Below are 230686 nucleotides of genomic sequence, written 5' to 3' on the forward strand. Positions count from 1 at the left end.
TTCCCCGGCTTGGAAAATTCCAAAGTATGTATCCCGTCGGAAATCAAAAAATTGGTAACGGGAAGTTTTCCCAAGTCCTTGCCGTCCACCGTTATTATCGTGTCTCCCGAAGTAGAGGAAACGGATAAATTGCCCGAAATAGATTTTTTTAATACTTCTGCAATTTCTGATTTATCGGGCTTTTTAGAAAATTCAATTTGTGGAGAAAGTATTTCTTTTAAGAATTTGTAATTGGAGCCGGCTCTATACAATTCTACTCGTTTTAGCTTTCCTTTTGTTTTCGGTTTTTTGGGTAGAATGAATTTACCGATTGCTTGAAAATTTCCAAATTCTTTCTGATTGATCGGATCAATAATTTTAAAATCTACCTGAAAAGAATTGGAATCCATGCTAAGCGTGAGATTCGGTATAATTATCGCATCTATATCTTCTTTTTGAAATTCAGTTAAAGGAGGGTTTTCTATTGTCCAAGGCTCACTGATATAGGTTCTTTTCCCTACAGTTTTCGGTACAATCAAATCAATTTCCTGCAGCAGCAAGGCTCGCAAATCAGGCTGAATAGAATCTTCCGAGACAGAAACAGGAGAAATGATATAGAAGGGAATTTGCTTTGCCTTTTTTCGGATTTTGTAATCCTCTGGTTTTTCACTATTTCTAAGGTCTTCTTTTGGTGGAGGGGCCTCTTTAAAATAGGGAGAAGAAATCTGAAAAGACTGCCCTTCGAGAACTCGAACAGTAGAGCATCCCATGAAAAGAAAAATTATCCCAATAACAAATACGATGAAATACGTCGGCTTATGTTTCATATTATACTCAAATGAATTCTTGATTGTTAAACAATATAGTAATTAATATGTTTTGTTGGAATCCAATTTTAACCTATCCTTATCTATATCTTTTTTAATGTATTTTCCTTCGTCTATTTTTTCGGCAGTTTTTCTGATTTCATCCGACGAATTGGAAGACTCTTTCTTCGATAGCTTTTGCATAGCTTCTTCGACAGAGCCTGATGACTCTAATTTTCTCAACTCTTCACTACCTTCTTTTAACTCTTCAACTAATTTGGAAAACCCCATCAAACTATTTTTATGGAATACAATCATACTCTTCAAATCGTTTAAAGATTCTTTGTTCAGAGTCTTGATCATCTGATTGGTTAGTTTTTTTTCTTTGGATACAGTAATCTCTGTATTTCTGTCTAAAATCAATTCTTCTTTTTCGTTGGATTTTTTTACACTGATTGAGCCTTCGATTACTGCAAATTTTGTATCACAGCCTTTTTTGCCGCAAGGATTTTTTTCATTTTTCAATATTTCTTTTTCAGGAGCTTCTACGATAGTGAGAAATGTAGTTCCTCTTACCCCAGCTATTGCAGTCGGTGTAGTTATGTTGAAGGACTCGTCTTTCTTTTCTTTCTTTAATACGGTTACAATCTTTCCGTAATTTACATGGACGTTGGTTTCACCCTTGCCTTCTGACAACAAAATACTGCTGATGGAAATTCTTGTATTTTTTGAAACTTTGATTGCTCCTTTGTCGGAGATCATGATTTCTATGCTGCCGCTCTTTTTAGTAAGAATCTCATCTCTTTCTGTAAGCTCCATCCCAAGCTCAGGTTTGATTTCCTTATCCAATCTTAAAATAAAAGCATCTCCCATAATCCATGCTACTCGAACTGATTGAGGGTTGGGTTTGGAATCCATAACTTCTGTTAAGCCGGTTTCTTTTTTGGAACTGCAAAAACTTACCAATAGTGCCAAAGTTAAAAAAATAAGAATCTTTTTCATTTCATTTCTCCAGTTATACTTTCTATTAAATCGTTTCTACCATCTGAGTGATTTGCTTTAAAATATTCAAGCGAGATAATCCGCCGTGAATCCGCAGGGTTACTATCACTATAAATATAAACATTTGAAAATCAAAACTTTTTTCTATATAGCCCTAAAAAAATAGAAAATTAATGAAATTTTTCAATTTTATGGATAAAAATTTTCATTGAGGTGCAACCTTTTGCTATAATTTTCTTTCTAATTGGTATAACTATGTATTTTTCAACAATTTTTTCGGCATCCATTCTTTCCTTGGTGGTGCTTTCAATTGACTTTATATTTCGATTTTCCAGAATTCAGAAATTTTCCTCCGAAAACCTAGTGTTTTATTCCATATCAGTATTTTTGTCCTTCTTATTTTGGGTAATAAGGATAGATATTTTATTCTATTTGAATCGGTTGAAAAAGCCTCTCTATTTTTTGGTGCTTGGCTCCTTTTCACTGTTTTATTCATTTTTGATTATAGGAAGCTATTCTTATTTTCAGTTTTCAAAAATTTTACCCAATTACTTTTCTATTTCCTATATTTTTCAAGAGCCGAAAAACAGTTTTACCTTAGTGCGGGATAGTACCAATTTTTTTGGGTTGGGTCTTATTGTATTATTTGCAATCTTACTCTTTCTTTTCTTAAATTTTATTATTGACCAGAAAAAAAAAGTTTCCAATTGGAAATTTTTAGTTGCAATAGTTCTTTTTTTTGTTCTATTTCCCTTTTTAGTCCATAACACAAGGTATAGAGACCAAGTATATATCGCAGATACAAACGGATATTCATTTATTGTAAAAATTTTGTACAATGAATTAACCGGAGACAAACTTGGTTCAGCAGGTCTTCAATCCAGAACTCCTTATACGTTAGGTGATACCCAAGATCTTGCGCCAAAATACAATGTACTGCTTATCGTGGCAGAAAGTCTTAGAAGAAAAAGTATGGGATTGTATGGATACGATAGAAATACTACTCCAAACCTAAATAAATTTCGTTTATCGAATCCGAATAATTTTTTTCTATTTCAGAAAGCCTATTCCAATGCGACAAGCACATTGATTTCATTTCCGTCCATTCTTACAGGGGTGTTGCCAAATGAGCCTACTACGAAGACTCACAACTCTCCGATATTTTGGGAATTTGGAAAAGCAAAAGGGTATTCTACTTTTTATATCACATCACACGATTTAAAGTGGAACAATCTAAACGGGTATTTTGCAAATGCGGGAATTGATTATCTTTGGAGTAGAGACTCTTATCCGGGATTGTTGTTCAATGATTTAGGGATTGATGATAGAGAAACTTTCAAAGAATTGAAACACCATCTTAGCAAATTAAAAAATACTAATAAAAATTTTTTTGGAGTTTTTCATCTAAATACAAATCATTTTCCCTATTACCACCCCGATGAATTTGAAGTTTGGAAAAAAGGAAAACCTTACGACTACTACGACAACTCTGTTTTATTCATGGATAGCATAATGGGAGAATTTTTAAAATATTTAAAGTCTTCCGGTTTAGATAAAAATACAATTGTAATTTTTACGTCCGATCACGGAGAATCAGTCGGTGAGCACGGATATTTTGGACATATTGAATCTAACTATATTGAAACTATTTCTATTCCGCTATTTTTTTATATTCCTTCCCAAATTCAAAAAACTTTAAAATTACCAAGAAAAGATCTAACTCAAAATTTAGAAAATAATGTTATGAATGGAGATATTATTCCTACCGTCATAGAGCTATTAAATAGAAAAACTAAAAATAGTTGGAATAAAAATAATTTGAGACTGGAAGGCATGGACTTATTTGGAAATATTCCAGATGACCGAGAATTGTTTATTGTAAACAATAACGAAATTTCTTTATACAAAGTCGGATTCAGTCAAATCAAAAAGAACTGGCACTATATCTACAATTATCTTGGGTACCCTGAGTATGAAGAGCTTTACGATTTGAGTAATGACCCGGGCGAATTAAAAAATATTTGGAACATTGGCTCCAATGAATTCAAAACAAACACAACGAATAGTTTTCAAAAATGTCAAATTTGTATGAATGTTCGAGGTGACAGAGATAAAATGAAATTATGACTCTACTTAAAAAAATCCTAAGACAGATTTCGTATTGACAAACGGCAAGCTCGCTTGAAATACAGGTTTATTTGCAGAAAGGTTTTTTTCTCTAAATATAAAATATTTTTTATGCTAATTGGACTCATTTTACAAGGAGGGTGCAAAGTGACTGACCCCTACTATAAAGAAAGAGAAAAAATGATAAAGTATCAAATGGAATGGAGGGGGATTAAGGATGCGAGAGTCTTAGAGGCGATAAGAAAAGTTCCAAGGCATGTTTTTATTCCCAGCTCACATAGTTCTCTTTCATACCAGGATAGTCCAGTTCCAATAGGTTTTGGTCAAACTATTTCTCAACCCTATATGGTGGCTTATATGACAGAGCTTCTGAATTTGCAAGGGATTGAAAAAGTTTTAGAAATTGGCACTGGTTGTGGTTATCAAACTGCAATTTTAGCTGAGCTTTCAAAAGTAGTTTTTTCTATAGAAATTGTAAAAGAGCTTTGTGAAATTTCTAAAAAAAATCTGGAGATTTTAAATTATAAAAATATTGGTTTAAGGTGCGGGGATGGATATTTTGGTTGGAAAGAAGAGTCTCCCTTTGATGTAATCCTAGTAACCGCAGCACCCAAAAAAATTCCCGAAGCATTAAAAGAGCAATTAAAAATAGGCGGGATCTTAGTCATACCTGTTGGCAAAGAAGAGCAATACCTATATGTTTACAAAAAAACAAAAGCCGGCTTTCTAGAAGAAAATAAATTTAGAGTGGTTTTTGTTCCCATGACAGGAAAGATTCAAGATTAGCTATTTCTTTTTAGCTTTCTTTTTCTTTTCCTTTAGCTCTTTTAAATAATCCAACATAGCATCAGGAGTTTCAAATAAAAATTTATGATCCTTGCCTGTTCTGGAGCAAGACTTTGCAGAATACTCTCTACATAGGTTGGGTCTTGTCTCATAAATGCTGCACATTCCATTGGGTTGAAGCTGAACACAGGGAGTGATGAACAATAAATTCCAAGCATTATCGTTATCAATATATATTTGTACATTTTTGTGGTGCAAATACCAAGTGTAGTGATCTAAAGTTTCTTTATTTTTTGGAAATTCAATCTCCACAGAAACATAATTGCAGCAACCATGACAGGCAAGGCAAATTTCTGTCTCTGTCATTTTGTCTTCATTCGGAAATTTTGGAAATACTAAGGGAGTATCGCCTTTGGAATATTTATCCATATTCACTTACCTTTGCACTATCCTATTTTTTAGGGAGGGCTTTTACATAAACTTCTGCAGTCGAAATATTATCAAAGGTATTTTCAATATTTTTCATAAATTCATCTGAAATATAGCTCGCCGACTCTGTAATGTTTTGAATCTTGCGAACAACAGGTCTTAGTTTTACCTCTTTTATATTCGTCACCGGAAAAACTTTCAATGAAATCTGGATATTGTTTGAAAGGGAAATTTGAATTTCCTTGGTTTCTTTTGTTTTGATTAATTCTTCTGCGACTAAAAATCCTTCTCCATTCAAACTATCTGGATAGCGATCTACTTTCAAGTCTCTTAATCCTGTAAATAATAAATCCCCCAAAGCAGGGTCTAATAAAATCTTTTTTTGAGACAATCGAATGTAAGAATTTCTTTCAGAATTATTTTCTATTACAGGGTTTACCACCAATTGAACTTTTTTTTCTTCTGAGATCAACTCGATTTTTTTTATTTTAGAAATGCCTAAAGGAAATACGTTTAGCTCTCTAAAGCCAATCGGATTCTCCAAAAATTTATTGAATATGTAAGAGTGTGTAGAATAGATTTTTCCACCTGTCTCAAAAAATCTTCTTGATTTATCTCGGGATTCATTTCCTAAATAAAACTCTTTCAAAACTTTATTATTTTTCGATAGAGAGATTGCGGGAGAATTTTCAAAACTAATACTAAGATTTTTTCTGTACCCGTCCTCGGCGAACGCAGCAGATAAAATTTTTAAGACCGACAGTTCCATAAAAAGATTCTTGCATTGATAGTTGCACTCATACAAGATTCGCTTCTCGGATTCTTTGTCGTCAGATTCTACAGTAAAAAAAGCAGTATCTTGAAACCAATTCGCATAACGCATAAAAATCAATTCTGAGTCCTGCATTTTTTCAAAAATCTTTTTGGATCTTGGAGGACTAAATACAATTTTGTCAGGGCTCTCTTTCCACAAAATTTCTTCTTTTAGGTTTTCCCGATCTTCATCTACAAAAAGAAATAAAACTAATAGGAAAGTAAATACTACAACCGCGATAAATATTTTTTTCATAATAACCTTGTTTTTTTTCTTAGAATTACAAATCCGAGTCCAGCGAGGATTATAAGCCCGGGAAAAGCAAACATTCCAATCACCCACACTATTTGCTTTTCTTTATCTGTTAAGTTTACAATTTCTATGTCAGTTTTTTTGAGTACGATTCCGCTTAGAATTTCTCTTTGCAAAACCCAATTCACTGAGTTTACGGAAAAGTTGGAATTCAAATTTAATGAAAAGTATTGATCGGTCAGCCATGATGTTCCTGAAAAAATTATGACCCTTGGGTTTTCGCCTTCTTTTTTATTTTTTAATTGAAGTGCATAACCCAGCTGATAGTTATTTTTTGTTTCTTTACCGTCTAACTTCCCATTTTTATTTGAATCAATAAAAGTATCAAATCCCGACTCCAAAAGAATATTCGATTCCATTTCAGTTGGTTTGTCTCCCTTTTTCTCAAAGTATCCTGAATAAGGATACACTATGCCTAAATTTTTTTTCTCCAAAACAGTTTCGATTGGATGGCTTCCAAAATTTTTTGCTATTAAAATACCAAATCGTCCGTTTCCTTGAGACAGGATTTCTTTTTTAAAAGTTAAATTTGCTCTCTCCAATATCCAATCAAAATTTTCAGAGCCGAGGGGGTCTATGGATATGAAAAGACTTCCTCTTTTTTCTGTTACGTATTTCCAAATAGTATCTCTTGCTTCCTTGGAAAATGGAATAGAAGGTCCGATGATCACAATTGCATCAGCGTCTTTCGGAATCTCGCCTGGCCATTTTTCTTCAAATCCGAGAGGCTTCACCTTAAAATTAAAAAAATTTAAGCCAGAAATAAATTTATTGACTTGCTCGTTTGGAATGCTTTGAAATCCCGTACTGAATCTTTCGCCATTGGACGTGGTCATATAAATTGTTTTTTCACTTGTTGAAATATTTAGAATTGCCTGAATAATTTTTCTTTCAATACCTTCCAAGTCGCTGGAATCTTGCACTAAAATTCTTTGCTCTGCAAAAATATTCTTTCCGATAAAAGAATCTTTTTGTGTCCTAAATAAAATTGTTCCGTTTGAAGCTTGCCCTATATTTCCGAGAAGGTCAGTCTCTACATCTGCATTAATAAATTTTACAGAAACATACGGACTAAGCGATCTTAACTCATCCAATATAATTTCAATATCAGGTCGAATCACACTAAGCGCAAAAGTATTCTCAGGTCCTGAAGACTCTAAGGGTCTTGGGTAAAAAGCAAAAATTTGAACTTCCTTCTTCAACCCTTTTAGTATATTTCGAGAAGTTGTAGAAAAAGAATATTTTCCGATAGAGGTTAAGTCTATGTTAAAATTTTTTAATGAAGCAATATAATTCACACCGATTAAAATAGTTAAAGCTAGTGAAATATTCATCACAGAACTTTGCAGAAGTCCGTATTTTCTGATTGAGAGTGCGTTAGACGACTGCATGGACTTTCTAACGTTCTCAAGGAGAATGGTGTATATAAAAAAAGAAAAAGACAAAATGACAATTGCAGCGAGTAAGAAATTTCTAAGTTTAGGGTAGATTGTAGTCTCTTCCGAAACTCCGGGTGCCAAAGGAAAATCCAAGAACATTCTAAGGTGGTATAATAAAAATGCACTTATTCCCAAAGAATACAAAAGCAATTTCTGATTTCTTACTTCCCTTGGTGTAGATTTCTTTGTTAAGTAAGAATAAAAAAAATCAGACGAAATCAAAATAAAAGAAAAAAATATCCAAATTCCTCGAATTGTAGATTTTGTGATCACGGAATCAAATACAAAAAATAGTAAAAGTGAAGCTAAAGAGACAAATGGAAGAAGGTTTTCTTTTTTAAAAAAATCCATACTAACCCCTCCACCTTCTTGATTCGAGTACCTTGATTGTCAGATATACAAAAAATGAAGCACCCGAAACAAAAAATACCATTCCCGAAAATGGAAGCACCCCTCTCGCAAAACTAATAAAGTGCGAAAAAATATGAAGATGAAAAAGAATGGTTCTGGTTGTAGATTGGAATAGATGAGAAAAAAATCCAATCACCCATAATGTCATAATAATCACGATTGAAATTAAAAGAGAGACCATCTGATTTTTGCCCAATACGCTCCCGAAAATTCCTATGGAATATGTAAAAACTCCTAACAGGAAAACGCCTAACGTACCCGAAAAAACTAAGTACATTGGCGCTTTCCAAAAAGAATATAAGAATAAAGGAAAAAGTGCATTTATAAAAAAGGAGATAATGAAACATACAAACACACCAAATAAAAATTTTCCGATTACGATTTCTGAATCTGTTACAGGGCTTGTGTACAAAAGCTCAAGAGTGCCTTTGTTTTTTTCTTCTACAATACTTCCCATAGCAAGAATAAGCATTGCTACTACAATCGTTGACATAAAAGAAATAAATGTTACCATTGTAGCATCTGCATAGTTTGACCTGCCGTTAAAATTTAAAATCAAAACAAACAACGCATTTAAAAAAGCAGTGCCACCTAAAATCATAGGAGAAAGATAAGTCCCGAAAAACAGTCTTACTTCTTTTAAAAAAATCCATTTTATATTATTCATATTATTTATTACAACTTACTCAAAAAAAATTCTTCTAAATTAAAAAAATTGTTTGGCTCTTTTTCAATTTCTTTTTCCAATTCACTAAAGGTAAATTCTCCCTTTAGCCTACCTTCGTGCAAAAATAAGAATCTATCACAAGTTTTGTAAATCTCGGAAAGTATGTGACTGGAAATAAGTACAGTGTGATCTTCCTTTAAATTTTTAATCAGACTTCGCATTTCTATAATCTGTTTTGGATCCAGACCGGAAATCGGTTCATCCATGATTATAAGAGAAGGGCTACCGAGTAGGGCTTGTGCTATTCCGACTCTTTTTCTATACCCAAGAGACAAGTGTCCGATAATCTTGTTCAATTGAGGAAAAATATCTGTCTTCTTGGAAACTCTTTCTATTTCGCTTGGAATATTTTCTGTTGAGATTCCTTTAATCTGAGATACAAATTCTAAATATTCCTGTATTGAAAAATCCTCGTATAAAGGAGGCGTTTCAGGCAAGTAACCGATCTTCTTTTTTACCTCCAAAGGAGAATCAAAAATATTCAGAGAATCAATTTCTACCTCTCCCTCGCTCGGTATCAAAAAACAAGTTAAGATTCTAATCGTGGTAGTCTTTCCTGATCCGTTTAAACCCAGAAGCCCTACGATTTCTTTGCTCTTTAATTCAAAACTCAGATTCTCAACTGCTTTTTTATTTCCAAAATTTTTGGTAATATTTTTGACTTTTACCATAACGCTTTAAGGGTTCATTTTGTATTTATCTTTTAAACTGAATACGTGGTTTTTCCAGACTCTTTCAAATCTAGAATCATCCGTAAATGGTTTTTTAATAATTTTTAGACAGTTCTCCATTTGCTTTGGAGTAGTACTCGATTTAGAATATACTTGTATAATATATTTGGAAAAATCTTTTACAAGGTACTCAAAAATTTGATCTAACAAATCTTTGTCTAATTTTTCAAATTTAGAATTTTCAATAATGAGCTGACCGTAAGGAATCAAACAAAACGCCTCACCGAGTGATAGCATAAAATCAATATCCCGAGACTGAAGTTTGTCCAAGGGAGAATCAGTCAGAAAATATTTGAAAGCCTCAATCTGCTCTTTAAAAATTTTTAAATTTGGAGAATCTACACTATCATAAACTGATTTGTAATCATGGAACTGGATTTTTTTTAGTCCCTTTGTGGTAGAGCCTTGGTTGAATATAAAACTATCATCAGAAAAATCGTTCCTTTTAGGGAGTTCAGGGTAATTCTTAGACTCAAAAAGATAAGTTTGTATAAAATTTGTAACAAGCATCATATTGATATGAGCGGTTCCTTCCAATTTAGGTAGTGCTCGAATATCTCTTGCTGCCATTTCAAAAAACATATTCTTTTCAAAACCTTTTGCAGCTACGACATCCCATATACAATTAATCACTTCCTCTCCCTGCATGGTTACCTTGACTTTTACCATTGGGTTGAATAGCAGGTATCGCCTATCGTCTACAGAAGAATTCCTCATGTAGTCAGATGAACGAATAGTAAAAAATCTCATAGACACAAGTCTGGAATAGGCTTCTACAAATAATTTTTGAATATGAGGAAAGTCTGTTACGTGTTGATTGAAAATATTTCGATTGGCAGCGTGGTCGATAGATTCATACAAAGCGTGGGTGCACATTCCGATTGAAGCCCAGCCGAGGTTGTACTTACAAAACGCTATAGTCGCAAGAGAAGCATCCCAAGCCTCTCTCCCCTTAGACAAAATATCGTCTTCGGTAAGCGGGTAGTCGTGAAGAGCATACTCACCAACATAGTTTTGGGAATTGGTTACGTTCTGAATGCACTCGTAGTTCTTGTGAGAAGACTCTACCGCAAAAAACATAAAGTCTCCTGTTCCGTCTAACTTCCCAAAGGTAGATACTAAGGCAGCTTTGTTTGCGTTCCCGATATAGTATTTGTCTCCGTTGGCGATATACTTCCCTTCACCCTTTGGAAAAACCATCATATCACTGGAAATCAGATCCGCTCCGTGCTCTTTTTCTGAAAGGCCAAATGCAAAAATCCCACCTTCTTCTAATAGTTTTGCGGTCTTATTTTTAATTTTTTCATTCTTGCTCATCCAAATAGGTCCAAGCCCGAGCATGGACACCTGCCAAATATACCAATACGCAAGTCCGTAAAAACCGGTGATCTCGCTAAACATACAATTTCTGTAAGAGTCCCATCTGGAGTCACTCGCACCATAACCCTTTGGAGTCATTAGCACAGAAAATATTTTTTCTTTCTTTATAAAATCTGCAAAGTCCTGATACCAAACCCTTTCGTGATCGTCGTGCTTTAATTTTTTCAAGCCCTTGTTCTCAAAAAAATCTATAACTTTTTTTAATAAAGCTCTGGATTTTTCGTCCAAGTCGCTGTAGTCAGGATTTTTTGGGTTTAATAATAGCATTCTCTATCTCCGTGCAATTCAGGATAAAAATCTAAGTTTTTCGTGTAAAGAAATATTCAAAAAAATATGGCTTGCCCATTTCCGTGAAATCTATTTTAAAATAGCTGAAAGTTTTTTGTAATTTTCTATAACTTCCTTTGTTTTTTCTAATCCAAACTTATTCAAATCGGGGTGGTATTTTTTTAATAACTCTTTGTATTTTTTTCTCAAGTCTGTACGATTTGAATTTTCGTCCAATTGAAAAAATTGAATGAGTGAGAGAGTTTCTTTGTTGTGTGTTTGAAGACGAATGTCTCTGCCATAAACTTCATAATAGGCTCTTTCTTTGGCTTCTCTTGAGATTTTTTGCATATCAATTTTTTTGTCAGAATAAAGAGAAAGCAGATATTTTTTTAGAAAAGAGTCAGCTCCATAAGAAATATCAATATGCTTAATTTCGACATAATAACTGACATATCTGTCGATCATAATTTCTTTATCAAATTTTTCGTCAATATAAGAATCAAAAGCATCATCAAACTTCAAAGTTGCAGAAGAAAGAAGCAAGATTAGCTCTTTGTCTAATTTATGGCTTTCCACACTTGCAGTCAAATAGCGAAAAAAATACTCTACTATTTCGTCTAACGTTTCTTTTGAAAAATACAACCCTCCCTCCATAAATACTTTTTCGGTATTTTCTATCCCTAAGAAATTCGATAAAAACTTGCAGAGCACCTCACAGTCTGTTTCATGAAACCCGCCCAATACGTCATAATTTAACAGAGGGTTATTTGCAGAATAGACCATCCTGTAGTAGATTTCTTTTCTGATTTCCAATAACTCGGAAAGACGAGTCGAAGACAAAAACCATTTTCCTTCAACTGAAATAGACTGTATTTCTGTGATTATATCGAAAAGTGTTGCCTCTGCCTTGTTGTTCTCGTTCATGATTTATTCTAAAAACTATACAAAAAAAATCAGGCAATAGATTACAAGAAAGTATTTTGAAACTAACCTATCTCGCTTTGTTTTTCTATTGATATATTTTGATAGAAGAGCAAATTTTAAATAGAGGCAGTACTTTGGTTATTATAAAAATAATTTTTGAATTGAACAAAATGGCAGTAATAAAAAGATTTTTTAAATGAAGCATTTTGCACTGATTCTATTTTTATTTTGTTATCCTGTATTTTCTCAAAGTAGCTCAAACGATCCAAACATCGTTCAACCTAAAAATGAAAATCAAAATAACAAAGAAGCCCAACCTATAATCAAAGAAAATGATTCAATTGCAATAAAACCCAAAAAGCCTCCGAATCCTCATTTTGTAGCCCTTCTCGGAATTGTTCCTGGACTTGGACAAGCGTATATCGGGAATACATGGTCTGGAGTTTTTCAGTTTGGTTTATTTTATACATTGTCAGGATTAGAGTACCATTTTTCTAAACAACCAGATTATATAGAATACAATGAAAGAGAAGTAAAATTTGAAATAGGAAGGACTTTGGCGGCAGAAGAGTTTCAAAGAAATAATCTGCTCTATAGAAGCATTCCTGCTTTCACAGAGTCTCGATACCAAAGAGACTTGCGACTCTACGAAGAAAGAAAACTCTATGAAATAAACCCACTCTTGAAATACGGAGAATACCAAAGAACTTCCAGAAGCACTTTTTATTCCGATACACTCAATAACCCGGTGTTGAGTGTTATGCTGTACTCCATATACTCCGGGTTTCGGGACGCAGGTGGATTAGGCGAGTTCAAAAAAGACGAAAAAATTGAAGCGCTTTTACTTGCACCGTTCAAGCCAGTGTACTTCACCAATATTAAAATATTTTTACCTATTGCTTTTTTGAGTGCAATGCTTTTGACAGACAACTCTTCTACAAAAATATTAGCACCACCCAGTCTTGTAAGAGACGGCTCCTTAGTGGGTGGCGCTTTTATCACAGGGATAAGCCCTGCTATAGGAGAAGAAGCATTCTTTAGGGGGTATGTAAATTACTCATTAATGCAATCCTACGGTCCAATAATTGGTGGTGGAGTTTCCGGGTTGCTTTTTTCTATGGCACACGCAGGAAACCAAGACGCAAAAGAAGGATTTCTCGGAAGAGCACTACTTGGTTTTTATTTTGCCTATCTACACTATTCTTCAGGATACGATCTGGGCCCTTCCATTGCAATGCACTTCTGGTGGAATTTTCTTATGGGTCTTGCACAAATCAAATACTACAAACCCGATCCGAATTACAACAAGTCTCAACAAGAAGTTCATTTTATGCCTGTGTTCTATCAGATGAGATTTTGAGATTTGCTTTGGAATACATTCTATATTATTAATCCTCTTGACACGAAAGTTTTCCAAGAATTTCTTTATTTACATCGTAAGGAGGGCTTAGATGAAAAAATTATTTGACCTAATATCTAAATTGACCAAAGGCACGGCAGTAATTTTCCTTTGTGTATTTTTTTTGTTTTGCAATCGATACACCACAGTTACAGAAATAGATTCAAACAAAGACGGTAAAATAGACCAATACATGATCTCACTAAAAGATAAAAATCTGGGGATTGCCATGGTCGTAGATGAAAGTAAAGAAGGAAATTTTGACGATATATCTTGGATTCACGGAGAGCCGGGAAATACAAAGGAGAGCTTTGTAGTATTTAACAAGATTTATAAAAACGGAAAGGTAAAATCAAAAACATGGTACGGTCCAAACACTATTAAATTAATAGAATTTAGTGATGAAGATGGAGACGGGTTTTTGGAAACTAAAATCTATTATAATAAACTTGCTTTGCCAAAAATAATCAACGGTCATATTGCAAGAATTGAAATTGATACAGACAAAGACGATAAAACAGACGTATGGCTATTTCCAGCAGATAGAGTAGAAATTGACTCAAACAAGGATGGTGTTCCTGACAGGTATTCTACAGACACCAAAAAAGTCCAAGAGGCTTATAAACAATTTACTACCAGCAGGAAATTTGAATTAACAACACTTCCACTTGAAAAACCAAGATCGTTTGTAATTCACCCTGAGCTGATTCAAATAGACAGATGGAAGGCAAATCTAAATATTCATTTTTAAATAAAAAAAGCCGCCCCAAAATGGACGGCTTTCCACTAATTACACAAATCTAAAATAAATTAGAATGTTGGGTAAGTAGTAGGGCAAGTTCCAGATGCTGTTCCAAAAGATGAAGAAGTGGTAGCTGTAAAGCCTGCACCATATCCACACTTCAACGAAGCAGTAACAACAGCAGAAACAGAAGCCGCATCGGTTTTAGAAATACCATAAGTTGAATAAGAACCACCACTCATGCTTGTTAGAACTGATTTTAAAGCTGAGTCAGAGGCTACAATAGCTGATGCACATGCAGGAACTGAAAAAGCAGCATTCATGAAAGCAAGATAGTTTGTAGCAGACAAGGTAGTCATTTCAGTTTGTCCATAAGGCTTTAAGAGTGCAATTGCAGCAGCAGTAAATCCTGTTACAGACATTGCAGTAGTCTGATAAGCTTTTAGATCCGCAAGGCTCACAGACATATCTGTAGAAACACTTCCAACTCCAGAGTAATTTGTAAGAGCTTTTACTGCAGTGATACTTGCATCATCCTTACAAATCATAACAGCAGACGATTTTCCGCTCACAATTCTATACCCTGCCATTGAACATCCCTGGTTTCCACTTGTTAAAGAAGATTGAGCAGTTGTTATTGTAGCAGTTGTAGTGTTGGTTTTGCTCAAGGTTATTGCTGAACTCAAGGTTGAACAACCAGTGGTTGCATCATAAACAGTTTTTAGACCATCAAACCCGGTATCAACAGCAGTTTTAGCTTCGCTTGGGCTTGTAGTGTAAAGTGATGTATTTAAAGTAGCTGCATTGCAACCGCCTTTTGGAATTGCAGAGCCTGTAGCAGAGTAGGTTGTGGTTCCAGTTGCACTCTTAGTGATAGTAGCACATTTACCGCTTGTTTGATCCAAGAGATAAAACATTAGTGCTGAATTGTTGTCATCCTCTTTCTTTTTTGCACAATTTACGAAAAGACCAAGAGCCAATGCAATTGCTGCAATACTTATTAAATTTTTATTCATTTTTAATCCCCTTTTTTAGATTTAGCTTTATTCTTAGTTTTCTCTTTTTTTTGTCAATATCTTTTACAGTATTTTTTTTAGCTTTTTATTTTTGTTTTACTTATATTATGTCTCATTAGCTTAGATTGTTTTGACCGACAATGTGGGATCTCCAATTCGGAGGACTGATGACGGAGGTCTGAGGTCGGGGGAATAGTGTAGGTGAGAATCTTTTGTAAATAGGTTTATCTTTTAGGATGAGGTTTTGAGCTTTAGTAGAGTTTTTGAAATTTCGTATTTAGTGCAGATTTTACACTTTTCGTGTGAAAATGTGGGATCTCCAATTTTTTAGAGGATTTCAAAAGATTTCGTATTTAGTGCAGATTGGGGATTTTTTCTGTAAAACTTAAGAAAAAATCAAAAAAATAAAAAATTGCAAAAAAAAATAGAAAAAAAGATTGACTAATTTTGTGCATTGCACAAATTTGATTTAGTGCGATGCACTATTTGAAAGGAGAATATAAATGGAAAAACAAATCATGGACATACTGAACGCAGGAATCGGTCTTTTTCAATCTGGAAAAGAAGGATTAGTAAAAGCAAGAGCTGATCTTGAAAAAGCTTACTCTGAACTTGCATCAAAAGGCGCTCAGGACAACTCCGAAACTGCTGTAAAACTCAGACAATCTGTTGATAAAATCATCAGTGATATCAAAGAATTTACAAGTGTTGCTGGGAAAAACTATGAAGACACAAGAGCAAAAATCATAGAAAACTACAACAAAATCACTGACGAAATCAAAAACAGGATGCCTGAAGGAAAAGTTGAAGCTGTAAAAGCAAAAATCAACGAAGTAGCAGAAAGTATCAAAAAGCCAAAAGCTTAAATTTTCAATTCTATCGGGGGCAATTTTGCCCCCTCTTTCTTTTTTTAAATTTTCTTTGTAATTAAAACTAACTTAAAAATACTGCATTTATACTTTTTGGATGGGGATTTATGAAAAAATATGATGTATTCGGCGTAGGCAATGCGTTAGTTGACACTCTGGTAAATATAGATAAAAAATTTTTGGAAGATAGCAATATTGTCAAAGGGGTAATGACGTTAGTTGATTCCGAAAAACAAGGAGAGTTGTTAGCTTCTCTACACGAGCATAAGTTGGAATTGAGGTCTGGTGGAAGTGCTGCCAATACGATGATCGCTTTAGCTAATTCAGGTGGAACAGGATGTTATACCGGAAAAGTTGCAAACGATGCAAATGGGGAGTTCTACAAGAAAGATATGGAGAATGCAGGTATAAATTTTGAAATGGAGCCTGCAAATACCGGGCACACAGGAACTTGTGTAGTTCTAATGACACCGGATGCAGATAGAACGATGCTCACTCATCTTGGAATCTCTATTACCCTTACGTCAGGCGACATAGGTATCGAGAATTTAAAGAAATCTAAAGTGTCTTATATAGAAGGGTATCTATGGGATGGGGAAGATACGAAAAATGCTTCACTTCATGCAATGGATATTTCTAAAAAAAATGGAGTCAAGGTCGCTTTCACGTATAGCGATCCTTTTTGTGTGAAAAGAGCGAAAGCTGACTTTATTCAAATTACAAAAGAGAAAGCTGATTATATTTTCTGCAACCATGATGAAGCTATGTCATTGAGCGAAAAAAACGATCCTAAAGAAGCCCTTGCTTATATAGGAAGTCTTTGTCAAACTGCATTTATGACTTGGGGAAAAGAAGGTGCTTATTTTGTAGATAAAGGAATTATCACCCACGTTCCCGGATTTCCTGTGAACCCGATTGATACGAATGGAGCCGGTGATGCGTTTGCTGCCGGAGTATTGTATGGAATCACTCAAGGCTATTCTCTTGCAAAGGCTTGCCGATGGGGAAATTATGTTGCCTCCAGAATTATAATGGAGATTGGTGCAAGACTATCTGTCAAATTAATGGGTCGTCAGGAAGAAATTTTAGTCGGCTACTAATTTAACCAAAATTCTTTCTGACACTATTTCTGAGTAAGTTTATTTTTTAAGCATAGATTGAAAATTTTCTGATAAGGTGGACAAATTTTTTAAACGAATTTGCAACTCTTCAGATTCTACTTCACCAGCTATTACTTGGTGGGCAGCACCTCTTGCGCTATGGTAGGCAGATTCCAGCTTTGCTACATATTCTTCCAGACTTGATGCAGAAACTTTTTGTTTTCTCTTATATATTTTGATTAAATACTGTAAAATAAATCCAAAAATAGAAAAACAATAAACTGGAATTAAAACATACAGGCTAGTTTTAAAAACCCAAAAAATCTTGTATTCACTTGTTATGGATTTATTCAGATAAACCCATATTAAACAAAGTAAACCAACTGAAAAAGTCAAGTTTGCCCTCGGTGTAGAAGGGGATAAATTATTAATAAGAATCAAAAGAAGTACCGAAAAAATAAATAGCAAAATGACCTCAGGAGGTATCCAGCTAAAAAAATTGTCAAAAAAAAGTATTGTCTTTTGATAAGCAGTTGTAATTGTCTTAAGGGAGTTTTCTAATGACTCATAGTTTCGTTTTATGTCTTCAAATAATCCTGTGAAATTGGGCATTGTTCTTACCTTGAAAAATAAAATTTGGAGAATATTCTCTCCTTTTGTTCAGAGATTTCATAGATTTAGCCTATTGAAAAAAATTTCAATAGTTTATCTATTCATTGTTTTTATTTTTATATTTTACCATGAGAGCCACCTCCCTTGGTTTATTATTCTACTGCTTGCATTTTCAACACTAATTTTTACTCTATTACTTTTTTTATTCGGTTATGGTTTATTTCGTTTTCTATTCGGAAACAAAGGGAATCTATTTTTTGAAATTTTATTTCTTAGCGTATTGTCTGTAGTATTATACACCTTAGGTTTTTTGGAATATAGCGGTGGAAATTTATTTCTATTAATTGTTATTGCGATTGCGTTTTTTTTTAAATTCACTAACTCTATATTGTATTATAGAATTTCTCTAATTGGTCTTTCAATTTTATCTGTCGGGTTGGTTACGTTTTACTATTTGCAAGCAAACGAAAAATTTTTGTTCTACTACTTTAATCAGTCTAAATACGGAGAAATCGAAAAAGATTTTACAAAGTGGAAATTTAACGAATCAACAAAAGAGCTTTCTAATTCAGAAATTCCAATAAAGTTCAAACTACCGGAAAGTTTCCAATTTTACAATCCCAAGGACTTAGACTTAAAGGAAAAAACAGGAGCCGGGCAAATTGCAGGAATCATTTCTATTGGGGCTGTAGATCCAAATCTATATCCTTTTGTTCGTATTTTTTTCTTACCAAAATCAATAAATATGAGTGAGGAACAAATATATTCTGAATTTTCTAAACTATTGGAAGTTGGAGTAAACAGAGGAGAATTTGAAGAATTAAAGGAGTTGGGAAAAAAACCTTTTCTTAAAAAAAACTGGAACGGATATTTTTGGGCGTACTTTGATCCACTTAGGCCCCGCTACGCAAAAACAGGTTTTTATTTTGCTCCTCTACCTTCGGGAGATGCATTACTTTTACACCTTACTGAAAATGTTACAAAAGATTTTCATGAGCCTAAGATTTTAGAAATTTTAGAAAGTATTCAGTTTTAAAAATACTTAAACACAGTTTGGTAATAGCGCATGAATTTTTTCTAATTGTGCTTTGTTTCTTTTTTCAGGAGAAGTTAGTATAGAAAATTTAGTCGAACCAACAAGACTTAAATCATCTCCATTTCCAATAAACTCAATTAGACAGGATACTAACTTTTTTGCATTCTCTCCATTCTTAGTAAGGTTTCCAATTATAAATTCAGTTGTAACAGGCTCTTCGTGCTCTTTCCAAGAATCATAGTCGGTTGACATGCAAACCATCTGATAGGCAATTTCAGCTTCACGAGCAAGTTTTGCTTCCGGTAATACACTCATGTTGATGATGTCTCCACCAAGCATTCTATACATGTTGGACTCGGCTCTAGTTGAAAACAAAGGCCCTTCCATACAAACTACAGTCTTTTTCGTGTGGATTGTTATTCCTAGATTTTTTCCACAGGCTTCAATTCGATCAGATAGGTTTTTAGAAAACGGATCTCCAAAACTTGCATGAGCTACTATCCCATTTCCAAAAAATGTAGAAGGACGATTTCCTTTGGTTCTATCAATTATTTGATCTGGTAAAACAAAATCAAGAGGTTTGATTTCTTCTCTAAGACTTCCAACTGAACTAAATGCTACAATTTCTTCTACACCGATATTTTTCAATGCACATATATTCGCTTGATTTGGAATTTCGGTCGGTGATATAAAATGCCCTTTACCGTGTCTTGGGAGAAATGCGACTAACTTCCCTTTGTATTTACCTATTGTGATTTTATCTGAGGGCTTGCCCCAAGGAGTGTCGGGATGTATCTCTTCTATAATCTCCATACCATCTAATCCATAAAGCCCTGTTCCACCAATGATTGCAGCTTTTACTTTTTCTTTCATACTTGTCTTATTTCAATGGCTACAAGTTTCAAGCAAGAGAAAAAATAATTCATTCAATTTTACTTAAAAGAAATCATAATCAACCAAGTTTTATCAGAAAAAAAACTTTTTATATAGTCTCATTTATCCCCTTTTTTCGTATTCCATTTTTCGGAGAAAGACCAAATCTGACAATCTTGCAATTAACTTGTCGAGTTCTACATTTTGCTTTTCCACTTAAAACTCCCTCTCGATTGTTTCGATTTGAACATTTGTTAAATCATAAACATTGTAAACAAAAATATCTAATTCGGTCATGTCGATAATCTCACAGCATCGATTATAAATATCTTTGAATTTAATATGCTGGTTATTTTCAATAATTGGCAATGGCAAAGATTCAATATGAGAGCGTAAAATCTTTTTTGAATGAAACATTTTCCTGTAAATAAAACTATATAACTTTGAATTAAAAAGACAAACAATAGTTTCGATTGGATAGTCAATTTTTGGAATAAACAAATTCGCACTGTTAAGCAATAATCTGCCTTGATTGTCGAAAGCACAGATAATTCTATCGTTAATAAATCTATATGTGATTTTGGGTTGACGATATTTCTCAACTGACGCTATTTGCTGATACCGTTCTGGATGAAACTCAATAAAACATTCAGCAGGAAGAAAACGGAAAGGGTCTATATCCTTCCCTCTGTATATAGGTTCCATATTCTTCTTGCTTTTTGTTTTTGATATATGTTTAGCATTATTGCCTGTTACAATGCCAAGTGCAAATTCTGCATTATTTTTTAATGTTAAATATTTTCGAGAGAAAACATGGGAAAGTATTTCTTTCTCTAAAGAATTCGCTGTAGCTTGAATTATATAATCTGGAGGTGAAATTTCTTTATGATTAAGATGATACACTTGCTCGCTATTAAATATCTCAATAGAATCCGAAATTATCTCGTTACAGAATGTGAATCGTATAGCCTCAGATACTACACCTTGAAATGCGTTTCCTAACAAGTCAATTTTGATTGCTCTATTTTTAGATAGTAAAAATTTGCGAATATTTTTATGTGTTCCAACATTTAAAATTGAATGAGGTAAAAAAAAGGTTAGTGTTCCTTTGGAAGTAAGGTTATTGATGCAGTTATATAATGCTATTGAGAATGATTCCGATGTAGATATTTCATCATACATTTTAATGAGTGTTTCTTTTTCTTTAAAGTCAAGTTTACTTCCCCACGGCGGGTTTGTGACAATATTATCATAGCATATTTGATTATCTGAAATGTCAAACAATGAAATCTCTGAAGTGCCCCCCTAAAACTGTAAAGAAAAAAATCATATTTTTTGTTTATTTTTAAATTGCAGAGGAGATAGTCCTCCTAAAGCTGAATGAGGTCTGATTGAATTGTACCGATCAATAAATTGAAAAATACTTTTGGCTGCTTCAATTTTATCAGCATAACAGGAGATATTTATCTCTTGATACTTGATAGTTTTATTAAAAGATTCTGCGTGTGCATTTTCATATGCATTACCAAGACACATTGAAATTTGTATTTTGGAATTGTTCAGAAGTTCTATATATTCATGCGAACAATATCTTCTATCAGAATCAGTATGATGAATGTAACCTTCGAGACTTCCTCTGTTCATGAGAGCCGACTCAAATGCAGACCTGACAAGTTCACTATTAAGTTTATCAGAAACAGCTCGTCCGATGACCTCTCTGTTTTCCATATCCATTAGTGATGCCAGATAATGATTTTTCCCCTGAACATCAAAAAAAGTAACATCACCAACTATTACTCGTGCATGATTAATTGACTTGTCCTTAAGAAGATTTGGATATTTTTTCAGGTTATGTTTTGAATCCGTGGTCGCATGATGATAAGCCCTCTTCGGACTGCATTTTAAAAGGTTTTCATGCATGATCCTGTAAACTCGCTTATGATTGATTTTCATATCATTTCTCAGAAAATAAGTGACAGACCTGTAACCTGATTGAGGCATTAAATCCAGATATGCTTCAATCTTTTCTATTAGTTGCTTATCCTCCTGTTTTCTTTTAATCTTTGCATCCGATTGGTAATAAAAGGAAGAGATACTGATCTCCAAAGCTTTACAGCTTTTTACAATTCCAAATTCTGGTGCGAGATACTTCCTGATAATTTCTCTTTTTGCTTCCAGTCTTGCAGATATTTTTGGGCTTTTTTTAAAATGTGATTATCTAACGCAAGGTTGGCAAGTGCACCTTCCAATTCTGCGACTCGTTTCCTTAAAGCAAATTCGGTTTGATTATTTTGTTCAAACTTTCCTGTATCTATCTCATTTCTCCAATTTCGGATTGTTTGAGGATTTACCTTTTCCCTTTGAGCTATTTGCGAAACGGAACTCTGCCCGGACAAAATTTCCATTACTATTTTTTCCTTAAATTCTTTGCCATAGTTATTTCTTCTTATCATATTATCAAGTCTCCTTTATCCCCTTTTTTTGTATTCCAGTTTTAGGGGGCAAGACCAATTTCAACTGCTTGTTCAAGCAAACGTTTTCTATTCCCATCTGTTATTCCAAGATAGCAAATATAGGAATCGCTCGCATGCAGGCGGTTTGCTCTACCTTTCAGTTTGTCTGAATTATTTAAAATATTGTTTTTTATTTTAAGATATTCTTGCTCTGTATAGTGCGTTCCATTGGATGGGGCATCAATAGTTTCAGTTCGATACCAATTATTTAATGTGGCTGTTGAAATAGTAAACTCTTTTCTCAAATCTTCACGAGTTGTCATCCTTTTATACTCCTATCAATTCGCCCGACACGGACGGCGGAGTATTTTTGTTTTCAGATTAATGATAGACAAAACAGAATCTTTAAAAATCACTCTTAATCCGTAATCGTGGGCGTTAAAAATTGCTTGACGATTGTTCCACCATAACCCAACTACATTAATAATGCCGTCCAATACTTCAATCCAATCTATCATATACATCGGTTTGTGTTGCATAGCATTGATTTCTGCAATATCCAAATAAGCTGAAACTAAACGATTCAAAACTGCCAGTTCTTCTTCTGAAAGATAATTTTTGGCAACGGCTATTTCTTGCTTGGTGGGTTTTTTGCCTTTGAAATCCGTTAATCCCATAAAGGGTAACTTTGCATTGGCACGTTGATAAATTATTTCGGCAGCTGTATGTCCGTGGGCTGCCCAATGCAATTTGTTTTGAACGGTTTGGAAAAATTGTTGGGTAAAACTTGCCCTCGGGTCATAGTCTATACTGGTTGCATAGATTTCTAATACTTTCCTGTAAAATACTTTTTCGGAAGAACGAATGTCCCGAATCCGGTTGAGCAGCTCTTCAAAATATCCTCCACCTTGTTTCAGTAAATCATCATTCATGGTGAAACCTTTGATCAGATACTCCCGCAAACGCTCTGTTGCCCACATACGAAATTGCGTACCGCGAAGCGATTTTACCCGATAACCCACCGAGATGATTACATCAAGATTGTAGTGATTTACTTCATAATTTTTACCATCGGTAGCAGTTGTTCGGAAATTCCGAATAACTGAATTTTCATTCAGCTCGCCTTCTTCAAAAATATGTTTTATATGTTCGCTGATATTGGCTTTTGATGATTGAAACAATTCCACCATACCCGCCTGCGTCAGCCAAACGGTTTCGTTTTCCAAACGCACCTGGATTTTTATTTGTCCGTCATCGGATTGGTAGATCAGTATATCGCTATTGTTTTTTTCCGGCAGCACGTTTCTTTTTATGATTGGTAAAAATTCCTTGTTACTCTTTTTCTTCTTTGCTACAAGCAAAGTCGGCATCATTTCGGCTAATTTTACCTCTTCTACAATTTCTTTCAATCGTAAATCAGGATTCTGGTATTTTTTTGTTTCGTAATTGTAACTCAAATCACCAAACATTCCTATTCCAAATTTCATATTCAATATTTTTATTGCAAAGATCGATATTGGAACTGAGAAGAAAATTGATGTAAGTCACAAAGATATAATTTATAACTCGAAACCAAAAGCATAAATCGGTGTTGTTGATTTTCGAAGATGCAACATGCAAATGCAACATATTCATAAAATACTTTATTGTGAGATTACGATTATAGTACCCTTTGATACTTTCTACTGATTGATTATAGCCTTTGTTATAGTGCGTATTTCATTCATGGTCAAACAATTCTGCTGGATTTATTTTAAATTGCAACATCTTTGCAGTATCTCTGCCTCCATCACCACCTTTTCTTTGCATTGTAATTCTTCCTAATTTAAAATTCCCTCTTTTTGTAATTTCAATTTCTCCGTTTCCGAAATAATTCATACAGAAATTCATTGGTTTGAGTATCCACCTTGATTTTTCTCAACTTTTTGAGCAACCAACATCCATTCTGATGCAAATTTTCCCTGTCCTTTCAATAAATAAATTATTCATTGTATGTTCCTTTAATCTTTTTTCTGAAATTTCAACGTATTCTTTTGAGATTTCAGAACCAATCCACTTTCGTTTTAATAAATGTGCAATTTTTGCAGTAGTACCACTTCCCATAAAAGGGTCATAAACTAGGTCGTTTTCGTTAGTCCATGTATTAATTTGGTCTGCAACAAGTCTTTCTGAGAAAATAGCAGGATGGTTATATGCAATCTTATCTTTTGTTGAAATTCCACCGCCAATTGAATAAAAAAACACATTACCTACTTTCTTTTCTTTTGTTCTTTCAACTTTTTCATAATCAAGAGTACCATTTTTTCCTCTATTTTTCATGTTCGCAAGTCCTCGATATTTAGTAGATTCTGTTATTGGATTAAATGTTTTTGGACTTCCTTTTGAAAAAGCAAACATATACTCAAAATGTTGATGATACCTATTCCCTGTTTGAGGCATTGGATTATTTTTATAATATATCATGGTATCATGTAATCTAAACCCTATTTCTTTAAAATATAATGCCTGTTTAAAAGAAGTTCCTGTTTCACTTCCATCAATTGTTGCATCAGCTACAACCCAAATAATAACTCCTCCTTGTTTAATAATACGAAATAATTCTTTTGCTATTTTTTCAAATTCAAATTGATAGCCATTATAATTTCTTATATCGTCATAAGGTGGTGATGTGATTACAAAGTCAACATAGTTGTCTGACATATTTTTCATTGTAATCAAACAATTTTCGTTATATATTTTTTCAAGTTCCATGTTGCAAATTTAATCAATTATTTTCAATAAGCTCTGCTGTTTTTGTCTTTTTATAAGTATTATAACGTTTTCGACTAAACGATGTCCAGCAACTTTTAGCTCGCTTGCGAGTGTAAAAAAGATGATGGGGTGACAGAAGTCCAAACCCATCTTCTCAGTTTCAAAAAAACTGATAGGCTGGTCACTGTGGTTCATACTTTATTGACCGAAGTCAACGCACGAAAACTCTCAAAACTGCACTAAACGCAAAATACTAAAAACTATTCTAAAGCTCAAAACCTCTACCTTCCGATTTCTCAAAACTGAGAGCCATCATGTCGCCTTGGTTAAATAGCTTCACAATTCTGTCTGCAAAAAATTTATTTGTTTTAAAAAGAAATCCCGAATTCGGTTTGTTGGTCATCCCACTACCGTAAGAAACTTTTGAAATTAATTTTAACCCTAAACTTTCTGCTAATTTTATAAGACCGCCCATTGAATAATAATACAAATGTTCAGGTACATTCATATACCTCCAATTTTTACCAAAAAGTTTTGCTAATAATCCATATCTGCAAGTTGAGATAATCACCCTAGATTTTGGTTTTAGGTGAAGAAAAATTTTTTCTAAAGTTTCTCTTGGTTTGTGTAAATGTTCTATTGAAGCCCAAAGTGTGATTAGATCAAATTTTTCTTTGTGAGTTTTGTCCCACTCTAAAAAATCACAAATCTCGATATTTAGTTCAAGTGATTTTTTTCCATATTCTGCGGGAGCCTTAGCGACTTCTATTCCCTTGGAGTTCCAACCTTTTTGTTTTAAGTAGTCCACAAAATAGCCGGCAGCACACCCTACGTCGATTGAAGATCTCGTATCGGGTAATTTTTTCTCCCATTCAAAAAATTTTAAATCTTTTAAGTTTAATTCAAACACCCTCGAAATTTCTTTTCTGATTTTTTCAGAATAATAATTGTCGTAACCTCTATCGGTTCTTTTTGTAAAATATTCATCTGAGTAGTATTTTGAAACTTCAGAAAAATCCGGTTGGGGGTTGACTTGAACAAGTTTACAATTTGTGCACTTTACAACACGAAAGGTTTCCTTTAAAGAGCTCCCTTTTTCAAATAAAAACTCAAATTCATTAGAGCCACAAGTATTGCAAGAAATAGATTTCATTTTGGATAATCCGAAATAAAGTTTTTTACTATTTGAATAAACTCTTTTTGGTGGGTATAATGCAAATAGTGACCTGCACCTTTTATAATAGAAATTTCTGCATTTGAAAAAAATTTTTTTATTATAGAAGATTCATCTTTTTTTACATATTCACTAACTTCCCCGAGTATAAAAAGAGCCTTATTGGGATATATGATATTTTCATCTAAATTGAGCTTAAAGGCATCCCTTGAGTTTTCGAGTGTCTCTACATTCAGTTTCCATTTATAGCCAGTATCTATTTTTTCTAAATTCATCTGCAAAAATTGTCGAATAAAAGAATCTGTATAAATTTTCTCCATATCTCTGTCGATCAACTCTCTTGAGGTATATCCACTAACGTCCATTTTTAAACAAGCAAATTCATTTTTATAATCTAAAGGATAATTTTTTGGAGCAATATCTACCACGATCGGAAGAAGAATTTTTTTAGGATAAAGAAGTGAAAAAATAATTGTAACAAGTCCACCCATAGAATGACCGATTAGAATAGGATTTTGGATAGAGTTTATTTCCATTAGACGTAAAATATCATCTGCCATGTCTCGTAAATTATGTGTTTTAGAATGAAAAGAATCCCCATGGTTGCGAAGGTCAGGAGTGTAAACACGATTTGTGATACTTAACTCTTTTGCAATACTCACCCAATTTTTTGACGAGCCGAAAAGACCGTGTAAAATAATAATCTCTTGACCTGAGTCTCCATACTTTCTAAAAAAAAGATTTGGTTCAGCCATTTCTTTCCAATAGCACTATTGTTATGTCATCTTTTAAACTTAAAAATTCATTGAATTCGTTTACAGAGTGCATAATTTTTTTTATAAATAAATTACCACTAAGGTGGTGATTTTCAATAATCAGTTTTTTTAACCTTTCTTCTCCAAATAATTCTTTTTTACCTGTTTCTATTACGCCATCGGTAAGAAGTATCAACCTGTCTTTATTTTCTAAACTAAACTCGTGGTCATGCCAAACAGTTTCAGGAAAAGCTCCTAGTAATTTTCCCTTCACTTCCACTTCGATTAACTTATTTTTCAAAGGAGAATAAATAAACGGGTAGGCATGTCCTCCATTGGCACAAATAATTTTTCCGTCTTTTTTTAATATTAGATAAAACATCGTAAGAAAATTTCCAAAAAACTTTTTACAAATATTTTGATTCAAATACGTTAGTATTTCTGCCGGCGAAGAAATCAGAGGAGCAATAGAATCAAACTCTTGCTTTACTATAGATGCAATAAATGCCGACGCAATTCCATGACCTGAAACATCTGCAATAAAAATTCCCAGATCTCCATTGTGAAATTCTAAAAATCCATAAAGATCCCCTCCAACCTTATCCATGGGTTGATAAAAAGAATATATTTTATAGTTTTCTAAGGTAGGGGTTTTTTGAGGTAGAAGAGATTTTTGGATTTTTCTCGCTCTATCCAGGTCTTGTTCGATGATTGCATTTCTTTTTTGAAGTTCGTTCATTGCTTTATCAACAATCATTTTTTCGATTTCTAAATCTTCCGTTCTTTCTTTGATTCTTTTTTCTAATTGAGAATTAAATTGTTGAAGCTCTTCATTCAAACGCAAGGTTTCTCTTTGGGATACGTTTAACCTTCTACTCATCCAATTAAAATTTCTTGCGAGAGTAGAAAACTCATCCTTCCCTTTGAATTTTACCCGGTACAATAAATTTCCCTCGGATATAGATTTTATTCCTCGCTTCAATTCCTGAATTGGAGTTGTTATCATCTTTGCTAAAAAATGCGCTCCAATCCCCATCACGATAAGAATTAAAATTCCTGCTTTCAAAGAAACTATATAGATTAAGTTTTGAAAAGCTCTTAACTCTTTTTGCGAAACATCAACTTCTACAAATCCTATCGGTTGCGAATTGGAATCTCTGATAATAGCTATTGCCGACATAAAAGTTCCGTAATTACTTTTCCTGAATTTTGTTTCAATGTAATCAGTTTTAGAATGAATTGCGCCTTTGTAGAGTTTCATAAATTCCTGATTGGACACAACTTTTTGTCCGGGAACAGAAAGAGGAAAATTTTTCAAATTTAAGAATACTTGATATCTTAATTCTTTCAAATTATAAATAATAAATCCTTTGCAACCGGTGTGGTCTTTTTCAAAAGTATTTCCATTGCACATCATCTGGATTGGTTTTTTTTCTGTAAAAGTAAACAGAGTTTTGTTGTTGACTTGTACAGATTTATTTAAATCGTTTATAGAAACTTTGAAAACATAATCCTCAATTGCAATTTCAAAATCTGAAGAGTAAACTATTGAATCGTATTCAATTACAATCTTGCCTGTAGAATCTAAATACGTTAGGAATGCAAATTCGTTAGATTCAAACCATACTGAATCTTCTTTTGCAGAAATTCCATCTACTGCATAATAAAAATTTTGACTTACCGGATCAAAATTTACGCTAAAAATATAAGCAATATAACTTTCTGCAAGAAAGGCTTTCATTACGCTTTGGTAGTATGTGTAGTCTTGATTCTGAATTGTTTCTGGAGTCTTGAATTCTTTATGTTTTGCGGGATCAATAATTTTTGCGACTGAGGTAGCTATCCGTAATTTGTTGCGTAAAAATTTTTCTAGAAATAAATCACTGACTGCTTGGTACGTGAAGACTCCCATAACGAGTACGGCAGAAATACCAATTATCAAAAAAGTAGAAAATAATTTTAAACGTATTGTTGTCATTTATCTCCTACTTTTTAGTTTGTTTCCTTTAGAATGGTTTGAACTCTTGACCATACATAAATTGAATTGTTGTAGTTTCATTCAAACACACCCTAATGATAGCTTTCTATAATATCTTTTAAAGATTGCTCTATATCAAATTTTTTTGCCCAGCCTAATTTTTGCAATTTTTCCGAGGTTCCGAAAAGTCTTGGTGTGTCTGCCTTTCTGAATCTTGCCGGATCAACAGCAATTTCTATATTTGCGTTTGTAATCTGAATGATTTTATCAAGAATTTCTCGAATTGAAATATCTTCTCCAGAGCAAATATTATAAATTTCACCACTTTGCCCACGTTCCGCTAAAATCGAATAGGCTCGAACAACATCCCTAACGTCCAAAAAGTCTCTTTTAGAAGAAAGATTCCCGACAATAATTTCTTTTTTCGTTTTCTTAGCCTCCAGTACTTGTGTTATAAAACTCGGGACTACAAAAATTTCTCTTTGACCTACACCAATATGATTGAAAGGTCTTGCGATTATAATTTGTAAATTTTCGTATTGCAAAGCAAATTGTCTGCAAAAAATTTCTGCTGAAAGTTTACTCGCCGAATATGGGTTTACAGGATTGGGAAGAATTGTTTCATTCAAGGGATAGGATTTCTCTTCTTGTTTTCCGTAAACATCTGCACTGGATATATATATAAGTTTCGTTGTTTTGTTTAAATTTTTCATAGAGGATAAAATATTTAGCGTACCCTTTACGTTGATTTCTAAAGTTTCTTGCGGGTTTTCTATAGAAATTGGTACTGAGGCTTGGGCTGCAAGATGAAAAATTACGTCCGGCTGAATGGATTGTATCAGAGAATTTACAGACTTCTCGTTTCTAATATCTATTGGAATTAAATCCGGATCTGCTTCAATCGTATTTTCAAGCCCTGATCGATAGATTTTTTGAAAAGTATTTTTTAGCTCTGAAACTAAATATTTTCCTACAAATCCATTGGCACCGGTTATAAGACAATTCATCAAGTTCAAATAAAAAAAACCTGTGAAAATTAGGAAGGAAAATTCGTAACGGTTGACAAATTAAAAAATTCTGAATTCAATGGATTTTTCTTATTAATAATTTGGGAAATTAGTGAAAGTATTGGAAATTCAGAAGAAATCAGAAGATTTTGTAATCGAAATAAAAGATTCCTCCATTAATGTAGAAGACATTATGAGAGAGTTGGAATCTTCTTTAAGCAAACGAAATGTATCAAAAGATGAAATAGAACGAATTTCGGGTTTTCGATTTTCACCTAAGTCGCTTGCCGGGTTTAGAGAATTTGATCCATCGTTCACTGCCAATTTATTTGAAAAAGGAATCTCGGTTCCAAAATTCACCAACCCTTCTCTTTGGTTTATCAAAGGTCCACTCAAATGGATTGTAGTTAAACTGGTAGAGGTCTATTCCTTTGTGGATAAGAAACTTTCAGAAAATAGAATACGAGCTTTTTACAATGTGCTCCATGAATTGATTTTGCTTCGTTCCAAGCACGAGGCTTTGATGCAAAGGTACGAAAAATTTTACAAAGACTTTTTAGAACTACAGGCTCTCATTAATGAAAAAGTCCAACCCGATTTTGAAATTTCTGTCGTTCGGTATCAAAATTCAAAACACATCGATGAAAGTGATGAGATGATTTTAAAAGAGCTTTCTTCTAATACAAAAAAAACATTGATTCTATTTCCTGAATGGGGAGATTTTTTATTAAAATTAAGAGCTGAAAAAATTTCTTTTGAATCGGTAAGTTTTTCTAAGCATCAATTTGAATATATCAAAAAAGAAATTACCGACAATGTACAATTTTCAGAGGATCTTGTGTCTATTGATTTCTCTGAATTCGATTCCATCGTATTTCAGTGCAATGCAAATTTAATTCCAAATTGGAAAATAGAGCTCCTATTAAAAACAATTCTTGAAAAATCTAAGAAAAATACAAAAGTATTTTTACGATTTTCCGAAAAAGAAATTTCTTGCAATTCTCCGTTTCAACCATCTCATCCTACAAAAATTGTATTTTCAGAAGTCAGACCTTATTTAAAAAATCTTGGCTACAAAGAAATTGTCGAATATGAAAAAAAAGAAGATGGGTTTTATCTATTTTCTTTTTACACTGATTAAAAAGTGAGAGTATTTCAACACGTCGATGAATTGAATCCTGCGGATGGAATAGGGAATGATGTTCGCGGTATTCACAATTTACTAACTTCTATTGGAGTGCAGTCTTTTATTGTATGTCAAAAAAACAATTCTGAATTAAAAAAAAATGTTTTGGTTACTACAGAAAATTTTGATTATCAAAAAAAGGATTTGCATATTTTGCATTACGGAGGTGAAGGATACCCTCTAAATTATTTTCTCGATATAAAAGGATGGAAATCGCTTCGGTTTCATAATATAACTCCATCGTATTTTTTTTCAAACTTAGATGTTTACGAATCTTTACAAACAAGTGAGTTAAAATCCATATTCGAACTTAGCTCAATGAAAAATAAAATTGAATTCACTCTGTGTGATTCCAAATGCAATAAAATTTTTTTAGAAACGTTGAGATTTTCCAATTTAAGAGTTGTCCCTATTTTAAAGAATTACGACCAAGCAGCTTCCACAAAAGAAAGTTTAGGTTTTACGATAGGATTTACAGGGAGGTTTGCTCCAAATAAAAAAATTGAAGACTTATTTTTATTATTGTATTTTTTAAAAAAAATCAATCCAAGCTATTCATTAAAATTAATAGGCAAGACTATCTCAGCATTTTCTGATTATAATTTCTATTTAAAGCATCTTGCTACAGAATTTCAGTTAGAGGATAGTATTTTTTATTCTGAAAATTTAAGTGATGAGAGAATGAATTCAGAGTTTTCTAAGTTTGATTTTTATATTTCCATGAGCGAGCACGAAGGTTTTGGAATTCCTTTGTTGGAAGCATTTTCTTTGGGTATTCCTGTAATTGCTTTTGATACAAAGTTAAGCGCAGTTGCCGAAACAATGAATGGAGGAGGGATTTTATTTCAAAAAAAAAGTTTTGCATTAATAGCAGAATTTATTGAATTGATTCGCACTCAAAATGACTTACGAGATAAAATTATTACTTCACAAAATCAGGCATTAAAATATTACAATAATTTTCCGTATGAAAAATATTTCAGAGAAATTGTAAAGAATTATGAGAATTAAAAATATTCACCAATTTTCTGCGGGATTCAACCCCGGCGATGCGATCAGTAACGAAATGCTTGCAATTCAAAAATATTTTTCTACGCTTGGAATCGGAGGAAATTTATATTCTGAAAATATCGGCAAAGATAAGAAATTTTGTAAAAAGTTTAAAACTTATTCTGAAAAGAAAAGTGACCTCATCATCTATCATCACTCCATTCATTCTAATGTGTTGGACTTTGTTTTGAAAGCCAATGCGCCAAAAATTTTGATCTATCACAACGTGACTCCTTATCAATTTTTTCAATCGTACGATTTGAAGCTTACTCATTATTTGAAAAAAGGAAGAGAGGAGTTATCTGAGATTCGAGAAAAATTTTTGATTCATTTCAGTGATTCAAAATACAATTGTGATGAATTGTCTTCTTTGGGATTTGAGAATGTGATAGAACTTCCGATTGTGATTGATTTTTCAAAATTTTCTGCCAAAGTAGTATCAAAAAAAACATCAGAAAAGAAAAAAATAATTTTTGTAGGAAGGCTTGCTCCAAATAAAAAGCAAGATGATCTTATTCGATTTGCAAAAATTTATAAGGACTCATTCAATCGGGATTTTCAATTATGGATTCTCGGAAATTCATCCCATGAGTTGAAAAGCTATAAAGAGGAGCTTGAACTTATGATTAGATTTTATGACCTAAAGGAAAACGTATTTTTATCTAATTTTATTTCTGATGAAAAACTTATCGAGCATTACTCTACTGCAGATTTATTTCTTTCTTTGAGCGAGCACGAAGGATTTTGTGTTCCGTTAATCGAGTCAATGTTTTTTTCTGTTCCGATTTTGGCATATTCATCCTCAGCAGTTCCTGATACGTTAGGCGATAGTGGAATTCTTTTTAACAAGAAAGATTTTCTAAAGGTTTCTGTCTTAGCAGATAGATTGTTGTTTGATAGAAAATTAAAAGAACAAGTCATCGAAAAAGAAAGAGAAAGGTTAAAGTATTTTCAGATGATTCGTCCTGAAAAAATATTGCAAGAAGAGATAAGAAAATATTTTGAACTCTAAAAAAAAAATAGCTATTGTTTCTACAAGATTTTCTGACCGTATAGCTGGAGGAGCTGAGAGACATGCCTTGAAGTTTGCTCTTCTAATGAGCGAAAAGTATGAAGTTACAGTGTTGACAACAACCGCTTTGGATTATAAAACTTGGAAAAATGAAATTGAAAGTGGCGAATCATTTATTCAAGATATAAAAATTATCCGATTTCGTGTGGATAAATCCCGAAATATTAAAAAATTCAATCGTCTATTGGATAAGATTCATCAAAAAAAAATTTCTTGGAATTCAAAAACAACTGATCTATGGTTGCAAAAGCAAGGACCTTTTTCTGAAAAATTGGTACAGTTTATCGACAAAAATCAGAATCAATTTGATTTATTTTTTTTTGTTTCTTATTTATATTATCCAACTGTTAAAGGCATTCAAAAAATAAAAAATAAATCTATTTGTTTACCTACATTGCACGATGAGATTCCGGCTTACTTCCCTATTTATAAAGAATCATTCACAAACGAAATTGTGTATTCGTTTAATACCATAGAAGAGCTTTTATTATTCAAAAGAATTTTTGGATTTCAACCGGATAGATTTTCAGTGATTGGTGTCAATGTAGATAAAGATATCCAATGCAACCCTGAAGAATTTTACCTATTGGAAAACAGTATTTTGGATTCTGATGTTAAAGACTATGCAGTGTACATAGGTAGATTTGATGCGGGTAAGGGAATTTATGAATTAGTAGAGTTTTTTAGAGAATGGAAAAATAATTCTGCTATTGATATGAAACTTATTTTTATAGGAGATGATTCTTTTCGAGACAGAGATATAATTTCCGTAGGGTATGTCTCTGAGAATGAAAAATCTTGTTTATTACAGAAAGCGAAATTTCTGATCAACCCATCTTCTTTGGAAAGTTTTTCGATTGTTCTCATGGAGGCATGGATAAATAAAACCCCCGTAGTGGTTAATGCGAAATCAGAAGTTATGGTGGGTCATTGCATTCGGAGTAATGGTGGGTTGTACTACAGCGATAAGGAAAGTTTTTGTAAAATTTTAGACTATCTAACAGAAAATGAATCTATCCGAAAAAAATTAGGAGAGAATGGGGAAAAATACGTTTTAAAGAATTATTCAACCGAGACAGTAAAAGAAAAACTTTTTTGTCTAATTGACAGTTGCATCTAACTTTTGTAAGTTATAACGGACAAGACAATAATCTTCATCAAAAGATTTTTCAATTATCGTTATTGTATATTTTTTATCGGAAATTTTTCGGAAATTTTTCATTTCTTCTTTTTCAGTGCAATCATTTCCGATAGAATCTACTTCCTGAAATTTATCTATCTTATTAATATTTTTTGGATTGGTGATAATATTTTTTTTATTTTTATATCCTTCTAAATTAAAAATAAACTCAACATCTGCGCGATTGACATGAAGAGGATTGATGTTATTTATTAAAATTGTATCTTGTTTGGGAAGACTTTTTGATTGTAGGAAATTTCGTACTTTAATCGGTAGGTTATATGCCTGCCTGTCTTTTCCGGAAAAACAAAGATTGGCAGAACTTACAAAACTATTTACTAAATTTGTAGAGTATAAAGCATAAGAAAATGCGATTATCAGAAAAATTATTTGTATATATTTTGGTAAATTTTTTGAAATTTCAGAAAAAAACAATAAAGCACACAATACAAAAGCAGGAATGATATGGTAGATGTGTCTTGCCTGATGATTCGATGTCAAAAATGTCAAGAAAAGTATAGGTGTTAAAATAAAAAATGAAAGAACGAAGCTGGATCGAAATTCAGAATGCTTTTTGTAATAATAGTATCCTACAAGAAATGATAAAATTGTACATAGAAAAATAACCCACCCAATGAAGGGAATTTGAAATACGTTAGTGGAAATCTCTCTGAAAAAAAGTGTGTAATACGAAAAATCTTTTGCAATAGTTTGCCCAATAACAACGCCTTCAGTTTGTTGATGAGCAATGGTGCTCCCTGAGCTGGAGAATCTATCGGGGTGGATCATCACCCATAAAAGTATTGGAAGCAAAATCCACTGAAAAAGAAAAACAATCTTTTCAAAGCTATCTTTTAAAAGGGTCTTTTTGTTTTTAAAAATATATAAAATACAATCTAAAGATAAGAATATAAATATAAAAAATTTCAAATAGTTTTTTGTCTTGCCCGGAAAAGACATGATCGGAAGAAGATAGAGTGCAAGGAATACCATTGCAATAATTATTCTGTACATATTTCTGAAAGACGAAAATATATAGATAAAGTATTTTTTCACAAATAGGAAGAAATTTTTCGGATTCAATAAAAATTGAAACGTGATTACGGATAAAGCCAACATATACCCATAAGGGTATTTTGTATGAAACAATAAAAGGGTAGAAAAAAGTACCAACCATTTACTTTTCTTGTGATTTTCTTTATAATACAGAGTGATCGAATATATCGCAAACATGAAAAATACAGCACCCTGTATCTCAAGCATCCCCGTAAAAGAATATATTAATATAGGGTAAGACTGAAAAATTAATACTAAAACTAAAAAAAACAAAATTATAAAAAACCAATTCTTTAGCTTCCCTGAGATTTCTTTGTAAAGATAGTACCCGGAAAAAAAGAGAAGAATTATTAAGAAGGCAAATGTAATCTGAATATCTGCAATTTGATCTATTCCATACAGAAAAAATACAGGAATTTGAATCAAGTTTCTTAGTACAGGCCAAGTTGGAGAGTCTAATATCTGAAATAGAAAGTGAAAAAATCTAAAATTCCTTAGATTATCCATCATTTGTAAGGTTTGTATAAATCGTAGAGAAGGATCCCAAGTCAAAAAATCTTTATTTGGGCATGACCGGAAAAAATTCTCTTGTAGTAATACAAGCACATTACCAAGATAGAAAAAAATAATACTTAAGAAAATGAGAATGAAAACAAAAGAAAAAATTTGGTATTTATTTGATTTTATCTCCACTGATTTTCAGTATAGTTCTATATCCAGTTATGTCAAATCCAAAAGTTCTAAAACCTGAATCCGAGCTTAGTATTTTTGCTCCTGAAATTTCAGCGAGAAGAGTTGCGATTCTTCTTAGTCTGTTTAGCAAGCAAAAAGAAGATTTTTTAATTGGAAATCCGATTAAGCATATCGTATCTGATGAAATATTCAAAAGAATTCTCGGCGATTCTAATTTTTGGATTTCTATAGATATAGAATTCCAAATCATAAATTATTTATCAACACTTAGCGATATTTCCAATATTCTTTTTCATTCAGGCAGAGAATCTTTCTTAGCCGGTGCTTACGATTTGTTACCCAACGATGATACCCAAATTTCTTTTCTTGAAATGATTGTAAAAATTCCTATCTTAGCAGGAAAATTTTCAAGAGTATTTTGGTTGAATCCAAAAATTCATTCTGAGAATTCGTGTACCTACGAATTTGATTATTTAGGAGGGAATAAAGAAAGATGGTATGATATTCTTTATATGAAAGGAATTTTAGAAGGTGCAGCAATTTTGTTTCAGGTAAGCAATTGCTCCATCGAACTCCTCGAAACAAGATTGAGCGGAATTTTAATAGATCATTCTGAGCTTGGAAAGAATATCAAGTTTGGTGCTAATAAAAATTACATGAAAATTTCTTGGAAGGAGTCCCCCACCAAGGTCGGGAAGACAAACCTCGACAAAGAGTTAAAGTTGATTCAACCAAAAACATTTTTTATTTCCACTATTGATGAAGCCGAAAAAGAAAAATTTTCATTTGTAGATTTGTCCACAGTTCTTGAAAAATCCAGACAGCTAATGATAGACAATAGAGAATTAGAAACTATTGTTGAAGTGTTAAACAATCTAAAAATCGAATTAGAAACAAAACAAAAATCATTTACGAAAGATTTAAGAATGGCGAGAAATATTCAGAGAGGAATTATTCCTCAGAGAATTCCTGATTGGAAAGGCCTTCAATTTTGGGTGAAATTTTTCCCGCTCCAAGAAGTTAGTGGAGATTACTATGACTATTTTAATTTTGGATCTAATAAAATCGGACTACTTGTTTCGGATGTATCAGGGCATGGAGTGCCTGCGGCTTTTATTACTGCTATTTCTAAATTATTATTTTCTCAACACAAATTAGACAGCCCTTCAGAAATTTTTTCAATTGTCAATCGTGAGTTGTTAGAGCTTGTCAAGCAGCAAGGTTACCTAACGTCCTTTTATGCTTTAATCAATTCCGATTACGAGGTATTGTATTCAATTGCAGGTCATCCGAGACCAATTCTGGCAAAATATAAAACCAAGGAAGTAATCCTTCTTGAAGGAGAGGGAACGTATTTAGGAATGTTTCCGGACGCAAGAGAATTTTATAAAGACTATAAAATCAAATTAGAACCTGGAGATAAACTCTATATATACACGGATGGAATTATCGAAGGCCAAAATGTAGATGGAGAAAGATTTGAAATAGAAAGACTCATCTCTTCAATTCAAGACAGTATTGAAATGGGAGTGAAAGAATCAACCGAATATATAATTTCTAAGTTCAATCATTTTTGCCGTGGCACAGATCCGAGTGATGACCAGACTCTACTCGCAATCGGAGTCAGTCCACATTTAGACGAATATAAGTTGTATGTTCAGACGGCAGAAAAATTTTATCGCAATAAGAATTATTCTGAAGCTTGCAAAAATCTGATTAAGGCTAACGAAATTTTACCAAGAGACCTTTGGACATTATTCTCTCTCGGTAAATATTTTGCCAAAAATAAAGAATACGAAAACGCAATCCGATTCTTGGACGAATACAATAATTTAAAAACGTATAACGCAGACGCATTTTTAATTCAGGGGTATTGTTATTATAAATTAGGAAACTATGAAAAAGCGGAAGAATCTTTACAGTCATCCATTTCCCTAAGAGCCGAAAATATTCCTGCAATGTATAACCTTTCAAAAACACAAGTCAAGTTGTCCAAGATAAATGAAGCAAAAAATACTCTTCAAAAAATTCTTGTAATTAAAGAAGATTTTGAGCCAGCTATTAATTTATTAAAAAAAATATAAAATCTATTAAAGAAGAATTTATGGAAAGAATATTAAAAAATATTTTAGTCACCGGTGGAGCTGGTTTTATTGGAGCTAATTTTTTGCACTATCTCGCAAAAATTGGATTTAAGGGAAGGGTTGTGAATTTAGACTCGTTGACTTATGCAGGAGATTTAGATAATATCAAGGGCATTGAAAATAAAATTAACTATAGATTTGTGAAAGGTGATATAAGAGATAGTAATTTATTGCAAACAATTTTTGAAGAAGAAAAATTTGATACAGTTGTTCACTTCGCTGCAGAAAGCCATGTGGACAATTCTATAAAAGGTCCAAAAATTTTTTTAGAAACAAACGTAATCGGAACTTATGAATTACTTGCAACGGCTAAAAATTTTTGGGAAAAGAATCAAAACATTTCATCTGGTGTTTTGTTTCATCATATTTCAACAGATGAAGTTTATGGCTCTCTCGGTGAAACCGGGTATTTTACAGAAGACACTCCTTACGATCCATCCTCACCTTATTCAGCTTCTAAAGCTTCATCAGACCATTTTGTTATGGCATACCACAGAACGTATAATTTACCAGTTACAATTTCTAATTGCTCGAACAATTATGGGCCTTTTCAAAATAAAGAAAAGCTAATTCCTCTAATGATTACAAATGCTATTTCTGGAAATAAGCTACCGGTTTATGGAGATGGAAAAAATATTCGTGATTGGTTGTATGTCGAAGATCATTGTGATGCGATTTGGGCAATTTTACAAAAAGGAGAAACGGGCAGGACTTATAATATTGGTGGGAACAACGAGTGGAAAAATATTGACATTGTGAAATATATTTGCAAGGTATTGGGAAATCTTACAGAAAATCCTGTTCAATATTATGAAAATTTAATTTCTTATGTAAATGATCGCCCCGGGCACGATAGGCGTTATGCGATAGATTCATCAAGAATTCAAAAAGAAATAAACTGGTTTCCAAAAGAAACTTTTGAAACCGGAATTGAAAAAACTGTTCGATTTTATTTAAAAAATATAAATTGACAATATTTCCTAATAGAATAATTTAATTGTGATATCTTTGACATTCAATTGCCAAGGGTATTTATTTTTATTGAAAAGAGGATAACGAATGAAAAAATTTTTTGCTATAGTATTCACTCTAACATTATTTGTAACTGTTAGTTCTCAAGTTTATGCAGATGGTTGCTATATCTGTGCATCAGGTTCCAGCTGCCAACAATGCAAATACAAAGGCTCCGATACTTTTGACCAAAGAAAAAAGTGTGAAGCAGCTGGCTGTAAAGTTACAGGTACTGCATCTTGTTCAACCGCAGCTAATGTAAAAGTTTGCTCTGCAAAACTTGATAAGTTAAAAATTGATGAGATGTTAGCTCAAGGCGAAATAAAAAAGTAAAATTTTTCTCAATTCAATTACCACATTCAAAAAGAATGTGGTAATCACACTTAAATTCATCTTTCTATACAATCGCATGTCTTTCCCTTCAACCTTTAAACTTCAATTCAGAGGACTGAGAACGGTAGTAGAGTAGTTAGAATTCTTTTTTAAATTGGTTTATCTTTTAATTTAAGGTTTTGATCTTTCGCTTTTAGTGCAGTTTTTGCACTTTTCGTGCAAAAATGTGGGATCTCCACTCTTTTCAGTAAAGTGCATGTTTTATACCAATTGTTCACCTTTTATGCAAAAATGTGGGAACTCCAATTCAGAGGACTGATAACGGAAGTCTGAGGTCGGAAATAGTGGAGGTAGAATCTTTGCATATAGGTTTATCTTTTAGGATGAGGTTTTGAGCTTTAGTAGAGTTTTTGAAATTTCGCTTTTAGTTCAGTTTTTGCACTTTTTGTGCTAAAATGTGGGATCTCCACTCTTTTCAGTAAAGTGCATGTTTTATACCAATTGTTCACCTTTCACGCAAAAATGTGGGAACTCCAATTCGGAGAACAGGAGACTGAAACCTGAGGGCTGAAATAGAGGAGCTATGATTTTTTTAATTTGGTTTATCTTGTAGATAGAGATTTTGAGCTTTAGTATAGTTTTTAGTATTTCGCTTTTAGTTCAGATTTTGCTCTTTTCGTGCAAAAATGTGGGATCTCCATCGTTTTCGGGGATTAAAAAAAATTACGCATTTAATACAGATTTGGGACTTTTTCTGTAAAAACTAAAAAAATTTTCCTAAAATTGCAAAAATTTTATTTCTATCGTGATATTTTTTACCTTATAAAGGAGAGTAGAAAATTTTACTTTAAGGAGAAATTTATGAACCCACAAAAATATGCAGAAACCCAATCGAGTTTGCTTGTTCCAGCAAAATATATGGACGAGTTCAATAGAAGAACGACAGGTTTATCAAGGAGGAAATATTTGCACGCACTGTTGAACAGATATAGAAATGTGATTCTTTGGGAACTTTTTGAGAAGATGGAGAGGGTAAAAAAGGCGTATCAAGAAGTCGGACAAAATTTGCAGAAGAAGAATTTTACCCCAAATAACGAAGACTGGATTGAGCTTGGTATTCTTGCAGACTGGCTTGGCACCACAAAGACCGCTCTTTTTACTCTTTTGTTGGTGCTTGACCTTGCCGAATGGGACATAATTCTCCCCAGCAGATTCTTCGAGAATGGAGTTCCCACCCCGGTGACCACGATTGCGGGGGGAGCTTACCTTTCCAAGAGAAAAACAACCCGATACAATAGACTAAAACGACACAAACCCGACGAAAAGAAAACACCCTAATAAAAAAGACAAAAGCGACAAAAACAAAAAGCCTAGCTTTAATTAGGCTTTAATACGAGCCTATCGTTCGGATCAGAATTTTTCATCTTGTCCAAAGAAATAGTTCTAAACCTACCGTCCACATACATTTTCATTTGGTTTTGAAAGTGTTTACTTTTTCGGTGGCCTGATTGACCGAGGTATCCTATAATCGCTATTTCATCCATCTTAGAAAAGTCAATAAGTCTTCTCATACTCGGTCCGGAACTAGGCTTAAAATCTCTTGCATGAAATTTGGACTTGATGTTATTGATTACCTCAGCCCCACCGGATACCGGCAAAGTCTTAGAATTAAAGATAAGATTCATGGGTGGTACACTTCCGATTGGGTGAGAAAGTTCTAATTTGCTTAACCTTCCCCATTTCCAATTTTTAGGATTTTTGTCTAATTTTCCTAAAAGCGAAAGTGTGGTTGCACCTAACGCACGATACACAATATCTTTTGGAGTATCTTTTTCCGGTGTATGAATATTGTCCCACCATGAACTTTTTTCATTTAGGTATGCCCATTTAAAATAGTGAAAAATTCTATTTGTACTCGCTAAAAATTTAAACCTTTCTTCGCCCATTTCGTCTGCAAACATTTCTCTTGCCAATTGATAGCGAAGTTCAGAAAATACAGCTCCCCCTGCTTCATTTTTATTTCCCTGTCTATCCCACTTTTGCAAAATTTCCAAAGTTTCTTTTTCTCTTTTAGTTAGCTTGTCTTCAGACAACTTAATTAAAGAAAAGAATGGATTTAAAATAAAGTCACTACCTTCAAAATAAGTATCGATGATGACTTCCTTCATATCTTCTAAGTCCCATTTTTTATTTTGTCTAAGAAGGGCATTAATTCTATTTCCTCTATCATCTGCTTGCCAATAACCATTCAACCTGTAACCCAAGTGAGAGGCAGGACGATTATTTGCAGTCACAATAATTCCTGCAGGTGGGTTTATAGAATGAGGGTTTTGAGAAAAAGGAATTTCTCTACCCCACTCAAATTTTCCTGAAGTACCGTCTAAGATTCGGTCAGTTGGGAAATTTTTTTCAAATAGCCCTCCTGCCGCCCAAAATGCAATATTACCTTTTTTATCTGCATACACTATATTTAAGCCGGGTGCTTTAAGGTGTGAAAGCGCAGACTCAAAATATTTCATATCTTTTGAATGATTCATTTTGTACATGGCTTCATGAATTTTATTGTTTGCATCAAACATATTCCAACGAAGTGCAATAGGATTTTTTTCATCTAACAGTGAATCTGCAATCTCATTTAAAAAAACTCCGTGTCTAGATTCTTTTACAATTAGCTTAACTGGCTCTTCTCCTTTTACTTTAATCAATTCTTCCGTAGTTTGGATATTTTCAGGTTTTCCTTGAAACATAATTTGATTTGAATTGTTCGGGTTTAGAGTTTCTTTATAAAAATCCATATCATCGTTTTCAAACATTGTCAAAGTCCAAGCAAAATCTTTGTTAAACCCGATTACTGCAAATGGAGTGAGAGCTAAAAAATGTCCGTATATATCAAAGTTCGGCGTATTTAGATAAGCTTCAAACCAAACAGAAGGATTTGCATAACCTATATGAGGATCATTTGCGATAATTGCCTGACCTGATTTGGTTTTCTTAGGTGAAATAGCCCAAGAATTACTACCTTCAAGCATCGGAATCCCGTGCTCTTCTAATGTAGATCGAATCTCAGTCATAGAGGAGCTGATAGCCAAACTTATTTTTTGAGAATCATCTACAATGATCGGAGCAAAAGTAGGATCATCTTTTGTAAGCTCTGCAATTTTAATTGCACCATATTCCTTTTCTAAAGAAGTAATCACAGGATCTACATTAAATGCTTCTGCAAATGAATACCCCATATAAGCTGCCATTCCAAAAATATCCGATTTTGCGAATTCTTCTCTTCCAATTCCAAGAATTGCAAACTCCACAGGAAGAGGCCCTTTTTTCAAAAAGTAATTTAAGCCTTTGACGTATTGATCCACTGCTCTTGTAACTTCCGGTGGGACAGAGCTTTCGTATTTATTCAGCCATTTTTCTGAATTTCTTTTAAAGCCGAGAGAGCGAAATAGTTTGTCTGTTTTAATTAACTTTGGTCCGAGTAGTTCAGACAATCTCCCACCGACTACTCTTCTCATAATCTCCATTTGAAATAGTCTTTCAGAAGCATGGACATAGCCAAAAGCAAGATACAAGTCGTCTTCATTTTTTGCGAATATATGTGGAACCCCAAATTCATCGTTGTGCACTTCTACTTCATCTTTGAGTCCTTCTAAGACCAACGTACCTTTAGACTTTGGGACTTTTGAAGACATCCAAAAATTCACACCAAGTACTATTACAATAATACAAATTATAAAAATTAATAAAGGCTTCCAGAATTGAAATTTCTTCGTAGTTTGACTTTTTGAATCTTGGTTTGCATGTATGCTCATCACTTTTCCTCTTAATTGAATTTATTTTTAACTCACTAACAAAAGTCAATTAAAGATTAGCCGACTACTACATATTCTATCGGATATTTGTATTTTGGGATTTTTGCTTTTGGGGTAAATGCTACAAACATTGTAAAAATTCCTACTCTACCGGAAAACATAACGACAGAAATTATAATCTTTCCAAAATCACTCAAAGAAGGCGTAATTCCGCGTGTTAATCCGACTGTTCCAAATGCAGAAACTACCTCGTAGGAAATATCTAAAAATTCAAATTTCTCGTTTAGTATTAATGCAAAAATAGCTACAAAAATTATAAAAAAAGAAAGTACGATAGACGCAGAAGCTCTAGAGATGGATGCAGGAGAAATCGTTCTTTTGAAAATTTCTAACCGATCTTTTCCTTTCACTAAATCCAAAATATGTAGTAGTGCTACTGCAAAAGTAGAAGTTTTAATCCCACCTCCCGTAGAATTGGGCGAGGCTCCCACCCACATTAAAAATAAAGAAAAAAATACCATAGGTACGCCCATACTCGAAAGACTCAGGGTATTAAATCCGGCAGTTCTTGTGGAAATACTATAAAACAAAGAATGAAACACTCTATCTTGTATATTTAAATTTTGTAAGGTGAATTTTTGCTCTAGACTCAAATAGGCAATGGCACCAAGGGCAATAAGAACTCCAGTGGTGATGATCACAAGTTTAGAAGAAATTGAAAGTCTTTTGTATGGATTATTCGGAGAAATAAATCTTTTAATAACCTCACTCATAACGGGAAACCCAAGCCCTCCCATAACAATTAAAAACATTATCACTGACAAAAATGGTTTATTGGAAAATAAAAAACTCTCTCCCATGTTATTGGAAAAAAGAGAAAACCCTGCGTTACAAAATGCAGATATAGCATGAAAAATCGCAGAAAATAATTTCTCTGAAAAAGTGAGGTTTGCTTCAACCGGCATATATCGAAAAAGTAGAGCTGCCCCAATTCCTTCAATCGCAAGAGTTTGAATGGCTACTTGTCGTATTATCCCTGTAACTTTTCCAAGTGCGTCTTCACTTAGCAAATCTTTCATTAATAGTCTGTCTGTCACCGAAGATTGTCCTGCTAAAAATATAGCAAAAAATGTGGTCAGGGTCATTAGTCCAAGTCCACCAATTTGAATTAAAAATAAAATTATAAATTGTCCGAACTTTGTAAAAGACTGTGAAATATCTAAAGTAGAAAGACCGGTTACACAAGTAGCACTTACCACGGTAAATAAAATATCTATACTTCTTACAGAAACTTTTTGTGCTTTGGGCAAGTGCAAAGCAGAAAATCCAACTAAAATCACAAATGCAAAACTAAGTAAAAATACCAAAGAAGGGTTGATTCGATTTAAACTATAAATTCTTGTAGATCGAAAAAATCTTGTAGCATTTGAAAATATTAAAAAAAGTTGATTGATGGATAAAAATAATAGTGCAGCTTCGTTTGTGCCGATTTCGCCTAACTTCAAATATTCGATTATATCTTTTTCAAAAACCTTCTGTAATAAAACTAAAATAGAAATAATTATTTCTATTTTATGAGTCTTTGCGTAAATTCTATACCTTTCTCTTGTGAATAAAAAAGAAATAGTTTCATAAGCTAATAAATAATTGATTGCAAAGGAATTGATAAACCTTATCTTAGGTGCCCACTCTACGGGATAATAAAATCCGAATTCAATCAGAAGTGTTGCAATTGAAATCGTTCCGGAAAGTGCAAAGACAAACTTCCCTAAACCGTATAAATTTTCATGGTAGAGAATTCTTATTCTTTTTCCAAAATCATTTATACTTTCTAAAAAATAAAGAAATTGTATTTTTACTTTTCTATACTTCATCGAGTATTTTCCAAATATCGTTTGAGCTATTCTTTATATCATTTATTCCCTTTTCAATTAAAATCTTTTCAGTTAATAATTTTAGAGAAACTACATCGGCTGCACAGTATCTGATTAATCTGTTTTTTGATATTTCATCTCCATACCGATTCCAGTTGTCCCACAAAATAACTGCTTCAAACCCATCTACTCCTTTTAAGTCGTAAGGTCTCTGAATCCCGATTTTATATTCTATCGACTTCAGTCCTCCTTTGTAACCTAAGTGATAACACACCCAACGAAGATCAACATGAGGACAGGAAATTTCTCCTATTCTAAAAAAATTCTGAATCACGGGTAAATCGAAAGAGCTGCCGTTGAAAGTTGACAACAATTGTATTTTCGGTAATAGCTCTAAAAATTCGTCTAAGTTTTCATTTCTCAAAAATCTATAAAGTTTTCCTTCGTGTAAGCAAACAATCAATGAAATCCCTGAATTTGAATCCAAGCCTTCTGTCTCTATGTCTAAAAAAGTTATCTTATCAAAATATCTTTCTAATAGCCTCCACTTATCTTGAGATAGAAGATTTTTTGCAAAAAAATAAATATCTTCTCTTTTTAAAGCCTTAGAATTTTCTTCTGCTTCAGAGATAAGTTTTTTAGAAAAATTTTTTGAAAAAGGCATCTCTTCTTGTTTAGATATCACCTTCGACCAATTGTCAAACCCGGCAGATTCTAACTTTTCTAAATTTTTTTTTCCGACTCCTTTAAAATGCAAAAATGCTTTATCTATCATTTAGTGTACTTTTTCTCTTTTACGAATCAGTGAATTGGCAGCTCTTTCCAATCGGTTTTCTGATTTTTTTCTATTTTCGTAATCTTCGTTGTATTGACTGTAGTTGTGAGATATTGAATACACTTTCTTTTTAATTTTTGGAATATAGATTTCATTTTTTAGAATGGAAAGAATGATGCTTTTTGTGCATTCTATGGCTGCATTTGTTTCAGTCAAAAAGTCTTCTGTTTCTCTATCACTAATTCCAGGGGGAAGTGGTGGAACACAAGAAGGGCACCCCGAGTCGCATTCACACTCTTCTAAGATTGTATAACACAAATTCATTGCATCGATTATTTTTTCGTAAATTTTTTCTGAGTACCCTGCGCCCCCTTCTTGCGCATCATACACAAATATAGAGGTTCTGAATTGTGCGTTAGGCGAAGCTGGTAGCCCTACATCGGTTTCAATATCTCTCGAATCTGCCATACACAAAACAGGAGAAATCCTCTTTAGTATATAGCTCAAACCAAAAAGAGCCGAGTCAATGTACCTTCTGTCTGTCACATTCATTTTTTCTACCCAGTTCATAGAAGGGGTGAGTGTAAAACCCGTAGTCTCGTAATCAAAAGAATCGAGAGTGATCGGTCCATACCCTATATTCTCGTGAGTTTTTTCTTTAATTTTTTTGTATAGTTTGGGTTGCTTTTTTACTTCTATATAGCCAAATTTTAATTCACTTTCGTTTAAAACTTTTGATTCATCTTCGTCTATCATCTGAATCATGTTTTCCCAAACTGCCTCGGTAAAATAATCAACCTCTGTCCATTCTACCTTGCAAAGTTTTTTCTCTAAATCCAAATCCAAAGACATATATTTTTTTCCAAGGTGTTGATAGATCGCATCTTTGTATAAGGCACCCCTCGCACCTATTGGATCGATCTCTCCTATTACTTCAGTCCCACAGTATATGTCTATATTGTAATCTGTCATCCCTCTTAGGTTAACCCCTCTTGCAGGGTAATCTCCCGCAGAGTAACGAAAACTCTCTCCATAAGGAGAAAGCATTTTCTTTTTTAGCAAAGTGTCTATCGCAATAGATGCTATTTCTCCGTGAAAGTATTTGTTTTTAGAAGTCAGCGGGTATTCATAAGCAGCGCAAGGAAGGTGTTGCAATAAAATGTAAGGATTTTCCGGGTTTAACCAAGCCTCTTCAGAAGGAGTACTTGTAATGAAATCGGGGTGATTTACGATGTATTGATCTATTGGTGTATCTTTTGCAATAAATACTATAAAAGAGTGGTTTCCTTTTCTTCCTACCCTTCCTGCTTGTTGCCAAAAACTTGCTACTGTTCCAGGGTGACCACTCAAAATACACAAAGACATGTCCCCAATATCAATTCCTAGTTCAAGTGCGTTAGTTGTAATGATAGTATTGATTTTTCCAGAAAATAGGTCTTTTTCTAATTGCCTTCTTTCGTTTGGAAGCAGTCCACCTCTATAGGGTTTAATCTTTTCCCGGAGATCTTCATTTCTATCGGTAACTGCTCTGTATAGTCTTTCTACTTCTTGTCTTCCTTTACAAAAACAAATAGTCCGAATTCCAAACTTTGTCGCATAACGCATGAGTGGGATAGAAATAGAGCCGGTTCCTTTTCTGTATAAAGTTTCTCCTTGACTTTTTACCAAAGACGGATTGATAAGAAATATTTCTCTATTAGGTCTTGGAGAGCCGTCTTTTTCTATTACTTCAAATTTTCTTTGAAACAGTAATTCTACGTGTTCTTTCGGATTTCCAATTGTCGCAGAAGAGCAAACAAAAATGGGCTTACTACCATAAATTTCACAAACCCTCAAAAGCCTTTTGAATACGTTGGATACATGTGATCCGAAAGAGCCTCTATAGGTATGAACCTCGTCAACAACAATATATTTTAATCTGGATAAAATATTTTTCCACTTTCTATTGTGATTAGGTAAAATCCCGGAATGAAGCATATCGGGATTTGTAATTATAAAGTCTGCACTTTTTAAAATTTTTTCTCTTTCTTCTCTGGAAGTGTCCCCGTCAAAAGTGCCAATTTTTCTTGAGTCGGTTGCAGCTTGTAATAATTTTCCGAGCGTTCCTTCTTGATCACGAGATAAGGCTTTCGTAGGGTACATCATCATTACGCTAAAGGGTGGGTCTTTTTGGATATAGTCATTTAAAATAGGCAACAAAAAAGATAAAGTTTTACCGCTTGCAGTTCTTGAAACAAGCACTGTATCTTTCTCGCGAGAAATAGAATGAAATGCTTCTTTTTGGTGAGAGTAAAGCGAGTGAAAACCTTGCTCTATTAAAACATTTTTTAACTTTTCGTTCAACTCTTTTGGAAAATCAGAAAAATCTCCATGTTCTTTATCAATCAATTTGTGAAATCGAATTTCCTTTTCAAAAAAAGTTTTGATATAGGAAGAAATTTTTCTATTATCTGACATAATCAAGATAAGAAAAGCATTTATCATTTGTTTAGTCAAGAAAAAAGTTTCGGGGTTAGATTGAATAAGATTATGAATGACAGTGAAAATGGTTTTAAAATACTGCAAAATCAATAAGAAAATGGACTTAAAGCCGGCAAAAGAATTAAAAAAATCAACATCAGAGCTTATCGAGAGTTTTAACACTCGTTGGGAAAAATTAAATTTGCAAACTAATTATGATAGGCTTATTTCCTACAACGAACAAGTAAAAGACCCTAAGCTGTGGGACAATCCAGAAAATGCCCAAAGAATCACTAAGGAAAAAAATAGCTTAGAGAAAAAATTGGAGCCTTGGCTAAATTTAAAAAAAGAATTATTTGATTTTCCGGATTTGATCGATTTGACTATGGAAGAGTTCGGTGAAGATGGTTTAGAAAGTTTAAACGAAGACTATAGGAAATTATCGAAAGAGTTAGAAGAGCTTGAACTACTTGGGGCGTTAAGCGGAGAAGACGATAGAAGAGGAGCATTTTTCAATATTCATCCGGGTGCCGGTGGAACAGAAAGCCAAGACTGGGCAGAGATGCTGCTTAGAATGTACACTCGTTACTTTGAAAAAAAGGGGTTTCACGTAGATTTAGTTGATCACCAAGAGGGAGAAGGTGCAGGTATAAAAAATGCAACTCTATTGGTGCAAGGGGAAAATGTTTTTGGTTATTTAAAAGGAGAAAATGGGATTCACAGGCTTGTTAGGATTTCACCCTTTGATTCCAATAAAAGAAGACATACATCATTTGTATCGGTGCACGTTACCCCGGAAGTGGACGACGATATAAATATTGTAATTGATGAAAAAGATCTAAGAATAGATACCTATAGGTCTTCTGGTGCAGGCGGCCAACACGTAAACAAAACTGATTCAGCAGTTCGCATGACGCATATACCGACAGGAATAGTAGTTCAGTGTCAAAACGAGAGATCACAAATTAAAAATCGCGCAACCGCCATGAAGATGTTAAAAGCAAGACTATATGAAATGGAGCAAGAAAAAAATAAAGAAGAGCTTCAAAAGAAATCAGGAGAAAAAAAAGACATTGCATGGGGTTCCCAAATCAGAAGCTACGTATTTCATCCCTATAATTTAATCAAAGACCATAGAACAGACTACGAAACTGCAAATATTTCTCCAGTCATGGACGGAGACCTAGACCAATTTATTTTTTCTTATTTAAAATATATTTCTTAATGAACACAATTTACTCAGATTACTTAAAAGAAAAAAGATTGTACCGATATCTGAATTATTTTTTTAAAATTTTTGGCTATGGGAGCATTGCTCTATTTTTCTACCTTCTCTGGGGATTAAAATACACAGAGCCTCACTATGTTATCTTGCCCTATTTTGGTTTGTACGTAAACTTATCTACCTTAGTACTTCATAAATATTTTGAAATTCCAAGAATTTTTTTTCTGCTCCAATCCGAAAATACTACAATTTCAGATGAATGCTATTCTGTAATTGATAAAAATAGAGAAGAAATATTAAAGCCAGTTATCGTAGATCTATTTGGTTGGAGTAATTTGGATACATATATCTCATCCAACAAAGAAGAAATTATTTCTTTTTTAAATAATCCAAAAAGAATAGATTGGAAAAAAATAGGGAAATGGTATTTTACAAAATTTACCATCATCTCTCTATTCTCTTACTGGTTTGCTTTTTCTTAAAAAAACCTCTTGACTTATTCAGTTGTTTAACCTGAAATAGTTTTGTCTTGAGCACCCACCATAAAATAATAAATGGAGATAGTCGAGTTATGACTGAATTGCCTGACAACTCGATGCATTTGGCTATAACTTCACCACCCTATTGGCAACTCAAGGACTACGGGACTGACAACCAAATTGGTTTTCACGACAGCTACGAAAATTACATCAACAACCTGAATTTAGTTTGGAAGGAATGCTACCGTACTCTTCAAAACGGTTGCAGGTTGTGTGTAAACATTGGCGACCAATTCGCAAGAGCAGTTTATTACGGGCGATATAAAGTCATTCCTATTCGTGAGGAGATTATCAAATTCTGTGAGAACATCGGATTTGACTATATGGGTGCAATCATCTGGCAAAAAGTTACGACTTCCAACACCACAGGTGGTGGCGTTCAAATGGGTTCGTATCCCTATCCAAGAAATGGAATTTTGAAATTGGATTATGAATTTATTCTTGTTTTCAAAAAATTAGGCGATGCTCCCAAACCGACAAAAGAGCAAAAAGAACTTTCCAAAATGACTGCCGAAGAATGGAACACCTATTTTGCAGGGCATTGGAATTTCGCAGGAGCAAGACAAAGCGGACATATTGCAATGTTCCCGGAAGAACTTCCGAGACGACTGATAAAAATGTTTTCGTTTGTTGGAGAAACCGTTCTTGACCCATTCGCAGGAAGCGGAACAACTGCATTAGCAGCAAAAAACACAAATAGGAATTCCGTTGGCTTTGAAATCAATCCTGAATTTATTCCAATCATCAAAGAAAAGTTGGAAGTCCATCAAAAGGATTTGAACGGAACGACTTATGAGTTTGTAAAGCAACAATATATAAAGACAAACTTTGAAAGTGAGATAAAAATGCTTCCATACATTTTTAAAGACCCTCATATCCTTGACAAAAGAATTGACATTAAGAAACTTCAATTCGGCTCTAGGATTGATAAAGACAGTTCTACGAAACGAGAAGAACTATTCACTGTAAAAGAAGTCATTAGCCCCGAAAAAATAAAATTGAATAATGGTTTGGTAGTAAAGCTAATTGGCATAGAATCATACCCAAAAGGCTTAAAAGTTTTGGGAGAATATGTCTATCAAGAGGCAATCAAATTTATTATTGATAAAACAAATGGAAAGAAAGTATTTATGAAATTTGATACAATTAAGTATGAGAATCACAACGAACTGTTAGCTTATTTATACTTAGAAAATAAAACTTTTATCAATGCTCACTTACTAAAAAATGGATTGGTCAAAGTTGACGAAAATCAAGAGTTTAAATATTTATCAAAATTTAAATCGCTTTATAAAGATCGTGGTGAAGTAATAAGTGATAATTTAAAAAAATACCGGTATGCTTAGTATAAAATACTCAAAAGAATTCGGTAAAAAAGAGAAAGTTCTCAATTACGCAACGCAAACCTATCAACTTTCACGACCAAACAAAGTTGGGACAGTAATGGCTCTCATTCGTGAATGTCAGCCGAAAACTATTGAAGAATGGGAAAAGTGGTATTTCCAAAATGCAAATACGGACGGCAAAACACCAACAAAAATTACAAAAGAAAGTTTGACTGAATTGGGTGAACGACTTTATGAAAAATTAAAGTAACCGTCATTCCTGAATGGACAGAAGCGTTTAATCAACTAACTTTACAAGACTGCATTGATTACATTCATAATCTAACAATCAACAGAACTTTTGACGGTTTTATTCGTGAAAAATCTGTTATTGAAGATAATTTGGCAAAAGAATTTCCGAACGTAAAATTTGAAGAAAGCGACCCCGAACTTGACCACGCAGGCGACATTGATTATTTGGGTTGGGTTGGCGACAAAGCGTTTGGAATACAAATCAAACCCGTAACAGCAAAAGCAAATTTCGGCAACTATTCAGCGACAGAACGAATGAAAGCAAGTTTTGCGGACTTCACTAAAAAATTCGGTGGACAAGTTTTCGTTGTTTTCAGCATTGACGACAAAATTAAAAACGAAGAAGTAGTAGGGCAGATTGTCCAAGAAATCAAACGATTGATCAAGTAAGGACAAGACATAAGAACATATTATTGAACTCGGCAAAAAAAAACTTTACACTAAGGAGAGGGATGGATACACCACCCTATTAAGTAATAACTTCTTATATGTTTAAAAAAACTTTTTGGCAAATGACATGGCGGTTAGAATCTTTTACCAGCCTTATTCCTATACCTACATTTGTGTATTTTGTAATGGTTACTGGTGCATTTGTTGGACAGGAAAGAATTATAGCTGTAGCCGTGGCGGGCTTACTTGTCGGTTCAGGTACTGTTGTTTGGGGAATTTTATTTAGGTGGTTTGCCTTAAAAAAATTATTCAGTGAACTCGACCGTTTAGAGTCTGTGAATACTCCTGAAACTGCAGAACGTGAATTGTTGCGTAATAAATTTTTGATGTATCCCTACCGTGAAGGCCGAACTATTATTGCACGTTGGAGTGTTGGTATTTTAGCAGGCGCATTTGTTTATATTGTACAAATAAAAGAAATTCCATTTTATTCGATATTTGTAGAATTTTATTCTCTATTGTTTGTATTACCTATATCTTATGTGATGTATATTTTCATGCCTGAAAGTGTAATCCGACCCATTTTGGCTTGTCCTGTATTTTCAGATTTGCCTCCAGCCGGAAAAAAAATAAGAGAGATTAGTTATTTTTCACGGATGTTACTTGCTATAATCTCAGTAACCATTACGCCGGTTGCTATTTTTGGATTTATTTTATACGCTACCTTAGCAGGAAAAATGTCATTTAAGAATCCCGAAATTCATATTGTGTTGTTGGCGCTTGAAGGATTTGCAGCAATAATCATAGTATCGTATAGAACAGCGAAATCTGTGAAGTTTAACATTAATGATACTAATGAGATTTTGCAACAATTAGGCAAGGGCAATTTTTCTATTACCAGCAATCGTGTGACCACTGATGAGTTTGGCAGACAATCTGAATTATTGACCGTGGTGACAAACGATCTATCCAAAATGTATAACGAAGTAAGGGAGTTAAATGAAAATCTTGAACAGAAGGTCATTGATCGCACAGAAGAATTGAATAAAACTCTTGAAGAAGTTCGCAAACTAAAATTAGCTCAAGATGGAGATTATTTCCTTACATCTCTTATCATTAAGCCTCTTAATCGCAATTATGTTAAAAGTGAAAAATTATCAATAGAATTTTTGCAAAAACAAAAAAAGAAATTTGAATTCAAAGGAAAGCAACATGATATTGGCGGAGATATTTGCAGTGCTTATACTATAAGACTGAGAAATAAAAATTATACCGCATTCATGAACGCGGACGCTATGGGTAAATCGATGCAAGGAGCCGGTGGTGCATTGGTTCTTGGTTCAGTCTATTTTTCAATTATAGAAAGAACTCAAGTTCTTGAATCTATAGGTCGTCTTGCACCGGAGAGATGGCTCAAAAATACTTTCTTAGAATTGCATAAAGTATTTGAGAGTTTCGATGGTTCCATGCTTATTTCTGTAGCTACGGGGCTTGTGGACGATGAAACCGGAATACTCTATTATATTAATGCGGAGCACCCTTGGACAATTTTATATCGAGATAAACAAGCAAAATTTATTGAGAATGAACTGTACTTTAGAAAATTAGGAATGTCAGCGGTTTCTGGAAATATTTTTATTCGAGTTTTTCAGCTTGAACCGGACGACATGCTTATTTGTGGCTCAGATGGTCGTGATGATATTCTCATACGAAATTATGACGGTAGTGTAAAAATGAATGAAGACCCTGATTTGATTTTACAAACAGTCACAGAGGCATCCGGTGAATTGAATGAGATCTATGCACTCACTTCTAAAATTGGTGAGATTACTGATGATTTCTCGCTTTTAAAAATTTTCTACAAAGGGGCACAAGAACAAAACACAGTTGCAAACATTCATAAAGCAGAATCAGGGAAATTATACAAAGAAAAAGAATATCGTCGAGCAGCAGAAAAAGGAGAATCCTATTTTAATAAACGTCCGTCTGATACTGACTTTATGCGTTACCTTTCAAGGTGTCACCGCCTTGCAGGCAATACAGATGTTGCAATAGATTTGTGTGAAAGGCTTCGATTAAGAATACCTACAGATGTGCGTAACTTAGTTGTGCTTACGAGTTTATACATAAATATTGGAAACAGTGCCAGAGCAGCAGAATTGGCGCAAGAAATTAAATCTCTTGACCCACAAAATCACTCATTAATAAAAATCGAAGAATTTCTGCAAAAGAAAAACAAGTAGAATAAAAAAATGAATCTAACATATAAAAAAGAAAGTGGATTGGTTCCGAAATCTCAAAAGAGTATGTTGCAATTGCAGAAGAAAGGCATAAAAGATTATGCAGACGAGAAATGTATGCAAATGAATTTTCTGTAACCGAGTAGGAAATTCTTTTAAACCAATTTTCAAAGCTGAATTTTTCTTAAAAAAATCTTGGCTAATGTAAAGAATGCTAAATTTTTCTTCCTTGAAAAATAGTAGAAATTTCAAAATCCTGTAAAAAGGAAAGAGAATCCTCAGGAAAAATTTATGAGAAGAAATATTGTTCATATTGGAGCTGATGAATTAAATTATGAAATCAGACAAATCGTTGCTATTGGTAAAAAATTAGAAGCTCTTGGTGTGCCAATCACTTGGGAAAATATAGGAGATCCAATTCAAAAAGGAGAGCTTGTCGCTCCTTGGATTAAACAAATTGTTACGGACTTAGTTCAAGAAAATAAATCTTGGGGCTATACCGCAACCCAAGGAGACGAAAATACTAGAATTTTTCTTGCAAACAAAGTAAACGAAAGAGGTGGAGCAAAAATTACCCCTGAGGATATTTTATTTTTTAATGGGCTTGGAGATGCAGTTGCAAAAATTTTTGGGTTTATGAGAAAAGAAGCTAGGATTTTAGGACCCAGTCCTGCTTACTCAACTCTTTCATCTGCCGAAGCTGCTCATAGCGGGTATGACCACCTAACGTATGATTTAAATCCTGATCAAAATTGGATGCCTGACTTAGAGGATATAGAAAATAAAGTAAAGTATAATGATTCTATTACCGGTATTTTACTTATCAACCCGGACAATCCTACGGGAGCTGTATATAATAAAGATTTACTAAAAAAAATTGTTCGTATTTGTGAGAAGTACGACTGCATGTTGATCTGCGATGAAACGTATTCTCACATAAATTACTCTGAAACAGGAAGTATTCACCTGTCTGAAGTAATAGGAGATAAAGTTTGTGGAATTGCGCTTCGATCTATTTCTAAAGAATTTCCTTGGCCCGGTGCAAGGTGTGGCTGGCTTGAAATTTTTAATAGGCAAAACGATCCGATTTTTCAAAGATATATTAAAAGCCTTTTGGATGCAAAGATGCTCGAAGTTTGCTCAACTACTCTCCCTCAGCTTGCAATCCCAAAAATATATTCTTCTAAAGAATTCATTCCTCACTTAAAAAGAAGAAATGAAATTTATAAACAAAGAGCAGAAAAAGCTGTAGCTATTTTAAGTGGGGTCAAGGGGGTAAAAGTTATAGAACCTAAAGGTGCATTTTATCTTACAGTGTATTTTGAACAAGGTACATTAAACTCATCTATGAGCCTTTCTATATCCAATAGAAATGCTTTTGAATATATTAATTCCATTATTCAAGGAAGTGCAAATGATAGAAGATTTGTTTTGAATTTGCTTGCTTCTACAGGAATTTGTGTAGTACCGCTTTCTTCGTTCTGTTGCAAAAAAGATGGGTTTCGCATAACGCTCTTAGAAGAAGATTCAAAAAAGTTTGATTGGATTTTCAACACGGTCCGTAAGTCGATTGAAGAGTATTTGCAATCCGCATAGATAAACTAATTTTTTCCAATGAGTGAAAAACTTTCAACCTATCAAAAAAAAATTGGTGTTTTTGATTCAGGCATGGGAGGAATTTCTGTTCTTAGAGAAATGAATCAAAATCTTAAGGGGATAGATTTTTTTTATTATGGTGATATTGCCAATAGCCCTTATGGAAATAAATCCAAAGAAGAAATTACAAAACTTACTAAAACTGCATGTGAATATTTTTTGGAAAAAAAAGTAGATGCAATTCTTCTTGCGTGCAATACGGCTACATCTGCCAGTGCGAAAATTTTACGGGAAGAATTTTCTATTCCAATATTTGGAATGGAGCCGGCATTAAAACCTGCCTTAATGGAAAACCCGGGACAAAAAATCGCAGTTCTTGCAACCCAATTCACAATTTCAGAGGATAAATTTTTAGAATTAGAAAAAAATCTTAATGCAGTTGGAAGACTTTCTGTTTTTTCTTGTGAAGGCCTTGCATCTCTTGTAGATCAAAAAAATTTTGAAAAGTCTAAAGCTTTTCTAGAGCCTATTTTAGAAAAAGTTCGACAAGAAAAGATTCAGGCAATCGTGCTTGGTTGCACTCACTATGTTCTATTAAAAAAAATTTTCCACTCTCTCTACCCTAATGTAAGGTTATACGATGGGAATAAAGGAACATATACACATGTTCAAAAATCTTTAAATCTTCAAATAGGTCATTCTACCAAGAATCATATAAACCTTTTCTTAAATGGAGGCTCCGATTATGATTATTCAACTGCAAATTATTATTTACAAGAGCCTTTTTCATGATTCCAATCTACAAAATATTTTTCTGTAGTTTTAAACATTCGATCCAAGGTGCTTTACAGTATAGTAGGCTTTGATTATGTAATTTCTATTACGTGTAGATATGCCTCACCTTTGATTTTTTTTGGTAGGTTTTGATTCAAAAGCAGATCTTTCTTTTTTAGTATATTTTTTTGCTTTTTTTGGTTTTTCGCCACTTCTTATGTCGTATCAGCCTATTGTATCGTGTGGTTTTTCTCTTGGAGAGATAGACTCCTACCGCAATCGAACTGACCTTGGGTGGAACTCCAAAGTCATAGAACTTGGCAGGGATGATTATGTCCCATCCGGCAATGTCAAGCAGCAAAAGAAGAGTAAAAAGAGCCGTTCGGGAAATACCAAGCCATTGAGCAAACTCACCAAGCTCAATCCAATCTGCGTTCTCAGGACGAAAATTCTTCTTCTGAAGATTCTGCCCTTCTTCCTGATACACCGTTTTAACACAATCCAACTTTTTCAAAGTCCAAAGTAACACATTCCTGTATCTCTCCAACAATTCGTGCAAGTAATCCTCTCTCGAAATAGTTTCAGTCCTCGAGGTAAACTCATCCATATATTTTTCTGGAATAAGCAGACTTGACTGCGTTCGTTCAAATTTTTCTGGATTCAAAGTATTCTCCTAATATAAAATTTTTCTTTCCTCTAGTTTCTGTCCCCAGCCACTATTTCTTGCCTCTTGATATAAGGTAAAATAATATCGTGATAGAAATAAAATTTTTACAATTTTAGAAAAAATTTTTTAGTTTTTACAGAAAAAATCCCAAATCTACACTAAATGCGTAATCTCTTGAAATCCCCCAAAAAAGTGGAGTTCCCTCATTTTTGCCTAAAAGGTGAACAATTGGTATAAAACATGCACTTTACTGAAAAGAGTGGAGATCCCACATTTTTGCACGAAAAGTACAAAATCTGTACTAAAAGTAAAATCTTCAAAACTCTACTAAAGTGAAAAACCTCGATCTAAAAAGAAAAATCTAATGGAATAAGATTTTAGCTCTACTATTTCCGTCCTTAGACCTCAGTCTTTTCGTCCTCCGAATAGTTCTTTAGAAAGAAGTTGCTATGATAGAATATTTCACTTAAGATAATTTATCATGAAGTCTTTTTTTCAAATGCGGAAAATAAAAAATGCAAAAATGCAAGAATACTTAGTGCAAGCACAATACCCAGTATAGACTTTTGCCAATTAATAAAAATTGTTCCATTAGAAATAATTCTATCTTGTCTATTTTCTTCAGGAACAAAAGGAGTTCCCCCGGATACTTGAAATTTTACTTCTTCATTAATTTTCGAGTACGTAACTTTATACGCCTTCATCTTTTTTGGAACGCCATTCTCAAGAAGTGAGAATTCTTTTGCTCCAATTATTCTTAGTTGTATATCTTCGGGCTTTAAAAAAACTATCTGTCCATTTTTACTTTGATCAAACAACAATTTATCTTCAAATTCAATATCAGATAAATCTGGAGCAGAAATAGAATACGTTAGTTGCAATTCGTTTACACCCGGTAGGATAGCCCTATCTAAAATACGTCCATTTTTTCCCTGAGCTAGCGTTAAAGGAATTCCCATTTTAGATTCATTTTGTGAAATTTGGCCAAATACCTCTGTTGCTGACTTTGGAACATAAATTTCTAATTGCTTGTCAGGATCTAAAAAACTAACAGGTGGGTTGGAAGTGTTTGAAAATATATAAATTTTGTTAATAATAATCTCATTTTTTGTTCGAACGATTTGTAATAGTCCCCTAATTTCAGTTGAGTGAAAATTTTTTTCTGAGTCAAAAACAGTAATCTCCTGCGGTTTATTGAAACTATTAGGGTCCAATGAAACTACCTTATTATAATTGACTCCCATATATTTTGCTTGAAGTAATAGTGAGGACGATTCAGAAATAGAGATTTTAGAAAACGTAAATTTCCCCTGAACATTAGTGATTTCAGAGAGTATTTTCATTTGACTATTTAAGTCAATGAGTCTAAGGGTTTCGGCAAATCCAGTTACCTTTCTTGTCCCGTTGTGAATAGAAACAGAAATATCTACTTCTATTCCAAATACTTGGGTAGAAAAAAATAGAGATAGTAGTAAAAATAGTTTAAGCCGAAACAGATGAACTGACTTTATAGTAAATATTTCCAATTATCGAACAACAGTCACACTGCATGGAGCATGATGAACGACTCTATCCGAAACAGAACCTACTAAAAATCTTGCAAATGCAGAGTTTCCTCTGCTACCGATTACAATTTGATCAATTTTTTCTTTCGAGGCAACTTCACAAATCTTTTCGGCAGGGTATCCTTCCTCAACAAGGCGTTTCCATTTAATATCTGATGAATCTAAAATAGTATGAACTTTTTCGAGTCTTTGATCGGATATCCACTTTACACGTTCTTTTCCGGCAGGAGGATTTTCATAATAGCCCGGAAGAGGTCCAAATTCTTCGACCACCTCTAAAACAAAAACTTCTGCTTTTGCAGCTTTTGCAATCGAGATTCCTAATTCAAGGGCTTTCTTAGAGCTGGCAGATCCATCAATCGGAATCAAAATTCTTTTAATATGTTTATCCATAAAAATATTTTTGAAGAGTAAGGTTTTCTGTAAACAAACTTTTCTTATTCAAAAAACTTGCAAAAGACAAGCTAAGATTTAATCAAGTCTTAGGAGTAAAAAAATGCGACCTTTTAAAGTGTTAGGAATTCAACAAATTGCAATTGGTGGAGACAGCAAAGATCGTCTTTCACATTTCTGGATAGATATTATGGGGTTGACAAAGGTAGGTCAATTCAGAAGCGAAAAAGAAAATGTGGACGAAGACATTGTGAGAATTGGTGAAGGCCCTTTTTCCGTGGAAGTAGATTTGATGATGCCGATTGATTCGAATAAAAGTCCCAAGGTTCATGATCCTAAATTAAATCATTTCGGGTTGTGGATTGATGACTTGCAAAAGTGCGTAGAGTATCTTACTGAAAAAAAAGTTCGGTTTACTCCCGGAGGAATTCGCAAAGGTGCTGCCGGTTATGATGTGTGTTTTATTCATCCTAAGGGAAATGATGAGTTCCCATTTTGTGGCGAAGGCGTTTTGATTGAATTGATACAAGCACCCAAGGAAGTGATCGAGGCGTTTCGTAAGTATTTCCATAAATAATTTTTGCAATTAGTACAATTTAAGAAAAGGCAGTAAAACAAGTTCTTTAACAAGTATTGTTGTGGTTTACGTGAGAATGTCTTCTTGTCCAAATCCAGCTTACATAAATGATTAGTGCAAAAAAACCGTAAAAAATAAATTGAGCTAAATGTAAAATTGTCGCATAAACAAGACCGTTTGCTGAAGTTTTTCCCAATAATACAAAACCAGAGATTATAGAAGCATGAAAAACACCTATCCCGGAAGGAGCTGATGGAATAGCGACACCCATAGCCCCACAAAATATTAAAAAAATAATTTCTATATATGAAATTTGCATTCCGAGTAAGCCAAAAATTCCAAGATAAATTGTTGAATATGCACACAACCACATAAAAAGAGATATTAACGCTGGTTTTAAAAAAGCTCTTAAAGTAAGAAACTCTCCTAAATCCACAATATGCTCTTTAACTTTAGAATGAAAAAATTCTTCCTTTCTTATTAACATAAATGGAAGAGAAAGTATTCTTATGAAAGATTGATTTTTGTATCGAAGGTAAAGCAAAACTGCAATAAGTCCAAGTACCAAAATTCCCGAAAAAGTAAAAATTGCCAAATTAGAGGACTTCTGTTGATTGATTCCTAAGAGAAAAAAAGAAACTAAACCAATGAGGATTACAGTGATAAAATCCACTACTTTCTCAATAAAAATTTTTGAAAGAAGGGTTGGATAAAGAATATGAGATTCTTTTTTACAATAAAAAATTCTAAGTATATCTCCACCTCTGGCCGGTAGAATCATATTCGCTCCACCACCTAAAATAACCGAGGCCAAAGCGAGTTTGTATTTCATTTTTTTTTCAAGAAGAATGTACCATCTTGCACCAAATAGAATAAGACCAAAGATACTACCAAGAATAAATGGTATTAAATAAAAATAATTTATTCTCTCTTTGATCTTATAAAATTCATAGAACTCGATTTTACTGATTAAGAAACTAACTGCAAGAAGACTCGTGACAACTCCTACAAGAAGTTTTTTCAATTATCCACCTACAATTAGTTTGTTTTGAAGATGATATTAATCTTCATCATCTTCGCTTTTTACTTCTTCTTTTTTCTCTTTTTTATTCACCGCAGAGTTATCAAATTCATCTTCATCGTCATCGGTTTCTCTTTCTCTAAGGTCAGAACCGGTAGTTTTGGAAATATTGATTACATCGATCTTTGCACCGTAAACCCAACCTTCAAGATAATTTTTCTTTACGATTCCATCGTCATAAGCTAACTGAACTAAATAGTAGTAATCTTCTAAGATCTTCCCTGCAATTCTTGCTTTATAAAGTTTGGGAGCTACTCTTTTAATTTTAACTATTTCTCCTTTAGACAAGGTGATGATTCTGTCACCTCTGGCGTTTGGACTTCTCTTAATCGTAGCTTGGTTGGATTTGATTATCGCATAACGTCCGGTAGCATTCCTTCTATACGCTAAAACTTTTTCGATATATTTTTTTGTGTCATCGTCTTTAGTCATAAGATAGAGTTTTACGAGAACAAGTGTAGCTCCAAATGTTTGGTTGTTGCTTGCCAAGTTATAAGCAATATAACGAATGAAAGGAGCAAGATTTGGTTTAATTTCGAGAGTTTTATAAATAAGGTCTAAACTTTCTTTGGATCGATGGTGGCTAAGACCGATTAGTGCTTGCATTACAAGCTCGATTTGACTAGACTCAATATATTTTTTGAATGTAGTCCTATCTTCAGCTACATTATAATATCCTAGTCCTTCTAATGCAGCACCAAGCACTTTTACGTCTTCCGATTTAAGTCCTTCTGAAACAATTATTTCTCTTCCAGTCGATGAACGAAGTTTTCCAAGTCCTTTGTATGATGCAGCTCTGATTTCCGGGTATTTTGATTTTGTTCCTCTCAGGAAATATTTAAAGGAGCTTTGTGATCCGATAATCGCAATCGAATTGTATGCCGCCTGACGCACTAAATACCCATCTGTTTCAATCGCTCTGTGTAAAGTTTTAAGACCTGTTCGCATTCTCCCGAGGGCATCTGCTGCTTCAGCACGAACTTCAGGGATCGGGTGTTTTTGCAATAGTCTGATAATTGCATTTTCACCGGATCTGTTTCTGCGTGACTCGTAACGCAAGATAAGACTTTTTGCTTCTTCTATTCTGGCTTTTTCGGTTTTAGTTTCCGGTGCAGCTTTTTTGTCTCCTTCTTTTGGTGCTGACTCATCTTTTTTATTTGAGTCATCATCATCCGTTGAATCATCACCATCATCTTTCACTGTGATTAGCGTAGTGTTGGAATTTTTGGAAAAATCTTGCATTGTGTTTGTTTCAAGAAAATTTTTCTCGTTGAGTTTTTCAGAGAAATACCCTTTTTCAACTGAATAGACAGTTGAAGCAAAAAAGAATAGGAGTGTTGCTATGAGCGATGTTTTCAAGGAAGTCACCTTTATATAAAAAAAGTTTCAAGAATAGTATGAATATTAATCTTGACTTAATTTTCAATCTATTTATATTCTTACTTAAAATTATCGGTAAAAGACTATCAGTAAATTAAGCGGTATTTTAGGAGGATTGAAGGCAGGACAACTCCAAAAGCTAAAAAATCTTGCCGAAAAGCGTCTAAAAGAAGATGTATTGATTTCCAAAGATTTGGCTAAGTCAATTTGTGAGATTTCTTTTGAGATTAGAAGGCAGGTTGGTCTCCTCATAGATCGAAAAGGTTATGTCACACACGTAATTATAGGGAATGACAATTCCATCGAAATTCCCTATCTCGATAGGATTCGCACCTCAGAGACTCGTCTTCGGGGAATTCGGCTCGTACATACCCATTTAAAGAAAGAGCCTCTATCCATGGATGATCTTACAGACTTGGTGTTATTGAGGTTGGACTACATTACTGCAATCACTATGGACTTAAATGGATTTCCTGAGAACTTTTATTCATCTCATATCAACGCTGAAGAAAATTCTGAAAAACTTTGGACTGTATTAGAAAAAGAGTACCCCGGTCAACTAAAAGAAGGAATGCTGTCTGAAATCATTGAAATAGAAAATAGCCTTGCTAAGAGAAGAGACAACTTAAAAGCAGCACAAAAATTGAATCGCGCGATCCTTGTTGGAGTCTATTTGAATAATAAATTTTCCAGAAATCCAGAAAGCTCAATGGCAGAATTGAAAGAGCTTTGTCGAACTGCCGGAATTTATGTAGTGGATACGTTTTCTCAAAAGAGAAGTGCATTGGATGCAAGTACGGTTTTGGGAAAGGGAAAGATTCAAGAAATTATCCTGAACTCGATTCAAAAAGATGTTGAACTACTCGTATTTGATTTAGAGCTTTCCAGTTCTCAAGCAAAGAAAATTTCAGATTTTTCAGATTTGAAGGTAATAGACAGGACTCAACTCATACTCGATATTTTTGCAAGAAATGCAAAAAGTAGAGACGGTAAATTGCAGGTAGAGCTTGCACAATTAAAATATTTAAAAGGGCGACTATCTGAACTCGATGACAATATGTCGAGACTGACCGGAGGAATCGGAGGAAGGGGGCCCGGAGAAACAAAACTTGAAATTGGAAAAAGACGAGTAGAAGAAAAAATTCACAGATTGGAAAATGAAATAAAAAGTTTAAGAACAAGAAGAGAATTGAATAGAAAAAGAAGAGGAAGAAATGAAATTCCTGTAGTCGGGATTGTTGGCTATACCAATGCCGGTAAGTCAACCCTATTGAATTCTTTAACAAACTCAGAAGTGATAGCAGAAGATAAATTATTTGCTACCTTAGACCCTACTACTCGAAGAATTCGTTTTCCCTCTGTAAGAGAAATAATTATTTCTGATACAGTGGGATTTATCCATGACCTGCCTCCGGACTTGTCTAACGCATTCAAAGCAACCTTGGAAGAATTATCTGATGCAGACTTGCTTCTTCATGTAATTGACTCCTCGAATCCGGATTATGAAGAGCACATTAAAGCAGTCGAAAAAATATTGATTGAACTTAAATTAATTGATATTCCGAGAATTCAAGTTTTTAATAAAATAGATTCTTGTCCGAGAGATTTTCCTAAAAACAATCAAAACGATATGTATGTATCTGCTTTGCAAAAAATAGGGTTAGAAGAGCTTTTGGATCGAATAGAAAAAGAAATCTGGTTAAATAAAAATCAAGACCAAGCAGACTTAGCTTTGTCTTTGGATTCATAAATTACAACATCTTTTGGAATTTCGATCAGATTGAGTATGGTTTCTAAAAAAGGATGGATCCCACCGATTACGATTTTTCCATTTTTCTGTGCGACTGTTCGAATAATGGTCAACAACATAGCAATCCCGGTGCTATTGATATATTCAAGCGAAGATAAATCTAATATTAGATTATAAATTTTATCTTCAAAGACGATACTGATTTTCTTGGAAATCTCAAATGCGTTGTTATTAGAAATTTTTCCGCATAGTTCTACAAGCATTACAGGCAGCTCGCCTATGTGCAAAACATCAGTTTCAAAATAAAAAGAATCGAAGTCTGTCCTTACCATACAATCTAATCCTTTATTTTACTATTAGGGTTAAATTTTCAAGATTTATTCTAATTTTTTCCTTGAGTATATATTTTTTTTCATCATAAAACCCCTTCCACACAATTGCAATTTTTCCCCTATTGCGTGAAAGCTCTCCTTCATAATTTAAATATATATTTCTATGGTTTGGCTTCTTTGTGCAAGTTACCTCTTCCCCGCTTTGGAATCTTCCCCAGTCTTTTCTCTGAAACTCATAAGTTAGTAATTCCGAGTTTTCTTCTGTTTCAAAAAATATATCGTAGTGCGATTCATTATGGAAGTTGAAAACTTGCTTAGGGAAATCGTGAAAAGAAATAGTAACCCTTTTCAGAGGGACTCCTGCAACCTGACTAAAATAGTTTTTTCTTTTATAATATCTGTCATCTCGTCGATTTCTTTTAAGGATTTCAGTATATCCCTCTCTTTGGATTTATGGGTAATTACGATTACCTCGATAGGCTCTTTATTGGACTCGTTTTGTCTGACTGTGGAAATTGAAATATTATTATTGCCGAGAACATCTGTAATATGTCCAAGTACTCCAGGTTTATCTACAGTATTAAACCTCAAGTAAAACTTAAGAACGCTTTCTTCAGGATTCATCATTTCTGCGGGAGAAAACAGATTTTTTTCTAGGGAGTTTTTATCTTTTCCGATTCGAGAAGAATAAAAAACTAAATCAGAAACAACTGCGCTTGCAGTAGGAAGTGAGCCTGCGCCCTTCCCCATTAGAATTGTAGGACCGGAAAACTCAGAATGAAAATACACTGCGTTCATTTCGTTCATTACGTTGGCTATCGGGTGAGAGAGAGGAATCATGGCAGGATGGACTCTGGCTTCAATCAAATCTCCGTGTTTTCTGCAAATCCCCAGAAGTTTAATTCTATATCCTAATTGCTTTGCAAACAGAATTTCTGTTTTCGTGATTTTTGAAATTCCTTTGGTAAATATTTTACTGCTTGGAATTTTTCTATCAAATACAAGTCCACCGAGTATAGAAAGCTTTTGTGCCGCATCAATTCCCTCTACGTCAAACGTCGGGTCTTTTTCTGCAAATCCAAGCTCTTGAGCTTTTTTTAGAGCATCTGAATATTCTAAATTATCCTCTTCCATTTTAGATAAGATGAAATTTGTAGTTCCGTTTAGTATTCCATACACAGATTCAAACTGGTTGGATACAAGTCCTGTCTTTACAGTCCGAATCACAGGGATAGCTCCACCGACTGAAGCCTCGTAACCGATTTCTACTCCATTATCAGATGCGAGTTGGAAAAGCTCTTCTCCTTTTTCAGCTATGAGTGCCTTATTCGCAGTAATGACTGTTTTTTTTGAGAGTAAAGATTTTTTTACAATTTCGTAAGCTATAGTAGTTCCACCTATTAGCTCTACTACAATATCAATATCTTTTTTGGACAGAACATCTTCAAAATTATCGGTGACTGGAATAGAAGTGAGTTTTTTAATCTTTTCAGTATCTTTATCACAAATTAGTGCTAAGTTTAGCTCAATTCCTGATCTATCTTGGATTAGCTTTTTTCTTTTTTCAAGAATTGAAATAAGCCCTGAGCCTACAGTTCCGCCACCCACCAACGCTACATTAAACATTTTTTACTCCGATAGTTTTAATCGTTCAAATTACACAAATAAAACATTTTTATCTCTTTATGCAAAATGTAGCTATTATTGAAAGTTGATTTTCCTCTTCTACACTAAAAAATTCTTTTAATTAGCCCCCGTTATCGCTATCCCCGAAGGTGTCGTACCTGTGGCTCCAGAGGAAGAAACTGTCGGGACTCCCGTACTTTGATCAATTGCGCTAACATAGAAAGTGTTTGTAACAGAATTGATTGAATATAAAAATTTTCCGGAAGGGTCAATTATTAGTCCAGTTGGTAAATCGCCACTGGTAGTAACTGTTCCTCCAGAAGTTAAAACTCCAGTAGTAGAATTTATAGTATAACCTGCAATTGTACCTGTTCCACTACCATTATAGCCAAGATATACAAACCTGCCGAGAGGATCCATCGCAACTGATTGAGAAGATGTACCAGTTACAGAAGCAGATGCTATATAGCTCAAAGCACCCGTCGAACCTATTGAGCTGTAGTCAATTTGTTGTGGTGCAGCTGAAGCTGAATAAAGGAATTTACTATCCGGGGATATTTCTATTGCTCTGGAATTATTCCCGGTGTTGTATGAATTGATAAGACTAAGTGCTCCTGAAGTTGGATTGATCGAATAAGAATATATTGAAGATGTAGGAGATTGACACGCTACAAATAGAAATTTTCCGTAAGGGTCGATCTTGATCCAAGCCCCATCCAACCCCGTTGGAAATGATCCGGATGAGGTAAGTGCCCCCGTGCTTAGATCGGCTGTGTATTGATAGATAGTTGAAGACTGATCTACTGAATACACAAATTTACCTGTAGGGTGGATAGCAACCGATTGGGGACCTGTTCCGGTAGATAAAGTAGAAGTAGCAGAATTTAACGATCCGTCAGTTTGATTAATTGTATGAAGTGAGATTGTACTTGTAGAAGGGTAAACAACATATAAAAATTTTCCGGTTGGGTCTATAGTTAGTCCCGTGGGACCGGATCCCGAAACTGGAGTAGAAGTATTTGATAAAGAGCCGTCTGTAGAATTTACAGTAAAAACAGAAATTGTAGTTGCACCACCATTTGTGACGTATAAATACTTAGGTACACTAAACAAGGTTTGAATTGTAACGCTTCCAGTAGCAGAGCCACCACTATTGGATCCGGTGATTGTGTAAGTAGTCATTGCCGTGCCAGTGGTAGGTGTTCCGCTAAGCACACAGTTGCTGCTTAAAACTAATCCGGTAGGTAAGGTCGGACTTGAGGTGCAAGAAGTTGGAGTTCCACCTGTTATAGTAGGGGTTACGCTCGTAATGACAGAATTTTGCCTAAAAAGATAGGGAGTAGGTGAGTAGGTTATCGAATTTGGTTTACTGCCTAAAAGAGAGCAATACGCAGAGCTATCTCCCGTAAACGCTTTAGAAAAGAGGGTATTCTGGTAGGTTTTAGAATTTGGATCGCATGGATTTTCAAATCTAGGATTCTTGCAAGAAAAGTGCAATAGGATAAATGAAATAGCTGCAGTAATCTGAAAAGGCAATAAAACTCTTCTAAAATCAAAAATAAAATTTTTAATATTATGTCTTATAAACATAGACTCCTCCGTAAAGGGATGATACTCCCTTTATATATTATATAAAGATAATTATTTGAAAAGGACAAAAAAAAGAATTTTTTTTAAAATTTATGACACTTCTACAAAAACTCTAAATGAGTTTTGTATCGCTATGAATGGCAATTTCCCTGAGTTTTTGAGCATATATTTCCAAGAAAGACTTTTTGCAGGTACGCTATTTTTATAGACCATACTGCTCTATTTTAGTAGTTTTTAAGAACTTTTTATTGTCTTGCCATACTATTATTCCTGTAGATAGCCTTAAAAGCCTTAGAGTGACTACTAAATATTGGACTTTTTTACCATCAAAATACCTAACGTTATCAGAAATTTCTCCACTCAATTTGTAATTGGGAGATTTTAGATTGCCCAAGGGGATTCGAGTTTCGGAGTCTATGAGCCCCGATTTTCCAAGAATAGCTTCTTGAATAGAATCTAATCTTTGGGCTCTGTCTATGAAATGGATTTGCCTTTTGATTAAGTTTGTAGAAATTTCATTGGAAAGTAATTTTGTGTCTATATGCTCTGAGGAGCGGTTTTCTATTTTTTGAAGTTCCAAAAAGGTTGGCTCATTTTTTGATTTTAAAAAATCATAAATTAAGTCAACCATTGCAGTTACTGTTTTTTGAATTTCAACCGGACCCCATTCGATACTACCTTCAGTTTGTGTCGGGTCGCTGTAACGAGTCCCTCCCGATGCACAAGCAATTGGAAGAAAGATGAAGCAGAATAGAAATGCGACCCTTATTGCAATTGATCGAATCTCAGAAATTACGCAAAGCCTCATTGAATTTGTTTTGTGTTTTGCGAGTTGTGTTTCTTGCTTAGTTTGATTATGATCTGATACTCATTTTTTCCATAACCAAAACGAAAGTCCAATCTTTTTGGACGCTGTTCGTGAAAAAGTTTTTCTAAAGGTTTTTGGTATTTGTCTTTAAATGCCTTTATAGGTTGACCATAAGTTCCAAAAACCCGTATATCCCAATTCTTATCGAATGAATTGATTTTTGGTCCGGTATCGTCCATTACGATGACTTCTGCATTTTTTTGAACATAGTCTTTTAAGTTGCTAAAATTTTTTCCATGCGGTAGGTACGACGCTGCTTTAAACGAGACTGCTACATCTCCCTTATTTTTTAAAAATTTCTCAATCCCTGAATTGCTTGTGAATCCTTTATTAGACACATCCGCAGTGAAATAGTAAATTGTCTTTATATTCTCTTCTGCCAGTAGCTTATCTTTTTCTATAAATTGAATTTTAATTCCATTTAGATTTTTGTCTGCTTGCAATGACTCATTGTTTGAAAGAGGCTCTACTTGACCCGAAGAATTAATTTTTACATATTGAATGCTTAGAGGAGTCAGATCTAAAAAACCAAGATAGGTTAAAAATATCGGGATGGTTCCTTTGATTTTAGATCGATTGATATCTTTACTCATGGACTTTGTTACAAAAAAATTTCTTCGAGAAATAGATTCCAAGGCAACCTGTATTTCGTTGAGACCGGCAGAAAGCTCAGTATCCGAATATTTTTCAAAATTTGGGATTTCTCCGATAGTTTCTAAACCAATCATAATGTATTGTTTTGCATTTGGATAAATCGAATAGATATTAAGAAAATCGGGACCGGAAAAAGGATAGAATACGCTTTCTGCTTTTACATTGGTCACATTTTCGTCGCTCCATTTTCGAATTGGAGTGATCGTTTTCGTTTGAAAATAATTTAAGTATCTTCTTAAAATATCTTTGTATTTTCCGTAATTCCCTTTTTTTATAAATTCAGCTAAGCGGTTATCTTGTAAATCAGTATGACCGGAAAGAAATTTTGATTTCTCGGAAAGCATTTTACTTTCTTCGATTTGTGACTTTGTAAAAGCTCCTCCACCAAAACAAGAGAAGAAGAAAAGTATCCCTGAAAGTAGGAATAGAATTTTTAGTTGTCTGTTTATTTTTTTATTATCAAAAAACATTTTAGTGGTGAACTCCTTCTCTTTTTAGATCCCTACCCATTAAATCTCTCACTACATCTTTTGGAGGTTTATTTTCGTACAACATTTTATAGACTTCTTCTGTAATCGGCATATCTAAACTCATTTTTTTTGCAAGGTCATAAGTACTCTTTGTAGTCTTTACACCCTCTGCAACTTCACTCATACTGTTTAATATATCGGTGAGGGTGCGTCCCTTCCCTAATTCAAAACCTACTGTTCTGTTTCTGGATTGCTCTCCACAACAGGTCAATACCAAATCTCCCATTCCAGAAGGTCCGAGAAAAGTCAGAGGGTCAGCCCCTTTTTTAATTCCCATCTTGGTGATTTCGTGAAGACCTCTTGTAATAAGGGCAGCTCTGGTGTTTTGTCCAAACCCAAGTCCGTCGCTCACACCCGCGGCTATTGCAATTACGTTTTTTAAAGCACCACCTATTTCAACTCCTACTACATCGGGAGTCCAATACGTTCTAAAGTAAGTAAAGCTAAAAATAGATTGTACATTTTTTGCATTGGCTTCATTCTTAGATGCAATGCTTACGATAGTTGGAACTTTACTTACAATTTCTTTTGCAAAGCTGGGGCCGGAAATATAGGATAGATAAGGGTGGTATTTTCCTGGTAATTCTGTTTCAAATATTTCAGAAACTAGTCTCAGAGTGTCGTTTTCTATTCCCTTGGTCGCAGACACAATCGGGATCTTTTCAGGGATAATGTTTTTTATGTCTCGTAGAATGGAACTTAAAACATGGGAAGGAGGAACTGATAAAAGTAAATTCTTGTCTTTTACGACTTCTTCGAGATCGGTAGAGGCTTTTAATTTTTCAGGAAGAGTGTATTTTGGGAGGTATTTAGCGTTTATATGGTTAGAATTAATACTATCAGCTTGCTCTTTGGATCTTGTCCACATCAAGACTTCATAACCCTTGTCTGCCAATAAACTGCCGAGTGCAGTGCCAAAACTTCCGGAACCAATAATTCCAATTTTCATCTTAGCCTCCTGAATTTAAAAAATTTTTACAAAAGATTGCAATAAAATGAATATTCTTTTTTCTATTCTTGTCTTGTCAAATTCTACAATTTTTTCATTTAGAAAAAATTTCCTTTTTTAGACGTTTTTCACAAAAGAGTCTTTGGATCGTCTTATAAAAACTAAAAAAAGAGAGACATAAAGAGTAAAAAATATTTGACTAAAATTTTATAAAAATATCATAAGGGGTATGGTATATGATATGGATGAGAAAAAAGCTTTAATAAATCGCTTGAGTAGAATTGAAGGACAAATCGCTGCAATCAAAAGAGATCTAATGACTGAAAAGAAAGATTGCGAAAAAACTCTCCACCTCTTAAAAGCAGCAAATCATGCCATGAAAAAATTTGGAGAAGCCTATATTTCTCACCATATTGATGTTTGTATCAGGTCAGGCTCAAATAAAAAAGAAGTAGAGAACGACATTCGTAAAGCAATAACCGCAGCATTCTCGTTTTAAAAAATTTTGAGAAATTATTTTTGAATTAATAAAGCCCTTTCTTTCATTGTTAGGCTTTTTAATTTTTCTATTTCAATGTGAAACTTTTTAAAATCCTTTCCACACCGATGAAAGACATCTCTAAAATACCTTCCACCGGAATTGTATCTTAGATAACCTATAAAATCTTCATTATTGAATTTTCTTTCTAAAAATTTTTTCCTATTCATTTCCGAAAATGAAATATTGTCTAAGATAGATTTTTTAAACTCTTCAATAAGAATATTTTTTTGTTGAAGTTTCTCTGCATCGGAAATATTTTTATCATACATTTCATTCAATTGATTTGCAGTTTTTTTTACTAACTCGGAGAATATTTTATTTTCAGATTTTCTCTTTTCGTTTTCTTTTAGTATCTCCTCTTTATTCAAAGAAGTAAAAAAAATTTTCAACCCTTCCTCTTCTACAAAACTTGCATAAGACTCATTAAACACACCATCTCCGTTTATGTAAATTGTAGAGTGTGCCATCTCGTGAAAAATAAGACCCGCTAAATAAAATTCATCTGTCTTTAATTGAGTAGAGAAAATCGGATCGGAAAACCAACCGAGTGTAGAATACCCTCCGGTGATTCTAATTTTCGTATCAAAACCTTTTTCTATTAAAATTTTTTCTTCTTCCTTCGCTTTTTCCAAATCAAAAAAACCTTTATAGGGCACACTCCCTACAATCGGAAACCACCATTGATACGATTCTAATTTCAAAGGGTAAGATGCACTTACATTCCAGCCAATTTCATCTCGATCTAAATGTATGTAATATACAAACCCTCCCTTTGGATTTAAGCCCAATTTTTCTATTGCAAAAATTCTAGTTTGTGTTACGAAATCTAATTTTTCTTTTATTTGGAGGTCTTTTGTTTCATGTATGACATTTTCGATTTTTTCTTTTTTGAGTACGATCCGAATTTGTTCCTTCCCTACGTGGTACAAATAAGGGATACAAGTTTGAAATATAATTGAAAACACGATAATTGCAATAATTCGATAAGGTACGGCTGAATAAAAAAATTTTTTCTTTTTCATATATTGTCTATTGTTTCGTTCTTTCCAAATAGTAAATTCTCTTTCCTTCTCTGATTTTCATACTTTCAAATTTGGATACAGGAAATATTTTTCTTGAAAATGAATATTCTTCCGTAAAAGAAAATTTCTGGTTCATTTTTCTAAATATCGATATGACTTGCCTTGCGTAAGGGCCATAGTCTGTAGCAAATTGAAATTTACCGTTAGGCTTTAAAATACTCCAAATCAAATTTAAGAAATCTTCGGAGATCGTTCTATTTTTTTTGTGCTTTTTTTTGGGCCATGGATCTGGAAAATTTAGAATTATCCAATCAAACGTTAAAGGAGAGAATATTTCCTTTAGAAACCAATTAAAATTCACAGAAATAATTCTAATATTGATTAAATTTTTTTGTTGTATCTTACGAAGTGTATTTTGAATTCTATCCTTTTTCTTTTCCATTAAAACAAAACCGATGTTCGGATTTTCAAGTGCGAGGCGAATTGCAACTTCTCCCCAACCTGAGCCTAACTCTAAACAATACGATTGAATTTCACCAGAAAAATATTTTTTTATATCGCAAGGAGTTTTCCATTCAGGAACAATTAAAAATTCTGAAATCAAGGGAGGTTTTGCCGCTATAGACCATAGTTTTTTTTGCAATTGAATATTCAGTAATGATTTGTCTTGTGACTTTGCCAAAGTGTACCTGATTTTTTTTAATTAAGTATCAAGTTTTCAAATTAGTTTGAAAAGTCTATTTTCTTTCTATTTTTACCAAGGTCTCAAAATAGTGGGTTCTCGGAAAAAAATCAAACAGAGAAATATCGGTAATTTTATACCCCAATTGAAAAAAAAATTTTAGGTCTCTTGCAAGGGTAACATAATTACAACTCGAATAAATCAAAAGTTCTGGTTTGCATTTTTCAAATAATCGAAAAATTTCTCTTCCTAAACCGTTTCTGGGTGGGTTGACAATCCAGTGTTTTGCAGAAAAATTTTCTACATTATTTTGAGAAGAGTATAGATCGCTTTGGATAAATTTTAGATTTTTCTTTTCATTTCGTATCGAATTTTTCTTGGAAAACTCAATAGATTTTTTATCTATTTCCATGCAAGTAGATTTTAAAATTAAATCAGAAATTGAAATAGAAATCAAACCACACCCTGAAAAAAGCTCTACGAATTCTACTTTTGTTTTTGGAAGAAGAGATCGGATTTCTTTGATCCAATTGGAAATCAAAAATCTATTCACTTGAAAAAACCCGTTTATCGGAATTTCAAAAACATATTCTCCAATCCTAAGCATAGAAATTTTTTTAGAATAATCTACAACACCTGTTTCGCTCAATCTTAGTTTGAACTCCTTAGAAAAAGTCGTATTTTTGGGATTTAAGATAAATGAATTTAACTCGTTTGATAAATTTTTGCAACCGTATTTTGGAAAATCTACTAAGGTGTTGGAGCCGGATTGAAAAAATCCGATTCTATTCCCTTGAGTTTTTAGCTGAACATTATTTCTGTAATTCTCAGATTCACTTGAAACTATTTTTATATCCTTTTTGTAATACAATTCCTTCCTGAGTAAATCTTCCTTCACCTTCAACTCTTCCAAATAACTTATGTGGCGAAATTGACAACCCCCACACTTTAAGAAAATTTCGCAGTCGTTGGAAACTCGTATCTCTGACGGAAAAACAACTTCTCTCACACTTAGGAGCTTCAACTTTGAAGTATTTTTTACTAATTCACACTTAACCTCTTCGTTTGGGATGGCACCTGCAATAAAATAGGTTTCTCCTTGGTAATAGCCTATACATAGACCGTTGTTCACCCATTTTTCGGCTTTGATTTTTATTAGCTCTGTCATGTAAATTTAACTGCAAAGTTCAACTTAAAAAAAATGGATACTCTTTCATATATGATTCTTTTAGGAAATCTGATTTGCCCACTTCTACAAAAACCCTTAAATAGAATTTTTCGTTGTTTACAAGTTGTCGATTTACAATATTTTTTCTATATGTTTGTTTGTAACAATAATTTTCGCAGGCGTATCTTTAAGATATCAATGTAGAAAACGTGCAAAACAAGAATAAAATTGAAAAATTCACAGAAATCAAAAGCGAATAGAAATATACTTGACAATATAGGGTATTTTTGTTATACAGTCATTACATTTTGGAGAGGTGGCTGAGTGGTCTAAAGCAGCGGTCTTGAAAACCGTCGTGTGAAAGCACCGTGGGTTCGAATCCTACCCTCTCCGATTGGAGACGTGCCTGAGTGGCCGAAAGGAGCAGTTTGCTAAACTGTCGTATGGGGTAACCTGTACCCAGGGTTCGAATCCCTGCGTCTCCGAAATTTGGGATTCGAAAATATTTTCTTTTTTATGAAAAATGAATTGCCCTTCCGATAAATTTCTATATAGTTACCTAAGCAAACAAATTTAAAAAGAAATTACTTATGTCATCAGGAAAATTTTCAGTCAGCGATGTAGTGAAGTCCATAGAAAAAGCTCGGGATCACGTTAAAGGTGACGAGTCTCCGGAAATTTACGCAGCACTTGCCTATATCCCATTCATTGGATGGATTTTACCATTTGCTTTTCGTAAGCATCAAAAATTGTGCGACTTTCACGCCACTCAAGCCTTTAAGCTAAACCTTGGAATAGCAGCGATTATGTGCATAGTATGGATTTTAAAATACTTCCCTATCATTAGTTGGATTCTGACTGCAATAAAATTCAATCCGATTGTGACAGATTTTTTAAATTATTTGGCATGGGTTGTTTTGATTGCGTTTAGTGCAATGGGAGCAATCAAAGCCTATAAAAAAGAAATGTATGAATTGCCTCTTATAGCTGAGGTTGAGGAGAAAATTAAGGAAATATCACGTGCTTCAAAAAATAAATGATTTGACTCACCAAATCAAATCAACCGATTCGGAAAGGCTTCTGAATTACATTGCCTTACTGCCGCTTTTCTTTAATTGGCTGATCATTTTTTCCATGAAAGGAATATCTGAAAATTGTAAGAAATCCTGTTTAAGATCCGGTGTATTTTCTTCTATATTTTTTATATTGTTGCTAATTAGTTTTCTTTTTTCTTTAGTGCCTATAGTCGGTCCATACATCGGAAGTGCAATACATACAGCTGCAGTTTTACTATACCTTGGTTTATCCGGGTTTTTTATTTATGCAGTAAAAAAAGAAAAAAACGTAAAAATTCATTATATTGATAAGTTTGTTTATAAATTAGAAGAGATACTGCAATAAACAAGCGCCCATAGCTCAACTGGATAGAGCATTTGACTACGGATCAAAAGGTTAGGGGTTCAAATCCCTTTGGGCGCATAATTTTTCAAAAAAGGGAACTACAATTTTAAGGTTGGCACACAAAAAATTATCCGAATACGGGCATTTTACAAAATTTAGAATATTATGGAAGAAGTATTTCTAAAAAAATTTTTTCACAGGTATCCACACGTTTTAGAAGAGATTCCTTCTTTTACTCAGATTTACGATAAGGATGAATTGATTGCAGAAAAATTCAATTCTACGGTGGCAGAAAAAAGTTTTATACAGCATAGTGAAATTTTAGCGATTCAAGAAGCCAATTCTATAAAAACGTATTTTGAAAATGCAACTCTTCTTACAACTCTTGAGCCTTGTATTATGTGTGCGGGTGCAATCATTAAGTCAAGAATTCAAACAGTGATTTATTTCGTTGAAGCTACAAAATATGAAGGTATCTCGTCCTTGCAGCCAGAGTTTATTTACAACCTAAACTTTTTTCCAAAGATTATTTATAATAAAAATGCGAAGATTCAAGAAATATTTAAAAGTTTTTTTTTAGCCAAAAGATAGTTTTCAGTTGACTGTAGTCGGTGAATATTTTTCATTCTAAGCTGGTAGGGAGAAGTGTCAGAGTGGTCTAATGTGCACGCTTGGAAAGCGTGTGTGCCAAAAGCACCCCGGGTTCGAATCCCGGCTTCTCCGATAGAAAAATTCTATGACTGAACCTCACTTAGTATTATCTCGAAAATATCGCCCTCAAAAATTTAGCGAAGTGATTTATCAAGATGTAGCCGTGAATGCACTTCAAAATGCTCTGAAATCAGGGAGAGTCGGGCATGCCTATATATTTTTTGGACCGAGAGGAGTCGGGAAAACTACAATTGCAAGAATCTTGGCAAAAAGGGTTAATTGTGATTCTCCTGTCGATAACGAGCCTTGCAACCAATGTACCTCATGTGTCGAAATCACTAAAGGTATTACAAACGATGTTTTAGAAATAGATGCTGCGAGCCACAGAGGAATTGACTATATTCTCCAACTTCGCGAAAATGTAAAATTTTCTGCAATGGGAGGGAAGTATAAAATCTATATTATAGACGAAGTTCACATGTTGACTGACGTATCTTTTAATGCTCTACTGAAAACTTTGGAAGAGCCTCCACCTCATGTAATATTTATCATGGCCACTACCGAATACCACAAGATTCCTAAAACCATTCTTTCGAGATGTCAGGATTTTGTATTCAAAAAAGTACCATTGGTTCATCTTCAGGCATTTATAGAAAAAATTTGTAAGTTAGAAAATTATGAATATGATTCGGAAGGTATTTTTTGGATTGCAAAAAAGGGAGATGGCTCTGTAAGAGACGCTCTTTCTTTTATGGAGCAAGTCATAACTTATTCTGATTCCAAAATTTTCGGAAAAATTTTGCGAGATCTAATCGGATATCATGGAATTGAAACCCATGAAAAATTTTTGAACAATATTCTAAATAGCGATAATTATGCAGATGCGATCACCACAATTCAAAATCTTTTTCAGGAAGGAGAAGATTTGCAGAAATTTCTTTGGGATTTTCTTGAATTTGTACATATTATCGTTCTCACAAAAGAAAATCTGGGGGATAGAGAAAATATCGATTTTCCTATAGAAGACGTACAAAAGATCAAAGATAAATTTCACCAAATACCAATGGAAGTAGTTATTTTGATTTCTGAAAGAATCTATGGTCTTTTTGAAAAAATTAATTTGCTTAGGCTTAGAAACTCCTATGAAATCAAAATATTTATAGAAATTCAAATACGGAAATTAATTTTTGATTTAGCAAAACCAACTGTATCCGGTGTTGTAGAAAAAATTTCTGAATTGACAAAGCTATTATCGACTGAAGGAGATTTTATTTCCAGTTCGATAACTCAACCCAAAAAAGAAAATCCAAAACCTTCTTCAGTAGAAGATGTTGAATCTCTACTAAAAGAAAAATTTTCAGCAACTGATGTGGATGCAAATAAATTACCAAAATTGGAGTAGATATGAGCGAAGGGAATTTAAAATTTACGGAAATTTTCGCGAAAGTAAGCGAAATGAAAAAGCAAATGGAAGAAGTACAAGGCAGAGTTTCTAAGTTAAGGATTACTTCTACCGCCGGAGCCGGAATGGTAAATGTCACTATAAGTGGAGACGGAGTAATTAAAAACATCGAAATCAACAAAGGCCTATTTGAAGGTGAAGATGTGAAAATGCTGGAAGACTTGATTCTTTCTGCGGTAAATGACGCTTATAAAAAATCTAAGGAAGCAACTGAGCACGAACTAAAATCAATTACAGGCGGTCTTGGGAATCTACCGGATTTTTTAAAACCATTCGGAGGTTTTAATGGTTGATGAGGCATTTCAAAATTTAATTGAAGCCTTTGTATCTCTTCCAGGAATCGGGAAAAAAAGTGCCTATAGAATTGCATTTCATATACTTCGCCAAGATGCTAATGAATTTGACTCGTTCATAAAAAACATTCAAGAAGCAAAAAAAAATCTGAAGTTCTGCACAGTGTGCGGCGCTATATCTCAAAACGAGATATGCTCTATTTGTACTTCTTCAAATCGAAATATAGGTATAGTTTGTGTTGTAGAAGAGCCGGAAGATATTTTCTTTATTGAAAATACGGGTGAGTTTCGGGGGAAATACCATGTATTGAATGGGGCTATTTCACCGTTAGACGGAATAGGACCCGATGAGATTAGAATTAAAGAGTTGTTGAATCGTGTTCAAAATGAAAATTTGAATGAGATTCTAATGGCGACCAATCCTACTTTGGAAGGGGATGCAACTGCGACCTATATCGCAAGTTTACTGAAAAATTCTTCTATAAAAATTACTCGCATAGCTCATGGAGTTGCAGTCGGTAGCAATATCGAATATGCTGATCAATACACTCTGGGAAAAGCAATCCGATCCAGACTAACCCTTTAAAATTTATGCTCTAAGGTAAAAAAGGCCTCATAGATTTTTTTACCATAAGGCGCATCAAATAAAACTTTCAGTCCATCTCCGGCAATAAATACGCCCGATCTAAATAGCAATTGTAAATCTCTAAACATGTTCCATCTAATATTAAAATTGTATTCGTGTCCCATATAGTTACTCGTTTTTTTCCCCGCGTCTAAATTGAATTCACGATTGTTTTCGATTTCGGGAGATTTGCTCGAATAGAGTCTATAATAACCGAACGTTAGTTGCAGAGGACCATAAACCAATATATTAGAAAATGCTCCGTATTCAATTAATCCACTCATGGATTTCCCTGAAAATAAAGCGTAACCTCCAGTGAAGTCGATTCCTATATTGGAGATAGCGAAGCCCGGAGAAAGAGTTCTGTAGCCGTTACCTTTATTTGCAGATAGAACCCCGTCTTTTTCATAACCAGGTCTTCCTGTAGTTCCAATACCAACTAACCCCAATGTGATTTTATCTGTATAATTATAATTCAATTGAAAATCAAAAAGTGCTCCTTTGATTTTGTGCCTGTCGTATTTTTCGTAAACTTCAGTTCCTGAACTGATACGGTAAGGGTTAGAAGTTTTTAGCGTTCCTGTGTTGAATATCCCGTGGATAGAAAAGCTAAGCCGTGTAAATGTAAATTCATTGAACAAGCCGTGCCAGAATAAATTGCCGGTTTCTTTAGCAGGGTCAGTTCGATCCGTATCGTTTAAGAGATACGAGTAAATTTCATTTTTAATATTTCTTACCGGGTTGAGTTTTAATTTTATGAAATAGATATTTGTATTCACATAATTTTTTGTATTGAATCCATTCCCATCCGGGTAGGGGATGCTTCTGTCTCTGGCGCGAATCCAACCTCCTTCAAAAGTTGCATTCTTGTTACGAAGGTCTTTTGTAATTTGAACACCGGCTCCATTGGTGTATAGCACTCTACCTTGTGCAGAAGAAAATAACTGAATTCCTGTCCTGATGTTGAAACTTTGTGAAGGTAGTTTAAAATTAATATATAAAAAGTTTGTCTGGACGTTAGTTCCGGAGGATTGACCCATTTCTCCTCCACTCCCCGGCCCAGTTGTATAAGGATCATTTTTTGTAGGAGAAATTCCCTTCCCTCCAAACGGAATATCCCCTACCTGCATCCCCCAAAGTCCATCTAAATATTTTGATGTGATAAAATTCAAATTTAAGAGGACTCTGGTGTCGTAATATCTGATTGATTCGTCCTGTCTTTGAATTGTGGAGGGCTTTCCTTTTAGTCTTGCATCAACTTCTGTGTTGAAAGCATTTTGAGCATTTACAGACCTTGCATCACTTTCGGCTTGTTTATCATAAATTGGAAGAGTCGAATTTTTTCGATAGAGTAGCATATCTCTTCCCATGTTAAAAGCTCTTGTACGAAAAGAGCCACTAAATTCAAATAGAGTTCTTTGCTCCGAGTCATCAGCTCTAATTGATGAAGAAAGCAATATTAAAAATAAAAAATATTTCAGTTTCTTCAATTTTTCTTAACCCAGCCATTGTTGTTAAAATATTTGGCTTTGAGTTCTTTGATGTTCCCGTTTCTTTTCATTTCTTTAATAAAAAAATTCATACTTTGAGTCAAATACACATCATTCTTTGGAAGTGCAACACTGATATGCTCTTCAGATACAGGGTTTAATAAGGGAAGGTAATTTGCTTTCAGCTCAGGTTTTTTTTGTAATAAAGCCTCAATTAATAAACCGTCAGCCACAAAACAATTTACGTTGTTCCGTAAGAGGGAATCCAAAGACAGGTTGTTTGAAAGATAAGAATACGTTTTTGAATTCTCAAAATTTTTCTTTAAGAAAAAATAACTGGAAGAATCAGACTTTACCGAAAAAGAAATTCCTGATTGAAATTTTAAATCAAGAAGATCCTTAAATGGTTTTACTACTACGATTTGCCCTTCTGGTTCAGGGGGTAAACTTTGTTTATTGACAAGACCGGCAGGAGTAGTGATTAAATACGGATCGGAAAAATTTACTTCTTTTGCTCGAGCTAAATGAGAAGATATACCTGCTACTGCAATATCAACTTTTCCGGACACAATTGCCCTCGCCTGATCTTCAAAGTCTCCAAGAGGAATAATTTTGATATTCACATCTAAAAACTTGGCGTATTTTTTGGCAAAGTCTACATCAAATCCGGGAAACCCTTCATTAGGATCCTCTATATAAAAAGGCTCATAGGTCTTGGCTACAGATACGACTATTTCTTTTTTCTTTAGGATTGAAAAAAGGCGAGTTTCCTGTGAAAATACAGATTCAAAATATACGAATATAAATATAAAAAAAATTATTATTTTTTTATTGTGCATTGTTCTACTCTCAAAAATTTATGACTAGTCTGTGAGTAGGTAGCTTCACAAGTGAGTCATTTTTTCTAAACAAATTATTTCAAAACTACAATGTCAATCTGATTATTTCAGAATCTCAAATTCTGTACGCCTGTTTTTCTTACTGGCAAAGTCATCGTCTGAATTAATCAGAGGAAGGCTCGAGCCTTTTCCTTCCGTAAAAATTCGATTGGAGTCAATTTTTTTCTGAATCATGTACTCTTTTACGGCGATTGCACGGTTTTCGGAAAGAATTTTATTTGCGTCTAAATCTCCTGTAAGGTCTGTATGCCCGGTGATCTTTACCTTTTTGTCCGGGTTTTTTCGTAAAAATTCCACTACCTTGTCTAAGGCAGGCTCTGATTCTGCTAAAATTTTACTCGAGTTTCTCTCAAAATAGATGTTATTTAGGGTGATTTTATTTCTAATTTTCAACATCTCTGAAATGTCTTTTTCAGAGATTTCAGTTCCCTCGTAGATGTCATAACTTTTCCCGGGCTCTTTTCTGCAAAAAATGAAACTATTGTTGGAGTGGTTCTGGATAATATAGGCTTCGTCTCCAACTGTATTAATCTCCGGACCAAGATTTTCTATCGTAATATTATTATCTGAATGGATTTTAGCCCTGTATATATCGTAACCTCCATAACCTTTTTCACGATTGGAAGAAAATAAAATTTCTTTTCCATCGTCTGACACTATAGCAGCGATATTAGAGCTGTCGTCGTTTATAGGAAAAGGAAGAGGTTTTGGCTCGCTCCAATTTCTCCCATCATAAACAGAAGAGTAAATTTTTGCTTTTTGAAGCTCACCAAAAGGGTACCTTGTAAAGTACAATGTGTTTCCTGATAGAAAAGGATTTTCTTCAATAGCAGAAGTATTGATTCTACCAGAAAGGGATTTTGGTTCAGTCCAAACATTATTTTTGAAATCAGAAAAATAAATATCTCTGGATACTCCAATTTTTCCATTTGGAAAAATGAATTCTTTGGATCCATCTCGATTAGAAGAAAACAAAATACTTTTAGAACTTTTATTCTCAAAAATAAAAGGGCTCCCATCGTCATAAGGGGAATTTAACTCTTCAAGAGGCATCGGAATAGACCACTTGTTTTCTTTTCGGATAGCCTTATACAAATCTGTGTAATTGGCACCTTTTCTTTTTGAATAAAAATACAATTCAAGCCCGTCTTTGGAAATAGATGGACCAAACTCCTGAAACTCTGTATTGATATTTCCAGAGATAGGCTCTACTTTAAATATAGGTTGAGCTGAAATTGGAAATATGAATAAACACAATAGAATTAGTATGAATTTTTTCATAATCGAATTTATTTAAGTAGAAAGAATAGATTTTACAACTTCAAGTATTTTTTTTGGTGAAAAAGGTTTTGTTATAAATTCATTCCCACCAACTTCTATAGCTTTTTCTCTGTCAGAGGATTGTCCTTTTGCAGTTAAGAAAACAATGGGTGTTGATTCAAACTCTTTGATATTGCGAATTTCTCTCGTGGCTTCAAATCCGTCTTTTACGGGCATCATTATATCCATAAAAATTAAATCAGGTTTTATTTCGATAGTTTTGGCAACTCCTATCGCTCCATTTCTTGCAACTTCAACTTGAAATCCTTCGCTGACTAAAATATCTGTGAGTATTCTGGAAATTTGAGGTTGGTCATCTACGATCAGAATTTTCTTCACTTTATCCCCTAAAAAGCATATAAAATATATAGAAAATATTATTCAGTAAACGTAAACATATTTTAGATATTTATGACGCTACTGCAAAAACCCATTTCAGGGCTTTTTACAACGCTAGAAAATGGCACTTTTATTGGCTTTTTGAACAATTGCTTTTTCAAAAACAGTTTTTTGCAGGTACGCCATTTATAAAAGGAATCTAAATATTTATTGCTTAACCGGTATAAGATATTATTCTCAGTAAACAATAAATTAAGTTCAGGTCAAAGGGAATTTCCATGCAGAATGAAAAGTTTGAAGCAGTCCAAAAGGTTATAAACTCCAGAATTAGCTGTAGAGGTTTTCTTGATAAACCTGTCTCAGAAGAAATTCTGAAAGAAATTGTAGAGCTTTCTGAAAGGTCTCCTACTTGGAAAAATGCACAGAGCTATGAACTCATCGCTGTAAGCGGGAACTTAAAAAATACGATTTGTGAAGAGCTTATCGAAAAAGCAAAAACAGGGGCTTTACCAAATTCTGATTTTCCGTACGAGACAAACTATCCTTCTAAAATTAAAAAAAGAATCATGGAGCTCGCAATGGAATTTTATGGTCATCTAAAAATTGAAAGAAAAGATAAACCAAAAAGAGAAATCCAAATGCTTAAAAATTTTTCTGGGTTTGGGTCGCCTACGATTGTATTTTGCTTAATTCCTTCTAGTTTAAGAGAATGGGCAATTTTAGATTTAGGAATTTTTCTCGGTCATGTAGTTATTGCAGCAGAATCAAAAGGTCTTTCAACTTGTTTGCAGGCAGCTTTAGTATCGTATCCCGATATTATACGGAAATATTTGAATATCGGGATAGACAAATCTATTGCAGTTGGTTTTTCAATAGGGTACAAAGACGACTCAGAATTAGCAAATTCATTCTATTCAAAAAGAGTACCGATTGATGAAATCCTTCGGTTTGCAAGATGATTTTATATAAATGGAAAAAAAATGGATATTGATATAGAAAAAATTTCAGGTAGGATCGTAACACACGAAAAAGATTTTTTTGGAACTATTTTTTTTAGCAATAAGATAGGTCTTATTCAAGATGTGGTTTCGGCTGAGTCTGAAAGTTTACAGAGAAGTTATTCACTTACCGATTGTGTGATTTTTCCCGGATTTGGGGATATCCACATTCACGCAAGAGAGGACGAGTCACAAAAACAAATCTATAAAGAAGATTTTCAAAGCGTTTCGCATGCAGCCCTAAACGGTGGAGTAGTCCATATAGCTGATATGCCAAATAACCCAATACCACCTATTGACGATGATAGTTACAAAAAAAAAGACAGCCTTGCACAAAAAAAATCACCGATTTTGATTACTCTATACGCTGGGATTGGACCTAACACTAAACCACTTTCCAGAAAAGTTCCCTATAAAGTTTTTATGGGCCCTTCGATTGGCGAATTGTATTTTAAGACAAACGAAGAGCTTGAGGACGTTATGCGCCACTATAGAGGAGAAAATGTTAGCTTCCACTGTGAAGACCCTATTATTTTAGAAAACCATAAGGGTGAAAAATTGCACGAAGATAGAAGACCTCCATTAGCAGAAATAACTGCAACTGAGTTTGCTATTTACTTAATTGAAAAATACGATCTAAAAGGAAAACTCTGCCATTACTCTACAAAAGAAGGATTAAAAAAAATTATCGAAGCAAAAAAAAGACACTTATCTGTCACTTGTGAGGTTACGCCCACCCATTTGTTTTTTGACAGATCTATGATTACAAGTGAGAATTTTTTTTGGTTTCAGATGAATCCCCCTTTAAGAGAAAAAGAAGACAAAGAGGCTTTACTAAATTCTCTGATTCAAGGTGATATAGACTACCTTGCTACAGATCATGCTCCTCACACAATTGAAGAAAAGAAAAAAGGAATTAGTGGGATTTCTCAATTAGACACGTATTCGCTATTCGTAACTTGGCTCATCAACGAAAAAAAAGTACCCTTAAAAAGAATAGCAGAGGTCTGTGCTAAAAATCCGGGAGATTTTGTAAATGGATTTTTACCAGAAAAATACGGTAAAGGATTTGGTAGAATTGAAAAAGGATATTCTGCGAGTTTCACAATTTTAAATTTACGAGAAAAAACTATATTTCAAAAAGAAATGATAAAAAGCAAAAGCGGCTGGTCTCCTTATGAAGGGTTTTCATTTCCAGGAAAATTAGAAGCGGTATATTTCCACGGAAGAAAAGTTTAATTTGGAAACAAAATTCTGCCTTCACTAAATCTTGTCCTAATTTCATATTTTTCTAAATCGCTGATCTTCCCAGATTTCTCTGCATCTTCTCTTGCCTCAATCGCAATAGATTCATCTTTTTGTAAGTCTGCAATTTTAAAATCGGGAAGCCCACTCTGACGAAGCCCTAGTAATTCCCCCGGCCCACGTATTTTTAAATCTGTTTCTGCAAGAGAAAACCCGTCCTCTGTAGAAACTATTGCATCCAATCTCATGTTAGCGTCTTCACTAACCTTATTTGGAGTGATCAATATACAAAAACTTTCCTTATCTCCCCTTCCCACTCTCCCTCTAAGCTGGTGAAGCTGTGAAATTCCAAACCGGTCTGCATTTTCGACTATAAGCATTGTTGCATTTGGAATATCTATACCTACTTCTATTACTGTTGTTGTTACTAAAATATGGATTTCATTTTTTTTAAACTTCTCCATGACTAAGTTTTTCTCTTCAGATTTCATTTTTCCGTGAAGTAGTCCTACAGAATATTCTTTGAAAATAGTTTTGCGTAGCTCTTCATAAGCGTCGATGCAAGACTGTAGGTCTAATTTTTCTGATTCTTCTATTAAAGGATAAACGATAAAGCACTGTCTTTTCTCGTTTAAATATTTTTTTATAGAATTGTAAACTGAGGCTCTTTTTTCTTCCCGAACCCATTTAGTTGTAATTGGTTTTCTACCGATTGGTTTATTTTTAATTAAAACTAATTTTAAGTCCCCGTAAATTGTAAGAGTTAGAGATCTCGGAATTGGAGTCGCAGTCATTGCTATGATGTCGGGATTTTTTCCTTTTGCTCGAATAGATTCTCTTTGCTCTACTCCAAACTTATGTTGCTCATCAATTATGACTAAGCCAAGGTCTTTAAACTCTACATCGTCTTGAAAAAGTGTATGAGTTCCAACAACCATAGAAATCCCACCGGTTTTTAAATCGTGCAATTTTTCTTTTCTTGTTTTTTCTTTTTCTTTACCTACCAATAACTCAATTCCCAAAAATGGAAAGTTACCGAGTAAGTTCAAAATAGATAGGTAGTGTTGCCTCGCTAAAATCTCAGTAGGTGCAACAAAACATACTTGAATAGAATTTTCAATATAGTGTAGGGCAATTAAAAGTGCAGTGATAGTTTTTCCTGAGCCTACATCTCCTTGGAGTAAAACAGCCATAGGCTTTTCTACTTTTGCAAGGTCTAAGATTTGACTGACTGCACCTTCTTGGTCTTCTGTTAATTTGAAAGGTAGATTTCTTTTTAGCTTATCTGCTGTAGATGAGTTTGGAAGAGGCCATAAAATTCTTTTTATTTCATTTCTTTTTTCTTGTTTAAATAACATAAGCAAGTGAAAAAAATAAAACTCTTCGTAAATAAACCTTCTTCTTGCTTCCTGCAAAGACTCATCACTTGAAGGAAAATGGATTTCAGTAAAAGATTTTTTTCTGTCATACATTTTTCTTTTCTTTAAAATCTCTTTTGGCAGAATTTCTTCTACAGAAATAGAACTACTCTCCATAAAAATAATTACTTGCTTGATTAGTCTTCTAAACCCTCTGGAGTCTAATCCATCGGATTTCAGAGTTTCTGTGGAATGATAAAGTGGAATAATTCTTCCTGAATGAAGTAAGTCCTCAGGGTCATCAGAAGAAACTATTTCAATTTCAGGGTGAACGATTTGTAAACCTCTAAAATAGTCGAGCTTTCCTGATACTGCTACAACCATTCCTTCTTTGAATAAATTTTTGTAATAGGGGAGACCTTTGAAAAATATCAGTGAAATTCTTTCGTTTCTGGAAGTTACAACACCTACAACAAGTCTGGATTTTTTCCCGTGTGCAAGATAGAAATCTTGTACGGTTACAAGTAGTGTTACGTTAGTTGCCGTCGTAAGCACTACAGAAGAAGTTAAGTTTCTGTCAAGATAACGTCTTGGAAAATAATAGAGTAGATCAGAAAAATTTTCTATATTTATAGACTTTAGCGATTCTTTTTTTTTGGGACCCACACCTTTCAACAACTCAACAGAATCTGTTAAAGAAAATTCTTTCATTAGAAATCTAAATTTTCCTCATGTGTTTCTGAATTTTCTTCTTCAAATAAACCAAGGTAGCAATACCTACATCCATAAATATGAACTTGTTTTTTTCCGTTGGATTGAATTTCTTTACTCATGGCTGCATACAAAAATTCTGTTTTCTTTAGAGCCTTACCGCAACAAGGACAAATTCTTGGGCGTTGGACTTCCGGGTTCCAGTTCTTGCCATATACATGTCTTGGGTCTATTCCATCAAAGTCTTCTTCTTTTTTTTCTCTAATCTTTTGTATTTTGTCAAGTTTAGATTTTTCATAAGTAGAAAGCAAATACAAGAAAAGTCCACCTGTTCCTACGATTGCACAAAGTGTTAGAAATGTTACCATTTTATGTGTTTAAGTAGGAGCTAATTTTTTTTGCCATAGATTCAGGAACTTTAAAACCTTCGTCTTGCAATCTTTCTACATATTTTTTGAAAGAGTAAGAATGTTGAGAAGAGTGGATTAGACCGTAAAAACAATCGGCAAGAGAAGTTTCAATCGAAATGCAAAGCTCTTCATTTGCACTTAAGCGATTTTCGTATTTACGTAAAAGTTTTCTATTCACACTTCTGCAAATAGATCTATAAAAACCAAATTTTACTAAATGAATCGAGTTTTGGTTTCCAGTCTCTAAATCATAGTCCAATTGATTTAAGTTTATACAATCTACGATTTGAACAGGATAAGAGTGGCTTGTATATTCATAGACTAATGTATTAATAAGTAGATTTTTATACAAATTTAACCGCGAACAATTTTCAGGGTCGCACTCTCCGAGACGGTTGTTGTCGCACCTCATATAGATCACAACATCTGTGTCAGAGTGCTCTCTTGCTTGTCCGAAATTTACAGATCCCATCAAATCAAACGCTACCTCGTCTCCCGATTTACTGATCATTTCTGAAAATTTTTTAAAATCCCTTGTCCTTTGTCTGGACACAGTTGTTTCGTGAGACCTGAAAAATCGCTTCAGCCCATTGAATTCTTTTATAATCGGGTGGTTTCTGAATCTTTTTAGTCCCATTATTTCCTTATAAAATTTTCCGGTGGTACTTCCGAATTTTCCATAACAAAAGCTGCCTTTAGCTCATCACCTGTGCAATCTACTTCAATCAAAGTTACCGCTTTATTTGACACTAAACGATTTAGTTTTATACTCTGAACTTGGCGATTTTCTAAAATAATTTCAGAAAAAAATCCACCTTCTTGGTATCCGTAGATCGAATCTACCCCCCCGAAATTAGAAGGATTCAAAAAAATAGACTTATTCTTTTTCAAAACCCCTTGGTCTTCGTGGACATGCCCGGATAAAACCAATAAAGGGGAATGCTCGTCTAAATATCTGCGAATTCCTTGTGATCCGATATGACCAAATCCTGGGATAGTATCTAAATATCCGTAAGCCGGGTTGTGTATCACCACTACATCGGGCAATTCTTCCATAAAAAATTCTTCAGGCTCGCTATAATTTGACCCATTTCTATTGTATTCATGAAACTTAACCGCTAGTTTTTCCGGTATTCCTGATGTTGTAATCGGTGCTCCTCCGTAACCGGCGAATTTTATATCTTCAAATTCAAAAGTTTTTCTGTGCAGGTCTCTTTCAAATAGAGCCGTATATTGTAAGTCTATGTCGTAATTCCCAGGCAAAAGCCAAGTAGGAGACTTGGCGTATTTGTTTAGGAGTTTTTCTATGATTTCATATTTCTCTTTCATAGTCTTTGCAGCAAGATTAAAAAGAACTCTGTACTCTACAGATTTATTATAAACTTTTTCAGAATATTTTTCCGGAAAGCGAATCACCCTTGTAGCAAAATCATAAGCAGTAAGATCAGACTGAGTTTCTTTTAGAATTATAGAAAGCTCTTCCTGGGATGAGCAAAACTCTATAATTTTTTCGGGATTAAAAAAAGCTTTATAAATAATATCCCCGGAAAGTAAATATAGATCGGGAGATGTTTCTAATAGAATTTGTTTTAAATTCTGAAGTCCATCGTGTATATCTGTGATATATACGATTTTCATAATCGCTTAACGCCTCCAAAGCAATTTTAAAGAATCGCTTCCCTCGTCAATTTCATCCAATCGGATAAACTCAGGACCAAAAAAATCCAATAGCGCTCTAAGAATTGTGCTGGAACGAACATAGAAAAAAATTTCTCCCTTATAGGGATATATTCTGGAAATAGAAATTTTTCCTGCAATAGATGGAATTTTTTCTAAAAAATAATTAATATTGAATTTGATCTCATTGTTTAGCCTTGTAGAAGATAGAACCTCAGGAATCACTTCCACAATAGATTCCAATATCATTCTACGATGGAAAAAATCAAATCTGGAAAGAAGTCTGATCAAATCAAATTTTTTCTTTTTATGATTTTCAAGACGAAAACTTACTACTTTAAATCGAATGATATTATTTTTTACCCAAACAGGATCTAAAATAGCATAAAAATTCAGGGCAGATACCCTCCAAAGTCTGGCAAGCGGGTAATGAAGTACGCTATAGTATCCTTCTAAATTCAATTTTCCATTTTCAGAATCGAATGTGAGCTTTTTTAAATTATCTGTCTTTTCTACAACTTCGGTTTGAATTACTTTATTCAGAGAGTTCAGATTAAGAGTGACCCTATAGTTATCTTTTTCTAAGTGGTGGGTTGGGATTTTTTTTAAAAATAAATCAAAAGGATTTATACTGAAAAAATCTGGTAATTTTTCAGGGAAAAGCATGGCGAAAAAAATTACATTTCCTTTGCCAGATCCGGGTGAAGATCAAAATTAGAATGTACCCCTTGAACGTCATCTTGGGTTTCAAAGGACTCTATGATTTTCATAACCTTTTCTGCGTTGATCTTATCTGATACTTCTACGGTCACACTTGGAATATATCGAATTTCAGATTCCTCTACCTGTATTCCGGCAGTGTTGATTGCAATTTGTACTTTTTCATAACTCTCAGGTGTAGTAGTTACCTGAAAATGATCCTCTACCAACACTACATCGTCAGCGCCTGCTTCTACTGCGAGATCTACAAGAGTGTCTTCTTTTGTAGAGTTACTTGGAATGCTTATAAACCCTTTTCTTTCAAATAGCCTACTTACACTTCCCGGATTTCCTAGTGAGCCACCTGATTTTGTTAAAATATTTTTGATTTCGGGGGTTGTTCTGGACTTTTTATCGGTTAATACCTCTACCATAATTGCGATCCCTCCCGGTGCATAGCACTCATAGACACATTCTTCGTACACAACGCCTTCCAACTCTCCAGCACCTTTTTTGATTGCTCTCTCAATATTGTCTTTTGGCATATTTTGAGATTTTGCTTTTAGAATAGCAAGCCTTAATCTTGGATTTGAATCCGGGTCAGAGCCACCCATTTTTGCGGCTACTGAAAGCTCTTTTGCAAATCTTGTAAAAATTGCCCCTCTTTTGGAATCAATTGCTTCTTTTTTTCTTTTAATAGTTGCCCATTTGGAATGTCCTGACACTTTAAATTCTCCCGTAGTGAAATACTTTTTCCTTAAAATCCTTGTTTTCGCAAGAATTTTTCAAATTACAATCTATAATTATTCTGGAATATGTCTAAAAAACTAAAAAAAATACGAAAATACGAAATAAAAAAATTTAAAAAATACTATTTAGCTTGAAGAAAAAAAAACAACGGCATAAATGTGGTCTTTACGTGCAATGTATTGCAAAAAAGTAGTCAAGGAGAACAAAATGAAAAAGTATTTGGTAATAGCTATTATGGGAATTTCCCTAATATTAACGATTCCTGTATTTGCTGATGATGCAGATGCGGTTATTGGAAAGTGGAGCACAGAAGGTGCAGAGGCAACTGTAGAAATGTATAAGTGTGGTAGTGCTTACTGTGGAAAAATAATCGGGCTAAAAGCTCCTAATTATACCGCAGACTCTGAAGCTGTAAAAAACGGTAAAGCAAAAGCAGGCGAGCCTAAAAGAGATACAGAAAATCCTGATCCTTCTCAGCACTCTAAGCCGATTATCGGGATGAATCTTGCAAAAAACTTCAAGTGGAATGCAGATGATAAAGAATGGCAAGGTGGAGAAATATACAAAGCAAGTAACGGAAAAACCTATGCAGGTTACATGAAACTTGAAAGCCCAACCAGACTACTCGTAAAAGGTCACTTAAAGATTAGCAAATGGATTGGAGCAAAACAATACTGGACAAAGGTAAATTAATTTCCCTAAGTACAAAAAAAGCCGGTATATTTCCGGCTTTTTTCACCCTATCTGAATATTTCAAAAATAAACCACTGAAACGAAACTATTTACGAGGACTTCAAAAATTAAATCCCTTAGAGCTTTTTCGATAGTGTCATTCACTATCAATACAAAACCCGTTTTATGGTTTTTGCAGTAGTGTCATAAAAATTCATTTTTTAAATAAGCGTGTCCAAAACTTTAGTAAAATTATCATCGTAAGAAGAGTGAAACTATATTTTCAAATTTTGTGGGAGTTGGGAGTATCCTAATTTATAACAATGAGCCTAAGTATTCAAGAAGAAACTAATAGAAGAAGAACCTTTGCAATTATTGCTCACCCTGACGCAGGAAAAACAACTCTAACAGAAAAGTTACTTCTTTATGGAGGAGCAATTCAGTTAGCCGGCGCAGTGAAGGCACGCAAAGACAGAAAATCGGCTACATCTGACTGGATGGCTATGGAAAAAGAAAGAGGGATTTCCATTACATCAGCCGCGCTTCAATTTGAATATAAAGGCTATGTTTTGAATCTCTTAGATACTCCCGGACACGAAGATTTTTCAGAAGATACCTACAGAACTCTTATGGCAGCAGATACGGCGGTTATGGTAATCGATGCTGCAAAGGGAGTCGAGCCGCAGACAAGAAAACTTTTCAAGGTTTGTAGAGACAGGGGAATCCCAATTATTACTTTTATAAACAAGATGGACAGACCTACCAAAAATTTATTTTCTCTTTTAGATGAAATCGAAGAAGTATTAGGAATCACAGCAGTTCCTTTTGTTTGGCCGGTTGGAACAGGTGTTGATTTTAAAGGAGTGTTTGACCGATCATTAAAAACTATTCACTTATTCGAGAAAACTTCCGGTGGAATACAAAAAGCACCCGTTCAAGTTTCCGGGATAAACGACACTCATCTTGAAAGTCAAATAGACCCTGATATTTTAAAGCAATGCAGAGATGAAATTGATCTTGTTGAGAACGGGATCGAAGCGTTTGAGATGAAAAATTTTCTTAATGGAAAAATCTCACCTGTATTTTTTGGCTCTGCGGTAAATAACTTTGGGATCGAAATTTTCCTGAATCATTTTTTAAACTTAGCGCCATCACCATACCATATTCCTTTAATAGACGGCTCCTTCTTAGACCCTGCGAATTCTTCTTTTAGCGGTTTCATTTTCAAGGTTCAAGCAAATATGAATCGTGCACATAGAGATAGAATTGCATTTGTTAGAATTTGTTCCGGAAAATTTGAAAGAGGTCTTACTGTAAACCACGACAGATTGGAAAAACAAGTTAAGTTGTCTTCTTCTTTTGCATTTTTTGGACAAGACAGAAATACTATTGATGAAGCGTTCCCCGGTGATATAATAGGGCTAATCAATCCGGGAACATTCCGAATAGGTGATGTATTATTTTCTGGAAAAAATCCGGGGCTTAGGCCACTTCCTGTATTTGCACCGGAGCTTTTTGCAACTATATCTTCTCCTGAAAGTGCTTCACTAAAAGGTTTTAAAAAAGGTATAGAGCAATTATCGGAAGAGGGTATTTTGCACTCGTTTACTTCTCGTACTATTGGAGCCGGTAGTCCGATTATCGGCGCTCTCGGCAGGTTGCAATTTGAGGTGTTCCAAAGAAGATTACAAGATGAATACAATGTAAACACAAATATTACTATGTTGCCATATTCTTTTTCAAGATGGATCCGACAAGATGAAATTCACCTTGTCCCAAAGTCTGCCAATCAAGTAACAGACAAAGAAGGAAGGACTGCGCTTTTGTTTGAATCGGAGTGGGATATGAATTATTTTCAAAAGAATAATCCTGAGTTAAAATTATTGGATGCTCCTATAGAATAAAAATCATGAACTTATTTTAAAATGAATTCGTCGGCTCGTTTAGAATATAGTCCGGAGAAAGAATCCAGATAATTTGCCCTTTGATAAAATTTTCTTTTGCTATGTTCATAGCGACTGAAGTACCCGGGCTAAATGCAAAAGCTGGAAAACAAGAAGAAGAGCAGCTACCAGTACCGATTAATTTTGAACAGAAGTAACTAACGTCCGGGCTATGCCCTACAATAAGCACTGTATCGGAATTTGAAAAATGATTTAAGTCATTACAAATTTCCCCATAATCCTCTGAAGGGAGTAATTTATCACTTGGTTGGATTTGTGTAACCCCAAATTCATTTGCAAAAATCTCTGCGGTCATTTCTGTTCTTTTGTATGGGCTATAAAAAATATAATTTATTTTTAAGGGAGTTTTCTTGATAAATTCAGCCATCTTTTTTATATCATGGACTCCTTTTTCAGTTAAAACTCTATCTTTATCGCGACCGGTTGGAGAATCTTTTTCTGCCTCTCCATGCCTTACAATGATCATCTTCATACTATTTAGACATGTTCTAAAAATTAAAAATTTTTTCACTATTAAAAATAGACTATTTTTATAAATTTGTAATAGGAACTGGATATGACTCAATTTGCAATAGAAACTAAAGATATTAAAAAAAATTATGAAAATGTAGCTGCTTTGAAAGGGATAGACCTAAAAATTCCACAAAGAGAAATTTTTGGGTTTTTAGGTCCGAATGGAGCCGGCAAAACTACTCTAATCAAATCTATTCTTGGTTTTACAAAACCCGACTTTGGAACTATTCGAATTTTTGGTGAAGAAATTTCAGTAAAACTAAAAAAAAGAATTGGTTATCTTCCAGAAAAAGTAAGCATTCATCCATTTCTATCTGCAATAGAATTTTTAAGGCTTTGTGGTAATTTGTATGAAATGGATCCTAAAACAATTGAATCTCGTTCAAATACTATGTTGGAAAAAGTAGGGCTAAGCGATAAAAAAAATATAAAGGTTGGAACTTTTTCAAAAGGAATGATGCAAAGGCTTGGTTTTGCACAAGCACTTTTGCACGAACCGGAATTGCTTTTATTGGATGAGCCGGGCAGTGGTCTGGACCCGATTGGTATGAAAGAAATGAGAGAATTGATTCAATCAGAAAAAATCGAAAGAAATGTAACTGTATTCATCAACACTCACAGGTTGTCTGAAATTGAAAAATTCTGTGATAGGGTGGCAATTCTCAATTTTGGAAAATTAGTAGCGAGTGGCTCTGTTACCGATTTGACAACAAATAAAAATCAAATCGAGCTTGTTTTGGAAGAAGAAAAGCCTTCCGTAGAAAATTATTTAAAAGAAATATCAACAGAAATTACCATAGAGAAAAATTTTTATCGGTTTATTCCAAAGCCTGAATTAGAAATTATTTCAATTCCTAAGTCTATCGTAGAAAAAGGCGGGAATATTTTGAGATACGAAAAATTAAGCGAAAATTTAGAAGAAATATTTATTCGTTTAACAGGAGAGAAAAAAAATGCTGAATAATTTTTCGATTTCTATTAGAGGGATTTTTACGATCTCAGTTTTAACTCTTAAAGAAGCGCTTAGAAAAAAATTTGTATTAGTGATAATATTTACTTCAGGAATTTTTTTGCTATTGAATTTTCTTTGCGAACCTTCGTCGATAAAAGTAAACTCCAATGGAGAGGAAAAGAATGTTTCTTCTATCGGTTCTTACATAGTCTTTATACTAATTTCTTTTTGGAGTATGGCGATTTCAGGACTAATGACTGCTGGTCTTATTTCTGATGAACTTGAAAACAAAAATTATATAATGGTTTTATCTAAGCCTGTATCTCGACTAACGTATCTTCTTGGAAAATTTTTCGGAGTATTTTTTTTAGTGTTGTGCAATGCAGTAATTTTTCTTATCATTCAAAATGTATTAACTATTGCAAAGTCAGGGAAGTTTGAAATAAATCTCTGGCTAAGCCTATTCATAATGCTTTTAGATTTTGTGCTTTTGATTAGCATCGTGATGTTTCTTACAATCCAAGTGAATAAAATTGCAGGAATATTTTTGTCTCTTGCACTCGTGGTCATTACTACACTTATCAATATCCCTATTTATGATTCATCCATTAGTCAATCGCTTGAGCTTGCACCTACTAAAAAAGCAATCTTAGAAATTTTGTATTGGGTTTTACCTCAGTTTGGAACTGTTTTTTTCCAAGCCAGCACACACGTTGCAAAATCAGTTACTCAGACTCACTACCTTGGCTACTATTCCATGATTCAAGTGTCAGTTTGGATTTTCATTGTTTGGGTATTTCTATCAGTACTTTTTGAAAAGAAAGAATTAGATTAAGATGAAGCTCTATAGAAAAAATGTGGGTATGGTCGTTTTCAATTCCAAGGGAGAAGTGTTGGCAGGAGAAAGAATTCAATTCAAAAATTCTTGGCAATTTCCACAAGGTGGTATTGATGAGTCTGAAAAACCTGAAGAAGCAGCAATACGAGAACTTTACGAAGAAGTTGGAATTGAAAACGGAAAAATTATTTTTGAATATCCAGATTGGATAAGCTACGATTTTCCTAAAGAACTCACTCTACACGCTTCCCTTAAAAAATATAGTGGTCAAATTCAAAAATGGTATTTGATTTTTTGGGATGGAAAAATCTCTGAATGTAATTTGGAATTATTTGAAAGAGAATTTCTTTGTGTATGTTTTATGCCTTTTCAGAAATGCCTTGAAAAAATTGTATATTTCAAAAAACCAATATACGAGAAACTTTTACTACAATTTCAACCCAAAATAGACGACTTTCTAAATAGCAATAAATGAATTATTTAAATCAAGAGCAAGTTCAATTCTTAGTAGATAAATCAGAGCTAATTCTACTCGAAGTAGATTTGAATTTTACAGTCATTAGTTTCAATCCATTTTTTGCAGAACTTTTCAATCTTTCTGAAGAGCATAATGTAAAGCTCAATCTATTCAACAATGTTTTTTCTAAACCAATTGACTTGTCTTTCATATCTTCTGTTTACGATCCTATTCTAACCGGAAAAAAAAATGAGATTGATTTTTCTTCACAAGTACAAGGACAGAAAGAAAGTGTTCAGGTAGAGTGGAAGGTAAAGCGAGTTCAAGATCCAACAAGCAAAGAAATTGTGTTGTTTCATATCGGTAAAATAATTATAAATAGCGAGCTAAATCAAAATGCAATTCTTTTATTACAAAATGAAATCCTAGAAAAAAATCATTCTCTAGGTTTAATTACAAAACAATCTGAAATATTGAGTAGAATTATACAACAGTATACTCCAAAAGCCATCTGGGAAAGAGCTATACTTTTTATGGAAACAAATGAATTGGATATTCCTAATGCAGTAATGGAGTTGACTTTTTTATTTTTAGATATTAAAGATTTTACTTCTTTTGCAGAAAAGCATAGCCCTGAAAGAGTCATACTTGCCTTGCACGATATTTTTTCTGTAGCGATGGAAATTATTGATCGGAATTCAGGCGACGTGGATAAATTTATCGGAGACGCTATTTTTTCCGTATTTGACAATCCTTTGAATGCTTGCAAGGCGGCATTAGAAATTCAAAAAGCAGTCGGTGAAATCAATGAATCCAGAATTAATTTAAAAGAAGAGACTCTACATTTACGAGCAGGGATCAATTCAGGAAAAGCGATACGTGGAAATGTTGGCAACTCAAGAAGAAAAGACAACACTTTGATAGGGGACTCTGTAAATGTAGCAAGTAGGTTAGAAAAACTTTGTGATCCGGATAAAGTTTTAATCAGCGAAAATACTTACCAACTTGTGAAAAATGACATAAAAATTACGTCCGGCGAAAAAGTGAATATTCGTGGAAGAGAGTCAGAGCTTACGGTTTACTATATCGAAGAGGCTTAAAAAAAAGTTAATCTGCTTTTCTTCTTAAATAAGCCGGAATATCATAATCCTCAGTGTAACCGGTACTAATTCTTGGAGAGGACTTAATACTTCTCGATGAGTCAACCAAGTCAGAGTCATTCAAGCCTACTACTTTGGCTTGCACTGATTTTTGGATTTCTAAATCATCTTTCTTTATTGGTTTAATTTTCTTATTGAATCCGGTTGCAATTACTGTAACCCGAATTTTTTGATTTAAAGAAATATCTTCATTTAATCCAATGATTATATTTGCATTTTGATCTACTTGAGATGTAATGATTTGTGATACTTCGTTCCAATCATGGATAGTCAAATCATTTCCGCCACTTACATTGATGAGTAATGAGCTTGCACCATTGATAGAGCTGTCTTCCAATAATGCGTTATTGATTGCGTGCTCTACAGCTTCGCTGACACGATTTTCACCTATTCCTTCTCCTACTCCCATGATTGCATCACCCGTATCTTTCATTATAGTTTTCACATCAGCAAAATCTACATTGATAATTCCCGGGTGATTGATAATGTCACTCAAGCCTTTTACTGCATTGAGCAAAATATCGTCTATAACTCGAAAAGCTAAATCAATCGGGCTATTTTTATCTACTACTTTAAATATAGAATCGTTGCGAATTGTAATCAGTGTGTCCACATTTGCACGTAAGGCATTCAATCCAGAGTTCGCAAGCTCAGCTCTTCTTTTCCCTTCAAATGTAAAAGGCATAGTAACTACACCTACAACAAGGCATTTCAACTCTTTTGCAATTTCTGCAATGACGGGAGCTGCACCAGTTCCTGTGCCTCCACCCATTCCGGCAGTAACAAAAATCATATCAGCTCCTTTTAGAGCTTGAACAATTTTGTCTTTGTCTTCTGCTGCGGACTTACTGCCCAATTCAGGATCCCCGCCTGCTCCCATCCCGCGAGTGACTTTGCTGCCAATTTGAACTTTATTTTCAACAATAGATTTTTTTAATACTTGTTCGTCTGTGTTGATTACTAAAAATTCTACTCCTTTTAAATTGGAGTTTGCCATTCTACTGACTGCATTCATTCCACCGCCACCTACACCTACCACTTTGATTACTGCGGGGCTTGTTTTCTCTTCTTCTAAATATAACATCTGATTCCCTCTATAAATTATTTTCCATCCATCTACGGATTTTTTTTGTCCAACTTCCCTTCTCTGTGTACCCAGTGGAAATATTCTCTTCTGTATTTACTAACCTTGATGCGTATTTTATTAATCCTATTGCGGTAGAAAATTCTGGGGTAGATACTTTTTCGGTTAACCCGGACAAAGCTGCGGGTCTTGCCCTTCCCACAGACAATCCAAAAACGTCCTCTGCCAATTGCTCTATTCCAGGCAAAAGACTTCCCCCTCCGGTCAGAATAACCCCTCCTGCAAGCGATGATTTTTTTCCTGAACGAACAATTTCTGCATCGATGAGCTCTAAAATTTCTTTCATCCTTGGCTCAATAATTCTTACCAAATCTTGTCTAAGGATAGTTCGAGCCGGCCTTCCACTGATTGCAGGTATATCTATTTTTTCAGTAGGATCCATTTCGTCTGCAAGTGTGTGTCCAAATCTTTTCTTAATTATTTCTGCTGCATCAATCGGTGTTTTCAATCCAATCGAAACATCGCTTGTAATATGGTAACCACCAAGCGGGATAATGGAAGAAAACGTAACTCCTCCGTCAATATAAATTATCAGATCACAAATCCCAGCTCCAATATCTATTACCGCAGTTCCAAGATCTTTTTCTCCAGATGTTAAAACTGTTTCAGATGAAGCAAGGCTTGACAAAACTCGATCCATTTCAGATAGACCTGCAGACTCTAAACAGCGATTCAAATTGTGGATAGTAGTGTTTCCAATAGTAACAATGTGTACTTCGGCTTCGAGTCTGACTCCTGTCATTCCAATCGGGTCTTTGATGTTTGTCTGATCATCCACTGCAAACTCTTTTGAAAGAACGTGAAGAATCTGCTGGTCTGCCGGAATTCTAATAGCTTGGGCTGCATCAATAACACGAATAACGTCTTGTTCGGAGACAGTTCTTTCTTTGTTTGTAATAGCCACAACCCCTTTTGAGTTGTCTGCTCGAATTGTTCTTCCGGTAACATTTACGATTACTTGGTTGATTTCTTGTCCACTCATTAACTCGGCGTCGCCTATCGCATCTACAATGGATTTTATTGTAGTGTCGATATTGATAATTCCACCATTCTTAATACCTGTTGAAGGAGATGTTCCGACTCCTATGATTTCAATTTCTTCATTACCCAAAGCTCTACCCACTACAACTTTTGTCAGTGAAGAACCAAGATCTAAAGCTACAATGGAATTTGATAAATCGTTCATAGTCTAATGGTAAACCGCATCCTCTCCACGAAGATCAAGAAAATTAACTTCCTTGTTTTGATTTTCAAAATACGCTAACGAAGCATAAAGTTTTCTGATTTGCTTTCGATCAAGGGTAGTACCGATTTGTACTTTTATGGGTTTAGGATAATGAATATAAAAAAATATTTCTCCGTCTTTGTTTTTTAAAATTTCAGAAGTGCGATCATGAATAGAAGGGTAGGCTTCAAAAGAATCGGATATGGTAGTAATAAATTCACTGATTACAGAATTTTTAATTTTATCGTCTTGAAAAGAAATATCACCGGAAATAACAGGAATAGAAAATTCTCGAATATCGTTTGTTGACATTACATTGAATTCATCGTCTATTTCATGAAGATGATCTTTTGTGCGAATGATAAATTTAGCTCTTCTTTCAACAATGGAAATCAGCAACTGGTCTTTAGATTTACGAGTGATGCTCACTGATTTAATTCTTGGATGTCCCTTTAATATTTTTTCTAAATTATTAATATCATAATTTTTAAATGATACTCCAGGCTGAATTCCTAAAAAATTTATGATTTCTTGAGAACTTAGCTTATTGTGCCCCATTACTATCAACTTATTTGCTAAAGTTGGAATTTTCTGTCCTTCCGAAAAAAATAAACTAAATAGGAAGACGAAAACTGCAAGACTAATCGCAAATACATAAATCCTAATCCTTTTATTGAGGAATAGCTGTGAAATGTCAATAATATTATGTCTCATTATTGAAAACCTTTTAATTTTTTTAAAAAGCCCTATGATTCAGTTTCGGTGAATTCTGAAAAGTTCACAATCAATTTTATGTCTATAAAATGCCCTTTTGTAGAAGATCTTCTCTAAAAAGGTACTTTAAAATACTGACAAATCGCCATTTTCCAGAAACGTGAAAAACTAATTATAGGGTTCTTGTCAGAGTATATTAAAAATATCTTGACTCTGCCTGTTTCATTGTTAAAGCTACTATATAGTCTTTAAAATCCGAAAGAAAGGTTAAAATGAATAAAATCCTTTTTATATTAGTTATTAGTTTTTCTTTATTTCAGTTCAATTGCTCCACTACTGAAGAAGTTCAGCAGCCACAACAGCAAGTCACTCCACCTCCCCCGCCACCGGAAAAAACTCCTGAAGAATTAAAAGCTGCTGCTAAGACTCTTAGAACTGCACTAAAAAAAGGCAACTCTGAGTATTTTACAAATGTGAAGTTTGATGAATTAGAGCCTGCCTTAGCTTATACAGATTCCAAGGGAAAAAAAGTCATTCCAAAATTTGGTTTTAGAGGAATCTCTATACTAATTTCTGCTTTCAAAAACCAAGATGCACAGGTAAGAAAGGCGATCTATTTAGAGTTGGGGTTCTCTGACCTACCTGCTATCGAAGGTGGAACGATTGCAGATTCGATGGAAAAAGATGAAGAGTCTAAGTTGCAATTAGAAATTTTAAGAAATTCGCTCATTCTCCAAGCAGAAAGTGATCCGATAGCCCAAGGCGAATTCCAAGAGTTATTGAAAAAATATTTTGTTTCTTCTTCGCCTCAAAAAACTTACAAGTCTATTTTGAAAATTGTGAATGATTCTAACGCTAATCCTGAAACCGCAAAATTTTTATTGCAACAATTAGAATTTACAGATGCCGGAGGACCTGTGGCGGTTTTTCCTGAATTTAAAAAAAGAAAAGCAAAATCAAAGAAATTTGCAAAACTCGCAGAAATAGTTCAAAATTCAGAAATCAAAGAGAGCTTAGAAAAATTATCAGAATTGTACAAAACTCCTCCAGATAACGCCGGAGAAACAAAATAGACTATTGTCTATAATTTTTGTAAATTTTCCACATAGTTTCAAGTAGAGATTTTGAATCGCTCATAACTGGACTCCAATTTAAAAGCTCTTTTGCTTTTTTAGAAGATGCAAGTAGTTTCACAGGGTCTCCTTTTCTTCTTCCGGAAATTTTATGAGGAATTTTTTTTCCTGTAATTTCTTCTGCCATAGATAAAATTTCTTTCACTGAATATCCACTTTCAGAGCCGAGGTTTACTGTAATTGAAGTGTTATTTTGTGAAATGTAGTCAAGACTTAAAATATGAGCATGGGCTAAGTCGGATACATGAATATAATCTCGAATGCAAGTTCCGTCCATAGTATTATAATCATCTCCAAAAATCTCAAATTCTTTTTTCATTCCATTAGCTGTTTCCATGATAATAGGCAATAGATTTGCAGGAGTTTGCTCTAAGCCTTGAATTGCGCCATCGGGATCGTAACCGGCTGCGTTAAAATATCTCAATGCCGCATAACGTAAATTTTTTAGTTTATCATACCATTGTAAGTTTTCTTCTATACATAGTTTAGTATAACCGTAATAATTTTCTGGCTGCAATGGATGGTTCTCATCAATTGGAAGATATTTGGGTGCTCCGTAAACTGCAGCAGAAGAAGAAAATATAAAATACCTACAGCCATTTTTTACCATAGTAGTAATTAATTTTAGAGTGTTGTTTAAATTATTTAAGGAATATTTTTCAGGGTGAGTCATAGACTCACCTGCCGCTTTCCATGCTGCGAAGTGAAAAACAGCGTCTATATTTTTGTAGAAAATTTTTTTTAGTAATGTGTCGTCACCGACATCTCCAAGAATAAATTCATTTTGTGAAAATAAATTTTGGCGAGTACCTTTTTCAAGATTGTCTAAAACTATTATTTTGTGGTTTTTCTTATTCAGCTCATGTACGATATGACTGCCGATATAACCTGCGCCACCTGTAACAAGAATCCTCAATCATCCACCCACTTCTCTGTGTGCAGTAACGCCTCTGTCGCTTTCTTCAAAAAATTTCACAATGCTTTTGGCTTCTGCACTTTTAAAATCAGCCTTTTGGATTTCGGCTAAAGCTTGAGAAGTGTTCAACTTTGAATGATAGATTAGCTTATAGACTTTTTTTATTTCGTCGCGGATTTCAGGTTTAAACCCAGCTCTTTTCAACCCTACAGTATTTAGTCCGATAACCGAAGCAGGATTTCCATCGGCTGTACTGTATGGAGGTATATCTTTCACGAGTTTGGCACATCCCGCAATCATTGCATATTCACCAATACGAACAAACTGATGAACTGCAACTAAACCGGATAAAAATGCCTTTCTCATCACTTGCGAGTAACCCCCAACTACAGTTCCGGGGACTACAATGATTTCATCTGCAAATTGGCAATCGTGACCGACATGAACTTGATTCATAAAAAAGTTTGAATCCCCTATTTTAGTAATTGCTCCTTCTTTAGAGCCTCGATGAAAGACGCAGTTTTCACGAAAAATATTATTGTCCCCGATTTCCAAATAAGACTTGGTTTCGGGTTTGAAGCTGGTGTCCTGCGGAATACCACCGAGTGCAGCTCCGTGAAAAATTCTGTTAAATTTTCCGATTTTTGTGCCAGAATAGATTCGGATAGAGCTTTCCAAAATACTGCCTTCTCCGATTTTAACGTCTTTCTCTATAACTGTATAGGGACCGATTTCGACTGACTCGTGCAGTTCTGCACCCGGGTCAATTATTGCTGTAGGATGTATCTTCATAGAATATAGAAAATTTTGGGTGGTTGAAAATTCAAGTATTTTGTAAAATAGGAAAATAAAAGAATTGTTTGCTATGGCAGAGGCTTTCAAAAATTCTACTTTTATGAAAAATTTTTTCTTTCTTATCCTTGCTATTTCTCTATTTTGCAAACCTAATTCTGAAAAGAAAATCGAAAAAATCCTGTCCAACTCTACTATTACAGATGAATCTGCGTTAGTTTTGATTGCAAGAGAGGTCTGGGGAGAGGAGTTTAAAAGTGCAGAAACAGAAAGACTAAAAAATTCTAAGATTTTGATAAAAGTAGTTTCCGGTTACAAAACAGCTCTGACTTTTTATAGCCAAGAAGACTATGCCAAGAATACAATAACTCAAATCTCTATAAGAATTTTACAGATGCTTCAATCCGGAAAATCAAGAAATTTAGACTCACTTGTAGTTGTTTTCAGTAAACCTTTTTATATTAAAGGTACGGAAGAGATGCAGGATGAGTTTGAAATTTTTAGAGCTCGGGTGGATATGTCTGATATAAAAAATCCGGATGAAATATTTTCGATAAACTATTTTGATGAATTCGTAAAAGGCAAACCTTCTAAAAAAGCCATCCAAAACGCAGAGCAAATCCGTAAAATTTGGAAAGTAGAATTGAACGACTTTGGCAGAATAGAAGTTAAGTAATTCTGAAAATTTTTAGTATTTACCCACCATAAATTGCTTTCAAATCATTTGCTATATTTTTTTGCATAGCTTCATTTGTACCGCCACCTATAGATAAAAGAATTGCGTCTCTGTGCAGTCTCTCTACAGGATATTCCCTGCAATACCCATATCCGCCAAGAACTTGGATAGCGTTACGAGAAACCCTCTCTCCCATTTGAGTAGCTACTAACTTCGCAGATGCAGCTCCAAGAGAATTTCTATTTTCAGGATGAATTTCTGATGCCACTTGATAAACGAGTGCTCTTGCAGCAGAATAATCTGAGTATGACTCAGCTATGAGTCTTTGAACTTGTCCGAATTCGATTAGCTTTTTTTCAAAAGCCTCTCTATGCCGAATAGAGTATTCACACATAATATCTATGCTACGTTTTGCGATTCCGAGAGACTGAGCAGCGAGAGTGACTCTTTCAATTTCCAAATTTCTCATCATGTGCCCGATTGCACCATTCTCTTCACCGACTAAATTTTCTTCGGGGACTTCCATATCCTCAAAAATTAATTGAGAAGTAGGAGATCCTCTCATTCCCATTTTCTCTTCTTTGTTCCCTACTTTAAAACCTTTGAAAGAAGACTCTACAATAAAAGAAGTAGTTCTTCTGGAAGTTTTAGATAGCTTGCAATACACTAAAAATACTTTTCCTGTAGTCCCATTTGTGATGAATTGTTTTGTACCGTTTACAATATAATGCTTCCCTTTTTTTTCAGCCATAGTTGACATCCCGAGAACGTCAGTACCTGCTCCCGGCTCTGTCATACCCATTCCTGCAATCCATTCACCGGACAAAACTTTGTCTAAATATTTTGCTCTTTGTTTTTCATTTGAGCTATAATAAAAATTATTTACAAATAAAACTTCATGCGCTAAATACGATAAGGTAAATCCGGGATCGTACTTTGACATTTCTTCATGGATAATAACTGCTGCTACCGCATCTAAACCAAGTCCTCCGTCTTTTTCGGGAATTGTAATTCCAAAAAGCCCCAATTCAGATCCAAGTCTCTGAAAAACAGATACGTTAAACCCTTCGGATTCATCAAAACTTTTTGCTTGAGAGTCTAACTCTCTTTTAGCAAATTTTGAAATATTCTCTCTAAGTTCTTTATGCGCTTCAGTTGGTTGAAAAAGTCCTATTTTTGATGATTCATTAGAATTCATGTAGTTTCCTTAGTTTATTTGTTTACTATCTATGTTATTTTCAAGGTCAATTATGAATGCCACTTGTAAAGTAAAAACTTTCATTTTATATTTAAACTGAGAATATTTTGTAAAAAAATAATTTCACCTTTTTAAAAAAGATTTACTTTGAAAGTGTTTGATTTGATAATTGCCACTTTGGGGGATATATGTTTCAAAAATTTATACTAAAATTTTTTAGCCTTTTTGTAATTATTTTATTTGTGGGGTGCTCTTCACAAATTGTAGAGAAACCTTTAAAAGAGTGCAAAAGAATTCATGGATCACCCGGCCCTGAAGATATAATTATTCACAGACCTTCAAAAAAACTATATATATCGAGTCACAATAGAAGAAACTTTGAAGAAACAGGAAAAATATTTTTCATTGATTTGAATAAGGAATCGAAAGATTGGAAAACTCTCCCTATTGAAGGGAATTATCCAAAAAAATTCAGACCTCACGGAATCAGTTTAGTAGAGAAAGACGGGAAGTTAATCTTGTATGTAATCTCTCATGCAATGGAAGAAAACAAGAAGAATACGATCGAAGTATTTGAAATTATCGGCGATAAAATAAAACATTTAAAAACCTATAGCGATCCAAGTCTGACTTCACCGAATGATTTGATTGCACTTCCTGACGGAAGAATTTTTGTATCTAATGATCACGGTACCGGCGGCAAGTTCAGGAATCTTTTTGATGACGCTTTTAAATTAAAGAGATCGAAGATTGCTTTCTTTGACAACGAGAAATGGAATGATTTAGGAGAAGGCGTTGCATTTGGAAACGGAATTTATTATAGAGTAGAAGACGGGAAAGAAATAATTTACCGAGCCGTTTTTATGTCCGGCACAATTTTAAAATATCAATTAGTTAAAACTGAAAAAAGTTATGACTTAAAAATGATTTCAGAAATTCATATTCAAAGCGGAGTGGATAATATCGAACCGGATGAGAACGGAAATCTATATGTTGCAGCCCACCCATCTACATGGAAATTTTTACAACATGCAAAAAATAAAGAAAACTTTTCTCCCTCTGAAGTTTACAAGATTTCCAAGGATTTAAAATTTACAAAAATATACGCAAACTCAGGAAAAGAAATATCGGCTGCAAGCACAGCGATTCCTTTTGAGAATAAGCTAATCATCAGCCAAGTATTTGAAGACTTTCTTTTAGTTTGCGATCTGGATAATTGAAATGTCAATACTGAAACAAAATCTACCTGTTCAAATTGTGCCTATCGAAGATAATGAAGAAGGATTAAAATATCAAGGTATTCTAGAAAATTTAGAAGCTCAATATATTCAGATCAAGATGGGAGAAGATTTTTTTAGGTTTAATTCATCTGATAGTATTCAAGTTGAATTTACAATGGGGAATTATAATTTTCGATTTGATTCACAGGTTCTTATGAAAGCCAATCCGATCATACAAGTAAAAAAACCAAGTACAATCCATAAAAAACAAATACGAAAATCTCACAGACTAAAAACAGATCAAAGGATTTCTTTTACGATGTGGACAGAGGGTGGACGTTATGAAGCTACCATGACCGATTTGAGTACAGTTGGAATAAAAATGATCTCTGAAAAGCAATTACAAAAAAATACCTTGATTAGTTTGAATGTTTTTTTTCCGGGAGAGTCTTTGCGTTTTATTTGTCAAGGGCTTGTAATGTGGTGTCGCACAACCCAAGAAAGCGATTTGTTTTTTGAATCTGGAGTGAAATTTACAACTCTATCTATAGAGACCATGAAAAAGGTAGATAGGTATATCAAGGAAAAAATACATTTGAATAAATCGTAACCATAAGTTTTTCCAATCTAAAAAAAATTGTTGTATAGATAGTGCTAAAACTTAGACAAGTTTATTTATCTCTTAATAATTCGATTCCCCTTTTTTTAGAAATATATTTAACGATTTCAAACCATATAATACTTAAAAACGCAAGGCATAAACCAATAAGTAAATGTTCCCATTTTGGAAATGAGAACTTAAAAATTTCTTGAATAAAGGGAATAGACATTGTTAGTGTAAGGAAAAATATTGTTGAGCCGATTACCCATTTTAGTGCAGGGTTATTTCGTTTTAATGATTCAAATATAGTCAATGACCAATGTCTGTTTGTAAAAATCAAAAATAGATTTGACAAAACCAATGTATAAAAAGTCAAACTTCTGGATTCGGCTTCTGAGTTTCCTGAATAGATTGAAAAAATATAAATAGAAATAACTGTAATTGTAGAAATCAACCCCTGAAGTATACTCAATATCAAAGATCGCTTTCCGAACAAAGGCTCATTTGGATTTTTGGGATTTCTATTCATTAGATTTTCTTCTTCATCTTCTGACTCAAAAACAATTGAGCAAGCAGGGTCGATTAGCATTTCTAAAAAAACAATATGAATAGGAAAAAGTACTTTTGGCAAATTGAATATCACAGGTATTAAAGAAATTCCAGCGATTGGTATGTGAACACTGATTAAATAGGCAAATGTTTTCTTTAAATTATCAAATATTTTTCTTCCAAGTCTGACTGCGTTTACAATCGAAGAAAAATCATCGTTCAATACAACTAAGTCGGCACTTTCACGAGCTACGTCAGTCCCTCTTTCTCCCATTGCAACTCCGATATGAGACGCTTTCAATGCGGGAGAATCATTTACTCCGTCCCCGGTCATAGACACAATCTCTCCATCTTGTTTAAGAGCCTTGACTAAAGATAGTTTTCCTTCCGGTCTCATTCTGCAAAAAATATTCACGGACTTAATTTTTTCGGAAATTTCAATCTCGGTCATTTTTTCTAATTCTTGCCCGGTAATAAATTCATTTGAATTCTTTAGTCCGATTTGAGAAGCTATACTTTTTGCAGTTGCAGGGTAGTCACCTGTTATCATAATTACTCGGATCCCTGCATTGTAAGAATCTTGAATAGCTTGAAGGACTCCTTGCCTTACAGGGTCTTCCCATCCTACAAAACCTAAAAATTCAAAATCAAAATCGTGCTGGTTTTTTGGTAGCTCTGCTTTGTTGTAAGTAGATTTTGCGATACCGAGTATTCTTAAACCTTCACTACCAAGTTTATCTACAACTTTTCCAAGTTCCATTCTCTCACTTTGAGGAAGATGACACAGATCCATAATGTCTTCTGGTGCACCTTTAGCTGAAATTATATAGGCAGCATTATCTGAAGTTTTATAAGCATGAGACAAAGCTAAAAGCTCTTTTGAAATAGCATACTCTTCTTCAATTTCCCAGCTTTCGTGAAGATGTTCCGTGTTAAATAATTTTGCTTCTCCGAGTTCTTTAAGAGCTTTCTCCATCGGATCAAACGGGTCTTTGCTACTTGCTAAAATTCCATACTCTATAATTTCATGAAATTCTTCCGGTAGAGGGTCATTTTTTTTTCGAGTAACGTCATAATACTCTCGACCAACAAAGATTTTTTTAATTTGCATTTTGTTTTCGGTGAGTGTTCCTGTTTTATCTACACACAAAACTGTAGCTGAGCCTAAGACTTCAAGTGAAGATACTTTCCGTGTAAGAATTTTTTTTTGTGACATTCTCCATGCACCGATTGCAAAAAAAATTGTAACGACTATTGGCATTTCTTCGGGAAGAATTCCCATAGCAAGAGTCAACCCGGTGAGTATTCCTTCTTGCCAATCATTTCTAAAAAATCCGTAAATCCCAACTACCAAAGTACACAAAACTATTGCTATAAGTAAAATTACTTTTACAATTTTTTTGGTTTCCTTACTAATCTTAGTTTCAGTTTTTTCGACATCTTCTAAAGACTTTCCGATTTTACCCATTTCGGTATGAACACCGATAGAGGTTACTTTCACGACCCCTTCACCTTTTACGATAAGGCATCCCGCATACAAGCAATTGTCACTAACGTATTCACTTTCTGTTTGAGGGTGCTTATCTACTGCAATAGACTCTCCTGTCAGAAGTGACTCATCTACTTTCACGCTTCTTGCCCAAAGTAAAACACAGTCTGCCGCTACTCGATCCCCTTCTGCAACGATCATAACGTCCCCATACACAACATCTTTTCCGGGGATTCTTTTCTTTACTCCATCTCTTATCACTAAAGCTCTGGGGCTTGCGAGATCGCGTAACGCATCTATAGCTTTTTCTGTTTTATTCTCTTGATAGATAGTAATTATTGCTATTACAAACATGAAAACTGTTAGGGTGATTGCCTCTGAAAGGTCACCCAAGATAAGATAAATTGTAGCACAAATAAAAAGTAGTAAAAGCATCGGTTCAGAAAATACTTCTATAACAATAGAGAGTGGACTTCTTTTCTTTCCAGTTGGAAGTTCGTTGACCCCGTGAAGTTTTTGATTCTTTCTTACTTCAGCATCAGTTAATCCGTGGATCTCTTTGATTTGACTTTCATTTAAATCGGATTTCATTATTAAAAAGATTAGTCTAAAAATCTACCATCGTAACTAACTTCATACGATTTAGCTAATTCATCATTGGCAATATACAGAGGGACTGAAAAATTTATCTTCTCTGAAGGCTCTAATGTTTGATTCGGAATAGGCAAAGAATCTATAGAAATGATTTGTTTTTTACTATTGTATGTAATACAGATTACGGAAATATTTGAGACACTTTTTGCACTGGAATTTTCTAACATTCCTGAGATTGAAAATGACTTTCTGTTGTATTGTCCCTGCACTAATTTTGAATTTATAGTTTTTATTACAGGGAGTGGGACATCAGTTGAAGATAAATTTTCAGAAGATAGGTTTGCAGAATAGCTTTTATATTTAGGGGGCATAGATGCTAATACCTTTACCGGTGAAGTTTCTCCTTTCATCAGTTGTTTTTTTATACAATACCCGAAAACTGAACTAACTTCATTTTTGTTATCATCGAATAATTTAACGGTTACTTTTCCATAGTGGATGGCTCTCTCTCCTGTATTCCTGCAAATTCCCAAAAAATATACATTTCCGATCACATCCGGAACAGGATTTAGATCTACTACTTCCCCTTTTATAGACGAGTTTGTGGGGGGAGGAACTGTGGATGGTTGTAATTTTGCATATTTAGAATCTAAAATTCCTGACTGACCAATCGCAGTAAAGGTTTGTTCAGGATTAGCAACTACATTGGGTAGAATATTTTTTGAATTTTCTGCACGCGTATAAAATTCAATATTGTAAGATGGCTCATTTGAACATTGAAATAAATAAAAAACTACAATCGTAAATCCAAGAAGAAAAATAAAAAAACCTTTTTTTATAGCGAATCTATTCATTCTTTCAATTTTGAATTATTCCTCTTTCTATTCAAGAACTTTTAGTATTTTAAATTCAAGTCTAAAAATACTTATTTAATAAAATTCGGACTTTGAATTTTTTAAAAAGTGTAGATTTTGAATAATTAAACGAATATTCATTGAAATTATCATTAAACTAAAATACTTGCTTGTGAATTTATAATATCCCTAATTTGATCGACTTGAATTAAAATGTAGTCAGTTTCAAAAATTTTTATTCTATTTCTTTCTCTGACAATACAATGATAAATTCCTTTTTCGACACCATAGTTTTGCTCCAGTTCAGATGAAACCGTAATTTTTGGATAGAAAAAATAAGAAAAAACGAATCTTGTTTTTTAGCCCAGATTCCACTCCGAATCATCAAGAATGACATCAATAGTGTTCTGATAGCCACGGAATTTTCCAGATCGAACTAGCTCATTATTTTGCATTCCTGAGCCACTTTTACCATATCCAACTCCTTCAAATATTTGATCTTTATTAATACCGCCTGTCCATATTGGAGCTGGTAGATTTCGGCTAACGCCTTCACCTTGAATATGTAGAATGGAAATTCCAAATATACTTGAGTTACTTCAATTGAATAACACAGCTAAAATGGTAATAGCAAAAAGTTTAGGAATTTTCTTTTTAAGAAACATGAAATTCTCTATTTTGAAGTAGTACGATCGCTACAGTTTTCAGTTTATTTGTTTAGGTGGTCAAGTAAAAAAATAGCTCTATCGGGTGTGCTTTACGCTCATTTTTTAGTAGAATTACACGCTTTATGATAATAGAAGGTTTTTTATGCAAAAATGTGGGAACTCCACTTCGGAGGACTGATGCTTGAAGTCTGAGGTCGGAAATTGTGGAAGTAGAATCTTTGCATATAGGTTTATCTTTTAGGATGAGGTTTTGAGCTTTAGTAGAGTTTTTGAAATTTCGCTTTTAGTGCAGATTTTACACTTTTCGTGTGAAAATGTGGGATCTCCACTCTTTTTAGTAAAGTGCATGTTTTATACTAATTGTTCACCTTTTAAGCAAAAATGTGGGATCTCCAATTCGGAGGACTGATGACGGAGGTCTGAGGTTGGAAATAGTGGAGGTAGAATCTTTGCAAATAGGTGTATCTTATAGGATGAGGTTTTGAGCCGAGTAGAGTTTTGAAATTTTGCGCTTAGTGCATAAGACAAAAACTGCGAAAAAAAAATCCACTTTTTGGGGATTAAAAAGATTACATATTTAATAGATTTGAGACTTTTCTCAAAAACTAAAAAAATTTTCGAAAATTGCAAAAATTTTATTTCTATCGTGATATTTTTCCATTATAAAGAAGAGCAGAAAATTTTATTTAAGAAATTTATGAACCCACAAAAATTTATCAGAAACCCAATCGAGCTTGCTTGTTCCATAAAATATATGGACGAGTTCAATAGAAGAACGACAGGTTTATCAATGAGGAAATACCTAAACGTATTGTTGAACAGATACAGAAATGTGATTCTTTGGGGACTTTGAGAAAAATGATCCTGAGAAAACGCGTATCAAGAAGTCGGCAAAATTTGCAGAAAAGAATTTCGAATAATAAAATAACGAGGACCATTGACAAATGGATTCTAGAGATTGGCTCATCAACAATGAAGACCGCACTTATTTTGTTGGTGCTTGACCTTGACGAATGGGATAATTCGAAAAGATTCTTCTGAGAATGGAGTTCCATGTTGAAACCACGATTATGCTCAATTTACCAAATGGAAAAACGACCCGCTACAATAGGCTAAAACGACACAAACCAGACGAAAAAGAAGAAAAAGCCCGAAATCGATAAAAAATAAAATATTTCGTTAAGTTTTTAAATATTCTTAAAAACAATCATATTAAATTGTTATAAATTTTGGAAGACTGTCAGTCTAAAATAATAGTCCAAAAACAGGATATTGTAAAAATGCCTCAGATTACAAAAAACCAATTCCTTGAAAAATTTCCTTGGACAGAAAAATACCTTAGCGTTGGGAGACCGTTAAACTGGATTTGGCAATTTGAGATAGATGCACCTGTTGAAAATATTTGGCCTCTTCTAATTGATACTTCTCGAATGAACAGACTATTTCGTTTACCTAAAATGGAATTTATAGAGAAGTCAGGGCTTCTTTACGGAAAAGCAAAATACTTTGGCGTAAATACAGAATGGAAAGAATCTCCATGGACCTGGGTCATTCACAAAAATGCAATAAATATAAGGGAATACAATTCAGGTTTTTTAAAAGTTTTTAGAGGAATATTTTACTTTGAGGAGTCTCTGGATAAGAAAAAAACATTTCTTACTATTCAATTTGGATTAATATTAAAATGGAATTTTTTGAGGCATGTTGCATTCTTTGTAGAGAAGCAAATTTACAATTCATATAAAAAAGCCCTTCTCTATCTTCAAAAAAGTATTAAGCATTCCATTAGTCAAAATGAAACCGTGAAACCATTTACAATCCATTCATTACAATTACAAGTAAATGCTAAAATGAAATTAGACAGTTTATACGAATCTCTCTTAAAGAAAAATATTCAAAAAAATATTTTAGACAAATTATTTGAATATATTCAAACAGAAGACGAACTTGATATTCATAGAATTCGGGTAATCGAACTTGCAGAGAAATGGAATATAAGCCGAAGTGAGTTGTTGATGGCTTGTTTATATGCGACACGAGATGGCCTTTTGACTATAAGCTGGGATGTCGTCTGTCCTCACTGTAGAGGAGTAAGAGCTGAGGCTAAGACGTTAGGCGATATCCCTTTGAAAGGTGAATGCGAAGTTTGTGAAATTATTTTTGATAATAACACAGAAAATTCCATCGAAGTAACATTTCATGTTCACCCATCTATTCGAAAAATTCCAAAGATTTTGTATTGTAGCGCGGAAGCCTCCCTAAAACCACATATCGTATTGCAACAGTCCATTCTGCCGGGAGAAGAAATGCAAACGCAACTCTCTCTGAAATCTGGAACATACAGAATGAGAATTAGAGGATTTGAAAAATACAAAACTCTGTCTATTTCTGAAAATTATCATGAAAAAGATATTTTATGGAATTCTACAGATGAAAGTGAGGGAATCCATTCTTTCATAAATTCCAATATCACCATCCGAAATAGTACTGAAAAACTTTTAATTTTTGTAATAGAAGAAATTTTATGGAATAAAAATATTTTAAAACCTGCTGCATTATTTAACCTACAGGGCTTTCACGATTTATTTTCAGAAGAATACATCGCATCTGATTTACAATTAGAAATAGGGGAGCAAACAATTCTCTTTACCGATATGGTAGGCTCTACAAAATTTTATGCCAATCAAGGCGACTCTAAAGCATTTTTAGAAGTGAAAAAACACTTTGAAGAAATCTTTAAAACGGTAAAAAACTATAATGGAGCTGTAATCAAAACTATTGGTGACTCGGTTATGGCTTCATTTGCAGAAAGTGTTGATGCAATAAAAGCCTCTGTCGCCTTACAAAAATTATTTTTTCAAGAAAGAAAAGATACGCCCATTCGATTGAGAATATCTATCCACTCAGGAAAATGCATTGCAGTGAATTTGAACAGTACGATTGACTATTTTGGAGGAACTGTAAATATTGCAGCGAAGATACAAAATCACGCTGGTTCAGGAGAGGTTGTATTTACAGAAAACTTCTTACAGAAATATGGGGTAAATTCTTATTTGAACGAATCTCAATTTCAGTTAATACCCAAGAAATCAGAAATTTCTGGAATTGAGGAGAAAATTCAGATTTATAAAATCAAAATAGGAGTTTAAAATCTCTAAGTCATAAATTCTATTCTAAAAAGTACTATCCAAAAAACGCTTAAATACGAAATTAATGAAATGCCACTCAGAAATAAGAGGCGTTTAAATTTTTGGATTTTTACTGTAATTTTAGGAGATAATCAGTTATTTATAGCCGATAATTTATTTAGTATATGAATTTACTTAAATTTGTAAAAGAAATCATTATGTCTTGTAGGAATTTTTTCTGATGTCTAACGCTCCCGCACCTTCATTTCAAATGGTAAACTATACCGCCAACTCCTATATTATTGTTGAGGGGAAAAAAGAGGCATATAATTTTTTTATAGTACGTGAAGGCAAGGTAAAAGTTAGTCGAGAAAATCCTGTTGTGGGTGAAGACCCAAACCAAGTTTTAGGGCCTGGAGATTTTTTTGGAGTAGTTGCCGCAATGAGTCAACACGCTCAAATTGAGTCAGCGATTGCTTTAACAAATGTTTCTCTGATCTCTGTCAGTTACGATCAGTTTGGTACTCTAATTCAGAGAAATACCCCGGTTGCGATGAAAATTATTCGATATTTCTCGATGAAGCTAAGGCAGTTTGATCAAACCATTACAAGGCTTTCGTTTAGAAATGCAGTTGAAGAAGACCCCAATCAATTGTTTTCTATGGGAGAATATTATTTTTCTCAAGGGAATACTGCACACGCTACTTATTGTTTTCAAAGTTATTTAAAATATCTTCCAAATGGTCAAAATGCAACACAATCTAAACTTAGGCTGCAATCTCTTAATGCACCGATGAGCCTTCCTCCAATTGACGAAACAAAATTCAACCGCTCGTATTCGGACAATAATATGATTTTCTGTGAGCACGAACCCGGAAAAGAATTGTACATTATCCAAAACGGAAGGGTAAAAATTACAAAGATTGTAAATAACAACGAAGTGATGCTCGCAGTTTTACAGAATGGAGATATTTTCGGGGAGATGGCTATCTTGGATAACAAACCTCGTTCAGCCTCTGCAGTTGCTTGGGGTGACGTGGAGTTACTCGCTATCAATAAAGCCAACTTTGAAGGAATGGTAAAGGCTCAACCTCAATTAGCTACAAGATTAATCACATTACTTTCAGAAAGAATCTGGACTGCCTACAAGCAGCTTGCTAACTTAATGATAAAAGACCCGCAAGGAAGAATTTGCGATACTCTTTTAACACTTGCAGAGAAAAATAGAGCAAAAATTGCACCTAAATCTTACTATAGCTTTGATATTGGAGTCAAAGATGTATTGAAAATGATTGGGTTGCAAGAACATAAAGATGAAAATATTGTGCTTGACTTAATTGCTAAAAATAAATTCTTTAAATTGGATCAGGGAAAATTAAGCTGTGCAGATTTGTCTGAGTTAGAAAAATTAGTATTTTTCTATAGGAAGAAAACTCAAATGGACAATAAAATTCAAAGAGAAAAAGCAAGGTAATTAAACATGGAAACCTTTTTGGCGGTTTCAACTACAAGTGACACTGTAAATATAAAATTTCTTGATTTTACCGGGCAGGTTGATCATAACTATCTGAAAAAAGTATTTTCCGATATTTTAGAAAATAAGCCTAAAGAAGTAATTATTGATCTTGAAATGGTAGATATATTAGGCTCTCTCGTAATTTCAAAAATTTTATCATTTAAAAATAAAACGACCCAAGAGCCTATTGCTGTAAAAATTATCAACGTCAAGCCAAAACTTTTAGAAATTTTCAGACAATTGAATTTAGACTCACTTTTTGGTCTTGCCTGAAAAAGTAAGTAAAATAAAAACTTTCACTAAAAACGAAAGAGACTTAAAATTAAAAAAAGCAGTTGCAAGTTTAAAGAGTATAGATAAGAAAACTTGTAGACTCATTGATTTTGTAGGTGAATGCAAACTAAAACCAATAGGCACCCCCTATTATGTTATTATTAAATCCATTATTTCTCAGCAGCTCTCTACTCAAGCAGCAAGCTCAATCCTAAAGAAAATTAACCAATATTTTGATACTGAAAATAGTATCCCAAAACCGGAGATGATTCGGGACACATCAGATAAAGAATTAAGAAGCTGTGGATTGTCTTTTTCTAAAATTGAAACAATAAAAAGAATTTCCAATTCTTATTCGAGCGGGAAATTATCAGATGAGTTACTCTATTCTATGAGCGATAGAGATGTAGTAAATAGTCTTTGTGAATATAAAGGCATTGGTCCTTGGACTTCAGAAATGGTTTTAATTTTTGGCTTAGATAGATGGGATCATTTTTCGATAGGAGATTTGGGGTTACGAAAAGGAGTTGAAAAATGGTATGGGTTGCATAGAGACGATAAAATGAAAATCCAAAAATTTATAGAAAAATTTTCTCCTTATAGAAGTATTTTATCTTGGTATCTTTGGGCTTCTTTTGATACGGAAAATTGGGAATAAAACTTCTAATATCTAAAAAAATAAATCAATTGTATTTTTATCAGGCTAATGAAAAAATTGGAAAAAAATTATTATTTTCTATTGACTAAAATTATTTAGTCAATAAAAATATACAAAATTTTATTCAGGGGAAAACTTATGGCAGATGAAGATTACGATTCTGGTAGTTACACCGAAACATCAGAAAAAGGTTGGGGAGAAAGACTCGGAGAATCAATAAAAGGGGTAGCGGTTGGAGGGATTTTAGTTATTGCTTCTATTGGAGTGCTTTTTAAGAATGAGGGCTGTGCAGTCAGAACTGCTGAAGGGCTAAAAGAAGTAGCCGGTCTTGTGGTGACAATTCAACCGGATAAAATTGACCCTGCAAATGAGGGAAAGCCGGTTACTGTATCGGGTGAGGCTTCTACCACCGAGACTTTGTCGGACAATCTTGGATTTTCTGCAAACGCATTTAAAATTTCCAGAAATGTAGAAATGTACCAATGGGCAGAAAACAAACACGAAAAGAAAACGAAAAAAGCCGGAGGCAAAGAAGTTACAGAAACCACTTATACCTATGAAAAGAAATGGAGTAGTTCAGCCTATAACTCGGACAACTTTAATAAAGAAGGCAAAAAGAGAGCCGAAAGCAAAGAAAAAATCAGCATCAGTAATCCAAGCATGGCTTATACTTCTGGGGATCCAATTTATGCCAAAACTGCAAGTTTAGGGGCGTTCAAGTTAAATGAATCCATTATTAAAAGAATTGGATCTGAAGCTAAGGTCAATTTAACAAATGAAGATTTAGCTAAGATGTCTCCTGAAATAAAAGGAAAGGCAAAAATACTGGATGGACTTATCTTTATTGGAAAAGATTCTGGAAATGCACAAGTTGGAGATCTAAAGATTTCATTTTCTAAGATTGAGCCAAAGGCAACAATAACTATCCGAGCTAAACAAACCGGAAATAGCTTTTCTTCATTCGTTACAAAAAATGGGACAAGTATAGAAGAAGTGTCTATGGGAGTGAAAACTGCGCAAGAAATGGATCAGTCTGCACAAGACTCTAATACATTCAGAACATGGGCATTGAGGGTCATCGGGTTTATAGCAATGGCTATCGGAATCAGTATGATTTTTAAACCTCTTCAAACTATGGGAGATGTACTTCCTATATTAGGTGATTTACTTGGGCTTGGGATCAATATTTTCTCAGGGATTGTAGCTTTTGTGATCTCGTTTATTACTATTGCAATCGCATGGTTCTTCTATAGACCTCTACTTAGTATAGGCTTAATAGTTGTTGCAGCGGCAATCGTGGTAGGATTCAAATACTACAAAAAAACTCAAGCCGATAAAAATACACAACCGGCCAAAGCATAAACTTTTATTCATTTCCCAACGTCAGAAATGGCGTTGGGTTTTGGGTTGAGATTCCATTTTTAATTTTATTTATTTCTTTTTACAAAAACATTATATATTTCCTATTTGACTAAAACATATTTATAGTAAAAACTAACCAAAAACAAGGAGAGAGTTATGGCTTCAAAAATAACTGCCGGTGCAAAGTCCGGAGATGAAATTCAAGAGATTTACAAAATAGCAAAAGAAAATCATTATGCAATTCCGGCTGTCAATGTAATCGGTACGAATAGCGTAAATGCAGTTTTAGAAACTGCAAAAGCTGTCAACTCACCTGTAATCATTCAATTTTCTCATGGAGGTGCTCAATTTTTTGCCGGAAAATCTCTCTCTAATGATACGCACAAAGCAAGTATTGCAGGAGGGATTTCGGGGTCTTTGCATATCCACGAAATGGCAAAACTCTACGGTGTTCCGGTAATTATCCACACAGACCACGCTGCAAAAAAATTACTTCCTTGGATAGACGGTCTATTAGATTCAGGAGAGGCGTATTTCAAATCAAATGGAAAACCTCTGTTTAGTTCTCACATGCTCGATCTTTCCGAAGAGCCTATTAAAGAAAATATTGAAATCTGCAAAAAATATTTAACCAGAATGAGTAAAATTGGGATGACACTTGAAATCGAGCTTGGTGTTACCGGTGGAGAAGAAGACGGGGTTGACAATACAAATGTAGAAAATTCTAAATTATACACTCAACCAACCGAAGTTGCTTATGCTTATGAAGAATTGCTTTCTATTAGCCCAAGATTTCAGATTGCGGCTTCTTTTGGGAATGTGCATGGTGTGTACAAGCCCGGAAATGTGAAATTAGAGCCTGTGATTTTAAAGAACTCTCAAGATTTTATTGAGAAAAGATTTCATACAGGTAAAAATCCCGTAAATTTTGTATTCCACGGTGGATCCGGCTCAAGCCAAGAAGAAATCAGAGAAGCCATTTCATATGGTGTGATTAAGATGAATATTGATACGGATATGCAATTTGCTTTTAGTTCAGGGGTAAGAGACTACGTATTAAACAACAAAGACTATCTTATGACTCAAATCGGAAATCCTACCGGATCGGACGCACCCAATAAAAAGTACTACGATCCAAGAGTCATGCTTAGGGACGGAGAGAAAGTATTTGTTACAAGGCTTAAACAATCTTTTGAAGATTTGAATTGTATCAATCGTTGTAATTAAAAAAATACCTCTATTCAATAGAGGCATTTTTTTACGTTATGCGAAATTGTAATTGAATTAAAAGAACTTTATGGCAAAAAGTCTATATCTTGCTACGGCAGAACCAAAAAGCGGGAAATCTCTTGTATCTCTTGGGATTATGGAGATATTAAAAACTGATTTATCAAAAGTTGCATTTTTTAGACCTGTAATTCAATCCAAAAATTCTGAGCATATTGACCCAGACATTCATCTACTTCTAAAACACTACAACCTCCCTTTTGATTATGAGGATGTTTATGGAATTAGGTTAGACGAAGGTTTAGACCTATTTTCAAAAAATCAAAAAGAAACTATTGTGGATAAAATTTTGCCCAAGTTTAGGAAATTGGAAGAGGAAAATGATTTTGTATTAATAGAAGGCTCTGATTTTTCCAGCACTTCTCCTACATTTGAATTTGAAATAAATTCCGAGCTTGCAAAAAATTTTGGCTCACCTGTGTTGATTGTAACATCGGGGTTAAATAAAACTACGGATGAAATTTTTTCATCCATAAACTTAAGCATAGAGTCCTATCAAAACTCAGGATGCTCGATATTCGGGGTAATTGTATCTCGAGTATCAGAAAATTATTTAAGTGAAGTAAAAAATTCAGTTCTGAAAATCCAAAATTCTCAAAATTTACAAATCTACTTTATTCCCGAAAATGAGCTAATAGGAGCTTCCACAATTCGAGAGATTCGAGATTCGTTGAATGCGAATGTGCTGTACGGGGAAAAATATTTAATGCGTCATGTTCATTACAGTGTGGTTGCTGCAATGCGTTTAGAAAATTTTCTTAGTTATATCAAAGAAGGGACTTTGGTTATTGTTCCGGGAGACAGAGCAGACATTATACTTGGGAGTTTCGTATGCTCTGACAATAAAAATTTTCCAAGAATTGTGGGTGTGGTGCTTACAGGAGGGATCTCCCCTGATAAAAATATTTTGAAAATCATGGAAGGATTAGAGTCTCATATCCCTGTGATACAAACAAAAGAAGACACTCTTCGATCTGCGTTTCAAATAAATGGTATTGACTCAAAAGTTTCTCCTGATGATAAAATAAAAATTGTTACCTATCTCGCTTTATTTGAATCTTCTGTGGATTCAAAAGCACTGAAAGAAAAAATTATCACTTCCAAATCAAACACTATTACTCCAAAAATGTTTGAGTTCAATCTAATACAAAAAGCTAAAGTCCAAAAAAAGCATATTGTTTTGCCTGAAGGTGAAGAGGAAAGGATTCTAAAAGCAGTAAATTTTTTATTAAAAAGAGACGTAGTAAAAATTACCCTACTCGGTAACAAAGAAAAGATTTACGAAAAAGTAAAAAGGCTCGATTTGAATTTGACCGGGGTAGAAATTATTGACCCTGCCGAATCCAAAAAAATTCAAGAATACATTCAAATCTATTATGAGCTTCGTAAACACAAAGGAATCACAATTGAAAACGCAAAAGATATATTGAGCGATTACAGTTATTATGGAACTATGATGGTTTACAATGGAGATGCAGACGGAATGGTTTCCGGATCCATTAATACAACACAACACACAATCCGTCCGGCTCTTGAGTTTATCAAAACGAAACCAGGATTTAATGTTGTGTCGAGTGTATTTTTTATGTGTCTTCCAGATCGAGTCCTTGTGTATGGAGACTGTGCAGTAAATCCAAACCCGACAGATGAAGAGTTAGCTGAAATTGCTATTTCTTCAGCAGAAACTGCAAAACAATTTGGGATAGAGCCTAAGGTTGCACTTTTATCTTATTCTACAGGAGAGTCAGGCAAGGGAGAAGAAGTCGAAAAAGTAAAGTCTGCTTTGCAAATTGCAAAAAAGAAATCTCCACACTTACTTATAGATGGCCCGATTCAATACGACGCAGCGATAGATTTGGAAGTAGGAAAATCAAAAATGCCCAATAGCTTAGTTGCAGGCAAGGCTACAGTTTTTATTTTTCCAGATCTGAACACAGGCAATAATACTTATAAGGCTGTTCAAAGATCAGCCAATGCTGTCGCAATTGGTCCGGTTTTGCAAGGTTTAAAAAAACCTGTAAATGATCTTAGCAGAGGATGCACTGTACCTGATATAATCAATACAGTAGCGATCACCGCAATCCAAGCCCAAACACTATGAAAATTTTAGTAATTAACACAGGTAGTTCTTCCGTCAAATATCAATTATTTGAAATGGAAAATAGGAGTGTGGTCTCCTCCGGTCTCATAGAAAGAATTGGAGAAAATACTTCCAAGCATATCCATAAATCAAAAAATATTTCAAGCCCTCATATTGTTGAAAAAATAATTTCTAATCATGAAGCCGGGATTGCAGAGATGGATAAATTTTTAACGCACAAGGAAATGGGCGTTATACGGAGCTCTTCTGAAATCAGTGCCATCGGACACAGAGTAGTTCATGGAGGAGAAATTTTTCAAAACCCTGTTATCATTGATAGTAAAGTGATTCAAGCAATCGAAGAAAATATCCCACTTGCGCCTCTTCACAATCCGGGAAACTTGTCAGGAATATTTGCAGCAAAAAAATACTTTGCAAGTGTTCCAAATGTTGCAGTATTCGACACTGCGTTCCATCAAACAATGCCAGAAAAAGTTTTTCGGTATGCCATTCCAGACGAGTATTACACAAAGCACAAGATACGTCGCTATGGATTTCATGGGATTTCACACGAGTATGTCACAAAAAAATCTGCCGAATTCTTAAACAAAGATTTGAATGACGTAAATTTAATTACACTTCATCTTGGGAATGGGGCAAGTGCAACTGCAATCCAAAACGGAAAAAGTTTAAATACCTCTATGGGTATGACTCCCTTAGAAGGGCTAATCATGGGGACAAGATGTGGGGACATAGACCCAGCTATTCATTTTTATTTAATGAACTCTGTAAAAATGAATTCTAAAGAAATAGATAATCTATTCAATAAAGAAAGTGGTTTAAAAGGACTGGGACTTTCAAACGACATGAGAGATGTTTTGCAAAAAGAAAAAGAAAACGATAGAAATGCAAAACTTATTTTAGAAATGTATGTTCACCGTATTAGAAAATATATTGGCGCTTATTTGGTAGAGCTTGAAGGAAAAGTGGATGCAATTGTATTTACAGCAGGGATAGGGGAGAATTCACCTTACATTCGAGAGCGCTGCACGAAAGGGTTAAAGTCTTTAGGAATCGAGATTAGCGATTCTTTTAATACCAGCGACAATCGAGGAATAAGAGAAATCAACAAATCAAATTCTAGAATAAAAATACTCGTAATTCCAACTAATGAAGAGCTTGAAATCGCTATTCAATCAGAAGGGTTATTAAAATCCAAAAAAAAAAAATAATCGTTTACGAATTAGGAATAAAATTTTAATTTATAAATGGTAATGAAAATTCAAAAAATAACTATAATTTTTTTATTTTTACTGGCACTTGTTTCTTGTAAGACGAAAAAAGAATCTGAATTCAAAGACGATAAATGGAGAGAAGAGTCTCAAAAAATTGCCTCTGATATTTGTGAGAAACTAAAAAATTGTGCAGGGGATGTGTTGAGTAGGATAAAGCCCTCTCTTCAGAAATACGCAGAGTCAGAACTAAGATCAGATAAGTGTACAGAGAAAAATAAAAAGTCCAGAGTCTATTTATTAAAAGGTTATGACCCTAAACTCATCCAAGAAAATGTCAGGGATTGTTATATGAAAATTATGAAACTTTCCTGTGATGAAATCCGAGAGGATAAAATTTCAAATATAGAATCCTGCATGATTATGGAAAAAATTCAAAAAGGAATACAAATTTAAAATATTTTTAAAAGTCCATGAAAACACTAATGAGGAAAATCGCTCACCTGATAGCAGAAATTGCTTCTAAGAAAATATTTTTTTTCCCAGTTATAATAATTATACTTTTATTAATTTTTTGGACTATTAAATTCAATATTCAAGAAAATGGGAATAGTATAAATGTAAAATCCGGACCAATAATCGAATCTGTCTATGGGCTTGGAACAATTGTCCCTACTCACAGCTATCAAATAAAAATTGGTGTAGTATCTAATATCAAAAAATTATTTGTAAAAGAAGGCGATCTTGTAAAAGCCGGGCAACCACTGATTGAATTAGAACAAATTGCTTTGTTTAAGGCTCCATTTAGCGGCACAATCACTTCTATTCCTTTTAAAATCGGTGAAACAGTTTTTCCTCAGATTCCGATTTTAACACTTATGGATTTAAAGGACCGCTATATCACAGTATCCTTAGAGCAACAAGGTGCTCTAAGAATAAAAAAAAATCAAAAAGTAAGAATTATTTTTGAGAGTATGAAAGATAAAAGATTTATAGGAAATGTAAGAGCAATTTTTCCGACGGATAATCAATTCACGGTACATATTGATGCAAAAGATTTACCTGATGAAATTTTACCGGGTATGACTGCGGATGTAGCTATAGAAATTGATAAAAGAGAAAATGCTATACTTATACCTTTGTCTTCTGTTGCCTCTGGAGTTGTTCAAATAATTCGCAAAGGAAAAAAAATGAATATTGAAGTAAAGATTGGAGTAATCGACGGGGAGTTTGGTGAAGTGGTTTCCGGGGATATTCAACCTACAGATAAAATCCTGTTATCGAAATTGAAGTAGAATGTTTTTTTTGGCGATCAGACAACTTGTCTTTAGAAAAAGGCAAACAATGCTTACCACTCTCGGGATTATTCTTGGCACTGCGGCTTATGTTGCAATTTCTGGAATTATGCTTGGGTTTCAAAATTTTATCATAGAGCAATTATTAAACAACGATTCTCATATAAGAATTTCTTCCAAAGAAAAACCTATTTTTGCTCACAGTTTAGATTCTGATTTTTTTGAAAAAAATGAAATTGTAAAATGGTTGTCTCCTCCTTCTGGAAGAAAAGACAATGCTAAAATAGAATACCCTCAAGGGTGGTTCGATAGATTGAATACGGACTCCAATGTTGCAGCGTATTCTCCCCAACTTATTATTCAGGCGATTATCAGAAGAGGAAAAGTCGCACAAGGAATAAACATGATAGGTGCAGATGTTTCTCTTCAAGAAAAAGTAACGAACATCAGAGAATACATGGCCGAAGGAAAATTTTCAGATATAGGGAACAGTGGAAACAAAATTGTAGCAGGATCATCACTCCTAACAAAAATAGGCGCTCGTGTTTCGGAAACAGTTTTTATAACTTCAGGGAAGGGGCATCCCATTCCCTTTAAAATAGCAGGTTCTTTTCGTCTTGGAATCAAAAATATAGATGAAGGGGTAATTTTTAGTGCACTTGGCGATGTCCAAAAGGTCAACCAAACTCCAAGTCAGATTAGCACGATTGCAGTAAAACTCAAAAATGTTTCCCTTGCAGGAAAAATAGCCGACAATTGGGCATCCACAGGTCAGGACAAGGTGCAAAGCTGGGATCAAGCCAATGCAAATTTTATGAGTATTTTTAGAACTCAGGACATTTTGAGAAACTCTATGACAGTCTCGATAACTATTGTAGCTTGTTTTGGAATTTACAATATTTTAAACATGCTGGTAAATCAAAAGAAAAGAGAAATTGCAATCCTTCGCTCGATAGGATATGAGTCAAAAGATATACAAAAACTATTTTTGATTCAAGGGATTGTGCTCGGACTTTTTGGAGGAATATTTGGGCTTTTTATAGGTTATCTGGCTTGCAGATATTACGGAACAATTAAGTCGGCAGATGGTATGCTTTCAGGGAAAGGTGGGTATATGCTTGTTTCTTATGATATTGCAATTTATATTAAAGCATTCATGTTGGCATTTTTTTCGAGCGCAATCGCCAGTTTTCTACCTGCGAGAGCTGCAGGAAAATTTACACCTATTGATATTATACGTTCGGAAGGTTAAATCTGGGAATTATCGCATCTAATATTTCTAAATCATTCGGAGACCCTCCTGTTCATGTTTTGAAAAATATCTCTTTTACAATTCAAGGTGGAGAGTTTGTATCTCTTACCGGAAAAAGTGGCTCAGGGAAGAGCACTCTGTTGTATATTATCAGTAGCCTTGACTTTGCGACTTCGGGTGAGGTAGAATTCTCAGGTGTAAAAATTTCTTCACTGAATTCAAGAGATTTACATGAATACAGAAATTTACATATTGGATTTGTTTTTCAATTTCATTATTTGCTTTCAGAATTGACTGCTATCGAAAATATTCTTATGCCCGCAAGAAAAACAAATTCCTTAAAAATGAGAAAAAGTTATGCGGAACACCTTTTAGAAACATTTGGGCTAAAAGATAAAATCCACAGATTTCCAGGTCAATTGTCTGGAGGAGAGCAACAAAGAGTTGCTATTGCACGAGCACTCGTAATGGAGCCAAAATATATTTTTGCAGACGAGCCTACTGGTAACTTAGATTCTATAAACGGTAAAATTGTAATGGATATATTTAAGGATATAAACAAAAAAGGCTCTACAGTTATATTTGTCACTCACGACGATGACTTTGCAAAAACCGCCAAAAGAATGATTCATCTTATTGACGGTAGGGTAGTGTAGTTTTTCTATTTTCCTTTTATTTTAATTGCAGCATATACTTTGCTACTTCTGAAAGTTTTTCTACTCCCAAATATTTTTGAGAAGGCATGTCGGGAAAACCTTGTCTGACTTTCATTGGCTCGGTAGCAAATTTCACGATTGCTGTAGGGTTATTTGCATATTTTAACTGAATCTCTGTAACAGGGGGTCCGATTCGAGTAACTCCCATAGCATGACAACCGGAACAAATTGCAGCATAGACTTGTGCCCCGATATTTTTTACTGCCTCAATTGGAATTCTTTGACCAATTGTAGTCGCCATTTTTTGAGTAGAGGATTCTCCGCAAATTGTCCATTTTGAAATACCTTGCGAGGTCATAGAATTTTTCTGTAAAACACAATTATTTTCCCCCCCTCCTACTGCAATGATATCCTTACCTTCAGGAAAAATTCCGCCTCCCTTTCCACTTCCATCGTCTATACTTGGCGGAGTGCCTCCTTCAAAAATTATTTTGAATATAAAATGAAGCCATGTAAATGTGTTGCTCCAATTTCTCGTACCATTCTCGTAAAATAGATTATCCAAAATCTTCAAATCATCAGGAGCAGGGTCTGCATCTGGATCCGGTTTTTTAGAAGGAGGAAGAGCCGATTTATCAGCCACAACAATCCCTGCAAGGCTATTTCTACGGATTATATTTTTCTCAAGAGTTACCTTGTCTGAAGATAAAATCATAAGACCAATGCCTGGAGGAACATTTCCTACAATAGCACCTTTTGCAGCAAAATTTTTGTGGTTATTTTCAAATATTATGTTATTTCTTACAATAATATTTACGCTGCTTTTCGTAGGCAAACCGGGAAGAGTAAACACTAAAATTCCTGCTGTGTTGTTATAGACAGTGTTTTCTTCGACTAAAATATTTGAAGAATTTTCGATTTCGATTCCTGAGACATTATCAAAAACTTCATTCCGCCTAACGTCCGTATTTTTACACATGCCGACATAGATTGCAGCGTCTGCAATTCCCCAACTTACGGTATCTTCGATTAAAATATTTGTTCCAAGCGTAGGGTAAATTCCATAGATTCCGGTATGGTCAATCATCAATTTACGGATTACTACATCGTTTGCGGCTTGGGTCATTACACCATTTGCACGATAATTGGAAATGTGAAATCCTTCTACATAAAAACCAGAACCGGAAGCTATGATCCCATCGTTTAATTTATTTCTTCCTTCTAACCTTGGCCATTTCCCATCTTGAATCACCCCAATCAATCGGATATTTGGTTTATCGACATACACGAATTCGTGGTAAATACCAGGATAAACTTTCACAGTATCTCCGGGGGATGCCTCTTCAACTGCTTTTTGGATAGAACTGCCTTCTTTCACCTCTATCTCTTTCGAGAAAATTGAAATAGAAATAAACAGTGCAGCTATCAGGGTAAATGTGTTTTGTATTGTTTTCATTTTGAATTCCTTTTTTGGATTTGATTTGATGTTATATTATTTGTGCCTTTGGGGACAGGTAACCCTGACGGAACTTTGTCAGGAATAGATGGAAGATTTGTTTCGTCTGTCAAAGTGTGCAGAAATAAAACTAATGCCTTTTTTTCATCTTCTCTAAGTCCGATTTCTCGTACATGCCAATTTATGTCCAGTTCACCGTAACTATGAGATTCCCTGCCTCCTCCTTTATTATAAAAATTCACTATCTCATCTAAAGTTAAAATCGCTCCCGAATGCATGTAAGGAGAAGTCAATGCAATATTACGAAGACCAGGGATTTTAAAATCTCCTTTTAAAGCCGATTGGCCTGTGAGATTTTCTCTTCCTTTGTCGAATTGTAAATTTTTATGATCCGGGGCACCGATGATAGCAGTTTCGTTTGTCGTAAAAAGTGGAGGAGGGTGGCACTCAGAGCACCTTGTCAGAAACGACCTGTATATATTAAACCCTTTTAACTCTTCTTCATTAATTGCTTTTTTCTCTCCCCAGACAAACTTATCGTATTTGCTATTCATAGAAATTAGAGTTCTCTCAAAATCAGCAAGCGCACCTGCAATGTGTTGGACTGTGATTTTTCCTTGATATTCTTTTCCATAAACTTCACGAAATAATTTTTCATAGACAGGATTAGAGTTGATCTTTTTTTTAAGGTCGTCTTTATTTGCATTCATCTCTATCGGGGAAAATAGAGGACCTAGAGCCTGATCCTCCAAAGTTGCTGCACGCCCATCCCAAAAGAGTAAATCATAGAAAGCCACATTCCAAATACTTGGAGAGGATCGCGAAATAATTTTTCCGCCGGCTCTATTTGGACCAAGACCGCACCCCCCTGTCCCCATAGACAAATCTCTCCCATCGCTTAAACCAAACGCAGGGTGGTGGCAATGAGCACAGGAGATAGAATTGTCTCCGGAAAGGATCGGATCAAAAAATAAAATCCTGCCGAGATCAATTTTTTTTGGTGAAAGACCGTCTTTTTTTATTGGAATTTGTTTGCGAAGACCGCTATATGAATCATTGGAATTTTTGTAAGGGAAGTTGTAATAGCAGTTTCCGTCTGCCTTCTTCAAAAAACTTGTAGGGCATTCAGACTTTAATGTAACCTCAGTGACTTGAATAGAATGGGATGGGCAGTTTTCTGAAGTTAAGTTTTTGGGTCTGTCTTTGCAAGCCTGAAACACAAAAAATAAAAAGCACAGAAAAATAATCAGGTTTATAATGTTTAAAGTCTTAGCTTGTATTTTCAAAAAATCCACAATAGCAAATTTTTTAATATTCGGTAATTTTTGAAAAGCACTATTTGCAAAAATTTCAAAAATATTCAAATTTTATGAATTAGGCTTTTTAGACTTTGAATAGTATTTCATCAACTCATCAATCAGAAAGTCAACAATAATGAAATCCTTTTCACTAATACCGTCACTTTCGTTTAGTAGTCTCTCATCAACTCTTAATAGTTTGTAATTGATTAGTTTTTCTTTTGGAGTTTTGTTTTGGTTTTTTGATCGAAGAGTGTGCATTTTTAATACACCAACATTCGCTTCTAAAATTTTTGTCTTGCAGTGTATTTCTATAAATTCCTTTAATTTTTCCAGAAGTTGTTTTTTATTAAATTGGCTCATCTTTTCCTCACCCTGCACTTTTTTTCTTATCGTTATAAAGTAAAAGTGAAACAAAATAGTCAAAGATAAAATTTTACTAAAATTTTTAAGCTATCAGTTTACGGTAAATTCAAGCTTACACGTTTCCGATATTTAGAATATGGAGAAATTTACACCAAAACCAATACTCAGTAAGGCTGAGCTAAAGCAAATTAAAAAATCTAGATCTCGCTTTGAAGGGAAAAAGGTAATTACTGATGATGTAAAAAAACTAAAATCTTTAAAAGTTTCACCGGAGATACCCGATTCAGAAAAAATCCATTACTATAAAGAGCCTATATGGATTGAATACTATATCCCAAAGGAATCTAGGTTTGCACTCGAAACAAAATTTATGTTCATTAAACTTATTGATGTAATCCCAAGAAATTCTCCTTACGATGATATCTTAAGAGAAGCAATCAAATGGGATGCTCTAATTGATATAGTAGGAGTAATCGAGAAATACCCCGAATATGAAAAAATCATTCAAAATTCTTACAGAAATTCCTTTTCTATGTTTGAAAAAATTTCCACCAGTTATGACGAATTCAAAAAAACCGAAGATGCTGAAGTTTTAAAAATTCCGGTATATCTTACGGAAACACTCATGCTGTTTGAACCCACCATTGCTTCTTTGGAAATTTTGGGAGAATTTGCAATGTACAATTTGAATTGGTTGATTCGTAAGTTAAATTTACAAAATATAGAATTTTCATTAGAGGACAGAACAACCTCAATATTGATTAAACGAAGAAATGAATACTGGGAGGAAAATAATTTATTGGTTGATGATGATTTTGAATTGTTGTCAGCATTATTTTATGAACAAGCCTATCCTCACAGGGGTGCACAAGAATTAGAAGAAATGGATTTTCTGATTCATTGACATCATATCGCCTAACGTCCTTTACAGAAAATTTAAGTGTATGATTAAAGTGAAATTAGAATTTATTCATCTAAAAGAAGAGATTCATATTTTACATTTTTTTTTAAAGTCGTTGGAACAAAAATCACTTCTCCCTTTTTTAATGGGACTTTTGGAATCATCCAGCCTATGTTGGCATACAAAGGCAAAAAATATTTTCCAATAGACATAGTTCCTTTCACATCAAAAGCAGTTGTAGCAAGAATTAAATTTCCCTTGTAACCAGCTTTGAAAATTTTTCGTATTCCTGTAAAACCTGAAATTTGTGTCTCCATCGTAATATCACTAATGATTGTGTGGTAGTCGTCTTTCTGGAATTTATCAAACCCTTCTTTTGCAGTTTTGGCTCTTACAGTTTTTATATTTGGGTATGTCTTGAAGTGCGTTTCTAAATTTATCGCATACCGATCATTATCATCTATTATTAGAATTTTTTTTGGCAAACTTTGGCTCCCCAATTTATTATGAAAGAAAAAATCATTTTCAAAGCAATCGCTATTTTCTTGCCTTTTTGTATTGCTTTTACTTTTAGAGCCTATTTTTCATTTTTTAAAAATTTTTGATAATGAGTCTCAAATTCCTTATTCAAGCAAAAATGTGGGAACTCCACTTCGAAAGACTGATGCTTGCAGTCTGAGGTCGGAAATGGGGGAGGTAGAATCTTTGCAAATATGTGTATCTTTTAGGATGAGGTTTTGAGCCTTAGTAGAGTTTTTGAAATTTCGCGTTTAGTGCAGATTCAGCAGTTTTCGTGCAAAAATGTGGGAACTCCATCTTTTTTGAGGAATTGCACATTTAGTACGGGTTCAGCACTTTTCGTGCAAAAATGTGGGAACTCCACCTTTTTCGAGGAATTTCACATTTAGTACGGGTTCAGAACTTTTTCTGTAAAAGCTAAAAAATTTTTTCTAAAATTACAAAAATTTTATTTCTATCGTGATATTATTTTACCTTATATCAAGAGGCAGGAGATAGTGGCTGGGGATCAGGGATAGAGGAAAGAAAAATTTTATATTAGGAGAATACTATGAACCCGGAAAAATTTGAGCGGACACAATCGAGTTTACTCATTCCAGAAAAATTTATGGATGAGTTTAACGCGAGGACTGAAACTATTTCGAGAGAAGATTACTTGCATGATTTGCTGGAGAGGTATCGCAATGTGTTACTTTGGAGGACTTTTGAAAAGTTGGATTGTGTTAAGACGGTGTATCAGGAAGAAGGGCAAAACTTGCAGAAGAAGAATTTTCGTCCAGAGAACGCAGATTGGATTGAGCTAGGTGAGTTTGCTCAATGGCTCGGTATTTCAAGAACGGCTCTTTTTACTCTTCTTTTGCTGCTTGACATTGCCGGATGGGACATAATTGTCCCTGCCAAGTTCTATGACTTTGGAGTTCCACCCAAGGTCAGTTCTATTGCGGTAGGAGTTTACCTCTCCAAGAGAAAAACTATACGATACAATAGGCTAATACGACATAAGATGCGAAAATAAAAGAAAAGCAAAACTAAAAAAACTACAATATCAACAAAAATACAAACAAGTTATGCCCGGATAGAATTCTTTATTTAGACGAATGTATTTTGTCTTTGATTACTTTTAAAAAAGGAACTAACGATTCTAAAATTTCGGGGAGTTCATATTCTAAAATATCACCTGCCTGAACGATATCATTCGCTTCGAGAGCCAATGCTGTTCTAGCAAGCGAGTCATTCAACTGGTTGTTTACTTCGCTAAACAATTGGTCATTGATTTTAATATTATCTAAATCAAATTCAGGATTTTTTTGTTTTAATGAGATTAACCCGGTAAGAAGAACATTGAGTCTGGTAATCGAGTGGCTAAGCAGCTCACTTGCAATTAAATCTTTTCCCGATTGAAAGTTTTCATTCACCTTTATAAATTCATTTTTCAATGTATCCATATTTTCTGAGTATGTATGAACAATGTCAACTAACGCATCAGTTGTTAAATCAATGGCAGAGACTCTACCTGTAAGATCCATTAAGAACAATTTTAAGTCTCTAAGATTTTCTAAATAGTCTTCAATAGACGAGAAAGAATCTAATTTAGAAGAATTCATTTCCATAAAGTCTAAGATTTCTTGGACATTCTTTCCTTTTCCCATTGGTTTGATTCTAGTTAAATCTAACTTTAGTAGGATTTTAGCTGAATTCATAATAGATAGCATCCAACCAATACCTTCTACCAAATCGGCTGATTCTTTTTCGGTTAGTGAATCACGTCCAAAAATTGTGTTACCAATTTTATCGATATAGTTATCAAATTCTAACAAACTAGAACGAAGCATATCCATTTCTTCACCGATGTAAAAATCAAAACGCTCTGCACTACTGATTTCGATAGAATTCATTTCACTTTTATCTAATTCTTTTCCATCAACAAGAAAATTCATTAAAAACTTACCTTGAGACTCGATCCATTTATTCATAGCATCAAAAATCTCTCCAAGATTTTTTTCATTATCTAAGGCTCCATTCAAAGGCTCATTATTCACAAAAATTTTCATAATTTTATTCCTTATTCATTTTTAAATTATTATTTAGGTAAGCACCTATAGCTTTGTTTTTTCCCATGCCTTGCTCCATGTACATAAACTTTGCTTTTAGTTTTTGTTCAAAGCCATTCAAATGAGAATCATAGTTTTTAATTTTCTTATTATTTTCTGCTATTAAGTCTTCGGCTAATTTTATTTTTGTTGATAGTAATCCAGATGTGTATTGTGTGTATGGTTTTAAGTGTTCGAGAAGTTGAACACCGAGACCATTATCCATCCTGCTATCTCCGTTGTTATCTGATGCAAATAATTCTCTAACTGCTTCTGGGTTGTCGGATAAAGCACGCTTTAAAGTTTCTTCGTCAACTTGTAGAAGCCCTTCCTGTATTTGTTTCCAGCTTGAACCTACAGCCCCAGTGGACAACCCTATATCAGACAGAACTCGATAACCGGATTCAAAAGAAGAAGGGTAAGATGCACTGGTAATAGTTCTCATTCCAGATAGCATCCTAAGCACTGCATTATCTCCCGATAATATTCCTGATTTATTTTTGTTATCCCAGAATCCGGAAGATATATCAAAATTCGGGTCTCTGTCGTTAGATTGTTTTGAGTCTGAAATTTTTCCATCTCGATTGACTGCCGTAACATCACGAGAATATTTTACAAGATCGTTATGAGCTGCAACAAATTCCTTTAACATATTGATCCCTTTCTCGGCATCTACATCTATATCAACAATAATTGGTTTCTCGGTTTTTTTGTGAATGCTTAAAGAAACACCTTCTAAAATATCTTTAATCTCTTCATTTTTATCTCTGGTGATTTCGATTCCGTCTAACTTTAATTTTGCGTCTTTGGCTTCTGTGATTATAGTTGCGGGTACAGCACCTTTTATTTCCGGAGGTGTTACAATACTGATTTTTTGAAATACAATATCTTCCGAACTATAGTTAGAAAAAATTACTTTTATGATGTCTCTATTCTTGATTGAGCTTGGAATTGCTAATTTAATTTTATCTTCTTTGATTTCGGGAGATTCAAAATATATTTTCTCCTCTTCTCCCAATAAATAGTAAAATCCTATTTGTATATCATTCGGTTTACTATTAATTAAATTCACACTGCCTTCGATATATGAATTTTTTTCAACTTTTTGTTTTTCTATTTGAAAAGTGTAAGCTGTTTTTGTTTTCAAAGAAAATGAGTCAGTTGTGGTGGTTGCTTTAAATCCCTCTTTATCATTATTTGAAAATTTCTCAGATTGAAATGCAATTGGCAAATCCTGTTTAATCGAGAATGAAGTTTTTTTAGGCTCTGGCTCTGGAGTATTTTCTCCTACAAGTCCGGCTGATTTTAGGATTTCGTTTGGGTCTTGAAATATGAGTTTTGCTTCTTCCCCATATTGAAGTGCCGAAAGTGATACTACAGAATTTTCTGAATCTACTTTTGTAATTGAAGCTACAGCGATTCCGTGAGCATTGTTTTTTATGGAGTCAACGAGAGAGTTTAAAGTTCCTCCCGGAAAATCAATGTCTGCTCTTAAAGACTTTGAAAGAATAGAAAATTTTCCTGCTGAAAGTTTGATCTCAGGGTTTACTTTGTTTCCGGCTACCTGATTTTTAGTGGCAAGTTCTAAGATTTCGATATTGCGCTTGCCGGGTTTTGCACTTCTTGTTGCTTCCCCGGAAATATAGCCTTCTTCGTTAGATACAATTTTTTTTGCTGCAAAGGGTGCGGTAAAAGATACGAGTTGTTTTGTTTTTGACTGCAGATTCGTTACAAGAGTTTTTAATTCACCATAAACCTTGACTTGGGCTTTGTTAAAGTTGTTTTCTTTTTCAAGGCGTTTGATAGGTCTTGCTTCAAGCTCTACAAGTTTTTTGATAATTTCGTTTGTATTTTGTCCGGAACTTAATCCCGGCATAGTAAAAGCAGGCATATATCTCTCCTTTTTTATATTCGTCTTATTTAGAAAAAAGATTACTTAAAATCCAATAAAAAATACTTTGTAGTTTAACGATATTTTAAAAAAATACTTATGTCGTTTTAGCGAAACTATGGATGAAACAAAAATAGATAAAGACAACTCCGAATTATTTTTTGATAGAGAGCTTTCTTGGTTAGATTTTAATTGTAGGGTATTAGAAGAGGCGAAAAACCCGGAAAATCCTATTTTAGAGAGATTAAAATTTCTCTGTATTACAGAAACCAACTTAGATGAATTTTTTATGATACGGGTTGCGGGTCTTCGATTTCACAAAAAAGCAGGGAACGACGAAAAAAGTTTAAACGGAATGAGAATTTCTGAGATTCTTTTAAGTATTTCTAAAAAAGTTTCTGAATTCGTAGAAAGTCAGTATAGAATCTTAACGGAAACTATAATGCCCGAATTAAAACAAAATGGGATAAATATCATAGTCAACCCTTCTGAATTGAATCAGGATGAAATTAAGTTTATAAAGAAATATTACAAAGAAGAAGTATCTTCTATTTTGACACCTTTGTCGATTGATCCGTCTCACCCGTTCCCTCATGTATTGAATAGAACTTTGAATCTTGCGATTGTGCTTAGCTCTGATGAAGACAAAGTTACTCGAAGAGACTTATTTGCAGTAGTGCAAGTTCCATCCGTCTTACCGAGATTTTTAAAGTTACCAAACTCTGAATCTGAAGAAAGATTTTTCCCGTTGGAAGAAATTATTAAACTTCATCTGTCTGATATTTTTTTTGGGATGACTATCAAAGAGATTCACGCTTTCAGAATTTTAAGGGATGCAGATATTTCTTTTAATGAAGAGACAGCCAATGACTTGCTTTTATCTGTAAAGAATGAGTTGAAAAACAGGATTTGGGGAGATGCAGTGAGATTAGATGTTCATCAGGGAGCTGCCGGTCTTGTTAAGTCCACCTTAGAAGAATTGAATTTTTTAAATGAAACTGAGATTCACGAAATTCCTAGTATTTTGAATTTGAACGATTTGATGTATTTTTATGGGTTAGAGAAAACTGCACATTTGAAATTTCCCTTTTTTATTTCCAAGAATGCTTTACAATTAGAAAATCCGGAGAAGATTTTTTCTGCCATCAGAAAAAGTGATAAACTATTGCATCACCCTTTTGATAGTTTTCAAACTATTGAGGAATTGTTAAAAATAGCAAGTGAAGACCCAAAAGTCCTTGCGATTAAAATGACTTTGTATCGTACGAGTGGAGACTCTCCTATTATTCAGTATCTTGGTCAGGCTGCAGAAAATGGAAAGCAGGTGACTGTTCTTGTGGAACTCAAAGCCAGATTCGATGAAGAAAGAAATATCAAATGGGCACAAAAACTTGAAGACTCTGGAGTCCATGTTGTGTATGGAGTAGTAGGTTTAAAAATTCATTGCAAGATGATGTTGATAGTCAGGCGAGAAAATGATAAGCTGAGGCGTTATGTGCATCTTGGAACTGGAAATTATAATTCCACAACAGCAAAATATTATACTGATATAAGTTTATTGACGATGAATGAAGAGATTACCGAAGATGTAGGTCTTTTGTTTAATGCATTAACAAGTTTTGCAAGGATGCCAAAGCTAAAAAAACTTTCTGCAGCCCCGCACAATTTAAAGAAAGATATTCTGGATTTAATTAGTGAAGAGACAACGAATGCAGAAAAAGGAATCGAGTCAAAAATTTTTTTAAAAATGAATTCTTTAGTCGATCCGGATGTAATGGTTGCACTGTATAAGGCAAGCATTGCCGGGGTGAAAATTGATTTAGTCATTAGAGGGGTTTGCTGCATTCGTCCGGGGATTCCTGGCGTTTCTGAAAATATTCAAGTTCGTTCAATTGTTGGAAGATTTTTAGAGCATTCACGAATCTATATATTTCATAACAATGGAAAGCCAAAAATTTTTCTTGCGTCTGCGGATTGTATGCCAAGAAATTTTGAGAAGAGAATAGAAGTAATGTTTCCAATTCTTGACGAAAAGATGAAGTCCAAAATTTTAGAAATAAAAGACTATATATTAAGGGATAATACAAAGGCACGAATCCTTCTTTCAAATGGTATATATAAAATTTTAACTCCGGGGACAGAGCAGCCATTCAATTCTCAGATGGAGCTAACACAAATCGCATGAAGTATAAAGAACAACTAATTTCAATTCTTGGAAGAGATAGAGTTTTTTTTCGCGAAGAAAATTCTATGGATACAGGAACTTTTGATTCCTATGGTTCTGATAGAACAAAAGTTTTTTCTCCTGATTATAATATTCTTTGTTTCCCGATATCAACCGAAGAAGTTTCGTCGATTGTCCGAGTTTGCTATGAAGAGAATATCAAACTAGTTCCATCGGGGGGAAGGACAGGATACGCCGGTGGTGCAATTGCAAGAAAAGGAGAGTTGGTAATTTCACTTTCAAAAATGGATAAGTTAATAGAGCTTGATTCTTTTTTCGGATCCATAACTGTCGAAGCCGGGATGATCACAAAAAATTTACAGAACGAAGCCGAGAAGAATGGATTTTACTTTCCGGTAGATTTTGCATCTACTGGATCTTCGCATATCGGAGGAAACATCGCAACTAACGCAGGTGGGGTGCGAGTTGTGCGTTATGGACTGATTCGTAATTGGGTTTTAGGACTGACAGTGGTAACAGGTACGGGAGAAATACTAAAATTCAACGGTGGAGTTTTAAAGAACAACACTGGTTATGATTTAAAACAATTATTTATTGGAGCAGAGGGAACATTGGGGATTATCACTGAAGCCACACTTCGCCTAACTAAAAAACCTTACGATTCCAGAGTCCTACTTGTATCTGTAGAAAAATATTCAAAGATATTAGAAATTTTTAGAGAAACGCATAATGTCCCAATTCCACTTCTTGCTTATGAATTTTTTACAGGGTATTGCCTCGAAAAAGTAAAGGAGCATCTAGGAATTCCTGATCCTTTTTCGGTTCCAAGCGATTACTATATTTTATTAGAATTTGAAATTCAAGAAGAAAACGATGAAGAAAAACTTTTTCTTTTTTTAGAGTCTATTTCGGAGAAGGAATTAGTCTTGGATGGAAGCGTAGCTCAAAACTCCCGACAAAAAGAAACCTTTTGGAAATACCGAGAAGGGATTAGTGAAAGTATTTCTCTTGGATTTACTGTGCATAAAAATGATATTTCACTTCCTCTAAAAAATATGGAGGCTTTTCTAAAAGAAATGGAAGCTCTGTTGAAGAAAAATTATCCTGATTTCAAGTTTGCTCTATTTGGACACATTGGAGATGGAAACCTACATTTGAATATGATAAAACCAAGCTCAATTTCTGACGAAGAATTTTTTCATTCTTGTAAAAAAGTAGATCCGATGATGTTTGAATTGATTCAAAAATACCAAGGTTCGATCAGTGCAGAGCACGGAATCGGTTTATTAAAAAAAGATTTTTTGAGATTCTCCAGAACAGAAGAAGAGATTCTACTTATGAAAGAAATTAAAAAAGTATTGGATCCAAAAGGAATTATAAATCCCGGCAAAATATTTGACTAACTTCCTTTTTTTAAAAAAGTGGAAGTAAGTCTATGTCGATACCTAAAATTCAACTTTCAGGAAAAGCCAATTATAGAAAGATCGATGAAAATATTGATTTTTATGAGCTATTTCAAAAGATCGAAAAAGAAACTGAAAATTGTTTCTATCTGGAATCTTTAGGTCGAGAAGGGTATGACTCAAGGTATTCTATAATCGGTCTTGATCCTGAGATAATTTTAACTGGGAAAGAAAATTCTATTCAAGTAGGTGAAGAATCTTTTCAGACTGAAAATCCATACTATGAATTAAGAAGGATAATCCCGTCTAACGTCCTTTCTAGAAACTATTCTGGTGGCCTTGTTGGCTATATCGGATATGAAGCGATTAACTATTTTGAGCCTTCATTGAAATTACAAACTCATCAGCTCTTTCCTATTTTTCAATTTGGAGTGTATGAAGATGGTTTGATTTTGGATAAAATGACGGGAGAGGTTTTCTATTTTCATTTTGAGAAAGACAGATTTTCAAAAGTAGAAAAATTTATTAGAGCCAAAGTTCCTAAACCTGAAAATCCGATCATTAAATCTCTCGGATATTCTATGACCAAAGAAGAGCATCGAGAGAAAGTTTTAGCTGCTATTGAAGAAATCAAATCAGGAAATACTTTTCAATGTCAGGTTGGTTTTAAGTCTGAATTTGAAATTCGAGGAGATTCGTTACCGATTTATTCAGAATTAAGACAAATCAATCCTTCTCCCCACATGTTTTATTTAAAATTTTCCGATAAAAGATTGATCGGAGCAAGCCCGGAATTATTGTTTAGACTCAGAAATGGAGAAATCGAATCTTTTCCTTTAGCCGGCTCGATTAAAAGAGGAGACTATTCTGAAGAAGATTTAAAATTAGCAAAAATACTTCTGAACAATCCTAAAGAAATTGCAGAGCACAATATGCTCGTTGATCTGCATAGAAACGATGTAGGAAGAGTCGCAAAGTTTGGAACTGTAAAAGTAAGAAGACTCATGGATATAAAAAAATTTAGTCATATACAGCATATTTCCAGCGAAGTAACAGGAATCATTAAGAAGAGAGAAGACATGTTTTCAGGACTTGCAACTTCATTTCCGGCAGGAACGCTTTCAGGCGCTCCAAAAATCGAATCTATGAAAATCATTGAAAGACTGGAAAATAATCCGAGGGGCCCTTATGGTGGTGCACTCGGGCATTTTGGTTTTAATGGAGATTGCACTTTTGCGATTCCGATACGAACTTTATTTATTTCAGGAAGTTATGCATTTACTCAAGCGTCAGGCGGAATAGTTTATGATTCAACACCTGAAGGAGAGTATGATGAAGTCATAAGAAAATCAGCCGCAATTGAAAAAGTCATAAAAAAATTTTCGGGAAATCAATGAAAGTTTTAATACTCGATAACTTTGATTCATTTACATACAATCTCTATCAATATGCAGGAGAAATTTTAGAATCTTCAGAAAAGTTTTTTCAACTTGACGTTATTCGAAATAATGAAATTACAATTGAAGAGATTCAAAAGCAAAACTACGATAGGATTATAATTTCTCCTGGACCGGGAGACCCGGCAGATAAAAATTATTTTGGAGTGTGTGCGGACGTTCTACTGCATGTCGGGAAAACAACTCGTGTACTTGGAGTTTGTCTTGGGATGCAGGGTATTGCACATTATTTTGGAGGAAGGGTGATTCGAGCCAAGATTCCCATGCACGGCAAAACAAGCAGGATTCAACATGATTCCAGGGGAGTATTTTCCGGTTTGCCTCAGGATTTGGAAGTTATGCGATACCACTCTCTAATAGTCGATTCATCTCTTATTCCACCTTGTTTGGAAGTCACTGCGTTTGTAAACTCCACAGTTGACAAAGAAATCATGGGATTAAGGCACAAAAGTTTTCCTATAGAAGGAATTCAATTTCATCCTGAATCTTTTGCTACAGAGGGTGGTATGAAAATGATCGAGAATTTTCTATTGACCGAACAATAAAAAATGCTACCTTGAGTAATTTTCAATTACACTCGAGGAAGGTTTTCCATTTCATTCTTAAATTTTACTTACAGTTACACAAAAATTGTATCGAAGCGATTTTTTTGGCAAACTATTTATGGATAAAGGTTAATCTCTTCTGTTGCGATCGTGATTAATTCTATTCATAATGTATAGGGCAAGGTAAGCTCCTAAAAATACGGCAATCAAATTTACGTTGGATAATTGGGTCGATCCAATTTTTGGAGAGATCAACCACATAATAATATTTCGCAAAGCATCTTGTAGGATTGCAAAAACAATTAGTGCTCCAACGGAAGCGACTAAAATTGTACCTAAAAACTTACCCAGTAAATCTTTTTTAAGATAGAAGTAATAATACCAAGCAACTACTGCGGACACAGCTATTAAAAATATAATATCAACTAAAACTGTCCAAGGAGCTGAAGGGGAGGCTAATGGAGCTAATAAAAAATGTTCAAAATACATACTGTTAAATTTATCGTAAAAATGGCGATTTTTTTGCACCAATTTTTTTTATTATAGTAAAAAACATATTTTAAAAAATGAAAATATTCTTTTCTATGTAAATAAATTTTTTAAGTATAAGAAAATGATGAAAATATCAAATAAGACTAAAATTTTTGGAATTCTTGGAAATCCTTTATCCCACACTCTATCGCCTCTAATTCATAACTATCTATTTCAAGAATATGGTTTGGATGGAATTTATTTAGTTTTTGAGACTCAAAATCCAGATAGCACTTTAGTATCACTTCAAAATTTGAATGTACAAGGACTGTCTGTGACTATTCCTTATAAAGAATGGGCTTATTCGGTTGCACATAAAAACGACGAAACATCCGAATGGATGAAAGCTGCCAACACTTTAACATTTCAAGAGAATAAAATATTAGCCAATAACACAGACGGGTATGGTGCGGTTGAATCTATAAAAAATTCAGGAAATAAAATATTGCATTCTAATGTTGTTGTTTTAGGTAGCGGAGGAAGTGCCAGAGGTATCGCATATTCATTGGCAAAAGAAATGAAACAGAAAAAGATTTATATCTCTGCGAGAAATAAAATAAAGTCTTTGGAATTGGTGAGTTTGTTAAATTCTACTTCCCCCGGAATATCTGAATACATCCCAGTGCAACAAATTGGTGAAGTAAAAGATGATGTATCCCTTGTTATCAACACAACTCCTCTTGGAATGAAAAACTACGATCAAGATATTTTGCTATCAGAAGATTTTTTTTCAAATAATCATACGTTATTCGATATTGTTTATAATCCTTGTCATACTCCATTGGTCAAACTCGCAATGAAAAGAAAGGCAAAAATTATCTTGGGTTATGAAATGCTTGTTTATCAAGCGATGAAGCAGTTTGAAATATTCACAAGCATTCAAGTCGAAAAAAAGATTATTGAAAAAGTCAAAACTCAAGTTTTTAAAATATTAAAATGAGTTTTGATGAATTTTTAGACCAACTTCCTAATTTAGAAAAGACAAGAAATTTTAATGTATTTAAAAGTTATAGTTTAGAAAAGTTTGAGTCTGCATTAAAGTTACTAAATTTAGATAGACGATTTTCAAAAGCAAAAATCCCTCTTCGTATTTCAGTGATTGGGACTAATGGAAAAGGCTCTGTGTCACACTTTCTTTCTGAGTTAGCTATAAGCTCAAATTTGTATAAGAAAGTCGGGTTGTTTACTTCTCCTCATCTTTTGCATAAAGAAGAGAGAATTCGTTTGAATGCAGAAAAAATTTCTATAGAGAAATTAAATTCACTATTTCGAGAGCTATCTTTCTATTACGAAGATTTATTGAGTGAGCTTTCGTATTTTGAAATATTTACGATTATGGCTTTTTTTTATTTTCAGAAAGAAAATTGCGATCTTGAAATCTACGAAGCTGGTCTTGGCGGGAGATTTGATTCTACAAAATTGGCTTTTTCTGATATTTTAATTCTGACAAAAATAAGTTTGGATCATTCTGAAATATTGGGAAAGACCGAAGTAGATATTTTAAAAGAAAAATTGGCGATTTCATCGGAATATACAAGATTTCTATTCTATTACAACCAAGAAAATCAAGAATTGAATGAAATGATTTCCGGGTATTGCAAAAATAAAAATATTGAGACATTTTTTTTTACGAAAGAATTTCAGGATATAGATTATCTTTCCTACAATTTAGAATTTTGCAAATTTATTTTCAATGTGATTGATCCAAAATTTGATTCTTCTGTATATAAGGTTAAGAATGGTGCCCCGGGCAGAATAGAAATTTTAAAAGAAGAGCCTCTTGTTGTGTTTGATGTTGCGCATAACGTATCTGCGATTCAGTATCTTTTAAAGTCAATTCAAAGTAAATTCTATTTCCATAAGTTAAATGTTGTATTTGCTTGTTTAAAAGATAAAGATGGAGAAGAAATGGTAAAAGTTTTCTTATCGAGTCCATTTATCGAAAAGGTGTATCTTTATAGGTCTGGCGAATATTTGGAAATTCATTTAATTTCTGAAAAAATCGAGACTATAAGCCAAGATCAACTGAAAGAGCTTACCCAAAACAGCCATCTTCCACTTTTGGTCACAGGCAGTTTTCGACTTTACGATTTGATAAAAAGAAATTTCAGTGGATAATTTGGTATGGATTTCAAGATTTCTGTAATTTTGTCATTTACTTTGCACCTTTTAGGGTATGGTTTGTATTTTCTATATTCGGAATATTTTTTTTCTCAGAGCAAATTATCTATCTTGATTCAAAAAGGGGAAACTCAGAATTATCCTGTCGGGCTAATAGCATTTCAATTTCAAGGGAAGGGTGAAACAAATATCAATCAATATCAATCTGCTTTGGAGGGTGCCGAGTCAGAAGAAATAAAAAATATCCAAAATAAAATTACCTACCCTCCGGTAGCCTTAGAAAATGGGTGGGAGTCAAATTGTGAGTGGAGTGTAGAAATAGGAAAAGAAAATAAGGCAATTCGGGTTCATCCGATAAATAAATGCAAATACCAAGTTTTTGAAAATGAGTTTATGCGTGTAATTAGAAATTGGAATTTTACTTTACAGGAAGGAACAGTGTTGAAAATTCCGGTTGCATTCAGAATCCAGAGTGTGAAATAATTTATGTGGTATGCTCTTTATACAAACCCCAGAGCAGAGAAAAAACTATCTGCACTTTTAAATAAATACAAAGTAGAAAATTATCTTCCACTTTTGGCAATTAAAAAAAAGTGGTCGGATCGCTATAAAATTATCAGTACACCTCTTTTTACTTCTTATATATTTGTGAATATTGAATACGATAAAGATAGAATAAAAATTCTTTCTCTTCCCGGTGCCCATCATTTTATTTTTCATCTCGGTAAACCTTGCATAATTTCGGAAGAAGATATTGAAATGATAAAAATTTTTGTAGAAAATTTTCCGGAAACCCTGAAATTAAAAAAAGAAGAAAGTTTAAAGAAAGGAAAAACAATTTTAATCAAATATGGCCCTTTCGCTGGGCATAAAGCAGAGGTTGAAAGAGTGAATAAAAATGCAAGAGTAGTATTGAAACTGCCTGCGATGAATCAGACAATTTCGGTAGAAGTTCAAGTTGAAGAGTTGGGTTTGGATGAAATATGGTAGAACAAATTATTACAAAAATTGAAAGAGCAATTGATATTGAGATTGAGTCTATCAAAACATTTAGGGCAAATCTTGACTCAAAAAATATTGAGATTGCAGTAGAAGAAATATTTCAATCAACAGGGAAGTTAGTGCTTTCCGGAGTCGGAAAGTCAGGCGACATTGCTAAAAAAATTTCTTCTACTCTATCTTCAACCGGAACACCTTCTTTTTTTCTTCATCCGACAGATGCAGCCCATGGAGATGCAGGTATTGTTCAAAAAGGGGATGTTCTGCTTGCGATAGGAAAAAGTGGTGAAAGTGATGAATTGGTTTTTCTTATACCTACTTTTAAAAAAATTGGTGTGAAGATTATTTCGATTACTGCAAATCCAAAATCTCGTTTAGCAAAATCTTCAGATATTCATATATTTACACCAATTTTAAAAGAGGCCTGTCCTTTAGATTTAGCTCCAACGTCAAGCACTACGATAGCTTTGATCTTGGGTGATGCAATTGCAATGGCTTTGATGGAAATGAAAAAGTTCAAAGAAAATGATTTTGCCTTGTATCATCCTTCTGGAAGATTGGGAAGAAGGCTCTCACTTAGTGTAGATGACGTTATGCGGAAAGGTAACGAAAATTCTACGATTAAAGCAAATCAAAAATTAAATGAAATATTAACCGAAATTACTTCAAAACTTGTGGGAGCAGTGTCAGTAATAGACGAGAACAATCATTTACTCGGGTTTATTACCGATTTTGATATTCGAAGATTATTGAAAGAGAATAAACTGACAAACGACAAAACAGCATCTGACATTATGAATACTAAACCGACACATTTTCGGATTGGAGAAAAGGCGTACGATGTTCTTTTGGCAATGGAAGAACGAGATAGACCTATCTCTGCTGCGCCTATTTTGGATACAGAAGAAAAAGTTGTTGGAATAATCTCCCTCCATGATTTACTTCAAAAAGGTTTGAAATGAAGAAATCGAATCCAAGAATAATTCTTACCTTGGATCAAAATGAGCTGACCACTATAACCAAAAACATACTCGAAAAAGTTAGCTGCCTTGAAGTTCGATTTGACCTATTAACAAAAAAATTTGTTGAAACAAGTTTGGTTCAGAGGTTAAAATTACTTGGCAGACCTGTGATTTTTACAATCCGAAAACAAAAAGATTCGAGTATGCACCAAATAGAAAATATTCCAGAAGGCACAATCTTTCAGGTGCTGGAAAATTTTAATTCTCAAAAAAATTATTTAGATATAGAAATGGACTCCAAAAGTATTTTTACTGATTTTAGAAATAATAAATTTTCTACAATACTATCCTACCATGATTTCTATAAATCTATTTCTCGAAAAAAAATGAAATCTATGATTATGAAAAATTGTATTCCGAGAAAAAAACAGATTTTTAAATTTGCAGTAACTCCCAAGAATATAGAAGAAGTTGCATGCTTTTTAGATGATACGCAATTCCTTTCAAAGGAATACTCTTTGATTTCTATTGCAATGGGAGAGTTAGGAATAGTATCCAGAATTTTTGGGGATCATTTCGGTTCAAAATTTACCTATTGTTGTCTAAGTTCTCCTAAAGCCCCCGGTCAAGTCAGCTTAAAAGCAATGAATAATTTTAGAAAGGAGGTCTGATTTTTTTTGTATAAATTGGTTAGGACCCAAATTTGTGTTTTATCAAAAATAGGTTTGTATTCTTTGTATTCAAAATTAATTTATCTCTAAAAAGAGATTAACTTGAAAATACTACACGCAACCGCAGAATATTATCCGTTTATAAAAGTGGGAGGGCTTTCAGATATGCTTTCCTCTTTGTCGCATTTTCAGACATCGGAGCACGAAGTTTCTGTTGCTCTGCCTCTATTACAAAATTTTAAAGACAAGCCGAAATTCACGGGGAAGGTGCTACCGGCTATTTCAAGCAACACTCCATTCTATTCTGAAACTTCACAAATTCTAAAAAGATCTTTTTTTCGCGAAGCAAGTTTGGGTAGAGTGACTATGTATTTTTTTGAGTCAGAATTATTTATTCAAAAAAATGCAATTTATGGAGCATCAGATGAACATTTTAACTTTGCTGTTTTTTCTGCTGCGTGTTATTATTTAGGGAAGGAATTGGATGTCGATCTTGTTCATGGACATGACTGGCATGTTTCAATTGCAATGATACTTAATGCGTTAGACGATAGCGGTAAGCCAACTTGCTTCACAATCCATAATCTGGCCTATCAGGGAGATCACCCGAAATGGATGACTGGATTTTTACGAGTTGATCCATTCAATATATCGGAAGACATACTTTTGCATTTGGATAAGATCAACTACCTGAAGGGTGGATTGCTTACCGCTAATGAAATTACCACTGTGAGTCCCGGTTATAGAAATGAAATTCTATCAGAGCCATCGGGTCAGTTTTTAGCTTGGCTTTTAAATCAAAGACAAGATTCTCTGACTGGAATTTTAAATTGTATAGATATGAATGAGTGGAATCCTGAATTTGATAGAAAAATTTATGCAAATTATTCTTGCGAAACACCAGGGTATGGAAAGCAACAAAATAAAATTTCTCTATACAATGAATTTGGGATAGATGCAGATATTGACAGACCTTTGATTGGTTTGATCGGTCGCCTAACGTATCAAAAGGGATTTGGAGTTTTCTTGAGTTCTTTTTTTCAAAAAAGAGATTTGCCATTTTATTATTTTTTTCTTGGTAGTGGAGATAAAAACTTAGAGGACACTCTATTGAATTTATCGCACCATGAAAATTATAGAATTTGTTTTTATAAAGGTTTTGATGAAGTGCTTGCAAGAAAAATTGAAGCTGCATCTGATTTTTTCCTAATGCCTTCCCTTTTTGAGCCTTGCGGATTGAACCAGTTTTATAGTCATATCTATGGTGCTATACCCATTGTGTCGAGAGTGGGTGGGTTAAAAGATTCTGTGAACGAATCGGATCTAATCGAATATTTTACTGGATTTGTATTTGAGCCTGGAGCCGATCATTCACTAAATTACGCATTGGATCGAGCCTTTCAGTTGTATAACAATAAAGAAAAATTTTCAAAAATCAGAAAAAATATTATGAAACTCGATTGGTCTTGGGAAAACAGTCACAAGAAATACACCGAGATTTATAATCGAGCCATCGCAAAAAAAAAGAGTTCAACTTTTTAGCAATTATCTCTATTACAAAATTCATCTTCAGATTCAAGCTCTAGGGTTACATGTTGAATTTTTAAGTGCTCCATAGAGTGTTTAATTTTTGATTTTAGATTAGCGTGTAACTTGAAATTAGTTTTTTTTGCTATTACTAAGTGCGCTGTCATCGCATTGAGTGAAGTACTAATCCCCCAAACATGGATATGGTGGATGTCTTTCACTTCTTTATTTTTTAGGATTTCATTTTTGACTAAATTCAAATCAATGTCTTTGGGAACACCATCGAGAGAAAGAACTAAACTGTCTTTTAGCAAACTCCAAGCAGAGCCAAAGATTACAATAATGATTGCAAGGCTAACAATAGAATCAACCCAATACCAAGACGTAAACTGAATAATAATTCCACTTACTAATACCCCCACAGAGACTAACGTATCCAATACTAAATGAAGGAACGCTCCTTTGATATTCAGGTCATTGTCTTTCTCTTTAAAGAAAAAAAACGCAGTTAGCCCATTGATCAAAATCCCAGCGGTTGCAACGTAAGCAATATACTCCCCGTTTAACGCTTGTTTGCGATTCATCCTTGAGACACTTTCAATTGCAATTCCTCCAATTGCAATCATTAGGATAATTCCGTTTATCAGTGAAACAAGGATTGTTGTTTTTCTATATCCATAAGTAAATCTGTAATTGGGAAGTATTTTAGATAATTGAAATGCAATGAGTGATAAAAATAGACTAACAACATCACTGAGGTTATGGAATGCGTCTGAAATTAAACCAAGTGAACTCAAATAAAAACCAAATCCAAATTCAATAAAAACAAATAGAAGGTTTAGGACTATGCCTGCAATGAAAGCATGGTTCGTGAAATTCTTAGAGGAGTCAAAAGAATGATTGTGGTGGTGACCTTCCAATGTATTATCCTAAAATTTTTTATGTTAATAAATTAATTCATCTAATTCCATGGTTCTAAATGACTGAAAGATGAAAACAGGAATATTTTCTTTATTTTTTTTCTCTTCTAAGGATAAGAACTCTCCGTTGCGAATAAACTTAGGGAAGGGGTTTATTTTTTCTTCTCCTTTTTTTACGGAAATTATCATCCCGGAAAATTTTCCTGAAATCTCGTAAGCGCAGCCTTCTATTAAAGAAACAACTTTCTCTTCTGCTTCGTAATCAAATTTATTTCTTCTGTAAATATAATAGGCTTCATGTCTATTCCAGTCATAAAAAACTAAAAAGTCGTCTTTCTTCCCTTTATAAAACAATTTCATGGTTTCGGGGAAATTCACTGTACCGCTTAACTCATTTTTGTATTCTATAATTCTTTTTTCTTTTTTGGATATAAGTGAATCAAATTTTTCTTTTGCAAAAAATATGGAAGGTGAAGTAAATATTTCTAAAAATAGAATTAGGAGCAATGCTAAAAATTTATTTTTTTTCGGTAGTTCCATTGATTTCTTCGATTGCCTTCTTCGCGGCGGCTTGAACTTTTGGACTTGGGTCTCTTTTGGCTTTGTACTCCAATAACTCCAAGGCTTCCTTGCTTTTAATTTCCCCTAATTGTTTTATGGCTCGGATTCTCACATTTGTGTCATCATCCTTTGCATAAACAAACAATTCCTTTAAAATATCTTTATCACCAAGAAGTGCAAGCGCACTAATCCCGTAGATTTTTAAAGGAGAGTATTTTTTTATTTCAGCCTTACCTTTGACTTCTTTGATTTTTTTTAATATCTTTTTTAGTGGGGCGATTGAACTTTGAGAATTTATTTTTCCTAGAGAATTCATTGAATATGCGCGTATTACTATTTCTTCGTCTTCATTTTCAACTGCTTCTAATAATATTTTTTCAGAACGTAAATCTTTTATTTTTCCAAAAAACAAAACTATTTGGGCGCGAATGTCTGCGTTAGAAGTTTTATCGATAAATTTTGCTTCTAAAAATTGATATGCATTTTTACCACCGGGTAATTCTCCAAGAGTGGAAATAATCGAAGAAGTGAGGTTTGTATTTTTAGAAAAATCTTTTGATTTGAGTATATCTAAAAGATTTGTACACGCCTCATCAATTTTTAGTTTGTGGATTGCGTAAACTGCGGCTTCTTTTACATCATCCGATTCGTTTGATAATGAATTAATTATGGATTTATTTTCAGAGGTTAATTCAAGCTCAGAAATTGTTTTGATAGTTGCAATTTTTATTGAAATATCGGGGTCTTCATTCAACAACTCCGGTAAAACTTTATACAGATCAGAAGAATATTCTTTTGGAAAATTCCAAAGCTCACGGAGAGCTTCTTTTCTTTCTTTGGTACTTCCAAATTTTAAAATTTTTTCAAGAATTTCTTTTTTTTTAGTAAGCTGTTCAGGAGTTAACTTTTTTTCGTTAGGTTTCTTTATTTTTGAAATTTCTTTATTTTCACTGTCCTCTAAAGATTTTTCTGAATCTACTGCATCTTGTTTCTCGGGATTTTTTTGAGAAAAAGTGGGTAGAGAAATTCCAAAAAAAAATACAAAAATTACAAAAATTTTAGTTAGTCTGTAACTTGCGATTTTCTTCTTCAAGCTCTTCAATTTTGCGATTGAGTGCATTGAGCATGTGTTGATTTTCCAGATTTTGTCTGAATTTTTCAATAAGCTCCCGAATATCTTTTGAAAGGGAATCAATGTTCCAGGGCTTTTCAACATATCTATTCAACCCCCCGTAATTGATTGCATGGATAGCGGAATCAAGACCGGCTTGACCGGTAAGTAAAATTTTGATCGCATCCGGAAGTTTTCTGTGAATCTCCTCTAAAAATTTATCACCTTTCATTCCGGGCATAACTTGATCCGAAATTATCAACTCAATAACTTGTTTACTATCATGAACTTCGTCTATTAACGAAAGTGCATCTTCGGCACTTGTGGCAATTTCAATCTCATGCGTGCTGCCAAAGTGGTTTCTCAATTGCTCTTGAAGAGTTTCCAATACCGATACTTCATCATCGACACAAATAATATAACCTTTATCCATGAAATTCACTCCTGCTTTAAAAAAATGCAAATTTAGACTTTTGTGTCATTTTAATTTCAAATTACCAAAATTGTCAAGACTTGAACACAAAATTTTTAAAATATTTTTAATAGGGACTTTAAATTATTTGTTTTCTTATTGTAAATTTAGGAAAAAATTATATATTCCTATAGTGAATTTTATGTTTTTAAAAGAGGAAATTATTTGAAATATTATTTATTTGATAAATTTGGTTTAAAAGATGATAAAAGATTCTGTTTTTGTATAAAAAATAACGTATAATAAATATATGGTCATTCGTATTCAAGACTTAAAAGTAAATGAAAATTGTGAAAATTCTCCAAAATAAAAATTTCCTATTTTGGGTAATTACATCTATAATCCTTATTTTGGGGTTGTATCAATTTTTTTTAATGCAAAAAAATTTAATAAAAGAGTCAAGGAGTCATATACAAAAAGACTTCCCGGCTTTTTTTATTGCAGCTAAACTCGCAAATAAAAAACAAAATATTTATAGTTTGGAGAAAATAAAAGAATCGGCAGACGAGAATCAAATCCCTTATACAGAATACAGGGCTAATTTATACCCCCCACCTTTTTCGTTATTAATCAGTATTTTCTCTGGTTTGAATTTGTATAAAGCTCAAGAATATTTTGTTATACTGAAAATTTTTATTTTGATAGTTTTATCGCTCTTGGTTCCGGCTATGATATTAAATTCATCTTTCTATAAAAGCACATTTTCTGTGAATGAACGCTATTTATATACATTGCTTATTTTTGGTTTGAGTTTAAATTTTTTTGCTCTAAACAATGGGATAGTTTCAGATATGCGTGATGGACAGATGAATATATTAACAGGATTTCTTGTGTTTTTATCGTTTGCGTTTGAAGTCAGGTTTCCGGTGGTATCAGGATTTTTTATTGCACTTGGTGGAAGTATAAAGCTCAGCCCATACTATCTCACAATGAAATTTTTATTTGGGAAAAATAAAAATTCTATCTTTGGAACTATTGTTTTTTCTATATTTCTTTTTTTGGCTTCTTTGTATTATTTTGGATTTGAGATACATAAGATTTTTATACAGAATATTTTTATTCCATTTTTTAAAGAGGATTCGATCCCGATACTAAATTGGCCATTATCTCACAGTCAGAACCAATCTTTTAAAGGGCTGTTTTATAGATTGTTTATTCCTGATTATCCCGATCCTCTATCCGGTACTCAGATAATCTATTACGCTCCTTGGATAGCTAAATTATTAACACTTATTTTTAATTTTATGGTAATTGGAATTTGCTCAGTGATCGCATACAGGTCTGTGAAATTAAACAATATCTGGTCAAGTGGTTTGACGTATTCAGTATTTGTTTCAGGTGCACTACTCACATCTCCTCTTACATGGTTTCATCATTTTTCATTTTTAGTTTTTCCATTCAGTGTAACTATTGCATATCTTGTACTGGAAAAAAGAAAAGAGTTTAAATACATGCTATTCTTTATTTTTATTGGCATCCTATTTGCTTTGCCTCCTCTTTTTCTATACCCGGAAACTAGAATTAAAGGATTTTCATTCCTAAACTATATTAAATTATTTGCCAATTGTGTGTTTTTTCTATTTATAGTAAAATTGTACTTAGGTATAGAAAAACAAGAAAGAACGGGCAATGAAAATAATTAAGTTTCTATTTGGAGTTGTGGTTTTATCTTACTTGTCTCTAATTCTTTTTTTTCAAGAAGAAAATCCTGCACTGAAAAAAGAGCTATTGTTTTTTTGTATAACTCCTTCGTTGATTGTGCTTTATCTGAATCGAGAAAAGATCCAAGGCTTAGCACATTTTCTTTTTATCATTATTTCTTTACTTTTCCTTGTTTTTTCTTTTTATTTTGGGATGATTTATCTTGGAGATTCTCAAATACCAAGGCTTAAGCTATATTTGAAAGGAGTTTATCTATTAACACTTTGTTATGCGCTGTATGCTTTTGTTCAAAATAAATTTTCAAATAAACTGATCTTTGTTTTTACTGTAATTGCGTGCTCGCAAATTTTTTTATCTTGGTTTCTTTTGGGGCATACTTTACGTGAAATTCCTCTTTTGCTATATTCGATCTATGGAAGTGTTATTGTTCAAGAAGAGGAAGAGCAGAATTTTTGGAAATGGAATATCTTTGATTCTGTTATAAGTGTATTTGCATTAATCGTTTTAATTTCAACCTTTCAATCAGAAAATCTAAATAATAATTTTTTTGGTTTAGCTCATGTTTTTACCGGTTTGTATGTATATTTTATTCTTCGTGTCGTTCATGAAACGATAGAAATAAAATATGTGCTGCAATATTTACTAAATTTCTTTTTACTTGCAATGTTTGTCTTTTTTGTTTTTGTTCTGGTAGTATCCCAATCCTCAGAAACAGGAAAGGGCAATCAACTAGGTGGATTCAATGTGAATTCTATCGGGGGAATAATTGCCATTCTATTTCCACTTTTATTGTTTCAATTTCTAAACGAAAAAGAATTAAAATATAAATTTTTATACTTATTTTTTGTATTGGCTACATTTTTTGTCTTAAATTTTACGACTTCGCGTTCTTCGATGCTTGCTATATTTATTAGTTCCAGCTTAGTATTATTTTTTTTCAGTAAAAATCATTTTCAGAAATACACTTTCAACAAGAAAATTTTTTTTATTCTTTTATCTATTCTTTTTCTTTTTGCTGCATTTAGCATAGTTTTTTATTTAAATCAAAATCCTCAATTATTGGAAATTAAAGCAGTTGTGATTCGATTTGCAATCTGGAAACTGTTTCTAAATCGAATTTTTCAGTTTGGATTATTCTGGGGTTTTGGACCGGAAAATCTATTTATCAATGGTTTTCTTCCAACGTCAGGTATTTCTCAGGAAAGTTTGGTTGAATATATTTCTTTTTTAAAGGAATTTGGAGCTAATTTACATGCACATAACTTAATAATCCAGATTTTTTTTAATTTTGGTTTGTTTGGGTTATTGTGTGCTCTTATGCTTTTCATAATAATCGTTTATTTTTTCTTTAAAAATAAAACCATTGAGCATAAAATTGCTACTTTATGTTTTTTTTCGCTTTGCGTTCAGGGGGTATTTGAATATACGTTAGCCGATACAGGTAGTTTTTTGGCAATAATGATATTTCTTGCATTTATATCTGTTGATATAAAGAGAAAATCGTTGTCTCTATCAATACAAAAAATTATAAGCAAAGTTTTTATATTATTTTCTGTATTTATGTTCTTTTTATTTTTGCTTGTAAGCTATAACTTGATTATTTTTCAATTTCAAAAAAGCCTTTTCAAGAATACGATAAAGTCAGACTCTTTTGCAAATCTTTATTTTAATACATCAATCGTTCACTCTAAAGATATTATTTCAAAAATAGAAAATGCTGAATCAAAGGTTTTGTTAGATTTTTATGACGATAGAAGGCATCAATTTTTAGGAGAAATGTATTTTACTTATTTTACAAATATCAAAAAAAATGAGAATAAAACTGATTTAGAGCTTCTTCAAAAATCAGAAAAAAATTATCAAAAGTGTATTCAATTCAATTCGTATAACCCGCTTTGTTTACAGAGAATGTATCAAATCCAATTAGAAAGAAAAAATTATTCTGAATCAAAGAGATTTCTTAATAAAGCAAAAGAACAGGATCCATTTGGTATTATTTTAAAATAGTATTAGGGATGTGTGAAAAACTTAATCTTGAGCTATGATTACGCCTAAACTTGTAGTCAAATCGCAGTTTGAAGAGCAAGTAGATTGACACGATGTAACACAGGGTAAGGCTGCTGCAGTCAATGCACTTCCAACAGGAATCCCGCAAGTCGGGCCACATCCAGTTCTGCATGCTTCCAGTGAACCCCCAGTGCAACTTAAAAGATAGGTTATCATTACTTTTTCGATTCTTTTTTCTTTGGTCTGGCTTTTGTTTTCGGAGCAAGAGTAAAAAGCTACAAATAAAATAATTATTGATATTGTAAGATTTCGTTTCATTATTCCATTTTTTTAAAATTAGGCATACAGTCAAGAGTATTTGTTGTTTGACTAATTTGGTGGGACTCCAATTGGGAGGACTTAGGGTTGAATTAGGTTAAGTTGGGATTTTTTTTAATTAGATTTTATTTTTTGATAGTTTTTAAAATTTTACATTGAATACAGATTTTGCACTTTTCGTGCTAAAATGTGGGATCTCCACTCTTTTCTGTAAAGTGCATGTTTTATACCAATTGTTCACCTTTCACGCAAAAATGTGGGAACTCCATCTTTTTCGAGGAATTTCACATTTAGTACGGGTTCAGAACTTTTTCTGTAAAAACTAAAAAATTTTTTCTAAAATTACAAAAATTTTATTTCTATCGTGATATTATTTTACCTTATATCAAGAGGCAGGAGATAGTGGCTGGGGATCAGGGATAGAGGAAAGAAAAATTTTATATTAGGAGAATACTATGAACCCGAAAAAATTTTGATGGAATTATAATCGAGTTTACTCATTCCAGAAAAATTTATGGATGAGTTTTACGCGCAAGAAATATGAAACTATTTTGAGAGAAGATTACTTGTTATGATTTGCTGGAGAGGTATCGCAATGTGTTACTTTGGAGGACTTTTGAAAAGTTGGATTGTGTTAAGACGGTGTATCAGGAAGAAGGGCAAACTTGCAGAAGAAGAATTTCGTCCAGAGAACGCAGATTGATTGAGCTGTGTGGAGTTTGCTCAATGGTTACTCAGGTATTTCAAGAACGGCTCTTTTTACTCTTCTTTTGTTAAAACATTGCCGGATGGGACATAATCATCATTCCTGCCAAGTTCTATGATGATTGGAGTTCCACCAAAGTCATACAGTTCGATTGCAGTAGGAGCCTATCTCTCAAAGAGAAAAACTATCCGCTACAATAGGCTGATACGACATAAGATGTGTCGAAAAGGCTAAAAAAGAGCAAAGAAATAGAAGAGCAACGAGGAACAAACAAAGACCACCAAGGGAGTAATGCCTATAGGGCATATTCGCAAAGAATAAAGCTAAATAGAAAAATTTTTCTACTTGAAAAATATTAAAATGATTCTTGTATAAGAAAATCTAACAAATTGAGGGAACATGAAAGAACAGGGGAAAGTATCTAAAAAGGAATTATTTGGATGGTGTATGTTTGATTTTGCAAATTCTTCATACACTACGGTTATAATCAGCGTAACTTATGGAATTATTTTTAGTCAATTAATTGTACCTACAGGTACCGATCCAAAAAATCCTTATCAGGAAGGGAATGCTCTTTGGGGAATTGCACTTGCCATATCTTATCTTCTTGTAGTATTTACCGGACCGATTTTTGGAGCCATTACCGATTTTTCTGCGAGAAAGAAAACCTTTCTTTTCCTTAGTTATGTTTTTTGTATTATATCTACTGCATCCCTTTGGTTTATAGTTCAACCGGGAATGGTGGCTTTGGCGTTTATGCTGATTGTAATTTCAAATTTCTTTTTTGCATCGGGGGAAAATTTTGCTTCCAGCTTTTTACCTTTTCTTGGACCGAAAGAAGAGTTAGGAAAGATTTCCGGTTATGCTTGGGGAGTTGGATATTTCGGAGGGATAGCGAGTGTAATTTTAGTTTCTACATTAGGTGAAGTAATTCCTGAAAATTTTGAAAAACTAAGACTTGTGGGGCCATACACTGCTGCTTTCTTTCTCATTGCCGGTATCCCTACATTTATTTTTTTAAAAGAATATGCGGACAGCAATCAAAAGCCCAAAGGAGTTACTTATTTAAAAATCGGATTTTCCAGACTGATAGATACTCTTAGAGATATAAATAAATTTAAAGATATGGCGATCTATTTGATTTCTTTATTTTTTTCAATGGCAGCCCTTGGGATTGTAGTTAGTTTTGCTTTTATTTATGGAGATCAGGAAATTAAAATTGAAAACATTCACAAAACTGCGATGTTTTTAATGATACAAGTCAATGCAGCACTTGGAGCTGTGATATTTGGGTTTATTCAAGATAAAATTGGTGCTAAAAAAACTTTTAATATAACTTTAATTGTTTGGATTGTGGGAGTTTTATTGATCAATCAGGTTGCGAATCTTACAAATGGATTGAATTTTGTTTTGGGTGCAAAATTTACTACACAATGGGTATTTGTAGGTTTGTCCGCAATTGCAGGTCTTGGTCTAGGAGCGACTCAATCTGCAAGTCGTGCCTTAGTTGGAGTTCTTTCACCTGAAAGCAAGTCTGGAGAATTTTTTGGCTTATGGGGGTTGTCGGGGAAAATTGCATCTGCGTTTGGACTTTTTGCTATTGCATGGTTACAGATGATTTTTAGTTTAAGGGATGCTTTTCTTGCGATTGCGGTATTTTTTGTTCTTTCTTTACTAATCAATATTTTTGTAAACGAAGAAAGAGGAATTAAGATAGCCAGAGATTATAAAGACTAATGTTTATTTCAGAAGATGAATTAGAAGAGTATCAAAATCAGAAAAATCTTGCTCTACTGACAATTGATGAATTAACCCAATTAAAATTGGATTTATTGGATGCAGGTAAGCCTGTTCCAAAGTTTATAAATAACGCTATTTCTTATTTGAAAAAGCGTTATTTAACTCAAGAAAAAACGATTGGGCAGATGCTTAGGAGAGCTTAAGCCATTTCTTTTTCTTCTAACCATCTTTCTGCTTCCAGAGCTGCCATACAGCCTGAGCCTGCTGCTGTTATTGCTTGTCTGTAAATCTTGTCTTGAACGTCTCCTGCGGCAAATACTCCAGCAATATTTGTTTGAGTAGTTCCGAGTTTTGTTTTGATGTAGCCGGCTTCGTCCAACTCTATGATATTTTGAAAAATTTCTGTATTGGGTTTATGACCGATTGCATAAAAGAGTCCACCTACAGATAAATTTCTTTTTTTCCCCGATACTGTATCGTTTAGAATAATTTCTTTTAAGCCTTCTTTGTCTCCGATAGCTTCTTCTGCGGCAGAATTCCAGATAATTTCGATTTTAGGATTTGTGAGTGCTTTTTTTTGCATGATTTGACTTGCTCTAAGTTTGTCTCTTCTATGCACAAGATAAACTTTTTTTCCAAACTTAGTCAAGTGGGTAGCCTCTTCGATAGCAGAGTCTCCACCACCAATTACTGCAAGGTCTTTATTTCTATAAATTGGAAGTGCACCATCGCAAACAGCGCAGGCAGAAATTCCTCTTTGCCAAAAGTCATGCTCACCTTTTATATTCATTCTCTTGGCAGTTGCTCCTGTCGCAATGATTACAGCTTTCGCTTCAGTTACTCCTTCATCTGTGTAAATTTTAAATGGATGAGAGTTAAAATCTACTTTAGTTACGGTTTCTGTTTTAATAGTAGTTCCATATTTTTCAGATTGTTGTCGAAACAATTGGGTCAATTTAGTTCCGTCAATTCCTTCTGGAAATCCGGGAAAATTTTCCACTTCGGTGGTAGTTGTTAGTTGTCCACCAGCAGCGATCCCTCCTGCCATAAAGCCTTCAAATAGAACCGGTTTTAAATTGGCTCTTGCGGTATAAATTGCTGCGGTATGCCCGGCAGGCCCACTTCCGATGATTACGATTTTTTCCAATGTGTATTCTCCAAAAATTATTTAAGTTATTACTTAGACTATTAAAATTGAAAATAATAGAACTGTGGGCTTACTGTTACGGTATAAATCATTCCTGCAACCAAAAAAATCATAGCAACGATAGAATATTTTAGTAATTCTGAATACTGTTTTTGTGGTAAAATCTTCCATCTTTCTTCTTCGGATAATTCCAAAAGAAAGAGGATTGCCACTGGAATGAGTACAGACAATTCAGGAAGAACAGACACCCCTCCTTCCATAGAAAAAATTCTTTTTGCTGAAAGGAAGGAATTTTCTACGGAGGTCGATCTGAAAAAATGCGCTCCTATCACAAAAGCCTGAAACGAATACAGGATTTTTATCGGTTTTGGGATTGCAGAAAAAATTTTTCCGAATCCTTTTTCGTTTATATATTTTTCTATGGTGATAAATATTCCGTGGATTGTGCCCCAGATTACAAAAGTCCACGCTGCCCCGTGCCATATTCCTCCAATTACCATAGTTATAAAAACATTAAAATAATTTCTAAACTTTGAAACTCTATTTCCTCCGAGTGGAATATATACATAATCTCTTAGCCATGAAGATAGCGATATATGCCATCTTTGCCAGACCTCGGTTACGGATTTTGATAAGAAGGGTCTAAGAAAGTTTATCGGAATATCAAAGCCTAAAATCTTCCCTGTTCCGATAGCGATATCCGAATAGCCTGCAAAGTCACAATATATTTGGATAGAAAAAAGATAATCGGCAAGAAGTAGAGAAAACCAATGAAATTCTCCCGGGTTAGAATAGAGCGGGCTTATAAGATCTGATATGGGATCTGCAATTAAAGTCTTTTTGAAAATACCGAGTGCGATTATTGGAAGTCCCGCAAGTAAATTTTCTTTTGAGAAATATTTTTTTGTGTGGATTTGCGGAATTAAAACTGAGGCTCTCATAATAGGTCCTGCGACTAATTGAGGAAAAAATAAAAGGAAAAGCGAAAAGTCAGAAAAACTTTTTTCTGGTTTGATTTGTCCTCTGTAGATATCTATCGAATAGGCAATTGCTTGAAATGTATAAAATGAAATTCCAAGAGGAAGAATTAACCCAATCGGCTCAAATGTAAGATTTTGATTTGAACCCAAAAAGGCTCGTACGTCATACGAAATAGATCTTAGAAAATCTGTATATTTAAAGAAACAAAGGATTCCCAGATTCACCAATAAAGATAAAAGCAGCCAAAACTTTTTTATTGATTTTGAAATGGAGCTTTCAATTTTAAAAGAAGTCAGATAAGTTGCAGCAAATGAAATCAAAAGAATCGGTACAAAGGCAATTTTCAGGCACGCATAAAAATAAAAAGAAGCCCAAAGCAAAAGCCTTTTTTGTCCTTTTTTTTCAAACCAGAAAAATGCAGGGATTACGATAAGAGCAAAAACATAAAAGTGCAGAGAATTGAATAACATTTATTTCAAGACCTCTTTTGCTTTTTCTGATAGAATTTTTGCAATCCAATCATTTCCCGATTTTGTATAGTGCCCATCGCCTACGATATAAAATGGTCTCGGATTCATTCTGCCTTTCGAGTCTATCATTAGATTTGTTTTTTCGTTTAAGTCTATAAAATCAATTTTCTTTTTACGGAGTATTTTTTTTAGAGTAGTTAAATATTCATAGTATCTGTGTAGCTTACCTTTTTGAGAGCAATAGGCGGTTTCAATATCTATTGGCGCAAGAATCATCACAAGTTTGATTTTTCTCTCTTCGGTTTGAGTAATTATTTCTTCTACAGATTTCATCATTTTTTCAGGAATGATAAATTCTTTTACTCGAGAAGTGCATTCGCTTTCTGGAAATATCGGAGGCTCGTCTTTAGGTGGAGGTCTGGAAATTAAAAATTCTGAGACTATATCTATTTTTCCATTTGAAAGAAATATATCTTTGCATTCGTCGGTAGGCAATCTGCCTGATTTACATTTTATTGTGCGAGACAATTTTTGGACAGGCCAAACTAAACTTTCTAAAGTTCTGTAAACTAATTGTTCTTGAGAGATTTTTAGTGCAAGCGCAAGATAGGAATATTTTGTAAGAATAAACTGAGAAGTAAAAAGAAAACGGGAAAGTTTCTTTGTTTTTCTTTCTTCAAATACTCTTTCGTCTATATCGTCTCCAGTACTCGGAAAATAAAACAGTAATTTCAAATTCAACTGCGGAAGATATTTTTTTAATTTTAGAGAAATTGCAGTCGGTCCGTAAGCATCTGTTCCTAAATTTACAGATTGATAAACAAGATTTTTAGAATCCTGAAAATTATTCAACTTATAGCAAAAAGTTTCTTCATCATTCACTCCAAACCCCATAGTCACAGAATCACCGATACAACCTATTTGAGGCATAGAATTATTAATTTTGTCTGTTCCCCGAAACCCCAATTCATTTGTAGAAAACTGAATATCATAAAAGTTCATAAAATGTTTCACTCGCACTTTTATGTTAGGCTCCAGATCTACAAAATACTCCGGGTCTAATTTATGGTAGGATTTTTGAATTCTGTACAATTCAAGAGAAGCGGGCTTGATAATCCGCAGAGTGATTTCACTAAATAGAAAAGCGAGTAGAACGATTGGAAAATATTTTAATAAAATGATTTTCATTTTTCACTAACAGACTTGATTCCGAGTTTTTCTTTACAAAGTTTAAATGAATTCATAGTGTTTGATAGGTCTTTGGGTAAATTTTGAGTTTTAAATTTGGTCGGAAATTCTTTAGACTTCAAATCTCCTTTTTGGCATAAAATAAGATTCTCTAAAAATACAGAGGTGTCCTCGTCGATTGTTTCTCTCAATTCGTCTAATATTTCAACCGCCCGTTTCCATTCATCAACAATTAGGTATAAGTCGAATAATTTCAGTTTGATTTCATTGTCTTCGAGAAGAGTCTTTTTGGCAATTTTTAGGTGGTAAATCGCGACTCCGAACGATAAAGGAGTCTCAGCCAATAAAATTCCCAACCTCTTGTGAACAAAAGGCGAATTTGGGTATTTCTTTAAAATTAAGGAATATTCATAGAGGGCTTCGGTTTTTTTTCCAATTTTTTCCTTCTCGAATGCTTTTTCTGTTAAGATTTTTTCGTCTGTACAATGTAAAAATAGAAAAGTGATTAGAATGACCATAGTCGGAGATTTTTGAATATTTGGACATAAAAAAAATATATTTTTTTTCATTTTAACTTATTCTTTTTTTTTAATTCAATCTAAGTCACTAAAAAAATCGTGAGTCAAAATGAGAAAATCGTCCGAATCTTGTATTAAATTAGAAATAAAAGAGAGATAAGAAATTGAGCGCTTCTCAGGGAAAATTATTAGAAAACTTTCAAGAATACCTTTCCGTGGAAAAAGGGTTGAGCGATAACTCCATTTTTTCCTACGGTTACGATTTAAATAAATTCAAAACGTATCTAGATAAAAGACATATTGACCTTTTAGAAGTACAGGCAAATGACATCATGAAATTTTTGATGGAAGAAAAAGATCGGAAGATCTCTGCAAAAACTCTGGCAAGGGAAGTTGTGGCGATTCGTCAATTTTATAAATTTTTGAAAGAAGAAAAACAGGTAGCTGTTAATCCTACAGAAAAAATTGAAACCCCGGAAGTAATGAGAGCTATTCCCGATCATCTTTCTCGAAATGAAGTTGAGGAGCTTTTTCACAAAATAAGTGAAGAAAATATTCATGAATTAAGAGATAAGTGTATTTTCGAACTTTTGTATTCTTCCGGGCTTAGAATCTCAGAGGCTTGTAATTTAAAAATGAGTGATGTAGATATTGCTCAGATGTATGTCACCGTTGAAGGAAAAGGTGGAAGGCAAAGGCTCGTCCCATTTGGAGAGCAGTCTTTGAAAATTCTAAATTCTTATCTTAGCAAAAGTCGTCCAGCTATTTTAAAGGGGAGGACGAGTGAATTTTTATTTGTATCCAAGAAAGGATCTTTTATAAACAGGAAATCTGTTTGGAGATTGTTGAATTTGTATATAGCAAGAACAGGGATTAAGAAAAAAGTAACGCCTCATACCCTTAGGCATTCTTTTGCGACTCATCTTTTGGAAAACCATGCAGACCTTCGCTCTGTTCAGGAACTTCTCGGTCATATAGATATTTCTACAACCCAGATTTATACTCATATGGCAAACAAAACTCTAAAGGAAGTGCATAAGAAATTTCATCCGAGAGGGTAACTTTTTATTAATTGAAAGAAAATAAGAATGCAAAGCCGGCTGATTTTTCGAATATTTTTCGATTGCAGATTCCTTCCAATCCAAAGCACGTTTCCCTTGCCAGAAATTTTGTATATAATCTGGCAAGGGAGAATGGCTTCACCTTACATGATGCGTTCGATATAAAATTAATTACCGGTGAGGCTTTGATCAATGTTATCAAGCACTCCTATTTGAATCGCTTAGACAAACCAATCTTTATAGAAATCAAATTATTCAGAGAGAAGATAGAGATTCGGATTCGAGACTTTGGAATTAAAGCAAATTTAGAAAAAATGAAGTCTGCCGATATGAACGATTATAGAGAAGATGGGCTTGGAATATTACTTTTACGAAGTTTGTGTAATCATTTCTATATCGATCAATCCCCTGAAATTGGAAATAAATTTATTCTAATGAAGATCAAATAGAAAGATTCGAGTTTACTTTTTTTCTAAAAAGTGAGAATTTGTTTCCATGGGGAACCGTATTTTTCTATCTTTTATCTATCTGAGTATTGTCTTTTATTTGCAAGGGTGGAATAATCTGAAAGCCAGACCCGGTGGGGGACAAACGTATAAATCATCGAGCTCTAAGTCATCTTCCAGTAACAGCTACTCCAGATCCGATAGCTATAATAATTCAAATAAGAATAGAAATTCTAATTCTAATTACAATTATTCAGATTATTATCAAAAGCAGGGTGAACAAACCAAAAAATTTAAAGAAATACTTTCTCCAACAAATTTCTCACAAAGATTGAATCACTATTCATTGAATGTAACTTTAAAAGAAGATACAGGACTTAAAGTGAAAGAAACTTTGGAGATTAGTCAATCTATCCGGGCTTTGAGCACACAAACTTTGCGACATTTTTTCCCAATCAAATGGGAGTTGAAACCTGATTCCTCTTTCGTTGCTTATTTGGGTATTCAATCGAGTGAAGAAATTTTAAATAGAGAAAAAGTAGATCGCGAATTTACAGGACTGTATTATAGACCTTCGTTTGTGTATTCTTACAACACCCCGCATAATACGAGAAAAATCTCCTTTGAATACGAAGCGTATAAATCGGGAGATGAGAATTTTCAAAGCAAAGATGAGTTGAACGAAAAAGAAAATTACCCCAAAAGGATTGACTATAGATGGAGTTTACTGCCTATCAATACAATGGATTATTCAGAATTTTCAAGTAGTGACTTTTCTATTCAATTGCCTTCAGAAGATTTTTCTTATTCCATTATTGATAATTTATTTCTGGTTCAACACAAAAAAGAAGGTAGCCTCATTCGAGGATATATTTCACCCAAAACACCGGGGAAATTAAAAAACGAAAAGATCCCAGAAATCGTACTGTCTGTTTCCGAAGATGCGTTAGACGAAAGCCTTATTCCACTTCAAGTAGTTGCTTCAGGAGATTATATTTCTCAAAGAAAGATGAATATAAAATACAATAAGGATACCTCTGCAATAATTCAAGATCAATTCACATTTCATATTTTGCATCCAAATTTTTGGGGAAGTTTTGAAACAAACTATTTTGTAGATAGTTTACAATTTCAAAAAGAAGATAAAACGCATTCTCTGTATTACTACGATTTTTATTTATCTGACAATTTTCGTATTACTTACGCTCAAAAAAACACCAAAGTCTTCTGGTCTTACTACCCGGAGTTAAAACTTACTCACGCAATTGACATTCATTACAAAGTGTTTGGTAGCACAAAACAAGAGAAAGGGATGAAGAAAATTCTTTGGGAAATTCCGTCACCGGAGGATGTGCATCAAGAAGAGATAGACATTCTGGTTGAAATTCCAAAAGAATGGACAATCGAATTTGCAGATTCAAGGATTGTGGTAATCAACAAAACCACAAAATCATCGTATATACAGAATTCAAAAAATCGTTCCATTCCATTTAAAATATCTCAAAATACTTTAAGTGCAAAAATCCCAAGATTAAAGAGACACGATTCTATAGTTTTAGATTTGAAGTTAGGCGGAAGCTCTAAGATATCTTCGCCCTCTGTGTTTTTTATTGCATTTTTGAATTTCAAACATCTACACAATTTTTATGGGTTTATAGTTTACCCTTCTCTATTTATAGTGTTTGTGTTTGGCTTGTCTTGGTATATGGTGAAAAGAGCGAAATCTATTATCAAAATAAACAAATTGCAAAAACAACAAGAAAAAAATCAAAAACAAGAAATTGAAATTCAAAAATATTTCGGAGATACAGAATTTTCGATTGATGATTTTCTAAATAGAGTTATTACCACAAATACGATACTTACAGAAGATTGGCTTTCCGGGAATATGAATAGATCACGTAATCTTGTATCATCAGGCATATACAATAGATTTAGAGTGCAATTGAATCTATTAAAAAATGAGGGACTCATCAATGTTATGAGCGATATTTCTGTTGAGGCTTCTGTTGATTCTTTTGAATTTGATGAGTTTATAAATACAATCCATGTAATAATTTCAGGCTCTGCAAAAGACAAGAATCTCCCTACTTCTATGTCGTTGGAAGAAAGAAAAAATGCAATTTCCAAATGCTCAATTCAAACTTATCAAGAATATTGGAGTTTTATCAGAAGTTCTAAAGTAAAGACTAAACAAGGAATTCAAAATGGATTTTGTCCTAATTGTGGGAGTCGTGCCGAAAATCTTTCTGAATCCAATAAATGTATTTATTGCAGTACAATTTATAATTCTTCTGAATACGATTGGGTTCTTTCTGAAATCACTCAATCGGACGAGTGGGGCAGATATAAAAATAAAAAGGATATTGATGGGCTTACAGAAATAGAGAGGAACCTTCCTTTTCTTTCTAAGCAAAAGATAGAAGATAGGGCATCTGCGATTTTTTGGAGATGGATAGAGGCAATTAGCACAGGAAATAAAATGGCTTTGATACGTGATGCGACATCCAAATATCTTGAGACGCTGGATGTTTCACAAAAGATATATTTATCTGAGCCTGTGGTTGGCTCTGTTGAACTTGTAAAAGTCACTAATTACGAAAAATATTTTGATTCAAGAGTTGAAGTTCTATGGAGTGCATCCGGCAAGAAAAATGAGCCTTCGGTAAATAGAAAGGCAATTATAAATCTCATAATAAGTAAAACAACAAAAAGTCCATTCGGGATTTCTGAGCATTCTTGTCCTTCGTGTGGCGGGATTCTCCCTGAAGATGATTCTTTGAAATGTGCGTTTTGCGCATCGACTCTACCAGTCAAAAAAACTGACTGGTTGCTTTGGAAAATATCTAATTAGTAGTAAAGGAGATGGTTGGATGAGAAGTCTTGGAATGTTAAAGATATTTTTTTTCACTATTGTATTTTTCCTATGTTGCCATAGTAGCTCGGAAGTATTGGTGAGTGAGATTCAAGATAATATAGGCTCTGGAAATATTGTTCAATCTGATGTGAATGAATTTTTTCAAAGAAGGATGAAAAATAAACTGAGAAAGGCACTTGTCGGAAGCTGGATAATTTTACACGAAGATGAATCAAATATTTATTACGGTTATCCGAGATTTAAAGGAATTTTTAGTAGTGATAGAGTTGTGGAGAAAATATATTTTCTGAAAAAAAAAGAGTTAGCAGAAAAATTTTCGATATATAAAAATTTCACAGGAGTCGAGCTCAGAGCAAAAATTCTTGCATCTATTGATAGTTATAGAAAACAAAAGAAAGAGAGTAGTGCGTTTTTACTATTTTCTAATAACTGGACTGTAGTATTGAATGAAGATTCGATTCAAGTGCAAGCAATTGTTAGTGAAGAAAATTCAAATACGACTAAATCTAAGTCTAAAAAATATACAATTTTACTCAATAAAAATGATTTGAGTTTACTGAAAATACAAGAAGATTGAAAAGGGCTATAGATATGATTGATTTTAACAAACCGGAAAGTATTTTTCAGTCTCTACTCGCTGCATTTGATGACAGAGATATTTTACACGATTTAAGAATTTATGAATTTTATACTGGAGATTTTGAAGAGCCTATTAATAACTTTGGATCTTTTGGATTTTTGCCTATAGCCGGAACTTCTACAGGCGATTCATTGGGTTTGACTCCAATTCTTGGAAAATCATCGGAGGAGTGGCCGGTTTTACGATTCTCTATATTTGGAGATGGAGCAAAAATTGTATCTTCTAAACTATCTTCATTTCCTGCTTCGGCGGTAGTTTCTGCGATTCAATCAATTGATTCAATTCATAGCGATAAAATAGAAATCTTGGAATCCAAAAAGGAGATTCTTATACTCGCAAATATATTGGGAGATGATACATTAGCAAAAGGTATTATTGAATTTTTAGAAAATGTAAAAGAAAAAGAGCCAATTGTTTCAAAGTTGTCTCTTTATAATCTGGCAGAAGGAAAAACTTGGTTTCTTGAGTTCTTGAATGTTTATAAAAAAGTTTTTGTTGAAGATGAAAACTCAATAAAAAACTGGAAGGCATACTTAAAAAATTATCCCTTTGTGACACCTGCATGGGAGTTACTTTTTCTTGCGCAAAAAAATTTTGGTGAAGAGGCATTTGACACAGCCTGGAGAATTGCCACCTCAGAAATATATTTCAACAATTCAATTTTTAATCTTGCCGAAAAAAATAAAAAATTTTTTGAAATAGATATTTCCAAAGGTAAGAATTCTCAGATGCTTTCAGAAAATAGTGTAAGGCTTGAGGCTTGTGCGTATATATCTGAATCAGACAGAGGGCACGGAAGACCTGAGTTGGAGGCAATTATCCGAGAAGCCGAAGAAAAAGATGCAGGCAAATTTTGGTTGAATGCAGGGGATGCGTTAATTTCTAAAAAAAAGGCTTTTGATGCGTATCGGGCGTACATCAATGCAGGGCACCACTACTATAACGAAACAAATAAATTTTCTCCAGCATCCGCTAAGGGAGCATTAAATGCAGCAAAACTAATCGGTGACCCAGTAATTGCTTTTGCCTTAGAATCTTTGGGGGATCGTATTATTGGTTGAGATCTGAATCTTTAAAAAAGTACTTTTTTGAAGATAAGCTATTTATCACTTGATTTCTAATCAGGGAAAAATATTAAAATATTCAAGAAGAAAAATTTGGATAATTCAATAAGGTTTGTCATTTTCAGAAATTTATGAAACTCACGGTAAAAATTTTTAAATATTTTTTTATTGATAACAAATGGCGATTTTAGTTAAATTTTTGCATTGTAAGATTTGAAGATTGATTTTTTGAAGAGCACCATTTATGACGCTACTGCAAAAACCCCTTCCAGGGCTTTTTACAACGCTAGAAAATGGCACTTTTATTGGCTTATTGAACAATTCTTTTTCAAAAAACGACTTTTTGCAGGTACGCCATTTATAAAAGCTACTCGATGATATATGATAAAAATTGTGGATAACAGGGAAATGCAAACAAAGGAAAGAAAAACGTCTGAAACCGATATCCGACTTTCATTGGATCTAAGAGGAAAGGGAATCTATAAGTTCGATACAGAAATTCCATTTTTTGAGCACGCTCTTTCCCATGTTGTAAAGTATGGGATGCTCGATGTAGATCTTTTTCTGCGTGGAGATATAGGAATTGACTGCCATCATAGTGTAGAAGATGTAGCGATATTATTTGGAAGTATGGTACACACACAACTCGGAGACAAGGCAGGGATCAGACGATACGGACATTTTACCTTACCAATGGATGAAGTTCTTGTCACAGTCGCTGTAGATTTTGGAGGCAGATATTTTTTTAAATACACAGGACCTAAATTGGACGGGAAGTTTGGAATCTATGACGCTGAATTGACTTTAGAGTTTTTGCAAAAATTTGCATTAAACGCAAAAATGAATCTACACGTGCTGGTTCACTACGGAGAAAATAGGCATCATATCCACGAAGGAATATTTAAAGCGTTGGGGAAATCTTTACGCCAAGCAATAGAATTTGATCCAATTTCAAAGGAAATTCCATCGACAAAAGGAATGATCGAATGATTGCTGTGATAGACTTTGGAATGGGAAATATTCATTCTTGTCTAAAAGCAATTTCACTATTTACAAAGGATTTTAAACTTGTCACAGACCCGATGGAGTTAAAGAATGCGAAGGGTGTTATTCTTCCGGGGGATGGTGCATTTGAGAAAGCAATGCAGAATCTTAAATCTATGAAGATGAAGGACGCGTTAGACGAATATGTTTATTACGAAAAACCGATTTTTGGAATTTGCATCGGATTCCAAATTCTTTTTGAAAATTCGGAAGAGTCAACAATCAAAGACAATATAGTTCCGGGTTTTGGTTGGATTCACGGAAATATAAAACGGTTTAAAGGCAAAATTTATAAAGTTCCGCACATGGGCTGGAATAAAATTCATTTCGCTACAAGAAAGAAAGTTTCTTTATTGGATGGGGTTGCTGATCGATCCTATATGTATTTTATTCATTCTTATAGACCGACAAATGTAGAAGAAGATTCAGTATTAGCAACTTGTTCATACTACGAGGAAAGTTTTCCGGTTGTTGTCGAGAAGAATAATATTTTTGGAACTCAATTTCATCCAGAAAAATCTGATACTACTGGATTGAAAATATTACAAAATTTTATAGGGATAGCCAATTCATGATTATTATTCCAGCTATTGATTTATTAAATAACGAAGCTGTCAGACTTTTTAAAGGGGACTATAACCAAAAAACTGTGTATAGCAAAGAGCCTTGGGAACTTGTAAGAATTTTTGAGAGAGGTGGAGCCGAGCTTATACATTTAATAGATCTGAATGGTGCAAGAAACGAGAATGATATAAACCGGCAATCAATTGAAAAAATTCGCAAAGTGTCTAACGCACAAATTGAAATCGGAGGAGGGATTCGCAATATTGAGAAAATAAAATTTTACGATTCTGTTGGGATGAATAGATTTATTATTGGAACTGCTGCAGTCACGAATCCTGAGTTTATTGATGAAGCACTGCGTTTATTTGGTCCTGATAAAATTGTTGTGGGTGTTGACGCAAAAGATGGTATTGTGAAAATTAGTGGATGGCAGGAAGACTCAAGAGTTCATTATAATGATCTTTTAAAAAGACTCGCTTCTCAAGGTGTGACTCAAATAATTTACACAGACATTGCTCAAGACGGCACAATGAGTGGTCCTAATTTTGAATCGTATCGAGAAATTTTATCAAATTTTCATTTTCAGCTAATTGCTTCTGGTGGAATTTCTTCTGTAAAAGATATTTTGAAGCTTGCTTCTATAAAAGAAAAAACTTCTCTCTATGGGATTATCACAGGCAAGGCAATTTATGAAGGCAAGCTGAATTTAGAGGAAGCAATCGCAAATACTAAAAATAGCTAAATTAGAATAGAGGATAGAGATATTACACGCTTTATACTAATATAGGACTTTTTACGCTAATGCAAGTGGTACTAACTCCACTTTTTGAGGATTTCAAAATTAAATTTAATATCAGCCAATTTGGACTTTTCTGTGAAAAAAAAAATTTTTCTAAATCATAAAAATTTTATTTCTATAGTTAACGATATTACGGGCTATTCTTATATCAAGCAGGCAAGAAATAGAATTTTAAGAAACTGTATATGAGATCAAAAAAAGGTATTATTAGGAGAATAATATAACCCGGAAAATTTGACAAACTAATCAAGTTTATATTCCAGAAAAATTCATGGAATGAGTTTAATTATAGGACAAAAAGGTTTCGAGAGAATATTACATGTCATCGTATTGTAGAGATTTCTAATGTTTTGCTGTGGAAATCTTTAGATTTTATCCTGAACAACTTGTGAAACACTTGTTACCCAAGAAGAAGGGCAGAAGGCTATAAGAAGTCAAATTCGCCCTGAGAATAATAATTGATTGAATTGGGAGAATTTGATCAATTTAAAGTATTTCAAGAACCCTTTTTATTCTTTTGTTGCTTGACATTGCAAAATGGGACATAATCATTTTGCCAAGTTAGGATAACACTTTGGAGTTTCACCAAGGTCAGTGTTATTGCATTTAGGAGTTTACCTCTCCAGAATATGGAACTATACGATAAATATCAACTAATTGCAAGAAATAGCCGTAAGAAAAAACAAAAAAAGGTCAACAGAAAGACAAAAAATAACAACCAGCTACGCCACACCCATATTAAAATAAGTAATTTTCACTAATCAAAATTTTATTTTGCATAATATTTTTCCGAAAATAAAGAAACGACAATGAATGAATTCTTCCTAAAAATATTTCTATTCTTTTCTGTATTATGTCTCACAGAAAATACTTATTCGGAAATATCGCCATACAAAAACTACAGGGTATCGTCCAAGGACACGATCTACTCTATTGCAAAAAAAATGCACACTACCGAATCTGAAATTTTACAATTGAACGGAAAAAAGATTTTGAAAATTCTAAAAGTCGGAGAAATATTAAAGATTCCATATAAAGATAAAAAAATTGTAAAATTCCACTCTCCTCTTTCCAAAAAAGCAAAAATTGAAAAAAAGTTTTCAGAGGTTTCTTTTTCTCCATTTAAAGGTATATTATTTTCACAAGGGAAGGACTCAACTGTAGTTTCTGCCAAAGAAGGAAAAGTCTTAACATGTGATTATATGGATGGGTATGAAAACTATGTAATCATCTCACACTCAAAAGGATATTATTCTCTTTACGGAAATTTAAGAGAAATATATGTTATTGAAGGACAGAAAGTTTTAGAACGAGAAAAAATCGGAATGGTTTCTGCAAGCAAAGGATTGTACTTTCAAATCAATAATGACGGAAAACCGGTGGATCCGGAAATTTTTTTAAATTGAGAACAAATATGCTTCAAGATTGGGAAATATACAACGCAGAAATTATAGGACCAAAACTTATAAGAAAAAATCAAACTATCCGAATTCACAAAAATAGAATTTCAGAAATCTCTGAAAACCCATCTGGTAAAAATTTTCGATTAGATTTACACGGATTGAGTATTTATCCGGGATTGATTAATTCTTACGATCACTTACTTTCGTCTTACTTGCCTCGAGTTGGAGCAGGTCGTCCTTATCTTAATTGGCTTGCTTGGGACAATGATTTAAAATCTTCCGCAGTCTATACCGAAAGACAACAACTTGATACTGAAGAGCTGTATCTGTTGGGTTCTTACAAAAATTTAATCTCCTGTGTTACGACTGTTATGGATCACATTCCCCATTTTGTTCAAGATCCATATATCGGAAGAATGCCAATCCGAATTATCAGTAAATTTCATCTATCGCATAGTGCATGTAGTTATAGTTTGAATTGGGGGGAGGGCGTTAAAAAAGAATATTCCGAAGCCGTATCCAATAACCTGCCTTATATCACTGGAATTGCAGAAGGGTTTGATCCTGAATCCGTTGATTCCTTGAGACTTTTGGAAAAAGAAAATGCACTTGGTGAAAATTCAGTTTTAGTTCACTGTCTTGGTCTAAAAAATAGGGACTTAGAAATTATAGCAGATAAAAGCGCATCTGTTGTATGGTGTCCAAACTCTAATTTATTCAAATTCAACAAAACTTTAAATGTAAAGAAATTACTCGACTTAAATGTAAATCTTTGTCTTGGGACAGATACTCCTATGGCTGGGGGATTGAATATTTTTGAAGAGATAAAAACTGCAAGAGAAGTCTATAAAAACACATTTGGAGAAGAATTAAATCCAAAGAAGATATTTAGAATGCTCACTACAAATCCTGCAAAAGCATTCAGGATAGAAAAAGATTGCGGAGAAATAGAGAAAGGCAAGTTTGCCGATCTTGTCATTCTGGAAACTAAAAAAAGTGACCCTTATGAAAATCTATGTGAAGCAGACTTAAGTATGGTAAAATTGGTAATTATAGATGGAAAGCCTGTGTATGGAGATATGTCTTTGCTGCCTTTTTTTGAAGAATTTGGCATAAATACGGAAACAATTTCCATACAAAATACAGATAAAATTATACAGGGGTCACCTCTTTCTTTATTAAAATCAATTCAAAAAGCAGTGGGATACAAAAAGGATTTGGCATTTTTGCCTATCCGATAAGAATAGAAAAATATGGTGAAATAAATTGGCAGGACCTACCTTAAGAACATACAAAGGCGGATCAATTGTTTATTTTGAAAAAGATAAATCGGAAGATATTTATGTACTCCAGAGTGGTCGAGTCATCCTTACTTATTCTACTGTAGATAACAAACACGAAATCAAAGAAGACGTTCGTATAGGTGAGTTTTTTGGAGTAAAATCTTCTCTTGGGCATTACCCAAGAGAAGAAACTGCTCAAGTGATTGGTGGTGCGGTAGTATTAGTTTTTAAACCCGCAGAGTTTGAGAGTTTTGTAATGAACAAAACGCATCTGATTTTAAAAATGTTAAAAGTTTTTTCAAGTCAGCTTCGCCAAATCCACAGACAAGTTCGAGAGCTATTAGGCCAAGGCGATGCAAAGATGCCTGCTTATGAGCTAATGAATGTAGCAGAGGTTTTTTACAAAAGTAATAATTTAGATTATGCGATCTACGCTTTTGAGAGATATTTGGCTCACTACCCCCAAGGAAAATATTCAGGAAGAGCAACTGAGCTTTTATCTCTCGCAAGAAAAGGATCTGCGTATCCGTTCAATATGCCTGAATTAGTGTATGAAGTGGATAAGTCTCATAATTCTCAAAACGACCTCGAGCATATACTAAATACTCCTGCTGAAGTTCCAAAACCAAAAGGGAGCGAAGATCTGTCTATATCGGCTCTATTTAACAAAGCACACACTTACGCAAAGGCCGGTAAGAATAGCGAGGCTGCCGAAATTTTTAAATCTCTTACTTCCCGGATAGATATAAAAAATCCCACTGAAAAGCGTGATCAAGAAAACGCCCATTTTCATCTTGGAGAGTGCTATTTTCATTTGAATCAATTTGACACTGCGTTTAGCACTCTTTCTAATTATGTTAGAAATTTCCCAAGAGGAGAGATGATCAAAGAATCGATTTTTACTCTTGCAAAAATTTCAGAAGCCCAATCCGATAACGCCAAGGCTGCAATGCTCTACGGAAAAGTTGCGTCTATGGCACCCAATGATGATATGACAGCTCAAGCTTTAAAAAAAGTTAAAGAGCTGAAAACCTGAGGATATTATGGCGTTAATGCTTGAAGCAATGTTTGAAAAATTCGGAAAAGTCTTTCAACCCAATGAAATGATTTTTTGTGAGTATGAACCCGGAAATGATTTTTATCTAATTCAAGAAGGCAAAGTGAAAATCACAAAAACTGTGGGTGCCTCCATTAAGACTTTGGATATTTTACAAGATGGCGATATTTTTGGAGAAATGGCAATACTCGAAGAGCAACCTCGTTCTGCCACTGCAACTGCAATGACTGAAGTTCGGGCTTTAAATTTTAATAGAGCCAATTTTGAGTTGCTAATGACTAAAAATCCACAGCTTGCATTAAAACTACTTACGATTTTTTCAACTAGAATCTACGATGCAAAAAGAAGGTTAATGATACTTCTCATGGACGATATTCAAGGAAAGGTCGCGGATGTTTTTGTAATGTTAGCCGAAAAAGAACAACATGGAGTAAACTACAAAGAAGTAGTGTTGAATCTTACTGTGGACGACGTAGCAAGTTGGTGTGGGCAGCCTGTAGGTGAAGTTCAAAAAGTAATTAATCAATTTGTAAAAAGCGGAAAAATCGAGTTGTATGCAGATAGAATCGTTCTCAACAATATAAATGACTTCCAGAGAATAGTTACTCAAAAACGAAAACCGATGTAATATTCGCTCCCGTAGCTCAGGTGGATAGAGCATTTGTTTCCTAAACAAAGGGCCACTGGTTCGAATCCAGTCGGGGGCAGATTCAATTAATAGAAGACAGAACTGCCGAAATAGCATAAAAAAATTCTAAATTTCCATATTTTCTTCAAAATCAGTGTTTAATATGTATTGTTTCTATAAAATAAATCTTGACACTTATAAAAATTTTTAATAAAATAAAGTATTATGATAAGTATTGAAAAAAGGAAAGAATTCGTTCTAATATAAAAATTTTTACAGACTCTTTGCCAGAAAGTATTCCTAAAAAAGAGCATCTGATAAGCGTAGTTGAAGATATTATTGAAGAAGTTTCTTATCTAAATAGAGAAAAAGCAGATTCTTCAGATGTAAAGCTACTCATCCTTGAAATGAAAGAAGAATTTAAAAGATCGGAAGAGAGGTTTGCATCCATGGAGAAAAGATCGGATGAAAGATTTGCTACAAGCGATATAAGATCGAATGAAAGATTCGCCGCAAGCGATAAAAGAATTGGTGACTTAATTCATTCTATGGACAAAAGATTCAACTTATTGCAATGGATGATTGGACTTGGCTTAGCATTTCTATCTTTTCTAATTACGCTATTTAATTATTGGAAACCTCCTATAACTCCAGAAATTTTAGAAAAGGCTGTTTATTTTGGTGTAGAAAGAGCATTACAAAAAAACAAGTCGCTATGATTTAAACAAATCTTTTGCTGCATCAAATGCAAGACTTTTGTTGTAATCATCTCTATCAATTAAAACAAAATTCAAAGACTCAGAATGAATTCTCTGTGCAATCTTTGCGATATCGGAAGGGCTTTTTTGATTTGTGGCAATGTACTTAAACTTAGTCTTACACCCGGGACAATTAGAATCTTTCAGATAATTTAATCCGAGTTGCTTGCAATTGGCACAAGTTCCATATAGGTCGTCAATCAAAAGCAGGTGTTTTTTTACTTCTTCTACATCTAATGAAGACCAGACTCGAATAAATTTATTTTTTGGAGTTTTCCCTGATTCTTGCATAATTCTTCAATATCAATTTTGCTGGAATTGTCAAATAAAAAAGCAGGATTAAGAAAAATATTTTTTATATAATTTTTTATCAATATTTTTCATTATGTGGAGGTTGTACTTTACAAAAAATTTCAGTCCAATATTTTAGAATTGTGGATCCCAAAACCTTAGCTCTTTCCAATCTAATTGAAACGGGGATGATGGTAATTGTCTCAGCTTTAATTGTAATCATTTACTTAAAAAAGTACAAAAAAAAGGGAATTCTAATTTGGTTTTTTAGTAATGTATTTTGGGCTTTAGGATTTTTTTTGGTTTTTCACCAGAAGGAATGGCCGTATTTTTTTGGGGTTATTCTTGCAAATGTATTCATACTCCTCTCTTTATCTTTTTATAATATCAGTATTTGTAAACTAATTGGTAAAAAAGTAAGCTATCTCTTAAATTTTTTTCCGGTCGCAGCCTTATTTATTTCCTATCTGTTTATGGAGGGAACCGAGCTACTCTTTTTAAGAATCATTATTTTTTCTGTCGCGGCTGCGTGGATTCTTTTTAAAACTGGGTTTAACTTAGTCTATCAAAACTACGAATACAAAAATTACCACTTTCTGGCTACGGGTTATTTAGCCTTTTTCACTGTATTTGCAAATATTTTCAGAGTAGCCATGACTTTATATTTTCCTGAAAATTTCAAAGTCTTAATCGATGCCGGAAACAGCGCTATATTTTTTCTATTGTTGATGTTACTTTTAAAGACCAGTTTTAATATTGCCTATATTTTGATTTTATCTTCTGTTGCACTTCACGACTTAAAAATAGTCAAGGAAGAATTAGAAAAGTCGAACTCTTCCAAAGACAAGTTCTTCTCAATAATCTCTCACGACATGAAAAATCTTTTCTCCGGTTTACTTTGGCTTTCTAATAATTTAAAAACAAAAATTCAAGAAAAGAAATTCAACCCTGAGACAGACTACATCAGAATAGAAACATTAAATGAGGTAATTCAAAGACAATTCTCTCTACTTGAAAACCTTTTGCTTTGGGCTAGTGCACAAACTAACAGGATCGACTTATCCCCGGAGGTAATAGATTTGAGCAAATTGTCCAACGATATAGTTTCCCTATACAAGGAAATTGCAGACGAGAAGGAAATCATTATTCAATCAGATTTAAGCAAATCTAATTTTGTGTATGCAGACAAGGAAATGGTTTCCACAGTGATAAGAAATATCGTGAACAATGCGATTAAGTTTACTCCAAAGTCAGGCACAATCAAACTTTACTACTCAGCCCATCCTGAAAAAGACTCGGTACAGTTGATAGTGGAAGATAGTGGACTTGGAATGACGGAAGAAAATCTAAATAAACTATTTAAAATGGATGAAAAATTGACAACGAAAGGCACAAACAACGAAATTGGAACTGGTCTTGGGCTTTTAGTTTGTAGTGAATTTATCAAGAAAAATGGAGGCTATATAAATGTAGAAAGCAAGGAAGGAATAGGCAGTAAATTTAAAATTACCCTAAGATCGACAGATCAAAAGAATTCCAAACTTGCTTAAAAAATATATTCTTCTCCAATAACCACCAATAAAAAAACAACCCATCCCTATTAAAAATTTAATCTTGAAAGTCTTTGACACTTAGTACGCTTTTCTATATTTTGAAAAAATATGCTTTTTCATTCAAAGGAAAATGATTCCACAGATAACAAACTTCGGATTCTGTCCGACATATTCAGTGCACCTCATAACGCTTACGAAATGTATCTCAACGATGAAACTATCGGTAAATCAGATCTTTTAAGAATTCATTTGACTATTTGGGTATTTGCGCCTATTTCAAAATTCTTGCTCAACCTCATACTGAGTTTTACCGACAGCTCACCTATGGATTTTTCATTTTTTCAAAAACTATTTTCAGGGCTTCCTACTTCATTTATTATATACCCTCTCGTAATTTTTGTAGTTGTAAATCTTGATTCTCTAAGAGTGTATTACAAGAAAGTCAATCGTGCTCAAGATGAAACTTTGCCTCCACCGGATTTACTTTTACTTTCCTTTGTCCCTTTTAGTGCTTCTTCTATTTTTTGGATTTTTCCTGTCCCATTGAATTTATTTTTTATTTCAATTGCATTTTTTTATTCGATTCAGCTCTCTTTTTACTCCCTACAAAATGTATCCGACTATGGGAAAAGAGAATTTTTAAACTTTTTACTTTTAAGTTTCATTTTTCTTTTGACAGGAGGGCTTTTTGTGTTTGGAGCTTTAAATATTGTAAGGATGATTTTAAATTGAAAATTTTTCTTATCGGAATTGGCGGAATAGCTATGGGGAACCTCGCCTACATGCTCAAAAAAATCGGACATGAGGTCAGTGGCTCCGATACAGAATTGTATCCACCCATGTCTGAAAAATTACAAGAATGGGGTGTAAAGACTAAAAAAGGTTATTCACCTGAAAATATAAATGGTTCTGACCTAATCATCGTAGGGAACGCTATTTCCAGAGGAAATCCCGAAGTTGAAGAAATGCTAAACTCCGGTATGGAATATATGAGTATGCCCGAAGCAATAGGAGAATTTTTTCTAAAAGGAAAAAAGGTAATTGTAGTGTCCGGCACCCACGGTAAGACGACTACTACTTTTTTGATTCACCATATACTTAAAGAAATCGGTCTTTCTCCCGGATTATTTGTAGGAGGAATACGCCAAGACGGACACGCCGGATTTGAAATAGGAGAAGGGGATTATTTTGTAATCGAAGGAGACGAATACGATTCAGCTTTTTTTGACAAGTCTTCCAAGTTTTTACACTACCGTCCCACTTACTTAGTTATGACTTCTTTGGACTTTGATCATGCAGATATTTTTCCGAATATAGATGCAATCAAATCTATGTTCATAAGGCTTATAAATTTAGTTCCGTCCAAGGGAAAGATATTCTATTGGAAAAATTCTAAGAATTTAACTGAAATCACGAAACCTGTCAAACTAATCCCAGTAAGTCCGTATTCTATAAATTCTGCAAGTTCTATCTTGTCCTATAAAAAAGGAAAACTGATTCTAAACAAAACGAAATCAGAAATCGAAACAAGTCTAATAGGCTCCCACAATTACAATAACGCAGAGGTAGCGGTTAACGTATGCAATGAAATTGCTCCCGAAAAATTTTCTGAGATTGTATCTGCATTATCTAATTTTTCGGGTGTGAAAAGAAGGCAAGAGATTTTATATAAGTCGAGTCATTCTATTTTCATAGAAGATTTTGCACACCATCCGGTAGCAATTCAAGAAACTATAAAAGCAGTAAAAGAAAAATTTCCCGGTTTTAAAATTATTAGCCTATTTGAGCCGAGAAGTGCGACCTCTCACAGAAATGTATTTCAAAAAGAATTTTCAGAATGTTTTATTAGATCGAGTTTTGTATTTATAACAGAAATTTTCAATCTGAAAAAAGTTTCATCCGATATGCGTCTCGATGTTAAAAAAATTATTCGTAAATTACCTAAGCATTCCAAAACAGGAAGTGTTTACTGCAAAAATCCGGCAGACCTTTTACTTCAATTTAAAAAAATTATTCCCGTTTATGCCACACAAAAAATATTAGTTCTTGCTATGTCAAACGGAGCTTTTGGAGGAATTTATAAACCTCTTTGTGAAATGCTCGTCGAACGAGATAGAAAATTTTCATTATGAACTTAGAAAACGAAATACTAAAAATTATTCAAGAAGGAAGTGAGGCTCTTACTTCTACAAAAACTGAGCTTGAATTAGAAGATATTAAGTCAACATTTATCGGCAAAAAAGGCAAGCTCACGTCCGTGCTGAAAAATTTAGCAAACCTGTCTATAGAAGATAAAAAAAAAATTGGACAGATGGCAAACGACGCTAAAGAAAAATTAGAATCACTCATCTCAAACCAAAGATTTAAACTAAAAGAAACCTACTACGCTGAAAATTTAAAAAACGAATTCTATGATAGACTCCGACCGTTAAAAAATACGGACTTCGGTACGATCCACCCTGTCAGTAAGATTCAATACGAGATCGAAGATATTTTTACTTCGATGGGTTTTCAAATCATGGACGGTCCGGAAGTAGAGTCAGATTATAACAACTTTGAAGCATTGAATTTTACCTCGGATCACCCCGCAAGAGATATGCAAGACACATTCTATGTTTCGGGTGGGAAATTACTCAGAACCCACACCTCTGCGATTCAAGTAAGAACTCTAAGAACTCTTAAACCACCATTCAAAATCATTGCACCCGGCAGAGTTTTCCGCTATGAAGAAGTGGATGCCTCCCACGAAAATACTTTCTATCAAATAGAAGGAATGGTAGTAGGGAAGGATATTTCTGTTTCCAATTTAATCTATACAATGAGTGTTCTGCTTTCTGAAATATTTCAAAGAGAAGTAAAAGTCAGACTTCGACCCGGGTATTTCCCTTTTGTGGAGCCTGGTTTTGAGTTAGATATTGCTTGCATGGTCTGCGAAGGAAAGGGCTGCTCTGTTTGCAAACAATCCGGTTGGCTTGAGCTACTGCCTTGTGGTTTAGTCCACCCAAACGTATTGCAGTTTGCAGGGCTTGACCCCAAGGACTGGACAGGCTTTGCTTTTGGTCTTGGATTAGACAGACTTGTAATGATGCGTTATGCGATACACGACATACGTTATATACATTCAGGAAATCTTAGATTTCTAAAACAATTTATTTCGTAATGTGAGGACTCATTGAAACTTTCTTGGGATTGGTTAAACGAATTTCTAAATTTAGATTCTATTGAAAAAAAATTAGTATTAGAGAAAATTAATACTTCAATTTGTGAAATAGACAAAGTAGAAAATTTTCTACCCCACTTAAATACTATCATTGCAGTCAGGCTTGAGTTGGTAGAAAAGCACCCGAATGCAGATAAATTATTTGTATGCGAAGCCTACAACGGAAAAGAAAAATTTCAAATCGTAACCGGCGCACAAAATGTAAAAAAAGGGGATATTGTTCCGCTCGCACTACCGGGGACTGTAATCTTAGAAAAAGAAATTCAACCCGGCACCTTAAAAAATATCGAGAGCTTTGGTATGTTTTGCAGCGAAAAAGAACTTGGGTTTTCAGATGAAAGTGAAGGAATTTTTATATTAAGCCCGTCCACCAAACTCGGAATTTCAATGTCGGAATATTTTCAATTAGAAGATACAATTCTAACTATTGATAATAAGTCTATCACACACAGACCCGATTTGTGGAGTCATTTTGGGTTTGCAAGAGAGCTTTCATCACAGCTAAATCTCCCCTTAAAGAAAAATCCATTCGACGAGGAATTTAGTTTTCAAAAAACTTTTCAGTCCAATACAATCGAAAATAAGAATGCACACTCTTACTATTCCTGTATCGTTAAAAATATTCTAATAAAAGAGTCTATAGACAAGATCAAAACTCGTCTGGAAAAATGCGGGAATAGATCAATAAACAACGTAGTAGATGTCTCCAATTATATTATGCTCGAAATGGGTCAACCGACTCACTTCTTCGATAATTCTAAACTAAAAAATTCTACAGTGGAAGTTTCTTTTTCCAAAAAAGGAGAATCTATCTCACTCTTAGATGGAACTTCAAGAGAGTTAGAAGAAAATATTCTAATCATTAGAAATGAAAACACACCTGTTGCAATCGCTGGTGTAATGGGAGGATTAGAGTCCTCGGTTACTGACACTACAAGTGAGTTACTCCTTGAATCAGCAGTTTTCAAAAGGGAAGACATACGACACTCTTCCAAAAAAATGAACATTCGCTCTGATGCAGCCATACGTTATGAGAAAGGGCTTGATGCTTCCACATCACTTCCTGTATTAAAGAGATGCTTGAAATTATTGCAAGAAAATGGTTGTCCAAATTTACAAGCAAGCCTTCCTGCCGGGTATAATAACGAATCAGAAAAATCTACCTACATAGAAATATCCTTTGAGTTTATCCAAAAAAAATTAGGGATTTGTTTAAGTGAAAATGAAATACAAAATATTCTCATTCGATTGGGATTTAACCATGAGAGAAAAGGGCAAACATTAAAAGTAAAAGTTCCTTTCTACAGACAAAACTACGACGTTACTATCCCTGAAGACCTTATTGAAGAAATCGGAAGAACAATCGGTTACTCGAATATCCCTAAAACCCCCGTGACCTTTGAGGTAGTGCCAGTTCATAAAAATTTATCCAGAGAGACAGAGAAGAAAATAAAAGAAATCTTAAGTCAAAGTGAAGATTTTAATGAAGTGTTCAACTATTCTTTTGCGTCTGAAACAGATACAAATTTTGAAGAAAATTCTAGTGAAAAAATTAAAATCCAAAATCCAATGCCTGAAGAATTTCAATATTTAAGAACATCTATCTATCCGTCGATTTTGAAAAATTTAACAAATAACGAGGACAGGTTTGAATCGGCAAGAATTTTTGAATTCGGCAGAACGTACCACTTAGAAAAAAATAATGAAACTACAGAAAATAAATTTTTTGGTTTGGGAGCTTTTCTAAATCAGAAGAGTACGGAAAAAAATTTATATACTTTTGAAAAAGAGCTTTTGAGTTTCAGAAAAGTTTTTGAGTTAGTTCTATGTCGGTTGAATATTACAAAGTTTCAAATTACACCTTTGGTTATAAACTATTTTCATCCAAATTCATCTGTTCAATTTTTGTATGATGGAATCAAAATCTGCGAGTCAGGAATTTTGCATCCAAGATGGAAAGATAACTACGATATAAAAAAAAATATCTTAATAGGGAAAATACACTTTGATGAAATTCTAAAGATTTTAAAAAATACAAAATCCAATTTTCAGTTTTCTCCTCCTTCTATTTTTCCCGGAGACAATTTAGATATTTCAATTTTAATGCCAAAATCTTTTGGAACGGAAATATATTCAAGGTTAGTATTAGAAAAACAAATTCCTGAAATAGAAAGTATATGGGTTCACGATATTTTTACCGGTGGAAATCTTGACGAAAAAAGTAAGTCAGTCACTTATAGAGTGTCTCTTCTCACTTACGAAAAAACATTTACCCAAGAGAAAATCAGAGACATACAGGAAGCCTTAATCAATTTAGCTAAGGCAAACGGTTTCACGGTAAAATAATTCTAATCTCGATGGAGCTTTTTTGAATTTTTAGAGAAATTTTTCTTATTCTTTTCTCTTATTTTCGTGCAGACCGGATCAATCATAGAAATGATCAAAAACTTTTTACAAGGAGTTTTCATCATTGTAGTAAAGCAATTTTCGTATTCAAATAAATCCTCTTTGGAATACAAAGATAGTTTTTTTTCAAAGTCTTCTTTGTATTCTTTTTTGCAATTTTTGACTGAAAGGCTTTCTTGCATATCGTTGGGAATAGTTCTGTAATAGCTTTCGTAACATTCCTGAATCTTATCGCATAAATTATTGAAATTAATTTTTGTATTTTTAAAATTTTTAGTTGCTATTTCTTTTTCTTTGCAAGTAAAAAAGAAAAAGATCAATACAGAAAGAAAAACAAGTCTAATTAAAATACGGAGCAATTGATTTCTCCTTTTCCCAAAAGATAACTTTGCACTGCCTCGATAAGTCTTTTTTGAGATTTAGAGTTTCCCTTTGATTCTTCACCGATAAGACCCTGGCTATGCAAAAAAATAATTTGGTTATTCAATGGAGAAAAAAAAGTAGTCGCCCAATCCTGTTTGTAATTTTTACCATACCATATCTGATACCGTTTCACGGACATGCCATCCATAACGATTTCTTTTTCGGGATATTCTATAACTTCCTCAAACATAGATTCGAGTAGAGGTTGAAAAAATACAAAAGACTTTTCGCAAGTATTTTCTTGGATGTAAAAAAGAAGATAGTCCTTCCCTTTTTCCATTTTGCTCCAGTAGGTGTATTGGTTTTTTTGTAAAATATTCAATGACTGAACAAACGGCTGATTTTTTATATACCAAGAAGCAATTGCAGCGTCTTGATAACGGTTGGCGATTAATATACTGTCTGGGTGTTTTAAGTTTTTGAAATTTTGAATTTCTGTAACTGCCTCCTTATACCCCTTGTATCTTTCTACAGGATTTGGAATAGAATAATTTTTTAAATTCAAAGTTTTCCCTACTGCACCCGGAAAAAGAAAAAACGCATCTATTAAAATTGCAAGTGCAAACCCTGCATATACTAATTTATCAAACACTGTTCCTGATTTTGTTTTCTTGGTACCGACAAAAGAAATCATCAATAGAATGATTGCAGGGTAAGAAGGAAATGTCCAGTTTGCTTGAACCATTTTTTTTGAGGACAAATAGAAAAAAAATAGAGGTAGAATCGCAGCATTTATCACCAATAATTTTCTGGCTGAATCTATGCCATCCAATGAATTCCAAAAATCCCACTTATTCTCTTTCTCTACTATCCAAAAGTAAATCCCTGTTATAGAAATAAAAACTATTCCTACAAACCAGATTGGAGAAAGAGTCACCAATTGACCGGCGACGAAACTATCCATATTCGAGCCTTCGTATTCTTTTCCTCCAGAGGAACGTAAATGAATAATCGCATCTACATTGTCCCAATTGTTTTGAGTATTCCAAAACACCATCGGAGAAATAATCAAGAAAGCAAGTGCAAGCGAAAAATAAAAATGAACATTCTTTAATAGGGAATATTCCTTTGGAGAAACTATAAGCCAGAGGATCAAACTAATCGCAAAAAATACCATTGTGTGTTTACTTAAAAAGCCAAGTCCAAGAGAAATAAAAGTGAGATATAAGTCTAAATTTCTCTTTTTGTAAATATAGCGTATAGAAAAGTACAGAGCCAGCACCCAAAAAAGAATCAAACAAGTATCGTGCATAATTACAAGAGAGCCTGAAAAAAAAGCAGGTATAAACAAAAATACACTAAAGAGCAAATATTGTTTTTTTTTAGTAAACTCTAAATAATTTCCGATCAAATACGCTATCCACATACTCACTGCTGATGCAAATATCGTAGCAAACTTCAATGCAAAAATAGTATTACCAAAAATTGCTGTAAATATTCTGATATAAAATCCTACACCCGGCCCTTGGTCATAGTATGAATAGTCTAAATTTCTCGACCATTCCCAATAGTATGCTTCGTCTGGTAATACGTCCAGTCCAACCGCATACACGAATCGTAAAATCGAAATCAATAATATAAATACTATAACCATAAATGCCTTCTGTATTGTTTTTGTGTTGAATCTATGATACAAGCATTTTATAACTTCCCTGAAAAATTATTTTATCAAAAGAAATTTATAACACTTATGCAAAAACCCTTGTAAACAATTTAAGCGAGAGTCGGAGTCGATAGGAGAGGCGATTTTCCTGAGTAAATAATCGTATATTTGTCCAAAAAAGACTTTTTGCAGGTGCCGCATTCATAGAGAAGTGCTATATTTTTATTTACTGCCTGTTTTATCGACTGAAATTTTTCTTTTACAAGAACATGACATTTGTGTCAAATATTGATTTGACACTATTTTCGATTGTACAAAGCATGAAGAGAAATAGAAAGAATTCTAAATACAAGGATATTACAATGGCAAAGCAATTTTCAGAAAAAGTAGCAATCGTAACAGGTACTGCATCTCCAAGAGGACTTGGGAGAGCGATCGTAAATAAAATTGCAGAAGAAGGAGGAAACCTCGTTCTTATAGATTTAAAACAGGAAGACTGCGACAAGGCAGCGAAAGAGACTTCGGACACTTATGGAGTCAAAGCAATTGGAGTGGCTTGTAATATTGCAAAGGCAGAAGATTGCGAAAATGTTATCAATAAAACAAAAGAAGTATTCGGTAGGTTGGACTTTCTTGTGAACAACGCTGGGGTGTTGAAAGACACACTTATTATGAGAATGTCCGAACAAGACTGGGATTTTGTAATGGATGTAAATTTAAAAGGTGCATTTTTAATGACAAAGGCCGCAACAAAACTTATTCTTAAAGCTCCTTCAGGAAGAATAGTAAACATCTCTTCTATTTCAGGGCTACTTGGTCAAGCCGGACAAGCCAATTATTCTTCTTCCAAAGCAGGTCTTATTGGTCTTACAAAAGTATGCGCTAGGGAATTTTCTTCGAGAGGTGTTTTAGTGAATGCAATTTGCCCAGGGTATGTTCAGACAGATATGACAAGCGCTCTATCTGAGGACATACAAAAAATGTTAAAGGAAATGGTTCCTCTAAAAAGAGCTGCTACTCCAAATGATATTGCAGGGGCAGTAAAATTTTTCTTGAGTGATGATGCGTCCTACGTCACAGGCACTGTGCTTCGTGTTGACGGCGGTACTGCAATCGGTTTATAAATCGGAGATACAAAGATGAGAGAAGTTGCGATTATTGGTGCATACCAAACGAAACATGGAAACCACAGCGACAAGGTATTGAGAGAGCTTGTTACGGAAGCCGGAAATGGTGCGATTAAAGACTCTGGAATAGACAGAAAAGAAATTCAAGCTGTCTATGTAGGCAATTATGCCGGCAACGAATTCAATAATCAAAATACAATGGCCTCGTACGCAGCCACAGTTCTTGGTATCGGAAATGTACCAGCATTTAGATTAGAAGGAGCTTGTGCGTCAGGCGGTCTTGCTATGAGAGAAGGATTTCTTGCGGTAGCCAACGGTGTCTATGACACTGTGTTAGTTCTTGGAGTAGAAAAAATGAATACTAAAGACCCTGAGACTACAATGGGAATTGTAGCCAAGGGACAAGACTTTGAATTTGAAGGCGGGTTTTGTATTTCAGGTCCATCCGGTTTTGCATTAAACGCTGTTCGTCACATGCACGAGTTTGGAACTACCAAAGAAATGCTTTCTACTGTTGCTGAAAAAAACTATTTCCACGGCAGTAAAAATCCTTACGCCCACAAACAAAAAGCAATTCCTCTAAAAAATATTATGAACGCAAGAATGGTCACTACTCCTCTCGGATTCCATGATATGTCTTTAGTTACGGATGCGTCCGCAGCGGTAGTAATCACCACAAAAGAAAAAGCAAAATCTATTTCCAAGAAGCCTGTACTTATCAAAGGCTCTGGCATAGGTGGAGATTATTTCACTCTTGCAATGAAAGAAACCTCAGTAGCTTTTCCTGCCACCATTCGTGCTGCTAACGAAGCATTCAAAATGTCTGGATTAAAAAGAGAAGATATAAACGTTTTAGAATGCCATGACTGCTTTACGATTACAGAGATCATAAATATTGAAGACCTCGGTTTTGTTGATAAAGGAAAAGGCGGCCCATTCACTATGGATGGAAACACAAGACTTGGAGGTAAACTTCCGGTAAATACTTCCGGTGGGCTAAAGGCAAAAGGTCATCCAATTGGTGCAACAGGTGTTGGTCAGGTAGTAGAAATGACTTTTCAACTTAGAGAAGAGTCTGGAGAAAGACAAGTCAACGGGGCGAGAACTGCACTCACTCACGTCCTTGGAGGGCCAGGGGCAGTCTGTGCAGTGCATATTTTACAGAGGGATTTTTAATATGAACGAATTGAAAGGAAAAATTTGTAACTCTTGCGGATTTCATTCACTCGATCCGTCTTTTGCTTGTATGAAATGTGGTAGCGATTCTTTAAGCGAATACACTTTTAACGGAAACGGAAAAATCTACACATTTACAGTCGTAATGGTCGGGTTTGGTCACTTAGCAGAAAAGGCACCTTACGTACTTGCGGTTGTAGAATTGAAAGAAGGCTTAAAAGTAATTACTATAATCGAAGACATCGAAAACGATAAAGCCAAGATTGATTTTCCTGTGAAGTTCAAAAGACTTGACGAAAAGTCAGGACCCATTTTTCAGCCGGCCTAAATTAATTTTAAGAAAAATCTTTTAGAATATATTTTTCTTAATTTTCTTTTCGCGCTATGGGAAATTCTATTTCTTTTTTTTACTTTACTATATAAGAAACAAGAATCTATTTATCTTTTATCGTATTTTTGATATTTAAAAACTACAAAATTAATTGGAGAAAACATATATGACAAAACGTATTTGTATTACTGAAAACGACATGAAAAAACTAAAAGAGTTAGTAAACTCACCCACAACTGATTCTTCTTTGAGAAAGTACCAGTTAGAACTTGAAGCCGAATTAAAAAAAGCCAAGATTGTAAAACCAGAAGAGGTTTCATCGGATACAATTACCATGCACTCTGAAATTCTTTTAAAGGATATGAACACAGAAGAAGAAACAACTTATAGAATAGTTTATCCTGACCAGTCTGACACTGAAAAAGGTTACGTGTCTATCCTTGCACCCATAGGTACAGCTCTTCTTGGATACAGCGTTGGGGATATTATAGAATGGAAGGTTCCGGGGGGATTAGCAAAATGGAAAGTTGTGAAGATTAATTATCAACCGGAAGCGTCAGGCGATTTTCATCTCTGACTTTTCATAGCATGTTCACTGCTCCAATGGCTGAAACAATACATGAATTCATCGAGCCATTTTCATCTGCAAGTGCCTCTCCTGCAAAAAATACTCTGTTAAAGGGACTTCTGAGACTCTCTTTTGCATCGAGAGAGCCAGATGGAAAGATTGTAAACGCACCATTTATCAAAGGTTCGCTCTGCCATACTTTTGAGATTACTTTCTCTATTTCAAAAATTTCTTCTAAGGAATATCGTTTCATAGAAATAGCAACCAATTCTTTCAGATAGCTTTGTTTTCCTTCATAAAAAAGTTCAGAAGCATCTCCGATACTAAGTCCATTCAACAAATTTATTTCTTTTGAATTGATTTCAGAAAAATAAACTTTTTGAAGTGGTGCATTCATAAAATGAATTTCTCCTTCTCCAAATTCTCTTCCCTTGGTTAAAACAAGAAGTTTCGCGGCTCGGCTATTTTTTATAAGAACTGATGCGAGTTTTTTTTCTCTCGGAAGATCCGGTGTCCACTTAATTTTGGAAACCAAAGCTGGAGGAACAGTAACAATGCAAGTATCCGATTCGATTACCTTCCCCGACTTTGTTTTTACTTTTACTTTACCATTTCTTTGATCTACTTCAGTTACCGGGTCATTTAAAATTTTTTCGGAATCGTGTAAATTAGAAAGTAACTTTTCAATAATATTGTCATTTCCGCCATCTATTCTAAAAACGGTCTTAGGATGAAATTCTAAATTGGAAAAGTCTGAAAAAAATCCATTGGCAGAGACACTCCTTATACTCTCTCCATACTTCATGCGATATTTCATTTCAATGAAGTTCAAGTCGTCGTTTGCAATATCTTGATATTTCAAATAGTTGTATATATCAATCTTATCCAAACCGTGCTTTTGTTTTACGGACATTCCTCTATACATCCCAAAAATTTTCTTTAAGGCTTGTTTGGTTTGTTGACTCAATTCAGAAGGTCGATTTTCCTTACTATACACAATTTCTTTTTGGACGTTATGCGCCACAGCTTTCAAATCTAATTCTTTTACAAGACCAAGCATATTTTTTTGATCGGTTGTTATCCATTCCCCACCCAATTCTCCAATAAAATCAGAGCCCTCTCTATATGAAAGAATTCTTCCTCCGTAACGCTCGCCTCCTTCGATCAAAGTTGTTTTTATACCTGCCTTACCGAGTATATAAGCAGAGTACAACCCCGACAGACCTCCCCCAATTATTGTAATAGTTTCTTTCTTTTTTGCACTCGTATTAAAAATAGAATTGTCTTCTGAATGAACTTTCTTAGTTGTTAGGGCAAGTATGGCAATAGAAGAATTCTTTAAAAAATTCAATCGATTCATTTTCATAAACATCTCCGAATATTTTGTTTATTTCCATTATCGTTACATTTCTTTAATTAGTGGAGTTTTTTTGAAATATAAACAGAATGCAAATAATAGATAAAGGCAATAGATAGAAATATCCACAAAAGCAAATTCCCATACAGTGCATAAAAAGTAGGTCGTTCTTTAATTATATCAATAGTTTTAGAATAGTATTCGCTTGTCTCTTGACCTGTGAATTTATTATCTACAATTCTACCCAGGTGATCTACAAATACTGACGTTCCTGAATTTGTAGAGCGAACCATCCATTTTCTTAACTCAATAGATCGAAGTCTTGCTAAATCGAGATGCTCATAAGTTTCTACTGACTTTCCATACCACTTATCGTTTGTAACATTCAAGATAAAATCAGGGTCTTCCAATTGTACAAACCTTCTGACAAATTCAGGAATAATTACTTCATAACAAATCAAAGGCAAAAACTTTCCCGCTCTTTCAGTTACTGAAATATTATCTTTATAATACTCTCGCAAGGAATTCAGACCGAGTGAGCTTGTTTCCTGCCACTGGATATGTTTTTTCTTAAAAGTTTTTTCAGAGTTTTTTGTGTGGAAGTACGTGATTAAATTTTGTCTTTCCCCGGGTATAAATCTTCCCACTTGCGGAATCAGATCATATAAAAATTCAAACGTTTCTCCAAAAGGAATATATTCGCCAAACGCAAGCAAATAAGATTTCCTATAATACTCACCTCTTTGACCATTCGGGTCATACAAAACAGAACTGTTGTGATAACGTAAGGCATTCTGATTGATCTCACCACCGGCAAAACTAGCATCTATCTCGTTGAAAAATACGTTCGCTTTGTATTTTTGAGAAGTAAGATAAATCAAAGACTCAAACCTTTCCCAATAGCTTGGTCGAAACATAGTAGTTGCAGGAGTTTTGTTTGTTGAAAAAAATGGAACACCTGACTCAGGCAATACTACAATATCAGGTTTTTTCTCTCTTGATCCTACATCGATCAACTCTTCAATTCTTAGCATTAGGTTTTCCATTGTTTCTTTTACAGAACGCCCATCTCTAAATTCGAGAGGAGCATCCGGCTGAATCATTAAAACTTGTTTTTGAAATTTTGGAGAGATATTAGACCATTTATTGTAAAGTGCAAACCCTGAGCTTAGGAAAAATACAAATAGAAATATAGGGAAGGACAAAAATTTCAGATAAAGAATTCTTTTCTTCTTGTGTAGAATGAATTTTTCTAATCTCATAATATTCAAATTGTAAATACAATAAGAGACTATAAAAATAAGAAAAGTCAATCCGTAAGCACTGGCGTATTCAGCTGTCTGAGCCAATAATATATTTCCTGCTGCTAAATTTCCCCAATACCAAGGAAATAATTGAAATGTAAAAAATTCTGACAACAGCGCAACAAATCCAGCAATTAGAGTGTGGTGCCTTCCAAGCTTTCGCGTAAAATAAGAAAATACAATCAGAAAAAAAGGAAACTTTAAGTTGAACACTGCTGCATAGATTAGAAAAATCGGGAAAGCAAGAAAGAAAGGAAAATTACCGAATACTACTAGTAGGTGATTTATCCAAAAAAAAGAAAATGTACAAAAAAACAAAGAAACCATAATTCCGTGAAATATTAGTTTTTTGGTTTTCCCTATGTATTTCTCTTCCAACCAAAACAAACCAAAAGGAGCAATCCAAACAAAGTGCGTTAGGTGGTATGGCGCAAAAGATAGTGTAGAAAATAGTGCAACCCATATATAACAAAATATATTAAATACCTTCGTCTTCTTAAATTTACGAAAACGAGAATACAAGTTCTCTATCACTACAGATGCCCTTTTAATCCTAAGTTTTGTCTTGCCTTTTCGAGTTGAGGTAGTGCCGCGTTAATTGCTTTTTTAGAGCCTATTTGCAATATTTCCTGAATTAATTTTTTATCTTCTGCAATCATTTCTCTTTTTTTTCGGAAGGGTAAAAAGTAGTCCATAATTTTAGAAAATAATTCTTTTTTTATATCTCCGTATTTTAAACCGGGAGTTAAAAATCTGTCCCTTAATTCCTCTTCTTCTTGTGAATTTAAAAACAATGAGTAAATAGAAAATATTACACTGTTCTCCGGATTTTTTGCCTCATCTACACCCGCAGAATCAGAAACAATAGACATAACAGATTTCTTTAGTTTATCCTCAGTATCAAAAATATTAATCGTATTTCCATAGGACTTAGACATTTTTTGCCCATCCACTCCCGGTACTATCGCAGTTGACTCATCAATTTCCGGCTCCGGGATTTTAAAAGTTTCTCCAAATTCCTGATTGAACCGAATTCCAATATCACGAGTGTATTCCAAGTGTTGCTTTTGATCCTTCCCTACAGGGACTCTATCTGAATTAAACGCAAGTATATCTGCCGCCATTAGTATCGGATACATAAATAACCCACCAGAAGGCTGAATCCCTTTTGCAATTTTATCTTTGTACGAGTGAGCCAGAGATAATTTACTCTCTGTAATACACATACTCAAATACCAAGTTAGTTCGGTAACTAATTGTACGTCAGACTGAATCCAAAAGGTTGACTTCTCCGGGTCAATTCCCAAAGCTAGAAAATCACAAACTGCGTCTATGGTATTTTCTTCTAAAGTTTTACGATCAGTAAAAGAAGTCAAAGAATGAAGATTGGCAATAAAGCAAAACAGGTCTGAACTGTTTTGATACTCTATCATTTTTTTCATCATGGAAAAATAGTTTCCGAGATGAAGTTTGCCTGATGGCTGAATTCCTGATAATATTCTCATAAATGTGAATCCTGCTCAAAAGGTTTCCCGGCAAGCCTTTCGTATTCGGTTTTTGCTCTTGCAAGATCTGCTTCAATCTTTTTGTGAGCGGTTAGTTTTTGTGTTGTAGCTGTGTCTTTATAGATGATTGCATAATTATAAAGTAGCTTTGTCATCTCTGTAAAAACTTCTTCAATAGTTTTTCCTGCTATTCTACTTTGAGTTATAATTTTCGTATTGTAATAAGGGATGAATCTATGTAAAATTTTTACCTCTTCTATCGGTCTTTCTCGTGTTGTTAAAATTTTCTCATTCAATTGCCCGTTTCTTTCGTACTCTTTGGCTAATAAATGATTTTCAATAAGCACATCAATTTTTTGAGCAAACCTGCCAAAAATCTCTCCTGCACCACTTAGCAACTTTAAAAGAGCACTTTCAATTTGATCTTGAGCACCCTTTATCATTTTTTCACTCATTAACTGAAAGCTATATTGAAAACTGGGGTATTTTTTATTGAAACCATCAATCGACCGAATCAGCATATTGATCTTCTCTATTTCAGCCAAGAAAAGCCCGCTCTGAATCAATAGAACATCTTTCGTCTGCATACCTTCTTCGATTTTAATATATCCCTCGATCAAACTAAAATACACAGATTGAAAATCACGAATAATCAAATACAGCAACTTGTGTGGAATAGATTTAAAATTTGATTTTACCGATGCATTCTGCATACTTTCAGGATAATGGCGGTTTACATAATCGTCTATTATTTCATTCAAAAAATCAAAATTGAGTTTTCCAGTTTCATCAATTCTAAAATATCTTGACTTTAAATTTTGAAGTTCTTTTTTGCTAAATAATCCGGTCTTGATTTCTTCTTCCAGCTTAGCAATCGCCATCTCTACTTCTTTTGTGACTTCTGGAGAGCTTTTGAATTTTAACTCATCTATAGGAGATATATTGAATCCTCTAACTATCTCATCCCATGTCACAACTCTTTTTGACATGACTATATGAAAAGCGCATATCGCATCTCTAAGAGTAGGTTTCTGGTCTTCTAAAGACAACCCGTAATCCAACCCTGTAAGTATGGATTCAATTTTTGGAGAAAGTTTTTCATCTAACTTTACCAAAGTTGGTACGTTTGTTAAAATTATATCTCTAGTGTCAGGGCGACTCAAAACTCTGCCGTAGTACATCTGCATTTTTGTAGAACGATTCAGAAATGTTTCCGCAGAAATTTCATCAATAAAAAGACTGTCTAAACCTATAAATGAATTAAAAAAACGATTATAATTGTTTATGATATTGTATACAAGTGGAGCCCAATGTCTCCACCCTTGAGTTTCACAAAGTTTTAACGCCTGAATCGTCGCAATAATTTGATCTTCTCTAAGCCCTTTAAAAATTGCTTCTACTGCACTTGATATGGCTGGCTTTCTACCAAAAATTCCTAACTCAATTGCACCCGTATTTTTTGCAAATTGAGCAATTGCTGCATTTCCGCCAAAGAGAGCACTTAAAAATCCTCCACCTCCACCAGTAGGTTTATTCTCTGGCTTGACAATCTTTTTAGGCTGAGGCTTTGCAGATTGCTTCTTCTCTGATGTCTTTTCTTCCTCCGTTTCACCACCATTTTTAGATTTGTAAAACTCTTCATCTGCTTTTTTAATCAGATCAATTCGTATAAAAACATCATTGGATCGAGTTAATATTTCATCAATTTTCTGCTGGTGTTCTGGGGAACGAGATTTTCTATAGAGATTGGCAAAAACTTTATGTGCGTCAGTTCTGGATTGCGGAACCACTATTGCCTCTGATTAAACGGGTTTTCCACGATCTGCGCATTTGCAGGAGGATGGAAATTGAATAAGTTTGAAGCTAAACCAACATTTGTTTGTACTGCACTAAAACTTATATCGGTATAATCCGTTTTTCCTTGTGGTTTTAGTCGAATTGCTTTAAGAATATTGTTTGGTCCTACACTAACAATTATTTCTTCATAGGCTTTTGTTGAAGATTTCAGTCTAAATACTTTTCCAGTACTAAGAACATCCTCATACCCGGACAACAAACTCGATATTCCTCCACCTGTTCCTTTTAAATCTTGTTTTCCTGCAACAGCACTCGCCGGAGAATATATCCATAAGACTCTTCCATTGGCTGAGATAACCCTGCCATCCGATAATTTGATGTGCATCTGGTTTGGTCTCTTATAGGATAAGACACCCGATAAAGTCCCATTGATTGTAACATTGGCGCGAATAGTTTCAAAACTATTCATCGAAGACAGAAAGGCTTTTAATTCATCCTGTGGTTCAGAAAAAACAGGAAAATCTATATAAAAAAAAACAAAAACAAAAATTGAAAGAAGTTTTATCATAAAAAATAGATTTTAACAAACACTGAATACAATAGAAAAAAATATCTAAAAATCAAAACACAATTTTTTTCTTTTTTTTCTACAAAAAATTAAAAAAGCGTGGTATTTCCCCGCTTTTTATAATCTCTGATGAGTGGTACTTTTAGCCGAGGGCTGATTTGAACTCAGTTATTAAAGCCGGTACTACATCAAATAAGTCCGCAACAACTCCATAAGTAGAAACTTTGAAGATTGGAGCGTCCGGATCTTTGTTTATCGCTACAATATACTTGGAAGAGCCCATACCAGCCATGTGTTGAATGGAACCAGAAATTCCACAAGCAATGTAACAATTTGGAGATACTGTTTTTCCAGTTTGCCCTACTTGATGGGTATGAGAAATCCAGCCTGCATCTACCGCAGCACGAGAAGCACCAAGCGCCGCACCTAATATATCGCAAAGCTGTTGAAGCATAGGAAAATTTTCAGGTCCCTTCATCCCACGACCACCCGACACTACAATTGATGCTTCTGCTAATTGAACTTTACTTCCACCGCTTAATTCAGAGCTAATATTCTTTACTTTTACATCTCCATAGCCAGCGTTTGAAGCCTCAGTTGCACCAGAACCGGACTTTTGGACTACTTCCTGTGAATTTGGTCTCACAGTAAACATCTGAATTTCAGAGTTTACTTTAATATTTGCATAAGCCTTCCCAGAATAGATCGGTTTTTTTCCTATTACTTTTCCGCCTTCTACAGTAAGACCAACTACGTCAGCGACAATTCCTGACCCTGTTTTGATAGCAACTCTTGGTGAATAGTCTTTTCCATAACTGGTATGTGGCATTAACACTACAGACGGCTTTCTTTCGCTAACCACTGAACTAACTATATTTGCGTAACCTTCTGCCGAAAATTCTCCTGCTTTTGCTGTAATTACTTTGTCAGCACCCACAGCACCAAGCTCTGATGAAAATTTCTCGGCTCCATCACCGATTAATAAAACCTCAACTTGTCCACTTATAGATTCTGCTATACGTTTTCCTGAAGAAGCAAGCTCCTTAGAAATTTTTTTCAAATTGCCGTCTTTAATTTCTCCGACTACTAATACATTTCCCATTTATTTTCTCCTGAAATCAGATAACTTTTGCTTCTTCTCTAAGCGCCTTCACTAACTGTTGCGCAAAACCTGTAGCGTCCCCGGCTTCTAATTTTCTGCCTGGAATCCTTGGAGGAGGTGGCTCAAGAGACACTACCTCAATTTTACTTGCACCCGATCCAAAATCAGCCGCTTGTTTAACATCAATAGGTTTTTTCTTTGCAGATAAAATTCCTTTTAAAGAAGGATAACGAGGTTCATTCAAACCTTTTTGTGCAGTTACAACAACTGGAGTAACAGTTTCAACTACTGCTGTTCCACCCTCTACTTCTCTTGTTGCTTTTACTTTGTTTCCGTCAAATTCTAATTTTAATGCTAAGATAATGTGTGGAACTCCGAGTCTTTCTGCAACCTGAACTACTACCTGTGAACTATCCGAGTCGATTGATTGTCTTCCACCAATAATTATATCAGCATTTTCTGATTTTACAAAATTTGCAATTAGCTCAGAAGTATATATAGAATCAAATGTGTTGTAAGTATCTGCTTTGATATGCACAGCTTTATCAACGCCCATAGCATAAGCAGTTCTTAATACTTCCTGGGTTCTATCCGGACCCACAGAAACAGCAATTACCTCTCCCCCACTCTTTTCACGAATCTTGATTCCTTCTTCGATTGCAAACTCATCGTAAGGTGATATTATCCACTTGATCCCTGATTCATTGATAGATTTGTCACCAAGTTTTATACTTGTCTCTGTGTCAGGTACCTGTTTTACCAAAACTATAACTTTCATACAGAATTGCCCCTTTGTTTTTGTAATTATATAGAACTATTTACCAGTTTTTTGAAACTGTTTTCAAAGCCAAGTATTTACACAGTTGATTTTTTGCTTGTTTCGCTTTTTTAGTATGTTTTTTTGCTTCTTTCGGTTTTTCGCCACTTCTTATGTCGTATCAGCCTATTGTATCGTATAGTTTTTCTCTTGGAGAGGTAAATTCCTACCGCAATAGAACTGACCTTGGGTGGAACTCCAAAGTCATAGAACTTGGCAGGGATGATTATGTCCCATCCGGCAATGTCAAGCAACAAAAGAAGAGTAAAAAGAGCCGTTCGGGAAATACCAAGCCATTGAGCAAACTCACCAAGCTCAATCCAATCTGCATTCTCCGGACGAAAGTTCTTCTTCTGCAAGTTTTGCCCTTCTTCCTGATACACCGTCTTCACACAATCCAACTTTTCAAAAGTCCGCCAAAGTAACACATTCCTGTATCTCTCCAACAATTCGTGCAAGTAATCTTCTCTCGAAATAGTTTCAGTCCTCGAGGTAAACTCATCCATATACTTCTCTGGAATAAGCAGACTCGATTGGGTTCGCTCAAATTTTTCTGGATTCATAGTATTCTCCTAATATAAAATTTTTCTTTCCTCTAGTTTCTGTCCCCAGCCACTATTTTTTGCCTCTTGATATAAGGTAAAATAATATCGTGATAGAAATAAAATTTTTACAATTTTAGAAAAATTTTTTTAGTTTTTACAGAAAAAGTTCTGAACCCGTACTAAATGTGAAATTCCTCGAAAAAGATGGATGTTCCATACATTTTTGCACGAAAAGTGTTGAACCCGTACTAAATGTGCAATTCCTCAAAAAAGAATGGAGTTCCCACATTTTAGCGTAAAAAGTCCACTATTAGCATAAAATACGAACTCTATACTCACCTGCAAAAAGACTTACTTAGAAAAATACCCTTAAATACTTAATAAAATCAATATTTCACATCGATCCCAGCTCTTGCAACGCAAGGGCTGGGCAGTAGCATCATAAACTAAACTAAAAATAAAAAAAAATCAATTTAATTCATAAAAGACCCTATTATTTTCTTTTGCAATTAGTGGAATATTTTATAGAATGGATTTTTCGAGGTTTTTACAAAAAAACCAAGGGATAAACTTTATAAAAATGAAGCTTGATTTAAAAGGAAAATATTCCAATTTAAAACTATTTTTATTTTATACAATTTTATACATTTCATTTTTATTTATCTATCGACTGATTTTTCTGGTTACTTATTTTTACAGAGTAGATAATGCGACAATTTTAGAGATACTCTCTGCTTTTTTAGTTGGTTTTCGCTTCGATCTATCTGTAGTTGCTATTTTACTGGGGCCATTTTTACTTTTGTCTTCTTTAAATTTTTTGAATAAGGTTTTTATTTTTCGTTTTGTTTGGGGGTATGTACCGATTTTAATTTTTATCTGGGTGGTGGTGCATTCCATTGCAGATATACTTTATTATGAAAATGCAAACAAACACATCGGTTATGAAGGTTTTGTATTTATCGGAAAAGATTTAGGGGTAATATTGAAGTCTGCCTTAGAGAATAATACGATTCCATTTGTAACTACAGTCACCCTTTTATTGATTTTTTTGCCTGCCTCAACATACGTATTTTTAAAGTTTAGTCCGTATCGTTATAACGACAAATCTATGGTAATTGGAGTTGTTGAAGTAGTTGCAATCTTTGTATTTATTGTAATTTCGATTCGGGGTGGAGTTCAAGTTAGTCCGATTCGAGCGAGTAATGCAATTATTTCCGGTAATAATTTTATAAACAATCTTGGGTTGAATGCAATTTTTACGACGATTGCCGATCTAAAAAGTCAAACAATTCCAAAATCTCAACAAATGCGGTTTGAAGAGGCTGCATTGATTGTTAGGGAAGAAATTAAATACAGTGGTGCAGAGTTTATTAGTGTAAAATATCCTATCCTTAGAAAACTTTCAGAGACAAATACTAAGAGAGCGCCTAACGTAGTTTTAGTATTATTGGAGAATTGGACGGGAAAGTTTATTAGGCCGATATCTAACGGGCTGATTGATGGAAAAGAAGTGGCTCCTCATTTTAATGCTTTGGTTAAGAAGGGAATTTTCTTTAATAAGTTTTTTGCAACGGGAGGAAGAACCACAAATGGGATGATGTCTGTTCTTGCCGGGATCCCTGATCGACCAGGATTGACAGCGGTCAGAACTTCTCAGGTCATGGGAAATTTTTCTGGAATTGGAAATATTTTTAAATCTATGGGATATAAGACTTTGTTTGCAACAGGTGGTGATTTATCTTTTGACAATAAAAATTTTCTTTTACCGAGATGGGGATTTGATCGCTTGTACGGGAAAATACAAATAGACTCTATGAATAAATATAAGTTAGGCGCTTGGGGCTACGATGATGGAGATGTATTTGATGTACTTCATGAAGAGATTTCTAAATTTAAAAAAGATGAGCCTTTTTTAGCGGTAGTTCTTACTCTATCGACTCACTACCCCTACAGAGTTCCAGAAAAAAAGGTTCATTTGTTCGATGAAAAAACTAAAGATTACGAATATTTAAACGTGTATCATTATGCAGATTGGGCATTGAGCGAATTTTTAGAGAAGGCGAAGAAATCAAAATATTTTCAAGATACTATTTTTTTCTTTGTCGCTGATCATGCGCATCATAGATACTTAAATTATTACGAAGATAGAAATATTCCGTTTTTGATTTACGCGCCTGATAAATACAAACCTCAACTAAGAGAGGAAATTTCTTCACAGTTGGATGTGATTCCAACAATTCTTGGAGCTGTAGGGAAGGAATGTTATTTTTCTGTAATGGGGAGGGACTTGCTTTCTCCTGGAATTTCTAAGTCCGGGTATTTTGCTTATGGAAATGTATTTGGTTGGATAGAGGATGATTTATTTTTGTACCAAAGTTCCGAAGGCGGAACGCAGATCAATTTTACTGCAAGAGAGCCATATATTGAAAACAAATTGTGTAAACTGAATAGACTTTTGTGTGAGCCTTCACACAGAAAAGCAAAAGCATTTTTAAATTTGAGTATTGAGCTAATGAATAAAAATTTAGTTTTCCCGCCACCCGAAGAAATAAAAAAATATTATAGCAACTCAGGTAAAGATTAGTTACCCCATCGGATAAGGAAATTTTTTAGACACGTCGTCAATTTTTTTTAAGGTCTCATCGTCTAAGATGAGTCCTGCCGCTTTTAAACTATCGTCTAATTGATCTGCAGAGGTGGCCCCAATTAGAGTGGAGGCAACAAAATCGTGTTGCTTACTCCAAGCAACTGCAAGAGTAGTTACGCTCAAGTTTATCTCTTCGGCAATTTTTATCAGCTCTGCCGTTGACGATAAAGTCTCAGGATTTACAAATCGTTTTATCATTTTTTTTTGTCTATCACCACTTTTCTTATACCTTGAGAATCTTGCCTCTTCTGGGGGATTGTCTGAATTGTATTTTCCTGTGAGAACTCCACCCGCCATAGGAGAAAACGGTAAAAGACTGACCTGCTCTTTTCGGCAAACTTCTGCAATTGCATCTTCAAATCTTCTATTTAAGATACTAAAATTATTCTGGATTGTCTCGTATCGTACAAAATTATTTTTATCCGATACCCAAAGGCTTTTCATAAGTCCTCTTGCTGTTTCGTTACTGCATCCCACATAACGCACCTTTCCTGCTTTTACAAGAGTAGTGAGAGCTTCCATAGTTTCATCGTAAGGGAAATCAGGATCCGTCCAATGAGTTTGATACAAATCTACATAGTCTGTTTTCAGTCTCTTCAAGCTCCCCTCAATTGCTATCATAATGCTTCTTCTATCTAATGCAGTTTTCCCTGATCTTACAGGTGGAGTAAACCATCCATAACCGGGGGCACAAACCTTAGTTGCAAGTAATATTGCATCTCTCGGTTTTTCAGAAAGCCATTTCCCTACAATTTCTTCAGTTCTATGAACATATTTTTCATCAGGTGGGACAGGGTAGATCTCGGCAGTATCGAAAAAGTCTATCCCTGCATCGAAGGCTTTATCCATAATTCTAAAACTTTCTTTTTCTTCAGTTTGAGATCCAAAAGTCATAGTTCCCATTCCGATTTCAGAAACCATGATTCCGGATTTTCCGAGTCTTCTTTTTCTCATATTGTTTCCTTCCTGAATAATTCTACTAAATGAGAGTGGATTTTCCCATTCGTGGCTATAATATTGGGAGTGTTTACGTTAAATACATTTCCGTCAAAAGTGGAGAGTTTTCCTCCTGCTTCTTCAATGAGGATGGACGCAGCAGCCATGTCCCAAGGCTTTAGTCCTTCTTCCCAAAATCCATCGAATCTTCCGCAAGCAACCCAGGATAAGTCTAAGGCAGCAGAGCCTGTGCGTCTAACGCCCCTTGACCTCATTAGTACAGATTTATAGTATTCCATCAAGAGTTCCAGTCGGTTTTCTTTTTGATAAGGAAATCCGGTGCACAAAAGGCTGTCAATCAATTCGGGGGTATTTGAAACACGAATAGGCTTGTTGTTCAGGAAAGAGCCTTCGTTGCGAGCTGCGTGGAAAGTTTCATTGAGAGAGGGGACGGATACAATTCCCATTTCGACTTGTTCGGTTGAGGTATTCTCTAACCCGATTGCTATCGCAAACAGAGGAAGTCCATGAGCAAAATTTGTAGTTCCGTCAACAGGATCTAAAATCCACTGGAAACTATTTTTCCCTTGGAGGTATCCACTTTCTTCTCCAAGAATAGAATCGTTTGGAAATATTTTTTGAATTTCAGAAATAAGCATTTTCTCGGAGCCAATATCTGCTTCTGTTACGAGATCAATTTTATCTTTTTTGTTTACTTCAAGAAGAGGTTTTTTTTGAATGTGCATCAGAAATTCTGAAACCTTTGGCAAAAAATTTAATAAATGGTTCATTCTTTCTCGGATTTCTGGTTTCATTTTTCGTATTCAGTTTTTAAATATTTTCAATATTCGCAATAATTCAAATTTTTGAAGATTATTTAAAAAATTTTCATTATTTTGAAAACTTTTACCACATTGAATTTTCTTTGATTAATTTCATACAGATTTTTCTGTTTTTTCTACAACTAAAAAACAAATATTGCTCGATTAGAGCCGTGATTTTTTTTTGAATATATTGAGATATTTAAAATATGATTATCCATTTGCATCCTAAAAATCCTGAAGCTCGAAAGCTAAGAGAAATTTCAGATAATCTGAAATCGGGGAAGGTGTATATTTTCCCGACGGGAACAGTGTATGCACTGATTACAGATTATTTATCGAGAACTGGAATTGATACGATCTATAAATTAAAATCTTTAGATAAGAAAAAACCTCTTTCACTACTTTGTCCTGATATTTCTACTGCAACAAATTTTATAGAAAGCCTTCCCAATGAAGCCTACAGACTTATGAAAAAAATTACCCCAGGACCCTACACTTTTATATTTAAGGCGAATAAAAACACACCAAGAATTAATCTCACAAACGATAAGACCAAACAAATCGGGATTAGAATTCCTGATAATATATATCTATTGGAGCTATTGAAAATACATAACCAATCTTTAATTTCTACTTCGGTTATTACCAACGATGAATATCTTACAGAGACAGACGACTTAGAGGAAATTTATGGAAACCAAGTAGAAGGAATTATTGAAGGCGGGATTACAGCCGTAGAGATGTCAACGGTCATTGACTTTTCTTCGGATGAGATGAATATTATCAGAGAAGGAAAAGGAATCGAAAAACTTATACAATAAGCTCGTCTTCACCGGAGCGAGCAACTACAATTTCCCCGGCTTCTTCTAATTTACGAATGATATTTACGATTTTTTGCTGAGCGTCTTCAACGTCTTTTAATCTAACAGGACCCATAAAGTCCATATCTTCTTTTAGTAAAGCTGCAGCTCTTTTAGACATGTTTTTAAAAATCTTATCTTGCACTTCGCTATCTACTGACTTAAGTGCCTTTGCAAGCTCTGTATTATCCACTTCTCGCATCACTTTTTGAATAGCCCTATCGTCTAATAGTACAATATCTTCGAATACGAACATACGTTTTTTGATTTCTTCTGCAAGTTCTGGATTTTCTTCTTCCAACGCTTCAATGATTGTTTTTTCTGTACCACGATCTACGTTATTGAGAATCTCAACTACTGCATCGATACCGCCGGCAGAGGTATAATCTTCAGAGGCAATAGCAGAGAGCTTTCTTTCTAATACTCTTTCTACCTCACGTAATACGTCAGGCGAAACCCTATCCATCTCAGCAATTCTTTTTGCTACTTCGGCTTGAATCGTATGGGGCAGGGAGGATAATATACTCGATGCCTTTGTAGGGTCTAAGTATGATAAAATAAGTGCGATTGTCTGTGGGTGCTCGGATTGGATAAAGTTCAAAAGCTGGGCCGGGTCAGTTCTTCTGATAAAGTCAAAGGGTCTAACTTGTAAAGAAGAAGTTAGTCGGTTGATAATATCTATTGCTTTTTGATTACCGAGGGCTTTTTCGAGAAGGGATCGGGCAAAGTCAATACCACCATTGGTGATAAATTCCTGCGCCATGATTAATTCGTTAAACTCTACTAATACTTTTTCCTTGTCTTCTGGCGTAATCTTGTCTAATCGTGCAATTTCAAAAGTAATTGTTTCGATCTCATCTTCTCTTAAGTGCTTGAAGATTTCTGTGGACACCTCGTTACCGACAGCAATTAGAAAAATGGCTGCCTTTTGTTTTCCGGTGAGTGATGATTTCTTACCTAACACGAATTTGCCTGTACTTATGTAATTTATCGGAAAATTAGCGTTTTTTCGGAAAAAAAATCGTGAGATTAAAATAAAAAGTATGTATAAAAATAATCTCTTCAAGGAAAATCAACGATATTCTCACAAGTCTTAACATGCAACTCCTCAATGAAATGCCTGTGGGTATAAAAAAAATGTCAAAAGATTTTATTCCGTATCAAAGAAATAGAGTATTTTATTAAAAACAAAATTATTTTTTCAGTAAGACTTTTAACAGTGTCCATTACCTCCACAACAGCTTTTTAACTTACTTTTTTTTGCAAAGACGGTGACGCTCAAAATTCGAGTGCCCGAATCTTTTAGAGTTTGAACTTCTTTTGGAGTAAGATACTGGTTCAATATATCGTCTGGAATCTGAATGACTTTTTCTTTTTTAATGGAGACATTTTCAAAGCCATTTTCATAGATAAAATTCAAATAATCTTTTTTTTGTACTGCACCCGAAATACAACCCGTATACATATCTGTGGTATCTTTTAAATTTTCAGGGAGCTGTCCAGAAAGAACAATATCAGAGATACAAAACTGCCCACCAGGCTTTAAAATACGATAAATTTCAGAGAAAGCTTTGTTTTTGTCGGGCACTAAATTTAGTACACAATTGCTAATCACAACGTCAGCTTTTTCGGATTCAATCGGAATTTTTTCGATTTCTCCCAATTTAAATTCAACATTTTTGAAACCTAGTTTTTGTGAGTTTGCGCGAGCTTTTTCTATCATAGCCAAAGTCATATCAACGCCGATAACTTGACCCTCTTCTTCTACAATCGTTCTTGCGATGAAGGCATCGTTGCCTGCTCCTGAGCCAAGGTCGATTACTATATCTCCTTTTTTTATATTTGCAAATTGAGTAGGAAGCCCGCAGCCCAAGCCAAGGTCCGCATCCGATTCATAACCCTTTAATTTGGAATAATCCTCACTAAAGATAGAGTAGTCAACTGTGGAGCATCCACCCGTTCCACAACACGAAAAAGCATTATGATCTTTCGATTGATTTGCGATTGTGGCATATTTTTCTTTCACCATTTCTTTGATAGATTCAGTTGTTTGCATTTCTTTCTCCTTTTTAACAACAATTTTGTTTTCGCTGATTTAAATTTTCAAAAAATCCGTGTAGTAATTTTTGAAGCTTTCCTATATTTTTCCAATTTATGCAATAGCAAGACTTTAAACCGTCGATCTCTCCGGTAATGAGTCCTATTTCTTTTAATTCTTTTAAATGTTGAGAAACCGTGGACTGAGCAAGAGGTAAGATTTCTACAATCTCTCCACATATACACTCTTTCTTTTTTGCGACGGTCAAAAGAATCTCAATTCTTGCGGGATGGGAAAGCACTTTGGCAAATTCTGCAAGGGATATTGATTTCTTTTTGAATTCATTTTTTTTATTTTGTGTCATTTTGTATATCGTAAATATACGATTAAAAAAATCAAATAAAAAATTTAATCGAGGACTGGGAAAACTCTTTCCATGTTAAAAAAAGAGATACGTGGAAGATATTTGGATGTTAAATATTGAAAAATTTCTCTTAGATTGAGATTTATATATTTTTTGCAATCATTAGATAAAAAATTATCGAAGGAGGAATCGTTGTGATTGTGCCAAAAACTGCCCATAGCTTTAAGTATTTTAGGAATTCGATAGACCTTGAACCTTCTCGCTCAAACGCTTCAAACAATTTTTCCTGAATATAGACCACAGGTAAAGATAGCACCCACATAAACGCCAAAAGAATCACCGAATAAAAAATCCATTCTTGATTTTTCCAATCTCCAAAAGCAGAAGATAGAATAAGACCGTTGATTACGAGTAAGTCCAAACCGAAAATTGTCAAACTGATGTCGGTTTTTCTCAACACTTTCAAAGAAAAATCGAGGATTTTTTCATCCTGAGAAAAAAAAGCATAAGATACCCAAACAGGACCAACAACCATATTTCCAAAAAACAAAACAACGCCCAATATATGCAAAACTTTATGCCAAGAATAGGAAAAGACAAAATGAATAGAGAAAACATGGAAATAGAAGCCTACCAAAAAAATCATCAGGACAAATCCATTCACTAAAGAAATTATACTTTCGCGTTTCATTTTTTATCTCATAATAAACTTATTGCAAAACTCACCAAGAAAAGAAAAAAAATTTCCAATTTATGAAAACTTACTGTTATTATATTTTCTGACGAAAAGATCGTATTGTTTTCTTCCTGTAAGCTCTAAAAAATTCATATTAATACAACTTCGGAATCTAAACGCAAAAAACTAAAAGCGACATAAAAACATCATTTCTTAAACAGAAGCATAAGATTAGATTCATTTTTTCCTCTCAAGATACCATACCCATAGCTAAAATTGAGAGGGGTGCTATTCTTTAAATATTTTTCTTTGAGTGTTGATTGAACTGGTTGATAAGGGATATTTGCGAGGAGGGTTGCTTTTTTATAATTTCCAAACAGTTGAATATTCCAATTGTCTTCTTTAAAAAATGTAAATGGTATGCCTGAATCATCTTGAATTATTGTTTGACTTTTTTGTAAAATTATATCTCTTAGTCCATCAAGGTTTACTCTTGGGAAAAGATACTCTGCTGATTTTATCATAACACCAAAATTATTTAATTTACTAAGAAATTTTCCTTCGGTTGTAGCTGCGGAGTGAGAATCTTTGTTTAGCATTATACTTAGATAGATGAGTTCTTTACTCGAGTTAGTCTTAGGATCATAAAATTGAATTCGAACACCTTCAGGATTTTTACTGAGGTTTTCAGATTTAGGAGCGATGCTTCCTTCGTTGTTGATAATTACATCTGTAATATCTTCTATTTCTAAGCCAACTTTTGTAATAAAAATAATTAATGCGGGAAGAGTTCCTGAAAAATGTGGGTTACGAAATTCTTCTCTCATAATTTTTCTGCGAAAGTAATTTCTTTCTGAAATTTCTGAAATAAGAGTTTTTATGGAATGAAGAGATTTTCTAATTTGCTCGGGGCTTAGATCTAGCGGATTGGTGACTTTTCCTGATTTTTCTAGGGCTATCATTATATATTTTTTTGCATTTGGATAAAACCCGTATAGATTTACAAAATCAGCTCCACTGAAAGGATAAAACGATTCTTGGATTTTGTAAGATTTGTCTTTAAGGTTTATTGATTCCCAATTTCGGATCGGACCATAGCTTTCTTTTTCAATTGTATCCCAAATTTTTTTCATATCCATTGAATATTTTTTGAAATAAGCCGTTTGTGAAATAGAATAGTAAGGACTATTTGACTCTACAGATTCACCTGATAAGAATTGGCTTAGAAAACCCAGATAGATAGTTTTTTCATTTGGAGTTTTTCTTTGGGTAGATGTGCAGGCGGATAGAAAAAAAATAAGAATAATAAATGGCGTACCTGCAAAAAGTCGTTTTTTGAAAAAGCAATTGTTCAAAAAGCCAATAAAAGTGCCATTTTCTAGCGTTGTAAAAAGCCCTGAAAGGGGTTTTTGCAGTAGCGTCATAAATCTCATAAAGTAGTAAGCTAATTAGCATGATTTTTTTTGCATAGTCATTCAAACAATAATTATTATTTTTTTGATAAGATGATGAGAGAAATTTTTTTAGTTGGATAATTGTAATTTCCTTATACAAGAATCCTGCATTATGTCTAAAAAGCTAAACTATTTCGATTACTGAAAATGCGGTCTTTTCGTTTTCATTCAAATTTTCAGACCAGTCTTGAAGCTCTTCTGCGAATTCACTTGCAAATTCTTTCACCTCTAATTTGTAATTTTTTTGTAAGAATAATTTTATTCTATCTTCGCTGTAAGATTTTTTTTCATTGTTCAGTAAAGATGTAATATTTTTAGAATAGATGATTATTTTATCTCCATAGCCAAATTGAACTCCAGTGAAATCCAAAGATAGGCGAGGTAAGGACTTGAGCATAGGTTTTGGAATACGGTAGTCAAGAATCGTTTTGGTTTTTCTTTGAAAAATCAGAATATGAAATTCCTGAAAAATATTTTTTGGAATAAGCAAATTCTTATTCAGATATTGATGGATATTTTCTGAAAATATTCCGTGCCAAGATATTTCTATTGTTGGAGCTTCTTCTGAATTTTCATTGTCTAATTTTACGTAGGATCCGTCTTTTCTTCTATCTTGATTTCTTCGTTCTCTCTTCTCTCTTCTCTCTTCCACAATATTTAAAACTGAATCCGACCAGTTAGCAATTACATTAGAATTTTTTTTGTCAGTTTCTGTATTTTGAGTTTCGGAAATATTTTTCGTTTTGGAAGTATGTGTATTTTGATACAAATGAAAAAAAGCAGTAAATAGAAAAACCCATACAATAAATATTAGAATAGAGTATTGAATGAAATAATTAACGGCGACTCCTGTTTCTGCAAATACAACTGGCAGTATAACTAAAACAATACCTAGTACTCCTGCAATGAGAATTTTTCTTGTAAGAGATCTTCTACCCGATTCAAGAAAAAGTAGATAAATAGAAAAGCATAAATAAAAAATAATAGTAAATAGAGTAGTAAAGAAAATAATTTTCATTGTATTAATCCCTATTTATTTTATATGATTTAGACGAAAAATAATTTCAAGACCTTTTAGTGTGAGTAGAGGCTCGATTTCATCGAATATTCCTTTTCTTTCATTGTGTATCGTGGATACGAGTCCACCGGTTCCGATTACTTTGTAGCTTGAGCTGTATTCTTTTTTGATTTCTCCGATTATACATTCTAACAGTCCTACCCATCCATAAAAAAAGCCGGCCTGCATAGCCTCCAGAGTTGAGTCGCCAAGGATTTTCTCAGGAGGATGAAATACGATAGGCGGAAGCTGTGCGGTATTTTTTGTGAGAGCTTCCATAGAAATTTTAAGTCCAGGAGCAATTACTCCTCCAAGGTATTCTTTTTTTTCGGATACTACGCAAAAAGTAGTTGCAGTTCCTAAATCAACGATTATGGAATTTCCAGGATATAATTCGGTAACTGCTGCAGCATTTACAAGACGGTCTGCTCCGATTTCAAAAGGTCTGGGGTAGTGAATAGAAAATGGGAGCTTCATTTGGTGGCTTACGATGATGGGTTTTACTTTAAACCAATCCTCAAGCATTCTTTCAACTATCGGATTGAATGAAGGCACTACACTGGAGAATATGGCGCTTCCAATATTTTCCGATACTATTTTATCTTCTCTTAAAAAACCGCTCAAGAACACTCCGAGTTCGTCAGAGGTTCTATCGAGTTTTGTAACAGTTCTTCTGTGAAAGTAAGGAGATTTTTCTCCGGGGGAAAAAACGCCAATTACTGTATTTGTATTTCCTACGTCTATCGCTAAAAGTAAATTTCTATTCATTTCCAATCACCTCAAACCCTGGGCCTGTATCCAATAATTCAAACTTTTCACCGGTTTTTGTTTCCACAATCAGAAATCCGTCAGTAGTAAAGCCAATGGATTTTCCAAGAATTTGTCTTTCACCGATATAGGCTTTAATTATTTTTTCTTTTAGATAAGAATTTGAATAAACGAACTCAAGCTCTTTTTCAATCCTTTCTTTTTCCAAGGCAATTAAGGCAGCTTGGTTTACAGATGACACTAAATTTTCTGTTAAGTTTTTCATAAGGGTAGTTTTTGGTTTTGAATCTAATAAAAATCCAATATTTTGAGAATCCGGAAAAATTTCAGTTCCAAAAATATTTATTCCTATTCCTACAATCACAATGAGGCTATTTCCTTTTTGTTCGCACTCGATCAGAATACCTGCTATTTTTTTATCTTTTTTATAAATATCATTGGGCCACTTTATTTTTAATTCATTGGATAGCGTAGGGAATATTTTTGTTAAGACTTTAAAAATTTCGCTTCCAACAAAAAGAGACAAAACAGAAGCAGGGAATCTTGTATCTGTAAATTCTATTTTTCCTGAAAAGAAAATTTTATCTTCACCGTAAGAATTCCAGACTTTTTCTTTTCTGCCTCTTCCATTGATTTGTTCTTTTGAGGACACCCAAACTCCGGGTTGGAATTCTTCTTTTTTTAAGTACGTGTTTGTTGAATCTACACTTTCTAAATAGATTCCTTTATCAATATATAATAAGGTGATTGGCAATTTATTTTTCTCTTATGATTTCAATAATATCTTTTAATCCGGTAGAATTTTTAACAGATAGAAAAACTATTTTCAAGTTGGGATAAATTTTTTGGAATTCATTGGATTTCTTTTTTAGAGTGTGAATTTCTTTTTGATTCAATTTATCAAACTTTGTCCTTATTAATACTGGTTGTATATTTTTTTTGAATGCAGTTTGGATTATATTTTCTTCTTCTAAAGGAAGTTCTCGTGCAGAATCACAAAGCAGAAAAATAGTTTTTAGCATTTTTGAGTGGTTCAAGTAAGAATTTACTCTTTCAATCATAGAGTCTCTAAGTTGGTGCGAGCCTTTTGCGAATCCAAAACCCGGCAAATCTACAAAAAAAAAGTGATCCTCGGCAAGAAAAAGATTAATTTCTTTTGTCTTCCCCGGTGTAGAAGAAACTTTTACTAATTTCTTTCTGCCGCATAACGCATTAATCAGACTCGATTTTCCAGAATTGGATCGTCCACAAAATGCAAATTGTGGGATAGACTCAATTTGTGGAATTTTTTTTGTATCTACATAAGCGGAATGAAAAATTACATTTTGAAATTGAAACTTTGAATTTATCACTTGAGGTCTCCTATGCAACTTCGAATAGAAGGTTCGTACATTTCAAAAAGAATTTTTATTGGTATTGCATCTTGAAAAAGAATAGGAATATTTTTTCTTACAAGAACAGGAATGTTCGTTTCTCGAAATATTTCTGAAACAGATTTGTGCATTTTATTTTGAAGAATTTTTAATCCATTTTGATACACACCTAAGGTAAAACCTTCTTCCAATTCCAGTTCTTTTTCATTCCATAAAATAAAACTTTTTCCGGCTTTAAGAATAATTTTTGGTCTTTTTAAAAGCGAAGAGTTTTTTGGGATAATGATGAGGTTTCCATTTTCTTTTTTGTGGAAGTAGGCTTCTTTATTTTCTAATAGAATTGGTTTTTTATCTTTGATTTTTGTTGCGAGACTTTGGAAAAAGTTTTTATTTAACGGGTGAAGTGGAAAAACTTTCAAGTGAATGTCTAAGATTTCTTTCAAATTTGAGAGGTTGGCTTCCAAAATCAAATTTGAATCTATGCTAATCTTAGAAATAGAATTGCATTTGAAATCAGGATCGTTATGAGCAACAGCAAATTCTTCGGTGTGAAAATTCTCGTAGAGTTTTTTCGGATTCAATCCTTCATTCAATAGAAATGGAATCATATTTTTTCGGATTCTGTTTCTGAGGAATTTTTCGTCTTCGTTTGATTCGTCCGTGAAAATATTCCAATTGGAAATTTGGCTGGCTTTCTCTATTTCCTCATAAGAAAATTTTAATAGTGGTCTAAAAATATTATTGTTATAAATCGGAAGAGTTTGAAATCCTTTATGTCCTGTCCCTCGAATCATATTAATAAAAATCGTCTCAAGATAATCTATCTCGTGGTGACCTGTTGCGATATATGCGTTATGCTTGATTGCAAGTTTTTTTAATTCGTGGTAACGAATCACTCTTCCTGTTTCTTCTAAGCTCATTTTTAGTCGTTTGGAAAGATAAGGAATGTTTTTTTTTTACAATATATCATTAAAGGAAATCTTTCGATTAAATAATATTTAAGATGACCTTCCTCTTCTTGGTTATTTCTGATTTGATGGTTTAAGTGAAAAATTATCGGCTCAGGGATTCTTTTTTTTTCAAATAAATAATAATAAAAATTTAATAGAAAACTAGAGTCCTTCCCACCGGAATATGCGAGGACTGCTTTTTGGTTCTGCATTAAGTTGTGGTAAGAAGATAGGTTGATAAACCCGGCTTCAAAAATTTTTATAGTTCTTTCTAAAAAAAAATTTTTCATTGTTTGCGTTTTAAAGTGAGAAGTGTAATGTCGTCGTTCTGTTCTGCACCACTCGTAAATACTTTTATATCCTTGTAGATATTCGCAAGCATTTCTTGAGGGTCCAAAGATACATTCCTTAAAAATGATTGAATCAGATTAGCTTCTTCAAATTGAAGTCCTTCTGTGTTGGTTGCTTCGGTAACTCCATCAGTGAAAGTGAGCATAACGTCCCCTTCATTCATTTCGATAACTCCAGTATTGAAAAACTTGGAAATATCCGGTTGAATTCCGAGTATAATCCCATTTGTAGGGATGGACTCAATCTTTTTTGATTTTTCTCTGTAAACCAAAATATCTCCGTGTCCTGCTCCACTGAAATGAAAGGTGTCTGACTGACTGTCCCATCTGATAACTGTAATCGACATAAATCGTGGGATTGCAGAATTTTTATAATTGTGGTAGATATATGTGTTTACATCGGAGGCTATGTCCCAGGTAGAAAACTTTTTTCTTACCAATGAATGAATAATTGTTCTGACAGTTGCCATTACAAGGCCTGCCGGAATTCCTTTCCCGGAAACATCACCTATGCACAAAAGAGTGTCGTTGTCATTTGGAGAAACTATTATATCAAAGTAGTCTCCTCCTATTCCCCGTGCAGGGATCATTAGCCCTCCAAACTCGTAGCGAGGATGAACCGGCATTGATTTTGGGAGAAGGGCAAATTGGATTTCTCTTGCGATCTCAATTTCTTTTTCAACCCTTTCTTGCCTTGTCATTTTTTGGTAAAGCATAGCATTTTCGATTGTGATTTGGGCTTGGGCAGAATAGGCGGTAAGAACTTCTACATCGTCTCTATTGAATCTTTTTTTTGAAGACCTGCCAATTGCAAAAACATATTCATTTCCATCACCTCGAAACAGGGGCAGGATCAAGATTTCCATTCCGGAAAATCCTAATTTTGTCAATACTTTGAATTTATCCGGTTCAAGAATATTCGGTTCTCTGAATTCTAAAATTTCATCGTACCCTTCCTTGTCCTCTATTTCTGATTTTTCGACTGTCAGATCAATGGTATCTTTGGTTCTAAGTAATTTATAAACGTTAGTAGATAGAGTGAGTTTATCGAACTCGATTAAAGCGTTTACGCTTGTGTCCGCAAAGCCGGAAATTGTGAGAAGAATCATTTTTATCATTTCGTTACGATTATCAAAATACAACCTACTTAAAGTTAGAGCAGCTGTGTGTAAGTTCTGAAAATTTCTAGATTGCTTTTTTGTTTTTTCGTAAAGAAGGGTATTTCTAAGCGAGGTAGCAAATTGTCCGGCGATTAGCTCGATTACTTTTTTATCTCTTTCTACTTCGCTATCTTCGTAATCCATGTAGTCAATCATAATGACTCCAAGTGGAGTGTGTTTATAAATGATTGGAATTAGAAGTTGTGCATGGATTTGTGTTTTTTTTTGATAGAATCGTAGAAGTTTATTTTTTGTATTGAGCAAATCGTAGAAGATAACTTTATTTCCCATGAGGCTTTCTACAACTTCTCCACCAATTTTGAGATTGTATTTTATTTCAAAGGAGTCTAAAAAAGGAAAATTTTCTCGGCTCCTGTGGAGATATTTTGCCATTTTTAAAACTCCGGTATCTTCGTCTAAAAATAGTATCCCAAGGTTTTCTTTATTCAGCTTTGTACTGATAGCCGATGTAACTTTCGTAAGAAGGTCATCCAAATCGAGGGCAGAATTGAAAAGAGTAATAAATTCAAAGATTAAATCCGAGCTACCTGTGTATTGATCGAGTCTTGCAAATCTGGGAGATTGGCGTTTTTCTAAAATCCATTCTTTCCCGCAGGTTTCGCAATTGAATCTTCCCCGAATTGTTTGTCCGTGGGGAACTTTTTTTCCTCCACAAAGTGAACATTCCATTTTAGTTCCCTTAAATGAGATAAAAGCAATAAATTTTAGTATAAATTTTCGAAAGATTGAAAAATGAATTTTCTTCTTGAAAATAAGTCAAAATAATTTTTCAGTAAGCTCAAATGAAAACTATTAACGATTTTTGCAAGCATATTCTTTTTTCCGAAAAATTAGAAGAAAAATTAATTTCACCTCCTCTTTGATATTTGACGAAATAGACAAGTATTCAATTACCTGAAAAGCCGGCACGATCTAAAAAAAAATATCCTTTTCCGAAGTGAAAACAAAAATTCCACGTTTGGAGCATTTGAATAGTGTCGAAAATAGAGCGATTTCTTTTCATCATTTTGCTAACCACGAGCTTATGGCGATAGAGCTTTTTGCTTTGGCATTATTAAAATTTCAAGACGCTCCAAAAAAGGTGCGAAAGAGTTTGTTTAGAAGTCTCAAAGACGAGCAATTGCACTTTACATTGTACTTAAACAGAATGAGAGAAATGGGAATGGATTTTGGAGATAGGCCACTGAATTCTGTTTTTTGGAAGCAAGCTCCCAAAATTGATTCTGTAGAAAAATTTGCAGCGATAGTTGCGATTAGTTTTGAAGGAGCTAATTTAGATTTTGCAATACTTTATAAAAATATTTTTTTGCATTTTGATGATAGGCTTTGTGCAGATATTATGGAAAAGATTTATAGAGACGAGGTGAGCCATGTAAAAAGAGGGTTGTACATTCTTAGGAATTCAGAAAAATTTTCCGAAAACGATTGGGATACTTATACCTCACTTTTGGATGAAAAATTTACTCCCCGAAGAGCAAAAGGCTATTGCTATTTTCCGGATTCAAGAAGACAAGTCGGATTGGATGAGATTTTTATTGAGAACCTTGGAAAGTATTCAGATGAATTTTCAAAAAGAAAACCCCAAGCACTCGCTACGGGAATATTGAATGAGAAAAATCTTCAGACTCAATTCGTACTTTGAAGAAGAACTGAAATTTTATCCTGAACCAGTTGTATTGAATAAGAATACAATACAAAGAAATTCTTTATTAGAGAAGCTCTTTTTTTTGGTAGCAGATAAAAATGATTTTGTTCTAACCACAAATTGCCTGAACCCGAAAATGTTTGAGTATTGGAATGAGAAGGGTATTGAGTTTGCAGAGGAGTTTTGCCGAAAATTTTCGGATGAAAAGTTAGAATTCATCGAATGGGGCAAGACTTCTGATTTTGTAAATTCTGAAATTTTGTACAATCCGATAAAAATTGGCGACTCGAAACAAATCAATTCTAAAATCTTTCAAGGAAATATTAAGATTCGTTTAGAGATTTCTCCTCTTGAAATATTCATCGTGAAAGATTTTCAAAGTATTCAAAAAATTTTAGCTGATAGAAGTGCGACTTATATTTTAAAACCAGAGTTTAATTTTTCAGGAAAAGACACAAAAATCCTAAGAAATAAAAATGATGTAAAGTCTTTGGAAAAAATATTTTCAAACAGTGATGAGAAAAAATACGTTTTAGAAGAGTTGGCAGAAAATAGAATCCGAGATTTTAGCGGTATATTTTCTTGCAGTCATGGAATGGTTAAAAATCTTGCGATAACGGAAATGATCATTTCAAAAACAAGGGCTTACATTGGTTCAATAATTGAATTAGAGAAAGAATATTCTTTTTTTAATGCGTTGTGCGAAACTGTTCAAGATTTTGTAAATACCCTTCCTGTAAAATACGAAGGCTCTTTATCTGCCGATGGGTTTGAATTTATCAGAGACGGTGAAAGAGATTTTCAGTTGGTGAGTGAAATCAATTTCAGGTATTCAATGGGGAGAGTCTTATACGATCTTATTCAAAAATATCCGTCGGGATATAAAGTTTTTGGTCTTCATTTTTTTCGTATAGTGGACAAAAGTATCTCAGAAAAAGTTTTGCTTTCTTTGTTTTCAAAATTGGAGAAAGATTTTCAATCTTTTATTCTTGCGGTTACCCCATTTCAAAATATAGATGGGAACATCGCAAATTTACTTGGTTTACACATTGCCTCAAATTCAAGAAAGGATTTGGATTTGATTTTAGAAAGTTTAAAGAAATATTTCAAAGAATGTTGAGAATTTCTTGGTTTAGTTTTTCTGAATTCAGAAATTTCATTTTCCGTAAATAATTTTTGCAAATTTAAGCGTATTCTCTCTATTGATTCTGCATCCATAGTCTGTTCATTTATATTTTGAACAAAAAATATATCTTTGACAGTGCCTTCTTTGGATGTTTCCGCGGTCGCTTCAATTATGTTCCAATCTTGCGAAAATAAAATCGAGGATATCCTATAAATGGCATACCTGCAAAAAGTCGTTTTTTGAAAAAGCAATTGTTCAAAAAGCCAATAAAAGCGCCATTTTCTAGCGTTGTAAAAAGCCCTGAAAGGGGTTTTTGCAGTAGCGTCATAAATGGCATACCTGCAAAAAGTCGTTTTTTGAAAAAGCAATTGTTCAAAAAGCCAATAAAAGCGCCATTTTCTAACATGTTGTAAAAGCCCTGAAAGGGTTTTTGCAGTAGCGTCATAAATGGCATACCTGCAAAAAGTCGTTTTTTGAAAAAGCAATTGTTCAAAAAGCCAATAAAAGCGCCATTTTCTAGCGTTGTAAAAAGCCCTGAAAGGGGTTTTTGCAGTAGCGTCATAAATAATCCCTATAGCATTGAATGGAATTATAAAAGTTAGTAAATACCCCAAACCTTTTGGAGTAGAATGAATTACAATTTCTCTATTTTTGATATTATTATTTAAAGGAGTATTCATATCTTTATATCCATGCTAAACTTTTAATAAGAATTGCAAATATAAAATGTATTGCAATTATTGTACCAATATTTATTCTTTCTGAAAAGTCTAATTAAAAGAATTTTAATGAATAGAATAGAATATGTACTACATCCTTGGCACGGTCTTTCTTTCGGGAAAGGCTCGCCCGATATACTTGATGTGTTTATAGAGATTACTCCCGCGGATACTGTGAAGTACGAGATAGATAAGGCTTCGGGTTATATTCGTCTTGACAGACCTCAAAAGTATTCCAATAGAACTCCCTGTCTTTATGGTTTTATACCTCAGACTTATTGTGGAGATAAAATTGCAAATCTTTGTATGTCGAGAACCGGGAAAAAAGGTATTCGGGGAGACGGGGATCCCCTTGATATTTGCGTTTTGACTTCTTCACCTATTACTCAAGGGAATATAATTCTATCCGTGATTCCTATTGGTGGATTTAGGATGATTGATAAAAAAGAAGCAGACGATAAGATTATCGCTGTTTTAAAAGACGATGATATTTTTGGGAGTATGAAAAATATTTCTGATTGTCCTAAGGCTTTGGTAGATAAATTAAAGCACTATTTTTTAACTTATAAATTGAGCCCTGAAGACGAAAAAAAAGAGCCTATAGTCGAGATAGCAGAAATTTATGAACAAAGAGAAGCAAAAGAAGTTATAGTAACCTCTATGGATGACTATACTGAAAAATTTGTCAAGAATCGGTAGAAGTTTTGTTAGTGAATTTGATTTTAAAAAATAAGTTAAAACTAATCCAAATATTTTTTTGTTTCGGAATTTTCTTTTTGATTTCAGTTTCAGAAATCTATTCTACAAAATCTGAAGATTCTGAAGATTTAGAAACGGAATCAGAAAATCTTAACCTTCCCGATATTGAGTCTTACATTTCTAAATGGAATTTGGAAGAGTTGGAAGAGTATTCTGTATCCAACAATCCTTTGTATCTTGCCGAAAAACAAAATATCAATTCTGCAAGAGGTGACTTGATCACTGCAAGTTTGTATAGAAATCCTATGTTGACTTTTCAAGAGCAGTTTATAAGTACGGGGAATTCTAACTCGCCGAATATTTTTGGCTACACCCAAACAGGTGGACCTAATGAAACTACGTTTGGTTTTTTACAGGATTTGGATATAAACGGAATCACTTCTCAAAGAACAAAAGTTTCAAGGCAGAATTTTCAAAGTCAAATTGCACAGTTTTCAGATTTTGATAGATTGTTTCGTTTGAGGTTAAGGCAAAACTATTGGTCGTATTTGTATGTCACCGAGCTTGTAAACTTTCAGAAAGAGTTTTACGAAAACTATAACGATCTTTTGGAGTTGAATAAATTTCGTTCCGAGAAAGGAGATATTTCTCCTTTAGAATACGACAGGCTTGTTTTAGAAAGAGTAAGAATCGAAAAGGATTACAGAGATGCAGAAATTTTACGAGCACAAATAGCCAAGACTCTTAGAGTTTTAATCGGAACTTATCCTACAGGAAAAGTACTAAAGTTGAAAGGGAGTCTGTCTTTTTACTCTACCAATGAATTGGGCTTGAACATGAATGATTACAACATAGAAGACAGACCTGATCTTGTTGCACTAAAATCGAAACTAATTCAAAATAATTTAAACATAGAGTTGAAAAAAAGAGAAAGTAAGTCGTACTTAAATATTGGTGGAGAGGTGAGGCAGAAGGGGCCTGAGAGTTTCCTTGGAGTATTTGCGACTATACCGCTTAGAATTTTCGACAGAGGACAAGGAGAGATTTTAAAAGCTGAAGAGTTGTATAAAAAAACTTCTCTTGAGGTAGAGGCAAAGAGGCGAGAAATTGTAGCTGAGGTCAGAGCGGCAAAAAGAGAATTAAGATCAAGGGAAGAGCTTTTACTTCAATATAGAAAGATTCATTTAATCGAAAAAAATAAAGACATACAAGAAAAGTCCAGACTTGCATATATACGAGGTGCATCGAATTTAGTAACATTTTTAGAAGCAGAAAGAAATTTCCTAAATGTTTTAAAAAATAATTTTGAGCTAATTTATTTGTATTATCTTTCTATCGAGAAATTTAGAGCTTCTATCGGTAAATTAGGAAATCATCTATTAGGTTACGAGGGAAAAAATTGAATCTAAAAAAAATTTTTCACTGGAAGGGTATTTTAATTTTTTTTCTATCTGTTGGAGCAATGTATTTTCTTTATGCTAAATTTAAAGGGAAAAAAAAATTAGACTTATCTCTAAATACTGAGTCCTCTCAAAAAATAATTTTGCCTCAAGATGTATTAAAAAAATTCCCACTGAGTTATGTTAGAATTAAAGAAAGAGGAATCTATGAAGAAATTATTCTTCCGGGGGTAGTCTCTTATGACTTAGAGAATATGGCAAAGGTAGGGTCAAGGGTTTCAGGTAGGGTTGACGAGGTTTATGTAAAAGAAGGTGACTATGTTACTAAGGGTAGCTCTCTTGCAAGTATTTCATCGGTGGAGCTTAGTCGTGTAGAAGCCAATTTTCTAAAAGCTAAAGCAAGGTTAGATGCAGTTAAGCTACAGGCAGAAAGAGCCAAAGAATTATTCGAGAAGAAAATTATTTCTGCAAAAGAATATGAGCTTGCTATGATGGAATACAAAACAGTCAAAACTGAATTGGACACCAATCAATTGGCTTTAGAAACTTTTGGTCTGTCTAAAAAAGAAATTCAAGAACTTGAAGCCGGAAAATTTTTCTCTAGGAATCTGATGCTAAGAAGCCCTATTAAAGGAACTGTAACAGATAGGAAAGCGATTTTGGGTCAGTCTGTTTCTATTAAAGAAAATTTATTCACAGTAGCAAATCTAACCAAACTCTGGATACTTTTAGATGTTTATGAAAAGGATTTGCATTCAGTAAGAATAGGTGCAGAGGCATTTGTACATGCGCTCGGGAATAGAGACGAAGAGTTTAAAGCAAGAGTTGCTTATGTTGGAGATGTTATAGATTCTGCAAAGAAGACCGCTGAAATTCGGCTCGAGGTCAGTAACAAAGAAAATCGTTTGAGACCCGGTCAATCTGTAAGTGCAAAAGTGCAAGGGCTAATTTCAGAAAGTAAGTCGAGGAAGATTTTAGTCGTTCCCGCATCTGCTCTTCATAAAATAGAAAATAAACCAATACTATTTATTGCTAATATGGATGGCTCTTTTGAAGCAAGGGAAGTCGTGGCGGGTGACTTCATTGACGGAGATGTAGAGATTAAATCCGGAGTATCAGTGGATGCAAATATTGTAAACGAAGGCTCATTTCTTTTAAAAAGTGAATACCTGAAATAATGATAGAAAAAATTATAGAATTTTCCATCCAAAAAAGAGTGATGGTGTTAATTATAACCGGGGTTGTTTCTGCCATTGGATTGTATTACACTACTCAACTTTCTGTAGACGCAGTCCCCGATGTAACTAACATACAAGTCTCTGCGGTCACACAGTCTCCGGGCTTGAGCCCGACTGAGGTAGAGCAATTTATTACCTATCCTATTGAGATTGCACTCATGGGAATTCCAGATATTACAGAAATTCGATCTATTTCGAGGACAGGGGTGAGTAGCGTAACGGTAATTTTTAAAGACCACGTAAATATATGGTTTGCAAGACAACTCGTTGCAGAGAGGATTAAGATTGCTGAAACAGAAATTCCGGATGGATACGGTAAGCCGGTTTTGTCTCCTGTAGCAACAGGGCTTGGAGATATTTATGAATTTATTTTGACCTCGGACAGGCATAGCCCTATGGATTTGAGGACGTATATGGATTGGGAACTTGCAAAAAAAATCCGTTCTCTTCCGGGCGTAATAGACATCAATACTATTGGAGGAGAGGCGAAACAGTATCAGGTGATCATAGACCCCAGAAGACTTGCCTCTCACAATCTCACTCTATCAAAGATATTAAACCGCTTAAAAGAATCCAATGCAAATGTTGGAGGCGGGTACATTATGAAAGATAACGAGCAGATGGTAATTCGAGGAGAGGGGCAATTTAAAAATGAAGACGAGTTAAGTAAGACTGCATTGAAAACAGAAAAGGACGGAATTCCACTTTTACTCGGTCAGGTCGCTCAGATCAAAGTAGGTCCGGCGATTCGGTTTGGGGTGATTACCAAGGCAGGGAAGGGAGAGGTGGTAGGCGGGACGGTGATGATGCTAATTGGTGAAAATTCCAGAGATGTAGTGAAGACTGTGAAGAAAACTATTGAAGAACTAAAAGAAAAACTTCCGGAAGGAATGAAGATAGAGCCTTTTTATGATAGGTCTGAATTTATCAATAGGGCATTGAAAACTGTTTTTATAAACCTCGGTGAAGGTGCGTTACTCGTATTCATAGCACTAATAATTACACTCGGCTCTATTAAAGGAAGTGCGCTTGTTGCGGCGGCGATTCCAATTTCCATGCTGGTTACTGTAATCTTTATGAAGCAGCTCGATGTAGTTGGAAATTTAATGAGTCTTGGTGCGATTGATTTCGGACTTTTAGTAGATGGCCCAATTGTATTGCTAGAATCTGTATTAGCAGGGTTTTATACAAAGAAAGCACTGTATGAAAGATTAAACGAGGAAGAAAAAAAAGAACTGAGTCAAGATATAATTTTATCTGGTTGTATCAGAGTGGCTCGTGCAGCTACATTTTCTGTTGCAATCATCATGTTGGTTTATTTACCTTTAATGGCACTGCAAGGGGTAGAGGGTAGAATGTTTCGTCCGATGGCGATCACGGTTGCACTTGCCTTGGCATCTGCACTATTGTTTTCTCTTACTACTTTCCCTGCAGCACTTTCGTTTTTATTTCAAAAGCCTGTGTTTCACCAAAGTGTATATTGGGACAGGCTGAGCGAGAAGTATAAAATTTTTCTGAAATGGGGAATGAAAAATAAAAAGTTCGTGATCCAGTTTTATATTTTATTTATTTCTTTTTCATTTGCTATCGGATATGGGATAGGAGCAGAATTTTTACCTAGAATTGATGAAGGTGAAATTGCAATAGACGTTAGGCGACTTCCTTCTACTTCATTAAACTATTCAAGAGATTTGAACATGGAAATAGAAAAGGTGATTTCTTCTTTTCCTGAAGTTTTAGGTGTTGTTTCTCGAATTGGTAGGGGAGAGTCGGCAGCAGAGCCGGTCGGTACGGATGAAGGCGAAATCATGGTAAAGTTAAAAAATAGAAGTGAGTGGAAAAACGCAAATGATAGGGAAGAGTTGATGTCTATTATGAAAGAAAAAATTCTTTCCGAAGTTCCTTCCAGTTATATAAGCATGTCTCAACCTATTGAAAATAGAGTGAATGCTTTGATTGCAGGCTCTAAGGCTGATCTTGTAATTAAAATTTATGGAGATGATTTACAAACACTAAAAAATTTAGGTGAGAGTTATGCAACAATATTGAAGGATATTTCTGGTACGGGAGACCTTCGAGTGCAGAGAGTTTTGGGTTTGCCAATTCTTGAAATTAGAGCGAACAGAGAAAAAATGGCACGCTATGGAGTTGTAGCTTCAGAAATATTAAATACAGTGGAGACCCTAAGAGTAGGAAGAGGTGCAGGGAAGGTTTTTGAAGGACTCAAGAGATTTGATTTGGTTGTAAGACTTGATATAGATGTTTCTAATTTGGATTCAGTAGAAAATATTCCTGTCATGACATCGAGTGGTGCTACCGTTCCTCTTGGGTTAGTTGCAGATATTGAAAAAGTAGAGGGGCCTGCAGCGATTTCCAGAGAGGGTTTAAAGAGAAGAATTTTTGTAGAAGTGAATATCAGAGGCAGAGATCTAATCAGTTACATTAGTGAAGCTGAGTCCAAGACAAAATCCATATCGGATTCTTTGCCTAAGGGTTATGAAGTGGATTGGGGAGGACAATTTGAAAATTTTAAAAGAGCAAAAAATCGACTTCTGATGGTAGTACCTATTGCTCTTGCGATTATTTTCGGGATGCTAATTGCAATGTTTGGAAGTATATATTATGCGATTGGAGTTTTTCTCGTAGTCCCCCTCGCTTTGTCGGGAGGAATTTTGAGTCTTGTAGTAAGAGGTCTTCCTTTTAGTATTCCCGCCGGTGTCGGGTTTATTGCAGTGAGTGGAATTTCTGTTTTAAACGGAGTTGTGTATGCTTCTAATATAAAAGATTTTTTAATGAAAAATTTACCGATAGAAGAAGCGATTGAAAGAGCCGGAGAAGTTTCACTTAGGTCAATTGCTACTACTTCTATCATTGCTGCAATCGGATTTATCCCAATGGCGATTTCGACTAACGCAGGTGCAGAAGTCCAAAAACCTCTCGCAACTGTAGTAATCGGTGGGGTGTTGATTTCTGTCGCCATTCTCTCTCTTATGCTTCCTATTGCAATGTACTATTTACTCAGGATGACACGAACTTCTAATTCAAATGAAAAGTTTATAAAGGTGAATAACTCTATTGATATGGAAGAGTCTGATAATCTTAAGGTAGAACCAATCCTTAAAAAAACGAAATCAAAGAAAAAAATAGACAAATAAAAAATTTTTTTGAAGTGGTTGAAATTTCCAAATTTTTTTTTGTAAAAATGTCATTGATAATTTTCTAAGGCTTCATTAATCTTTTTCATCGCAGTGCTTGCTTTTTTTAGTTGTAAAAAGCCCTGAAAGGGGTTTTTGCAGTAGCGTCATAAATGTCGCGTAAGTATTTTGCATTGAAGTGAATACGATTCTATGAAACTAGAAAAACGCAGTTAAGTATTTAGCGTGATGGGGGGACATGCACTAATTATATTAATTTCTGTAATAACCAAAATTATGTAAAGCAAAATTTTATCCTTCTTTTAAAATTGAATTCAGGTTTGCATTTTAACACTTTCAATAAAATTCACTGCTAATACCATAGAAAAAAATGAGGAGTTTCATGTTTGAAGAGGCTTTTAAGAAAATAGACGATATTTTACACAAAAACGAAGCCCTCTTTATTACAAGAGGCTGCTCTCAGATTTAAAAAAAATAAATCCAATGAAAAAGCATGAATTAGAATTTGATCCAATAAAAGAAATAGCAAGGTCTTGTGGGTTTGAGCTTGTCGGAATAACAAAGGCAGAAATCCCCGAAGTCGATAAAAGAAATATTCAAGAATGGGTCAATAAAAAATTTTATGGTGGTATGGAATGGTTTATAAGAAATACCCATATCCGTAACAATTTTGAGAATTTGGGCTTTACTCCAAAATCTGCAATTGTACTTGGGTGTACGTATTTTACAGAAAGCTATGAAAAAGTTTTTCAAAATTATAAACTGAAAATTTCGAGGTATGCGGTAGGCGAAGACTACCACGGAGTCTTAAAGAAAAAAGCAAATCCTATATTAGAATTTTTAAAAATAAATTATCCGAACAATAAATTTAGAATGGGGGTTGACTCTCTTCCAATTGCAGAAAAAGTTTTAGCAAAAAAATCAGGGATTGGTTGGAGAGGGAAAAATACGATTATCATTAACCCGGAAATTGGATCGTATTTTTTCTTAGCAATAATTTTAACTAACCTTGAGATTTCGTATAACGCAGAAGAAATTCCAGATAGATGTGGTAAATGTAGGTTATGTCTGGACGCTTGTCCTACAGGTGCTCTATTTGAAGAATACAAAATTGATGCGAGTAAATGTATTTCCTACCAGACGATTGAAGACAGGAAAATCGGGGATATTTCTTCAAATAACAAGAATAGAAAAAATTGGATATTCGGGTGCGATATTTGTCAGGAAGTTTGTCCTTGGAATAAAAAAAAACTAAATAGAATTAGAATGGAGTCAAGAGAGCCAAAATTTCAACCAAGCCCAATCTGGGAAGACTCCACTGAATTAGAAATTATAGAAATGGACTTAGAAAAATTTACGCGATTGCAAAAAAAAAGCCCTATTTCCAGAATACAATTTGAGAAGTGGAGGGAAAATATTTCTATTTTTTTAAATAGCAACACCTAAAATTAATTGAAAACTTTTTTTGAAATGTTACAAAGTCGATAATTAAAGTATGGCGATTGGAAGAACAGATTCGATGCAGGAACTCATCACCCTCATGGAAGGGATCTACGGTGAGACTATAATCGGATCAGACATAAATTTGATCAAGCACCTCTTTTATTATCTAAAAAATGAAATGGTGGAGTTTAGCTTTGAGTATGAAGAAAAATTTCTCGCTGCCATAGTAGAAGAAATTCACAACACCTCAGTCGCATTGAATGTTCTTGGATTTGAAGAAGGTAAAACTCGTAGAGCAAGAATTCGATTTGAAGTGTTTAATGTATTGTACAACTTTGAAGTAATGATAAATGACATTAAAAACGAAATTGTGTCTATCACTATTCCTACCGAATTGCAATCTGCACAGCAAAGAAAAAATAAAAGAGTTTCGTGTGATGATTTGTTTATGAACTTTATTATTTTATTCAGATCGCTTCGAGGCGGGATGAGAGATGCGGGAGAGGCTATTTCTGCCGAAAGCAAATTTCCCCATCTTATGAGAGAAGTGAAAGAAGATTCTCCCAACCTTCGATTGATTAATTTAATGATGGTTGACTATATTCATAAAGTTTCTTCAGAATACGAAATTCTATTTTTCAAAGATAAAAAAGAAAACCCTCTTATCAAAAAAATACTATTGGATTCTAAAAAATCGGTTTATGTTCACGATTGCTGGTCGATAGACAGCTATATTAACAAAATGAATAATCCTCTATTAACAAACTATCACTCCGAATACTTAAGTCTCTTAGAAGAGATAGGAGAAGAAAATGCGGGAGTATTTTTCCAAGAATTAGTTAAAAAAGAAAGTAGAGAATTTTTAGTGTCCTATATTGTCTCTCCGATTTATTTATTTGAAGAGTTGACCGGGTATTTAAAAGTTTTTACAACGGCTATGGATAAATATACGATCACCGAGCAACAAGCACTCTATTTCCATGAACTATCTGAATTGATTAGTTACGCTTTTACAAAAATTGCAATTAAGGAAGAACGATTTAACAAACTAAACACAAGTACAAAAATTGTTGATATTAGTATAGGAGGACTTCTTTTTGAAATTGAAGATGAAACTCTATTTAGGTATTTACGCAAGCATAATAAGATAAAAATGTTTATTCCTATTGGAGAATTGACTCTGAATATAAATGGAGAAATCGTAAGGTATTTGACAAAGGGAGATAACGTATTTCATCTTGGAGTGAATTTTTTTTCTTCAAATCCCGACGATCTGAAAAATTTAGAAAATTATCTATATGAGAAAAAACGCGGAATCTTATCAGAATGATTTTGATAGTTCTATTGCAGATAAAACTTCTTTGTCTGCATTTTTTTTCTTAGATAGAAATGTAAGGTAGTCATTTCCATGATTTGCAATATTTTGTTTTAGAGTATCACTATCTTTTTTCATATCGTAAGTAAGGATAACTTTCCCTTTCAAATATTTTAATTTTTCGTAATAGGCAAGAACAAGTAGTCTTTGAAGGTTAGAATTTTGGTATCGAAGTTTTTTTGCTTTTTCGAGAAGGTCTTCTGTTCTTTGCATTTTTTCCATAATAACGGATATTGTTTCAGGATTTTTTTGTCCTGACTCTAAAAATCTATAGTGCAGGAAATTTGTCTCTGCGCTATTTAATAAAATATCAAAGTCATTCGGCAAGATTTCATTAGCCAGTTTTTCTAAATTATAACAAAGCTCTATATCTTTCAAATATAAACCTTTTTCAGTTTTGAATTTGTATAAAAGGTAGCTCATGTATTGTGAAAGAAATAGAAACTTCTCGTGATTGTCTCTAAATTTATCTATGTTCTTGTAAGCTAAGGAAAATTCAAATCCTGCTGAAATATATCCTTCTCCTCCTTGTAAATGAAGTTTCCCTAATGCGAAATGTGCTTCAGGATAAATCGGATCTATAGAAATTGCTTTTTTGTATGTTTTGATTGCATTGGCTTTGTCGCCTATCGCAACAAAATAGTCCCCTTCTTTTTTCTTTAAAATTGCAAGTTCTTGATTTCCTGATTCAACAGGCATGGCAACAAATACCAACCTTCCTTCGATCAATCTTAGGTATCCTTCTCCTCTTAATTGCAGACCAAAAAAAGTTGTCTTAAAAATAGATTTCACTTCTATTTGACCAACAATATTTCCGTCTTTGATCGCATTGTGATCTGAATCTTTTTCAATCAGATACAATGTTTGACCGATTCTGATTCCTGGATTTGAGTGTACATTGACTGTAACTACATCCGGCCTTGTATCTACATTCAAAGAGCTGTCTGCCTTAGTTTCAAAAACGGCAGCTTTTTCTATGCTTACCGTTTCTCCGATGACTTTCATTTTTGTGGAGACTTGAGTTGCTTTATCCCAAAAAGCGTAGATAGTGTAATCTTTTTTAGAAATAGAAAAGATTGGGAAGATTGTACATAAAAATAGGATAAAGGCTTTTCTCATAATACTATATTCGTCTATTAAAATCAATTCCTGTATGAAAAAGAATTGTCAAAAGCAGTGAAGACGAGTGATTTTTTTAAGGCGGGAAATGAGAAAATTGCAAAAATTTCTTGAATAGTGTTTGTGCGGAAAGATATTTTGTTTTACAATCTGTATAAATACTAGTTTTACGGATACATGTAGGCAAGTAAAGAATTAGTTTTTTTTGTTGTTAAGAAGTTTTATCAATTTTGAGAAAATTTAAAATAATGAGTTAAAGGAAATTTTATATGAGTCAACAAACTATTGTAATATTAGGTGGATCGTCTTCGGGACCTACTGCAGCTGCCAAAGTAAGAGAATTTGATGAGAAGTCTCGAATCATAATTGTAGAGAAAACAAATAAGATTGATTTTTTTCAGAGTGGGATTTCTTATTTTTTTAGTGGAGAGGTAAACTCGATTGAGGACTTTCAATCCGAGAGAGCTGATTTTTTTCGTACTGCCTATAATATTGAAATAAAAACAGAAACAGAAGTTGTAAAGATCGACCCTAAAAAAAAGGAAATTATTTTAAGAGGGAAATACGAAGGAACGCTCGGCTATGATTCATTGATTTATGCGTTAGGTGCTGAGTCTTCTGTGCCGGATAAATTGATTTCTAAACCTATGAATTTTATTTCATTTAGAACTGCCTCTGACTTACAAACTATTCAAAAGTATATTTTAGAAAATAAGAAAAAAGTCGCTATTATTGGAGCTGGATCTTTTGGGTTGGAAGCAACCGATGGACTTATTCGGGCAGGACTTGAGATTTCCTTGATTGAAAAAAGAAATAATGTTTTTCCTTCGGCAAGTCAGATCGCATCAAAGATGATTGAAAATGAAATTAAATCAAAATGTAAAATCTATAAATCTGCCGAGATTACAGGATTTTATATTGAAAACGAAAAAATTGTATCTATAAAATTAAAAAGCGGAGATTCTATTTCTGTCGATTTTGTCATTTCTGCGATGGGTGTAAAACCAAATACTAAACTACTTTCTTCTGTAGGCGCAAAGGTCACAAAAGAAGGGGCTTTGATTTTAAATTCTTCGGGAAAGACTAACTTGCCTGGGGTTTATGGATGTGGAGCGTGTTGTGCGGTATCGCATGTCGTATATAGAAAAAAGGAATGGATGCCTCAAGCGAGTATTTCAGATAAATTGGCTCAAATTGTAGGTGCGAATGTTGTTGGAGGAAAGTTTGTAATGAATCCGGTAACTAATTCTCTCCTGCTTAGAATTGGTAATTTAGTATATGGTAGAGCCGGTGTGATTTACACTCCAAATCAAAAAATAGCCTCCACTATCGTATTTGCTCCACCGATTGAAAATTTTATTTCTGGTGCGAAGGATATATTTGTACAAATTGTATGGGAGAAAAAGTCAGGGGTTGTGATTGGAGCTGAAATCGTCGGAGAAAGTGGAGTGGATAAGAGATTGGACACAATCGTTATGGCAATTTCCAATAGAACAACAATTCAAAAACTTTCTACGATTGACTTGGGGTATGCACCTCCCTTTAGCCCGGCTAGAGACCCAATTAATGTAGCAGGAACAGTTGCGCTATACGAGAAGAAGAATTTAGTTAAGACGATTGGCTCTGCATCACTTGCGAAAAATCTATCGAAATATTTTATAGTAGATTTGAGTAAGAAGAATGCATTTGCTTCCTCATCAATTCCAAACTCAACAAAAATTCCTTTAGAAGAGTTGAGGGGACGGATCACAGATATTCCAAAAAATAAGCCTATTGTTACTGTATCAGAAACCGGCAGAAGAGGGTATTTGGGTTATAGAGTATTAGTTCAGAGCGGGTATAGAGATGTGGTGAATCTTTCCGGTGGGCTTAGAGCCTATAATTTATCTCTTTGATAGAACTGCAAATACGCAATGAACCAACAGAGGAAGATCGGCTTATTTTTGATCCTTATCATGTTTTTTTAGCCGGTCTTAAAAATCATCATATATCGAATACTGCCTATCCTATTTCGCATAACGTAACTTGGAGAGAATACAGAGTATCAAAGGAAACTTATGCTTCTTATATCCAGTCTGCATTGAATCGTATAGAAGAAATTTCACTCTATGTCCATATTCCTTTTTGTGAAAAAAAATGCTTTTATTGTGAATACGCCATAGTTAAAGAAAAAGAAAATAGCCTCACAGAGTCTTATGTTGACTATTTGTTAAAAGAGATAGACCTTTATGATAGAATTACAGATTGGTCTAGTAAGAATATTTCAGGGATTGATATTGGAGGTGGAACTCCCTCGATATTAAATAACAAATTAATGGAAAAAATTTTGCAAAAAATTCGTAACATTTTTCCGAATTCTCAAAATACTAAAATTAGTATTGAGACTACACCAAAAATCGCATCCCATTCACCGGAAAAACTAAAGTTCTACCAAGACATAGGAATCGAAAGGATTAGTATGGGAATTCAGATCACCGATTCTCTTCTATTAAAAAAATTCAATAGGGAAGAGAACGGAGAGGATGTATTTTTTCGTGCAACAGAAAATATACGAAACGCAGGATTTAAAAAATTGAATATTGATTTGATGTATGGCTTTGCAGACCAGTCCGTAAATAGCTGGCACGAAACACTCCTTAAAACTATTTCTCTAAACCCGGACTATATCACGTTGTATAGAATGAGATATAAATTGACTAAGATATTTAAGCAAGCAGATAGGGTGAGGCTGATAGACGTTATGCGACATTCTTCTCTTGCACGAAAAATTTTGGAGTCGAATGGTTACTATTCTCCTTATGGAAAAAATACATATACAAAAGATTTTAATGAAGAGGGGACAAGTGAATATTTAACGAATAGAGTTGTCCGTGGGGTACCTTATCTGGGGTTTGGGCTTGGCGCACAGTCTTCTTTGGACTCTTCGGTTTCTTATAATTGTGGGGCATCTTCAAAACAGACTGCCCCATACAAGTCTGCCATTGACTCTGATAAATTCCCTATTCAAGATTTGTATCACCTGCCTGTATCACAGAGGATAGGAAAATTTGTTTCTGTTAGTTTTTATTTTGGAGGAATTCATTTAGACTCTTTTATTAAAAAATTTGGCTTTCCTTTTGACTCTTATTTTAAAAATGAAGTCGAATTTGTAAAGCATAGAGGCTTGATGTACGAAACGAATGGATGGTTACGTTCCACTAAAAAAGGGGAGAATTTTGTCAATGGGGTTATTGCTCTTTTTTATGCAGGCTCGATTAAAAATCTGCTTCTACAAAAAGCCAAACAGTCAACTCCTGAATGAAGATCGTAAAAATCCTATAAAAAAATGAACGAATTTTGTGCGAAATCTCTATTTTATTTTTGACTGATTTCTTAGGGGTTTGAAAATGAATAAAAAACTATAATTTGCTATTTAGCTTTTCGGAGTGATGTTGGAAAGAAATTTTTTTGGAGGGCTTTTTAGTGTCTCAAAGTCAGATGGATTATTCGTATTTACTTCATAAGAAAATGGAAAACTATTCGATCGAAATTCATAAACAAATTTCAACTACAGAAGAACCAAAACAATTTAGAAAAATTGTACCAATTCGTGAAGGAATTATTTTTTCTTATATCGAAGAGGACAAGGAAGGATCGGAATTATCTTTGTTTTGTATTAATGCCGTATAAAAAAAATCGCTTATCGACAAAAAGTAAAAAACTCATTAATCGAGAATTGATTTTACAATCAGCAAAAAAAGTTTTTTCCGAAATCGGATTTGAAAATTGTACGATACGCGATATTGTAAGAGAAAGTGGTTTGTCTCCCGGTACTTTTTACAATAACTTTAAAGACAAAGAAACTATTTTCAAATTACTTACAGAAAATCTAATGCACGAGGTTAGAGTAAAAACTGGAGAGGTTAAAAAGAGATCTAAAACGGCCCACTCTTTTATCAAGGAAGCATACAAAGCGTACTTAGAAGTATTTACAAAAGATCCCTATTTGTTAAAAGTTGTAGAAAGAAATCAAGTCATGTTTCGGACTTCAGTTTTAGAAGGAAATCAGTTGAGAGGTTTGTTATATGAATTGGAATCTTCGTTAAAATGGGCAGTAAAGAAGAAATTAATTCCCCCGGTTGATGTGGAGCTTGTGTCTCTTTCAATGGCTGGAGCTGGATTTGAAATGCTTGCGAAACTTTCTCGAAGCTCTAATTTGAACGTAGAGAAACTCGCGGAATTTTTAGCTACACTATTTTTGGGTGGAATAAATAAACTTTCTAAAAATACATCTCTGAGATAAATTTTTACAAAGTAGAACTTTCTCAATTTATTTTCGGTCATAATAATACATCATGTTTCAAGTGAAGAACATAAATAAATTTTATAGATTACAAGACTCTAAAATAGAAGTTTTAAAAAAGGTTTCTTTCTCTTTGAAAAAAGGGGAAATTGCCGCAATCATGGGACCGAGTGGATCAGGTAAGTCCACATTGCTCGGAATTTGTGCCGGATTAGATCGCCCCGACTCAGGAAATATTATTTTTGATGGAGATGATCTTACATCTCTTTCGGAGGATTCACTTTGTAAGATTCGATCCGAAAAAATTGGTTTTATATTTCAAAATTTTCAGTTAATCAAAACTCTAACCGCCTTAGATAATGTGAGTTTGCCTTTAATAATTTCTTCAACACTGAATAAAGAAGAGATTCAAAAAAAAGCGATGACTCTATTAGACCAAGTGGGCTTGAGAAATCGAGCGAATCATTTTCCGTCTCAACTTTCAGGTGGGGAGGAGCAAAGGGTTGCTATTGCCAGATCTTTTATTAATGACCCTGTTTTGCTTTTTGCCGATGAGCCTACAGGGAATTTAGATTCTAAAAATGGAGAAAATATTTTAAAGCTACTTTTGGACTTGAATAAAAAATTTCATTCTACTTTACTTCTTGTGACTCACGACTCAAAAGTTGCAAAATTTGCAGATAAGATTTTTCTTATGAAGGATGGAATTATGAAAACAAAAAAAGACAAATCAAAAATCAAAAAATAAAAATGAATTCTTCTTTTGTTATTCGATTTTTGTTCAATGAGATTTTTTCAAAGAAAAACTATTCATTGCAAGTTGTTTTTTCTGTTGCGATGGGAGTTAGTGCGATAGTTGGAATCAATTCATATAGAAATACTTTGAGTCTTGCGATTTTGCATGAATCCGAGCAATTGATGGGGGGAGATTTGCTTATAGAATCGAACGAGAAAAATTCAGAGCAAAGAAAAAATTTTATCACTTCGATTTTGCCAAAAAATACCGAGACCTCTGAATTTGTAAATTTTAATTCAATGGTTTATAATCCGAAAAATCAAGAGACCACTCTTTCCAATATCAAAGCAGTTCAATTAAACTACCCACTGAGGGGAAAATTAGAGACAAACCCTAAAGAAATTTTTCCAAATATGAAAATAGACGAAATTCTCTTATCGCCTGAACTTGCCAACAACATAGGAGCAAAAATCGGGTCGAGCCTTTTATTAGGGAGAAAACAATTTACAC

213 protein-coding genes, 5 tRNA genes and 2 pseudogenes (2 of these 220 cut by a window edge) are annotated in these 230686 nt (G+C 33.9%); 116 read left to right on the forward strand and 104 right to left on the reverse strand.

Going from position 1 to position 230686, the window contains the following annotated elements; genetic code table 11:
* Positions 1 to 806: the beginning of a PEGA domain-containing protein gene (locus HS129_13305; GenBank protein ID MBE7413015.1), read on the reverse strand. The gene continues 856 nt to the left of window position 1, outside the view; only the first 806 of its 1662 coding nucleotides appear in the window; the start codon lies at positions 804 to 806; the stop codon falls past the left edge of the window.
* A 42-nt stretch (positions 807 to 848) separates the two neighbouring features.
* Entirely contained in the window at positions 849 to 1787 is a 939-nt protein-coding gene (locus tag HS129_13310) for a FecR domain-containing protein (protein MBE7413016.1), read from the reverse strand.
* Positions 1788 to 2042: 255 nt separating this feature from the next.
* Here HS129_13310 and HS129_13315 point away from each other — a divergent pair, with 255 nt between their 5' ends.
* Positions 2043 to 3914, forward strand: coding sequence for a sulfatase-like hydrolase/transferase (locus HS129_13315; protein ID MBE7413017.1), 1872 nt, complete (start codon positions 2043 to 2045; stop codon positions 3912 to 3914).
* 111 nt (positions 3915 to 4025) lie between these two features.
* A complete protein-coding gene (locus HS129_13320) occupies positions 4026 to 4700 on the forward strand; it encodes a protein-L-isoaspartate(D-aspartate) O-methyltransferase (protein ID MBE7413018.1) in 675 nt (224 codons plus the stop codon).
* On the opposite strand, the gene HS129_13325 is transcribed toward HS129_13320, so the two are convergent.
* From HS129_13325 to HS129_13355, 7 genes are all read right to left on the reverse strand, one after another.
* On the reverse strand, positions 4701 to 5129 hold the full coding sequence (locus HS129_13325) for a YkgJ family cysteine cluster protein (GenBank protein ID MBE7413019.1): 429 nt from the start codon (positions 5127 to 5129) through the stop codon (positions 4701 to 4703).
* A gap of 22 nt (positions 5130 to 5151) precedes the next feature.
* Positions 5152 to 6198: a DUF4340 domain-containing protein gene (locus tag HS129_13330; GenBank protein MBE7413020.1), complete on the reverse strand. Its 1047-nt coding sequence runs from the start codon at positions 6196 to 6198 to the stop codon at positions 5152 to 5154.
* Entirely contained in the window at positions 6195 to 8045 is a 1851-nt protein-coding gene (locus tag HS129_13335; protein ID MBE7413021.1) for a Gldg family protein, read from the reverse strand. Before HS129_13335 ends, HS129_13330 begins: the two co-directional genes overlap by 4 nt.
* Before the next feature lies 1 nt (position 8046).
* Positions 8047 to 8772 carry an ABC transporter permease subunit gene (locus HS129_13340; GenBank protein MBE7413022.1) on the reverse strand — a complete coding sequence of 242 codons (726 nt, stop codon included), beginning with the start codon at positions 8770 to 8772 and terminating at the stop codon, positions 8047 to 8049.
* 8 nt (positions 8773 to 8780) lie between these two features.
* On the reverse strand, positions 8781 to 9503 hold the full coding sequence (locus HS129_13345) for an ABC transporter ATP-binding protein (protein MBE7413023.1): 723 nt from the start codon (positions 9501 to 9503) through the stop codon (positions 8781 to 8783).
* A 6-nt stretch (positions 9504 to 9509) separates the two neighbouring features.
* Positions 9510 to 11210, reverse strand: coding sequence for an acyl-CoA dehydrogenase (locus HS129_13350; protein MBE7413024.1), 1701 nt, complete (start codon positions 11208 to 11210; stop codon positions 9510 to 9512).
* 90 nt (positions 11211 to 11300) lie between these two features.
* Positions 11301 to 12137 (reverse strand): molecular chaperone DnaJ, encoded by an 837-nt coding sequence (locus HS129_13355; GenBank protein ID MBE7413025.1) that lies wholly within the window; start codon positions 12135 to 12137, stop codon positions 11301 to 11303.
* 196 nt (positions 12138 to 12333) lie between these two features.
* Between HS129_13355 and HS129_13360 the strand changes: the two genes are divergently transcribed.
* Together HS129_13360 and HS129_13365 are read left to right on the forward strand one after the other, a co-directional pair.
* Positions 12334 to 13497: a CPBP family intramembrane metalloprotease gene (locus HS129_13360; GenBank protein MBE7413026.1), complete on the forward strand. Its 1164-nt coding sequence runs from the start codon at positions 12334 to 12336 to the stop codon at positions 13495 to 13497.
* A gap of 91 nt (positions 13498 to 13588) precedes the next feature.
* Complete coding sequence (locus HS129_13365) at positions 13589 to 14287, forward strand: hypothetical protein (GenBank protein MBE7413027.1); 699 nt, start codon at positions 13589 to 13591, stop codon at positions 14285 to 14287.
* A 59-nt stretch (positions 14288 to 14346) separates the two neighbouring features.
* On the opposite strand, the gene HS129_13370 is transcribed toward HS129_13365, so the two are convergent.
* On the reverse strand, positions 14347 to 15294 hold the full coding sequence (locus HS129_13370) for a hypothetical protein (GenBank protein MBE7413028.1): 948 nt from the start codon (positions 15292 to 15294) through the stop codon (positions 14347 to 14349).
* A 503-nt stretch (positions 15295 to 15797) separates the two neighbouring features.
* On the opposite strand from HS129_13370, the gene HS129_13375 reads away from it, so the two are divergent.
* Both HS129_13375 and HS129_13380 read left to right on the forward strand, forming a co-directional pair.
* Complete coding sequence (locus HS129_13375) at positions 15798 to 16160, forward strand: chemotaxis protein (GenBank protein ID MBE7413029.1); 363 nt, start codon at positions 15798 to 15800, stop codon at positions 16158 to 16160.
* A gap of 110 nt (positions 16161 to 16270) precedes the next feature.
* The gene (locus tag HS129_13380) at positions 16271 to 17263 is read left to right on the forward strand and encodes an adenosine kinase (protein ID MBE7413030.1); all 993 of its coding nucleotides are present in this window, start codon (positions 16271 to 16273) and stop codon (positions 17261 to 17263) included.
* Between the two features lie 39 nt (positions 17264 to 17302).
* On the opposite strand, the gene HS129_13385 is transcribed toward HS129_13380, so the two are convergent.
* Positions 17303 to 17875 carry a hypothetical protein gene (locus HS129_13385; protein ID MBE7413031.1) on the reverse strand — a complete coding sequence of 191 codons (573 nt, stop codon included), beginning with the start codon at positions 17873 to 17875 and terminating at the stop codon, positions 17303 to 17305.
* A gap of 73 nt (positions 17876 to 17948) precedes the next feature.
* On the opposite strand from HS129_13385, the gene HS129_13390 reads away from it, so the two are divergent.
* A complete protein-coding gene (locus HS129_13390; GenBank protein ID MBE7413032.1) occupies positions 17949 to 18911 on the forward strand; it encodes a hypothetical protein in 963 nt (320 codons plus the stop codon).
* Positions 18912 to 18917: 6 nt separating this feature from the next.
* On the opposite strand, the gene mtnP is transcribed toward HS129_13390, so the two are convergent.
* The 12 genes and pseudogenes from mtnP to HS129_13450 all read right to left on the reverse strand — a co-directional run bounded on the left by mtnP (position 18918) and on the right by HS129_13450 (position 29902).
* Positions 18918 to 19784 (reverse strand): S-methyl-5'-thioadenosine phosphorylase, encoded by an 867-nt coding sequence (mtnP, locus tag HS129_13395; protein MBE7413033.1) that lies wholly within the window; start codon positions 19782 to 19784, stop codon positions 18918 to 18920.
* 216 nt (positions 19785 to 20000) lie between these two features.
* Positions 20001 to 21068, reverse strand: a complete 1068-nt coding sequence (locus HS129_13400) for a hypothetical protein (GenBank protein ID MBE7413034.1) — start codon at positions 21066 to 21068, stop codon at positions 20001 to 20003.
* Between the two features lie 42 nt (positions 21069 to 21110).
* Entirely contained in the window at positions 21111 to 21974 is an 864-nt protein-coding gene (locus tag HS129_13405) for an IS3 family transposase (protein ID MBE7413035.1), read from the reverse strand.
* Positions 21905 to 22237, reverse strand: a complete 333-nt coding sequence (locus HS129_13410; protein ID MBE7413036.1) for a transposase — start codon at positions 22235 to 22237, stop codon at positions 21905 to 21907. Before HS129_13410 ends, HS129_13405 begins: the two co-directional genes overlap by 70 nt.
* 41 nt (positions 22238 to 22278) lie before the next feature.
* Positions 22279 to 22560, reverse strand: a complete 282-nt coding sequence (locus HS129_13415; protein MBE7413037.1) for a hypothetical protein — start codon at positions 22558 to 22560, stop codon at positions 22279 to 22281.
* Positions 22561 to 22575: 15 nt separating this feature from the next.
* A complete protein-coding gene (locus HS129_13420; GenBank protein ID MBE7413038.1) occupies positions 22576 to 23607 on the reverse strand; it encodes a virulence RhuM family protein in 1032 nt (343 codons plus the stop codon).
* A gap of 349 nt (positions 23608 to 23956) precedes the next feature.
* Positions 23957 to 24177: pseudogene (locus HS129_13425) on the reverse strand (hypothetical protein).
* The gene (locus HS129_13430) at positions 24155 to 24988 is read right to left on the reverse strand and encodes a site-specific DNA-methyltransferase (GenBank protein MBE7413039.1); all 834 of its coding nucleotides are present in this window, start codon (positions 24986 to 24988) and stop codon (positions 24155 to 24157) included. Before HS129_13430 ends, HS129_13425 begins: the two are co-directional and overlap by 23 nt.
* Positions 24989 to 25253: 265 nt before the next feature.
* Positions 25254 to 26141, reverse strand: coding sequence for a class I SAM-dependent methyltransferase (locus HS129_13435; protein MBE7413040.1), 888 nt, complete (start codon positions 26139 to 26141; stop codon positions 25254 to 25256).
* Complete coding sequence (locus HS129_13440) at positions 26138 to 26917, reverse strand: alpha/beta fold hydrolase (protein ID MBE7413041.1); 780 nt, start codon at positions 26915 to 26917, stop codon at positions 26138 to 26140. Before HS129_13440 ends, HS129_13435 begins: the two co-directional genes overlap by 4 nt.
* The gene (locus tag HS129_13445; protein MBE7413042.1) at positions 26910 to 28895 is read right to left on the reverse strand and encodes a SpoIIE family protein phosphatase; all 1986 of its coding nucleotides are present in this window, start codon (positions 28893 to 28895) and stop codon (positions 26910 to 26912) included. Before HS129_13445 ends, HS129_13440 begins: the two co-directional genes overlap by 8 nt.
* Before the next feature lie 92 nt (positions 28896 to 28987).
* Entirely contained in the window at positions 28988 to 29902 is a 915-nt protein-coding gene (locus tag HS129_13450) for a GDP-mannose 4,6-dehydratase (GenBank protein MBE7413043.1), read from the reverse strand.
* A 112-nt stretch (positions 29903 to 30014) separates the two neighbouring features.
* Between HS129_13450 and HS129_13455 the strand changes: the two genes are divergently transcribed.
* The 4 genes from HS129_13455 to HS129_13470 are packed head-to-tail and all read left to right on the forward strand — an operon-like array spanning position 30015 to position 34330.
* A complete protein-coding gene (locus HS129_13455; GenBank protein MBE7413044.1) occupies positions 30015 to 31043 on the forward strand; it encodes a hypothetical protein in 1029 nt (342 codons plus the stop codon).
* Between the two features lie 3 nt (positions 31044 to 31046).
* Positions 31047 to 32099: a glycosyltransferase gene (locus HS129_13460; protein ID MBE7413045.1), complete on the forward strand. Its 1053-nt coding sequence runs from the start codon at positions 31047 to 31049 to the stop codon at positions 32097 to 32099.
* Entirely contained in the window at positions 32095 to 33150 is a 1056-nt protein-coding gene (locus tag HS129_13465; protein MBE7413046.1) for a glycosyltransferase family 4 protein, read from the forward strand. The genes HS129_13460 and HS129_13465 overlap by 5 nt, the downstream gene beginning before the upstream one ends.
* On the forward strand, positions 33140 to 34330 hold the full coding sequence (locus HS129_13470) for a glycosyltransferase family 4 protein (protein MBE7413047.1): 1191 nt from the start codon (positions 33140 to 33142) through the stop codon (positions 34328 to 34330). Before HS129_13465 ends, HS129_13470 begins: the two co-directional genes overlap by 11 nt.
* On the opposite strand, the gene HS129_13475 is transcribed toward HS129_13470, so the two are convergent.
* Positions 34310 to 35956: a hypothetical protein gene (locus tag HS129_13475; GenBank protein MBE7413048.1), complete on the reverse strand. Its 1647-nt coding sequence runs from the start codon at positions 35954 to 35956 to the stop codon at positions 34310 to 34312. The genes HS129_13470 and HS129_13475 overlap by 21 nt on opposite strands.
* A 167-nt stretch (positions 35957 to 36123) precedes the next feature.
* Between HS129_13475 and HS129_13480 the strand changes: the two genes are divergently transcribed.
* The 4 genes from HS129_13480 (at position 36124) to HS129_13495 (ending at position 40965) form a co-directional block, all read left to right on the forward strand.
* Positions 36124 to 38223: a SpoIIE family protein phosphatase gene (locus tag HS129_13480; GenBank protein MBE7413049.1), complete on the forward strand. Its 2100-nt coding sequence runs from the start codon at positions 36124 to 36126 to the stop codon at positions 38221 to 38223.
* A 20-nt stretch (positions 38224 to 38243) separates the two neighbouring features.
* Positions 38244 to 39254, forward strand: a complete 1011-nt coding sequence (gene rfbB / locus HS129_13485) for a dTDP-glucose 4,6-dehydratase (GenBank protein MBE7413050.1) — start codon at positions 38244 to 38246, stop codon at positions 39252 to 39254.
* 88 nt (positions 39255 to 39342) lie between these two features.
* Complete coding sequence (locus tag HS129_13490) at positions 39343 to 39627, forward strand: hypothetical protein (GenBank protein MBE7413051.1); 285 nt, start codon at positions 39343 to 39345, stop codon at positions 39625 to 39627.
* A gap of 861 nt (positions 39628 to 40488) precedes the next feature.
* Entirely contained in the window at positions 40489 to 40965 is a 477-nt protein-coding gene (locus HS129_13495; protein MBE7413052.1) for a DUF1564 family protein, read from the forward strand.
* Positions 40966 to 41003: 38 nt separating this feature from the next.
* On the opposite strand, the gene HS129_13500 is transcribed toward HS129_13495, so the two are convergent.
* The 4 genes from HS129_13500 to HS129_13515 are packed head-to-tail and all read right to left on the reverse strand — an operon-like array spanning position 41004 to position 48476.
* Positions 41004 to 43439, reverse strand: coding sequence for a penicillin acylase family protein (locus HS129_13500; protein ID MBE7413053.1), 2436 nt, complete (start codon positions 43437 to 43439; stop codon positions 41004 to 41006).
* Positions 43440 to 43495: 56 nt separating this feature from the next.
* Positions 43496 to 45313 (reverse strand): portal protein, encoded by a 1818-nt coding sequence (locus tag HS129_13505; GenBank protein MBE7413054.1) that lies wholly within the window; start codon positions 45311 to 45313, stop codon positions 43496 to 43498.
* A complete protein-coding gene (locus HS129_13510; protein MBE7413055.1) occupies positions 45303 to 46088 on the reverse strand; it encodes a ribonuclease H-like domain-containing protein in 786 nt (261 codons plus the stop codon). Before HS129_13510 ends, HS129_13505 begins: the two co-directional genes overlap by 11 nt.
* A complete protein-coding gene (locus HS129_13515; GenBank protein MBE7413056.1) occupies positions 46089 to 48476 on the reverse strand; it encodes a DEAD/DEAH box helicase in 2388 nt (795 codons plus the stop codon).
* Positions 48477 to 48666: 190 nt separating this feature from the next.
* Between HS129_13515 and HS129_13520 the strand changes: the two genes are divergently transcribed.
* From HS129_13520 to murI, 7 genes and pseudogenes are all read left to right on the forward strand, one after another.
* The gene (locus HS129_13520; GenBank protein MBE7413057.1) at positions 48667 to 49773 is read left to right on the forward strand and encodes a peptide chain release factor 2; all 1107 of its coding nucleotides are present in this window, start codon (positions 48667 to 48669) and stop codon (positions 49771 to 49773) included.
* Positions 49773 to 50255 carry a hypothetical protein gene (locus HS129_13525; GenBank protein MBE7413058.1) on the forward strand — a complete coding sequence of 161 codons (483 nt, stop codon included), beginning with the start codon at positions 49773 to 49775 and terminating at the stop codon, positions 50253 to 50255. Before HS129_13520 ends, HS129_13525 begins: the two co-directional genes overlap by 1 nt.
* Positions 50256 to 50344: 89 nt before the next feature.
* Positions 50345 to 51658 carry a thermonuclease family protein gene (locus tag HS129_13530; protein ID MBE7413059.1) on the forward strand — a complete coding sequence of 438 codons (1314 nt, stop codon included), beginning with the start codon at positions 50345 to 50347 and terminating at the stop codon, positions 51656 to 51658.
* A pseudogene (locus HS129_13535) lies at positions 51651 to 52339 on the forward strand (MjaI family restriction endonuclease). Before HS129_13530 ends, HS129_13535 begins: the two are co-directional and overlap by 8 nt.
* Before the next feature lie 98 nt (positions 52340 to 52437).
* On the forward strand, positions 52438 to 54582 hold the full coding sequence (locus tag HS129_13540; protein ID MBE7413060.1) for a SpoIIE family protein phosphatase: 2145 nt from the start codon (positions 52438 to 52440) through the stop codon (positions 54580 to 54582).
* A gap of 288 nt (positions 54583 to 54870) precedes the next feature.
* Complete coding sequence (locus HS129_13545; GenBank protein ID MBE7413061.1) at positions 54871 to 56175, forward strand: pyridoxal phosphate-dependent aminotransferase; 1305 nt, start codon at positions 54871 to 54873, stop codon at positions 56173 to 56175.
* An 18-nt stretch (positions 56176 to 56193) separates the two neighbouring features.
* Complete coding sequence (gene murI / locus HS129_13550) at positions 56194 to 56967, forward strand: glutamate racemase (protein ID MBE7413062.1); 774 nt, start codon at positions 56194 to 56196, stop codon at positions 56965 to 56967.
* A 157-nt stretch (positions 56968 to 57124) separates the two neighbouring features.
* Here the strand turns inward: murI and HS129_13555 are convergent, their stop codons facing one another.
* From HS129_13555 to HS129_13565, 3 genes are all read right to left on the reverse strand, one after another.
* The gene (locus HS129_13555) at positions 57125 to 57613 is read right to left on the reverse strand and encodes a DUF1564 family protein (protein MBE7413063.1); all 489 of its coding nucleotides are present in this window, start codon (positions 57611 to 57613) and stop codon (positions 57125 to 57127) included.
* A 482-nt stretch (positions 57614 to 58095) separates the two neighbouring features.
* A complete protein-coding gene (locus HS129_13560) occupies positions 58096 to 59142 on the reverse strand; it encodes a hypothetical protein (GenBank protein ID MBE7413064.1) in 1047 nt (348 codons plus the stop codon).
* Positions 59143 to 59574: a universal stress protein gene (locus HS129_13565; GenBank protein ID MBE7413065.1), complete on the reverse strand. Its 432-nt coding sequence runs from the start codon at positions 59572 to 59574 to the stop codon at positions 59143 to 59145.
* A gap of 103 nt (positions 59575 to 59677) precedes the next feature.
* On the opposite strand from HS129_13565, the gene HS129_13570 reads away from it, so the two are divergent.
* Positions 59678 to 60151, forward strand: coding sequence for a VOC family protein (locus tag HS129_13570; GenBank protein MBE7413066.1), 474 nt, complete (start codon positions 59678 to 59680; stop codon positions 60149 to 60151).
* 46 nt (positions 60152 to 60197) lie between these two features.
* Here the strand turns inward: HS129_13570 and HS129_13575 are convergent, their stop codons facing one another.
* Positions 60198 to 61175 (reverse strand): flippase-like domain-containing protein, encoded by a 978-nt coding sequence (locus tag HS129_13575; GenBank protein MBE7413067.1) that lies wholly within the window; start codon positions 61173 to 61175, stop codon positions 60198 to 60200.
* Between the two features lie 36 nt (positions 61176 to 61211).
* A complete protein-coding gene (locus HS129_13580) occupies positions 61212 to 62591 on the reverse strand; it encodes a HEAT repeat domain-containing protein (protein ID MBE7413068.1) in 1380 nt (459 codons plus the stop codon).
* 106 nt (positions 62592 to 62697) lie between these two features.
* On the opposite strand from HS129_13580, the gene hflX reads away from it, so the two are divergent.
* Positions 62698 to 64362, forward strand: coding sequence for a GTPase HflX (hflX, locus tag HS129_13585; GenBank protein MBE7413069.1), 1665 nt, complete (start codon positions 62698 to 62700; stop codon positions 64360 to 64362).
* On the opposite strand, the gene HS129_13590 is transcribed toward hflX, so the two are convergent.
* From HS129_13590 to HS129_13615, 6 genes are all read right to left on the reverse strand, one after another.
* Complete coding sequence (locus HS129_13590) at positions 64323 to 64694, reverse strand: STAS domain-containing protein (protein MBE7413070.1); 372 nt, start codon at positions 64692 to 64694, stop codon at positions 64323 to 64325. The genes hflX and HS129_13590 overlap by 40 nt on opposite strands.
* A 348-nt stretch (positions 64695 to 65042) precedes the next feature.
* Positions 65043 to 66320 (reverse strand): homoserine dehydrogenase, encoded by a 1278-nt coding sequence (locus tag HS129_13595; GenBank protein ID MBE7413071.1) that lies wholly within the window; start codon positions 66318 to 66320, stop codon positions 65043 to 65045.
* A 117-nt stretch (positions 66321 to 66437) separates the two neighbouring features.
* Complete coding sequence (locus HS129_13600; protein MBE7413072.1) at positions 66438 to 67910, reverse strand: beta-propeller fold lactonase family protein; 1473 nt, start codon at positions 67908 to 67910, stop codon at positions 66438 to 66440.
* 202 nt (positions 67911 to 68112) lie between these two features.
* On the reverse strand, positions 68113 to 68718 hold the full coding sequence (locus tag HS129_13605) for a hypothetical protein (GenBank protein ID MBE7413073.1): 606 nt from the start codon (positions 68716 to 68718) through the stop codon (positions 68113 to 68115).
* Complete coding sequence (locus HS129_13610) at positions 68715 to 69902, reverse strand: hypothetical protein (GenBank protein MBE7413074.1); 1188 nt, start codon at positions 69900 to 69902, stop codon at positions 68715 to 68717. The genes HS129_13605 and HS129_13610 overlap by 4 nt, the downstream gene beginning before the upstream one ends.
* Before the next feature lies 1 nt (position 69903).
* The gene (locus HS129_13615; protein ID MBE7413075.1) at positions 69904 to 70911 is read right to left on the reverse strand and encodes an NAD(P)-dependent glycerol-3-phosphate dehydrogenase; all 1008 of its coding nucleotides are present in this window, start codon (positions 70909 to 70911) and stop codon (positions 69904 to 69906) included.
* A 241-nt stretch (positions 70912 to 71152) separates the two neighbouring features.
* Here HS129_13615 and HS129_13620 point away from each other — a divergent pair, with 241 nt between their 5' ends.
* Entirely contained in the window at positions 71153 to 71410 is a 258-nt protein-coding gene (locus tag HS129_13620; protein MBE7413076.1) for a metal-sensitive transcriptional regulator, read from the forward strand.
* A gap of 14 nt (positions 71411 to 71424) precedes the next feature.
* On the opposite strand, the gene HS129_13625 is transcribed toward HS129_13620, so the two are convergent.
* The 3 genes from HS129_13625 to HS129_13635 form a co-directional block, all read right to left on the reverse strand.
* Positions 71425 to 72417, reverse strand: a complete 993-nt coding sequence (locus tag HS129_13625; protein MBE7413077.1) for an aminopeptidase — start codon at positions 72415 to 72417, stop codon at positions 71425 to 71427.
* Between the two features lie 64 nt (positions 72418 to 72481).
* Positions 72482 to 73129 carry a methyltransferase domain-containing protein gene (locus tag HS129_13630; GenBank protein MBE7413078.1) on the reverse strand — a complete coding sequence of 216 codons (648 nt, stop codon included), beginning with the start codon at positions 73127 to 73129 and terminating at the stop codon, positions 72482 to 72484.
* Between the two features lie 82 nt (positions 73130 to 73211).
* Positions 73212 to 74324, reverse strand: coding sequence for a class I SAM-dependent RNA methyltransferase (locus tag HS129_13635; protein MBE7413079.1), 1113 nt, complete (start codon positions 74322 to 74324; stop codon positions 73212 to 73214).
* 310 nt (positions 74325 to 74634) lie between these two features.
* Here HS129_13635 and HS129_13640 point away from each other — a divergent pair.
* From HS129_13640 to recR, 10 genes are all read left to right on the forward strand, one after another.
* Positions 74635 to 74717 (forward strand) — tRNA-Ser (locus HS129_13640).
* 3 nt (positions 74718 to 74720) lie between these two features.
* Positions 74721 to 74809, forward strand: a tRNA-Ser gene (locus tag HS129_13645).
* 105 nt (positions 74810 to 74914) lie between these two features.
* Positions 74915 to 75364, forward strand: coding sequence for a DUF4870 domain-containing protein (locus HS129_13650; protein MBE7413080.1), 450 nt, complete (start codon positions 74915 to 74917; stop codon positions 75362 to 75364).
* Positions 75345 to 75725, forward strand: a complete 381-nt coding sequence (locus tag HS129_13655) for a hypothetical protein (protein MBE7413081.1) — start codon at positions 75345 to 75347, stop codon at positions 75723 to 75725. The genes HS129_13650 and HS129_13655 overlap by 20 nt, the downstream gene beginning before the upstream one ends.
* 4 nt (positions 75726 to 75729) lie before the next feature.
* Positions 75730 to 75803 (forward strand) — tRNA-Arg (locus HS129_13660).
* Between the two features lie 87 nt (positions 75804 to 75890).
* Positions 75891 to 76316, forward strand: coding sequence for a nucleoside deaminase (locus HS129_13665; GenBank protein MBE7413082.1), 426 nt, complete (start codon positions 75891 to 75893; stop codon positions 76314 to 76316).
* 48 nt (positions 76317 to 76364) lie between these two features.
* Positions 76365 to 76448: transfer RNA gene (locus HS129_13670), tRNA-Ser, on the forward strand.
* Positions 76449 to 76461: 13 nt separating this feature from the next.
* Positions 76462 to 77778 carry a DNA polymerase III subunit gamma/tau gene (gene dnaX / locus HS129_13675; GenBank protein ID MBE7413083.1) on the forward strand — a complete coding sequence of 439 codons (1317 nt, stop codon included), beginning with the start codon at positions 76462 to 76464 and terminating at the stop codon, positions 77776 to 77778.
* A 2-nt stretch (positions 77779 to 77780) separates the two neighbouring features.
* Positions 77781 to 78131: a YbaB/EbfC family nucleoid-associated protein gene (locus HS129_13680; GenBank protein MBE7413084.1), complete on the forward strand. Its 351-nt coding sequence runs from the start codon at positions 77781 to 77783 to the stop codon at positions 78129 to 78131.
* Positions 78124 to 78717, forward strand: a complete 594-nt coding sequence (recR, locus tag HS129_13685; GenBank protein MBE7413085.1) for a recombination protein RecR — start codon at positions 78124 to 78126, stop codon at positions 78715 to 78717. The genes HS129_13680 and recR overlap by 8 nt, the downstream gene beginning before the upstream one ends.
* Here the strand turns inward: recR and HS129_13690 are convergent.
* From HS129_13690 to HS129_13705, 4 genes are all read right to left on the reverse strand, one after another.
* Positions 78714 to 80246, reverse strand: coding sequence for a hypothetical protein (locus HS129_13690; protein ID MBE7413086.1), 1533 nt, complete (start codon positions 80244 to 80246; stop codon positions 78714 to 78716). The genes recR and HS129_13690 overlap by 4 nt on opposite strands.
* Positions 80243 to 81085 (reverse strand): amino acid ABC transporter substrate-binding protein, encoded by an 843-nt coding sequence (locus HS129_13695; GenBank protein ID MBE7413087.1) that lies wholly within the window; start codon positions 81083 to 81085, stop codon positions 80243 to 80245. Before HS129_13695 ends, HS129_13690 begins: the two co-directional genes overlap by 4 nt.
* A 102-nt stretch (positions 81086 to 81187) precedes the next feature.
* A complete protein-coding gene (locus HS129_13700) occupies positions 81188 to 82426 on the reverse strand; it encodes an OmpA family protein (GenBank protein ID MBE7413088.1) in 1239 nt (412 codons plus the stop codon).
* A 12-nt stretch (positions 82427 to 82438) separates the two neighbouring features.
* Positions 82439 to 82804, reverse strand: coding sequence for a response regulator (locus HS129_13705; protein MBE7413089.1), 366 nt, complete (start codon positions 82802 to 82804; stop codon positions 82439 to 82441).
* A gap of 278 nt (positions 82805 to 83082) precedes the next feature.
* Between HS129_13705 and HS129_13710 the strand changes: the two genes are divergently transcribed.
* Positions 83083 to 83763, forward strand: a complete 681-nt coding sequence (locus tag HS129_13710) for a nitroreductase (GenBank protein ID MBE7413090.1) — start codon at positions 83083 to 83085, stop codon at positions 83761 to 83763.
* 21 nt (positions 83764 to 83784) lie between these two features.
* Positions 83785 to 85041, forward strand: a complete 1257-nt coding sequence (locus HS129_13715) for an amidohydrolase family protein (GenBank protein ID MBE7413091.1) — start codon at positions 83785 to 83787, stop codon at positions 85039 to 85041.
* Here HS129_13715 and recG read toward each other — a convergent pair.
* Genes recG through HS129_13745 form a run of 6 tightly spaced genes read right to left on the reverse strand, consistent with a single transcriptional unit; the run spans position 85038 to position 90627 of the window.
* Entirely contained in the window at positions 85038 to 87116 is a 2079-nt protein-coding gene (gene recG, locus HS129_13720; protein MBE7413092.1) for an ATP-dependent DNA helicase RecG, read from the reverse strand. The two genes, HS129_13715 and recG, sit on opposite strands and share 4 nt — an antisense overlap.
* The gene (locus HS129_13725) at positions 87116 to 87484 is read right to left on the reverse strand and encodes a hypothetical protein (GenBank protein MBE7413093.1); all 369 of its coding nucleotides are present in this window, start codon (positions 87482 to 87484) and stop codon (positions 87116 to 87118) included. Before HS129_13725 ends, recG begins: the two co-directional genes overlap by 1 nt.
* A gap of 1 nt (position 87485) precedes the next feature.
* Entirely contained in the window at positions 87486 to 88163 is a 678-nt protein-coding gene (locus HS129_13730; protein ID MBE7413094.1) for a hypothetical protein, read from the reverse strand.
* Complete coding sequence (locus HS129_13735) at positions 88163 to 89164, reverse strand: metallophosphoesterase (protein ID MBE7413095.1); 1002 nt, start codon at positions 89162 to 89164, stop codon at positions 88163 to 88165. The genes HS129_13730 and HS129_13735 overlap by 1 nt, the downstream gene beginning before the upstream one ends.
* A gap of 6 nt (positions 89165 to 89170) precedes the next feature.
* Positions 89171 to 89869: a hypothetical protein gene (locus HS129_13740; protein ID MBE7413096.1), complete on the reverse strand. Its 699-nt coding sequence runs from the start codon at positions 89867 to 89869 to the stop codon at positions 89171 to 89173.
* Between the two features lie 11 nt (positions 89870 to 89880).
* The gene (locus tag HS129_13745; protein ID MBE7413097.1) at positions 89881 to 90627 is read right to left on the reverse strand and encodes a YebC/PmpR family DNA-binding transcriptional regulator; all 747 of its coding nucleotides are present in this window, start codon (positions 90625 to 90627) and stop codon (positions 89881 to 89883) included.
* A gap of 232 nt (positions 90628 to 90859) precedes the next feature.
* Here HS129_13745 and HS129_13750 point away from each other — a divergent pair, with 232 nt between their 5' ends.
* A complete protein-coding gene (locus HS129_13750) occupies positions 90860 to 91345 on the forward strand; it encodes a DUF2147 domain-containing protein (protein ID MBE7413098.1) in 486 nt (161 codons plus the stop codon).
* 302 nt (positions 91346 to 91647) lie between these two features.
* Positions 91648 to 93228, forward strand: coding sequence for a peptide chain release factor 3 (locus HS129_13755; GenBank protein MBE7413099.1), 1581 nt, complete (start codon positions 91648 to 91650; stop codon positions 93226 to 93228).
* Positions 93229 to 93244: 16 nt separating this feature from the next.
* Here the strand turns inward: HS129_13755 and sixA are convergent, their stop codons facing one another.
* Entirely contained in the window at positions 93245 to 93760 is a 516-nt protein-coding gene (gene sixA / locus HS129_13760; protein ID MBE7413100.1) for a phosphohistidine phosphatase SixA, read from the reverse strand.
* 84 nt (positions 93761 to 93844) lie between these two features.
* On the opposite strand from sixA, the gene HS129_13765 reads away from it, so the two are divergent.
* From HS129_13765 to HS129_13780, 4 genes are read left to right on the forward strand one after another with little or no spacing between them, the layout of a single operon-like run.
* The gene (locus HS129_13765; protein ID MBE7413101.1) at positions 93845 to 94765 is read left to right on the forward strand and encodes an ABC transporter ATP-binding protein; all 921 of its coding nucleotides are present in this window, start codon (positions 93845 to 93847) and stop codon (positions 94763 to 94765) included.
* Complete coding sequence (locus tag HS129_13770; GenBank protein ID MBE7413102.1) at positions 94755 to 95588, forward strand: ABC transporter permease; 834 nt, start codon at positions 94755 to 94757, stop codon at positions 95586 to 95588. Before HS129_13765 ends, HS129_13770 begins: the two co-directional genes overlap by 11 nt.
* Before the next feature lies 1 nt (position 95589).
* A complete protein-coding gene (locus HS129_13775) occupies positions 95590 to 96066 on the forward strand; it encodes an RNA pyrophosphohydrolase (protein MBE7413103.1) in 477 nt (158 codons plus the stop codon).
* Positions 96063 to 97148 carry an adenylate/guanylate cyclase domain-containing protein gene (locus tag HS129_13780; GenBank protein ID MBE7413104.1) on the forward strand — a complete coding sequence of 362 codons (1086 nt, stop codon included), beginning with the start codon at positions 96063 to 96065 and terminating at the stop codon, positions 97146 to 97148. Before HS129_13775 ends, HS129_13780 begins: the two co-directional genes overlap by 4 nt.
* A 7-nt stretch (positions 97149 to 97155) precedes the next feature.
* Here the strand turns inward: HS129_13780 and ftsZ are convergent, their stop codons facing one another.
* From ftsZ to HS129_13795, 3 genes are read right to left on the reverse strand one after another with little or no spacing between them, the layout of a single operon-like run.
* A complete protein-coding gene (ftsZ, locus tag HS129_13785) occupies positions 97156 to 98292 on the reverse strand; it encodes a cell division protein FtsZ (protein ID MBE7413105.1) in 1137 nt (378 codons plus the stop codon).
* Between the two features lie 10 nt (positions 98293 to 98302).
* Complete coding sequence (gene ftsA, locus HS129_13790) at positions 98303 to 99538, reverse strand: cell division protein FtsA (GenBank protein MBE7413106.1); 1236 nt, start codon at positions 99536 to 99538, stop codon at positions 98303 to 98305.
* A 3-nt stretch (positions 99539 to 99541) separates the two neighbouring features.
* A complete protein-coding gene (locus tag HS129_13795) occupies positions 99542 to 100291 on the reverse strand; it encodes an FtsQ-type POTRA domain-containing protein (protein MBE7413107.1) in 750 nt (249 codons plus the stop codon).
* Positions 100292 to 100563: 272 nt separating this feature from the next.
* Here HS129_13795 and HS129_13800 point away from each other — a divergent pair, with 272 nt between their 5' ends.
* A complete protein-coding gene (locus tag HS129_13800) occupies positions 100564 to 101364 on the forward strand; it encodes a hypothetical protein (protein MBE7413108.1) in 801 nt (266 codons plus the stop codon).
* Between the two features lies 1 nt (position 101365).
* Here the strand turns inward: HS129_13800 and galE are convergent, their stop codons facing one another.
* Together galE and lpxA are read right to left on the reverse strand one after the other, a co-directional pair.
* Complete coding sequence (gene galE / locus HS129_13805) at positions 101366 to 102340, reverse strand: UDP-glucose 4-epimerase GalE (GenBank protein MBE7413109.1); 975 nt, start codon at positions 102338 to 102340, stop codon at positions 101366 to 101368.
* A complete protein-coding gene (gene lpxA / locus HS129_13810; protein MBE7413110.1) occupies positions 102341 to 103132 on the reverse strand; it encodes an acyl-ACP--UDP-N-acetylglucosamine O-acyltransferase in 792 nt (263 codons plus the stop codon).
* 64 nt (positions 103133 to 103196) lie between these two features.
* Between lpxA and HS129_13815 the strand changes: the two genes are divergently transcribed.
* Positions 103197 to 103808: a hypothetical protein gene (locus HS129_13815; GenBank protein MBE7413111.1), complete on the forward strand. Its 612-nt coding sequence runs from the start codon at positions 103197 to 103199 to the stop codon at positions 103806 to 103808.
* A gap of 19 nt (positions 103809 to 103827) precedes the next feature.
* Here HS129_13815 and HS129_13820 read toward each other — a convergent pair whose 3' ends face one another.
* On the reverse strand, positions 103828 to 105006 hold the full coding sequence (locus HS129_13820) for an acyl-CoA dehydrogenase family protein (protein MBE7413112.1): 1179 nt from the start codon (positions 105004 to 105006) through the stop codon (positions 103828 to 103830).
* Between the two features lie 188 nt (positions 105007 to 105194).
* Here HS129_13820 and HS129_13825 point away from each other — a divergent pair, with 188 nt between their 5' ends.
* Both HS129_13825 and HS129_13830 read left to right on the forward strand, forming a co-directional pair.
* Complete coding sequence (locus tag HS129_13825; protein ID MBE7413113.1) at positions 105195 to 106226, forward strand: arylesterase; 1032 nt, start codon at positions 105195 to 105197, stop codon at positions 106224 to 106226.
* Position 106227: 1 nt separating this feature from the next.
* Complete coding sequence (locus HS129_13830; GenBank protein MBE7413114.1) at positions 106228 to 106836, forward strand: PilZ domain-containing protein; 609 nt, start codon at positions 106228 to 106230, stop codon at positions 106834 to 106836.
* 61 nt (positions 106837 to 106897) lie between these two features.
* Here HS129_13830 and HS129_13835 read toward each other — a convergent pair whose 3' ends face one another.
* Both HS129_13835 and HS129_13840 read right to left on the reverse strand, forming a co-directional pair.
* Positions 106898 to 109456 (reverse strand): cation-translocating P-type ATPase, encoded by a 2559-nt coding sequence (locus tag HS129_13835; protein MBE7413115.1) that lies wholly within the window; start codon positions 109454 to 109456, stop codon positions 106898 to 106900.
* Positions 109457 to 109467: 11 nt separating this feature from the next.
* The gene (locus HS129_13840) at positions 109468 to 110313 is read right to left on the reverse strand and encodes a hypothetical protein (GenBank protein ID MBE7413116.1); all 846 of its coding nucleotides are present in this window, start codon (positions 110311 to 110313) and stop codon (positions 109468 to 109470) included.
* 1365 nt (positions 110314 to 111678) lie between these two features.
* On the opposite strand from HS129_13840, the gene HS129_13845 reads away from it, so the two are divergent.
* From HS129_13845 to HS129_13905, 13 genes are all read left to right on the forward strand, one after another.
* A complete protein-coding gene (locus tag HS129_13845; GenBank protein ID MBE7413117.1) occupies positions 111679 to 111834 on the forward strand; it encodes a hypothetical protein in 156 nt (51 codons plus the stop codon).
* A 427-nt stretch (positions 111835 to 112261) separates the two neighbouring features.
* Complete coding sequence (locus HS129_13850; protein ID MBE7413118.1) at positions 112262 to 114130, forward strand: adenylate/guanylate cyclase domain-containing protein; 1869 nt, start codon at positions 112262 to 112264, stop codon at positions 114128 to 114130.
* A gap of 250 nt (positions 114131 to 114380) precedes the next feature.
* Entirely contained in the window at positions 114381 to 115583 is a 1203-nt protein-coding gene (locus HS129_13855) for a Crp/Fnr family transcriptional regulator (GenBank protein ID MBE7413119.1), read from the forward strand.
* A gap of 6 nt (positions 115584 to 115589) precedes the next feature.
* Positions 115590 to 115898 carry an STAS domain-containing protein gene (locus HS129_13860; protein ID MBE7413120.1) on the forward strand — a complete coding sequence of 103 codons (309 nt, stop codon included), beginning with the start codon at positions 115590 to 115592 and terminating at the stop codon, positions 115896 to 115898.
* The gene (locus HS129_13865) at positions 115885 to 116556 is read left to right on the forward strand and encodes a DNA-3-methyladenine glycosylase 2 family protein (GenBank protein MBE7413121.1); all 672 of its coding nucleotides are present in this window, start codon (positions 115885 to 115887) and stop codon (positions 116554 to 116556) included. The genes HS129_13860 and HS129_13865 overlap by 14 nt, the downstream gene beginning before the upstream one ends.
* A 138-nt stretch (positions 116557 to 116694) precedes the next feature.
* Positions 116695 to 117918, forward strand: a complete 1224-nt coding sequence (locus HS129_13870) for a hypothetical protein (GenBank protein MBE7413122.1) — start codon at positions 116695 to 116697, stop codon at positions 117916 to 117918.
* A 156-nt stretch (positions 117919 to 118074) separates the two neighbouring features.
* Positions 118075 to 119145 (forward strand): class II fructose-bisphosphate aldolase, encoded by a 1071-nt coding sequence (gene fbaA / locus HS129_13875; protein MBE7413123.1) that lies wholly within the window; start codon positions 118075 to 118077, stop codon positions 119143 to 119145.
* 70 nt (positions 119146 to 119215) lie between these two features.
* Positions 119216 to 121306, forward strand: a complete 2091-nt coding sequence (gene pta / locus HS129_13880; protein MBE7413124.1) for a phosphate acetyltransferase — start codon at positions 119216 to 119218, stop codon at positions 121304 to 121306.
* Positions 121303 to 122517: an acetate kinase gene (locus tag HS129_13885; protein MBE7413125.1), complete on the forward strand. Its 1215-nt coding sequence runs from the start codon at positions 121303 to 121305 to the stop codon at positions 122515 to 122517. The genes pta and HS129_13885 overlap by 4 nt, the downstream gene beginning before the upstream one ends.
* A 42-nt stretch (positions 122518 to 122559) precedes the next feature.
* Positions 122560 to 122973, forward strand: a complete 414-nt coding sequence (locus HS129_13890) for a hypothetical protein (GenBank protein ID MBE7413126.1) — start codon at positions 122560 to 122562, stop codon at positions 122971 to 122973.
* A 29-nt stretch (positions 122974 to 123002) separates the two neighbouring features.
* A complete protein-coding gene (locus HS129_13895) occupies positions 123003 to 123812 on the forward strand; it encodes an efflux RND transporter periplasmic adaptor subunit (GenBank protein ID MBE7413127.1) in 810 nt (269 codons plus the stop codon).
* A gap of 1 nt (position 123813) precedes the next feature.
* Positions 123814 to 125064 carry an ABC transporter permease gene (locus tag HS129_13900; GenBank protein MBE7413128.1) on the forward strand — a complete coding sequence of 417 codons (1251 nt, stop codon included), beginning with the start codon at positions 123814 to 123816 and terminating at the stop codon, positions 125062 to 125064.
* 2 nt (positions 125065 to 125066) lie between these two features.
* On the forward strand, positions 125067 to 125720 hold the full coding sequence (locus HS129_13905) for an ABC transporter ATP-binding protein (GenBank protein ID MBE7413129.1): 654 nt from the start codon (positions 125067 to 125069) through the stop codon (positions 125718 to 125720).
* Positions 125721 to 125736: 16 nt separating this feature from the next.
* Here HS129_13905 and HS129_13910 read toward each other — a convergent pair whose 3' ends face one another.
* The 3 genes from HS129_13910 to HS129_13920 form a co-directional block, all read right to left on the reverse strand.
* The gene (locus HS129_13910) at positions 125737 to 127176 is read right to left on the reverse strand and encodes a right-handed parallel beta-helix repeat-containing protein (protein MBE7413130.1); all 1440 of its coding nucleotides are present in this window, start codon (positions 127174 to 127176) and stop codon (positions 125737 to 125739) included.
* Complete coding sequence (locus HS129_13915; protein MBE7413131.1) at positions 127173 to 128462, reverse strand: cytochrome-c peroxidase; 1290 nt, start codon at positions 128460 to 128462, stop codon at positions 127173 to 127175. Before HS129_13915 ends, HS129_13910 begins: the two co-directional genes overlap by 4 nt.
* A gap of 81 nt (positions 128463 to 128543) precedes the next feature.
* Entirely contained in the window at positions 128544 to 128837 is a 294-nt protein-coding gene (locus tag HS129_13920; GenBank protein MBE7413132.1) for a hypothetical protein, read from the reverse strand.
* A 139-nt stretch (positions 128838 to 128976) separates the two neighbouring features.
* On the opposite strand from HS129_13920, the gene HS129_13925 reads away from it, so the two are divergent.
* Entirely contained in the window at positions 128977 to 129744 is a 768-nt protein-coding gene (locus HS129_13925; protein MBE7413133.1) for a hypothetical protein, read from the forward strand.
* 62 nt (positions 129745 to 129806) lie between these two features.
* Here HS129_13925 and HS129_13930 read toward each other — a convergent pair whose 3' ends face one another.
* Positions 129807 to 130226, reverse strand: coding sequence for a response regulator transcription factor (locus tag HS129_13930; GenBank protein MBE7413134.1), 420 nt, complete (start codon positions 130224 to 130226; stop codon positions 129807 to 129809).
* Positions 130227 to 130810: 584 nt separating this feature from the next.
* Here HS129_13930 and HS129_13935 point away from each other — a divergent pair.
* Positions 130811 to 131275 (forward strand): DUF1564 family protein, encoded by a 465-nt coding sequence (locus tag HS129_13935; GenBank protein ID MBE7413135.1) that lies wholly within the window; start codon positions 130811 to 130813, stop codon positions 131273 to 131275.
* A gap of 70 nt (positions 131276 to 131345) precedes the next feature.
* On the opposite strand, the gene HS129_13940 is transcribed toward HS129_13935, so the two are convergent.
* On the reverse strand, positions 131346 to 132311 hold the full coding sequence (locus HS129_13940; GenBank protein ID MBE7413136.1) for a hypothetical protein: 966 nt from the start codon (positions 132309 to 132311) through the stop codon (positions 131346 to 131348).
* Positions 132312 to 132315: 4 nt separating this feature from the next.
* A complete protein-coding gene (fliD, locus tag HS129_13945) occupies positions 132316 to 134241 on the reverse strand; it encodes a flagellar filament capping protein FliD (protein MBE7413137.1) in 1926 nt (641 codons plus the stop codon).
* A gap of 118 nt (positions 134242 to 134359) precedes the next feature.
* Here fliD and ppk1 point away from each other — a divergent pair, with 118 nt between their 5' ends.
* The 4 genes from ppk1 to HS129_13965 are packed head-to-tail and all read left to right on the forward strand — an operon-like array spanning position 134360 to position 139831.
* Positions 134360 to 136426 (forward strand): polyphosphate kinase 1, encoded by a 2067-nt coding sequence (gene ppk1 / locus HS129_13950; protein ID MBE7413138.1) that lies wholly within the window; start codon positions 134360 to 134362, stop codon positions 136424 to 136426.
* On the forward strand, positions 136423 to 137829 hold the full coding sequence (locus HS129_13955; GenBank protein ID MBE7413139.1) for an FAD-binding oxidoreductase: 1407 nt from the start codon (positions 136423 to 136425) through the stop codon (positions 137827 to 137829). Before ppk1 ends, HS129_13955 begins: the two co-directional genes overlap by 4 nt.
* A gap of 32 nt (positions 137830 to 137861) precedes the next feature.
* Entirely contained in the window at positions 137862 to 139226 is a 1365-nt protein-coding gene (locus HS129_13960) for an anthranilate synthase component I family protein (protein ID MBE7413140.1), read from the forward strand.
* The gene (locus tag HS129_13965) at positions 139223 to 139831 is read left to right on the forward strand and encodes an aminodeoxychorismate/anthranilate synthase component II (protein MBE7413141.1); all 609 of its coding nucleotides are present in this window, start codon (positions 139223 to 139225) and stop codon (positions 139829 to 139831) included. Before HS129_13960 ends, HS129_13965 begins: the two co-directional genes overlap by 4 nt.
* A 129-nt stretch (positions 139832 to 139960) precedes the next feature.
* On the opposite strand, the gene HS129_13970 is transcribed toward HS129_13965, so the two are convergent.
* Positions 139961 to 140320 (reverse strand): hypothetical protein, encoded by a 360-nt coding sequence (locus HS129_13970; GenBank protein ID MBE7413142.1) that lies wholly within the window; start codon positions 140318 to 140320, stop codon positions 139961 to 139963.
* A 127-nt stretch (positions 140321 to 140447) separates the two neighbouring features.
* On the opposite strand from HS129_13970, the gene aroE reads away from it, so the two are divergent.
* The 7 genes from aroE (at position 140448) to HS129_14005 (ending at position 146657) form a co-directional block, all read left to right on the forward strand.
* A complete protein-coding gene (aroE, locus tag HS129_13975; GenBank protein MBE7413143.1) occupies positions 140448 to 141302 on the forward strand; it encodes a shikimate dehydrogenase in 855 nt (284 codons plus the stop codon).
* Positions 141299 to 142480, forward strand: a complete 1182-nt coding sequence (locus HS129_13980) for a bifunctional folylpolyglutamate synthase/dihydrofolate synthase (protein ID MBE7413144.1) — start codon at positions 141299 to 141301, stop codon at positions 142478 to 142480. Before aroE ends, HS129_13980 begins: the two co-directional genes overlap by 4 nt.
* A gap of 6 nt (positions 142481 to 142486) precedes the next feature.
* A complete protein-coding gene (locus HS129_13985) occupies positions 142487 to 142966 on the forward strand; it encodes a hypothetical protein (protein ID MBE7413145.1) in 480 nt (159 codons plus the stop codon).
* 3 nt (positions 142967 to 142969) lie between these two features.
* Complete coding sequence (locus HS129_13990) at positions 142970 to 143473, forward strand: UpxY family transcription antiterminator (protein MBE7413146.1); 504 nt, start codon at positions 142970 to 142972, stop codon at positions 143471 to 143473.
* Positions 143467 to 144444 (forward strand): KpsF/GutQ family sugar-phosphate isomerase, encoded by a 978-nt coding sequence (locus tag HS129_13995; GenBank protein ID MBE7413147.1) that lies wholly within the window; start codon positions 143467 to 143469, stop codon positions 144442 to 144444. Before HS129_13990 ends, HS129_13995 begins: the two co-directional genes overlap by 7 nt.
* Positions 144441 to 145115 (forward strand): type I 3-dehydroquinate dehydratase, encoded by a 675-nt coding sequence (locus tag HS129_14000; GenBank protein MBE7413148.1) that lies wholly within the window; start codon positions 144441 to 144443, stop codon positions 145113 to 145115. Before HS129_13995 ends, HS129_14000 begins: the two co-directional genes overlap by 4 nt.
* Positions 145116 to 145217: 102 nt before the next feature.
* The gene (locus HS129_14005) at positions 145218 to 146657 is read left to right on the forward strand and encodes a glycogen synthase (protein MBE7413149.1); all 1440 of its coding nucleotides are present in this window, start codon (positions 145218 to 145220) and stop codon (positions 146655 to 146657) included.
* On the opposite strand, the gene HS129_14010 is transcribed toward HS129_14005, so the two are convergent.
* Genes HS129_14010 through HS129_14025 form a run of 4 tightly spaced genes read right to left on the reverse strand, consistent with a single transcriptional unit; the run spans position 146654 to position 149667 of the window.
* Entirely contained in the window at positions 146654 to 147562 is a 909-nt protein-coding gene (locus HS129_14010; protein ID MBE7413150.1) for a cation transporter, read from the reverse strand. The genes HS129_14005 and HS129_14010 overlap by 4 nt on opposite strands.
* A 24-nt stretch (positions 147563 to 147586) precedes the next feature.
* A complete protein-coding gene (locus HS129_14015; protein MBE7413151.1) occupies positions 147587 to 148102 on the reverse strand; it encodes a hypothetical protein in 516 nt (171 codons plus the stop codon).
* Positions 148080 to 149216 (reverse strand): HEAT repeat domain-containing protein, encoded by a 1137-nt coding sequence (locus HS129_14020; protein ID MBE7413152.1) that lies wholly within the window; start codon positions 149214 to 149216, stop codon positions 148080 to 148082. The genes HS129_14015 and HS129_14020 overlap by 23 nt, the downstream gene beginning before the upstream one ends.
* Positions 149182 to 149667 (reverse strand): response regulator, encoded by a 486-nt coding sequence (locus tag HS129_14025; GenBank protein ID MBE7413153.1) that lies wholly within the window; start codon positions 149665 to 149667, stop codon positions 149182 to 149184. Before HS129_14025 ends, HS129_14020 begins: the two co-directional genes overlap by 35 nt.
* 329 nt (positions 149668 to 149996) lie before the next feature.
* On the opposite strand from HS129_14025, the gene HS129_14030 reads away from it, so the two are divergent.
* Entirely contained in the window at positions 149997 to 151349 is a 1353-nt protein-coding gene (locus tag HS129_14030) for a DUF2029 domain-containing protein (GenBank protein ID MBE7413154.1), read from the forward strand.
* Positions 151336 to 153375: an O-antigen ligase family protein gene (locus HS129_14035; protein MBE7413155.1), complete on the forward strand. Its 2040-nt coding sequence runs from the start codon at positions 151336 to 151338 to the stop codon at positions 153373 to 153375. Before HS129_14030 ends, HS129_14035 begins: the two co-directional genes overlap by 14 nt.
* A gap of 21 nt (positions 153376 to 153396) precedes the next feature.
* Here the strand turns inward: HS129_14035 and HS129_14040 are convergent, their stop codons facing one another.
* Positions 153397 to 153693, reverse strand: coding sequence for a hypothetical protein (locus HS129_14040; GenBank protein ID MBE7413156.1), 297 nt, complete (start codon positions 153691 to 153693; stop codon positions 153397 to 153399).
* Between the two features lie 1105 nt (positions 153694 to 154798).
* Here HS129_14040 and HS129_14045 point away from each other — a divergent pair.
* Both HS129_14045 and HS129_14050 read left to right on the forward strand, forming a co-directional pair.
* Positions 154799 to 156136, forward strand: a complete 1338-nt coding sequence (locus HS129_14045; protein ID MBE7413157.1) for an MFS transporter — start codon at positions 154799 to 154801, stop codon at positions 156134 to 156136.
* Positions 156136 to 156342 carry a hypothetical protein gene (locus HS129_14050; protein ID MBE7413158.1) on the forward strand — a complete coding sequence of 69 codons (207 nt, stop codon included), beginning with the start codon at positions 156136 to 156138 and terminating at the stop codon, positions 156340 to 156342. The genes HS129_14045 and HS129_14050 overlap by 1 nt, the downstream gene beginning before the upstream one ends.
* Here HS129_14050 and trxB read toward each other — a convergent pair.
* The 4 genes from trxB to HS129_14070 are packed head-to-tail and all read right to left on the reverse strand — an operon-like array spanning position 156339 to position 160494.
* On the reverse strand, positions 156339 to 157286 hold the full coding sequence (trxB, locus tag HS129_14055) for a thioredoxin-disulfide reductase (GenBank protein ID MBE7413159.1): 948 nt from the start codon (positions 157284 to 157286) through the stop codon (positions 156339 to 156341). The two genes, HS129_14050 and trxB, sit on opposite strands and share 4 nt — an antisense overlap.
* 41 nt (positions 157287 to 157327) lie before the next feature.
* Entirely contained in the window at positions 157328 to 158737 is a 1410-nt protein-coding gene (locus HS129_14060) for an MBOAT family protein (protein MBE7413160.1), read from the reverse strand.
* Positions 158738 to 159925, reverse strand: coding sequence for a hypothetical protein (locus tag HS129_14065; GenBank protein ID MBE7413161.1), 1188 nt, complete (start codon positions 159923 to 159925; stop codon positions 158738 to 158740).
* Positions 159922 to 160494, reverse strand: a complete 573-nt coding sequence (locus tag HS129_14070) for a hypothetical protein (GenBank protein ID MBE7413162.1) — start codon at positions 160492 to 160494, stop codon at positions 159922 to 159924. Before HS129_14070 ends, HS129_14065 begins: the two co-directional genes overlap by 4 nt.
* Positions 160495 to 160607: 113 nt before the next feature.
* On the opposite strand from HS129_14070, the gene xerD reads away from it, so the two are divergent.
* From xerD to HS129_14140, 14 genes are all read left to right on the forward strand, one after another.
* On the forward strand, positions 160608 to 161504 hold the full coding sequence (gene xerD / locus HS129_14075; protein MBE7413163.1) for a site-specific tyrosine recombinase XerD: 897 nt from the start codon (positions 160608 to 160610) through the stop codon (positions 161502 to 161504).
* 11 nt (positions 161505 to 161515) lie between these two features.
* Complete coding sequence (locus HS129_14080) at positions 161516 to 161953, forward strand: ATP-binding protein (GenBank protein MBE7413164.1); 438 nt, start codon at positions 161516 to 161518, stop codon at positions 161951 to 161953.
* A 46-nt stretch (positions 161954 to 161999) separates the two neighbouring features.
* Positions 162000 to 164804 (forward strand): hypothetical protein, encoded by a 2805-nt coding sequence (locus HS129_14085; GenBank protein MBE7413165.1) that lies wholly within the window; start codon positions 162000 to 162002, stop codon positions 164802 to 164804.
* 19 nt (positions 164805 to 164823) lie between these two features.
* Positions 164824 to 165405, forward strand: coding sequence for a hypothetical protein (locus tag HS129_14090; GenBank protein ID MBE7413166.1), 582 nt, complete (start codon positions 164824 to 164826; stop codon positions 165403 to 165405).
* A gap of 14 nt (positions 165406 to 165419) precedes the next feature.
* Positions 165420 to 166529, forward strand: a complete 1110-nt coding sequence (locus tag HS129_14095) for a hypothetical protein (protein ID MBE7413167.1) — start codon at positions 165420 to 165422, stop codon at positions 166527 to 166529.
* Positions 166530 to 166913: 384 nt separating this feature from the next.
* Entirely contained in the window at positions 166914 to 167522 is a 609-nt protein-coding gene (gene hisB / locus HS129_14100) for an imidazoleglycerol-phosphate dehydratase HisB (GenBank protein ID MBE7413168.1), read from the forward strand.
* Positions 167519 to 168151 (forward strand): imidazole glycerol phosphate synthase subunit HisH, encoded by a 633-nt coding sequence (hisH, locus tag HS129_14105; GenBank protein ID MBE7413169.1) that lies wholly within the window; start codon positions 167519 to 167521, stop codon positions 168149 to 168151. The genes hisB and hisH overlap by 4 nt, the downstream gene beginning before the upstream one ends.
* A complete protein-coding gene (gene hisA, locus HS129_14110) occupies positions 168148 to 168882 on the forward strand; it encodes a 1-(5-phosphoribosyl)-5-[(5-phosphoribosylamino)methylideneamino]imidazole-4-carboxamide isomerase (GenBank protein MBE7413170.1) in 735 nt (244 codons plus the stop codon). The genes hisH and hisA overlap by 4 nt, the downstream gene beginning before the upstream one ends.
* 866 nt (positions 168883 to 169748) lie before the next feature.
* Positions 169749 to 170345, forward strand: a complete 597-nt coding sequence (locus tag HS129_14115; GenBank protein MBE7413171.1) for a peptidoglycan DD-metalloendopeptidase family protein — start codon at positions 169749 to 169751, stop codon at positions 170343 to 170345.
* 8 nt (positions 170346 to 170353) lie between these two features.
* Positions 170354 to 171583 (forward strand): amidohydrolase family protein, encoded by a 1230-nt coding sequence (locus HS129_14120; protein ID MBE7413172.1) that lies wholly within the window; start codon positions 170354 to 170356, stop codon positions 171581 to 171583.
* A 25-nt stretch (positions 171584 to 171608) separates the two neighbouring features.
* Complete coding sequence (locus HS129_14125) at positions 171609 to 172661, forward strand: tetratricopeptide repeat protein (protein ID MBE7413173.1); 1053 nt, start codon at positions 171609 to 171611, stop codon at positions 172659 to 172661.
* A gap of 7 nt (positions 172662 to 172668) precedes the next feature.
* Positions 172669 to 173310 carry a Crp/Fnr family transcriptional regulator gene (locus HS129_14130; GenBank protein MBE7413174.1) on the forward strand — a complete coding sequence of 214 codons (642 nt, stop codon included), beginning with the start codon at positions 172669 to 172671 and terminating at the stop codon, positions 173308 to 173310.
* A 5-nt stretch (positions 173311 to 173315) separates the two neighbouring features.
* Positions 173316 to 173389 (forward strand) — tRNA-Arg (locus HS129_14135).
* Between the two features lie 205 nt (positions 173390 to 173594).
* Positions 173595 to 174029: a hypothetical protein gene (locus tag HS129_14140; GenBank protein MBE7413175.1), complete on the forward strand. Its 435-nt coding sequence runs from the start codon at positions 173595 to 173597 to the stop codon at positions 174027 to 174029.
* On the opposite strand, the gene HS129_14145 is transcribed toward HS129_14140, so the two are convergent.
* Entirely contained in the window at positions 174024 to 174359 is a 336-nt protein-coding gene (locus HS129_14145; protein MBE7413176.1) for a hypothetical protein, read from the reverse strand. The two genes, HS129_14140 and HS129_14145, sit on opposite strands and share 6 nt — an antisense overlap.
* A 299-nt stretch (positions 174360 to 174658) precedes the next feature.
* Here HS129_14145 and HS129_14150 point away from each other — a divergent pair, with 299 nt between their 5' ends.
* The 5 genes from HS129_14150 (at position 174659) to pheT (ending at position 181478) form a co-directional block, all read left to right on the forward strand.
* A complete protein-coding gene (locus HS129_14150) occupies positions 174659 to 175909 on the forward strand; it encodes a HAMP domain-containing histidine kinase (protein ID MBE7413177.1) in 1251 nt (416 codons plus the stop codon).
* Positions 175910 to 176020: 111 nt separating this feature from the next.
* Positions 176021 to 176644 carry a hypothetical protein gene (locus tag HS129_14155; GenBank protein MBE7413178.1) on the forward strand — a complete coding sequence of 208 codons (624 nt, stop codon included), beginning with the start codon at positions 176021 to 176023 and terminating at the stop codon, positions 176642 to 176644.
* The gene (locus HS129_14160; protein ID MBE7413179.1) at positions 176641 to 178044 is read left to right on the forward strand and encodes a UDP-N-acetylmuramate--alanine ligase; all 1404 of its coding nucleotides are present in this window, start codon (positions 176641 to 176643) and stop codon (positions 178042 to 178044) included. Before HS129_14155 ends, HS129_14160 begins: the two co-directional genes overlap by 4 nt.
* A complete protein-coding gene (gene pheS, locus HS129_14165) occupies positions 178041 to 179072 on the forward strand; it encodes a phenylalanine--tRNA ligase subunit alpha (GenBank protein MBE7413180.1) in 1032 nt (343 codons plus the stop codon). The genes HS129_14160 and pheS overlap by 4 nt, the downstream gene beginning before the upstream one ends.
* A 12-nt stretch (positions 179073 to 179084) precedes the next feature.
* The gene (gene pheT, locus HS129_14170; protein ID MBE7413181.1) at positions 179085 to 181478 is read left to right on the forward strand and encodes a phenylalanine--tRNA ligase subunit beta; all 2394 of its coding nucleotides are present in this window, start codon (positions 179085 to 179087) and stop codon (positions 181476 to 181478) included.
* A gap of 2 nt (positions 181479 to 181480) precedes the next feature.
* Here the strand turns inward: pheT and HS129_14175 are convergent, their stop codons facing one another.
* Both HS129_14175 and HS129_14180 read right to left on the reverse strand, forming a co-directional pair.
* Positions 181481 to 181897: a hypothetical protein gene (locus tag HS129_14175; GenBank protein MBE7413182.1), complete on the reverse strand. Its 417-nt coding sequence runs from the start codon at positions 181895 to 181897 to the stop codon at positions 181481 to 181483.
* Positions 181882 to 183555 carry a glycosyltransferase family 39 protein gene (locus HS129_14180; GenBank protein ID MBE7413183.1) on the reverse strand — a complete coding sequence of 558 codons (1674 nt, stop codon included), beginning with the start codon at positions 183553 to 183555 and terminating at the stop codon, positions 181882 to 181884. The genes HS129_14175 and HS129_14180 overlap by 16 nt, the downstream gene beginning before the upstream one ends.
* Positions 183556 to 183926: 371 nt before the next feature.
* On the opposite strand from HS129_14180, the gene fabG reads away from it, so the two are divergent.
* The 4 genes from fabG (at position 183927) to rnk (ending at position 186775) form a co-directional block, all read left to right on the forward strand.
* Positions 183927 to 184688, forward strand: a complete 762-nt coding sequence (gene fabG, locus HS129_14185) for a 3-oxoacyl-ACP reductase FabG (protein MBE7413184.1) — start codon at positions 183927 to 183929, stop codon at positions 184686 to 184688.
* Between the two features lie 15 nt (positions 184689 to 184703).
* Entirely contained in the window at positions 184704 to 185867 is a 1164-nt protein-coding gene (locus tag HS129_14190) for a thiolase domain-containing protein (GenBank protein MBE7413185.1), read from the forward strand.
* 1 nt (position 185868) lies between these two features.
* Complete coding sequence (locus tag HS129_14195) at positions 185869 to 186195, forward strand: OB-fold domain-containing protein (protein ID MBE7413186.1); 327 nt, start codon at positions 185869 to 185871, stop codon at positions 186193 to 186195.
* Between the two features lie 169 nt (positions 186196 to 186364).
* The gene (rnk, locus tag HS129_14200) at positions 186365 to 186775 is read left to right on the forward strand and encodes a nucleoside diphosphate kinase regulator (GenBank protein MBE7413187.1); all 411 of its coding nucleotides are present in this window, start codon (positions 186365 to 186367) and stop codon (positions 186773 to 186775) included.
* 4 nt (positions 186776 to 186779) lie between these two features.
* Here rnk and HS129_14205 read toward each other — a convergent pair whose 3' ends face one another.
* The 8 genes from HS129_14205 to HS129_14240 form a co-directional block, all read right to left on the reverse strand.
* Positions 186780 to 188132, reverse strand: coding sequence for an FAD-dependent oxidoreductase (locus HS129_14205; protein ID MBE7413188.1), 1353 nt, complete (start codon positions 188130 to 188132; stop codon positions 186780 to 186782).
* 50 nt (positions 188133 to 188182) lie between these two features.
* On the reverse strand, positions 188183 to 189958 hold the full coding sequence (locus HS129_14210) for an apolipoprotein N-acyltransferase (protein ID MBE7413189.1): 1776 nt from the start codon (positions 189956 to 189958) through the stop codon (positions 188183 to 188185).
* 2 nt (positions 189959 to 189960) lie between these two features.
* Positions 189961 to 190932 (reverse strand): tryptophan--tRNA ligase, encoded by a 972-nt coding sequence (trpS, locus tag HS129_14215; GenBank protein ID MBE7413190.1) that lies wholly within the window; start codon positions 190930 to 190932, stop codon positions 189961 to 189963.
* On the reverse strand, positions 190929 to 192722 hold the full coding sequence (locus tag HS129_14220; protein ID MBE7413191.1) for a hypothetical protein: 1794 nt from the start codon (positions 192720 to 192722) through the stop codon (positions 190929 to 190931). Before HS129_14220 ends, trpS begins: the two co-directional genes overlap by 4 nt.
* Positions 192722 to 193198 (reverse strand): outer membrane lipoprotein carrier protein LolA, encoded by a 477-nt coding sequence (locus HS129_14225; GenBank protein ID MBE7413192.1) that lies wholly within the window; start codon positions 193196 to 193198, stop codon positions 192722 to 192724. Before HS129_14225 ends, HS129_14220 begins: the two co-directional genes overlap by 1 nt.
* A gap of 241 nt (positions 193199 to 193439) precedes the next feature.
* The gene (locus tag HS129_14230; GenBank protein MBE7413193.1) at positions 193440 to 194399 is read right to left on the reverse strand and encodes an electron transfer flavoprotein subunit alpha/FixB family protein; all 960 of its coding nucleotides are present in this window, start codon (positions 194397 to 194399) and stop codon (positions 193440 to 193442) included.
* A gap of 16 nt (positions 194400 to 194415) precedes the next feature.
* Positions 194416 to 195177, reverse strand: coding sequence for an electron transfer flavoprotein subunit beta/FixA family protein (locus HS129_14235; protein ID MBE7413194.1), 762 nt, complete (start codon positions 195175 to 195177; stop codon positions 194416 to 194418).
* Between the two features lie 110 nt (positions 195178 to 195287).
* Positions 195288 to 195779, reverse strand: coding sequence for a DUF1564 family protein (locus tag HS129_14240; protein MBE7413195.1), 492 nt, complete (start codon positions 195777 to 195779; stop codon positions 195288 to 195290).
* 562 nt (positions 195780 to 196341) lie between these two features.
* Between HS129_14240 and HS129_14245 the strand changes: the two genes are divergently transcribed.
* Positions 196342 to 198345 (forward strand): sulfatase-like hydrolase/transferase, encoded by a 2004-nt coding sequence (locus HS129_14245; protein ID MBE7413196.1) that lies wholly within the window; start codon positions 196342 to 196344, stop codon positions 198343 to 198345.
* Here HS129_14245 and HS129_14250 read toward each other — a convergent pair whose 3' ends face one another.
* Together HS129_14250 and HS129_14255 are read right to left on the reverse strand one after the other, a co-directional pair.
* A complete protein-coding gene (locus HS129_14250) occupies positions 198346 to 199362 on the reverse strand; it encodes an aldo/keto reductase (protein MBE7413197.1) in 1017 nt (338 codons plus the stop codon).
* Complete coding sequence (locus HS129_14255; GenBank protein MBE7413198.1) at positions 199359 to 200159, reverse strand: inositol monophosphatase; 801 nt, start codon at positions 200157 to 200159, stop codon at positions 199359 to 199361. The genes HS129_14250 and HS129_14255 overlap by 4 nt, the downstream gene beginning before the upstream one ends.
* 215 nt (positions 200160 to 200374) lie before the next feature.
* Between HS129_14255 and HS129_14260 the strand changes: the two genes are divergently transcribed.
* Positions 200375 to 200989 (forward strand): threonylcarbamoyl-AMP synthase, encoded by a 615-nt coding sequence (locus HS129_14260; GenBank protein ID MBE7413199.1) that lies wholly within the window; start codon positions 200375 to 200377, stop codon positions 200987 to 200989.
* Here the strand turns inward: HS129_14260 and fliG are convergent.
* From fliG to HS129_14320, 12 genes are all read right to left on the reverse strand, one after another.
* Entirely contained in the window at positions 200979 to 201992 is a 1014-nt protein-coding gene (gene fliG, locus HS129_14265) for a flagellar motor switch protein FliG (GenBank protein ID MBE7413200.1), read from the reverse strand. The two genes, HS129_14260 and fliG, sit on opposite strands and share 11 nt — an antisense overlap.
* A gap of 249 nt (positions 201993 to 202241) precedes the next feature.
* Positions 202242 to 203084, reverse strand: a complete 843-nt coding sequence (gene arsM, locus HS129_14270) for an arsenite methyltransferase (GenBank protein ID MBE7413201.1) — start codon at positions 203082 to 203084, stop codon at positions 202242 to 202244.
* A gap of 13 nt (positions 203085 to 203097) precedes the next feature.
* On the reverse strand, positions 203098 to 203430 hold the full coding sequence (locus HS129_14275; GenBank protein MBE7413202.1) for a helix-turn-helix transcriptional regulator: 333 nt from the start codon (positions 203428 to 203430) through the stop codon (positions 203098 to 203100).
* 142 nt (positions 203431 to 203572) lie between these two features.
* On the reverse strand, positions 203573 to 204121 hold the full coding sequence (locus tag HS129_14280; GenBank protein ID MBE7413203.1) for a DUF2269 family protein: 549 nt from the start codon (positions 204119 to 204121) through the stop codon (positions 203573 to 203575).
* Positions 204122 to 204312: 191 nt separating this feature from the next.
* Positions 204313 to 205530, reverse strand: coding sequence for a hypothetical protein (locus tag HS129_14285; GenBank protein MBE7413204.1), 1218 nt, complete (start codon positions 205528 to 205530; stop codon positions 204313 to 204315).
* A 154-nt stretch (positions 205531 to 205684) separates the two neighbouring features.
* Complete coding sequence (locus HS129_14290) at positions 205685 to 206578, reverse strand: hypothetical protein (GenBank protein MBE7413205.1); 894 nt, start codon at positions 206576 to 206578, stop codon at positions 205685 to 205687.
* A gap of 15 nt (positions 206579 to 206593) precedes the next feature.
* A complete protein-coding gene (locus HS129_14295) occupies positions 206594 to 207385 on the reverse strand; it encodes a type III pantothenate kinase (protein ID MBE7413206.1) in 792 nt (263 codons plus the stop codon).
* Positions 207378 to 208139, reverse strand: a complete 762-nt coding sequence (locus tag HS129_14300; GenBank protein MBE7413207.1) for a biotin--[acetyl-CoA-carboxylase] ligase — start codon at positions 208137 to 208139, stop codon at positions 207378 to 207380. Before HS129_14300 ends, HS129_14295 begins: the two co-directional genes overlap by 8 nt.
* Position 208140: 1 nt before the next feature.
* Positions 208141 to 208737 carry a YihA family ribosome biogenesis GTP-binding protein gene (locus HS129_14305; GenBank protein MBE7413208.1) on the reverse strand — a complete coding sequence of 199 codons (597 nt, stop codon included), beginning with the start codon at positions 208735 to 208737 and terminating at the stop codon, positions 208141 to 208143.
* Entirely contained in the window at positions 208734 to 209678 is a 945-nt protein-coding gene (gene tilS, locus HS129_14310) for a tRNA lysidine(34) synthetase TilS (protein ID MBE7413209.1), read from the reverse strand. Before tilS ends, HS129_14305 begins: the two co-directional genes overlap by 4 nt.
* 2 nt (positions 209679 to 209680) lie before the next feature.
* Complete coding sequence (locus HS129_14315; protein MBE7413210.1) at positions 209681 to 209998, reverse strand: PP-loop domain protein; 318 nt, start codon at positions 209996 to 209998, stop codon at positions 209681 to 209683.
* Positions 209995 to 211908: a SpoIIE family protein phosphatase gene (locus HS129_14320; protein MBE7413211.1), complete on the reverse strand. Its 1914-nt coding sequence runs from the start codon at positions 211906 to 211908 to the stop codon at positions 209995 to 209997. Before HS129_14320 ends, HS129_14315 begins: the two co-directional genes overlap by 4 nt.
* 268 nt (positions 211909 to 212176) lie before the next feature.
* Here HS129_14320 and HS129_14325 point away from each other — a divergent pair, with 268 nt between their 5' ends.
* Both HS129_14325 and HS129_14330 read left to right on the forward strand, forming a co-directional pair.
* Entirely contained in the window at positions 212177 to 212881 is a 705-nt protein-coding gene (locus HS129_14325; protein ID MBE7413212.1) for a DUF455 family protein, read from the forward strand.
* Positions 212847 to 214004: a hypothetical protein gene (locus HS129_14330; GenBank protein ID MBE7413213.1), complete on the forward strand. Its 1158-nt coding sequence runs from the start codon at positions 212847 to 212849 to the stop codon at positions 214002 to 214004. The genes HS129_14325 and HS129_14330 overlap by 35 nt, the downstream gene beginning before the upstream one ends.
* A 175-nt stretch (positions 214005 to 214179) precedes the next feature.
* Here HS129_14330 and HS129_14335 read toward each other — a convergent pair whose 3' ends face one another.
* Complete coding sequence (locus tag HS129_14335) at positions 214180 to 214572, reverse strand: hypothetical protein (GenBank protein ID MBE7413214.1); 393 nt, start codon at positions 214570 to 214572, stop codon at positions 214180 to 214182.
* 226 nt (positions 214573 to 214798) lie between these two features.
* Here HS129_14335 and HS129_14340 point away from each other — a divergent pair, with 226 nt between their 5' ends.
* The 6 genes from HS129_14340 to HS129_14365 all read left to right on the forward strand — a co-directional run bounded on the left by HS129_14340 (position 214799) and on the right by HS129_14365 (position 223994).
* Positions 214799 to 215428 (forward strand): inorganic pyrophosphatase, encoded by a 630-nt coding sequence (locus HS129_14340; protein MBE7413215.1) that lies wholly within the window; start codon positions 214799 to 214801, stop codon positions 215426 to 215428.
* Between the two features lie 44 nt (positions 215429 to 215472).
* On the forward strand, positions 215473 to 216831 hold the full coding sequence (locus HS129_14345) for a TolC family protein (GenBank protein MBE7413216.1): 1359 nt from the start codon (positions 215473 to 215475) through the stop codon (positions 216829 to 216831).
* A 59-nt stretch (positions 216832 to 216890) separates the two neighbouring features.
* Positions 216891 to 218006, forward strand: coding sequence for an efflux RND transporter periplasmic adaptor subunit (locus HS129_14350; protein ID MBE7413217.1), 1116 nt, complete (start codon positions 216891 to 216893; stop codon positions 218004 to 218006).
* Positions 218006 to 221221, forward strand: a complete 3216-nt coding sequence (locus tag HS129_14355) for an efflux RND transporter permease subunit (GenBank protein MBE7413218.1) — start codon at positions 218006 to 218008, stop codon at positions 221219 to 221221. The genes HS129_14350 and HS129_14355 overlap by 1 nt, the downstream gene beginning before the upstream one ends.
* A gap of 483 nt (positions 221222 to 221704) precedes the next feature.
* Positions 221705 to 222667, forward strand: coding sequence for a tRNA epoxyqueuosine(34) reductase QueG (gene queG, locus HS129_14360; GenBank protein MBE7413219.1), 963 nt, complete (start codon positions 221705 to 221707; stop codon positions 222665 to 222667).
* Between the two features lie 49 nt (positions 222668 to 222716).
* Positions 222717 to 223994 (forward strand): DUF1577 domain-containing protein, encoded by a 1278-nt coding sequence (locus tag HS129_14365; protein ID MBE7413220.1) that lies wholly within the window; start codon positions 222717 to 222719, stop codon positions 223992 to 223994.
* Here HS129_14365 and HS129_14370 read toward each other — a convergent pair.
* Positions 223986 to 225158: a tetratricopeptide repeat protein gene (locus HS129_14370; protein MBE7413221.1), complete on the reverse strand. Its 1173-nt coding sequence runs from the start codon at positions 225156 to 225158 to the stop codon at positions 223986 to 223988. The genes HS129_14365 and HS129_14370 overlap by 9 nt on opposite strands.
* Before the next feature lie 269 nt (positions 225159 to 225427).
* On the opposite strand from HS129_14370, the gene HS129_14375 reads away from it, so the two are divergent.
* The 6 genes from HS129_14375 to HS129_14400 all read left to right on the forward strand — a co-directional run.
* On the forward strand, positions 225428 to 227053 hold the full coding sequence (locus tag HS129_14375) for an FAD-dependent oxidoreductase (protein ID MBE7413222.1): 1626 nt from the start codon (positions 225428 to 225430) through the stop codon (positions 227051 to 227053).
* A complete protein-coding gene (locus HS129_14380; protein ID MBE7413223.1) occupies positions 227050 to 228459 on the forward strand; it encodes a radical SAM protein in 1410 nt (469 codons plus the stop codon). Before HS129_14375 ends, HS129_14380 begins: the two co-directional genes overlap by 4 nt.
* Before the next feature lie 146 nt (positions 228460 to 228605).
* Positions 228606 to 228827, forward strand: coding sequence for a hypothetical protein (locus tag HS129_14385; GenBank protein MBE7413224.1), 222 nt, complete (start codon positions 228606 to 228608; stop codon positions 228825 to 228827).
* A 46-nt stretch (positions 228828 to 228873) separates the two neighbouring features.
* Positions 228874 to 229440 (forward strand): TetR/AcrR family transcriptional regulator, encoded by a 567-nt coding sequence (locus tag HS129_14390; protein ID MBE7413225.1) that lies wholly within the window; start codon positions 228874 to 228876, stop codon positions 229438 to 229440.
* A 52-nt stretch (positions 229441 to 229492) separates the two neighbouring features.
* Entirely contained in the window at positions 229493 to 230188 is a 696-nt protein-coding gene (locus HS129_14395; protein MBE7413226.1) for an ABC transporter ATP-binding protein, read from the forward strand.
* 2 nt (positions 230189 to 230190) lie between these two features.
* Positions 230191 to 230686: the start of an ABC transporter permease gene (locus HS129_14400; GenBank protein MBE7413227.1), read on the forward strand. It continues 2042 nt past the right edge of the window; the window shows 496 of its 2538 coding nt (coding positions 1-496); it begins with the start codon at positions 230191 to 230193; the stop codon falls past the right edge of the window.

This window comes from Leptospiraceae bacterium (genome assembly GCA_015075105.1).
Lineage (GTDB): Bacteria > Spirochaetota > Leptospiria > Leptospirales > Leptospiraceae > JABWCC01.

Bases quoted from the DNA above. Each gene is read 5' to 3' on its own strand.
- HS129_13860 (MBE7413120.1), top strand. From the start codon at position 115,590: ATGGAAACCTTTTTGGCGGTTTCAACTACAAGTGACACTGTAAATATA.
- HS129_13895 (MBE7413127.1), top strand. From the start codon at position 123,003: ATGAGGAAAATCGCTCACCTGATAGCAGAAATTGCTTCTAAGAAAATA.
- HS129_13820 (MBE7413112.1), bottom strand. From the start codon at position 105,006: ATGAATTCTAATGAATCATCAAAAATAGGACTTTTTCAACCAACTGAA.
- HS129_13620 (MBE7413076.1), top strand. From the start codon at position 71,153: ATGGATGAGAAAAAAGCTTTAATAAATCGCTTGAGTAGAATTGAAGGA.
- dnaX (MBE7413083.1), top strand. From the start codon at position 76,462: ATGACTGAACCTCACTTAGTATTATCTCGAAAATATCGCCCTCAAAAA.
- HS129_13955 (MBE7413139.1), top strand. From the start codon at position 136,423: ATGAAGTATAAAGAACAACTAATTTCAATTCTTGGAAGAGATAGAGTT.
- HS129_14070 (MBE7413162.1), bottom strand. From the start codon at position 160,494: ATGAAAAAAAATATATTTTTTTTATGTCCAAATATTCAAAAATCTCCG.
- HS129_14155 (MBE7413178.1), top strand. From the start codon at position 176,021: ATGCTTTTTCATTCAAAGGAAAATGATTCCACAGATAACAAACTTCGG.
- rnk (MBE7413187.1), top strand. From the start codon at position 186,365: ATGACAAAACGTATTTGTATTACTGAAAACGACATGAAAAAACTAAAA.
- HS129_14130 (MBE7413174.1), top strand. From the start codon at position 172,669: ATGGCGTTAATGCTTGAAGCAATGTTTGAAAAATTCGGAAAAGTCTTT.
- HS129_13985 (MBE7413145.1), top strand. From the start codon at position 142,487: ATGGATTTCAAGATTTCTGTAATTTTGTCATTTACTTTGCACCTTTTA.
- HS129_14280 (MBE7413203.1), bottom strand. From the start codon at position 204,121: ATGAAACGCGAAAGTATAATTTCTTTAGTGAATGGATTTGTCCTGATG.
- hisB (MBE7413168.1), top strand. From the start codon at position 166,914: ATGATAAAAATTGTGGATAACAGGGAAATGCAAACAAAGGAAAGAAAA.
- HS129_13565 (MBE7413065.1), bottom strand. From the start codon at position 59,574: ATGGATAAACATATTAAAAGAATTTTGATTCCGATTGATGGATCTGCC.
- HS129_14025 (MBE7413153.1), bottom strand. From the start codon at position 149,667: ATGGATAAAGGTTATATTATTTGTGTCGATGATGAAGTATCGGTATTG.
- HS129_14245 (MBE7413196.1), top strand. From the start codon at position 196,342: ATGAAGCTTGATTTAAAAGGAAAATATTCCAATTTAAAACTATTTTTA.
- HS129_13605 (MBE7413073.1), bottom strand. From the start codon at position 68,718: ATGAGGCTTTGCGTAATTTCTGAGATTCGATCAATTGCAATAAGGGTC.
- HS129_14275 (MBE7413202.1), bottom strand. From the start codon at position 203,430: ATGACACAAAATAAAAAAAATGAATTCAAAAAGAAATCAATATCCCTT.
- HS129_13995 (MBE7413147.1), top strand. From the start codon at position 143,467: ATGGTAGAACAAATTATTACAAAAATTGAAAGAGCAATTGATATTGAG.
- HS129_13910 (MBE7413130.1), bottom strand. From the start codon at position 127,176: ATGAAAACAATACAAAACACATTTACCCTGATAGCTGCACTGTTTATT.
- HS129_14320 (MBE7413211.1), bottom strand. From the start codon at position 211,908: ATGGAATGTTCACTTTGTGGAGGAAAAAAAGTTCCCCACGGACAAACA.
- HS129_13800 (MBE7413108.1), top strand. From the start codon at position 100,564: ATGAATAAAATCCTTTTTATATTAGTTATTAGTTTTTCTTTATTTCAG.
- sixA (MBE7413100.1), bottom strand. From the start codon at position 93,760: ATGAAGATGATCATTGTAAGGCATGGAGAGGCAGAAAAAGATTCTCCA.
- aroE (MBE7413143.1), top strand. From the start codon at position 140,448: ATGAAAATATCAAATAAGACTAAAATTTTTGGAATTCTTGGAAATCCT.
- HS129_13505 (MBE7413054.1), bottom strand. From the start codon at position 45,313: ATGAAGTATAGAAAAGTAAAAATACAATTTCTTTATTTTTTAGAAAGT.
- HS129_13380 (MBE7413030.1), top strand. From the start codon at position 16,271: ATGAAAAAATATGATGTATTCGGCGTAGGCAATGCGTTAGTTGACACT.
- HS129_14085 (MBE7413165.1), top strand. From the start codon at position 162,000: ATGGGGAACCGTATTTTTCTATCTTTTATCTATCTGAGTATTGTCTTT.
- HS129_14230 (MBE7413193.1), bottom strand. From the start codon at position 194,399: ATGGGAAATGTATTAGTAGTCGGAGAAATTAAAGACGGCAATTTGAAA.
- HS129_13775 (MBE7413103.1), top strand. From the start codon at position 95,590: ATGAAGCTCTATAGAAAAAATGTGGGTATGGTCGTTTTCAATTCCAAG.
- HS129_13965 (MBE7413141.1), top strand. From the start codon at position 139,223: ATGAAAGTTTTAATACTCGATAACTTTGATTCATTTACATACAATCTC.
- HS129_13530 (MBE7413059.1), top strand. From the start codon at position 50,345: ATGACTGAATTGCCTGACAACTCGATGCATTTGGCTATAACTTCACCA.
- HS129_13870 (MBE7413122.1), top strand. From the start codon at position 116,695: ATGGCAGATGAAGATTACGATTCTGGTAGTTACACCGAAACATCAGAA.
- HS129_13600 (MBE7413072.1), bottom strand. From the start codon at position 67,910: ATGTTTATAAGACATAATATTAAAAATTTTATTTTTGATTTTAGAAGA.
- HS129_14375 (MBE7413222.1), top strand. From the start codon at position 225,428: ATGAGTCAACAAACTATTGTAATATTAGGTGGATCGTCTTCGGGACCT.
- HS129_13695 (MBE7413087.1), bottom strand. From the start codon at position 81,085: ATGCACAATAAAAAAATAATAATTTTTTTTATATTTATATTCGTATAT.
- HS129_13735 (MBE7413095.1), bottom strand. From the start codon at position 89,164: ATGAAAATCGTATATATCACAGATATACACGATGGACTTCAGAATTTA.
- HS129_14255 (MBE7413198.1), bottom strand. From the start codon at position 200,159: ATGAAACCAGAAATCCGAGAAAGAATGAACCATTTATTAAATTTTTTG.
- HS129_14000 (MBE7413148.1), top strand. From the start codon at position 144,441: ATGAAGAAATCGAATCCAAGAATAATTCTTACCTTGGATCAAAATGAG.
- HS129_13960 (MBE7413140.1), top strand. From the start codon at position 137,862: ATGTCGATACCTAAAATTCAACTTTCAGGAAAAGCCAATTATAGAAAG.
- HS129_13885 (MBE7413125.1), top strand. From the start codon at position 121,303: ATGAAAATTTTAGTAATTAACACAGGTAGTTCTTCCGTCAAATATCAA.
- HS129_13710 (MBE7413090.1), top strand. From the start codon at position 83,083: ATGCAGAATGAAAAGTTTGAAGCAGTCCAAAAGGTTATAAACTCCAGA.
- HS129_14295 (MBE7413206.1), bottom strand. From the start codon at position 207,385: ATGAATAGAAATTTACTTTTAGCGATAGACGTAGGAAATACAAATACA.
- lpxA (MBE7413110.1), bottom strand. From the start codon at position 103,132: ATGAAGATACATCCTACAGCAATAATTGACCCGGGTGCAGAACTGCAC.
- murI (MBE7413062.1), top strand. From the start codon at position 56,194: ATGAGTGAAAAACTTTCAACCTATCAAAAAAAAATTGGTGTTTTTGAT.
- HS129_14330 (MBE7413213.1), top strand. From the start codon at position 212,847: ATGAGAAAAATCTTCAGACTCAATTCGTACTTTGAAGAAGAACTGAAA.
- ppk1 (MBE7413138.1), top strand. From the start codon at position 134,360: ATGGATGAAACAAAAATAGATAAAGACAACTCCGAATTATTTTTTGAT.
- HS129_13740 (MBE7413096.1), bottom strand. From the start codon at position 89,869: ATGCTTTTCCCTGAAAAATTACCAGATTTTTTCAGTATAAATCCTTTT.
- ftsA (MBE7413106.1), bottom strand. From the start codon at position 99,538: ATGAACGATTTATCAAATTCCATTGTAGCTTTAGATCTTGGTTCTTCA.
- recG (MBE7413092.1), bottom strand. From the start codon at position 87,116: ATGAAAGAATTTTCTTTAACAGATTCTGTTGAGTTGTTGAAAGGTGTG.
- HS129_13715 (MBE7413091.1), top strand. From the start codon at position 83,785: ATGGATATTGATATAGAAAAAATTTCAGGTAGGATCGTAACACACGAA.
- HS129_14340 (MBE7413215.1), top strand. From the start codon at position 214,799: ATGAATAGAATAGAATATGTACTACATCCTTGGCACGGTCTTTCTTTC.
- HS129_14285 (MBE7413204.1), bottom strand. From the start codon at position 205,530: ATGACGCTACTGCAAAAACCCCTTTCAGGGCTTTTTACAACGCTAGAA.
- mtnP (MBE7413033.1), bottom strand. From the start codon at position 19,784: ATGAAAGAAAAAGTAAAAGCTGCAATCATTGGTGGAACAGGGCTTTAT.
- HS129_14260 (MBE7413199.1), top strand. From the start codon at position 200,375: ATGATTATCCATTTGCATCCTAAAAATCCTGAAGCTCGAAAGCTAAGA.
- HS129_13520 (MBE7413057.1), top strand. From the start codon at position 48,667: ATGGACTTAAAGCCGGCAAAAGAATTAAAAAAATCAACATCAGAGCTT.
- HS129_14395 (MBE7413226.1), top strand. From the start codon at position 229,493: ATGTTTCAAGTGAAGAACATAAATAAATTTTATAGATTACAAGACTCT.
- HS129_14180 (MBE7413183.1), bottom strand. From the start codon at position 183,555: ATGGTTATAGTATTTATATTATTGATTTCGATTTTACGATTCGTGTAT.
- HS129_14115 (MBE7413171.1), top strand. From the start codon at position 169,749: ATGAATGAATTCTTCCTAAAAATATTTCTATTCTTTTCTGTATTATGT.
- trpS (MBE7413190.1), bottom strand. From the start codon at position 190,932: ATGAGAATATTATCAGGAATTCAGCCATCAGGCAAACTTCATCTCGGA.
- HS129_13725 (MBE7413093.1), bottom strand. From the start codon at position 87,484: ATGGTAACATTTCTAACACTTTGTGCAATCGTAGGAACAGGTGGACTT.
- HS129_13850 (MBE7413118.1), top strand. From the start codon at position 112,262: ATGCCTCAGATTACAAAAAACCAATTCCTTGAAAAATTTCCTTGGACA.
- HS129_13680 (MBE7413084.1), top strand. From the start codon at position 77,781: ATGAGCGAAGGGAATTTAAAATTTACGGAAATTTTCGCGAAAGTAAGC.
- HS129_13420 (MBE7413038.1), bottom strand. From the start codon at position 23,607: ATGCCGACTTTGCTTGTAGCAAAGAAGAAAAAGAGTAACAAGGAATTT.
- HS129_14040 (MBE7413156.1), bottom strand. From the start codon at position 153,693: ATGAAACGAAATCTTACAATATCAATAATTATTTTATTTGTAGCTTTT.
- HS129_13385 (MBE7413031.1), bottom strand. From the start codon at position 17,875: ATGCCCAATTTCACAGGATTATTTGAAGACATAAAACGAAACTATGAG.
- HS129_13845 (MBE7413117.1), top strand. From the start codon at position 111,679: ATGAACCCACAAAAATTTATCAGAAACCCAATCGAGCTTGCTTGTTCC.
- HS129_14090 (MBE7413166.1), top strand. From the start codon at position 164,824: ATGAGAAGTCTTGGAATGTTAAAGATATTTTTTTTCACTATTGTATTT.
- HS129_14350 (MBE7413217.1), top strand. From the start codon at position 216,891: ATGTATTTTCTTTATGCTAAATTTAAAGGGAAAAAAAAATTAGACTTA.
- HS129_14250 (MBE7413197.1), bottom strand. From the start codon at position 199,362: ATGAGAAAAAGAAGACTCGGAAAATCCGGAATCATGGTTTCTGAAATC.
- HS129_14225 (MBE7413192.1), bottom strand. From the start codon at position 193,198: ATGAATAGTTTTGAAACTATTCGCGCCAATGTTACAATCAATGGGACT.
- HS129_13340 (MBE7413022.1), bottom strand. From the start codon at position 8,772: ATGAATAATATAAAATGGATTTTTTTAAAAGAAGTAAGACTGTTTTTC.
- HS129_13350 (MBE7413024.1), bottom strand. From the start codon at position 11,210: ATGCTATTATTAAACCCAAAAAATCCTGACTACAGCGACTTGGACGAA.
- HS129_14045 (MBE7413157.1), top strand. From the start codon at position 154,799: ATGAAAGAACAGGGGAAAGTATCTAAAAAGGAATTATTTGGATGGTGT.
- HS129_13970 (MBE7413142.1), bottom strand. From the start codon at position 140,320: ATGTATTTTGAACATTTTTTATTAGCTCCATTAGCCTCCCCTTCAGCT.
- HS129_13330 (MBE7413020.1), bottom strand. From the start codon at position 6,198: ATGAAAAAAATATTTATCGCGGTTGTAGTATTTACTTTCCTATTAGTT.
- pheS (MBE7413180.1), top strand. From the start codon at position 178,041: ATGAACTTAGAAAACGAAATACTAAAAATTATTCAAGAAGGAAGTGAG.
- HS129_13315 (MBE7413017.1), top strand. From the start codon at position 2,043: ATGTATTTTTCAACAATTTTTTCGGCATCCATTCTTTCCTTGGTGGTG.
- HS129_13615 (MBE7413075.1), bottom strand. From the start codon at position 70,911: ATGAAAATTGGAATTATTGGTTCCGGAAGTTTTGGCACTGCACTCGGC.
- HS129_14290 (MBE7413205.1), bottom strand. From the start codon at position 206,578: ATGAAAATTATTTTCTTTACTACTCTATTTACTATTATTTTTTATTTA.
- HS129_13890 (MBE7413126.1), top strand. From the start codon at position 122,560: ATGAAAATTCAAAAAATAACTATAATTTTTTTATTTTTACTGGCACTT.
- HS129_13825 (MBE7413113.1), top strand. From the start codon at position 105,195: ATGTTTCAAAAATTTATACTAAAATTTTTTAGCCTTTTTGTAATTATT.
- HS129_13495 (MBE7413052.1), top strand. From the start codon at position 40,489: ATGAACCCACAAAAATATGCAGAAACCCAATCGAGTTTGCTTGTTCCA.
- HS129_13940 (MBE7413136.1), bottom strand. From the start codon at position 132,311: ATGAAAATTTTTGTGAATAATGAGCCTTTGAATGGAGCCTTAGATAAT.
- HS129_13730 (MBE7413094.1), bottom strand. From the start codon at position 88,163: ATGGGACTAAAAAGATTCAGAAACCACCCGATTATAAAAGAATTCAAT.
- HS129_13360 (MBE7413026.1), top strand. From the start codon at position 12,334: ATGAAGCATTTTGCACTGATTCTATTTTTATTTTGTTATCCTGTATTT.
- HS129_14065 (MBE7413161.1), bottom strand. From the start codon at position 159,925: ATGAAAATCATTTTATTAAAATATTTTCCAATCGTTCTACTCGCTTTT.
- HS129_13835 (MBE7413115.1), bottom strand. From the start codon at position 109,456: ATGAAATCCGATTTAAATGAAAGTCAAATCAAAGAGATCCACGGATTA.
- HS129_14060 (MBE7413160.1), bottom strand. From the start codon at position 158,737: ATGTTATTCAATTCTCTGCACTTTTATGTTTTTGCTCTTATCGTAATC.
- HS129_14205 (MBE7413188.1), bottom strand. From the start codon at position 188,132: ATGAAAATGAATCGATTGAATTTTTTAAAGAATTCTTCTATTGCCATA.
- arsM (MBE7413201.1), bottom strand. From the start codon at position 203,084: ATGCAAACAACTGAATCTATCAAAGAAATGGTGAAAGAAAAATATGCC.
- HS129_13540 (MBE7413060.1), top strand. From the start codon at position 52,438: ATGTTTAAAAAAACTTTTTGGCAAATGACATGGCGGTTAGAATCTTTT.
- HS129_13475 (MBE7413048.1), bottom strand. From the start codon at position 35,956: ATGATGGATAATCTAAGGAATTTTAGATTTTTTCACTTTCTATTTCAG.
- HS129_13750 (MBE7413098.1), top strand. From the start codon at position 90,860: ATGAAAAAGTATTTGGTAATAGCTATTATGGGAATTTCCCTAATATTA.
- HS129_13320 (MBE7413018.1), top strand. From the start codon at position 4,026: ATGCTAATTGGACTCATTTTACAAGGAGGGTGCAAAGTGACTGACCCC.
- fliD (MBE7413137.1), bottom strand. From the start codon at position 134,241: ATGCCTGCTTTTACTATGCCGGGATTAAGTTCCGGACAAAATACAAAC.
- HS129_14095 (MBE7413167.1), top strand. From the start codon at position 165,420: ATGATTGATTTTAACAAACCGGAAAGTATTTTTCAGTCTCTACTCGCT.
- HS129_14050 (MBE7413158.1), top strand. From the start codon at position 156,136: ATGTTTATTTCAGAAGATGAATTAGAAGAGTATCAAAATCAGAAAAAT.
- HS129_13325 (MBE7413019.1), bottom strand. From the start codon at position 5,129: ATGGATAAATATTCCAAAGGCGATACTCCCTTAGTATTTCCAAAATTT.
- fabG (MBE7413184.1), top strand. From the start codon at position 183,927: ATGGCAAAGCAATTTTCAGAAAAAGTAGCAATCGTAACAGGTACTGCA.
- HS129_13345 (MBE7413023.1), bottom strand. From the start codon at position 9,503: ATGGTAAAAGTCAAAAATATTACCAAAAATTTTGGAAATAAAAAAGCA.
- HS129_13500 (MBE7413053.1), bottom strand. From the start codon at position 43,439: ATGAGCATACATGCAAACCAAGATTCAAAAAGTCAAACTACGAAGAAA.
- HS129_13770 (MBE7413102.1), top strand. From the start codon at position 94,755: ATGCTGAATAATTTTTCGATTTCTATTAGAGGGATTTTTACGATCTCA.
- HS129_13925 (MBE7413133.1), top strand. From the start codon at position 128,977: ATGGAGAAATTTACACCAAAACCAATACTCAGTAAGGCTGAGCTAAAG.
- ftsZ (MBE7413105.1), bottom strand. From the start codon at position 98,292: ATGTTATATTTAGAAGAAGAGAAAACAAGCCCCGCAGTAATCAAAGTG.
- HS129_14120 (MBE7413172.1), top strand. From the start codon at position 170,354: ATGCTTCAAGATTGGGAAATATACAACGCAGAAATTATAGGACCAAAA.
- HS129_13635 (MBE7413079.1), bottom strand. From the start codon at position 74,324: ATGACAGAGCTAATAAAAATCAAAGCCGAAAAATGGGTGAACAACGGT.
- HS129_13375 (MBE7413029.1), top strand. From the start codon at position 15,798: ATGGAAAAACAAATCATGGACATACTGAACGCAGGAATCGGTCTTTTT.
- HS129_13490 (MBE7413051.1), top strand. From the start codon at position 39,343: ATGAAAAAATTTTTTGCTATAGTATTCACTCTAACATTATTTGTAACT.
- HS129_13665 (MBE7413082.1), top strand. From the start codon at position 75,891: ATGGAAGAAGTATTTCTAAAAAAATTTTTTCACAGGTATCCACACGTT.
- HS129_13855 (MBE7413119.1), top strand. From the start codon at position 114,381: ATGGTAAACTATACCGCCAACTCCTATATTATTGTTGAGGGGAAAAAA.
- HS129_13435 (MBE7413040.1), bottom strand. From the start codon at position 26,141: ATGAAATCTATTTCTTGCAATACTTGTGGCTCTAATGAATTTGAGTTT.
- HS129_14365 (MBE7413220.1), top strand. From the start codon at position 222,717: ATGGCGATTGGAAGAACAGATTCGATGCAGGAACTCATCACCCTCATG.
- HS129_13590 (MBE7413070.1), bottom strand. From the start codon at position 64,694: ATGGTAAGGACAGACTTCGATTCTTTTTATTTTGAAACTGATGTTTTG.
- HS129_13935 (MBE7413135.1), top strand. From the start codon at position 130,811: ATGAACCCGGAAAAATTTGAGCGGACACAATCGAGTTTACTCATTCCA.
- HS129_13700 (MBE7413088.1), bottom strand. From the start codon at position 82,426: ATGAAAAAATTCATACTAATTCTATTGTGTTTATTCATATTTCCAATT.
- recR (MBE7413085.1), top strand. From the start codon at position 78,124: ATGGTTGATGAGGCATTTCAAAATTTAATTGAAGCCTTTGTATCTCTT.
- HS129_14235 (MBE7413194.1), bottom strand. From the start codon at position 195,177: ATGAAAGTTATAGTTTTGGTAAAACAGGTACCTGACACAGAGACAAGT.
- HS129_13755 (MBE7413099.1), top strand. From the start codon at position 91,648: ATGAGCCTAAGTATTCAAGAAGAAACTAATAGAAGAAGAACCTTTGCA.
- HS129_13370 (MBE7413028.1), bottom strand. From the start codon at position 15,294: ATGAATAAAAATTTAATAAGTATTGCAGCAATTGCATTGGCTCTTGGT.
- HS129_14190 (MBE7413185.1), top strand. From the start codon at position 184,704: ATGAGAGAAGTTGCGATTATTGGTGCATACCAAACGAAACATGGAAAC.
- HS129_13365 (MBE7413027.1), top strand. From the start codon at position 13,589: ATGAAAAAATTATTTGACCTAATATCTAAATTGACCAAAGGCACGGCA.
- HS129_13430 (MBE7413039.1), bottom strand. From the start codon at position 24,988: ATGGAACTTGAAAAAATATATAACGAAAATTGTTTGATTACAATGAAA.
- rfbB (MBE7413050.1), top strand. From the start codon at position 38,244: ATGGAAAGAATATTAAAAAATATTTTAGTCACCGGTGGAGCTGGTTTT.
- HS129_13510 (MBE7413055.1), bottom strand. From the start codon at position 46,088: ATGATAGATAAAGCATTTTTGCATTTTAAAGGAGTCGGAAAAAAAAAT.
- HS129_14035 (MBE7413155.1), top strand. From the start codon at position 151,336: ATGAAAATAATTAAGTTTCTATTTGGAGTTGTGGTTTTATCTTACTTG.
- HS129_13570 (MBE7413066.1), top strand. From the start codon at position 59,678: ATGCGACCTTTTAAAGTGTTAGGAATTCAACAAATTGCAATTGGTGGA.
- queG (MBE7413219.1), top strand. From the start codon at position 221,705: ATGAAAAAGCATGAATTAGAATTTGATCCAATAAAAGAAATAGCAAGG.
- HS129_13415 (MBE7413037.1), bottom strand. From the start codon at position 22,560: ATGACAACTCGTGAAGATTTGAGAAAAGAGTTTACTATTTCAACAGCC.
- pta (MBE7413124.1), top strand. From the start codon at position 119,216: ATGGCAAAAAGTCTATATCTTGCTACGGCAGAACCAAAAAGCGGGAAA.
- HS129_13410 (MBE7413036.1), bottom strand. From the start codon at position 22,237: ATGATAAGAAGAAATAACTATGGCAAAGAATTTAAGGAAAAAATAGTA.
- HS129_13525 (MBE7413058.1), top strand. From the start codon at position 49,773: ATGAACACAATTTACTCAGATTACTTAAAAGAAAAAAGATTGTACCGA.
- HS129_13335 (MBE7413021.1), bottom strand. From the start codon at position 8,045: ATGGATTTTTTTAAAAAAGAAAACCTTCTTCCATTTGTCTCTTTAGCT.
- HS129_13545 (MBE7413061.1), top strand. From the start codon at position 54,871: ATGAGAAGAAATATTGTTCATATTGGAGCTGATGAATTAAATTATGAA.
- HS129_13900 (MBE7413128.1), top strand. From the start codon at position 123,814: ATGTTTTTTTTGGCGATCAGACAACTTGTCTTTAGAAAAAGGCAAACA.
- HS129_14240 (MBE7413195.1), bottom strand. From the start codon at position 195,779: ATGAATCCAGAAAAATTTGAGCGAACCCAATCGAGTCTGCTTATTCCA.
- HS129_14145 (MBE7413176.1), bottom strand. From the start codon at position 174,359: ATGCAAGAATCAGGGAAAACTCCAAAAAATAAATTTATTCGAGTCTGG.
- HS129_13765 (MBE7413101.1), top strand. From the start codon at position 93,845: ATGACTCAATTTGCAATAGAAACTAAAGATATTAAAAAAAATTATGAA.
- HS129_13780 (MBE7413104.1), top strand. From the start codon at position 96,063: ATGAATTATTTAAATCAAGAGCAAGTTCAATTCTTAGTAGATAAATCA.
- HS129_14195 (MBE7413186.1), top strand. From the start codon at position 185,869: ATGAACGAATTGAAAGGAAAAATTTGTAACTCTTGCGGATTTCATTCA.
- HS129_13440 (MBE7413041.1), bottom strand. From the start codon at position 26,917: ATGGCTGAACCAAATCTTTTTTTTAGAAAGTATGGAGACTCAGGTCAA.
- HS129_13830 (MBE7413114.1), top strand. From the start codon at position 106,228: ATGTCAATACTGAAACAAAATCTACCTGTTCAAATTGTGCCTATCGAA.
- HS129_13310 (MBE7413016.1), bottom strand. From the start codon at position 1,787: ATGAAAAAGATTCTTATTTTTTTAACTTTGGCACTATTGGTAAGTTTT.
- HS129_13990 (MBE7413146.1), top strand. From the start codon at position 142,970: ATGTGGTATGCTCTTTATACAAACCCCAGAGCAGAGAAAAAACTATCT.
- HS129_14315 (MBE7413210.1), bottom strand. From the start codon at position 209,998: ATGAAAAATTTTTTTTTAGAAAGAACTATAAAAATTTTTGAAGCCGGG.
- hisA (MBE7413170.1), top strand. From the start codon at position 168,148: ATGATTATTATTCCAGCTATTGATTTATTAAATAACGAAGCTGTCAGA.
- HS129_13840 (MBE7413116.1), bottom strand. From the start codon at position 110,313: ATGAATAGATTCGCTATAAAAAAAGGTTTTTTTATTTTTCTTCTTGGA.
- HS129_13980 (MBE7413144.1), top strand. From the start codon at position 141,299: ATGAGTTTTGATGAATTTTTAGACCAACTTCCTAATTTAGAAAAGACA.
- HS129_14335 (MBE7413214.1), bottom strand. From the start codon at position 214,572: ATGACGCTACTGCAAAAACCCCTTTCAGGGCTTTTTACAACGCTAGAA.
- HS129_13445 (MBE7413042.1), bottom strand. From the start codon at position 28,895: ATGACAACAATACGTTTAAAATTATTTTCTACTTTTTTGATAATTGGT.
- hisH (MBE7413169.1), top strand. From the start codon at position 167,519: ATGATTGCTGTGATAGACTTTGGAATGGGAAATATTCATTCTTGTCTA.
- fbaA (MBE7413123.1), top strand. From the start codon at position 118,075: ATGGCTTCAAAAATAACTGCCGGTGCAAAGTCCGGAGATGAAATTCAA.
- HS129_14355 (MBE7413218.1), top strand. From the start codon at position 218,006: ATGATAGAAAAAATTATAGAATTTTCCATCCAAAAAAGAGTGATGGTG.
- HS129_13920 (MBE7413132.1), bottom strand. From the start codon at position 128,837: ATGAGCCAATTTAATAAAAAACAACTTCTGGAAAAATTAAAGGAATTT.
- HS129_13610 (MBE7413074.1), bottom strand. From the start codon at position 69,902: ATGTTTTTTGATAATAAAAAAATAAACAGACAACTAAAAATTCTATTC.
- tilS (MBE7413209.1), bottom strand. From the start codon at position 209,678: ATGAGCTTAGAAGAAACAGGAAGAGTGATTCGTTACCACGAATTAAAA.
- HS129_14015 (MBE7413151.1), bottom strand. From the start codon at position 148,102: ATGGAACTACCGAAAAAAAATAAATTTTTAGCATTGCTCCTAATTCTA.
- HS129_13650 (MBE7413080.1), top strand. From the start codon at position 74,915: ATGTCATCAGGAAAATTTTCAGTCAGCGATGTAGTGAAGTCCATAGAA.
- HS129_13450 (MBE7413043.1), bottom strand. From the start codon at position 29,902: ATGAATTGTCTTATAACCGGTGCCAATGGATTTGTAGGAAAATATTTA.
- HS129_13795 (MBE7413107.1), bottom strand. From the start codon at position 100,291: ATGAGACATAATATTATTGACATTTCACAGCTATTCCTCAATAAAAGG.
- HS129_14370 (MBE7413221.1), bottom strand. From the start codon at position 225,158: ATGAGAAAAGCCTTTATCCTATTTTTATGTACAATCTTCCCAATCTTT.
- HS129_13595 (MBE7413071.1), bottom strand. From the start codon at position 66,320: ATGTTTAATGTAGCGTTGGTGGGTGGCGGAACTGTAGGCTCAGGGCTT.
- HS129_13355 (MBE7413025.1), bottom strand. From the start codon at position 12,137: ATGAACGAGAACAACAAGGCAGAGGCAACACTTTTCGATATAATCACA.